This window comes from Burkholderia sp. BCC1644, assembly GCF_902833225.1.
In the GTDB taxonomy this organism is placed as follows: Bacteria; Pseudomonadota; Gammaproteobacteria; order Burkholderiales; family Burkholderiaceae; genus Burkholderia.
In genome coordinates, this window is the sequence record NZ_CADFEI010000007.1 from 1 (window position 1) to 226,173 (window position 226,173).

The 226,173-nt window shown below is 67.3% G+C and carries 215 protein-coding genes, 3 pseudogenes and 3 riboswitches (1 of these 221 only partly in view); of the genes and pseudogenes, 112 read left to right on the plus strand and 106 right to left on the minus strand.

Annotated elements, in window-relative coordinates; all coding sequences use genetic code 11:
- The 4 genes and pseudogenes from HWX87_RS15140 to HWX87_RS15155 form a co-directional block, all read left to right on the plus strand.
- Nucleotides 1–131, plus strand: a pseudogene (locus HWX87_RS15140) (acetyl-CoA C-acetyltransferase); the annotation flags it as partial.
- Between the two features lie 121 nt (nt 132–252).
- Complete coding sequence (locus tag HWX87_RS15145; RefSeq protein WP_166964704.1) at nt 253–993, plus strand: 3-ketoacyl-ACP reductase; 741 nt, start codon at nt 253–255, stop codon at nt 991–993.
- A 118-nt stretch (nt 994–1,111) separates the two neighbouring features.
- Entirely contained in the window at nt 1,112–1,678 is a 567-nt protein-coding gene (gene phaR / locus HWX87_RS15150) for a polyhydroxyalkanoate synthesis repressor PhaR (RefSeq protein ID WP_006485265.1), read from the plus strand.
- Nucleotides 1,679–2,163: 485 nt separating this feature from the next.
- Nucleotides 2,164–2,952, plus strand: a complete 789-nt coding sequence (locus tag HWX87_RS15155) for a lysozyme inhibitor LprI family protein (protein ID WP_244137696.1) — start codon at nt 2,164–2,166, stop codon at nt 2,950–2,952.
- Nucleotides 2,953–3,117: 165 nt separating this feature from the next.
- On the opposite strand, the gene HWX87_RS15160 is transcribed toward HWX87_RS15155, so the two are convergent.
- The 4 genes from HWX87_RS15160 to HWX87_RS15175 all read right to left on the minus strand — a co-directional run bounded on the left by HWX87_RS15160 (nt 3,118) and on the right by HWX87_RS15175 (nt 7,382).
- A complete protein-coding gene (locus HWX87_RS15160; protein ID WP_176047872.1) occupies nt 3,118–3,372 on the minus strand; it encodes a hypothetical protein in 255 nt (84 codons plus the stop codon).
- 723 nt (nt 3,373–4,095) lie between these two features.
- Nucleotides 4,096–5,442, minus strand: coding sequence for a pitrilysin family protein (locus HWX87_RS15165; protein WP_176047873.1), 1,347 nt, complete (start codon nt 5,440–5,442; stop codon nt 4,096–4,098).
- Entirely contained in the window at nt 5,439–6,803 is a 1,365-nt protein-coding gene (locus HWX87_RS15170; RefSeq protein ID WP_176047874.1) for a pitrilysin family protein, read from the minus strand. The genes HWX87_RS15165 and HWX87_RS15170 overlap by 4 nt, the downstream gene beginning before the upstream one ends.
- Before the next feature lie 57 nt (nt 6,804–6,860).
- Nucleotides 6,861–7,382 (minus strand): hypothetical protein, encoded by a 522-nt coding sequence (locus HWX87_RS15175; protein ID WP_176047875.1) that lies wholly within the window; start codon nt 7,380–7,382, stop codon nt 6,861–6,863.
- Between the two features lie 250 nt (nt 7,383–7,632).
- Here HWX87_RS15175 and HWX87_RS15180 point away from each other — a divergent pair, with 250 nt between their 5' ends.
- From HWX87_RS15180 to HWX87_RS15200, 5 genes are all read left to right on the plus strand, one after another.
- Complete coding sequence (locus HWX87_RS15180; protein WP_176047876.1) at nt 7,633–7,797, plus strand: hypothetical protein; 165 nt, start codon at nt 7,633–7,635, stop codon at nt 7,795–7,797.
- Between the two features lie 152 nt (nt 7,798–7,949).
- Nucleotides 7,950–9,311, plus strand: a complete 1,362-nt coding sequence (gene rimO / locus HWX87_RS15185; protein WP_059234056.1) for a 30S ribosomal protein S12 methylthiotransferase RimO — start codon at nt 7,950–7,952, stop codon at nt 9,309–9,311.
- Between the two features lie 3 nt (nt 9,312–9,314).
- Nucleotides 9,315–10,241: a sugar kinase gene (locus HWX87_RS15190; protein ID WP_176047877.1), complete on the plus strand. Its 927-nt coding sequence runs from the start codon at nt 9,315–9,317 to the stop codon at nt 10,239–10,241.
- Between the two features lie 90 nt (nt 10,242–10,331).
- Nucleotides 10,332–10,874, plus strand: coding sequence for a hypothetical protein (locus tag HWX87_RS15195; protein WP_176047878.1), 543 nt, complete (start codon nt 10,332–10,334; stop codon nt 10,872–10,874).
- Nucleotides 10,875–10,987: 113 nt separating this feature from the next.
- Complete coding sequence (locus HWX87_RS15200; RefSeq protein WP_176047879.1) at nt 10,988–12,169, plus strand: cystathionine beta-lyase; 1,182 nt, start codon at nt 10,988–10,990, stop codon at nt 12,167–12,169.
- Nucleotides 12,170–12,257: 88 nt separating this feature from the next.
- Here the strand turns inward: HWX87_RS15200 and serB are convergent, their stop codons facing one another.
- Together serB and HWX87_RS15210 are read right to left on the minus strand one after the other, a co-directional pair.
- A complete protein-coding gene (gene serB / locus HWX87_RS15205; protein WP_176047880.1) occupies nt 12,258–13,103 on the minus strand; it encodes a phosphoserine phosphatase SerB in 846 nt (281 codons plus the stop codon).
- 167 nt (nt 13,104–13,270) lie between these two features.
- Nucleotides 13,271–14,212 carry a LysR family transcriptional regulator gene (locus HWX87_RS15210; protein WP_176047881.1) on the minus strand — a complete coding sequence of 314 codons (942 nt, stop codon included), beginning with the start codon at nt 14,210–14,212 and terminating at the stop codon, nt 13,271–13,273.
- A 124-nt stretch (nt 14,213–14,336) separates the two neighbouring features.
- On the opposite strand from HWX87_RS15210, the gene HWX87_RS15215 reads away from it, so the two are divergent.
- The 3 genes from HWX87_RS15215 (at nt 14,337) to HWX87_RS15225 (ending at nt 16,752) form a co-directional block, all read left to right on the plus strand.
- Nucleotides 14,337–15,353, plus strand: coding sequence for a zinc-binding alcohol dehydrogenase family protein (locus tag HWX87_RS15215; RefSeq protein ID WP_176047882.1), 1,017 nt, complete (start codon nt 14,337–14,339; stop codon nt 15,351–15,353).
- Nucleotides 15,354–15,512: 159 nt separating this feature from the next.
- Complete coding sequence (locus HWX87_RS15220; RefSeq protein WP_176047883.1) at nt 15,513–16,064, plus strand: DUF6013 family protein; 552 nt, start codon at nt 15,513–15,515, stop codon at nt 16,062–16,064.
- A 214-nt stretch (nt 16,065–16,278) separates the two neighbouring features.
- Entirely contained in the window at nt 16,279–16,752 is a 474-nt protein-coding gene (locus HWX87_RS15225) for a PliI family lysozyme inhibitor of I-type lysozyme (protein WP_176047884.1), read from the plus strand.
- Nucleotides 16,753–16,792: 40 nt separating this feature from the next.
- Here HWX87_RS15225 and fetB read toward each other — a convergent pair whose 3' ends face one another.
- Nucleotides 16,793–17,596 (minus strand): iron export ABC transporter permease subunit FetB, encoded by an 804-nt coding sequence (fetB, locus tag HWX87_RS15230; RefSeq protein ID WP_089467547.1) that lies wholly within the window; start codon nt 17,594–17,596, stop codon nt 16,793–16,795.
- Complete coding sequence (locus HWX87_RS15235; protein WP_176047885.1) at nt 17,593–18,294, minus strand: ATP-binding cassette domain-containing protein; 702 nt, start codon at nt 18,292–18,294, stop codon at nt 17,593–17,595. The genes fetB and HWX87_RS15235 overlap by 4 nt, the downstream gene beginning before the upstream one ends.
- Before the next feature lie 152 nt (nt 18,295–18,446).
- Here HWX87_RS15235 and HWX87_RS15240 point away from each other — a divergent pair, with 152 nt between their 5' ends.
- Nucleotides 18,447–20,756 (plus strand): AsmA family protein, encoded by a 2,310-nt coding sequence (locus HWX87_RS15240; RefSeq protein ID WP_176047886.1) that lies wholly within the window; start codon nt 18,447–18,449, stop codon nt 20,754–20,756.
- Between the two features lie 6 nt (nt 20,757–20,762).
- Here the strand turns inward: HWX87_RS15240 and HWX87_RS15245 are convergent, their stop codons facing one another.
- The gene (locus HWX87_RS15245) at nt 20,763–21,215 is read right to left on the minus strand and encodes a lipocalin-like domain-containing protein (protein ID WP_176047887.1); all 453 of its coding nucleotides are present in this window, start codon (nt 21,213–21,215) and stop codon (nt 20,763–20,765) included.
- Between the two features lie 173 nt (nt 21,216–21,388).
- Here HWX87_RS15245 and HWX87_RS15250 point away from each other — a divergent pair, with 173 nt between their 5' ends.
- From HWX87_RS15250 to HWX87_RS15300, 12 genes and pseudogenes are all read left to right on the plus strand, one after another.
- On the plus strand, nt 21,389–22,981 hold the full coding sequence (locus HWX87_RS15250; RefSeq protein ID WP_166964663.1) for an ABC-F family ATPase: 1,593 nt from the start codon (nt 21,389–21,391) through the stop codon (nt 22,979–22,981).
- Between the two features lie 823 nt (nt 22,982–23,804).
- Nucleotides 23,805–26,465 (plus strand): type VI secretion system Vgr family protein, encoded by a 2,661-nt coding sequence (locus tag HWX87_RS15255; RefSeq protein WP_176047888.1) that lies wholly within the window; start codon nt 23,805–23,807, stop codon nt 26,463–26,465.
- A 24-nt stretch (nt 26,466–26,489) separates the two neighbouring features.
- Nucleotides 26,490–28,418: a hypothetical protein gene (locus HWX87_RS15260; protein ID WP_176047889.1), complete on the plus strand. Its 1,929-nt coding sequence runs from the start codon at nt 26,490–26,492 to the stop codon at nt 28,416–28,418.
- A complete protein-coding gene (locus tag HWX87_RS15265; protein WP_176047890.1) occupies nt 28,415–29,695 on the plus strand; it encodes a T6SS immunity protein Tli4 family protein in 1,281 nt (426 codons plus the stop codon). The genes HWX87_RS15260 and HWX87_RS15265 overlap by 4 nt, the downstream gene beginning before the upstream one ends.
- A 16-nt stretch (nt 29,696–29,711) precedes the next feature.
- Nucleotides 29,712–29,975, plus strand: a complete 264-nt coding sequence (locus HWX87_RS15270) for a PAAR domain-containing protein (RefSeq protein ID WP_176047891.1) — start codon at nt 29,712–29,714, stop codon at nt 29,973–29,975.
- Nucleotides 29,976–30,003: 28 nt separating this feature from the next.
- Nucleotides 30,004–30,234 (plus strand): annotated as a pseudogene (locus HWX87_RS38025) (PAAR domain-containing protein); the annotation flags it as partial.
- Between the two features lie 140 nt (nt 30,235–30,374).
- Nucleotides 30,375–31,508, plus strand: a complete 1,134-nt coding sequence (locus HWX87_RS15275; RefSeq protein ID WP_176047892.1) for a hypothetical protein — start codon at nt 30,375–30,377, stop codon at nt 31,506–31,508.
- A gap of 595 nt (nt 31,509–32,103) precedes the next feature.
- Nucleotides 32,104–32,853, plus strand: a complete 750-nt coding sequence (locus tag HWX87_RS15280) for an FkbM family methyltransferase (protein ID WP_176047893.1) — start codon at nt 32,104–32,106, stop codon at nt 32,851–32,853.
- Nucleotides 32,854–33,849, plus strand: coding sequence for a phosphotransferase (locus HWX87_RS15285; RefSeq protein WP_176047894.1), 996 nt, complete (start codon nt 32,854–32,856; stop codon nt 33,847–33,849).
- A gap of 1 nt (nt 33,850) precedes the next feature.
- Complete coding sequence (locus HWX87_RS15290; protein WP_176047895.1) at nt 33,851–34,729, plus strand: radical SAM protein; 879 nt, start codon at nt 33,851–33,853, stop codon at nt 34,727–34,729.
- On the plus strand, nt 34,726–35,793 hold the full coding sequence (locus HWX87_RS15295; protein ID WP_176047896.1) for an asparagine synthase-related protein: 1,068 nt from the start codon (nt 34,726–34,728) through the stop codon (nt 35,791–35,793). Before HWX87_RS15290 ends, HWX87_RS15295 begins: the two co-directional genes overlap by 4 nt.
- Before the next feature lie 7 nt (nt 35,794–35,800).
- Nucleotides 35,801–37,006, plus strand: a complete 1,206-nt coding sequence (locus HWX87_RS15300) for a glycosyltransferase (protein WP_176047897.1) — start codon at nt 35,801–35,803, stop codon at nt 37,004–37,006.
- Here the strand turns inward: HWX87_RS15300 and HWX87_RS15305 are convergent.
- Nucleotides 36,963–37,652 carry a CmcI family methyltransferase gene (locus HWX87_RS15305; protein ID WP_176047898.1) on the minus strand — a complete coding sequence of 230 codons (690 nt, stop codon included), beginning with the start codon at nt 37,650–37,652 and terminating at the stop codon, nt 36,963–36,965. The two genes, HWX87_RS15300 and HWX87_RS15305, sit on opposite strands and share 44 nt — an antisense overlap.
- Before the next feature lie 25 nt (nt 37,653–37,677).
- Here HWX87_RS15305 and HWX87_RS15310 point away from each other — a divergent pair, with 25 nt between their 5' ends.
- Nucleotides 37,678–38,643 (plus strand): phosphotransferase, encoded by a 966-nt coding sequence (locus tag HWX87_RS15310; RefSeq protein WP_244137679.1) that lies wholly within the window; start codon nt 37,678–37,680, stop codon nt 38,641–38,643.
- A 12-nt stretch (nt 38,644–38,655) separates the two neighbouring features.
- On the opposite strand, the gene HWX87_RS15315 is transcribed toward HWX87_RS15310, so the two are convergent.
- Both HWX87_RS15315 and HWX87_RS15320 read right to left on the minus strand, forming a co-directional pair.
- Nucleotides 38,656–39,231: a polysaccharide deacetylase family protein gene (locus HWX87_RS15315; RefSeq protein WP_176047900.1), complete on the minus strand. Its 576-nt coding sequence runs from the start codon at nt 39,229–39,231 to the stop codon at nt 38,656–38,658.
- Nucleotides 39,232–39,289: 58 nt separating this feature from the next.
- On the minus strand, nt 39,290–39,829 hold the full coding sequence (locus HWX87_RS15320) for a hypothetical protein (protein ID WP_176047901.1): 540 nt from the start codon (nt 39,827–39,829) through the stop codon (nt 39,290–39,292).
- A 297-nt stretch (nt 39,830–40,126) separates the two neighbouring features.
- On the opposite strand from HWX87_RS15320, the gene HWX87_RS15325 reads away from it, so the two are divergent.
- Nucleotides 40,127–40,609, plus strand: a complete 483-nt coding sequence (locus HWX87_RS15325; RefSeq protein WP_176047902.1) for a DUF2501 domain-containing protein — start codon at nt 40,127–40,129, stop codon at nt 40,607–40,609.
- 151 nt (nt 40,610–40,760) lie between these two features.
- Here HWX87_RS15325 and HWX87_RS15330 read toward each other — a convergent pair whose 3' ends face one another.
- Entirely contained in the window at nt 40,761–41,126 is a 366-nt protein-coding gene (locus HWX87_RS15330) for a hypothetical protein (RefSeq protein ID WP_176047903.1), read from the minus strand.
- Between the two features lie 297 nt (nt 41,127–41,423).
- Nucleotides 41,424–42,185: a hypothetical protein gene (locus HWX87_RS15335; RefSeq protein WP_176047904.1), complete on the minus strand. Its 762-nt coding sequence runs from the start codon at nt 42,183–42,185 to the stop codon at nt 41,424–41,426.
- 124 nt (nt 42,186–42,309) lie between these two features.
- Here HWX87_RS15335 and HWX87_RS15340 point away from each other — a divergent pair, with 124 nt between their 5' ends.
- From HWX87_RS15340 to HWX87_RS15350, 3 genes are all read left to right on the plus strand, one after another.
- Complete coding sequence (locus HWX87_RS15340) at nt 42,310–43,746, plus strand: aldehyde dehydrogenase family protein (RefSeq protein WP_176047905.1); 1,437 nt, start codon at nt 42,310–42,312, stop codon at nt 43,744–43,746.
- 123 nt (nt 43,747–43,869) lie between these two features.
- Nucleotides 43,870–45,060: a nitronate monooxygenase family protein gene (locus HWX87_RS15345; RefSeq protein WP_176047906.1), complete on the plus strand. Its 1,191-nt coding sequence runs from the start codon at nt 43,870–43,872 to the stop codon at nt 45,058–45,060.
- A gap of 65 nt (nt 45,061–45,125) precedes the next feature.
- Nucleotides 45,126–45,767, plus strand: a complete 642-nt coding sequence (locus tag HWX87_RS15350; protein WP_176047907.1) for an OmpW family outer membrane protein — start codon at nt 45,126–45,128, stop codon at nt 45,765–45,767.
- A 73-nt stretch (nt 45,768–45,840) separates the two neighbouring features.
- Here the strand turns inward: HWX87_RS15350 and HWX87_RS15355 are convergent, their stop codons facing one another.
- Complete coding sequence (locus tag HWX87_RS15355; protein ID WP_006493160.1) at nt 45,841–46,044, minus strand: DUF1289 domain-containing protein; 204 nt, start codon at nt 46,042–46,044, stop codon at nt 45,841–45,843.
- A 394-nt stretch (nt 46,045–46,438) separates the two neighbouring features.
- On the opposite strand from HWX87_RS15355, the gene HWX87_RS15360 reads away from it, so the two are divergent.
- The 4 genes from HWX87_RS15360 (at nt 46,439) to HWX87_RS15375 (ending at nt 50,521) form a co-directional block, all read left to right on the plus strand.
- A complete protein-coding gene (locus HWX87_RS15360) occupies nt 46,439–47,533 on the plus strand; it encodes a polyamine ABC transporter substrate-binding protein (RefSeq protein ID WP_176047908.1) in 1,095 nt (364 codons plus the stop codon).
- 86 nt (nt 47,534–47,619) lie between these two features.
- Nucleotides 47,620–48,780, plus strand: coding sequence for a polyamine ABC transporter ATP-binding protein (gene potA / locus HWX87_RS15365; RefSeq protein WP_176047909.1), 1,161 nt, complete (start codon nt 47,620–47,622; stop codon nt 48,778–48,780).
- A complete protein-coding gene (locus HWX87_RS15370) occupies nt 48,777–49,703 on the plus strand; it encodes an ABC transporter permease subunit (RefSeq protein ID WP_176047910.1) in 927 nt (308 codons plus the stop codon). The genes potA and HWX87_RS15370 overlap by 4 nt, the downstream gene beginning before the upstream one ends.
- A complete protein-coding gene (locus tag HWX87_RS15375; protein WP_176047911.1) occupies nt 49,700–50,521 on the plus strand; it encodes an ABC transporter permease subunit in 822 nt (273 codons plus the stop codon). Before HWX87_RS15370 ends, HWX87_RS15375 begins: the two co-directional genes overlap by 4 nt.
- A gap of 97 nt (nt 50,522–50,618) precedes the next feature.
- Here the strand turns inward: HWX87_RS15375 and HWX87_RS15380 are convergent, their stop codons facing one another.
- From HWX87_RS15380 to HWX87_RS15390, 3 genes are read right to left on the minus strand one after another with little or no spacing between them, the layout of a single operon-like run.
- Entirely contained in the window at nt 50,619–51,425 is an 807-nt protein-coding gene (locus HWX87_RS15380; RefSeq protein ID WP_176047912.1) for a sulfite exporter TauE/SafE family protein, read from the minus strand.
- Between the two features lie 18 nt (nt 51,426–51,443).
- A complete protein-coding gene (locus HWX87_RS15385) occupies nt 51,444–53,111 on the minus strand; it encodes a bifunctional protein tyrosine phosphatase family protein/NAD(P)/FAD-dependent oxidoreductase (protein WP_176047913.1) in 1,668 nt (555 codons plus the stop codon).
- A gap of 34 nt (nt 53,112–53,145) precedes the next feature.
- Nucleotides 53,146–54,030, minus strand: coding sequence for an MBL fold metallo-hydrolase (locus HWX87_RS15390; RefSeq protein ID WP_176047914.1), 885 nt, complete (start codon nt 54,028–54,030; stop codon nt 53,146–53,148).
- A gap of 253 nt (nt 54,031–54,283) precedes the next feature.
- On the opposite strand from HWX87_RS15390, the gene HWX87_RS15395 reads away from it, so the two are divergent.
- The 4 genes from HWX87_RS15395 to HWX87_RS15410 all read left to right on the plus strand — a co-directional run bounded on the left by HWX87_RS15395 (nt 54,284) and on the right by HWX87_RS15410 (nt 57,235).
- Nucleotides 54,284–55,681 (plus strand): sigma 54-interacting transcriptional regulator, encoded by a 1,398-nt coding sequence (locus HWX87_RS15395; RefSeq protein WP_176047915.1) that lies wholly within the window; start codon nt 54,284–54,286, stop codon nt 55,679–55,681.
- A gap of 77 nt (nt 55,682–55,758) precedes the next feature.
- Nucleotides 55,759–56,325: a DUF4124 domain-containing protein gene (locus HWX87_RS15400; protein WP_176047916.1), complete on the plus strand. Its 567-nt coding sequence runs from the start codon at nt 55,759–55,761 to the stop codon at nt 56,323–56,325.
- A gap of 116 nt (nt 56,326–56,441) precedes the next feature.
- Complete coding sequence (locus tag HWX87_RS15405; RefSeq protein ID WP_176047917.1) at nt 56,442–57,002, plus strand: DUF2975 domain-containing protein; 561 nt, start codon at nt 56,442–56,444, stop codon at nt 57,000–57,002.
- A gap of 8 nt (nt 57,003–57,010) precedes the next feature.
- Nucleotides 57,011–57,235 carry a helix-turn-helix transcriptional regulator gene (locus tag HWX87_RS15410; protein ID WP_006488139.1) on the plus strand — a complete coding sequence of 75 codons (225 nt, stop codon included), beginning with the start codon at nt 57,011–57,013 and terminating at the stop codon, nt 57,233–57,235.
- 65 nt (nt 57,236–57,300) lie between these two features.
- On the opposite strand, the gene HWX87_RS15415 is transcribed toward HWX87_RS15410, so the two are convergent.
- From HWX87_RS15415 to HWX87_RS15430, 4 genes are all read right to left on the minus strand, one after another.
- Nucleotides 57,301–58,329: a MerR family transcriptional regulator gene (locus tag HWX87_RS15415; RefSeq protein ID WP_176047918.1), complete on the minus strand. Its 1,029-nt coding sequence runs from the start codon at nt 58,327–58,329 to the stop codon at nt 57,301–57,303.
- 120 nt (nt 58,330–58,449) lie between these two features.
- Nucleotides 58,450–60,024: an efflux transporter outer membrane subunit gene (locus tag HWX87_RS15420; protein ID WP_176047919.1), complete on the minus strand. Its 1,575-nt coding sequence runs from the start codon at nt 60,022–60,024 to the stop codon at nt 58,450–58,452.
- A 2-nt stretch (nt 60,025–60,026) separates the two neighbouring features.
- Nucleotides 60,027–63,176: an efflux RND transporter permease subunit gene (locus HWX87_RS15425; protein ID WP_176047920.1), complete on the minus strand. Its 3,150-nt coding sequence runs from the start codon at nt 63,174–63,176 to the stop codon at nt 60,027–60,029.
- Entirely contained in the window at nt 63,173–64,282 is a 1,110-nt protein-coding gene (locus tag HWX87_RS15430) for an efflux RND transporter periplasmic adaptor subunit (RefSeq protein ID WP_176047921.1), read from the minus strand. The genes HWX87_RS15425 and HWX87_RS15430 overlap by 4 nt, the downstream gene beginning before the upstream one ends.
- Nucleotides 64,283–64,460: 178 nt before the next feature.
- On the opposite strand from HWX87_RS15430, the gene HWX87_RS15435 reads away from it, so the two are divergent.
- A complete protein-coding gene (locus tag HWX87_RS15435; RefSeq protein ID WP_176047922.1) occupies nt 64,461–65,081 on the plus strand; it encodes a TetR/AcrR family transcriptional regulator in 621 nt (206 codons plus the stop codon).
- Nucleotides 65,082–65,108: 27 nt separating this feature from the next.
- Here the strand turns inward: HWX87_RS15435 and HWX87_RS15440 are convergent, their stop codons facing one another.
- The gene (locus tag HWX87_RS15440; protein WP_208456535.1) at nt 65,109–66,842 is read right to left on the minus strand and encodes a ClcB-like voltage-gated chloride channel protein; all 1,734 of its coding nucleotides are present in this window, start codon (nt 66,840–66,842) and stop codon (nt 65,109–65,111) included.
- Nucleotides 66,843–66,945: 103 nt separating this feature from the next.
- Nucleotides 66,946–68,013: a YeiH family protein gene (locus tag HWX87_RS15445; protein WP_176047924.1), complete on the minus strand. Its 1,068-nt coding sequence runs from the start codon at nt 68,011–68,013 to the stop codon at nt 66,946–66,948.
- A 112-nt stretch (nt 68,014–68,125) separates the two neighbouring features.
- Here HWX87_RS15445 and HWX87_RS15450 point away from each other — a divergent pair, with 112 nt between their 5' ends.
- The 8 genes from HWX87_RS15450 (at nt 68,126) to HWX87_RS15485 (ending at nt 75,977) form a co-directional block, all read left to right on the plus strand.
- The gene (locus tag HWX87_RS15450; RefSeq protein WP_176047925.1) at nt 68,126–69,019 is read left to right on the plus strand and encodes a LysR family transcriptional regulator; all 894 of its coding nucleotides are present in this window, start codon (nt 68,126–68,128) and stop codon (nt 69,017–69,019) included.
- Between the two features lie 160 nt (nt 69,020–69,179).
- Entirely contained in the window at nt 69,180–69,944 is a 765-nt protein-coding gene (locus tag HWX87_RS15455; RefSeq protein ID WP_176047926.1) for a sugar phosphate isomerase/epimerase, read from the plus strand.
- Between the two features lie 28 nt (nt 69,945–69,972).
- Nucleotides 69,973–70,965 carry a sugar kinase gene (locus HWX87_RS15460; protein ID WP_176047927.1) on the plus strand — a complete coding sequence of 331 codons (993 nt, stop codon included), beginning with the start codon at nt 69,973–69,975 and terminating at the stop codon, nt 70,963–70,965.
- Between the two features lie 168 nt (nt 70,966–71,133).
- Complete coding sequence (locus HWX87_RS15465; protein WP_176047928.1) at nt 71,134–72,414, plus strand: MFS transporter; 1,281 nt, start codon at nt 71,134–71,136, stop codon at nt 72,412–72,414.
- Between the two features lie 3 nt (nt 72,415–72,417).
- The gene (locus HWX87_RS15470; protein WP_176047929.1) at nt 72,418–73,383 is read left to right on the plus strand and encodes a D-glycerate dehydrogenase; all 966 of its coding nucleotides are present in this window, start codon (nt 72,418–72,420) and stop codon (nt 73,381–73,383) included.
- Nucleotides 73,384–73,715: 332 nt separating this feature from the next.
- Nucleotides 73,716–74,759 (plus strand): LacI family DNA-binding transcriptional regulator, encoded by a 1,044-nt coding sequence (locus tag HWX87_RS15475; protein ID WP_176047930.1) that lies wholly within the window; start codon nt 73,716–73,718, stop codon nt 74,757–74,759.
- A gap of 54 nt (nt 74,760–74,813) precedes the next feature.
- Nucleotides 74,814–75,602, plus strand: a complete 789-nt coding sequence (locus HWX87_RS15480; RefSeq protein ID WP_176047931.1) for a YhfC family intramembrane metalloprotease — start codon at nt 74,814–74,816, stop codon at nt 75,600–75,602.
- Nucleotides 75,603–75,614: 12 nt separating this feature from the next.
- Nucleotides 75,615–75,977 carry a DUF3022 domain-containing protein gene (locus HWX87_RS15485; protein WP_176047932.1) on the plus strand — a complete coding sequence of 121 codons (363 nt, stop codon included), beginning with the start codon at nt 75,615–75,617 and terminating at the stop codon, nt 75,975–75,977.
- Nucleotides 75,978–76,010: 33 nt separating this feature from the next.
- On the opposite strand, the gene HWX87_RS15490 is transcribed toward HWX87_RS15485, so the two are convergent.
- Nucleotides 76,011–76,442, minus strand: coding sequence for a PGDYG domain-containing protein (locus HWX87_RS15490; RefSeq protein ID WP_176047933.1), 432 nt, complete (start codon nt 76,440–76,442; stop codon nt 76,011–76,013).
- 136 nt (nt 76,443–76,578) lie between these two features.
- Nucleotides 76,579–77,130 carry a Spy/CpxP family protein refolding chaperone gene (locus tag HWX87_RS15495; RefSeq protein ID WP_176047934.1) on the minus strand — a complete coding sequence of 184 codons (552 nt, stop codon included), beginning with the start codon at nt 77,128–77,130 and terminating at the stop codon, nt 76,579–76,581.
- A gap of 250 nt (nt 77,131–77,380) precedes the next feature.
- Between HWX87_RS15495 and HWX87_RS15500 the strand changes: the two genes are divergently transcribed.
- Nucleotides 77,381–77,845, plus strand: a complete 465-nt coding sequence (locus HWX87_RS15500) for an Lrp/AsnC family transcriptional regulator (RefSeq protein WP_006481526.1) — start codon at nt 77,381–77,383, stop codon at nt 77,843–77,845.
- A gap of 26 nt (nt 77,846–77,871) precedes the next feature.
- Here HWX87_RS15500 and HWX87_RS15505 read toward each other — a convergent pair whose 3' ends face one another.
- The 4 genes from HWX87_RS15505 to HWX87_RS15520 form a co-directional block, all read right to left on the minus strand.
- The gene (locus HWX87_RS15505) at nt 77,872–79,260 is read right to left on the minus strand and encodes a HAMP domain-containing sensor histidine kinase (RefSeq protein WP_176047935.1); all 1,389 of its coding nucleotides are present in this window, start codon (nt 79,258–79,260) and stop codon (nt 77,872–77,874) included.
- Nucleotides 79,236–79,901: a response regulator transcription factor gene (locus HWX87_RS15510; RefSeq protein ID WP_176047936.1), complete on the minus strand. Its 666-nt coding sequence runs from the start codon at nt 79,899–79,901 to the stop codon at nt 79,236–79,238. Before HWX87_RS15510 ends, HWX87_RS15505 begins: the two co-directional genes overlap by 25 nt.
- 92 nt (nt 79,902–79,993) lie before the next feature.
- The gene (locus HWX87_RS15515; RefSeq protein WP_176047937.1) at nt 79,994–80,434 is read right to left on the minus strand and encodes a hypothetical protein; all 441 of its coding nucleotides are present in this window, start codon (nt 80,432–80,434) and stop codon (nt 79,994–79,996) included.
- 38 nt (nt 80,435–80,472) lie between these two features.
- Nucleotides 80,473–81,255: a hypothetical protein gene (locus HWX87_RS15520; protein ID WP_176047938.1), complete on the minus strand. Its 783-nt coding sequence runs from the start codon at nt 81,253–81,255 to the stop codon at nt 80,473–80,475.
- A gap of 248 nt (nt 81,256–81,503) precedes the next feature.
- On the opposite strand from HWX87_RS15520, the gene HWX87_RS15525 reads away from it, so the two are divergent.
- On the plus strand, nt 81,504–82,604 hold the full coding sequence (locus HWX87_RS15525) for a saccharopine dehydrogenase C-terminal domain-containing protein (RefSeq protein ID WP_085039114.1): 1,101 nt from the start codon (nt 81,504–81,506) through the stop codon (nt 82,602–82,604).
- Nucleotides 82,605–82,713: 109 nt separating this feature from the next.
- On the opposite strand, the gene HWX87_RS15530 is transcribed toward HWX87_RS15525, so the two are convergent.
- Nucleotides 82,714–83,331 (minus strand): ATP-binding protein, encoded by a 618-nt coding sequence (locus tag HWX87_RS15530; protein WP_176047939.1) that lies wholly within the window; start codon nt 83,329–83,331, stop codon nt 82,714–82,716.
- Nucleotides 83,328–83,474, minus strand: a complete 147-nt coding sequence (gene cydX, locus HWX87_RS15535) for a cytochrome bd-I oxidase subunit CydX (protein ID WP_176047940.1) — start codon at nt 83,472–83,474, stop codon at nt 83,328–83,330. Before cydX ends, HWX87_RS15530 begins: the two co-directional genes overlap by 4 nt.
- A gap of 200 nt (nt 83,475–83,674) precedes the next feature.
- Here cydX and corA point away from each other — a divergent pair, with 200 nt between their 5' ends.
- Entirely contained in the window at nt 83,675–84,652 is a 978-nt protein-coding gene (gene corA / locus HWX87_RS15540) for a magnesium/cobalt transporter CorA (protein ID WP_176047941.1), read from the plus strand.
- Nucleotides 84,653–84,666: 14 nt separating this feature from the next.
- Here the strand turns inward: corA and HWX87_RS15545 are convergent, their stop codons facing one another.
- Nucleotides 84,667–84,954 (minus strand): YciI-like protein, encoded by a 288-nt coding sequence (locus HWX87_RS15545; RefSeq protein WP_176047942.1) that lies wholly within the window; start codon nt 84,952–84,954, stop codon nt 84,667–84,669.
- A 457-nt stretch (nt 84,955–85,411) separates the two neighbouring features.
- Here HWX87_RS15545 and HWX87_RS15550 point away from each other — a divergent pair, with 457 nt between their 5' ends.
- A complete protein-coding gene (locus HWX87_RS15550; RefSeq protein ID WP_059234117.1) occupies nt 85,412–85,900 on the plus strand; it encodes a YbaK/EbsC family protein in 489 nt (162 codons plus the stop codon).
- Between the two features lie 604 nt (nt 85,901–86,504).
- Here the strand turns inward: HWX87_RS15550 and HWX87_RS15555 are convergent.
- On the minus strand, nt 86,505–86,747 hold the full coding sequence (locus HWX87_RS15555; protein WP_176047943.1) for a hypothetical protein: 243 nt from the start codon (nt 86,745–86,747) through the stop codon (nt 86,505–86,507).
- Here HWX87_RS15555 and HWX87_RS15560 point away from each other — a divergent pair.
- The 13 genes from HWX87_RS15560 to HWX87_RS15620 all read left to right on the plus strand — a co-directional run bounded on the left by HWX87_RS15560 (nt 86,746) and on the right by HWX87_RS15620 (nt 105,603).
- Complete coding sequence (locus HWX87_RS15560; RefSeq protein WP_124451891.1) at nt 86,746–87,444, plus strand: energy transducer TonB; 699 nt, start codon at nt 86,746–86,748, stop codon at nt 87,442–87,444. The genes HWX87_RS15555 and HWX87_RS15560 overlap by 2 nt on opposite strands.
- An 86-nt stretch (nt 87,445–87,530) precedes the next feature.
- Nucleotides 87,531–88,439, plus strand: coding sequence for a MotA/TolQ/ExbB proton channel family protein (locus tag HWX87_RS15565; RefSeq protein WP_176047944.1), 909 nt, complete (start codon nt 87,531–87,533; stop codon nt 88,437–88,439).
- Nucleotides 88,440–88,459: 20 nt separating this feature from the next.
- Nucleotides 88,460–88,882, plus strand: coding sequence for a biopolymer transporter ExbD (locus HWX87_RS15570; RefSeq protein ID WP_047900735.1), 423 nt, complete (start codon nt 88,460–88,462; stop codon nt 88,880–88,882).
- A 225-nt stretch (nt 88,883–89,107) separates the two neighbouring features.
- The gene (locus HWX87_RS15575; RefSeq protein WP_176047945.1) at nt 89,108–89,539 is read left to right on the plus strand and encodes a biopolymer transporter ExbD; all 432 of its coding nucleotides are present in this window, start codon (nt 89,108–89,110) and stop codon (nt 89,537–89,539) included.
- Nucleotides 89,540–89,555: 16 nt separating this feature from the next.
- Complete coding sequence (locus HWX87_RS15580) at nt 89,556–90,746, plus strand: tetratricopeptide repeat protein (protein ID WP_176047946.1); 1,191 nt, start codon at nt 89,556–89,558, stop codon at nt 90,744–90,746.
- Between the two features lie 299 nt (nt 90,747–91,045).
- The gene (locus HWX87_RS15585; RefSeq protein ID WP_176047947.1) at nt 91,046–91,621 is read left to right on the plus strand and encodes an XRE family transcriptional regulator; all 576 of its coding nucleotides are present in this window, start codon (nt 91,046–91,048) and stop codon (nt 91,619–91,621) included.
- Between the two features lie 318 nt (nt 91,622–91,939).
- Nucleotides 91,940–94,738: a TonB-dependent receptor gene (locus HWX87_RS15590; RefSeq protein ID WP_176047948.1), complete on the plus strand. Its 2,799-nt coding sequence runs from the start codon at nt 91,940–91,942 to the stop codon at nt 94,736–94,738.
- A 241-nt stretch (nt 94,739–94,979) separates the two neighbouring features.
- Nucleotides 94,980–96,902, plus strand: coding sequence for an extracellular solute-binding protein (locus HWX87_RS15595; protein ID WP_176047949.1), 1,923 nt, complete (start codon nt 94,980–94,982; stop codon nt 96,900–96,902).
- A gap of 12 nt (nt 96,903–96,914) precedes the next feature.
- Nucleotides 96,915–97,967, plus strand: a complete 1,053-nt coding sequence (locus HWX87_RS15600) for an ABC transporter permease subunit (protein WP_176047950.1) — start codon at nt 96,915–96,917, stop codon at nt 97,965–97,967.
- Nucleotides 97,921–99,024, plus strand: a complete 1,104-nt coding sequence (locus HWX87_RS15605) for an ABC transporter permease (protein WP_176047951.1) — start codon at nt 97,921–97,923, stop codon at nt 99,022–99,024. Before HWX87_RS15600 ends, HWX87_RS15605 begins: the two co-directional genes overlap by 47 nt.
- Complete coding sequence (locus tag HWX87_RS15610) at nt 99,024–100,658, plus strand: dipeptide ABC transporter ATP-binding protein (RefSeq protein ID WP_176048227.1); 1,635 nt, start codon at nt 99,024–99,026, stop codon at nt 100,656–100,658. The genes HWX87_RS15605 and HWX87_RS15610 overlap by 1 nt, the downstream gene beginning before the upstream one ends.
- A 76-nt stretch (nt 100,659–100,734) precedes the next feature.
- Nucleotides 100,735–103,908 carry a multidrug efflux RND transporter permease subunit gene (locus tag HWX87_RS15615; RefSeq protein ID WP_176048228.1) on the plus strand — a complete coding sequence of 1,058 codons (3,174 nt, stop codon included), beginning with the start codon at nt 100,735–100,737 and terminating at the stop codon, nt 103,906–103,908.
- A 204-nt stretch (nt 103,909–104,112) separates the two neighbouring features.
- Nucleotides 104,113–105,603: an ISNCY family transposase gene (locus tag HWX87_RS15620; protein WP_176047952.1), complete on the plus strand. Its 1,491-nt coding sequence runs from the start codon at nt 104,113–104,115 to the stop codon at nt 105,601–105,603.
- 214 nt (nt 105,604–105,817) lie between these two features.
- Here the strand turns inward: HWX87_RS15620 and HWX87_RS15625 are convergent, their stop codons facing one another.
- From HWX87_RS15625 to HWX87_RS15635, 3 genes are read right to left on the minus strand one after another with little or no spacing between them, the layout of a single operon-like run.
- Nucleotides 105,818–107,302 carry an efflux transporter outer membrane subunit gene (locus HWX87_RS15625; RefSeq protein ID WP_176047953.1) on the minus strand — a complete coding sequence of 495 codons (1,485 nt, stop codon included), beginning with the start codon at nt 107,300–107,302 and terminating at the stop codon, nt 105,818–105,820.
- Nucleotides 107,299–110,463 (minus strand): efflux RND transporter permease subunit, encoded by a 3,165-nt coding sequence (locus tag HWX87_RS15630; RefSeq protein ID WP_176047954.1) that lies wholly within the window; start codon nt 110,461–110,463, stop codon nt 107,299–107,301. The genes HWX87_RS15625 and HWX87_RS15630 overlap by 4 nt, the downstream gene beginning before the upstream one ends.
- A gap of 9 nt (nt 110,464–110,472) precedes the next feature.
- On the minus strand, nt 110,473–111,735 hold the full coding sequence (locus HWX87_RS15635; RefSeq protein WP_176047955.1) for an efflux RND transporter periplasmic adaptor subunit: 1,263 nt from the start codon (nt 111,733–111,735) through the stop codon (nt 110,473–110,475).
- 232 nt (nt 111,736–111,967) lie between these two features.
- Here HWX87_RS15635 and HWX87_RS15640 point away from each other — a divergent pair, with 232 nt between their 5' ends.
- Nucleotides 111,968–112,690 carry a response regulator transcription factor gene (locus HWX87_RS15640; RefSeq protein WP_176047956.1) on the plus strand — a complete coding sequence of 241 codons (723 nt, stop codon included), beginning with the start codon at nt 111,968–111,970 and terminating at the stop codon, nt 112,688–112,690.
- On the plus strand, nt 112,690–113,985 hold the full coding sequence (locus HWX87_RS15645; protein ID WP_176047957.1) for an ATP-binding protein: 1,296 nt from the start codon (nt 112,690–112,692) through the stop codon (nt 113,983–113,985). Before HWX87_RS15640 ends, HWX87_RS15645 begins: the two co-directional genes overlap by 1 nt.
- Before the next feature lie 148 nt (nt 113,986–114,133).
- On the opposite strand, the gene HWX87_RS15650 is transcribed toward HWX87_RS15645, so the two are convergent.
- Both HWX87_RS15650 and HWX87_RS15655 read right to left on the minus strand, forming a co-directional pair.
- Nucleotides 114,134–115,474: an APC family permease gene (locus HWX87_RS15650; protein WP_176047958.1), complete on the minus strand. Its 1,341-nt coding sequence runs from the start codon at nt 115,472–115,474 to the stop codon at nt 114,134–114,136.
- A 124-nt stretch (nt 115,475–115,598) separates the two neighbouring features.
- A complete protein-coding gene (locus HWX87_RS15655) occupies nt 115,599–116,444 on the minus strand; it encodes a carbon-nitrogen hydrolase family protein (RefSeq protein ID WP_176047959.1) in 846 nt (281 codons plus the stop codon).
- A gap of 178 nt (nt 116,445–116,622) precedes the next feature.
- Here HWX87_RS15655 and HWX87_RS15660 point away from each other — a divergent pair, with 178 nt between their 5' ends.
- Nucleotides 116,623–117,441, plus strand: a complete 819-nt coding sequence (locus HWX87_RS15660; protein WP_176047960.1) for a helix-turn-helix transcriptional regulator — start codon at nt 116,623–116,625, stop codon at nt 117,439–117,441.
- A 44-nt stretch (nt 117,442–117,485) separates the two neighbouring features.
- On the opposite strand, the gene HWX87_RS15665 is transcribed toward HWX87_RS15660, so the two are convergent.
- Together HWX87_RS15665 and HWX87_RS15670 are read right to left on the minus strand one after the other, a co-directional pair.
- Nucleotides 117,486–118,079, minus strand: coding sequence for a GNAT family N-acetyltransferase (locus HWX87_RS15665; protein ID WP_208456532.1), 594 nt, complete (start codon nt 118,077–118,079; stop codon nt 117,486–117,488).
- Nucleotides 118,080–118,254: 175 nt separating this feature from the next.
- A complete protein-coding gene (locus tag HWX87_RS15670) occupies nt 118,255–119,181 on the minus strand; it encodes a glutathione S-transferase family protein (protein ID WP_176047962.1) in 927 nt (308 codons plus the stop codon).
- Between HWX87_RS15670 and HWX87_RS15675 the strand changes: the two genes are divergently transcribed.
- The 5 genes from HWX87_RS15675 to HWX87_RS15695 all read left to right on the plus strand — a co-directional run bounded on the left by HWX87_RS15675 (nt 119,162) and on the right by HWX87_RS15695 (nt 123,234).
- Complete coding sequence (locus tag HWX87_RS15675) at nt 119,162–120,166, plus strand: LysR family transcriptional regulator (RefSeq protein WP_176047963.1); 1,005 nt, start codon at nt 119,162–119,164, stop codon at nt 120,164–120,166. The genes HWX87_RS15670 and HWX87_RS15675 overlap by 20 nt on opposite strands.
- Nucleotides 120,167–120,308: 142 nt before the next feature.
- Nucleotides 120,309–121,106 carry an alpha/beta hydrolase gene (locus tag HWX87_RS15680; RefSeq protein ID WP_176047964.1) on the plus strand — a complete coding sequence of 266 codons (798 nt, stop codon included), beginning with the start codon at nt 120,309–120,311 and terminating at the stop codon, nt 121,104–121,106.
- A gap of 50 nt (nt 121,107–121,156) precedes the next feature.
- Complete coding sequence (locus HWX87_RS15685; RefSeq protein WP_176047965.1) at nt 121,157–121,918, plus strand: SDR family NAD(P)-dependent oxidoreductase; 762 nt, start codon at nt 121,157–121,159, stop codon at nt 121,916–121,918.
- A gap of 120 nt (nt 121,919–122,038) precedes the next feature.
- The gene (locus HWX87_RS15690; RefSeq protein ID WP_176047966.1) at nt 122,039–122,443 is read left to right on the plus strand and encodes an ester cyclase; all 405 of its coding nucleotides are present in this window, start codon (nt 122,039–122,041) and stop codon (nt 122,441–122,443) included.
- A 38-nt stretch (nt 122,444–122,481) separates the two neighbouring features.
- Nucleotides 122,482–123,234, plus strand: a complete 753-nt coding sequence (locus tag HWX87_RS15695) for a hypothetical protein (RefSeq protein WP_208456533.1) — start codon at nt 122,482–122,484, stop codon at nt 123,232–123,234.
- Nucleotides 123,235–123,294: 60 nt separating this feature from the next.
- Here HWX87_RS15695 and HWX87_RS15700 read toward each other — a convergent pair whose 3' ends face one another.
- On the minus strand, nt 123,295–123,726 hold the full coding sequence (locus HWX87_RS15700) for a nuclear transport factor 2 family protein (protein WP_244137680.1): 432 nt from the start codon (nt 123,724–123,726) through the stop codon (nt 123,295–123,297).
- Between the two features lie 100 nt (nt 123,727–123,826).
- On the opposite strand from HWX87_RS15700, the gene HWX87_RS15705 reads away from it, so the two are divergent.
- On the plus strand, nt 123,827–124,459 hold the full coding sequence (locus HWX87_RS15705) for a TetR/AcrR family transcriptional regulator (protein ID WP_208456534.1): 633 nt from the start codon (nt 123,827–123,829) through the stop codon (nt 124,457–124,459).
- Between the two features lie 107 nt (nt 124,460–124,566).
- Here HWX87_RS15705 and HWX87_RS15710 read toward each other — a convergent pair whose 3' ends face one another.
- From HWX87_RS15710 to HWX87_RS15730, 5 genes are all read right to left on the minus strand, one after another.
- Nucleotides 124,567–126,123, minus strand: a complete 1,557-nt coding sequence (locus HWX87_RS15710) for a DHA2 family efflux MFS transporter permease subunit (protein ID WP_176047968.1) — start codon at nt 126,121–126,123, stop codon at nt 124,567–124,569.
- 54 nt (nt 126,124–126,177) lie between these two features.
- The gene (locus tag HWX87_RS15715; protein WP_176047969.1) at nt 126,178–127,338 is read right to left on the minus strand and encodes an HlyD family efflux transporter periplasmic adaptor subunit; all 1,161 of its coding nucleotides are present in this window, start codon (nt 127,336–127,338) and stop codon (nt 126,178–126,180) included.
- Between the two features lie 71 nt (nt 127,339–127,409).
- Nucleotides 127,410–128,933 (minus strand): efflux transporter outer membrane subunit, encoded by a 1,524-nt coding sequence (locus tag HWX87_RS15720; RefSeq protein ID WP_176047970.1) that lies wholly within the window; start codon nt 128,931–128,933, stop codon nt 127,410–127,412.
- A 119-nt stretch (nt 128,934–129,052) separates the two neighbouring features.
- Nucleotides 129,053–129,487 carry a MarR family transcriptional regulator gene (locus tag HWX87_RS15725; RefSeq protein ID WP_176047971.1) on the minus strand — a complete coding sequence of 145 codons (435 nt, stop codon included), beginning with the start codon at nt 129,485–129,487 and terminating at the stop codon, nt 129,053–129,055.
- 94 nt (nt 129,488–129,581) lie between these two features.
- Nucleotides 129,582–130,487 (minus strand): LysR family transcriptional regulator, encoded by a 906-nt coding sequence (locus tag HWX87_RS15730; protein WP_176047972.1) that lies wholly within the window; start codon nt 130,485–130,487, stop codon nt 129,582–129,584.
- 270 nt (nt 130,488–130,757) lie between these two features.
- Between HWX87_RS15730 and HWX87_RS15735 the strand changes: the two genes are divergently transcribed.
- From HWX87_RS15735 to HWX87_RS15760, 6 genes are read left to right on the plus strand one after another with little or no spacing between them, the layout of a single operon-like run.
- Complete coding sequence (locus HWX87_RS15735; protein WP_176047973.1) at nt 130,758–131,900, plus strand: acyl-CoA dehydrogenase family protein; 1,143 nt, start codon at nt 130,758–130,760, stop codon at nt 131,898–131,900.
- A 49-nt stretch (nt 131,901–131,949) separates the two neighbouring features.
- Nucleotides 131,950–132,852 carry a CoA ester lyase gene (locus tag HWX87_RS15740; protein ID WP_176047974.1) on the plus strand — a complete coding sequence of 301 codons (903 nt, stop codon included), beginning with the start codon at nt 131,950–131,952 and terminating at the stop codon, nt 132,850–132,852.
- An 8-nt stretch (nt 132,853–132,860) separates the two neighbouring features.
- On the plus strand, nt 132,861–133,514 hold the full coding sequence (locus tag HWX87_RS15745) for a pyridoxal 5'-phosphate synthase (protein ID WP_176047975.1): 654 nt from the start codon (nt 132,861–132,863) through the stop codon (nt 133,512–133,514).
- The gene (gene metC / locus HWX87_RS15750; RefSeq protein ID WP_176047976.1) at nt 133,505–134,743 is read left to right on the plus strand and encodes a cystathionine beta-lyase; all 1,239 of its coding nucleotides are present in this window, start codon (nt 133,505–133,507) and stop codon (nt 134,741–134,743) included. The genes HWX87_RS15745 and metC overlap by 10 nt, the downstream gene beginning before the upstream one ends.
- Nucleotides 134,737–135,381 carry a glutathione S-transferase gene (locus tag HWX87_RS15755; protein WP_176047977.1) on the plus strand — a complete coding sequence of 215 codons (645 nt, stop codon included), beginning with the start codon at nt 134,737–134,739 and terminating at the stop codon, nt 135,379–135,381. Before metC ends, HWX87_RS15755 begins: the two co-directional genes overlap by 7 nt.
- 21 nt (nt 135,382–135,402) lie before the next feature.
- Nucleotides 135,403–136,185, plus strand: a complete 783-nt coding sequence (locus HWX87_RS15760; protein WP_176047978.1) for a glutamine amidotransferase — start codon at nt 135,403–135,405, stop codon at nt 136,183–136,185.
- Here HWX87_RS15760 and HWX87_RS15765 read toward each other — a convergent pair.
- The 5 genes from HWX87_RS15765 to HWX87_RS15785 form a co-directional block, all read right to left on the minus strand.
- The gene (locus tag HWX87_RS15765; RefSeq protein ID WP_176047979.1) at nt 136,108–136,842 is read right to left on the minus strand and encodes an autoinducer binding domain-containing protein; all 735 of its coding nucleotides are present in this window, start codon (nt 136,840–136,842) and stop codon (nt 136,108–136,110) included. The two genes, HWX87_RS15760 and HWX87_RS15765, sit on opposite strands and share 78 nt — an antisense overlap.
- Before the next feature lie 85 nt (nt 136,843–136,927).
- Nucleotides 136,928–137,359 (minus strand): hypothetical protein, encoded by a 432-nt coding sequence (locus HWX87_RS15770; RefSeq protein WP_176047980.1) that lies wholly within the window; start codon nt 137,357–137,359, stop codon nt 136,928–136,930.
- A 59-nt stretch (nt 137,360–137,418) separates the two neighbouring features.
- The gene (locus HWX87_RS15775) at nt 137,419–138,957 is read right to left on the minus strand and encodes a DHA2 family efflux MFS transporter permease subunit (RefSeq protein ID WP_176047981.1); all 1,539 of its coding nucleotides are present in this window, start codon (nt 138,955–138,957) and stop codon (nt 137,419–137,421) included.
- Complete coding sequence (locus tag HWX87_RS15780) at nt 138,954–140,318, minus strand: efflux RND transporter periplasmic adaptor subunit (RefSeq protein WP_176047982.1); 1,365 nt, start codon at nt 140,316–140,318, stop codon at nt 138,954–138,956. The genes HWX87_RS15775 and HWX87_RS15780 overlap by 4 nt, the downstream gene beginning before the upstream one ends.
- 9 nt (nt 140,319–140,327) lie before the next feature.
- Nucleotides 140,328–141,827, minus strand: a complete 1,500-nt coding sequence (locus HWX87_RS15785; RefSeq protein WP_176047983.1) for an efflux transporter outer membrane subunit — start codon at nt 141,825–141,827, stop codon at nt 140,328–140,330.
- A gap of 103 nt (nt 141,828–141,930) precedes the next feature.
- Here HWX87_RS15785 and HWX87_RS15790 point away from each other — a divergent pair, with 103 nt between their 5' ends.
- Entirely contained in the window at nt 141,931–142,767 is an 837-nt protein-coding gene (locus HWX87_RS15790) for a helix-turn-helix transcriptional regulator (RefSeq protein WP_176047984.1), read from the plus strand.
- A 120-nt stretch (nt 142,768–142,887) separates the two neighbouring features.
- Nucleotides 142,888–144,255 carry a glutamate--cysteine ligase gene (locus tag HWX87_RS15795; protein WP_176047985.1) on the plus strand — a complete coding sequence of 456 codons (1,368 nt, stop codon included), beginning with the start codon at nt 142,888–142,890 and terminating at the stop codon, nt 144,253–144,255.
- A gap of 19 nt (nt 144,256–144,274) precedes the next feature.
- On the opposite strand, the gene HWX87_RS15800 is transcribed toward HWX87_RS15795, so the two are convergent.
- On the minus strand, nt 144,275–145,387 hold the full coding sequence (locus HWX87_RS15800; protein ID WP_176047986.1) for a 3-deoxy-7-phosphoheptulonate synthase: 1,113 nt from the start codon (nt 145,385–145,387) through the stop codon (nt 144,275–144,277).
- Between the two features lie 383 nt (nt 145,388–145,770).
- Here HWX87_RS15800 and HWX87_RS15805 point away from each other — a divergent pair, with 383 nt between their 5' ends.
- From HWX87_RS15805 to HWX87_RS15820, 4 genes are all read left to right on the plus strand, one after another.
- Nucleotides 145,771–146,181 (plus strand): acyl-CoA thioesterase, encoded by a 411-nt coding sequence (locus HWX87_RS15805; protein ID WP_176047987.1) that lies wholly within the window; start codon nt 145,771–145,773, stop codon nt 146,179–146,181.
- Between the two features lie 28 nt (nt 146,182–146,209).
- Nucleotides 146,210–146,863 (plus strand): hypothetical protein, encoded by a 654-nt coding sequence (locus HWX87_RS15810; RefSeq protein WP_176047988.1) that lies wholly within the window; start codon nt 146,210–146,212, stop codon nt 146,861–146,863.
- Entirely contained in the window at nt 146,860–147,423 is a 564-nt protein-coding gene (locus HWX87_RS15815) for a shikimate kinase (protein ID WP_176047989.1), read from the plus strand. Before HWX87_RS15810 ends, HWX87_RS15815 begins: the two co-directional genes overlap by 4 nt.
- Nucleotides 147,424–147,899: 476 nt before the next feature.
- Nucleotides 147,900–148,607 carry an SDR family oxidoreductase gene (locus HWX87_RS15820; protein WP_176047990.1) on the plus strand — a complete coding sequence of 236 codons (708 nt, stop codon included), beginning with the start codon at nt 147,900–147,902 and terminating at the stop codon, nt 148,605–148,607.
- Nucleotides 148,608–148,638: 31 nt separating this feature from the next.
- Here the strand turns inward: HWX87_RS15820 and HWX87_RS15825 are convergent, their stop codons facing one another.
- Complete coding sequence (locus tag HWX87_RS15825; RefSeq protein WP_176047991.1) at nt 148,639–149,604, minus strand: LysR family transcriptional regulator; 966 nt, start codon at nt 149,602–149,604, stop codon at nt 148,639–148,641.
- Between the two features lie 214 nt (nt 149,605–149,818).
- On the opposite strand from HWX87_RS15825, the gene HWX87_RS15830 reads away from it, so the two are divergent.
- The 6 genes from HWX87_RS15830 (at nt 149,819) to HWX87_RS15855 (ending at nt 153,049) form a co-directional block, all read left to right on the plus strand.
- Nucleotides 149,819–150,283: a RidA family protein gene (locus tag HWX87_RS15830; protein WP_176047992.1), complete on the plus strand. Its 465-nt coding sequence runs from the start codon at nt 149,819–149,821 to the stop codon at nt 150,281–150,283.
- Between the two features lie 274 nt (nt 150,284–150,557).
- A complete protein-coding gene (locus tag HWX87_RS15835; protein WP_176047993.1) occupies nt 150,558–150,977 on the plus strand; it encodes an organic hydroperoxide resistance protein in 420 nt (139 codons plus the stop codon).
- A 63-nt stretch (nt 150,978–151,040) separates the two neighbouring features.
- On the plus strand, nt 151,041–151,370 hold the full coding sequence (locus HWX87_RS15840; RefSeq protein WP_176047994.1) for a DUF4148 domain-containing protein: 330 nt from the start codon (nt 151,041–151,043) through the stop codon (nt 151,368–151,370).
- A gap of 60 nt (nt 151,371–151,430) precedes the next feature.
- Nucleotides 151,431–151,760, plus strand: coding sequence for a DUF4148 domain-containing protein (locus HWX87_RS15845; protein ID WP_176047995.1), 330 nt, complete (start codon nt 151,431–151,433; stop codon nt 151,758–151,760).
- 77 nt (nt 151,761–151,837) lie between these two features.
- Entirely contained in the window at nt 151,838–152,164 is a 327-nt protein-coding gene (locus HWX87_RS15850; RefSeq protein ID WP_176047996.1) for a DUF4148 domain-containing protein, read from the plus strand.
- 168 nt (nt 152,165–152,332) lie between these two features.
- Nucleotides 152,333–153,049, plus strand: a complete 717-nt coding sequence (locus HWX87_RS15855) for a GNAT family N-acetyltransferase (protein ID WP_176048231.1) — start codon at nt 152,333–152,335, stop codon at nt 153,047–153,049.
- A 48-nt stretch (nt 153,050–153,097) separates the two neighbouring features.
- On the opposite strand, the gene HWX87_RS15860 is transcribed toward HWX87_RS15855, so the two are convergent.
- From HWX87_RS15860 to HWX87_RS15870, 4 genes are all read right to left on the minus strand, one after another.
- The gene (locus HWX87_RS15860; protein ID WP_176047997.1) at nt 153,098–153,553 is read right to left on the minus strand and encodes a MarR family transcriptional regulator; all 456 of its coding nucleotides are present in this window, start codon (nt 153,551–153,553) and stop codon (nt 153,098–153,100) included.
- A 102-nt stretch (nt 153,554–153,655) separates the two neighbouring features.
- Nucleotides 153,656–153,784, minus strand: a complete 129-nt coding sequence (locus tag HWX87_RS38240; RefSeq protein WP_279612962.1) for a hypothetical protein — start codon at nt 153,782–153,784, stop codon at nt 153,656–153,658.
- A complete protein-coding gene (locus tag HWX87_RS15865) occupies nt 153,781–154,152 on the minus strand; it encodes a GFA family protein (RefSeq protein WP_176047998.1) in 372 nt (123 codons plus the stop codon). Before HWX87_RS15865 ends, HWX87_RS38240 begins: the two co-directional genes overlap by 4 nt.
- A 117-nt stretch (nt 154,153–154,269) precedes the next feature.
- Nucleotides 154,270–155,370, minus strand: coding sequence for a nitronate monooxygenase (locus tag HWX87_RS15870; RefSeq protein WP_176047999.1), 1,101 nt, complete (start codon nt 155,368–155,370; stop codon nt 154,270–154,272).
- Between the two features lie 199 nt (nt 155,371–155,569).
- Here HWX87_RS15870 and HWX87_RS15875 point away from each other — a divergent pair, with 199 nt between their 5' ends.
- Entirely contained in the window at nt 155,570–156,208 is a 639-nt protein-coding gene (locus tag HWX87_RS15875) for a 5-formyltetrahydrofolate cyclo-ligase (RefSeq protein WP_176048000.1), read from the plus strand.
- Nucleotides 156,209–156,222: 14 nt separating this feature from the next.
- Nucleotides 156,223–156,906 carry a hypothetical protein gene (locus HWX87_RS15880; RefSeq protein WP_176048001.1) on the plus strand — a complete coding sequence of 228 codons (684 nt, stop codon included), beginning with the start codon at nt 156,223–156,225 and terminating at the stop codon, nt 156,904–156,906.
- A 66-nt stretch (nt 156,907–156,972) separates the two neighbouring features.
- On the opposite strand, the pseudogene HWX87_RS38030 reads toward HWX87_RS15880, so the two are convergent.
- Nucleotides 156,973–157,155, minus strand: a pseudogene (locus HWX87_RS38030) (metal-dependent phosphohydrolase); the annotation flags it as partial.
- 49 nt (nt 157,156–157,204) lie between these two features.
- Here HWX87_RS38030 and HWX87_RS15885 point away from each other — a divergent pair.
- Both HWX87_RS15885 and HWX87_RS15890 read left to right on the plus strand, forming a co-directional pair.
- Complete coding sequence (locus HWX87_RS15885) at nt 157,205–157,393, plus strand: hypothetical protein (protein ID WP_244137697.1); 189 nt, start codon at nt 157,205–157,207, stop codon at nt 157,391–157,393.
- Nucleotides 157,394–157,762: 369 nt separating this feature from the next.
- Entirely contained in the window at nt 157,763–159,226 is a 1,464-nt protein-coding gene (locus HWX87_RS15890) for an MFS transporter (protein WP_176048002.1), read from the plus strand.
- 60 nt (nt 159,227–159,286) lie between these two features.
- On the opposite strand, the gene HWX87_RS15895 is transcribed toward HWX87_RS15890, so the two are convergent.
- The 5 genes from HWX87_RS15895 to HWX87_RS15915 all read right to left on the minus strand — a co-directional run bounded on the left by HWX87_RS15895 (nt 159,287) and on the right by HWX87_RS15915 (nt 163,889).
- Entirely contained in the window at nt 159,287–160,180 is an 894-nt protein-coding gene (locus tag HWX87_RS15895) for a LysR family transcriptional regulator (RefSeq protein ID WP_176048003.1), read from the minus strand.
- 96 nt (nt 160,181–160,276) lie between these two features.
- The gene (locus HWX87_RS15900) at nt 160,277–161,104 is read right to left on the minus strand and encodes an alpha/beta hydrolase (protein ID WP_176048004.1); all 828 of its coding nucleotides are present in this window, start codon (nt 161,102–161,104) and stop codon (nt 160,277–160,279) included.
- 208 nt (nt 161,105–161,312) lie between these two features.
- Complete coding sequence (locus HWX87_RS15905; RefSeq protein WP_176048005.1) at nt 161,313–161,696, minus strand: VOC family protein; 384 nt, start codon at nt 161,694–161,696, stop codon at nt 161,313–161,315.
- Nucleotides 161,697–161,714: 18 nt separating this feature from the next.
- On the minus strand, nt 161,715–162,677 hold the full coding sequence (locus HWX87_RS15910) for a hydroxymethylglutaryl-CoA lyase (RefSeq protein WP_176048006.1): 963 nt from the start codon (nt 162,675–162,677) through the stop codon (nt 161,715–161,717).
- Nucleotides 162,678–162,698: 21 nt separating this feature from the next.
- A complete protein-coding gene (locus HWX87_RS15915; RefSeq protein ID WP_176048007.1) occupies nt 162,699–163,889 on the minus strand; it encodes a CaiB/BaiF CoA-transferase family protein in 1,191 nt (396 codons plus the stop codon).
- 260 nt (nt 163,890–164,149) lie between these two features.
- Between HWX87_RS15915 and HWX87_RS15920 the strand changes: the two genes are divergently transcribed.
- On the plus strand, nt 164,150–165,115 hold the full coding sequence (locus HWX87_RS15920; RefSeq protein ID WP_176048008.1) for a D-2-hydroxyacid dehydrogenase: 966 nt from the start codon (nt 164,150–164,152) through the stop codon (nt 165,113–165,115).
- Between the two features lie 209 nt (nt 165,116–165,324).
- On the opposite strand, the gene HWX87_RS15925 is transcribed toward HWX87_RS15920, so the two are convergent.
- The 14 genes from HWX87_RS15925 to HWX87_RS15990 form a co-directional block, all read right to left on the minus strand.
- Nucleotides 165,325–165,537, minus strand: a complete 213-nt coding sequence (locus HWX87_RS15925; protein WP_047900698.1) for a hypothetical protein — start codon at nt 165,535–165,537, stop codon at nt 165,325–165,327.
- Nucleotides 165,538–165,745: 208 nt separating this feature from the next.
- Nucleotides 165,746–166,183, minus strand: coding sequence for a hypothetical protein (locus HWX87_RS15930; RefSeq protein ID WP_176048009.1), 438 nt, complete (start codon nt 166,181–166,183; stop codon nt 165,746–165,748).
- Between the two features lie 114 nt (nt 166,184–166,297).
- The gene (locus HWX87_RS15935; protein WP_176048010.1) at nt 166,298–167,221 is read right to left on the minus strand and encodes an ABC transporter permease; all 924 of its coding nucleotides are present in this window, start codon (nt 167,219–167,221) and stop codon (nt 166,298–166,300) included.
- A complete protein-coding gene (locus HWX87_RS15940) occupies nt 167,221–168,093 on the minus strand; it encodes a sugar ABC transporter permease (RefSeq protein ID WP_176048011.1) in 873 nt (290 codons plus the stop codon). Before HWX87_RS15940 ends, HWX87_RS15935 begins: the two co-directional genes overlap by 1 nt.
- Before the next feature lie 46 nt (nt 168,094–168,139).
- On the minus strand, nt 168,140–169,219 hold the full coding sequence (locus HWX87_RS15945) for an ABC transporter ATP-binding protein (RefSeq protein WP_176048012.1): 1,080 nt from the start codon (nt 169,217–169,219) through the stop codon (nt 168,140–168,142).
- Nucleotides 169,220–169,268: 49 nt separating this feature from the next.
- Nucleotides 169,269–170,435 (minus strand): extracellular solute-binding protein, encoded by a 1,167-nt coding sequence (locus tag HWX87_RS15950; RefSeq protein WP_176048013.1) that lies wholly within the window; start codon nt 170,433–170,435, stop codon nt 169,269–169,271.
- A gap of 374 nt (nt 170,436–170,809) precedes the next feature.
- Nucleotides 170,810–171,196: a type II toxin-antitoxin system death-on-curing family toxin gene (locus HWX87_RS15955; RefSeq protein ID WP_176048014.1), complete on the minus strand. Its 387-nt coding sequence runs from the start codon at nt 171,194–171,196 to the stop codon at nt 170,810–170,812.
- A gap of 1 nt (nt 171,197) precedes the next feature.
- A complete protein-coding gene (locus tag HWX87_RS15960) occupies nt 171,198–171,371 on the minus strand; it encodes a hypothetical protein (RefSeq protein ID WP_167347848.1) in 174 nt (57 codons plus the stop codon).
- A 129-nt stretch (nt 171,372–171,500) separates the two neighbouring features.
- A complete protein-coding gene (locus tag HWX87_RS15965) occupies nt 171,501–172,085 on the minus strand; it encodes an alpha/beta hydrolase (RefSeq protein WP_176048015.1) in 585 nt (194 codons plus the stop codon).
- Nucleotides 172,086–172,102: 17 nt separating this feature from the next.
- Nucleotides 172,103–173,431, minus strand: coding sequence for an MFS transporter (locus tag HWX87_RS15970; protein WP_176048016.1), 1,329 nt, complete (start codon nt 173,429–173,431; stop codon nt 172,103–172,105).
- Between the two features lie 162 nt (nt 173,432–173,593).
- Nucleotides 173,594–174,649, minus strand: a complete 1,056-nt coding sequence (locus tag HWX87_RS15975) for a 3-keto-5-aminohexanoate cleavage protein (protein ID WP_176048017.1) — start codon at nt 174,647–174,649, stop codon at nt 173,594–173,596.
- A gap of 120 nt (nt 174,650–174,769) precedes the next feature.
- A complete protein-coding gene (locus HWX87_RS15980) occupies nt 174,770–175,618 on the minus strand; it encodes a TauD/TfdA family dioxygenase (protein WP_176048018.1) in 849 nt (282 codons plus the stop codon).
- A gap of 10 nt (nt 175,619–175,628) precedes the next feature.
- The gene (locus tag HWX87_RS15985) at nt 175,629–176,609 is read right to left on the minus strand and encodes a quinone oxidoreductase (RefSeq protein ID WP_021159633.1); all 981 of its coding nucleotides are present in this window, start codon (nt 176,607–176,609) and stop codon (nt 175,629–175,631) included.
- Between the two features lie 18 nt (nt 176,610–176,627).
- Complete coding sequence (locus HWX87_RS15990) at nt 176,628–177,575, minus strand: hemerythrin domain-containing protein (RefSeq protein WP_176048019.1); 948 nt, start codon at nt 177,573–177,575, stop codon at nt 176,628–176,630.
- A 244-nt stretch (nt 177,576–177,819) separates the two neighbouring features.
- Between HWX87_RS15990 and HWX87_RS15995 the strand changes: the two genes are divergently transcribed.
- The 3 genes from HWX87_RS15995 to HWX87_RS16005 all read left to right on the plus strand — a co-directional run bounded on the left by HWX87_RS15995 (nt 177,820) and on the right by HWX87_RS16005 (nt 182,738).
- Nucleotides 177,820–180,513 carry a LuxR C-terminal-related transcriptional regulator gene (locus tag HWX87_RS15995; protein WP_176048020.1) on the plus strand — a complete coding sequence of 898 codons (2,694 nt, stop codon included), beginning with the start codon at nt 177,820–177,822 and terminating at the stop codon, nt 180,511–180,513.
- Between the two features lie 227 nt (nt 180,514–180,740).
- Nucleotides 180,741–181,865 carry a porin gene (locus HWX87_RS16000; protein ID WP_176048021.1) on the plus strand — a complete coding sequence of 375 codons (1,125 nt, stop codon included), beginning with the start codon at nt 180,741–180,743 and terminating at the stop codon, nt 181,863–181,865.
- 168 nt (nt 181,866–182,033) lie between these two features.
- Nucleotides 182,034–182,738, plus strand: a complete 705-nt coding sequence (locus tag HWX87_RS16005) for a glutathione S-transferase N-terminal domain-containing protein (protein WP_176048022.1) — start codon at nt 182,034–182,036, stop codon at nt 182,736–182,738.
- 102 nt (nt 182,739–182,840) lie between these two features.
- On the opposite strand, the gene HWX87_RS16010 is transcribed toward HWX87_RS16005, so the two are convergent.
- Complete coding sequence (locus HWX87_RS16010; RefSeq protein ID WP_176048023.1) at nt 182,841–183,344, minus strand: MarR family transcriptional regulator; 504 nt, start codon at nt 183,342–183,344, stop codon at nt 182,841–182,843.
- A gap of 131 nt (nt 183,345–183,475) precedes the next feature.
- Here HWX87_RS16010 and HWX87_RS16015 point away from each other — a divergent pair, with 131 nt between their 5' ends.
- Nucleotides 183,476–184,654 carry an MFS transporter gene (locus HWX87_RS16015; RefSeq protein WP_176048024.1) on the plus strand — a complete coding sequence of 393 codons (1,179 nt, stop codon included), beginning with the start codon at nt 183,476–183,478 and terminating at the stop codon, nt 184,652–184,654.
- A gap of 15 nt (nt 184,655–184,669) precedes the next feature.
- Here the strand turns inward: HWX87_RS16015 and cobM are convergent, their stop codons facing one another.
- From cobM to HWX87_RS16040, 5 genes are all read right to left on the minus strand, one after another.
- Nucleotides 184,670–185,401 (minus strand): precorrin-4 C(11)-methyltransferase, encoded by a 732-nt coding sequence (gene cobM, locus HWX87_RS16020; RefSeq protein WP_176048025.1) that lies wholly within the window; start codon nt 185,399–185,401, stop codon nt 184,670–184,672.
- A gap of 43 nt (nt 185,402–185,444) precedes the next feature.
- Complete coding sequence (locus HWX87_RS16025) at nt 185,445–186,176, minus strand: cobalt-precorrin-6A reductase (protein WP_176048026.1); 732 nt, start codon at nt 186,174–186,176, stop codon at nt 185,445–185,447.
- Nucleotides 186,173–187,261 (minus strand): cobalt-precorrin-5B (C(1))-methyltransferase, encoded by a 1,089-nt coding sequence (locus tag HWX87_RS16030; protein WP_176048027.1) that lies wholly within the window; start codon nt 187,259–187,261, stop codon nt 186,173–186,175. The genes HWX87_RS16025 and HWX87_RS16030 overlap by 4 nt, the downstream gene beginning before the upstream one ends.
- Entirely contained in the window at nt 187,261–188,541 is a 1,281-nt protein-coding gene (gene cbiE / locus HWX87_RS16035; protein ID WP_176048028.1) for a precorrin-6y C5,15-methyltransferase (decarboxylating) subunit CbiE, read from the minus strand. The genes HWX87_RS16030 and cbiE overlap by 1 nt, the downstream gene beginning before the upstream one ends.
- A 123-nt stretch (nt 188,542–188,664) precedes the next feature.
- Entirely contained in the window at nt 188,665–188,961 is a 297-nt protein-coding gene (locus HWX87_RS16040; RefSeq protein WP_176048029.1) for a hypothetical protein, read from the minus strand.
- 146 nt (nt 188,962–189,107) lie between these two features.
- Nucleotides 189,108–189,299, plus strand: a riboswitch (cobalamin riboswitch).
- A gap of 106 nt (nt 189,300–189,405) precedes the next feature.
- On the opposite strand from HWX87_RS16040, the gene cobG reads away from it, so the two are divergent.
- Genes cobG through cobJ form a run of 4 tightly spaced genes read left to right on the plus strand, consistent with a single transcriptional unit; the run spans nt 189,406 to nt 193,838 of the window.
- Nucleotides 189,406–190,782 (plus strand): precorrin-3B synthase, encoded by a 1,377-nt coding sequence (cobG, locus tag HWX87_RS16045; protein WP_279612965.1) that lies wholly within the window; start codon nt 189,406–189,408, stop codon nt 190,780–190,782.
- On the plus strand, nt 190,775–191,401 hold the full coding sequence (locus HWX87_RS16050) for a precorrin-8X methylmutase (RefSeq protein ID WP_176048031.1): 627 nt from the start codon (nt 190,775–190,777) through the stop codon (nt 191,399–191,401). The genes cobG and HWX87_RS16050 overlap by 8 nt, the downstream gene beginning before the upstream one ends.
- Nucleotides 191,398–192,132 (plus strand): precorrin-2 C(20)-methyltransferase, encoded by a 735-nt coding sequence (locus HWX87_RS16055; RefSeq protein ID WP_176048032.1) that lies wholly within the window; start codon nt 191,398–191,400, stop codon nt 192,130–192,132. The genes HWX87_RS16050 and HWX87_RS16055 overlap by 4 nt, the downstream gene beginning before the upstream one ends.
- Nucleotides 192,129–193,838, plus strand: a complete 1,710-nt coding sequence (cobJ, locus tag HWX87_RS16060; protein WP_176048033.1) for a precorrin-3B C(17)-methyltransferase — start codon at nt 192,129–192,131, stop codon at nt 193,836–193,838. The genes HWX87_RS16055 and cobJ overlap by 4 nt, the downstream gene beginning before the upstream one ends.
- On the opposite strand, the gene HWX87_RS16065 is transcribed toward cobJ, so the two are convergent.
- On the minus strand, nt 193,839–195,050 hold the full coding sequence (locus tag HWX87_RS16065) for an MFS transporter (RefSeq protein ID WP_176048034.1): 1,212 nt from the start codon (nt 195,048–195,050) through the stop codon (nt 193,839–193,841).
- Nucleotides 195,051–195,144: 94 nt separating this feature from the next.
- On the opposite strand from HWX87_RS16065, the gene HWX87_RS16070 reads away from it, so the two are divergent.
- On the plus strand, nt 195,145–196,047 hold the full coding sequence (locus HWX87_RS16070; RefSeq protein ID WP_176048035.1) for a LysR substrate-binding domain-containing protein: 903 nt from the start codon (nt 195,145–195,147) through the stop codon (nt 196,045–196,047).
- Between the two features lie 238 nt (nt 196,048–196,285).
- Nucleotides 196,286–197,641, plus strand: coding sequence for a chitinase (locus tag HWX87_RS16075; RefSeq protein WP_176048036.1), 1,356 nt, complete (start codon nt 196,286–196,288; stop codon nt 197,639–197,641).
- A gap of 129 nt (nt 197,642–197,770) precedes the next feature.
- Here the strand turns inward: HWX87_RS16075 and HWX87_RS16080 are convergent, their stop codons facing one another.
- The 4 genes from HWX87_RS16080 to HWX87_RS16095 all read right to left on the minus strand — a co-directional run bounded on the left by HWX87_RS16080 (nt 197,771) and on the right by HWX87_RS16095 (nt 202,460).
- Nucleotides 197,771–198,514 carry an IclR family transcriptional regulator gene (locus HWX87_RS16080; RefSeq protein WP_176048037.1) on the minus strand — a complete coding sequence of 248 codons (744 nt, stop codon included), beginning with the start codon at nt 198,512–198,514 and terminating at the stop codon, nt 197,771–197,773.
- A 60-nt stretch (nt 198,515–198,574) separates the two neighbouring features.
- Nucleotides 198,575–199,741 carry an acyl-CoA dehydrogenase family protein gene (locus tag HWX87_RS16085; RefSeq protein WP_176048038.1) on the minus strand — a complete coding sequence of 389 codons (1,167 nt, stop codon included), beginning with the start codon at nt 199,739–199,741 and terminating at the stop codon, nt 198,575–198,577.
- A 142-nt stretch (nt 199,742–199,883) separates the two neighbouring features.
- On the minus strand, nt 199,884–201,185 hold the full coding sequence (locus HWX87_RS16090; RefSeq protein ID WP_176048039.1) for a citrate:proton symporter: 1,302 nt from the start codon (nt 201,183–201,185) through the stop codon (nt 199,884–199,886).
- A gap of 111 nt (nt 201,186–201,296) precedes the next feature.
- Nucleotides 201,297–202,460, minus strand: a complete 1,164-nt coding sequence (locus tag HWX87_RS16095; RefSeq protein ID WP_176048040.1) for a CoA transferase — start codon at nt 202,458–202,460, stop codon at nt 201,297–201,299.
- A gap of 278 nt (nt 202,461–202,738) precedes the next feature.
- On the opposite strand from HWX87_RS16095, the gene HWX87_RS16100 reads away from it, so the two are divergent.
- Both HWX87_RS16100 and HWX87_RS16105 read left to right on the plus strand, forming a co-directional pair.
- Nucleotides 202,739–202,996: a hypothetical protein gene (locus HWX87_RS16100; RefSeq protein ID WP_176048041.1), complete on the plus strand. Its 258-nt coding sequence runs from the start codon at nt 202,739–202,741 to the stop codon at nt 202,994–202,996.
- 150 nt (nt 202,997–203,146) lie between these two features.
- Nucleotides 203,147–203,569, plus strand: a complete 423-nt coding sequence (locus HWX87_RS16105) for an NUDIX hydrolase (protein ID WP_176048042.1) — start codon at nt 203,147–203,149, stop codon at nt 203,567–203,569.
- Nucleotides 203,570–203,590: 21 nt separating this feature from the next.
- Here HWX87_RS16105 and HWX87_RS16110 read toward each other — a convergent pair whose 3' ends face one another.
- The 7 genes from HWX87_RS16110 to cobW all read right to left on the minus strand — a co-directional run bounded on the left by HWX87_RS16110 (nt 203,591) and on the right by cobW (nt 211,875).
- Complete coding sequence (locus tag HWX87_RS16110; RefSeq protein ID WP_176048043.1) at nt 203,591–203,917, minus strand: low molecular weight protein tyrosine phosphatase family protein; 327 nt, start codon at nt 203,915–203,917, stop codon at nt 203,591–203,593.
- A 31-nt stretch (nt 203,918–203,948) separates the two neighbouring features.
- On the minus strand, nt 203,949–204,521 hold the full coding sequence (locus tag HWX87_RS16115; protein WP_176048044.1) for a DUF1993 domain-containing protein: 573 nt from the start codon (nt 204,519–204,521) through the stop codon (nt 203,949–203,951).
- A gap of 185 nt (nt 204,522–204,706) precedes the next feature.
- Nucleotides 204,707–205,159: a YaiI/YqxD family protein gene (locus HWX87_RS16120; RefSeq protein WP_122945342.1), complete on the minus strand. Its 453-nt coding sequence runs from the start codon at nt 205,157–205,159 to the stop codon at nt 204,707–204,709.
- 61 nt (nt 205,160–205,220) lie between these two features.
- A complete protein-coding gene (locus tag HWX87_RS16125) occupies nt 205,221–205,757 on the minus strand; it encodes a VWA domain-containing protein (RefSeq protein ID WP_176048232.1) in 537 nt (178 codons plus the stop codon).
- Nucleotides 205,758–205,897: 140 nt separating this feature from the next.
- A complete protein-coding gene (locus tag HWX87_RS16130; RefSeq protein WP_176048045.1) occupies nt 205,898–206,974 on the minus strand; it encodes an ATP-binding protein in 1,077 nt (358 codons plus the stop codon).
- Nucleotides 206,971–210,780, minus strand: coding sequence for a cobaltochelatase subunit CobN (cobN, locus tag HWX87_RS16135; RefSeq protein ID WP_176048046.1), 3,810 nt, complete (start codon nt 210,778–210,780; stop codon nt 206,971–206,973). The genes HWX87_RS16130 and cobN overlap by 4 nt, the downstream gene beginning before the upstream one ends.
- A 6-nt stretch (nt 210,781–210,786) precedes the next feature.
- On the minus strand, nt 210,787–211,875 hold the full coding sequence (gene cobW / locus HWX87_RS16140) for a cobalamin biosynthesis protein CobW (protein ID WP_176048047.1): 1,089 nt from the start codon (nt 211,873–211,875) through the stop codon (nt 210,787–210,789).
- Nucleotides 211,876–212,203: 328 nt separating this feature from the next.
- A riboswitch (cobalamin riboswitch) is annotated at nt 212,204–212,469 on the minus strand.
- A 113-nt stretch (nt 212,470–212,582) separates the two neighbouring features.
- Nucleotides 212,583–212,818, plus strand: a riboswitch (cobalamin riboswitch).
- A gap of 109 nt (nt 212,819–212,927) precedes the next feature.
- Here cobW and cobA point away from each other — a divergent pair.
- Genes cobA through HWX87_RS16160 form a run of 4 tightly spaced genes read left to right on the plus strand, consistent with a single transcriptional unit; the run spans nt 212,928 to nt 216,058 of the window.
- Entirely contained in the window at nt 212,928–213,737 is an 810-nt protein-coding gene (cobA, locus tag HWX87_RS16145) for a uroporphyrinogen-III C-methyltransferase (protein ID WP_176048048.1), read from the plus strand.
- Nucleotides 213,734–214,111 (plus strand): cobalamin biosynthesis protein, encoded by a 378-nt coding sequence (locus tag HWX87_RS16150; RefSeq protein ID WP_176048049.1) that lies wholly within the window; start codon nt 213,734–213,736, stop codon nt 214,109–214,111. The genes cobA and HWX87_RS16150 overlap by 4 nt, the downstream gene beginning before the upstream one ends.
- Nucleotides 214,112–214,148: 37 nt before the next feature.
- A complete protein-coding gene (cobO, locus tag HWX87_RS16155) occupies nt 214,149–214,751 on the plus strand; it encodes a cob(I)yrinic acid a,c-diamide adenosyltransferase (RefSeq protein WP_175844021.1) in 603 nt (200 codons plus the stop codon).
- Nucleotides 214,752–214,753: 2 nt separating this feature from the next.
- Nucleotides 214,754–216,058, plus strand: coding sequence for a cobyrinate a,c-diamide synthase (locus HWX87_RS16160; RefSeq protein WP_176048050.1), 1,305 nt, complete (start codon nt 214,754–214,756; stop codon nt 216,056–216,058).
- A gap of 27 nt (nt 216,059–216,085) precedes the next feature.
- On the opposite strand, the gene bamE is transcribed toward HWX87_RS16160, so the two are convergent.
- The 10 genes from bamE to HWX87_RS16210 form a co-directional block, all read right to left on the minus strand.
- The gene (gene bamE, locus HWX87_RS16165; protein WP_048244354.1) at nt 216,086–216,625 is read right to left on the minus strand and encodes an outer membrane protein assembly factor BamE; all 540 of its coding nucleotides are present in this window, start codon (nt 216,623–216,625) and stop codon (nt 216,086–216,088) included.
- 171 nt (nt 216,626–216,796) lie between these two features.
- Nucleotides 216,797–217,960, minus strand: coding sequence for a M20 aminoacylase family protein (locus tag HWX87_RS16170; protein WP_176048051.1), 1,164 nt, complete (start codon nt 217,958–217,960; stop codon nt 216,797–216,799).
- 377 nt (nt 217,961–218,337) lie between these two features.
- Complete coding sequence (locus HWX87_RS16175; RefSeq protein ID WP_176048052.1) at nt 218,338–218,754, minus strand: PIN domain-containing protein; 417 nt, start codon at nt 218,752–218,754, stop codon at nt 218,338–218,340.
- Nucleotides 218,751–219,014: a type II toxin-antitoxin system VapB family antitoxin gene (gene vapB / locus HWX87_RS16180; protein ID WP_176048053.1), complete on the minus strand. Its 264-nt coding sequence runs from the start codon at nt 219,012–219,014 to the stop codon at nt 218,751–218,753. Before vapB ends, HWX87_RS16175 begins: the two co-directional genes overlap by 4 nt.
- A 250-nt stretch (nt 219,015–219,264) precedes the next feature.
- Complete coding sequence (locus HWX87_RS16185; protein ID WP_176048054.1) at nt 219,265–220,281, minus strand: GNAT family N-acetyltransferase; 1,017 nt, start codon at nt 220,279–220,281, stop codon at nt 219,265–219,267.
- Entirely contained in the window at nt 220,281–221,120 is an 840-nt protein-coding gene (locus HWX87_RS16190) for a formyltransferase family protein (RefSeq protein ID WP_176048055.1), read from the minus strand. The genes HWX87_RS16185 and HWX87_RS16190 overlap by 1 nt, the downstream gene beginning before the upstream one ends.
- 86 nt (nt 221,121–221,206) lie before the next feature.
- The gene (locus tag HWX87_RS16195) at nt 221,207–223,474 is read right to left on the minus strand and encodes a TonB-dependent siderophore receptor (protein ID WP_176048056.1); all 2,268 of its coding nucleotides are present in this window, start codon (nt 223,472–223,474) and stop codon (nt 221,207–221,209) included.
- Between the two features lie 22 nt (nt 223,475–223,496).
- Nucleotides 223,497–224,861 carry a lysine N(6)-hydroxylase/L-ornithine N(5)-oxygenase family protein gene (locus HWX87_RS16200; protein ID WP_176048057.1) on the minus strand — a complete coding sequence of 455 codons (1,365 nt, stop codon included), beginning with the start codon at nt 224,859–224,861 and terminating at the stop codon, nt 223,497–223,499.
- Nucleotides 224,862–224,893: 32 nt separating this feature from the next.
- Nucleotides 224,894–225,937: a GNAT family N-acetyltransferase gene (locus HWX87_RS16205; RefSeq protein WP_176048058.1), complete on the minus strand. Its 1,044-nt coding sequence runs from the start codon at nt 225,935–225,937 to the stop codon at nt 224,894–224,896.
- Nucleotides 225,927–226,173: the final stretch of a non-ribosomal peptide synthetase gene (locus HWX87_RS16210; protein WP_176048059.1), read on the minus strand. The gene runs 4,739 nt beyond the window's last position; the window shows 247 of its 4,986 coding nt (coding positions 4,740–4,986); its start codon lies off the right edge, out of view; the stop codon is at nt 225,927–225,929. The genes HWX87_RS16205 and HWX87_RS16210 overlap by 11 nt, the downstream gene beginning before the upstream one ends.

Sequence of the window (226,173 nt, forward strand, 5' to 3'; positions counted from 1 at the left end):
TCGGCGCGTCGGGCTGCCGGATCCTGGTGACGCTGCTGCACGAGATGGTCAAGCGCGATGCGAAGCGCGGGCTGGCGTCGCTGTGCATCGGCGGCGGGATGGGTGTCGCACTCGCGGTCGAGCGCCCGTAACCGGCCGTTCGTTACCGTCGAACCGAATCCGAGGCACCGGCCGATTGCGGCTTCGGCCGGCGCCACGTGAAGTCAGAGGGGGCCTCGGCAGCTCTCGAAACCAAAAAATGGAGTGAGATTCATGTCTCAGCGAATTGCGTACGTAACGGGCGGGATGGGCGGCATCGGCACCAGCATCTGCCAGCGTCTGTTGAAGGACGGCTTCAAGGTCGTCGCGGGTTGCGGCCCGAACTCGCCGCGCCGCGTGAAATGGATCGAGGACCAGAAGGCACTCGGGTACGATTTCATCGCGTCGGAAGGCAACGTCGGCGACTGGGACTCGACCAAGGAAGCCTTCGACAAGGTCAAGGCCGAAGTCGGCGAAATCGACGTGCTGGTCAACAACGCGGGCATCACGCGCGACGTCGTGTTCCGCAAGATGACGCACGAAGACTGGACGGCCGTGATCGACACCAACCTGACGAGCCTGTTCAACGTGACGAAGCAGGTGATCGACGGGATGGTCGAACGTGGCTGGGGCCGCATCATCAACATTTCGTCGGTGAACGGCCAGAAAGGGCAATTCGGCCAGACCAACTACTCGACCGCGAAGGCCGGCATCCACGGCTTCACGATGTCGCTCGCACAGGAAGTCGCGACGAAGGGCGTGACGGTCAACACCGTGTCGCCGGGCTACATCGGCACCGACATGGTGAAGGCGATCCGCCCCGACGTGCTCGAGAAGATCGTTGCGACGATCCCGGTGCGGCGTCTCGGCGGGCCCGAGGAAATCGGCTCGATCGTCGCGTGGCTCGCGTCGAACGATTCCGGTTTCGCGACGGGTGCCGACTTCTCGCTGAACGGCGGCCTGCACATGGGCTGATGCCCAGGCTGCGCGGGCCGGGTGGCCGCGCAGCCGGGTGTGTTCCGAAGGCCCCCGCCTCCCGGATTCGGGCGGCGGGGATTCGTCACTTGCGCTACGCTGCATTGAAAGGCGTTACATGACTACTACAAAGAAGACGGCCGAACGGCTCATCAAGAAGTACCCGAACCGCCGGCTCTACGATACCGAGACAAGCACGTACATTACGCTCACCGACGTGAAGCAACTCGTGCTGGAGCAGGAGGATTTCAAGGTCGTCGATGCGAAATCCAACGAAGACCTGACGCGCAGCATCCTCTTGCAGATCATCCTCGAAGAGGAAAGCGGCGGCGTGCCGATGTTCTCGTCGTCGATGCTGTCGCAGATCATCCGTTTCTACGGCCACGCGATGCAGGGAATGATGGGTACGTACCTGGAAAAGAACATCCAGGCGTTCATCGACATCCAGAACAAGCTCGCGGATCAGTCGAAGAACCTGTACGAAGGCAACGCGATGAATCCGGAAGTCTGGTCGCAATTCATGAACATGCAGGCACCGATGATGCAGGGGATGATGACCAGCTACATCGAGCAGTCGAAGAACATGTTCGTGCAGATGCAGGAGCAGATGCAGAACCAGGCGAAGTCGATGTTCAGCACGTTCCCGTTCAAGCAGCCGGGCGCGTCGGAGCCGGAAAAGAAGTAGCGATGTCGCGGCAGGCCGGCCGCGGCGGCGCGAGCCGTCGGGCGTCGGTGCCGCGAAGCAAGGTGGCGCGGGGCGGCCGATCGCGTGCCCGGGCACGACGGTACGCGGCTGCTGCCTGCCGAAAGATATCGCCGACGGTCGTTCATGATCGTCGGCACGACATGCTCGCGCCGCATATGGGGCGGGCATGACCGTTGTCCAGTCGATCGAGATCCAGTCAGCAAACGAATTGAATCACCGGGCACGACGCGCCTGACGGTGCGCGCTTGTACCGGTGCAGGTGTTTGCCTGCCGACCCGACTCGGTGCGGACCGTGATGTGTCGACGCTGCCTTTGGCGAATCGCTGTATCGGGCCTCGGGCACGACAGGATGTTCGATGCCGCGTCGATGCGGTGCGCCGATAAAAACAATTCTACTGAGAGAAAGCATGCGACGGATCCGAATGGCATCGGCCGGCAGGCTGGGCGGTCTTGCTGCGGTGTTCATGTTTGGCGTTGGCCTGGCCGTTCCGGGCTTTGCGATGGATTGCGCGAAAGCCGCGCAGCCGATCGAGAAGCGCATCTGTGCGAACGCCGCGCTGCGGGCGGCCGATGCGCGAATGAATTCAGCCTACGCGGGCGCGCTGAAGGCCGCGCCGGACGCGGCTATCCGCGACATGCTGGTGCGCAGCCAGCGCCGCTGGATCGGCGCGCGCAACAACCGTCTCGACGCCGATTACGAAGGCCGTCCGCTGGCCGCCAATGAAGTGCGCAAGGCAATCGACCGACGCAGCGCCGAGCTGGCCGATCAGTCCGGTAAAGGCCTGGTCGCGCGAGCGCTGGCCGAACGCCAGTGGCTCGCGAAATACACGGGCGGCCCGTTGACCGGTTTCGATGGAAACTGCGATTTCATTCCCGACGATGCGAGCGGCGCACACGTTTCATATGCGTGTTTCGGCGCGGTTCATGTGCAGCATCGTGCACGCGTCTGCAGCCAGAGCGAGGACTGGGCGACCGGCGCGGTTTATCAGTACCGCTCGGTGAGCGCGGCCGACGGCGGGAAGGTGCGCCCGGTGGCGTTCTGCGAGACGCAGGCGCATGGGCAATCGTGTGATAGCGGTGGTGCGCAGTCCGGATGGGTGCGGGCGCGCACGTTCGGCGTGGATGGCCGTGCGCCGGCGCCGGCCGCCGGCATGCCGCAACTGGATGCGGAAATGTGGCCGATCGGCGACGGGGATGATGCGGTGTGGTTCGAACGGTGTCTGACTGCGTCGGTGTTTCCGGATGCGCGGTAACGTGCAGCGTTTCGTGTTCTGGCAAGGCCCGCCATGGCGGGCTTTTTTATTGTTCGTCGGCGGGGGCATGCGCAGCCGATGTCGATCGATCATCGGCTGCGATGTCACACACGTGTGCGCCGCATGACCAGCGGTTCAGACCGAGGCCATTCGTTTCGTTGTCGCTCAGTGCGCGGGACTGAAGTCCTGGTCGTCGTCCGACGGTGGCAGGTCGAGCACGAGCTTGACGGCGCTGTAGTTCGCCTTGAGCGAAAACACGCGGCCGATCACGAGGAACGTCTGCCGCGAATTCTCGAGTTCGACGAAGTCGCCCGGTTGCGGTACGTGCGCACCCTGGTCGTAGGAGAAGCTGGTGCTGGTTTGCTCGCCGATGGCTTCGGCTGCGTGTTCGGTGAATTCGATCGTGATGTGGGTAGTCATGCGGGCCCCGATATGGCTGATTGAAGAGACTGGAAGCCTCGATTTTCGCATAGCGGCTGGCAGCATTCGTGCTGGTGTTGCGCGATGCGGCCAGTCGATGGCGAGTCGACCGTTCCCCGTTTAGCAGTGAAAGAGTCATATCCGGCTCAGTGTCGGAGACGGGGCGTTGGTGCGCGACATGCGGAATCGACGCTCCCTGTTGCCCCTCTCTGTCCATTTTGGGCTGCTGGATCTGACTGGTTTGCTTGCACCACCAGTTTGCGTGGCGCACCGCCACGCTCGTATTGGCTGGCCAACACGTAAAGCAGTGACAACCACGCTTCGCGATGGTTGCCGAGTCAGTCGAGGATGGGGGCTGCATGTAGAGCAGTCCCGTGGCCGCGCAGTGCAGGCGATACGCGCGCCTCTCACGACGGCGAATCTGAAGGGGATGGTTCAGTGGGGCATGCCGTGGGTGCCGGGGCAATTCAACAACGAGATCAAAGGTATCGACAGCACCTGGCACCGCAAACTGTTGTAGCGGTCCTGCTACGCGGTTATGTCATGGAGCAAAGCCATTGTTCCGAGATACTGGAGCAAGGCGACATCTGCGTTGTCGGTAACTCGACCTGCCATGACACACGCAGCGGCTTGGTCATCCATTTCAAGAAGGAAGTCACGGAGGTCGATCGGATGGCTTTGCGTATCTGCTACGAGGCTGATAAACGACAAGCAGGCTGCGTGCTATTTCTCCGCAAACGTCCCGGCCTCGATCCACACCATCTTGCCGGGATTCAGATACTTGCGGATGGCGGTGTTGACCTGATCGACGGTCAGGGCGCGGACGCGCTGCGGATAGGTATCGAGGTCGCTCAGCGGACGATCCTGGAGCACGGTCTGGGCGATCATGGCGGCCATCTGCCCGGTGGTTTCCATGGAGACTTGATGGCGGCCGATCATGCCGTCCTTGCGTGCATCCAGTTCCGCCTGGGTAACCCCTTGTTTCCACCAGGCATCCAGAATGCGGCGCGTGCTGGCAACGCCCTTGTCCAGCAGGGGCGGGGCGAAGCTGCTGGTGATGACGAATCCGCCGTCCATCAGGGAGAGCCCGGACAGGCTGGCACGGATGCCGTAGGTCAGGCCTTCCTTGTCGCGGACGCTCGCCATCAGCCGGCCAGTGAAGCCGTTCCCGAGGACGTTGACGGCCGCGCTCAAGGGCAGGTAATCGGCATCGTTCGCGCGCAGGTCGATGGCCTGACCCAGCATCACGCTGACGGATGCCTTGTCCTTCATTGCGATTCGCTGCATGTCGGCCTGGCTCGCCTTGGGTGGCGGACTCTGTCGCACGAGGGCCTTGCCACCGCTCCAGCCCGCGAAGGCCTCGGTCACCGTGGATTGCAGGCGACCCGGGTCCGCTCCACCCACTACCACCAGCGTCATATGTGCCGGTCCGTAGTAGGTTCGATGAAACGCCTTGATATCGTCCAGCGTGGCAGCGGCAATGGCCTCGAGCATCCGCTCGCGCGGCACCGGGGCGTTGAGGTGCGCATCGGGGTAGATGGATCGATGCAGCGCGTCGCTGGCCCGGACCGACGGGTTTTCTCCGGCGTTACGGACCGCGGCCTCCAGCCGGGTCTTGGCCTTGGCCAGTTCCTCCGGCTTGAAGGCCGGCAGGCGCAACTGCTCGGCCATCAGGTCGATCAGCGTCGGCAGATCCTTGGTCAGGCATTGGCCGTGTATGCCGACGTAGCCACCGTCGGACTGGAACGACAACTGCGCACCGAGGCTGTCCAGCAGCGCGGAGATCGCCACCTTGTCGCGACGGGCGCTGCCATCCTGCAGCAACATGCCGGTCAGCAGGGGCACGGCCGGATTGGCTGTCTTGCTGGCCGCGTCGGCGTCGCCCAGGGGCATGACACCGGACAGGGACACCATTTCATGCGGCGGCATCGGATAGGTCAGCAGCGCGATGCTGCCGGCCTGGGCGCGCACGACGCGGTCGGCGATGCCTGCCTGAGCCGCAACAGGCAGCCACAGCACGGCGAACCACACGAACCACGTCCGCAGATGGCTGAAACGCAGATGCTTCATGAAGATTGCTCCGGGACGAACCAGCCGGTTGTGCTCTGATTTTCAATGAGGTACTTGCGGGCGACGCGCTGCACGTCGGCGGGCGTCACCTTCTCCAGTTCTTCAAGCTCGGTGACGAACCGTGTCCAGTCGCCCAGCGAGACCGCGTAGCCCAATCGGGCGGACGTCAAGCTGACGCCGTCACGCTGGTAGATCTGATCGGCCCGGTACGGCCCCAGCACCCGCTGGATATCCTCGCGAGTGACGCCCTCGGTCTTGATGCGCTCCAGTTCGGTCCAGGCGATTTTCTCGGCCTGCTCGTGTTTCGCGTCGGGCGGCAGGCTGACGGTCACCACGAACGGACCGGGGTCGCGCAGCGCATGGAAGCTGGCGCCGGCTTGCGTGGCAATCGAGGTGTCGACCAGTGCGCGATACAGCGGGCTGCTCTTGCCCTGGCTCAATACTAGGCCCAGTACGGTCAGGGCCGCCGCATCGGGGTCAAGCGCACGCGGCGCCTTGAAGGCGATGATCAGATTGCCTGTTGCGCCTGCGCGTTTGAGCACCAGCCTTCGAGGCCCCTGCTGCGGAGGTTCTTCGGTCGTGACAGCAGGGATGGCCTTGGGCGCGTGCGGGATGCCGCTGTAGTACTGCCTGACCCAGCCCAACGCCTGGTCCGGCCGAAAATCGCCGACCAGGATGACGACTGCGTTGTCCGGCCAGTAGAAGGTGTCGTAGAAGCGGCGCAGCTTGTCCACGCTCACATGCTCGATGTCGCTACGCCAGCCGATGGTGGGATGGTGATAGGGGTGCGCCTGGTAAGCAGTGGCCATGACCTGCTGGAACAATGCGGTGAAAGGGCGGTTCTCGCCCCGCTCGTACTCGTTGCGTACCACCGTCATCTCGCTGGCCAGATCTTCCGGGCGCAGCAGGAGGTTGCGCATGCGGTCGGCCTCGATGGCGATGTAGCCTTCCAGCGCATCGCGCCCGAGCGTGCCGAAGTAGTTGGTGCGGTCCATCGAGGTGGTTGCGTTGAAGGTCGCGCCCACTCGCTCCATGTAGCTGTTCAGTGAATTGCCGAGCGCCTTGTTGTAGTGCCGGCTGCCCTTGAACATCAGGTGCTCGAGCAGGTGGGTGTCGCCGGTCGTGCCGGCGGCTTCGTTGCGTGAGCCCACTTGGTACAGCACCTGGAAACTGACCACCGTCGCAGCGGGATCGGGCAAGGCAAGCACGGTGAGACCGTTGGCATCCAGGCGGTATTCGTCGATACCGCCCAGGGAGCGGACGTGGGTAAAACCCGCTACCTCGACGGGTTGGGCCATCGCCGTGCCTGCAATCAACAGGCACAGCGAGAGCCCGGTGCATATCAAACGTCGTACTGACATGGAACGTCCTTTCGTGTAGGCAGGATGAACGCGGAAGATCGGGTGCCGGCCCGGCGGTCAGTTGACCTGCCATGCGTCGAGCGCGGCGAACGTGAAGTCTTTCATATTTTCCGATGCACGTTGATTGATGGCGCGTTGCGGGGACATCAATGCCGTGATGCGCCCGTTGACGGCCATACGCTGTTTGACCGTCGATGCGTAGCGACAGACGGCGCGATCTCCGTTAAATGTGCAGATCACCTGAAAGCGATTGTCGGGCTTGGACTTCTTCGATGACGCATCGTCCTGGGGTTTGGCGGCAAACAACGCAGGCAGGAGATCGATCGACGCTGAAGCACCGGCGGAAAATCGGGACTCGTCGCCGGTGCCCCGGTCGAGCGTGGCGGCGATGGAGGCGCGACTGGGCAGTCTGTCGCACGCGACGCGGTTTGGGGGCCAACGGCCCGCGTTGACCCGGGCGGTATGCTGCCGTGCCGGTTCTGCCGTCGTGGGCGTGGCGGCCTCGGCGTTCATCGAGGCCGGTACGGCGACCAGCAGCGCAAGTCGGCGCGCGAGCACGCGCAAGGTGGCGACCTTCATTCGGCATCCCGTTCCAGGGTAAGGGCGATCGACGCGCGACCGCAATCGATAGGCTCGTGCGGCCCGACTTCGTGACATCGAAGGCAGCGCGGCCTCGTGGCGAGCTGGTGAGCCAAATTCGACCCGACGTGGCAATGCAGGCGGGGCGGGGAGACTCAGGTGCGATGCTACTTCGCGCCCCATCATCGTGAAATGAGACGAGTTCGAATTTTTGGGGCAGAACGGGCGTATTCGTCAGCACGACCCGCCCATGAAAGATCGTGAACGCAGGCTGCGTTTCGCCTTCCTTTCGGTCGAAAGCTCGCGGATGCAGCACACCGGGATTGGAAGGAAGCGTGGTGCTGTGAGCGCATCAAGTTCCTTTGTTTGGGTGTCGCGCGGGCTGATCGGACGGCAATGCATTGTTTCAAAATGAAAGGGACATATCAAGCATGCCTTGCATGACGGCCGTTGGCGGGGCGTGCATCCGATTTGACGGTCGATGCCGCCGCCGGCCGCCTGTTTTGCCTCGCCACCCCTAAATCGCTGTAAACTCACGCTTTTGCTGCCACGCCCCCACACATCCAGATGTCCCAATCCCCCAAAGTAGGGTTCGTATCCCTCGGCTGCCCCAAGGCGCTCGTCGATTCCGAACAAATCATCACGCAGCTGCGCGCCGAAGGTTATGAAATCTCCGGCACCTACGACGGTGCCGACCTCGTCGTCGTGAACACCTGCGGCTTCATCGACGAAGCCGTGCAGGAAAGCCTCGACGCGATCGGCGAAGCGCTGACCGAGAACGGCAAGGTGATCGTCACCGGCTGCCTCGGCGCGAAGTCGAGCGCCAGCGGCTCGAACCTGATCGAGGAAGTCCATCCGAAGGTGCTCGCCGTCACCGGCCCGCACGCGGTGGGCGAAGTGATGCAGGCCGTGCATTCGCACCTGCCGAAGCCGCACGACCCGTTCACCGACCTCGTGCCGGCGGCCGGCATCAAGCTCACGCCGCGCCACTACGCATACCTGAAGATTTCCGAAGGCTGCAACCACCGTTGCACGTTCTGCATCATCCCGTCGATGCGCGGCGACCTCGTGTCGCGCCCGGTCGCCGAAGTGATGCTGGAAGCCGAGAACCTGTTCAAGTCGGGCGTGAAGGAACTGCTCGTGATCTCGCAGGACACGAGCGCATACGGCGTCGACGTGAAGTACCGCACGGGCTTCTGGAACGGCAAGCCGATCAAGACGCGCATGACCGACCTCGTCGCCGCGCTCGGCGAACTCGCCGCACAGTACGGCGCGTGGGTGCGCCTGCACTACGTGTACCCGTACCCGAGCGTCGACGAAGTGATTCCGCTGATGGCCGAAGGTCCGTTCAAGGGGCACGTGCTGCCGTATCTCGACGTGCCGTTCCAGCACGCGCATCCGGAAGTGCTGAAGCGCATGAAGCGTCCGGCGAACGCCGAGAAGGTGCTCGAGCGCGTGCAGAAGTGGCGCGAGATCTGCCCGGACCTGACGATCCGCAGTACCTTCATCGCGGGCTTCCCCGGCGAGACGGAAGAGCAGTTCGAAACGCTGCTCGACTTCATCCGCGAGGCGGAACTCGATCGCGTCGGCTGCTTCGCCTATTCGCCGGTCGAAGGCGCCACCGCGAACGAACTCGACGGCGCGCTGCCGGATGACGTTCGCGAGGAACGCCGCGCGCGCTTCATGGAAGTCGCCGAGGAAGTGTCGGCGAACCGCATCCAGCGCAAGGTCGGCAAGACGCTGAAGGTGCTGATCGACGAAGTCAGCGAGGAAGGCGGTATCGGCCGCACGGCAGCCGATGCGCCGGAAATCGACGGTGTCGTCTATGTCGAACCGGCGACGAAGGCATCGAAGCGCTACAAGGTCGGCGATTTCGTGTCCGTGAAGATCACGGGCGCCGACGGTCACGATCTGTGGGGCGAGGTGTAAGCGATGACCGCCGCATTTCCGGAGATCCTCGCGCTCGGCGAGGCGATGATCGAATTCAACCAGTCGCAGCCGGGTCATCCCGAATTCCTGCAGGGCTTCGGCGGCGACACGTCGAATTTCTGCATCGCGGCGGCGCGCCAGGGCGCGTCGACGGGCTTCGTGTCGGCGATCGGCGATGATCCGTTCGGCCGCTTGCTGGCCGACATGTGGCAGGCGGAACACGTCGACACGACTTACGTGCGGATCGATCGCACGGCGCCGACGGGCGTGTATTTCGTCACGCACGGCGCCGACGGTCACCAGTTCGACTATCTGCGCGCGGGCTCCGCCGCGAGCCGCTATGCGACGGGCGACCTGCCGCTCGACGCGCTCGCGGCCGCGAAGGCCGTGCACTTGTCGGGCATCAGCCTTGCGATCAGCACGGCCGCGTGCGACGCGGCGTTCGCGGCGATCGACCATGCGCGCCGCCACGGCGCGAAGGTCAGCTTCGACACGAACCTGCGTCTGAAGCTGTGGCCGTTGCCGCGCGCCCGCGCGGTGATGCGCGAAGCGCTGCGCCAGACGGACATCTGCCTGCCGAGCTGGGACGACGTCACGGCACTGACGGGCGCGAACGATCGCGATGCGATCGTCGATGCGATGCTCGAACACGGGCCGCAGGTCGTCGCGCTGAAGCTCGGCAAGGAAGGCGCGTATGTCGCGACGCCGAACGAGCGGCGCGTCGTGCCGGGCTTCACGGTCGAGGCTGTCGATGCGACGGGCGCGGGCGACTGCTTCGGTGGCGCGTTCGTCGCGCGGATCGTCGCGGGCGACGATCCGTTCGCGGCCGCGCGTTATGCGAATGCAGCGGCGGCGCTGTCGACGACAGGCTACGGCGCGGTCGCGCCGATTCCGCACCGCGACGCGGTGGAGCGCCTGATGCAAGGCTGACGCACCACGCGTACGCCGGCCACGGCCCCGCACGACGGGCAGGGCATCGCCGCGATTTTCGAGCGAATCTGAAGCAAGGAGCAACACAAGGTGGGTCGATATTCGGAATGGCAACGGGCGCTCGTCGTCGCAGGCGCGCTGGCAACGTGCCTCGCGATGCCGCGCGTGGTCGCGGCGCAGGCCGTCGCGCCGGGCGTGCAGCAGGATGAACCGGCAGCGGCGCGGCCGCTGAAGCCGAATCCCGAGTTCGCCCGCCTGCCGCGCTACGAAGGCACGCTTGGCGATCGACCGATCGTCGTGCATCTCGGCCCGAAGACGGACGAGGAAGGCGTGCACGGCGAGTACCAGTTCGCCGATACGGGCGAGGTCGTGCTGCTCGCGGGCGATCGCGACGGCGACACGCTCGAGATCGAGGAATCGAACGACGGCACGAACATCACGGGCGTGTGGGTGGGCCGCTTCGACACGACGGGCGACCTGAAGGCCGACCGGATGAACTCGGACGAATCGGATCCGCAGCCGGTCGTGCTGCGCCTGGCGCCGGGCAAGCGCGCGGCGCTGCAGGTGCGCGACGGCCGCGTGCAGGAAATCGAGACGGTGGGTGGCGTCGTCAACCTGCGCACCGACGACTGAGCGCGCGCTGGCTCGGCGGGCGCGGCGCGCATTGTACCGGGCCAAGCGCGCCGATTTTGGCTAATCTAGCGACATATTCCGCAACCGAACGGCCTCGTGTCCGGCTTCCTGTCATGACTGCATCCACTCCCAAGCGCGCACTTCAAACCCGTATCGTTCAACCCGACGACGTCATTCCGGAAGGCTTCCGGTCGTTCGTGCCGCCGGTCGCGCGTGCGTCGACGGTCGTGTTTCCCGATCTCGCGACGATGCGCGCGCTCGTCTGGCACAACGACAACCAGTGGCGCTACGGGCTGCACGCGACGCCGACGTCGCTCGCGCTCGCGCAGCGGCTTGCCGAGATCGAGGGCGGCACGCATGCGCTGCTGCAGCCGTCGGGCCTCGCGGCGATCATGAACGTGTACTTCGGGATCGTGAAAGCGGGCGACGACGTGCTGATTCCGCACAACGTGTACGGGCCGAACGCCGATTTCGGCAACTGGCTCGCGAAGGATTTCGGCATCACAGTGCGCTTCTACGATCCGCTGATCGGCGCCGGCATCGCCGACCTGATCCAGCCGGACACGCGGCTGATCTGGATCGAGGCGCCGGGTTCGGTGACGATGGAAGTGCCCGACGTGCAGGCGATCACCGCGGCCGCGAAGGCGCGCGGCATCGTCACCGCGATCGACAACACCTTCTCGGCCGGGCTCGCGTTCAAGCCGTTCGATCACGGCGTCGACATCTCGGTGCAGGCACTGACCAAGTATCAGTCGGGCGGCAGCGACGTGCTGATGGGCGCGACGATCACCGCGAACGCGGAACTGCACGCGAAGCTGAAGCTTGCGCGGATGCGCTGCGGGATCGGCGTGTCGGTCGACGATTGCTCGCTCGTGCTGCGCAGCCTGCCGAGCATGCAGGTGCGCTTCGACGCGCACGGCAAGAGCGCGCTCGCACTTGCGCAATGGCTGAAGGCGCGGCCGGAGATCGCGGCGGTGCTGCATCCGCAGATCGCCGATTGTCCGGGGCACGCGTCGTTCATGCGCGATTTCACAGGGGCGGGCGGGCTGTTCTCGGTGGTGTTCGACGAACGCTACAGCGCGGAGCAGATCGACCGCTTCGTCGAGTCGCTCGAACTGTTCGCGATCGGCTGGAGCTGGGGCGGTGCATGCAGCCTCGCGATGCCTTACGACGTCGCGTCGATGCGTCCGGACTGGACGCATCGCGGCACGCTGGTGCGTTTCTATGTCGGCCTGGAAGACGAAGCCGACCTGCGCGCGGACATCGAACGCGCGATGCAGGGCGTACTCGGCTGATCACGGGCCGCCAACGTTCCCGCGGAAAAACGAAACGCCGGCGCGATGCAATATCGCGCCGGCGTTTTTCATGGGTGGTCCGGCAGGATCAGAACAGCCGCAGCAGCCCGTCGAGGCCGACATGGTCGAACGCGACCGTCGCCGCGTCGCGCACGACCGGCTTCGCGTGGAACGCGACCGACAGCCCGGCTTCGGCCATCATCTTCAGGTCATTCGACCCGTCGCCCATCGCGATCGCCCGGCTCGGCGCGAGGCCGAGCGACGCACACGTGTCGCGCAGCAGGCGCGCCTTCACGTCGGCGTTGACGATTTCGCCGAGCACCTTGCCGGTCAGCTTGCCGTCGACGATCTCGAGCGTGTTCGCGTACGCGTAGTCGAGGCCGAGGCGCGCCTTCAGCCGCTCGGTGAAGAACGTGAAGCCGCCCGACACGAGCAGCGTCTTCATGCCCGCGGCCTTCACGCCGGCCAGCATCGTCTCGGCGCCCGGCGACAGTTGCAGCCGTTCCTCGTACACGCGTTCGAGCGCCTGTGCGTCGAGCCCGGCCAGCAGCGCGACGCGGCGCGTGAGGCTTTCGTTGAAGTCGCGGATCTCGCCGCGCATCGACGCTTCGGTGATCTCGGCGACCTGCGTTTTCAGCCCGCAGAAATCGGCGATCTCGTCGATGCATTCGATCGTGATCAGCGTCGAATCCATGTCCATCACGGTCAGCCCGAAATCGCCGAGCGTGCGGCCGGCCTCGACGAACGCGAAGTCGAGCGCGTGCGTGCCGCAGTACGCGTCGATGTCGAGGCGTTGCGCGGGATTCGCGTTTTCGATGCGCAGCGCGTGATCGTCGGTCTGCACGATGCGGGTGCCGCGCGATAGCGCGAGCAGCGGTTTGTGATGGGCGTCCGACAGCGGTGCAAGACTCTGGATGACGAGGTTGTGGGTCATGACGGGATGGTTGGGAGACGAATGAAATGCGTGCGCGGCCAACGGGCGGCCGCTTGCGGACGCGGGCCCCGTCCGGCGTCGGGCCCTTGCGTGGCGAACGCGCCATTGTAGCCGGTCGGCCGTGCCGGGCGGTCGGGGGCGGATCGAAACGGGGTGCGGCGCAGCGGTTATTGCGCGTCGTGGCCGTCCCAGTACGGCGGATCGCCGAAATGCTCGGCGAGGAACGCAATGAACGCGAGCGTTTTCAGCGGCACGTGCGCGCGGCTCGGATAGACGGCCCAGATCGCGACCTCTTCCGCGAACGGATAGTCGTCGAGCACCGTGACGAGCGCGCCGCTCGCGAGCAGCGGGCCGACATCCCAGGTCGACTTGATCGCGATCCCGAAGCCGTCGACGAGCGCTTCGCGAATCGCCTCGCCGTTGCTCGCGACGAGCCGGCCGCCGACCCGCACGGTCAGCGGGCCTTGCGGCGTCGCGAACGACCAGTCGCGCTGGTCGCCGAGGATCACGCATTCGTGCTGCGTCAGATCGGCCGGATGGCGCGGCGCACCGTGCTCGGCGAGATACGCGGGTGAGCAGCACAGCACGCGCCGGTTGGCGGCGAGCTTGCGCGCGACGAGCGTCGAATCCTTCAGTGCGCCGAGCCGGATCGCGACGTCGTAGCCGTCGTCGACGAGATCGACGATCTCGTCGGACAGCCGCAGGTCGAGCGACACCGACGGGTAGCGGCGCAGGAACGCGGGAATCACCGGCGCGACGTGCTGGCGGCCAAACGACGACGACATCGACACTTTCAGCCGTCCGTACGGCTCGGTGCGGCCATGGCCGACCGAGGCGCGTGCGGCGTCGGCGGCCGACAGCAGCGCGTCGGCGCGCGCCATGAAGATCTCGCCGTCCTGCGTGAGGCTGATGCGGCGCGTGGTGCGGTGCAGCAACCGCGCGCCGAGCTGGCGTTCGAGCTGCGCGATGCGTGCACTCGCGACCGCCGCTGACACGCCGAACTCGCGGCCGGCCGCGGTGACGTTCGCGAGCAGCGCCGCCCGCACGAACAGCGCGACGTCGAGCAGGTCGAGCGGTTTGTCGGGAATCGGAATCGGATCGGGCGCCATTGTTCTGAAATTCCTGAAAATGTTTCAGGAAATATAGCGGTTTTCTAGAATGATCGGGTTGCCTACGATGACGTTCATGGGGCTGCGCCGCGGCCCGCCCGGATTCCCTGAAAGGAGTATCGAGATGAAAGCCGTTGGACTGACCCGCTATCTGCCGATCGACGACCCGCAAGCCTTGCTCGACGTGGAGCTGCCGCAGCCCGTGCCCGGCCCGCGCGACCTGCTCGTGAAGGTCGAGGCGATCTCCGTGAATCCGGTGGACACCAAGGTGCGCGCGCCGAAGCCGCAGGTCGAGGAGACGCCGCGCGTGCTCGGCTGGGATGCGGCCGGCACGGTGGTCGCGGTCGGCGCCGACGTGACGCTGTTCCGCCCCGGCGACGAAGTGTTCTACGCGGGCAGCATCACGCGGCCCGGCGCGAACAGCGAATTCCACACGGTCGACGAACGGATCGCCGCGCTGAAACCGCGCACGCTCGACTTCGCCGCGTCAGCCGCGCTGCCGCTCACGGCACTGACCGCGTGGGAAGCGCTGTTCGACCGGCTGCACGTGTCGCCGCAGGGCGCGGACGCCGGCAAGTCGGTGCTGATCATCGGCGGCGCGGGCGGCGTGGGCTCGATCGCGATCCAGCTCGCGAAGACGCTCGGCAAGCTGCACGTGATCGCGACCGCATCGCGGCCGGCGTCGGCCGACTGGGTGCGCTCGCTCGGCGCGGATGCAGTGGTCGACCACTTCGGCGACCTGCCTGCGCAGCTGCGCGAGGCTGGCCACCCGAACGTCGACTACGTGCTGATCTTCAACGACACGGATCGTCATTTCCCTGCCGCTGCGGAAGTAATCCGGCCGCAAGGCGGCATTTGCACGATCGTCGAGAACGAGAAGCCGGTGCCGGTCGAGCTGCTGAAGGCGAAGAGTGCCGCGTTTCACTGGGAATTCATGTTCACGCGTGCCATGTTCGAGACGCCGGACATGATCGAGCAGCACCGGATCCTCGGCGAAGTCGCGCGGCTGGTCGACGGCGGCACGCTGCGCACGACGCTCGGCGAACAGCTCGGCACGATCAACGCGGCGAACCTGCGGCGCGCGCACCAGTTGCTCGAGGCCGGGCGTTCGATCGGCAAGCTCGTGCTGAGCGGTTTCTGAAACCGTCGCCCGCGTAAGGTTGCGACGCCGCGAATGCAAGCGGGGTAACACCCGATGCGTTTGCGGCGCATTGCACCCCGCTTGGCGGTAGACTGGCAGCGCATCATGCATCGAAAACCGCGCGGCACGCGCGTGCCGCCGCATTACAAGGAGGTCAGCATGAGCCAACGCAGCTTGTCAGTCGCCGCATCGTGGTCGGTCGTGTTCGCGGCGGCGTGCGTCAGCGCGAGCGTATTCGCGGCGCCGCCGGTCAAGGGCAGCCTGAAGGGCGGCGGTACCGGACAGCTCGAATACACCGTCAAGGTCGACTCGAAGACCTTCGGCAACACGCAGGAGACCCGCAAGATCCGCTCGGGCGAGACGGACGATTTCAACTGGAAGTCGGTGCCGCCGAGTGGTGCGGTCGCGATGCCGGACGGCTGCCCGAACGCCGACAACCTGCCGCGCGACGCGAACGGCGCGATGGTGCGCCAGACCCAGGTGCGGCTCGCGCCGTCGGTCGACGCGAAGGGCGTCGCCAACGTGCAGATGAGCTTCCAGGCGGCCGCGCCGAAGGGCACGCGCAGCGTGACGGCCGGCGGCAAGTCGCTGCAGTGCCCGGACGTCGTGTCGCTGAGCCAGGTCAAGTGGGTGTCGATTCCGACCAACGGCGGGTCGAAGTCCGTGGCGATGAGCGACGGTACCAGGGTGACGGTGTCGATCAAGCGCTGAGCGGCGCGCGCGGGCCGGCATTTCGTCCGGTGCGCGCGCAACGGATTCGCGGGCGGCGTGAACGGGGCGGCACGTGAGCGTTGCGTGCTGCCATTCCGATGTTTCCCCGACGCCTTTCGCGGCAGGGTGCCGCTGCCGTGCGGCAGCGGTGCGTGACGTCATGCAGATGTCACGTCATGCTCGCCCGCATCCTGTCCTTCCCGCAAGACTCCCGATGAAACTGCGAATGCGCGTGCTGCTGTCTGCCATTGCACTCGTCGCCGTGCATGCGCACGCGGCCGACGATTGCAGCTTCGTGAAGAAAGTCGAGCTGCCGTCGCGGCAACAGGTGGCCGTCGTGTCGAGCGGCGCGCTCGAACCGTGCTCGACCGGCAGCTACGCGGTGCGTGTGTATTCCACCGCACATGCGGCGCCGGGCTTCGATACCGACGATTACGTGACAGGCATGCTGCATGCGCGTGATGGTACGGTCACCGATGCGTTCACGGCCGACCTTGGCGCACGTGCGCCAAAGGCACTCGTGGTGACGACGCGCTCGGCCGGCAGCGGCGGTTATGTCGGCGCACAGGCCTATGTGGCGACGCAGCGCGCAGTGCGGCTCGTCGCGTCGGTCGACGGGCTCGCGCCCGATGCGGACGTCGCGGCCGCATTGCGGCAGGCGATCGGCAAGCGCCGCGTCGCGCGCTGACCGCACACTGCGCGAACGCAGCGCGCGGTACCTGCGCGTGTCAGTGCGCGCGCTCTTCGAGCCGCGACGCGAGAAAGCGGTGATCGGCCGAGAACAGCCGGCGATAGGTCATCAGCACCGCGCCGACGGTGCCGAGCGCGGACGCCGCGGCGATCAGGAACATGATCACGATCTGGTAGCGCACGGCCTGCAGCGGCGACTGGCCGGCGAGCACCTGGCCCGTCATCATCCCCGGCAGGCTCACGACGCCGACGACGGCCATCTGGTTCAGCGTCGGCAGCATGCCCGCGCGCACGGCCTGGCGCGCGGCGTCCTGCGCGGCTTCCCAGCGCGTCGCGCCGAGCGCGAGCGCCGTTTCGACGCGGTCGCGGCGCGCCGTGAGCTCTTCCATCATTCGCTCGACGCCGAGCGACACGCCCGTCAGCGTATTGCCGAGAATCATCCCGAGGATCGGAATCGCGTATTGCGGCGCGAACCACGGATGGATGCGGATCACGACGAACAGCCCGACCGCCGCGACGAACCAGCTGCTGAACCAGATCGACGCGATGCTGTCGATGCGCTGGCCGCGATACGTGCGCTTGCCGCGGCCCGCGCCGGCGAAACCGGCGATCAGCGTCATCAGCGCGGTGAGCGGCAGCACGACGTACCAGTGCGGATGACCGAACACCCAGCCGAGCACGTAGCCGATCGCGAGCAGCTGTACGACGGTACGCACCGCCGCGAGCGCGAGCTTGCGGCCGAGGCCGAGCGACAGCGCTGCCGAGATCGCACCGTTGACGGCGACGAGCGCGGCGGCGATGCCGACGTCGACGAGGCTCAGGTCCTGCAGTGCCGGGCTCATTGTGCAGCCTCCGTCGGGTTCGCGACATGCATGACGCCGGCCTGCATCACGAGCCGCATCGTGCCGATCCGCGCGGCCTGGGCTGGATCGTGCGAGATCCACATGTACGCGCGGGCGTCGGGCGCCGCGTCGAACCACGCGCCGACGAGCGCCTCGATCGCGCGCGCCGATTCGGGATCGAGCGCGGAGGTCGGCTCGTCGAGCAGCAGCACGTCGGGATCGAGTTGCAGCACACGCAGCAGCGCCGCGATCTGCGCTTCGCCGCCGGACAGGTCGCTCGCGCGCTTGTCGAGAAAGTCGGGGCCGCGGCCGGCCTGCGCGGCGAGTGCTTCGGCACGCGCGCGATCGAATGACGCGTCGCGATAGATCGCGAGCGAATACGGATAGCGCAATTGCGATTCGACGGTGCCGTCCATCTGCGCGGGGCGCTGGCGCACGTACGCGACGCTGCGCCGGTAGCGCGGGATCGCGCTGCGCCGGATCCCGTGGCCGCGCCACAGGATGTGGCCGCCGTCGAGCGGATCGAGCAGTGCGAGCGCACGCAGCAGCACGCTCTTGCCCGATCCTGATGGTCCCGTGATAGCAATTCGCGATCCCGCTGCGAGGCTGAAATCGGTCGGGGCGAGCAGGATCTTGCCGCTGCTGGCGTCGCGCCGTGTAATGCGCTGTGCATCGATGAGGCCGGTGGGGGCTGTCATGTCACAAATGAAAAAAAGCGTTAATAGCGCCGAAACGTCACCATGGCGTGCGTCATAATACCGATTGAAAAGCCGCGGGTGTCGTGTGCCGTTCGTCCACGCAAGCGGCCCGGCATGGTGCGGCAACATTTCAGAACAACAACGGAACCGCCATGACGCTTACCCGAGCCATCGGCAAATCGGCTGCATGGATCGTCGGTATCGTCGCGGTGCTCATCGCGGCGGCCGGCGTCTTTCTCTTCACGTTCGACTGGAACCGCGCGAAGCCGTGGGTCAACGAACAGGTGAGTGCCGCACTCGGCCGCCCGTTCGCAATCAACGGCGATCTCAAGGTCGGCTGGCGCCGCCCCGACGGCGAAACCGGCTGGCGTGCCTGGGTGCCCTGGCCGAGCTTTTCGGCCACGCAGCTCGAGATCGGCAACCCCGACTGGGCGAAGACGCCCAAGTTCGTCACGCTCGATGCCGCGCACTTCGATCTCGCGATCCTGCCGCTGCTCGCGCATGAAATCGTCATCCCGTCGATCGATGTCGTCAATCCGTCCGTCGACCTCGAGCGGCTGGCCGACGGACGCAATACGTGGACCTTCCAGTTCAAGCAATCGTCGCAGCCGTCGCCGTGGAAGGTTCGGCTCGAGAGTTTCGGCTTTGCCAAGGGCACCGTCACGTATCGCGATGCGATCACGAAGGCCGACCTGACCGTTGCGATCGATACGCTCGGCCAGCCGATCCCGCTCGGCGATGTGCTGAAAGAGCAGGAGCAGACGTCGCGCGCGGCGTCGGCGCAGCGTGTCGGCAAGCATGGCGCCGCGCAACTGAGCGCGAAGGCCAACGCGGAGGTCGCGTCGAGTGCGTCGGCCGCACAGGCGGCGAGTGCGGCGTCGGCGACGGGTGCGTCGGCTGCGGCTTCCGTTGCTTCGGCTGCTTCCGGCTCGCCTGGTTCGTCCGCGTCTTCCGCTTCTTCCGCGTCGACGGTTGCTGCCGCATCCGGCGCAAGCGGCGCCGCCGCTACACCCGCAAAGCCGTCCGGCCCGACCTATGCGTTCGGGCTGAAGGTCGACGGCCGCTACAAGAACGTGCCGATCAACGGGACCGGCAAGCTCGGCGGCGTGCTTGCGATCCAGGATGCGTCGCGGCCGTTCCCGCTGCAGGCCGACGTGAAGGCCGGCGACACGCGGCTCGCGATCGTCGGCACGCTGACCGATCCGATGCATCTCGCGGCGATCGACCTGCGGCTGTGGCTGCAGGGCACGTCGATGTCGCACCTTTACCAGCTCAGCGGCATCACGCTGCCCGATACGCCGCCTTACGCGACCGAAGGGCGATTGATCGGCAACTTCAAGCGGAAGGCCAGCACGTTCCGCTACGAGAACTTCAACGGCCGTGTCGGCGGCAGCGATCTCGGCGGCACGCTCGTCTACGAGCAGCGTGAGCCGCGGCCGAAGCTGTCGGGCGAGCTCGTGTCGAACCTGCTGCAGTTCTCCGATCTCGCACCCGTGATCGGCGCGGATACGGCAGCGAGCAAGGCCAAGCGTGGCGACACGACGAAACAGCCGTCGAGCCGCGTGCTGCCGGTCGAGACGTTTCGCACCGACCGCTGGCGCGCACTCGATGCAGACGTCAAGTTCACGGGGCGCAAGCTGGTCAAGAGTTCGGACCTGCCGATCACCAACCTGTACACGCATATCGTGATGCAGGACGGTGTGTTGTCGCTCGAGCCGCTGCAGTTCGGCGTCGCGGGCGGCACGCTCGCGACCACCGCGCATCTCGACGGCAGCGGCGCGCCGTTGAAGGGCCGCTTCACGGTGGCTGCCCGGCACCTGAAGCTGAAGCAATTGTTCCCGGCACAGAAGGTCATGCAGTCGGCGCTCGGCGAGATCAACGGCGATGCGTCGCTGTCGGCGACCGGCAACTCGCCGGCCGCATTGGCCGCGACGTCGAACGGCGAAGTGAAGGCGCTCGTGACGGATGGCCGCATCAGCCGCCTGCTGATGGAAGCGGCCGGGCTGAACGTCGCGAACGTCGTCTACGAGAAGCTGTTTGGCAACAACGACGTGAAGATCAACTGCGCGGCGATCGATTTCGTCGCGACCAACGGGATCCTCGACCCCAAGGTGTTCGCGCTTGATACGGACGATGCGCTGATCAACGTCGATGGCCCGATCAGCCTGCGCGACGAAACGCTGAACCTGAAGATCCACCCGCACACGAAGGGTTTCCGGATCTTCTCGCTGCGCTCGCCGTTGTATGCGAAGGGCACGTTCAAGAACCCGGACGTCGGCGTCGATGCGACCGCGCTTGCGCTGCGCGCCGGCGCGATGATCGGTCTCGGCCTGATCAACCCGTTCGCGGCATTGATTCCGCTGATCGCGCCGAGCAACAACAAGGACGTGCCGTGCTCGGAGCTGTTCGGGCAGATGAACGCGAAGGCGGCGCAAAGGGCGGCCGCGAAGGCCGGCAAGTAACGGGCGTCAGCGGCCCGCGCGCACCCAGAGCAGCAGGACGTCGACCTCCCGGCCGTCGAGCCGGACCGGGGCGGCGGGGCCGAGCTGCAGGCGATCGCCGTCGAGCACGGCGACCCGCTGCTGGACGTTGCCGATCCAGTTCGGGAACAGGCTGACGTCCATTTCGTGCGTCAGCGTACCGTCGTCGGCGACCTGAAAGGGGCCGGAATAGGCGATGTAGCCGCGGGCGGCCGCCGCGCACGCCTCGTCGGTGCCGTGGTGCGGGTCGCCGTTCGCGTAGGGCGGCCGGCCGGCGGCCATCAGCTGGGCGGACATGTAGCCGTCCGGCGTATAGAGAATCCAGCCCCGCGCGTCGCGGCCGAGCGGATAGGTGGCCGTGCCGCCGTCGCGCGGCCGGACTTCGTAGGACACGAGGCGCCATGCGCCGACGAGTTGTTCGCGAAGCAGGCTGGCAGGCATGATGCGGGATTCCGGTGAGGCGGTGGCAGGGCGCGTGCCGCGGTGTTGGCGGGGCCGCCGGGCGGCGGGCCAGGGGGCCGGAATGCGCTGCCGGGGCGGGGCGGTCGGCAGTTTCTCCGACACCTGCTAAAATACACGGTTTTCCGTCGATTTCTCTCTTAACGGGACCTGCTGTGCTTTCTACTGCCAACATCACGATGCAATTCGGGCCAAAGCCCCTGTTCGAGAATATCTCGGTCAAATTCGGCGAGGGCAACCGCTACGGTCTGATCGGCGCGAACGGCTGTGGCAAGTCGACGTTCATGAAGATCCTCGGCAGTGACCTCGAGCCGAGCGCCGGCAACGTCGCGCTCGAGCCGAACGTCCGCCTGGGCAAGCTGCGCCAGGACCAGTTCGCATACGAAGACGTGCGTGTGCTCGATGTCGTGATGATGGGCCACACCGAGATGTGGGCCGCCATGACCGAGCGTGACGCGATCTACGCGAACCCGGAAGCCACCGACGACGACTACATGCACGCGGCCGAGCTCGAAGGCAAGTTCGCCGAATACGGCGGCTACGACGCCGAAGCGCGCGCAGGCGCGCTGCTGCTCGGCATCGGCATCGAGGAGAAATTCCACACCGGCACGATGAGCGACGTCGCGCCGGGCTGGAAGCTGCGCGTGCTGCTCGCGCAGGCGCTGTTCTCGAAGCCGGACGTGCTGCTGCTCGACGAACCGACCAACAACCTCGACATCAACTCGATTCGTTGGCTCGAGCAAACGCTCAACGAGTACAACTCGACGATGATCATCATCTCGCACGATCGTCACTTCCTGAACTCGGTGTGCACGCACATGGCCGACATGGACTTCGGCACGCTGAAGGTCTGGCCGGGCAACTACGACGACTACATGCTCGCATCGGCGCAGGCGCGCGAGCGCCAGGCCGCGGCGAATACGCGTGCGAAGGAGCGCGTCGCCGAGCTGCAGGACTTCGTGCGCCGCTTCTCGGCGAACAAGTCGAAGGCCCGCCAGGCAACCAGCCGTGCGAAGCAGATCGACAAGATCAAGATCGAGGAATTCAAGCCGTCGTCGCGCCAGAACCCGTTCATCCGTTTCGAGTTCGAGAAGAAGCTGCACAACGTCGCGGTGGTGGCCGAAGACATCACGAAGAAGTACGAGCGCACGATCTTCCAGAACTTCAACCTGTCGGTTCAGCCGGGCGAGCGCATCGCGATCATCGGCGAGAACGGTGCGGGCAAGACGACGCTGCTGCGTTCGCTGCTCGGCGCGCTTGCGCTGGAGCACGGCACGGTGAAGTGGTCCGAGAACGCGAATGTCGGCTACATGCCGCAGGACACGTACGAGGAGTTCCCGAACGACATCACGCTGATGGACTGGATCGACCAGTACCGCAAGGACGGTGACGACGAAACGATGGTGCGCGGCACGCTGGGCCGCCTGCTGTTCTCGTCGGACGACATCAAGAAGTCGGTGAAGGTGCTGTCGGGCGGCGAGAAGGGCCGCATGATCTGGGGCAAGCTGATGCTCGGCCGCCACAACGTGCTGCTGATGGACGAGCCGACCAACCACATGGACATGGAGTCGATCGAATCGCTGCAGATCGCGCTCGAACAGTTCGAAGGCACGCTGATTTTCGTGTCGCACGACCGCGAGTTCGTGAGCGGGCTGGCGAACCGGATCATCGAAGTGCGGACGGACAGCACGCTGTTCGACTTCGGCGGCAATTACGAGGAGTTCCTGACGAGTCAGGGGCAGGAGTAAAGCCCCCGGTTTGTCCCAAGACTACTGTTCATGTGTCCCGGATTGTCCCGTGGAATTGTCCCGTTGGGACAGCGGTTGCGCGGCCCTCTAGAGGACACTAAGCGGCGCGCGTAAGGCGTACCGCCAGAAATACGAAAGGCCCACATCGGCAGTTAGTCGGTCTGGGCCTTTTCATTTATACGCGCCGAGCTCACTAGTCTTCAGATGAGACAGCGCCTTTACCCGCTGCTCCAATGCGGATTAAGTCTTCGAGCGCGCGCGTTGACATGCCCGTCATTGTAATCCTTGTACCTTTGGTGCTTGCGGCCGCAGCAATTCGAATTAAGTCGTCGGTAGCGGACTTAACGTCGATACGAAATCCGCCATCGGCAGCAGCTAGCGTATGCGGGGCGGTGGCGATTAGCGCGTGACGCTCCTAACAATCTTCGACAATCTGACAAGTCGCGCTGCTACACGGGCTAGATTGATTTCCGTCGAGGACACCTGTCAACAATGACAGGCCTATGACTTGCGCCTGATTGACAGCCGAGAAAGTAGCTCGTAAGGTGCATTTTCGGTGGTCTGGCGACCATTGATTTGTGAGATTCCCGCTACGTCGTCTGCGCGGTTGTAGAGTAGAAATGCCGGTTCAGTACGATCTCTCGAATAGGCGTGATGTCCCTCGAACCCGACGCCGAATTCTTTGTGTTCGCGTCGGTTTTTTCGCGTCTGCATCGCGGGAAATTTGTTCGTCGGCAGTGCATGTCGGACAGATTTGTTTAACGGGGTAATGAGTAGCGCAACAAGATAGGGCGACCGCCGTAACCTGAGAAGACCAACAACAATGAACCCCACAGAACTTGTTCGCGCCGTCGCGGCGCAGTTCCCGAACTTTGAACGATTGCTGTCTGGCTTCACGCAATCCCGCCGCTTGCTTCAAGTGACGTTCGCGTCTTCTATGGGGCTGCCGGGCGATGCGGTGCTGCCGCATCAACTCACGGCAAGCGAAGGCATATGCGAGCCGCTTCGGTTCACGTTGCAAGCCCTATCGAGCGATATATCGATGCCGCTGAAGGCGTTTATCGGTGCGCCTGTTGCGCTCCAAGTGGGCGATATCGCGGGGGCCGAACGGACCATTTGTGCAATCGTTTGCGAGGCGCGACAACTCGCCGCCGATGGCGGTTTTGTGCTTTACGAATTTGTGTGCACCGATGCCCTCTCGCTGCTTGATCGCCGCGTGACGTGGAGAGTGTTCCGCGATGTGTCCGTGGTGGACATTTCCCACACGATCATTCAAGAACACACGACCGGGAATCAAATCATCGGCGCGTCGTTCCGACTCGATACAAGTGCGCTCGGCACATATCCAAGTCGCGGGTTCACGATGCAGGCGAAGGAAAGTGACCTCGCATTTATGACGCGCATGTGGCGTCGCGAAGGCATCAGTTGGTACTTCACCCATGCAATTGAGAACGGCGTACCGATCCATACATTGCACCTTGTCGATAAGCCGGGTACATGGAGGGCGAACCCGGCCGGGGTTGTGCGCTTCAATCGTGCGGACGCGACGGAACCGGACGATACGGTTTTTGCGTGGGAAGCGTATAGAGAAATTACTTCCGGCGTCGTTTATGCCGCGTCACACGACTATCAAACCGCTGGCGTCAACCAACTAGACGCCGCAACTTCGCAGAATCAAGGTGAACACGGCAAGGCTCTTGCCGCTACGCTGACCGAATACTGGTATGACTCTCCGCACATCGCGGAGAATGCAGACCACTATGAACAGGTCATGCAACGGCGCCAGCTCGCACTTACGCAAGGCGCAAAGCACTTTGCGGGTCAAAGCGTCGTTCGTGCGTTTGTGGGTGGTGCAGGCACGATCTTTTCGTTGACTGGTCATCCTGAGATCGACATGCATTCGGCCGAAGATCGCCGTTTTGTGTTGACGCACGTTGAGACACGCGCGCGGAACAGTCTTCTTCCGAATTCGACCAACAAGGGTCGATTCGAAATCGAAGAAGATAGCCCGATCATCAATCGCTTCGAGTGCGTGCGTGCATCGACGCAGATCGTTCCATTGTGGGACGCATCGTGTGTTCCGTCCGTCGGTCCTATCAGTGCACGCGTAGTCGGTAATGGTGAAGTTGACGTAGACGAGCAAGGTCGGATAAGCGTGCAATTCCTGTTCGCGCGGCGAGACGACCACCCCAATAGCGGGGCGAGTGGAACGCCGCGCGATTCGGCCCGTGTTCGCGTAGCGCAGCCGTGGGCGGATGCGCAATCCGGTACGGCATTCTGGCCGCGCGTCGGGTCCGAAGTCTTAGTGCTGTTCATGCAGAACGATCCGGATAAGCCGATTGTTGTCGCAAATATGTTCGACGCGCGCCATGCGCCAGTGCAGTTTGCTGGTGCAGGCAACCTGCCCGACAATGCGCCGATATATGGCATACGGACGAAGGAAGTCGGCGGCCTTGGTTACGGCGAGCTTCAATTCGATGACACGACGGCGCAAACAAAGACCAAGCTATCGTCGGAACACGGCAAGACACAACTTAATCAAGGATGGATCGGCCATCCTCGCGACAAAGGCGTGTCAGACAAACGCGGCGAAGGCTTCGAACTGCGTACCGATTTAACCGGGGCGATCCGCGCCGCACGTGGAATGTTGCTTTCAACGGACGCCCGCAACAATGCGAGCGGCCGCGTGCTAGATCGGGCGGAATTGACCGGTCAATTGGAACTCGCTCTGTCCATCGCGAAGCGGCTTAGTGAACTGTCATCGACGCATGACGCGTTCGAAACGGATACCGGTCCGCAAGAGAAATTGACGAAGGGAATTAGCGATTGGAAGGACGATGGCGGCGCAGCAGCGATTGGGATTACCGCGCCGGATGGCGTCGCGATGTCTAGTGCAGCAAATGTCCTGACGGTCGCCGGGGGACACGTCGAATCCGTAGCGGCGCAGGATGCAAACATCAGTGCCGGTCGGCGAATTCTGATGCGAGCCGCACAGGGCATTTCCGCATTCGCTAAGGCGGGTATGAAATTGATGGTGGGATCAGGCGACCTGACCATACAGGCGCATCAAGGCAAGGGCGAAATCGGTACGTCCGAACGCCTGCATCTTTACTCGCTTGAAGAACTGATTCTGGAAGCGCCAAAACTCGAACTGCGAACCAACGGCGCGGTCATCAAAGTCGAGAATGGGATAATTGTTCAGTCATCGACCGGTGAGCATCGGATCGAATCGAGCGGTTTTCAGGCTGTTACAGGCGGTGGTGGTACGGCCGACCTGCCGGTTATGCCGTCTTCATCCATGAAGACTGACGAACGGTTCAAGGTAGTCAGTCCAAGCGGCAAGCCATATGCCGGACTCTCGCACAAGGTCACTGATGACGCTGGTGGCATCCGCGATCAAGGCAAGCTTGCGGCCGATGGCACGCACTCGCTGATTGCAAACGATAGTGAAATTCGCCCGGTTACGTTCCGGCCGGTTGACTGACAGTACAGAAGAAGATCGATAGAAATGGCTACCGCAGATACTGCAAGCGAGAATTCCGAATGCGGGGTGAAACAAGCATACCGTCGCGTACCGCTTCGGTTCGACGTAAACGGAAACCCGTATTTTGATAGTGTGATGAGTCCGGAATCGTTCAAAGTGTGTGCGCTTGGCAAGTTGCCGCCGCGACACGTCGTCCCGGTTATCTTCGTGCCGGGCATCATGGGAACGAACCTCTGCGGTAACGATAAAACAACGAAGCCAGGCGAGCCTGCATGGCGTCCACCTAACGGCAAGATGGCCGGACTTGGTGAATGGTTTCGGCGATTGCATCAAAGTCCTGCGGCTCGACAACTGCAGATCGGTCCGGATCGGGTCAAAGTGGACACTAGCGGAAAGGTGAGCATTCCGCGCTATCTATTCACGATGACGAATGATGAGGCGAAGCGTCGCGGATGGGGGGAGGTGCATTTCGACAGTTACGGTGGGATTCTGTCCGAACTAGAACTTGCGCTTAACGAACCGTACATCGAACCCGAACTGCCATCCGACGGACAGAAGCCGCAGGAAGTGTGGCAAGTCGCACAAACACTTGAACGAGTTGTTAAAGATAAAAAAATCGACGTTCGGAAGGAGTGGAACGCGCAGGACGTGACCATCGAACCGCTCGCGTCCGAAGAGTTCTCGCGCCTTACCGACTACTACTATCCGGTGTGGGCGTGCGGGTATAACTGGCTCGCGTCGAACGATGCGTCGGCGGATCAACTCATCCAACGCATCAACGAAGCGGTTGCGTACTACAAGAGGGGTTCGTACTGGATTTCTACCGGCAAGGTCATCATCGTTACGCATTCGATGGGTGGACTCGTTGCGCGTCGTGCGGCACAGAAACTGAGCGGTGCGGCAAGCACATCGACGGGCAGTGATGGCGACGTGGGTGGACCGGAAAAAGCAGATGACTCGACTGAAGCTGGAGCCAAGCCGCAGAATTCCGGGGGTGCGTCGGGAGAATCCTCTAGCAGCGTAGTAGGCGATGCGGGGCCGGATACGGTGTTAGGTGTCGTTCACGGTGTGCAGCCAGTGGGCGGTGCTCCAGTTGTATATCGACGCTTTCGTGCAGGCACGGAAGTAAATGGGACTTTTAACATTGAAGCCGCTTTAGTCGCAGAGATTATGGGATGGAGTGCGGCTGATATCGTATGCGTGATGGGGAACTCGTCCGGCCCGCTCGAACTGTTGCCGACAAAACATTATGCGGCAGGATGGTTGAAATTCGCGAGATACGCGAATGGGAAAAAAAGCGACGCGATGCCCGCGCTTCCGGTATCCAATCCATATTCTGAAATTTACGCCACCACAGTGAAGGATGTTTGGTGGGGTATGGTAAATGAAGACCTTATTAACCCGGCCGGATTGGATAAAGATACGGGGAGGAAGGACATTGCACGCTATACCGCAGCAATCGGAAAGGCGGAAGATTTTCATGATGCTTTGAGGTTGTACTGCCACCCGGTTACTTACGCGTACTATGGCGCGGATAAAAAGCAAGTGTCTTTCGGGAATGTGACTTGGTCCACAAAAAATGAAGTTGGCGCTGAATTTGAGTGGAAGTTGCCGACTATCAAAACCGATGATTTCGATTTGTTCGGAAAATCAGTCTTGAAGATCAATCAGCAAAAGGCAACGTTTAAGTTGGAGAATGCGCCGCCGCCGCCGAAAGATGACCAGCACGGCGATATAGAGTTCTCAGGGGACGGGACGGTGCCCTTCGATTCCGGGAGTATGATTGCAGACAGCGGCTCGAAGCCGATCACGTTCCGAATGACGGGATTCGACCATCAAATGTCATACAACAATGGACCGGTGCGTGAGTGTGTATTATGGTGTATCGGAAAGATCGTGCAACTAGCGCCGCCGGTCCAGCAATCAGGCGCGTCTACAGAAGGGAACGCATGAACATGCGGCGATTACTGACATTAATTTTAATTTTGTTTTCTGTAACTTGCATGGCTGGTGAACCGAACATGAATGATTCGAAGACATATTGTGTCGGCCGATATCTTGTCGATGTGCCGGCGAACGCCGAGCTATATGCGCAATTGGGTGAATATATTTTCGGCCCCGTTCAAACGAACACTCGCTACGCAAATCTCTCCGCCTTCCAAAAGAGAATGCAAGAAAGAGAGATGGGTCTTAAAAAACCTAAAGGAAAAAGTGATCTCGTTCTGGATCGTGCGATTGATTTGCAGGGTAATGGGACGGTTTTTCTTAAATCTACTGTCCTCTATGGTAGAAAGATAGATGGATTTGAGGCGTATAAGTGGATCAATGGGCGTACGTTTTTTATCGATATCGATGGGTTTGATCCGGATAAATACGCAACGATGACCGAAAAGCTGCAGAGCAAGTTTTTACCGAGTCTTCGCGCCCGAACTCCAAATGAAATTCCTGCGCAAGCGGGGTTTTGCTTAAAAGACGGATTCTTTGCAGATGATGGGAAATCGCCACAACACGAAATCGCTTCTATCACGTTTAAACTTCCGAATGCGCCGGGGCTTCTCATACACATAACAACGATGACAGCAAAGCCGGACGAAAAAACATTGCTGCAACGTGTGGACAGCGGCGCTGTGCCGGGACCGCTGCAATCGCTTGCATCAGGTATTCGCACCTTGCGCCGTGGCGAACATGACGCGAATGGGCGCAAGGGGGAAGAAGGGCTATGGTCATTGCCGACCGACGCGGGGTTTCGTACATATCAGTTCCATTGGGAAGCGCAGGGGGAACATCTGCAACCTCTGAATCCGACACTTTCGGTTGAATTGACGACGCGAGACGATCAACGTCCGAACTTGACCGACGAGCAAGCAACGAAGATTTTCGAATCGATTGTGAACTCTGTACGGTTGCGCCCAACATCAGGCGCGGCAAAGTTAGGTGCCGCAGTTGTGCCGCTGCCCCCGCTCAACACCATTGTTAGAACGGGGGAGGCCTGTCCGCGTAGCGGCTGGTGGACGTGTCCCGAAGCGAACGGGCTTCAGATCGACGGCGGAAACCGGCAATACTTTGAACTCGGCTCAACCATGCCAATGGTTGACGTGTTGAGCCAACCGGGCATGCTGGATCGCGTGTTAGGGCGAGAATCGAAACATAGTGTGCCGACTACGTGGACACTCGTTGCGGTTGACGACGTTGCACCTCCGGAAGCGGACGACGAAACGCCGAAGGTATGATGGAGAACGACGACCAATGCGCAACGTTATTCGAGTAGGTGACGCGACCGACCACGGAGGGCAAGTGGTCGGAGGCGCTTTGAAATTTGACGTGGACGGGCGAGCGGTCGCCCGCAAGGGCGATCCGTGTATCTGCCCGATTGAAGGGCATCAAGTCTGCCTGATCGCGGAAGGCGACCCGAACTTTGTGGTTGAGGGGCGCCCGGTTGCGTTCGACGGCCACAAGACGACATGCGGCGCGACGCTGTGTTCAAGTGCGCAGGGATTCGGTATCGGCTAGCTGAAAAAACTGGCCATGCGATCGAAATGCGACACCGTTAGCGCTCGACGGTAAGCACATCGCGCATGAGGATGACGATGTGTTTTGCCCGGTGTGCAAGACGATCGGCAAGATTCAATGTGTCGGCCCGCGAATTCCGGTGACCGGGCCGGACGGTCGTCACGTAGCGCTGAATGACGATCTATGCGTCTGCAAGTGTTCGGCACCGCCGCTACTCATCCCGTCGCAGCAGGTCATGTCGATCAAGGTTTCAGAGTAAAACTAGTTTGCGTGTGCGTTAATCTCAGCTGCACGGCGCCAGAATAACTAAAGATTCCGGTGCGGCCGCCGTAAACGCATGTGATGTGGACGGGGGCGTCTTTCTCGTCAGAATTCGAATAACTAGCACACACTCTAAAAATGCCGAATAATCATCATAGTGGTCTTGTTGTCACCTCACTTATCGCAGCCTTAGTAGTAGCTGGCTGCAGCGGGAATACCCTTGATTGGCGCAATGCGCAGGTCAGCAACGGCAAAATCTACGAAGGTGACGCGAACAAGCCGTTCAGCGGTAAAGTCACCAATGTCCCGTTCGGCACCCTCTATAGCGGGCAGGCCGGATATCAGAAAATCGCGGGAACTGCCGGATCGATACTCGCTGTACTCTTTGGCTCATCGCTGCTATGCGATAGCGAAGTAGACGAAGGGTTGCCCGACGGAGACGTTACCTGCAAGCAGCCGCGATCGGATATCGTGCAGATTAAGGGGCATTTTGAAAAGGGGGTGATGGCCGGAAGCTTCACCATGTATGACAAAAGTGGCAAGAACGCTGTTCTTGAGGTGAGTTACAAGGACGGGCAACCCGATGGGACGCTGAAGCGATACGCGCCGGATACCGGGAAACTTGTAGTTGAGCAGTCCCTGTCCGTGGGGGTCGCCGACGGCAAGTACAAGGAATGGGATGCAAAGACGGGAAATCTGCTTGTAGAGCAAAATTTTTCACATGGTGTGCTCGATGGCGATCTCGTGCGCAAGGACGCTGACGGTAACGTCCTTGCGAAAGGGAGCTATTCGAGCGGAAAGTTCACGGGATTTGAATCGTTCTACCAGAGCTACAATTCCTACAAAGGTCCGGACTTCGTGATCGTGAAGGGAAGCAAGCAATACGAAGATGGAGTGCTCAAGAATGGCCCCGAATTGGATGCGGCCAACACGTTCGCATCCGACGTGCAGCATTGCGTTGACATGAAGAGTGATGAGGAATGGGCGAACGCACATCATCGTCCGACTAAAGACGAAACTCCGCCTCTTATCAATGCCTGTAAGCAGGAGGTCGCCAGTCACAAGGCTGCTGCCGATCAGGTCGCGATGGCGCCTAAGTCAAGCGCCGACGCTGATGATCGAAACGACTGGCCGAAGGAATCTAACGCGTGCACGTCTGCGTGGGAGGCCGCTTACCACAAGGCAAACGGTTCGGACGCACCCATCAATTATTCCCAAGAGTGGGAATTTGTAGATAACTGTCGGTCGGGGAAATCTCCGCAATCGTCATAGTGATGGCAGTCTATCAATGACCATCGCAGTTATGAAAAGTAAGCCGTGGGGTCGTGATGGTAGCGGACACCATTAATACGATTGGGTCAGGCCACGCCGCACGTGGCGTGACGCCGCCTGCTCGGTCGACCCTGAACCAGAACTAGTCCCGGTCGGAAGTGGAGATTTCCGGCTTGTGGCCCTGGACCCGGATTTTGGCCTGCCATTTGTACCCACGTTGAACGATAGTTGCCATTCTGACCTCCAGATAGTTACAGGAAATCAGATTGGGTCTGGCTGTCGCACGACCGCGAGTTCGTGAGCGGGCTGGCGAACCGGATCATCGAAGTGCGGACGGACAGCACGTTGTTCGACTTCGGCGGCAATTACGAGGAGTTCCTGACGAGTCAGGGGCAGGAGTAAGTGTCCTGAGTCGTACCTGAGCTGATGTATCCGAGAGGCCCGCCAAGTTGTACTTGGCGGGCTTTTTCATTTCCGCGTGCGCCGAAGCCCGGCAGCGTCGCGCATCCCCGTTTCCTCTGCTCAATCGACTTCGGGTAAATTACCCTCCGAACGCACGCCGCCATTCCCCATTCCGACCCGGAGCCGCTTCCCGATGCAGGATCATCCTCTCCCGCTCGACCTGTCCGGCCTTGCGCAAAGCCTGTACGCGCAAGGCACCGAGGAGGGCATTCTGTCGCGGCTGATGGAGCGGATCGCGCCGACCCACCGCTTCTGCGTCGATATCGGCGCGAGCGATGGCCTGCGCAACAGCAACACCGCGCGACTGCTGCGCGAACAGGATTGGGCAGGTGTGCTGGTGGAAGGCAGCGCGTACCGGTTCGGCAAGCTTGCCGCGCACTACGCAGGTGCAGAGCGCGTCCGGCTGCATCACGATCGCGTTCAGCCCGACACAGTCGATCAACTGCTCGCCGACGCGAACACGCCTGAGGACTTCGACCTGCTGTCGATCGATATCGACGGCAACGACTATTGGGTCTGGCGCGGCCTGCAAGCGTTCAAGCCGCGCATCGTCGTGATCGAATACAACCCGTATTACACGCCACCCGAGCGCTGGGTCATGTGCTTCAATCCGGACCACGAATGGGACGGCTCGACCTACTACGGCGCGAGCCTCGAATCGCTCGTGCATCTCGGCGGGCAGAAGGGTTACGAACTCGTCTGCTGCGACGACATGGGCAACAACGCGTTCTTCGTGCGGCAGGACCTGTATCCGCTGCTGGGCATCGCCAACAACGATCCGTCGGTGCTGTTCCGGCCCGCGATGTACAAGCTGCGCTACGTCGGGCACAACACGTTCCTGACCGGTCATCCGTATCGGCACGGGCCGGCCGAGCACATCTGAATGGACGCGCTCGCCGCCACCTTCGACGAGATTCGTGACGCCTACGCGCTCGGCCGCAGCGAGGCGCCGCGCCGGGTCAGCGAACGCGTGTGGCATTTACCGACCGGCAGCGGGGGCGGTGTGGCGGTCAAGCTCTACGCGTCCGGACATCATGCACGCGGGACCAAGGAAGCTGCTGTCCTCGCGCACCTCGAAACGCACGGCGATACCCGATTCCATGTGCAGACGCTGAAACGCACGACGTCCGGCGAGCCGCTGTGGACCGGGCAAGGATCGCACGCGATGCTGACGCGCTGGGAAGCCGGGCAGTTCAGAACCTACGATACGTTTTCACCGGCCGAATGGGACGCACTCGGTGCGAGTCTGGCCGCGTTGCATCTGAGTCTCGAACGGCTTCATCTGCCGTCGCTCGACACGATCCATGCGCGGCTGACCGCGATCGACGCGGATGCGGTGCGGCGCAGTTTGCTCGATGCGCTGAATCACGCACGATCGAACGACAACGCCGCGAACCTGCGCCGCTATGTCGATCTCGCGCTGCGCATGCTCGACCGCTACTATCCCGGCAGCATCGACGCGTTTCCCGCCGAGGATCCGCAACACCCGATCCACAACGACTACAACCAGTTCAACTATCTGTTTACGGGCACGCTGCCGCCGCTGATCCTCGATTGGGAAGCGTCGATCGGCGCGCCGCGCGAGTACGAGCTGGTGCGATGCCTGAATCATCTGCCACTTGAAGCGCCGCCGCTCGCGGAAGCGTTCGTGCGCGGATACCAGCGGGTACGGCCGGTGAATCCGGCGCGCATCGCGTGGGCGGTCGATGCCGCATGCCTGCAGCACGCGCTCAAGCTGTGGGTCGTTCAAGGCTGGCTCGACGATCCGTCGCGCTTCGCGTCGCACCTGAGCGGCGCGGTGACGATGGCGTCCGCGATGGTGGACGCGCGTGGCCATCTCGTCGATTTCTTTTCCCGTTGCACGGAAGCAGGAACCTGAAGTGAGTGCGAATCCGAACACGATCGCGAATCCGTCACCGTCCGGCGAGCGGCAGCATGTCTTCCCGCCGCCGCTCGATCGCGACTACCGCGTCGAAAACGGCCGTATCCGGACGCGCTCGCTGGAAGCGCATATCGTCGATCATTGCAACCTGACTTGTGCTGAATGCTGCTCGCTGTCGCCGCTTTTGCCCGAGTGGCATGCGAGCCCCGAATCGATCGAGGCCGATCTGCGCAAGGCTGCGAAGGTGTTGAGCCCGCGCATGTTCAAGCTGGTCGGCGGCGAGCCGCTGCTGCATCCGGCGCTCGTCGAACTGATCGAACGCGTGCGCGCGACGGCCATCGCGCCCGTGATCTCCGTCACGACGAACGGGCTGAAGCTCGGCGAGATGCCGGACGCGTTCTGGCAGGCGGTGGATGCGCTGACGATCTCGCGCTATCCGAAGCCGGCGCTTTCGCCCGACCTGGTCGCGTACGTCGAGCGTCAGGCCGCGCGTTTCGACGTGCGTCTGAACTGGAAGGTGCAGGACGTGTTCACGACGATGAATCGCGCACAGCCCGGCACGGACCGCGACGAAGCGCAGCGCCTCTATCACGATTGCTGGATCCGCGAGCGCTGCCATATGATTCGCGACGGCATGTTCTACACGTGCACGCGTCCCGCGCATTTCCATACGCTCTACAAGGGCGAGAAGGATTTTCAGGCCGACGGCCTGCCGCTGCGCGACGACGCAGGCATGCTCGACGCGATGCTCGCCTATCTGCAACGCGAGGCGCCGCTCGAGGCGTGCCTGCATTGCCAGGGCGGCAGCGCGCCGGTCGCGCCGCATCGCATCCTGAAACGCATTGAAGTGGACACCTTGAAGGCCCGTTATCCATGATCGTCGGCACACGCGACCCGTTCGGTTTCGATCGTCTTCACTACCATCCGCGCAGCGGCGGGTCGGCGTCCGGCATTCGCGCCGCGCTGCGTGCGGCGGGGCAACCGGCTGGTGCGCCGGACACGGCCGCCATCGCGGGCTACCTGAGCGGCGAGCGTCTCGTCGGCCGCACCGTGCTGCGCGACGTGCTTGCGGTGCCGCCTGGTCACGCGCTGATCCGTTCGCAGCAAGGGTTGACGGTGCAGCCGTGGCCGGAACGGCCTCATCACGCCGATCTGGATACCGTGCTGCGCGCGTCGCTGCAACGCGCGCTCGACAGCGGCAAGCGCGTCGCACTGGCGCTGAGCGGCGGGCTCGATTCGGCGCTGTTGCTCGCGCAACTGCGCGAACTCGGCGCATTGCCGCACGTGACGGCCTACATCCTCGCGACCGACATGCCCGGCTACTGCGAGCTCGACGCAGCGCTCGAACTTGCCACGCAGATGCAGGCGAACGTGAAGATCGTCCGCGCGAACGAAGCCGATTTCATCGCGGCGCTGCCGAGAACGACCCATGCGGTCGAGGAACCGATGTTCAACCTGCATCCGGTCGCGAAGCTGTTGCTGGCCGAGGCGATGGCCGCGGACGGCATCGAGATCGCGATTACCGGCGATGGCGCGGATCAGGTGCTGCGCCGTGACCAGTCGGCCAACTATTTGCCGCTGTGCCACGCGTTGTTCGATGCGGCGTCGGTCGACCTGCATCCGCCGTTCGTCGATGCGGCCGTCGTCGCGCATCTGACGAGCATCGCGCCTGACCCGAACAAGCAATGCCTGCGCGATCTCGGGGCGCGCCTGAACCTGCCGGACCGTCTCGTGCATGGCCCCAAGCGCGGGCGGCTCGCGCCGGCGATGGAACTCGGCACGCTGCTCGATCGCGACCGCACGCATGTGCTGGCCGACACGCTCGGCCTGGCCGCGCCCACGCTGCAGGCCGATACCGAACGCGTGCTGTGGGCGACGCTGACACTGATCCTCGATCATCTCGAGCACCTTCACCTCGATGCCGCGCATCGCCCAACCTGAGTCGCTCATGAAACGCATCCTGTTCTGCGTGGTGCCCGAGAAAGGCCACGTCAACCCGTGCATCGGTCCGGCCCAGCACCTGCGCGCCGCCGGTTGCGACGTCGCGTTCTACGCGCCGGCCGACATCAGCGAACAACTCGATGGCGCCGGCGACTTCGTGTTCGTCGGGCCGCGCGAGACACCCGAGCGCCACGACCTGTCGCGCGGCGCGAGCTTCGCCGCGAACATTCGCGATGCCGGCTGGCTGCGGCACTGGATCCGCACGCTGCTGATCGATCTTGCGCCGTCGCAGGTGGACGGCATCCGCGCGGTGCTGCGCGACTGGCGGCCCGACGTGGTCGTGATCGATCCGCTGCTTTATGCGGCAGCGATTGCCGCCGAGCTGGAAGGCTTGCCGTGGGTGTCGATGTCGAATTCGCTGAATCCGGTGCTGCCGGACGATCTCGATTCGGAACTGCTGCGCACGGTGCGATGGCTCGCGCCGGAACGCGCGAACCTGTTCGCACGCTACGGGCTTGACGCGCGCTTTCGCGGTTGCGATGTCCTGTCGCCGCACCTCACGCTCGCGTTCACGACCGACGCGCTGGTCGGTGCGCCGCCTCCGGGTGTCGAACTGGTCGGCCCTGCGATGCCGTCGGGCCCGCGCGGCGACGAGACGGCATTTCCGTGGGAGCGCATCGACGCCGGTCGCCCGCTCGTCTACATGTCGCTGGGCAGCCAGCTTTACTACCATCCGGACCTGTTCGCGAAGGTCATCGACGCGACGCGGGCGACGTCGGCGCAACTGGTGCTGTCGGTGGGCGAACTGGTCGATTCAGATCGGCTGCCGGCCGCTGACGAGCGCGTGATCGCGGTACGTTATGTGCCGCAACTGGCGCTGCTGCGACGCACGCACGCATTCGTCAGCCACGGCGGCGCGAATTCGGTAATGGAATCGCTCGCGTGCGGCGTGCCGATGCTGCTGTCGCCGTTCTGTAACGACCAGTTCCATTCGGCGCACTTCGTCGAGCGGGCCGGCGCGGGGTGCGTGCTCGATCTGCAGCAGGCCGGCGTTGCGGCTATCGCCGATGCGCTCGAGCGCCTGTTGCGTCCCGGTTCGTTGCGCGAGCACGCGGCGCGCATCCGCGCCAGCTACGAGCGTGACGGCTCGGCGGAGGCTGCCCGCCTGATCAGCGCACTCGCTTCAGGAAACCGCCTGGCGACAGCGTCATGAGCACGCGGTCCTCGATGTCGGAATCGACTTCGAACCGGTCGTCGCGCGCGAGAAATTCACGCGCGGCCGTGGCCGGGTTGTTGCCTCGGCCGTACGGTTTGCCGTCGAACATCGACTCGGGCAGATACTCCATGATGGTATCCATCACGATCGCGTAGCTGCCGGGCGTCACGAGCGGCGCATAGCATTCGAGTTCGCGCAGCACGTGTGCATGCGTATGCGTGAGGTCGAGGATCGCCATCACGCGCGCGCCGGCGCCGATCTGCGCGCGTACCGACGCGAGCGTGTCGGCTGAGCACGATTCGCCTTCGATCAGCGTCATGCGATGGGCGAGTCGGTGCGATTGGAGCCGCTGCCTGACTTCGTCGCGCAGGCGCGGCTCGATCGCGATCACGCGGCCGGGCTCGCCGGCCAGTTCCAGCATCGACGCGGAGAACACGACGCCGCCGCCCGCCGCGATGCCGGTCTGCACGATGCGATCGGGGCGCTCGCGCCAGATCAGTTCCTGGAGCGCGAGCATGTCGCCGGGCAGATGGAAGAAGCGCTCGCCGAGCCAGCGCGTCTGGAACAGATGGTCGAATTCGGCGGCGCGCGTCAGCCATTCGATATTGATGTCCCGCATGCGGGCCGAAGGACGCTCTGACATGGTCAATGCAACGAGTAGGAGTGACGTGAAAACGCTGGAACCGTGGCTTCGCCGGTACTGGAACATCGTGCCGGCACGCGTGCAGGCGCTGGCATCGGGCCATACTAACAAAACGTATCTCGTCGAGTGCGATGCGGGGCGCGCGGTGCTGCGCGTGTCATGGTCAGGCAAGCCGGTCGAGCAGGTGCATCGCGAGGCGTCGATTCTCGGTCATCTCGGCGATACGCGTACAGCGCCGACATTGCCCGCGCTGCCGCGGCTGCGGCCGACCGTCGATGCGCAATCCGGTGTGCGGATCGACGATGGAAGCTGGCTGCACCTGTTCGAGCATATCGACGGCAACCCCGGCCTGCCGAATGACGCGCACGCCGGCGCGATCGATGCGATGCGCGCGCTCGCGCATCTGCATGCGGCACTGGCCGCGATACCCGTGAGCGAATCGACGTCGCTGGCGTGGCTGTCGGCACGTCATGAGCGCGTGGCGGCGCGCGCGATGCCGTTGCTGCCGGGCGACTTGAGCGGCGATTACGACACGGTGATCCGGCGGATCGGCGCGCATCTCGCCGCCGCCGCGCACTGGCTGACGGGGCCGGTGCATTGGCTGCACGGCGACTATCACGCGGGCAACCTGCTGTACGTCGGGCCGGCGGTGAACGGCGTGCTGGATTTCGACGATGCCGGGCAGGGCGTGCAGTGGCTCGAGGCGGCCTTTGCGCTGTTCGCGCTGTCGCGCGATGCGGGCCGGGACGATCGCTTCGTGTTCGACGCGCAGCGATGGGAGGCTGGCTTGCTCACCTATGCACGGACGCGGCGCGATGGTGTGCCGGACTGGATGCATGCCAATCGCGATGCATTGACGATGCTGTTCTGTGCGGACCAGACGCTGATTCATCTGGAGGCGGCGCAGCGCGGCTTGTGGGTGCCGGGGCCCGGCATCGGATTCCTCGGCGGCTGGCGACAGTTGCTGGACAATGCAGCGCCGGGAGGCTGACCGGCCGCTGCTTCAGTCCCGCCGATTCAGGAACAGGCGTACGGCTTCGACCGTGTTGGGCCGCGCTTCGCCATGTCGCGACCCGTCGTGCATGCAGAACAGTACATCGCGATGCTGCGCCGCGCTGGCGTCGACATGCGCGCACATCGCGTCGAACAGCGCTTGCGGCGACGGCGCCGGCCGCTTCCAGTCGTCCAGTATCGCGGTCCAGTCCGTGTGTTCGCGCCGCAGGCGCGCAAGCACGCCGGCGCGATCGTCCTGCGGCATCAGCCCGTACGGAAGACGCAGCGGGATCGCGTCCGGCGCGGTAACACCGGCCATCCTATAGGCATCGCGGATGAGCGCGTCGGTTGCTTCGATCTCGTCGATCAGTGCGTCGCCCGCCAGTGCGCCCGGCCTTGCGTGCGAATGGGTGTGGTTGCCGAGCAGGTGGCCTTCGCGCGCCATTCTCGCGGCGACATCGAGTGCGCCTGCCAGATTTTTGCCGAGCAGGAAAAAAGTTGCCTTGCACGATGCGTCGCGCAGGACGTCGAGCAACGGAGGTGTCGACGGGCCTGGGCCGTCGTCGAAGCTGAGGTGAATGGACATCGCGGGCAGGCGTACCGTCAAAGGTGGACCGGAGGAACGATAGCGCAAGTCGCGCCGGTTACTGAATGGGCTCGATGGCCAGCGGGCAGGTGCCGACCGGATGCAAACGCGTGCCGGTCCATTCGTAGAAGAACCGGGCCGCCTTCGCGTGGTTGTCGTCACAATCGTCGTTGAAGCAGCCGGCGATGATCAGCAGCGTGCTACCGGCGCGGAAATCGACGCGCTCGTCGTCGTTGCCCATCACGCCCGAGATGGCTGTCACGCCCGGCATCGTGTACGTCGCGCCCGTGATCTTGTCGACGATCGCGAAATTCCGGCAATCCGTTCCGCACCCCCAGATCGCCACGCGATAGTGACCGGCAAAATTGGCCGGTTCCGTGAATTCGTCGCGTATCACGGTGCGGTACAGGCGCGCTTCCTTGCTGGTCAACCGGGGCGATGCGGCCGGCTTGCGTGGCGCGCCGGCGGCCGGTGCCGGATAACGGTCGAACGAAGGTGACGGGCATGCGGATGCGGGGGGCGCACCGGCAGCGCCGGAACCGGCGAGCAGCGCAGCCGATGCGCTGGCGATCAGCAGAATTCGATGGGCGAGCGCCACGCGGGCACCTTCATGGTCGAGGTTGAGATCGGGCCGGCGGGGCCGAACGGCCGGCGACGACGATTCTATGACGCTTCATGCGCACAGGCGACCCGGAATGGCGATCGACCGCGCACGCATTCGATCGCGTGTCGCGCCTGCGATGCCGGCCGGCGCGCCGTCAAGCATTGTCAAATCGCCGCGATATCACGATGCCTGACGTTTCAGACCGTACATGGAGGCTGTCATGTACGGGTTGATTGAGTATCCTTGGATTCGATTCACGGTACTCACGCAGTCACAACCGGGAGGCTTCACATGAATGCACGTCTATACCGCGCGACCGTTGCCGGCGCGTTGATCGGATTGCTCGCACCGTTTTCGGTGGCCCATGCGCAGCTTGGCGATGTCCTGAAACAGGTCGGCGGCGGCGGCGATTCGGGCGGCAGTGCGGGCGGTGCGCTCGGCAACCTCGGCGGCCTCGGCGGCGCGCTGACGGGCGGCGGCGGTGCGTCGCTGACGCCGGGCAGCACCGGCAACGTCGCGGGCCTGCTGCAGTTCTGCATCCAGAACAACTATCTCGGCGGTGCGTCCGGCGGCGGCGCGGCGTCGGTGAAGGATGCGCTGATGGGCAAGCTCGGCGGCAATGCGTCGTCGGATAGCGGCTATACGAGCGGCGCGAGCGGAATCCTCGACGCAGGGGGCGGCAGCAAGCTCGATCTGAGCGGCGGCGGCCTCAAGCAGCAGGTGACCAAGCAGATCTGCGACAAGGTGCTGACGCAGGCGAAGTCGCTGCTGTAAGCGCAACGGCACGCCTCGCACGTGCCGGCATCGAAGGGGCGGTGCGCGCGCACCGTACCCCTGCAGCTATTCACACTGTTACGTCTGGAGCGGCGGAAAGGCCATCGCGCAACGCGAGGCCGGGGCCGCGCGCACGCGGCGCCGTGACGGTTCAATCGGCCAGCCGCTTGTCCGCGAGCGCCTTGCAGCAGTCTTCATACACCCATTGCACGAGTTTCGCGCGGTAGTCGAGATCGTCGGTATCGACGATTTCCTCGACTGCGTCGCGCGCCCACGACGCGTCGACGAATCCCGCATGCCGTTTCGCGATGTCCTGCGCGAGCGCCGCGAGCTTGGCAACCGAGAGCCAGTCGGCCTGGCGGTGATGGCGGTCGAGCCAGCGGTGCGCGGCCTGGACCTGGAACGTGGCGTCCGGCCACGATTCGTTGAGGTAAAACGCGCCGAGGTTGCCGCAGGTGAGCCAGCAAAGCAGCTCGAGGCGGTCTTGCGAGCCGAGGGTGTGGGGTGCGTCGGTCATGGCAGCGCTCACGAAATGCGTCGATTCCGGGCGGCGCCGGTTGCAATGGGCCGGTGCCGATAATAAAAACATAGCACGATGCGGGCCCGCCCGCGCACCCGGGCGGATGCTGACGTGGCGGCGGCGAGACGGACGCGGCGCCTGCGTTCACGGCGGGCGGTGCAGGGAGTGTGTGGCGGGAACGGAAAGCGCGCCAAAGCGCGGGAGCGGGCGGCCGGGAGCGGCCGCGTTCGCCGCGAAGCAGGCCCGTCGCCGGGCCTGCCGCAGCCCGCCGGACGGGTTGCCGATGCGCGAGGTTCAGGTCGGCGTGTGCGTGGCGCGCGCGATCGAGCGGATGCTGCGCTCGACGCGGATCAGGATGATCAGCACCGCGAGCGACACGAACGAGTACAGCGCGACGAGCGCGGCGGCGCCGGCGTAGCGCGCGGTCTGGCCGTTCTCGACGGCCGTGTCTTCCGCGGCCTTCTTCTCGTTTTCGATCGCGGTGCGGCGTGCGTCGTAGCGCTGGGCGAAGTCGCGTGTGATGGCCGTTATGACGTCGATATACGCTTGGTCGCGCGCGTACGCATCGCCGTGCGCGGCGACCTTTTTCTTGATGTCGGCCGCGACGTCCTGGCGCGACAGCACCTTGTCGAGATAGGCGATCTGCTGTTCGTAGTACGCGACGGGCGGATGGCCGTCTTCGCCGAGCACGCGCTGGAACGACGGTTCGTACACGTTGCGGTCGAGCGTGAAGTCCGGTGTCAGTGCCACGCGACCGTGTTTCTGCACGATGGCGGACAGTTGCGCCGACAGGCGCTGTGCGGGCGTCGCGGCGTCGTCCTTCGCAGTCGAGCTGCCGGTGGCCGGCGCGGACTTGGCGGGCGCGTCGCTTTCCCACGAGAACGTCGCCGGATCGACCTGGATGGCCGGGTCGATCTTCGACGGCTTCGACAGGTGCGCGTCGAGTGCGATCGCGCCGAAAATGACCCCGCCGATCAGCACTGCGGTCGCGAACAACAGCACGATCACGCGCAGTACCTGAAGATAGCCGCCCTCGATTTTGGTCAGGATGCTCAAGGCATTCTCCTTTCTTATGATGAATGAGGCGCCGAGGCTAAAGTCCTTTCGAATGGCTGTCAATCGTCACCCCGGCCGACCGAAACGATCGCTAGAATGTCGGCTTCCCTGGAGGCGGAAAACGATGAAAATCTACGACCAGTTCTACATCGACGGCGCATGGCGCAAACCGGCCGGAACCGGCACGATCGACGTGATCGACTCGGGCACCGAGGCCGTGATCGGCCGGATTCCCGAAGGCGTCGCATCCGACGCGCAGGACGCGATCCGCGCCGCGCGCGCGGCCTTCGACGCCTGGGCGGCCACGCCGGCCGCGACGCGCGCGGGCTACCTGCGCAAGATCGTCGATCATCTGCAGGCGCGCAGCGAGGAGCTTGCGCAGTCGATCACCGGCGAAGTCGGGATGCCGATCAAGCTGTCGCGCGCGATCCAGGTCGGCGGCCCGATCTACAACTGGAAGGCGTACGCAAAGCTCGCCGAGTCGTTCGAATTCGAGGCACAGGTCGGCAACTCGCTCGTCGTGCGCGAGCCGGTCGGCGTCGTCGCGGCGATCACGCCGTGGAACTACCCGCTGAACCAGGTCACGCTGAAGGTCGCGCCGGCGCTCGCGGCTGGCTGCACGGTCGTCCTGAAGCCGTCCGAAGTCGCACCGCTCAACGCGTTCATGCTCGCCGAAGCGATTCACGAAGCCGGGCTGCCGGCCGGCGTGTTCAACCTCGTGTGCGGCTACGGGCCGGTCGTCGGCGAAGTGCTGGCCACCGATCCGGACGTCGACATGGTGTCGTTCACGGGCTCGACGCGTGCCGGCAAGCGCGTGGCGGAGCTGGCGGCCGCGGGCGTCAAGCGCGTCGCGCTGGAGCTGGGCGGCAAGTCGGCGTCGGTGATCCTCGACGACGCCGATTTCGCGACGGCCGTGAAGGGCACGGTCAACGCGTGCTACCTGAATGCGGGGCAGACCTGCTCCGCGCATACGCGCATGCTGGTGCCGGAAGCACGCTACGACGAAGCGCGCGAGATCGCGAAAGCCGCGGCCGAAACGTACGTCGCGGGCGACCCGCGGCAGGACGCGACGCGCCTCGGCGCACTCGCGTCGGCCGTGCAGCAGCAGCGCGTGCAGGCATACATCCAGCGCGGCATCGACGAAGGCGCGGAACTCGTGACGGGCGGCACGGGCCTGCCGGAAGGGCTCGCGAAGGGCTTCTTCGTGAAGCCGACGGTGTTCGGTCGCGTCGATCCGAAATCGACGATCGCACAGGAAGAGATCTTCGGGCCGGTGCTGTCGATCATCACGTACCGCGATGAAGACGAAGCCGTGCGCATCGCGAACGATTCGCCGTACGGGCTCGGCGGCGCGGTGTGGGCCGGCAGCGACGAACGCGCGATGGGCGTCGCGCGTCGCATTCGCACCGGGCAGGTCGACATCAACGGCGGCACGTGGAACGGCGCCGCGCCGTTCGGCGGCTACAAGCAGTCGGGGCACGGCCGCGAGAACGGCGTGTACGGGCTCGAAGAGTATCTCGAGTACAAGTCGATGCAGCTGAAGCCGGCGAAGCCGGCCTGAGCGCTGCTCGCGGCATGAAACGGAAACGGCACGCTCGCGTGCCGTTTTTTTATTGACGGCCGTCAAGGTGCGCGTCGGTGGATCGTCGATCATCGCGGTTCCGATGTTCCGACGAGGTTTCAGATGACCGTACGCACTTCCTTTCCGCCGCTGACGATTCGCGGCCGCACCTTGTTGCCCGTCGTGCAGGGCGGCATGGGCGTCGGCATCTCCGCACACCGGCTGGCGGGCAGCGTCGCGCGCGAAGGCGCGGTCGGCACGATCGCGAGCATCGACCTGCGCCACCATCATGCGGACCTGCTCGCACGCTGCCGCGCGCAACCCGATCGCGAGACGCTCGAAGCCGCGAACCTCGAAGCGCTCGCACGCGAGATCCGACTCGCGAAGACTTACAGCGAAGGGCGCGGGATGATCGCGGTCAACGTGATGAAGGCGGTGAGCGCGCATGCGGACTACGTACGCGTCGCGTGCGACGAGGGCGCGGACGCGATCGTGATGGGGGCGGGCCTCCCGCTCGATCTGCCCGACCTCACGCAAGGACACGACATCGCGCTGATCCCGATCCTGTCGGACAGTCGCGGGATCGCGCTCGTGCTGAAGAAGTGGATGAAGAAGGGGCGCCTGCCCGATGCGATCGTGATCGAGCATCCGGCGCACGCGGGCGGCCACCTCGGCGTCACGCAGATCGACGACATGCACGATCGCCGTTTCGACTTCGCGCGCGTGCTCGACGAGACCGCGCAAGTGATGGCGTCGCTCGGTCTCGAGCGCGAAACGATCCCGCTGATCGTTGCGGGCGGCGTCAACAGTCACGACGCGGTGCGCGCGGCGTTGGCGGCCGGCGCGAACGGCGTGCAGGTCGGAACACCGTTCGCGGTGACGGAAGAGGGCGATGCGCATCCGCACTTCAAGCGCGTGCTCGCCGATGCGACGCCCGACGACATCGTCGAATTCGTCAGCGTGACGGGGCTGCCCGCACGCGCGGTGAAAACGCCGTGGCTCGATCGTTACCTGCGCAACGAGACGCGCATCCGCACCAAGCTCGGCGCGCTGAAACAGCGCTGCCCGACCGCGCTCGAATGCCTGAGCGTATGCGGCTTGCGCGACGGCATCGAGAAGTTCGGCCACTTCTGCATCGACACGCGGCTTGCGGCCGCGCTGCGCGGCGACGTCGCGAACGGCCTGTTCTTCCGCGGCCGCGAAGCGTTGCCGTTCGGCCGTGCGATCCGCAGCGTGCGCGACCTGCTCGACCTGCTGCTGACCGGCAGTACGACCGAGCCTGCGGCAAACCGTCCCACGTTTACGCTGGCTTGACGAATATCAAGATGGCGAAAAGACCCTACAGGGAGAATGGAAACCATTCTTTGGGGGTCCGTACCATGCATAAAACGATTCGAACTTGTGTCACCGCTGCCGCTGTCGCGGCGAGTCTTCTCGCGATGCCTTCGCTGTCGCACGCGGCATCGCCGGGAGACGGCATCAACCAGGGTGACGTACTGGTTCGGCTTCGCGCGATCAGCATCCAGCCGAACGAGCGCGCGAGCGACACGCTCGGCGCAATCAACACGGGCGTGAACAATGCGATCGTGCCGGAGCTCGACTTCACGTACATGATCCGCGACTACCTCGGGGTCGAGCTGATTCTCGGCACGTCGCGGCACCAGATGACGTCGAGCCTCGGCAATCTCGGCGGCGTGGGCGTGCTGCCGCCGACGCTGCTGCTGCAGTATCACTTCAACCATGCGGGCAAGGTGCGCCCGTACGTCGGCGCCGGGTTGAACTACACGTACTTCTACAACAACGGGCTCAACGTCGGCGGGCAGGGCGTGTCGATCAACAAGAGCAGCTTCGGCCCCGCGCTGCAGTTCGGCGTGGACGTGCAGGTGACGAAGAAGGTGTTCATGAACGTCGACGTGAAGAAGATCTGGATGAGTACCGATGCGACGCTGGGCGACAAGGGCATCGGCACGCTGCACATCGATCCGCTGATCGTCGGCGTGGGCGTCGGGATGAAGTTCTGACGCGGCAGGAAAAGCACAGAGTTGGGGTTGGCGGCATGTCGGTCGGCATGCCGCTTTTTTTTGCGCGGCCGGCTTACAGCTTGTCGTACTGGAAGCGCATCGCGGTGCCTTCGCGCGTGATGCGTTCCCACACCGCGCGCTTTTCGTCGTCGCTCAGGAACACCCAGTTCGACACTTCGGCGGCCGTGCGGCCGCAGCCCTTGCAGACTTCGTCGAAGAGGGTCGAGCACACGCCGATGCAGGGGCTGTCGGGCAGGTCGTGGAGATTGGAGGCCATCGGAAGGGTTCGCGCAGTTGAATCGTCAACCGCCATTTTAATGCATCGCGGTGGCCGGGTCGGGCGGCGCGGGCCGCCATGCTGTACCGGTGCGTAGGCACGACTGTCCGGCCGTGCGCCCGGCACGCGAACGCCGTTTCGCCGCCGTCCGTTTTTCCCGGTGGACAGCCGCCGATTACCCGATAGAATTCTTCCGGAACGCCCCGCCGCACGGGCGGCCCAATGGGCCCGCGGCGGGAATCTGTTCCGTTTGCGCGACACCGGCATGATTTTTTTGTGACGGGGCGCGAATGATGGTAGTTTTCGGGGTTTTCGAGGGGCGGCGCGCCAGAATGCGCCGTCATGACGAGGCAGACGGCAGCCGGGCAACGCGTCCGGCCGGAGGGAGAACGGGATGAAAGCAAAGGTAGTGGGCCGGTTCGCAGCGCTCGCGCTGTGCGTGGGTGCGTCGGCGGCAGCGGCGAAGGATACGCAGCTCAATGTCTATAACTGGTCGGACTACATTGCGAAGGACACGATCCCGAACTTCGAGAAACAGTCGGGCGTCAAGGTTCGCTACGACAACTACGACAGCGACGACACGCTGCAGGCGAAGCTGCTGACCGGCAGCTCGGGCTACGACATCGTCGTGCCGACCAGCAACTACGCGGGCAAGCAGATCGCCGCCGGCATTTTCGCGCCGCTCGACAAGTCGAAGCTGCCGAACCTCAAGTACCTCGATCCGCAACTGATGGCGCTCGTCGCCGGCGCGGATCCGGGCAACAAGTTCTCGGTGCCCTGGGCGTACGGCACGACCGGTCTCGCATACAACGTGACGAAGGCGCAGCAGGCGCTCGGCAAGGTGCCGCTCGACAACTGGGACATCCTGTTCAAGCCGGAAAACCTCTCGAAGCTGAAGACCTGCGGCGTGTCCGTGCTCGACGCGCCCGACCAGATGTTCGCGGCCGCGCTGCACTACATCGGCAAGGATCCGATGAGCACGAACCCGGCCGACTACAAGGCCGCGATGGACGTGCTGAAGAAGATCCGCCCGTACATCACGCAGTTCAACTCGTCGGGCTACATCAACGATCTGGTCGGCGGCGACATCTGCTTCGCGTTCGGCTGGTCGGGCGACGTCGTGATCGCGAAGCATCGCGCGATCGAGGCGAAGAAGTCGTACAAGGTCGAGTACTACATTCCGAAGGGCGGTGCGCCGGTCTGGTTCGACGTGATGGCGATCCCGAAGGATGCGAAGAACAAGGAAGCCGCGCTGCAGTGGATCAACTACATCGAGGATCCGAAGGTGCACGCGGCGATCACGAACGCGGTGTACTACCCGAGCGCCAACGCCGAGGCCCGCAAGTACGTGCGGCCCGACGTCGCGAACGACCCGGCCGTCTATCCGCCGGCCGACGTCGTGAAGACGCTGTTCCTGCTCAAGCCGCTGCCGCCTGAAATCCAGCGTCTGCAGACGCGTCTGTGGACCGAGCTGAAGTCGGGCCGCTGACGCGAGCCGAAGTGAACCAGCAGTCATGAAGCCCCTGGTGCCCCCGGGGGCTTTGTTCGTCTAACGCAGGAGAGAAGCAGCACATCATGAATAGCCAGTCGGGTGCGCCGGTTGCGGGCGCGCCGTTCTCCGTTTCCTCCTCCGGCGCCGATGCGCGCGCCGAGAACTTTGTCCAGATCGTCGACGTCGTCAAGAAATTCGGCGACACCGAAGCCGTGCGCAGCGTCAACCTGACCGTGCGCCAGGGCGAGCTGTTCGCGCTGCTCGGCAGCTCGGGCTGCGGCAAGTCGACGTTGCTGCGGATGCTCGCGGGCCTCGAGACGGTCACGTCGGGCAAGATCCTGATCGATGGCGAGGATCTCGCGCAGATGCCGCCGTACAAGCGGCCCGTGAACATGATGTTCCAGTCGTATGCGCTGTTCCCGCACATGTCGGTCGAGTCGAACGTCGCGTTCGGGCTGAAGCAGGAAGGCACGCCGAAGGCCGAGCTGAAGGAACGCGTCGCGTCGGCGCTCGAACTCGTGCAGATGAGCAAGTACGCGAAGCGCAAGCCGCACCAGCTGTCGGGCGGCCAGCAGCAGCGCGTCGCGCTCGCGCGCTCGCTGGTCAAGCGCCCGAAGCTGCTGCTGCTCGACGAGCCGATGTCCGCGCTCGACAAGCAGATCCGCCAGCGTACGCAGATCGAGCTCGTCAACATCCTGAACAAGGTCGGCGTCACCTGCATGATGGTCACGCATGACCAGGAAGAAGCGATGACGATGGCCAATCGGCTCGCGGTGATGAGCGAAGGCCAGATCGTGCAGATCGGCTCGCCGAACGAAGTCTACGAATACCCGAACAGCCGCTTCTCGGCCGAGTTCATCGGCTCGACGAACCTGTTCGACGGCGTGACCGTCGAGGACGAACCCGACCACGTATACATCGAATCGCCGGAGCTGCCGAGCCGGCTGTACGTGAGTCACGGGATCTCGGGCCCGCTCGGGATGCCGGTCACGGTGTCGGTGCGCCCCGAGCGGATCGCGCTCACGCGCAAGCCGCCCGAAGGCGCGTTCAACTGGGCGCGCGGCAGGATCAGCAACGTCGCGTACATGGGCGGCTATTCGCTGTATCACGTGAAGCTCGACGCGGGCAAGACGGTGATCGCGAACGTGTCGAGCCTCGCGATTTCCGAGCTCGACACGCCTGCGCTCGGCGACGAGATCTACGTGCGCTGGAGCGCGACGGCCGGCGTGGTGCTGACGTCATGAACGCGTTCAAGTCCCTGCTCGATTGGCCGGTGCGGCGCTTCAACCTGACGGGCGCGTCAGCGGTGGTCGCCGGGCCGTTCACGTGGCTCGTGCTGTTCTTCCTCGTGCCGTTCGTGCTGGTCGTCAAGATCAGCTTCGCGGAACTGCAGCTCGGCATTCCGCCGTACACGGAACTCGGGTCGTACACCGACGGCGTCGTGCATGTCGCACTGAATCTGTCGCACTACGCGTTCCTGTTCACGGACAGCCTGTATTTCGCGACCTACGTGAACTCGGTGTGGGTGGCCGCGATCACGACGCTGCTGTGTCTGCTGGTCGGCTATCCGATGGCGTACTACATCGCGCGCTCGAATCCGGCGACCCGCAACCTGCTGATGATGGGCGTGATGCTGCCGTTCTGGACGTCGTTCCTGATCCGCGTGTACGCATGGATCGGCATCCTGAAGAACAACGGGCTGCTGAACAACTTCCTGATGTGGATCGGCCTCACGCATACGCCGATCGAGCTGTACCGCACCAACTACGCGGTGTACATCGGAATGGTGTATTCGTACCTGCCGTTCCTCGTGATGCCGCTGTACGCGCACCTCGTGAAGATGGACCTGCGCCTGCTCGAGGCCGCGTACGACCTCGGCGCGAAGCCGTGGAAGGCGTTCGTGCAGATCACGCTGCCGCTGTCGAAGAACGGGATCATCGCGGGCTGCCTGCTGGTGTTCATCCCGGCGGTCGGCGAGTACGTGATCCCCGAGCTGCTTGGCGGCGCGAACACGCTGATGATCGGCCGCGTGATGTGGAACGAGTTCTTCAACAATGCAGACTGGCCGATGGCGTCGGCGGTGACCTGCGCGATGGTGCTGCTGCTGCTCGTGCCGATGGCGATGTTCCAGCACTTCCAGGCGAAGGAACAGGGAGGCCGTCGATGAAGCCGAATCGTTACCTGCAGTTCGCGGCACTGTTTGCCGGCTTCGCGTTCCTGTACATCCCGATCCTCAGCCTGATCGTCTATTCGTTCAACGAGTCGAAGCTCGTCACCGTGTGGTCGGGTTTCTCGTTCCGCTGGTACGCGGCGCTCGTCGAGGACGACGAGCTGCTGACGGCCGCATGGCTGTCGCTGAAGATCGGCGTGCTGACGGCGTTTGCATCGGTGTTCATCGGCACGTGGGCCGGTTTCGTGCTCGCGCGGATGGGGCGCTTTCGCGGTTTCGCGCTGTTCAGCGGGATGATCAACGCGCCGCTCGTGATTCCCGAGGTGATCCAGGGGATCTCGCTGCTGCTGCTGTTCATCGAGCTCGCGAAGTGGATCGGCTGGCCGGCCGAGCGCGGCGTGTTCACGATCTGGCTCGGCCACGTGATGCTGTGCATCTCGTACGTCGCGATCATCGTGCAGTCGCGTGTGCGCGAACTGAATCCGTCGCTGGAAGAGGCCGCGCTCGATCTCGGTGCGACGCCGCTGAAGGTGTTCTTCACGATCACGCTGCCGCTGATCTCGCAAGCGCTGATCGCAGGCTGGCTGCTGTCGTTCACGCTGTCGATCGACGACCTCGTGCTGTCGGCGTTCCTGTCGGGCCCTGGCTCGACGACGCTGCCGCTCGTCGTGTTCTCGCGCGTGCGCCTCGGTCTGAACCCGGAGATGAACGCGCTCGCGACGCTGTTCATCGTCGCGGTGACGGCTGGCGTCGTGATCGCGAACTTCGTGATGCTGCGCCAGGAACGCAAGCGGATGGCGGGGTACGCGACCTGACGGCTGCGTTGCCCGCAGCAATGAACAACGCCCGGTGCCGACGACGAGTCGGGCCGGGCGTTTTGTTTGGGGACGCGGATCCGTCGCCGCGTCCGGCTCACGCGCCGAACGCGGCCTTCGCCAGCAGCCCGAGCGCGACGCACACGAGCACGGCCGCGAAGCCGGCCTGCACGTGCCGCGCGGCGAGGTGGCGCGACGCGCCGCGGCCGGCGGCCATGCCGAGCGCGGTCGCGACGGTGAACCACAGCGTCACGTCGAGCGGCGCGCGCGTGCCCGACACGAGCGTCGCGAGCACGCCGCCGGTGCCGACCAGCGCGATCACCATCAGCGACGTCGCGACCACGCCATGCATCGACACGTTCGTGAACTTGCGCAGCATCGGCACGATCACGAAGCCGCCGCCGACGCCGAGCAAGCCCGTCATCAGGCCCGTCATCGCGCCGGTCGACGCCAGCGCGACACCGACCGGCCAGGACCATACGAGCCGGCCCGTGTCGGGATTCACGCGGCCGACGCACAGCGGCGACGCTTCCGCGTCGACGGGTGCGTGCCGCAACGCCTGCCGCAGCAGGCGGCCGGCGACGACCAGCATCGTCAACGAGAACAGCGCGAGCAGCAGGCGCTGCGGCAGGAGGTGCGCGAGCCGCACGCCGAGCGTGGTCAGCGGCACGCCGGCCACGGCCATCAGCAACGCGGCGCGATAGCGCACGAGCCCGCGGCGGAAACCTTCGAGCGCGCCGAGCGCGGCGCTGCCCGCTACCGCGACGAGTGCGACGGGCGTGGCCTGCTGCATCGGCCAGCTCATCCCGACGACGAGCGCGGGCACCGCGAGAATACCGCCGCCGGCGCCGGTCAGGCCGAGCACGGCGCCGACAAAGCCGCCCAGTACGAGAGAAATCAACATGACGTCATCGCGCTCCGGTCAACGTGCGACGGCGGGCTTCGCGAGCCATTCGCGGCCCTTGAGCATTGCCTTCCAGTAGAGCGGCGGCAGCACGCGTTCCTTGAGCAGCCACGCGAGCCGCGACGGGCGCTTGCCGTCGATCAGCCACGCCGGGAAGGTCGGCGCGACCTTGCCGCCGTACAGGAACTCGGCGAGCACGATCTTGCCGCGCTCGACGGTGAGCGGGCACGAGCCGTAGCCGTCGTACGCGGCATCGCCGTGCGCACGGCCGAGCGACGCGAGCAGGTTGTGCGCGACGACGGGCGCCTGCTTGCGGGCGGCCGCGGCCGTTTTTGCGTTGGTCGTGCTGGTTGCATCGCCGAGCGCGTAAATGTCCGGAAAGTGCTTGTGGCGCAGCGTCGCCGGATCGACGTCGATCCAGCCGGCCGCGTCCGCGAGCGGGCTCGACCGCACGAAGTCGGGCGCCTTCTGCGGCGGCACGACGTGGATCATGTCGAACGCGCGCACGACGGTTTCCTTGCCGCCGTCCGGCAGCGCGCGCGTGAACGTCGCCTGGCGCGCGGGGCCGTCGATCGCGACGAGGTTGTGGCCGAACGACAGTGCGATGTCGTAGCTTTTCACGTACTCCATCAGCGCGGGCACGTAGTCGGCGACGCCGAACAGCGCAGCGCCCGCATTCAGGAACTCGACGTTCGCGGCTTCGAGGCGGCCGGCGCGCCGCCAGTGGTCGCACGACAGGTACATCGCCTTCTGCGGCGCGCCCGCGCACTTGATCGGCATCGGCGGCTGCGTGAAGAGCGCATTGCCGCCACGGAACGCGCGCACGAGCTCCCACGTGTACGGCGCGAGATCGTAGCGGTAGTTCGACGTGACGCCGTTGCGGCCGAGCGTGTCGGCGAGGCCGTCGATCGCGTGCCAGTCGAGCTTGAGCCCCGGGCACACGACGAGCTTGCGATAGCCGATGCGGCGGCAGCCGTCGAGCACGACCGTGTGCGCGTCGGGTTCGAAGCCCGCGACGGCGGCCTGGATCCGGTGCACGCCGCGCGGCAGCACGTCGGTCATCCGGCGTGCGGTGGTTTCCGGCTGGAACACGCCCGCGCCGACCATCGTCCAGCCCGGCTGGTAGTAATGGACGTCGGCCGGATCGATGACCGCGATGTCGAGCGACGCGTCGCGCGCGAGCAGGCTCGACGCGACCGCGATGCCGGCCGCGCCCGCACCGACGATCACGATGTCGTGCCGCGCGTCGACGGCCGGCGCCGCGTGGCGGCCGCCTTGCGCGACACGCGACGCGAGCGCGCTCAGGTCGTAGCCGGCTGCGCCGGCGCTGGCGACGATGTCGTTCGGCGGCCGCAGCCCTGCTTGCGACAGCGCCCACAGCGTGGCCGAGCGCGTGCCGCTGCGGCAGTACGCGAGCACCGGGCCGTCGAGCGACGCGAGCAGCGCGCCGAACTGCGCGGCCTGGTCGTCGGTCACCTTGCCGGTATCGACCGGCAGGTAATGCACGTCGATGCCGAGCGGCGCGGCGGCCGCGCGGATCTCGGTGACGGTCGGCTGGTCGGCGCCTTCGCCGTCGGGCCGGTTGCAGATGATCGCGCGGATACCGGCCGCGCGAAGCGCGGGCAGGTCGGCCGCCGCGATCTGCGGCGAGACCGACAGCGCGTCGGTCAGCTTGCGGATGGTCATGTCGGGGTTCTCCGGATGGGGCGGGGCGTGCGGCTCAGATCGCGTCGAGCGGGATCTTCAGGTAGCGCACGCCATTGTTCTCGGGTTCGGGCAGGTGGCCGGCGCGCATGTTGACCTGCACGGACGGCAGCATCAGGACGGGCATGGCGAGCGTCGCGTCGCGCGCGGTGCGCATCGCGACGAAATCGTCCTCGGTCACACCGTCCTTCACGTGCACGTTCGCGTGGCGCTGCTCGGCGACGGTCGTCACGAACTGCACGTCGCGGCCGCCCGGCTGGTAGTCGTGGCACAGGTACAGGTGCGTGTCGGGCGGCAGCGCGAGCACGCGCGCGATCGAGCGGTACAGCGTGCGCGCATCGCCGCCGGGGAAGTCGCAGCGGGCCGTGCCGTAGTCGGGCATGAACAGCGTGTCGCCGACGAACGCCGCGCGCTGCTTCGCGTCGTCGACGCAGTAGGTCATGCACGCGGGCGTGTGGCCCGGCGTATGCAGCGCGCGGATCGTCAGCGCGCCGAGCGCGAGCGTGTCGCCGTCGTCGACGAGCCGGTCGAACTGGCGGCCGTCCTCCGCGAAACCGGGGCCCGCGTTGAACAGCGTGCCGAACACGTGCTGCACGCGGCGCACGTGCGAGCCGATCGCGATCTGGCCGCCGACGTGTTCCTTCAGGTACGGCGCGGCCGACAGGTGGTCGGCGTGCACGTGGGTTTCCAGCAGCCAGTGCACGTCCGCGCCGAGTTCGGCGACGCGGGCGATCAGCCGGTCGGCGCTGGCCGTGTGCGTGCGGCCGGATTTCGGGTCGTAGTCGAGCACGCTGTCGATCAGCGCGCACGCGCGGCTCTCGGTATCGAGCAGGAGATAGCTGACGGTGTGGGTCGCCGGGTCGAAAAAGCCTTCGACCGACAGGGCGGGTGCGTTGCTCACGGGGTGTCCTCGATCGGGTTCTGCATCTGCAATCGGGATCTTTGTCTCAAGAAGCGTGCCAGCCGGCGATGCGGTACCGGCCGATGTGCCAGCGGCTTGATTCGGCTCGGGTTTTCGGCGTGCCGGCAGCGATGTGGCGGTGCGATCGGGGGCCGGTCGAGGATGCGGACTGCCATAACTGGCAGTGTCGTGGCAGAATTGGCAGTCAGCCTGGCAGTCCACCCAGGCGTCTTTTCACCGAGCGAGCCTCCGCATGAATCCGCACGACACCATCCCGATCGTCCCCGTGCCGCGTCGCGACGCGATGCCCGACGTGCGCGCGCTCGTCGCGTATCTCGAGCAGGACCCGCAGCCGATGATCGTCGTCGATCCCGACTACCGCATCCTCGCGGCGAACGATGCGTACCGGCGCCAGTTCGGCGTGGCGGGCGTCGAGCACGTGGGCCGGCACTGCTTCCAGGTCTCGCATCACTACGACGTGCCGTGCGACCAGGCCGGCGAGCATTGCCCGATGAAGCAGGCGCTCGAGTCGCGCGGGCTGAACCGCGTGCTGCACATCCATCACACGCCGCGCGGCCCCGAGCACGTCGACGTCGAGCTGCGGCCGATCTTCGATGCGGACGGCAACGTGATTGCCTATGTCGAGCGGCTGACGACGGTGCGCAGCGCGTCCGCGCAGCCAAGCGCGGAGGGGCTCGTCGGCGGCGCCGACGCGTTCAATGCGGCGCTCGGCGCGTTGCAGCGCGTCGCGCCGTCGACGCTGCCGGTGCTGCTGCTCGGCGAATCGGGCACCGGCAAGGAACTGTTCGCCCGCGCGCTGCACGAGGCGAGCGCGCGCGCGATGGGGCCGTTCGTCGTCGTCGATTGTTCGGGGATTGCCGAGACGTTGTTCGAAAGCGAATTGTTCGGTTACGAGAAGGGCGCGTTTACGGGCGCGAACCAGCGCAAGCCGGGCCTCGTCGAAACCGCCCAGGGCGGCACGCTGTTTCTCGACGAGATCGGCGACGTGCCGCTGCCGATGCAGGTGAAGCTGTTGCGGCTGATCGAATCCGGCACGTTCCGGCGCGTCGGCGGCGTCGAGGCGCTGCGCGCGGATTTCCGGCTCGTCGCGGCCACGCACAAGCCGCTGCGCGAGATGATCGACGACGGCCGGTTCCGGCAGGATCTGTACTACCGGATCAACGCGTTTCCGATTCCGCTGCCGGCGCTGCGCGAACGGCGCGGCGACGTCGCGCTGCTGGCCGAATCGATCCTGCGACGGATCGCGAATGCGCGCGCCAAGGCGGGCGATGCGAGCGCGCGGCCGTTCGCGGCCCGGCCGTACGTGCTGACCGAGCGCGCGCGTGCGTGTCTCGATGCGTATGCATGGCCCGGCAACATCCGCGAGCTGCGCAACGTGCTCGAACGCGCATGCCTGTTTGCCGACGACGGGACGATCCGCGTCGAGCATCTGCCGGCCGAACTCGTCGCGGCAGCCGCCGCACCGCAAGATCGTGCGGAGGAGGCGCGCGGCGTGTCGGACGCGGAACTCGTGCGGATCGCGCGCACGTTCGACGGCACGCGCAAGGCGCTCGCGGAGCAGGTCGGGATGAGCGAGCGGACGCTGTACCGGCGGATGAAGGCGCTCGGGCTCGGCTCGCGCGACCGCTGATCGGGCCTGTTGCGCGCGGCTGGCAGCGGTGCGCGGGTTTGCCGATAATGGCGCGTTCCGTTCCTGCCTCTTCGCCGATGAAACGACGTGACCTTTTGCCTTGCGCGTCTCTCGCAGCCGCGGTGCTGTGCAACCCGGCGCAGGCCGCCGAATACGCGTGGACCGATGCGGCCGGCGCGCACGCGGTGACGCTGGCCAGAAGCGAATCGGGCGACGACGTCGAGCTGAAGGTGACGGCGACGCTCGACGGCCGGCCCGACTGGACCGTGCGCGACTACGTGAAGGCATGCCCGGTCGACGTGATCCTCGACGTCGTGCCGAAGTCGATCGAAATGCGCGACCTGCTCGGCAACGGCCGCAAGCAGTTCCTGTCCGCGTACAAGATCGGCTGCCGCGGCGATGTCAGTGCCGATCAGGTGAAATACTTCCTGATCGACGCAGGCACGAAGTACGTGCTGCGCGGCGAGGAAACCGTCACGGTCAAGGGCAAGTTCATGGACGGCGGGGCGGCGCCCGTGCCGAATGCGGACCTGAAGGCGCAACCCGCGTTTCTGCGCTACATGACGAGGCACTGGCGCGGGATCAGCGCGCGCGATTACGACCAGGCCGGTATCGGGGCGTGGCGCGCGCAACGCGCCGATTGAAACGGGGTGAGCATGTCGGGCAATAAAAAATTTCAGCAAGACGATAATTAATTATCGTTTTACGATAATTTTCGACGTACAATCGGCGCTCGTTCATTCGTCGTCGAGGAGACGTCATGCATTCCGATCGCATCGCTCGTATCAGCCAGCAGATGGCCACCGTCACGCTGGGGCTCATCGTCGGCATGATGGTGCTCAACGCCGCTTGCTGGCTGTTTCCGTCGTTGAACGCAGCCTCGGGGCCCGGCTTCGTATTCGGTATCTCCAATTCGGTGTTGACCGACCTGCGCGTCGATGTCGCCGCATTCCCGTGGTGGCAGAAGGCGGTCGGCATCCTGCTGTCGAGCGTGCCGCTCGTCGCGCTGGCAAACGGCCTTCGTCATCTGCGCGCGCTGTTCCGCACGTACGCGCGCCGCGACTATTTCTCGGTGCGGGCTGCCGGCTATCTCGGCAAGACGGGGCGCGCGATCGGCCTGTGGGTGCTGCTGAGCGTCGCGTGCGAGCCGTTGCTCACCGTATGGGCGACGATGCGCGAGCCGGTCGGCCAGCGCATGATCAGCATCGGTTTCGGCCTGCCGTACGTCGTCGCGCTGTTCACCGCGGCCTGCATCGCAGTCATTGCGCACATTCTCCGGCAGGCGAGCGCGCTCGACGCCGAACATCGGCAATTCGTCTGAGGCGTGCGATGACGATCGTAGTCAAGCTCGATGTGATGCTCGCGACCCGCAAGGTCCGCTCGAAGGATCTCGCGGCGGCCGTCGGCATCACCGAACAGAACCTGTCGCTGTTGAAGCAGGGGAAGGTGAAGGGCATTCGCTTCGCGACGCTCGAGGCGATCTGCCGCTATCTCGACTGCCAGCCCGGCGATCTGCTCGCGTTCAGCGACGATGGCGGCGGCGAGCCGGACTGACCGGCTCGTCGATGCGGTGCGGGCGGCGTGCGCGGAATCCGTCAGCCGCCCGCACCGGCACGTGTTCAGCGTGCCGGCACAAGGTGCGCCATTGCCTCGCGCACGAAACCGATCAGCGTCTCGTCGGTCCACGAATCCTTCGTCAGCGCGGGCTCGTTCATCAGCGCCGCGCGGAATTTCGCATGCGTGGCCGGATCGTGGCCCGCATAGCTGCAGAACAGCTCGAGCCAGCGCTGCGCGAGCGCGCGGCCTTGCGGCGAATCGGCTTTCACACCGGTGTCGAGCGCGTCGCGCACGTCGCCCATCAGCTGCGGCCATTCCATCGCGCGTTCGCCGTAGTGCGCGCGCATGAAACGGATCTCGTCCGGGGCAAGATACTTCTCGAAGATCCGCATCTTCGTTTCCGACGACGCGCGCAGCACATAGTCGCGAAGCGCGGTCGAAATGCCGATCTTCGACTGCATCGCCGGTTCGTGCTGATGCATCAGGTTCAGCTTCGCCAGCAGCCGCGGATCGTTGTTCGTGTCGCGCACGAGCAGCGCCATCCAGCGCGCGGCGAGCGTGCGGGTGCGCTCGTCTTCGGCGGGCACGCCCGCGTCGTGCAGCGCACGGACCTCGCCGACGAGCGCGATCCATTCCGCGTCGCCCGCCTGGCTCTTCCGGTACATCGGCATGCGCGCGAGTTCTTCCTCGGAGAAATATTTGTCGTACACGGTCATCAACTCCAGTGTGGTGAGCCAATCGGCCAGTTCCGGCTCCGTGCCCGCCGCGAGCTGCGCATGCAGGGTCACGAGCCGCTCGCGCAGCTGCGCGGTCTGCGCAAGCTGACGGTCGAGCAGCGCGATCTGCTTCGCGACGAGCTCGACGAGCGGGGTGCCAGGCTGGTTCAGGTGGTCGCCGATTTCGGTGAGCGACAGGCCGAAGCGACGCAACGCCTGGATCTGGTGGAGCCGGGCGATGTCGTGGCGGTCGTACAGCCGGTAGCCGTTGTCGGCGCGCGCCGAAGGCGTCAGCAAACCGATCGCGTGATAGTGATGAAGCGTGCGGACGGTCAGCCCGCTGCGTTTCGCCAGTTCTCCCACTTTCAGTCGCATTCGTTCCTCCGTTCGGTACGCACACTGGAGTCTCGAACGTTACGCTACGTGAGGGTCAAGCGGAAGTTCGTCGATCGGGCGCGCGCAGGGGTGCCGCACGCGCCCGGTCGACGGGCCGGCTCATTGCGGCGAAGGCGCGGTGTCGGGCGTGGCGGCGCGTGCTTCGTGGGCGGCTGCACTGTCGCCGGCCGAGTGGCTGGCTTGGCCGGTTTTATCGGCTTTGCCGTCGTTGCCGGTCGGCGGCGTGCCCATTGCCTGGTAAAGTCGTGCGGTATCGGCGAACCGTGCGCCGGTCGCGCGGATCTCGTCGAGCCGCGCATTGCGGTACTGCAGCTCGCTCGCGCGCGCGGCCGACGGCGGCAACGCGCCGAGCCGCACGCGGGCGGCCGCGTCGTCGTATGCGCCGCGCGCGGAAAGCGCGGCACGCGACGACGCATCGAGTGCTTCCGCATCGTGTTCGAGCGCCGCGAGCGAATCGGCGACGTTCTGGAACGCGCCGAGCACGGCCTGCTTGTATTGGTCGACCGCGGCCTCGTAGGTCGCCTTCGCCGCGCGGCGCTGCGCGAGCAGCGCGCCGCCGTGGAAGATCGGCTGGCTCAGCGACGCGCCGACGTTCCAGATCGCGCCGGCGCCCGACAGCATCGTCGGCCAGCTGAAGCCGCCTTGTCCCATCGCCGCCGACAGCGACAGCTGCGGGAACATCTGCGCGGTCGCGAGGCCCACTTCGGCCGCCGCTGCCTTCAGCCCCGCATCGGCCGCCTGGATGTCCGGGCGGCTTTTCAGCAGGTCCGACGGCACGACGACGGGCACCTGTTCGGGCAGGTGCAGGTCGGCGAGCGTGAGATCGGCCGGCGGCCGGTCGGGCGTGCGGCCGACCAGCACCGCGAGCGCGTGGCGCGCCGAGTCGCGCTGCTGGCGCAGCGCGGGCAGGCTCGCCGCGAACGTATCGGCGCTTTGCCGCGCGTTCAGCGCGTCGCTGCGCGATGCCGAACCGAGCGCGTAGCGGCGTTCGGCGTCGTGCGCCTGGTCGTTCGCGAGCGCGACGAGCCGCTCGGTCGTGTTGATCTGGGCATTGAGCACCGACACCGTGATCGACGCGGTGACGATATTGGCGGCCAGCGCGCGCCGCGCGGATTCGAGCTGGAACGCGCTGACGTCGACGCGTTTCGCGAGCGCGCGGTTCGCGAAGCGCGACACGCCGAACAGGTCGACCGTATAGCTCGCCTGCAGTTGCCCGACGAAGGTGTCGTACAGCAGCGTCGGCGCGCCGAGCGCGGGAATCGGTACGCCGAGCGCGCGCTGGCGCGTGGCCTGGCCGCCCGCGTCGATCGACGGCAGCATCGAGCTGCCGATCTGTCCGCGCAACTGTTCGCGCGCCGCATCCAGCGAATGCGACGCCGCGCTGAGCGTCGGGCTGTTGCGCAGCCCTTCGTCGACGAGCCCGTTCAGCGCATCGGAGCGGTACTGTTTCCACCAGTCGGGCACCGGCTGCGCGCCGACTTCGAATTGCTGCGCGACGCCTTGCGCGGCTACGGTCTGCTGCACTTGCGGCACGGTGCCGTAGTGCGCGGGTGACGGCATCGCGGGCGGCTCGCCGCTCGGCGCGAACCACGAACAGCCCGCGAGCGGGCCGGCGAGGCTCGCCACCGCGAGCGCCCGCACGGCTTTCGTTTTCAGGGTCATCGATCGATCCATGGTCAGGCTCCCGACGGCGCGGCCGGCGTGCTGCCGCCTGGCGGCGGGCCATCCTGCGGGTCGCGTTCGTCGCGCTTCACGCGGAACCACGTCGCATACAGCGCGGGCAGGTAGAACAGCGTCAGCACGGTCGCGCTCGTGATGCCGCCCATCAGCGCGGTCGCCATCGGCCCGAAGAAGTTCGAGCGCAGCAGCGGGATCAGCGCGAGCACGGCGGCCGCGGCCGTCAGCGTGATCGGGCGGAAGCGCCGCACGGTCGCGCCGATGATCGCGTCGATGCGGCCGTGGCCGGCCGCGATGTCCTGCTCGATCTGGTCGACCAGGATCACCGAGTTGCGCATGATGATCCCGAACATCGCGATCACGCCGAGCATCGCGACGAAGCCGAACGGCTGGCCGAACAGCAGCAGCGTCGCGACCACGCCGATCAGCCCGAGCGGCGCGGTCAGCACGACCATCAGCACGCGCGAGAAGCTCTGCAGCTGGATCATCAGCAGCGTGAACACGGCGATCGCCATCAGCGGCATCTGCGCGTTGATCGACTTCTGCGCCTTCGCGCTTTCCTCGACCGAGCCGCCGATGTTGATCTGATAGCCGACCGGCAGCTGCGCGCGCAGCGCATTCAGCTTCGCGTCGACCGCATGCGTGACGTCGATGCCCTGTGCGCCGGCGCGCACGTCCGACTGCACGGTGATGGTCGGCTGGCGGTCGCGCTCCCACACGACGCCGTATTCGAGCGTCGGCTTGAAGCGGCCGAGCGAGCCGAGCGGCACGGGGCCGTTCGGCGTCGGCAGTGCGAGGCCGGCGAGCTTCGCGGGGTCGACGCGATCGGCCTTCGGCGCGCGCAGGTCGACCGCGATCAGCTTGTCGCGCTCGCGATACTGCGTGACGGTCGTGCCGGACAGCGTCATCGCGAGGAAGCTCGACACGTCCTGCGACGTGACGTTCAGCTCGCGCGCCTTCTTCTGGTCGATCTCGAAGCGCACCGAGCGCTCGGCCGGCTCGTCCCAGTCGAACTGCACGTTGACCGTGCGCGCGTCGCCGCGCATCGTCGCCGCGACTTTCTCGGCAATCGAGCGGACCGTCGCGATGCTGTCGCCGCTCACGCGGAACTGCACGGGATAACCGACCGGCGGGCCGTTCTCGAGCCGCGACAGGCGCCAGCGCACGGCCGGGAACTGGTCGCGCAGCGTGGTTTCGAGCCAGGTCGCGAGCTTCTCGCGATCCTCGACCGATTTCGCGGTGATCACGAACTGCGCGAAGTTCGGCAGTTGCAGCTGCTGGTCGAGCGGCAGGTAGAAGCGCGGCGCGCCGCTGCCGACGAAGTTCACCGAATGGTCGATCTCGGGGCGCTTGTCGATCACTTTCTCGAGGCGCTCGGTCTCGCGCAGCGTCGCCGCGAACGACGCGCCTTCGGGCAACCGCAGGTCGACCAGCAGCTCGGGCCGGTCGGAACTCGGGAAGAACTGCTGCGGCACCAGCGAGAAGCCCATCAGCGACACGACGAAGAGGGCGCCCGTGATCAGCAGCACGACGAAGCGCTGCTCGATGCACCAGTCGATCCAGCCGCGCAGCCGCCGGTAGAAGCGCGTGTCGTAGATGTCGTGCTCGTGGTCGTCCGGCAGGTGCGCCTCGTGCGCGTGCCGCTTGCGCTCGGGCAGCATGTGATAGCCGAGCAACGGGATCAGCACCACGGCCGCGAACCACGACGCAATCAGCGCGATCGCCGACACCTCGAAGATCGAGCGCGTGTATTCGCCGGTGCTCGATTTCGCGAGCGCGATCGGCAGGAAGCCCGACACGGTGACGAGCGTGCCGGTCAGCATCGGGAACGCGGTGCTCGTATAGGCGAACGCGGCGGCGCGCGCGCGGGTGTAACCCTGTTCGAGCTTCACGGCCATCATCTCGACCGCGATGATCGCGTCGTCGACGAGCAGCCCGAGCGCGAGCACGAGAGTGCCGAGCGACACCTTGTGCAGCCCGATGTCGAACATGTACATGAAGAGGGCCGTTACCGCGAGCACGACCGGAATCGAGATCACGACGACCATCCCGGTGCGCAGGCCGAGCGACACGAGGCTCACGACCAGCACGATCGCGACGGCTTCGGCGACGGCTTCGAGGAAGTCGTCGACCGAATGCGCGACCGCGTGCGGCATGCTCGACACCTCGACCAGCTTGAGGCCGGCCGGCAGTTGTGCCTGCAGGTCCTTCGATTCGGCGTCGAGCGCCTTGCCGAGCCGGATCACGTCGCCGCCCGGCTGCATCGTGACGCCGATGCCGAGCACGGCACGGCCGCTTGCGCGCATCTGCGTGACGGCCGGGTCGTCGTAGCCGCGCTTGACGGTCGCGAGATCGCCGAGGCGGAACGTGCGGCCGTTGATGCGGATCACCGTATCGGCGATCGCGTCGACGTTGTCGAACTGGCCGCTCGGCCGCACGAACACGCGATCGTCGGCGGTCGTCAGCACGCCGGCCGAGGAGATGTCGTTCTGCGCGTTGATCGCCTGCCCGAGCTGCTGCGGCGAAATGCCGAGGCGTGTGAGCTGCGCGTTGTTCACCTCGATGAAGATCCGCTGGTCGGGGTCGCCGAAGTAGTCGACCTTGCCGACGCCCGGCACGCGCAGCAGCACGGTGCGCAATTGATCGGCGTAGTCGTGCAGTTGCGCGGGCGTGAAGCCGTCGCCTTCGAGCGTCCAGATGTTGGTGTAGACGTCGCCGAATTCGTCGTTGAAGAACGGGCCCTGCACGCCGGGCGGCAACGTATAGCCGATGTCGCCGACTTTCTTGCGGATCTGATACCAGGTCTCGGGCACGTCCTTCACCGGCGCCGAATCCTTCATCGTGAAGAAGATCAGCGATTCGCCGGGGCGCGAATAGCTGCGCAGAAAATCGATGGCCGGCGTTTCCTGCAGCTTGCGGCCGATCCGGTCGGTCACCTGTTCCTGCACCTGCCGCGCGCTCGCGCCGGGCCAGAAGGTGCGGATCACCATCACGCGGAACGTGAACGGCGGGTCTTCGGACTGCGCGAGGCGCGTGTAGGCAAGGATGCCCGCGAGCGTCGCGAGCGCGATCAGGTAGACGACGAGCGCCTGGTGGCGCAACGCCCACGCCGACAGGTTGAACCGGCCTTCTTCGTGCGGAGTACTCACGATGCGAAGTCCTCCGGATGCAGCGGCGCGATCGGGCGCACCTTCTCGCCCGCGCTGACCGTATGCACGCCCTGCAGCACGACGCGCTCGCCCGGCTGCAGCCCGTGCGACACGGTCACCGTGCGCTCGTTGAAGCGCGCGACCTCGACGCGGCGCAATTCGAGCGTGTCGTCCTTCGTGCGCACGACCCACACGGCCGGTTGCGCGCCGTCGTGGAACAGCGCGGTCGCGGGCAGCGTGACCGGCTGTGCGTCGCCGGAGGCCGGCGCGCCGTCGAGCGCGACGTTCGCGGTCATCCCGAGCCGGATGGCCGGGTCGGGTGTCGCGAGCGTCAGCTTCACGCGATAGGTGCGGCTTTGCGGATCGGCGGCCGGCGCGATTTCGCGCACCTTCGCCGCGAACTGGCGGCCCGGCAGCGACGGCAGCGTGACGGTCGCCGCATGGCCGGGCGCGAGCGACGCGAGCGCAGCCTCGGGCACGTCGCTGACGACGTCGACATCGCCCGACCACGCGAGCTGGAAGACGGGCTGGCCGGCCGTCACGTTCTGGCCGGTATCGGCCTGTTCGGCGGTGATGTAGCCCGCATGGTCGGCGACGAGCGTCGCGTAGCGGAGCTGGTTCTTCGCGAGCGCGAGCTGCTGCTGCGCCTGGTCGCGTTGCGCGAGCGCCGACGTATAGCTGTTCTGGGTCTGTTCGAGCTGCGCGGTCGCGATCAGGTTTTCTTGCGCCTGCGCGCGATCGCGGTCGAGCTGCTGCTTCGCGAACGCGAGGCTGTGCGTTGCGGCATCGAGCTGCGCCTGTGCGCTCGCGGCGTTTTTCTCGACGTCGGACGGATCGAGCAGCGCGACGACCTGGCCGACCTTGACGGTGTCGCCGAGGCGCACCTTGCGCTCGATGATCTTGCCGGCGATGCGGAACGACAGCGGGGTGGCGTAGCGCGGCTGGATGTCGCCGGGCAGCGTGCGCGCGGCCGCGGCGGAGTCGGCCTGCGCGGGCAGCGCGACGACGGGGCGCGGGGCGGGCGGCGCGGATTCTTTCGGGTGGCAGGCGGCAAGGACGAGCGCGGCGCCGATCAGCAGCGCGGCGCGGGAACCGGAGCGATTCACGAAACCCCCAGGTGAGGTGGAGCGGAACGAAGCCGGCAAGCGCGGCGGGCGCTTGCCCCTAGCAGCGCCGGCATGGGCGCGCGAACAACATATTCGGAAACTGTGGCGCATTCTAATACACACCTGTATCTGAATGCAAAGATGAATCCGAAAGGGAAAGGGTGCTAGACTGCGCGCCATGAAACCACAGCGCTTAACTCGCGAGCAGAGCAGGGACCAGACGCGCGAACGTCTGCTGAAAGCCGCGCATCGCATTTTTCTGAAGAAAGGCTATGTGGCCGCGAGCGTCGAGGACATCGCGGCGGCGGCCGGCTATACGCGCGGCGCGTTCTATTCGAACTTCCGCAGCAAGTCCGACCTGCTGCTGGAATTGCTGGAGCGCGATCACGCGGAGGTGCGGGCCGACTTCGAGGCGATTTTCGAAGGCGGCGGATCGCGCGAGCAGATGGAGTCGATGTCGCTCGCGTATTACCGCACGCTGTTTCGCGACGACGAATACTCGCTGCTGTGGGGCGAGGCGAAGCTGCAGGCGGCGCGCGACGCGAAGTTCCGCGTGCGCTTCAACCAGTTCCTGCACGGCAAACGCGTGCAGATGGCCGAGTTCATCCAGCGCTTCGCCGAGCGCGCCGGTACGCCGCTGCTGCTGCCGGCCGACACGCTCGCGTTCGGGCTGATGTGCCTGTGCGACGGCGTGCAGTCGTACTACACGGCCGATCCGCAGCACGTATCGGCCGACGTGGCCGAATCGGTGCTGGCGGGATTCTTCGCGCGGGTCGTGCTGGGGCGCACGCCGGACTGACCGGCGCGGGCGATGCGGCGGCGCGGGTCAGCGCTCGCCGGTCATCCTGCGGTACGCGTCGAGCAGCGAGGTCTTGTAGACGACCCCCGCGAGCGTCGGCTCGGCTTCGCTTTCGATCACCGGCAGCCGTTCGCCCTGGAACGCCATGAAGCGTTCGAGCGCGGTGGCGAGCGGCATGTCGGGCGTGAGGAGCGGAAACGGCGTGTGCGCGTAGTGCGCGGCCGTCTTGTCGGTCGTGTCGCGCTTGTCGAGCAGGTCCGACGTGATGTCCTTCAGCGCGACCGCGCCGCGAAACCGCCCGGCATCGTCCGTCACGTACAGGTACTTCACCGGATATTCGAGGAACACGCGCGTCATGTCGGCGACGCTCGCCGTGAGCGGCACGACCGTCTGCGCGGGCTGGATCAGCTCGCGCATCTGCGTGGTGCGCAGCCGCAGCCGCTCCTGCGCATCCTGCTGGTGGTGCTGCGTGATCTCGTACATCGACGTCGTGCCCGTCGCACGCGCGACGAAATACGCGAACACGCACGACACCAGCAGCGGCAGCACGACCTGATAGCTCAGCGTCATCTCGAAGATCATCAGGATCGCCATCAGCGGCGCCTGCGTGGCGCCCGCCATGAACGCGCCCATCCCGACGATCGCGTAAGCGAAATAGGCCGACGTATGGCCGGGCCACACGGCTTCCATTGCAAGACCGAACAGCGAGCCGAACACCGCGCCGACGAACAGCGTCGGCGTGAACACGCCGCCGATCGCGCCCGAGCCGACCGTGGCGGAGGTTGCGATCACCTTGAACACGAGCACCGCGACGAGCGCCTGCCAGGTCCACGGCGAATGCAGGATGTGGTTCACGACGCTGTAGCCGTTGCCCCATACGTCCGGAATCCAGATCGAGATCACGCCGACGGCGAGGCCGCCGAGCGCGAGCCGCACCGGCAGCGGCACCGGCAGCCGCTTGAACTGGTTCTTCGACGCGTCGAGCAGGTGCAGGAACTGCGGCGCGAGTACGCCGCACAGCGCGCCGAGCACGACGAACAGCAGGACCTCGGGGCCCGTGACGGCCGGAAACACCGGCATCTCGTACGGCGGCTTGTAGCCGGCGAACTCGCGCATCACGATGTTCGCGACGACCGACGCGACGACCATCGGCCCGAAGCTTTCCATCGCGATCGTGCCGAGCACGATTTCCGACACGAAGAACGCGCCGGCGATCGGCGCGTTGTACGCGGACGTGATGCCGGCGGCCGCCCCGCAGGCGACCAGCAGGCGCAGGCGCGGCGGGTCGAAGTGCACGAAGCGGCCGACGAGCGACGCGGCGAGCGCCGCGAGCTGCACCATCGGGCCCTCGCGGCCGATCGAGCCGCCGCTGCCGATCGTCAGCAGCGACGACACGCTGCGCCACAGGCTCTGCCGCACGGGGACGACGCCGTTGCCGAGCGCGACCGATTCCATGTAGTCGGTCTTGCCGGCCTGCTTGTCGCCGCGCGTCGCGAGCAGCAGCACGCAGCCGGCGAGGAAGCCGCCCGCGGCCGGCATCCAGAACCGCACGTACCACGGCAGGCGCTTCGCCATCTGCACGAAGCTGCCGCTTTGCCCGGAGATCAGGTGCTGCATCAGGTCGATGCCTTCGCGGAACGCCATCGTGGCAAAGGCGCCGCCGACGCCGACGATGGCCGACCAGATCAGCATCGTATGGGCGTCCGACAGGCGGAACAGCTTTTGGGCGCGAGTGCGCAGCTTCAGCAGGAACGAGAGCACGGCTGAAAGAGGGCGATGGAAAACGACGCGAAGCATAGCACTGCGCCGCGTCCGCGGGACCATCCCGTCGGGCGCGGCGCGCGAAGTGTCACGGGCGGGCAACTCAGCCAAGCCAATGCTGGACGCCCCAGGTGATCCCGTAGCCGCCGACGATCAGCCACACGTACAGGATCAGGCCGGTCATCAGCGCCCGCGGGCCGGCGGCGCGGATCTGCGCGACGCGGGTTTCGATGCCGAGCGCGGTCATCGCCATCGTCAGCGCGAAGGTATCGAGCACGTTCAGCGTATGCGTGACGTCCGTCGGCAGCACGTTCAGCGAATTGACGATCACGAAGCCGAGGAAGCCGAGCGCGAACCAGGGCACCGCCACCTTGCGCTTGCCTTGCGCGCCGCCGGCCGTTGCGCGGGCCGAGCGGGCGAGCCACCAGCCGAGCACCAGCAGCACGGGGACCAGCAGCATCACGCGCGTCATCTTCACGATCGTCGCGACGTGTGCGACCTGCGGGCTGATGTCGCTCGCCGCGCCGACCACCTGCGCGACTTCATGGATCGTGCCGCCGAAGAAGAGCCCGAGGCCGGCCGGATCGAGGTTCAGCAGCCCGGCGTGATACGCGATCGGGTACAGGAACATCGACAGCGTGCCGAACAGCACGACGCTGCCCACGGCCATCGCGCTCTGGTGCGGCTTCGACTGCAGCGTCGACTCGAACGCGAGCACGGCGGCCGCGCCGCAGATCGCGCTGCCGGCAGCGGTCAGCAGCGCGGAATCGCGGTCGAGCTTCATGATTTTCATGCCGGCCCAGGTGCCGATCACGAGCGTGCTGACGACGACCAGCACCGACACCGTGAGGCCCGGCAGGCCGACCTGCGCGATTTCCTGCAGGCTCACGCGCAACCCGAAGAATGCGACCGCGATGCGCAGCAGCTTGCGCGCGGAGAAGTTGACGCCGGCCGCCCAGCTGGCCGGCATGCCGTCGCGCAACGCGTTGCCGTACAGCGCGCCGGCGACGATGCCGACGATCAGCGGCGACAGGCCGAGCCCCGCGATCGCGGGAAGCTGGGACAGGCTCGTGACGGCGGCGGCGAACAGCGCGACGAACAGCACGCCGTTCAACTGGCCGCGCATCGACGGCGCGGCTTGGCTGAGATGGGGAGTCGGAGCAGTGGACATGGAAGCACCGTGATGGAACGTGTTGCGATGCTGTAATCCTAATTTCGTTATATCGATATGAAAAATTGTGATTTGTGACGTAAACTATCCGGAAATCCGATAATTTATCCCCATGACCCCGGATCAACTGATAACGTTCGCCGCCGTCGCCGAACACCTGAACATCAGCCACGCCGCCGTGGCGCTGCATCTGTCGCAGCCGGCCGTATCGGGCCAGTTGCGGCTGCTGCAGGACGAGTTCGGCGAGCCGCTGTACCAGCGCGACGGCCGCGGCATCCGCCTGACGCCGGTCGGCGAGCAGCTCGCGCAGTACGCGAAGGCGCAGCGCGACACGTTCGCGCAGGCGCGTGCGTTTCGCGACGCGGTGCGCGGCCTCGAGGCCGGCACGCTGCGCATCGGCGCGAGCACGACGCCCGCGAGCTACCTGCTGCCTTACCTGATCGCGGCGTTCCAGCCGCTCGCGCCGCGCGTGACGATCCAGACGATGAGCGGCAATACGGCCGACGTGGTGGCCGCGCTGGCGTCGCTCGACATCGCGCTGATCGAGGGGCCGCCCGGCGAGGCGTTGCCGCCCGGCACGGCCGTCCATGCGTGGCACGAGGACGAGATCGTCGCGATCGTGCCGGCCGGCCATCCGCTGGCCGCGCCCGGCTACGACGCGGGGGTGACGCTCGACGCGCTCGCCGCGCACCCGCTCGTGTTGCGCGAGGAGGGCTCCGCCGTGCGGCAGCTCGTCGAGCGCGCGTTCGCGCAGGGCGGCGCGCCGATGCGCGTCGCGTTCGAGATCGCCGGTGTCGAGGCCGTGAAGGAGGCCGTGCGCGCCGGGATGGGCGTCGGGTTCGTGTCCGCGATGTCGCTGCGTCACCAGGATGCGGCGCTCGTGCTGCGCTCGCTCGCGCCGGCGCCGCTCACACGACATTTCTCCATTCTGGTGCCGCACGGCGGCGCGCCGTCGCGCGTGGCCGCCCAATTCCTCGACATGAGTCTCGCGCAGGACCTCGCCTGAGCGGCTGACGCCGCCCCGGGAACACGCGTTGCGCGCCGTCGGGCGAATACCTGCGTCGCGCACTATCTTAGGGATTTCCTCTATGGCGTGGGCCTGACACGAGGCGCACCATCCGTCTCAAGCAAATGGAACCGGTTCCATTCCGGTTAAAAAGGGCAAAATGGCAGACATCGTGATCGTGGCGAGCGCATTCGGGATGGACCGCGTGCGTCAGGAGGGCCACAGCGCATTCGTCGCGACCGTGGCGGCATCCGGTGCGACCGGTTTCGAGGTGCGGCGTGAACTGTTCGCGTCGGACGACGACGCGGCCCCCGGCGCGCTGGCCGCGCTCGGCGCGCAGATCGCCGGCCACGGGTTGTGGTCGGTCTACTCGACGCCGGCCATGCTGTACACGGAAACGGGCGCGCTCGACGCAGATGCGTTGCGCGACGCGCTCGCGGAAGCCGACGCACTCGGCGCGCGCTTCGTGAAATTCCAGCTCGGCGGCTTTGCCGGCGATGCGCACGCGGCCGACATCGTCGCGCTGTCGTGCGTCGCGAAGGCCCGCGTGGTGGTCGAGAACGGCCAGCTTCCGGTCGGCGGCGCGCTCGCGCAGTTTCGCGGGCTGTTCGACGCGCTGGCCGCGGCCGGCCTGCGCGATGCGCTCGGGATGACGTTCGACATCGGCAACTGGCAGTGGCCGGGCGAAGCGCCGCTCGATTGCGCGCAGGTGCTCGCGCCGCATGTGGAATACATTCATTGCAAGGCCGTCGAAGGCGAGGGCGCGCGCCGTTTCGCGGCCGCGCCGGCGCCGGACGACGCGCTCGTGACCGGCGTGCTCGCGGCGCTGCCGCCGTACGCGCCGCGCGGCATCGAGTTTCCGTTCGACGCGGCCGACCTGGCGGGCGACGCATGCCGCCGTGTCGCGTGGCTTGCGACCGCGTGACGGCAGAAGGATCCCGAGGAGTTCATTCATGAAAGCAGCACTCGATGTCGTGACCTACGGCGAAGCGATGGCGATGTTCGTCGCGACCGAGCCCGGCCATCTCGCGCACGCGGGGCAATTCACGAAGCGGATCGCGGGCGCCGACCTGAACGTCGCGATCGGCCTGTCGCGGCTCGGTTTCCGGGTCGGCTGGATGAGCCGCGTCGGCCGCGATTCGTTCGGCGGCTACGTGCTCGACACGCTGGCGCGCGAAGGCATCGACGCATCGTGCGTGACCGTCGATCCGCGTTACCCGACCGGTTTCCAGCTGAAGTCGCGCAACGACGACGGCAGCGATCCGACCGTCGAATACTTCCGCAAGGGCTCGGCCGCGAGCCACCTGTCGTGCGACGACTACGTGGCCGACTACGTGCTCGGCGCGCGCCACCTGCACCTGACGGGCGTCGCGCCGGCGATTTCCGCGACGTCGTGCGAGCTGGCGTTCCTGCTCGCGCGCGAGATGCGCGCGGCCGGCAAGACGATCTCGTTCGACCCCAACCTGCGCCCGACGCTGTGGCCGTCCGCCGACGTGATGGCGAAGACGCTGAACGCGCTCGCGACGCTCGCCGACTGGGTGCTGCCGGGCCTCGCCGAAGGGCGGCAGCTCACCGGGCACGACACGCCGGCCGACATCGCGGGCTTCTATCTCGCACAGGGCGCGCGCGGCGTCGTGATCAAGCTCGGCGCGGAAGGCGCGTATTTCCGCACGGCCGACGGCTGCGAGGGCACGGTCGTGGGCGAGCGTGTCGAGCGGGTGGTCGACACGGTCGGCGCCGGCGACGGTTTCGCGGTCGGCGTGGTCAGCGCATTGCTGGAAGGCCGGAGCGTCGAGCAGGCCGTCGCGCGCGGCAACCGGATCGGCGCGCTCGCGATCCAGGTGATCGGCGATTCGGAAGGGCTGCCGACGCGTGAAGCGCTCGACCGGCTCGAAAATGTCAGCAATCGCGCCGATCGCTTAGAGGAAACCGTCACCGCGCAATGAGAGGCCGGACACGGCACAATCCGCGGATTCATTTCGTGCGCGACGCACACGTAGTTTTGTTCGAGGCCGGACCCAGCGCCGACGCGCGAGGCCCGGCCGACTCCCTAAAGGATGGGGCCGTGCCGGGCGCTGAAGCGCCACGTCCGGCCGGCATACGGAGACACTCTCATGGCAGCCAATCTTGCAGCCCGACGCTGGTGGACGATCATGCCGATCGTCTTCATCACGTACAGCCTCGCTTACCTCGATCGCGCGAACTACGGGTTCGCGGCGGCGGCCGGCATCAACCAGGACCTCGGGATCAGCAAGGGCCTGTCGTCGCTGATCGGTGCGCTGTTCTTCCTCGGTTACTTCTTCTTCCAGATCCCCGGTGCGATCTATGCGGAACGCCGCAGCGTGAAGAAGCTCGTGTTCGTCAGCCTGATCCTGTGGGGCGGCTGCGCGGCGCTCACGGGCGTGGTCAGCAACATCCCGTCGCTGATGGCGATCCGCTTCGTGCTCGGCGTGGTCGAGGCGGCCGTGATGCCGGCGATGCTGATCTACATCAGCAACTGGTTCACGAAGAACGAGCGCTCGCGCGCGAACACGTTCCTGATCCTCGGCAACCCGGTCACGGTTCTGTGGATGTCGATCGTGTCGGGTTATCTCGTGCATGAATTCGGCTGGCGCCACATGTTCATCGCCGAAGGCGTGCCGGCCGTCATCTGGGCCGTGTGCTGGTGGTTCCTCGTGCAGGACAAGCCGGCCGATTCGCCGTGGCTCACCGCGCAGGAAAAACGCGACCTCGACGCCGCGCTCGTCGCCGAGCAGGCAGCAATCAAGCCCGTGCGCAACTATGGCGAGGCATTCCGCTCGCCGGCCGTGATCAAGCTGTGCGCGCAGTATTTCTGCTGGAGCATCGGCGTGTACGGCTTCGTGCTGTGGCTGCCGTCGATCGTCAAGAACGGTTCCGACCTCGGGATGGTCGCGACCGGCTGGCTGTCCGCGCTGCCGTATCTCGCGGCGACGATCGCGATGATCGCGGCATCGTGGGCGTCCGACAAGGTCGGCTCGCGCCGCGGCTTCGTGTGGCCGTTCCTGCTGATCGGCGCGGCCGCGTTCGCCGCGTCGTACGCGCTCGGCTCGTCGCATTTCTGGATCTCGTATGCGCTGCTGGTCGTCGCGGGCGCCGCGATGTATGCGCCGTACGGCCCGTTCTTCGCGATCGTGCCGGAACTGCTGCCGAAGAACGTCGCCGGCGGCGCAATGGCGCTGATCAACAGCATGGGCGCGCTCGGCTCGTTCGTCGGCTCGTACTTCGTCGGTTACCTGAACGGTGCGACCGGGTCGCCCGTCGCGTCGTATGCATTCATGAGCGCCGCGCTCGTTGCCGCGGTGATCCTCACGCTGTCCGTCAAACCCCAGGCGCGCGATGCGCATCCGCTCGCCGCGCCGCTGCAAGGAAAATGAAACATGAAGCCCCGTATCGTCGTGTACAAGCCGCTGCCCGATGACGTTCTCGCGTACCTGCGCGAGCATGCGGACGTCGTGCAGGCCGACGGCGCCGACGCGCTGGCCGCTGCACTCGGCGACGCGGACGGCGCGATCGGCGCGAGCCTGAAGGTCACGCCGCAGATGCTCGACCGCGCGCCGCGGCTGAAGGCGTGGTCGACGATCTCGGTTGGCTACGACAACTTCGACGTCGCCGATCTGACGCGCCGCGGCATCGTGCTTGCGCATACGCCGGACGTACTGACCGAGTCGACCGCCGATACGGTGTTTTCGCTGATCCTGGCGTCCGCGCGGCGCGTGGTCGAACTGGCGGAGTGGGTGAAGGCCGGGAACTGGCATCGCAGCATCGGCCCCGACCTGTACGGTACCGACGTGCAGGGCAAGACGCTCGGCATCGTCGGCCTCGGGCGGATCGGCGGCGCGGTCGCGCGCCGCGCGGCGCTCGGCTTCCGGATGCAGGTGCTGTACGCGAACCGCTCCGCGAACGCGGAAGCCGAGACGCAGTACGGCGCGCGGCGCGTGACGTTCGACGAACTGCTCGCGCAGTCGGATTTCGTATGCCTGCAGGTGCCGCTGTCGCCGGAAACGCGTCACCTGATCGGCGCGCCCGAATTCGCGAAGATGAAGCGCGGCGCGATCCTGATCAATGCGTCGCGCGGGCCCGTCGTCGACGAAGCCGCGCTGGCCGACGCGCTGCGCGCGGGCACGATCCGCGGCGCGGGGCTCGACGTGTTCGAGCAGGAGCCGCTGCCGGCGGATTCGCCGCTGCTGCAGATGAAGAACGTCGTCGCGCTGCCGCATATCGGCTCGGCGACGCACGAGACGCGCCACGCGATGGCGCGCTGCGCCGCGGAAAACCTGGTCGGCGCGCTGGCCGGCACGCTGCGCACGAATCTCGTCAATCCGGACGCGCTCGCACACGCCTGAGCCGCCTCGGGCAACCGGCCGGTGCGGCGCCGGCGCGGTTAGAGTCGATGATCGTGGTGCGGGAGGGCTGGCTGCGTTATGATCGCCCGCTCTCGTCGCATCGACGGCCCGGCTACACTGCCGGTGGCGTCGCGCGGCGGGGATCCGCGCCAGGTCCGGGCGGCCGACTGCCGATGCATGCGACTGACTTGCGCGGATCGACCGCCAGACACGGGACCAGCGCAGGCGCAGAAGCGCTCAGACAGAGGAGTCCGCCGGGTGGCTTACGTTTCCAACAACAAAGGTCCGTCTGCTCACGAAGCGGCGCGGATCGTACGTCGCGAGGCACGACAGTGACCGATTCGCAACCTTCCACGACGCGTCCGGCGACGATCAGCGACGTCGCGCGCGAGGCCGGCACGGGCAAGACCAGCGTTTCGCGCTATCTGAACGGCGAGACGCATGTGCTGTCCGTCGATCTGCGCCAGCGGATCGAGTCGGCGATCGCGCGGCTCAACTACCGGCCGAACCAGATGGCGCGCGGGCTCAAGCGCGGCCGCAACCGGCTGCTCGGCATGCTCGCGGCCGACCTGACCAATCCTTACACCGTCGAAGTGCTGCAGGGCGTGGAGGCTGCGTGCCATGCGCTCGGCTACATGCCGCTCATCTGTCACGCGGCGAACGAGGTCGAGATGGAGCGGCGCTTCCTGCAGCTGCTCACGACCTACCGTGTCGAAGGGCTGATCGTCAACGCGCTCGGCGCCGACGAAGACGTGCTGCGCCCGCTGCGCGGCGCGGGCATCCCGGCCGTGCTCGTCGACCGGACGGTCGAGGGCTTCGAGGCCGACCTGATCGGTCTCGACAACGCCGACGCGATCGAGATGGCGCTCGCGCACCTGGTCGAACACGGCTTCGACGCGATCCATTTCGTCGTGCAGCCGTTCGAGCGCGTCAGCTCGCGGCGCGTGCGCGAGGCCGCCTTCCGTGCGGCGCTGGACGCGCGCGGGCTGCCGGTGCCGCCGACGGTCGTGCTCGACCTGAACGCGCCCGATGCCACCGCGGCGGCGCTTGCCGACATCGACACCCGCATCGACGACGCGGCACGGCGTGGCGTGCGCGCGGCGCTGTTCGCCGCGAACGCGCCGGTCGCGCTCGCGATCGCGCGCCACCTGCGCGCGCGTTTCGGCGCCGCGTGGCAGCAGAAGGCGGCGCTGCTGTCGATCGACGATCCGGAATGGGCCGAGCTGATCGGCATCACGACGATCCGTCAGCCGACCTACGAAATCGGCTACAAGGCCGTCGAGTTCGTGCACGAGCGGATCGACGGCGCGGCGGGCGACGTGCGGGTCGCGATGCTGGCCGGCGAGCTGTGTGCGCGCGCGTCGACCGCAAGCTGAGTATCATTCGGGGCACGCAGCGCGTCAGGTGCGCTGCCCCGAACAAGGAAATACATGACTGTCGCTCCCGTCACGCTGGCGCTGCTGATCGCCGCCACGCTGATCATCGCGCTGCTGCCGCTCGTCCTCTACCGCATCCTGCGCAAGCCGCTTGCGCTCAACCGCCGCGACACGATCGTCGGTGTCGCCGTCTTCACGCTGTTTGCGATGATCGTCGAGCGCGCGTTCCACGGGCTCGTGCTGAGCCACACGCCGGAAGACGGTTGGCTGACGCAGCCGCTCGCGTTCGTCGCGTATGGCGCGCTCGCGACCGCCGTATTCGAGGAAGTCGGCCGCTATCTCGGGATGCTTTTCCTGAACCGCCGCTATGGCGAATCGGCCGGCGACGGTCGCGGGATCGGCTACGGGATCGGTCACGCCGGTGCCGAAGCCTGGTTCGTCGGCGTGCTCGTGTGGGGCCAGTGGTCGTATCTCGCGTGGCTCGCGAGCCGCGGCCAGCTCGAGACGCAACTGTCCGACCTGCCGGTCGACACCGTGGTGCGCCTGCACATGATGCTCGCGACGTTGTCGGCACAGTCGATCCTGCTGTTGCTGCTCGAACGCTGCGCGGCGTTCGCGGTGCAGCTCGCGCTGTCGGTGCTGGTCTGGCGCGGCGTGCGCGCCGGCCGCGCGGCCGTGTTGCCGCTGGCGATCGTGCTGCACGCGCTTGCGGTCGCGCCGACGCTGTTGTATCAGGCGCGCGTGCTGCCGGCCGCGTGGGTCGAGGCCGCGTATTTCGTGCTGACCGCGGTCCTGGTCGTCGTGCTGGTGAAGACGTGCCGGCCGTCGCGTGCGGCGGCCTGACGGGAGAGCGGAATGGACGACTATCTGATCGAATGCCAGAGCGCGGAATTCGACGCGCTCGCACGCGTGATCTGCGATCTCTTCCCGGAGCAGACGCGCTTTGCCGAAAACAGCGATGCACGCGGGCGTTTCCTGTCCGTGCACTGGCTTGCGATGCGTTTCGGCTCGACGCCGAAGCGGATGACCCTCGCCATCCGCATCGTGCCGGCCGCGCTTGCGCGCTACCTGGCGCTCAAGCCGATGCAGCGCGCACGCAGCCACGCGGTGCTGCATGCGTACACGGAAGCGATGCTCGGGTCGCTCGAGGAGCGGCACGCGGCCGGTGAGGCCGTCGAGCGCGACGCGGAACTCGAACTCGACGAAGACTTTGCGTGAGCGCCGGCGCCGGCCTCGTGCCGGCGCGGCGGATCATGCGTCGCGGTAGACCTGCGCGAAGCGCTGCGCCTGGACGACGCCATAGTCGCCGGGCGCGTATTGCATGACCCAGTCGCCGGCGACGCCGCGCAGCGTGTCGCCGTTTTCCGAGCGGGCGATCGCAAACGGCTCGTCCATCCGGCGGGCGAGCACGACGGCCGGCCGGTTCCGGTAGGCGCCCGGCGCGCCGTGCACGAGTGCCGGATCGGCGGGCAGGTATTTGGCGTCGAAGCGCGCGCGCGACACGACCCAGCGATCGCCGGTCGAGCCGGTAATCAGCGCGTCGCCCGCCACATAGCGGTTCGGGCCTTCGAGGCTCATCAGTTCGCCGTCGGCATCCGCGAACGCCACGGCGACGGTTTCGTCCTTGACGACGCGACGGGCCTGCGGATCGGTACGCAGGTCGAGGTGCTTGAGTTCGAGCATGGCGGGGAGGTGCGGGAAAGCTGGAAAAGCCGGGAGCTTATCCCGAATCCGGCGCGCCGTGTGGCGCGCCGATCGCCGGCAGAGGCGCGGCGCCGTCCGGCCCGGGCGGGCAGGTACGGCGCCGGCGGGGCAGGCGTCAGGGCTGCGCGGGTGCGCTGGCGGCCGGCGCGGCTGCCGCCTTGCCTTCCTTGCCCTTCGCCTTGCCCTTGCCGCGGTGCTCGCCGCCGTGGTGCAGCCAGCTGCGGAACGTCGTGTCGGCCAGCGCCTTCTGCTCGGCCGGGAAGCTCTCGTAGAGCGGCGCGAAGGCGTCGGCGAGCTTCTTCGCGCCGTCGGCGTTCGCCTGCGACAGTTCTGCGTACTGCTTCATGTCGTCGATCGCGGAGACGTCGTGCTTGGCCATCCGCTCGCTGTAGAGGCGGCCCATCGTCGCGCCGTTGTCGCGCATCGTATCGGCGAACGTCTTCCATTGCGGTTCCTGCGCCGACGTGATCTTCAGCTGGTCGTGCAGGTACTTGATGCGCTGCTCGATGCGCGCTTCGTGGTGTGCCGCGCGCTGCTCGGCGCTCGGGGCCGACGCGGCGGCCGTCGTGGCCGCGGCCTGGGCGGGCGCTTGCGGCTGGGCCGGGGTTTGCGCAAACGCGCTGGCTGCAACGACGAGCGTAGCGAGGGTGAGCGAGATTTTCTTCATGGTTGGCTCTCCGGGGTGGTGTCGTGCGAGCGGGCGCGGCGGCAACTGCCGCAAGCGCGCATCTCGCGTCGCATGCTATTAGTAGCACGTTGCGTGCGGCGCAGCGGTGAATGCGACACTTGCTTACATCCGATACGAATCGAAATTGAAAGGTTCGAACCCGGGCGATGCCGGTTGGGCGCACCGGCGTTCGGCGCTATCATCGCGTCACCTTCCACTCAGCCGGCGCGTCGCGCACCGGCCCAGCCTCATGCGTCCACCCCGCCTCGACCAACTCGACGATCTCGACCGGCAACTCGTCGCGCTGCTGCAAGCCGACGCGCGCGCCAGTGTCGCGGATCTGGCGCGCCAGCTCGACGTTGCGCGCACGACGGTCGTCGCACGCATCGCGCGGCTCGAACGCACCAACGTGATCGCCGGGTACAGCGTCCGGCTCGGGCAGGACGTGCTCGACGCGAGCATTTACGCGTACGTCGGCATCATCCTCACGCCGAAGTTCGGCAAGGACGTATTGCGCAAGCTCGACCGGATGCCCGAAGTGCAGCTGCTGTGCGCGGTGAGCGGCGAGTACGACTACGTCGCGTGGCTGCGCGCCGATTCGCCCGAACGGCTCAACGACCTGCTCGACCAGATCGGCACGCTCGAAGGCGTCGAGCGCACGACGACATCGATCATCCTGTCGCGCAAGATCGATCGCGGGACGATCGGCGGCTGACGTTCCGGTCGCGCGCAGCGGGCCAATCAGCCGTCGGTCCGGTCGCGGGGCTGCGCTGCGCCTGACGGTCGCGCGAGCGGAATTCGCACCGACACGCGCAACCCGCGCGAAGCCGGTTCGTCCGCATACGCGAGCGTCACGTCGGCACCCATCCGGTCCGCGAGGATCTTCACGATCGACAGGCCGAGCCCCGAGCCGATCTGCGCGTTGCCGGGCACGCGGTAGAACGGATCGAACACGCGCTCGCGTTCCTGCGGCGCGATGCCCGGCCCGCTGTCGACGATCGTCACGCACGCGTGTGTGTCCGTGCATGACGTCGACAGGTCCACGCGACCGCCGGCCGGCGTGTAGCGGATCGCGTTGTCGACCAGGTTCATGACCAGCGACACGAGTTCGAGTTCGTCGACGGGCACGCGGGCGTCCGGGCCGTCGTCGATGCCGATGTCGAGCGTCTTCGCCTCGGCGAGCGGCATCAGGTCTTCCAGCACGCGGCGATAGATCGCATGCACGGAGACGGCGCCGGGCGGGGCGGCCGGCGCGCTTTGCGCACGGGCGAGCGCGAGGAGCTGCCCGATCAGGTGGCGGCTGCGCTCGAGCCCGCCGCGCAGCGCGGCGAGCCGTGCGCGCGCATCGTCCGGCAGGTCGGTGTCGGCCAGGCGCTCGGCCTGCAGCGACATCGCGGTGAGCGGCGAGCGCAGCTCGTGGGCCGCATCGGCGACGAAGCGGCGCTGCGTATCGACCGATTGCGCGACGCGCGCGAGCATCCGGTTGATCGCGACGACGAATGGCCGCACCTCGACCGGCACGTGCTCGGCCGATACCGGGCGCAGGTCGTGTTCGTCGCGTGCGTCGATCCCGGCGGACAGCGCGGCGACCGGGCGGAACAGCTTGCGCACGAGATCGGCGACGAGCAGCAGCAGGATCGGCACGAGGATCAGCAGCGGCAGCGCGGTGCGCCACGCACTTTCGCGCGCGACGTCGTCACGCATGCCGGCCTCCTGCGCGACCGCGATGCGCTCGCCGTTCTCGAACGTACGGACCATCACGCGATAGGCATTGCCGCCGGCATCGACCGTATGCAGCCCGTCGGCGAGCGTCGGCGGCAGCGCGAGCCGGGGCGAGCCGTCGGAATGTCGTTGCGGATCGCCGCCGAGCGGCTGCACGATCACGCGCGACAGTTCGTCGCTTTCGCGTGCGGGCCCGGCGCCCGCTGCAGGCGGCGCAGGCGCGCGCTGGCGGTCGAGCAGCGTCGCGACCTCGCGCAGCACGTCGTCCTGCAATTCATGCGCCTCGTCGAATGCCGATGAAAACGCGAACGCGGCCGCGACTGTCGCGACGACGAGGATCGCGGCCGACAGCGCGACCGACAGGCGGAACCCGATCGATTCGTTCAGGCGTTTCTTGAAACCATCCATCCCGCCCCCCTGACGTTCTTGATCACGGTACTGCCGAGCTTGCGGCGCAGCGAATGGATCAGGAATTCGACCGCGTTGCTCTCGACTTCTTCTCCCCAGCCATACAGGCGATCCTCGAGCTCACGCCGCGACAGGATCGCGCCGGGGCGCACCAGCAGCGCTCGCAGCAGCGAGAATTCGCGGTTCGACAGCGCGACCGGCACTTGTCCGTCGACGGTTGCCTCGCGCGTCGCCGGGTCGAGCGACACGATCCCGTTGCCCAGCAGCGGTGCGGCCGAACCGGCCCGGCGCCGGATCGCGACGCGAATCCGTGCGAGCAGCTCGGCCATGTCGAACGGCTTCACGATGTAGTCGTCGGCGCCGCCGTCGAGGCCGCGCAGGCGATCGTCGAGTCCGTCGCGCGCGGTGACGATCAGCAGCGGCGTGCCGGTGTCCTTCGCGCGGATGCCGACCAGCACGTCGAGCCCGTCGCGGCCGGGCAGGCCGAGGTCGAGCAGGACCAGGTCGTAGGGCTGCGCGGCGAACGCGGTCAGCGCGCGCCCGCCGTCGGTGACCCAGTCGGTGGCGTACGACGCGTCCTTCAGCGCGGCATGGACGGCCTCGCCGATCATCGGGTCGTCTTCGACGAGCAGTATTCGCATGCGTGTTCTCCGTGCCGCGCGATCGCCGCCAGCGTATGCGATTCCCGCGCGCGCGTCACGTGCGGCGCGCCCGGCCCATCGCCGATCTGCGCTTAATGGCTGCCGAACCGGTCGAGGGCGGCAAGCAGGTTCTTCATCGCGGCGGCCGAATCGGCCTGGGTCGGATGGTCGGCGCGCAGCGCGGCGAGCGCACGGTCGATTTCCTGGTCGACCATGTGCCAATCGGCGGCCGCACGCGGCTTGAGGCCGGCCTCGGCCGAATCCCACGCGATCTCCAGATCCTTGATGCGTGTTTTCGCGCCGGGCAGGTCGCCCTTGCCGACGAGCGTGTTCACGTCGGCGGCGATCGTGCGGAACTGCGACAGATCGCCGAGCTTCGACGCGCGGGGCGCGGCGGACGAAGCGGCGGCCGTTGCGGGCACCGAAGTCGATGCGTTCGCATCCTGCTGCTTCGAGCAGCCGGCGGCGGCGCCGAGCAGGGCAATCGCGGCGGCGGCCGTGACGAGACGGGAAACGGAATTCGGGATGGGCATGGGGTGTCCTCGATGCAATGAACGGAAGGAAAAGGGCGTCATTCGGCGGCGCCGGCACGCGTGTGCGCGCCGCTGCCGAATTGCGCGACGGCGACGAGCAGCACGATCACGGTCAGGAACAGCAGGCTCGTCCACGCGGCGCCGAAACCGAGGCCGCCATACGTGCGGGCCTGCGTGAGCAGATCGCCGAGCGACGCGCCGAACGGGCGCGTCAGGATGTACGCGATCCAGAACGCCAGCACCGCGTTCGCACCGAGCCGCCACATCGCGAACACGGCCGCGATCAATGCGCCGAAGCACAGCGCGCCGAGCGTGAAGCCGAGCCCGAGCGCCTCGGTTGCGAGATCGCCGGCGGCGGTGCCGAGCGCGAACGTGCAGAGGATCGCGGCCCAGTAGAACAACTCGCGCCGCGGCGTGACGATCGTTTCGATCGACAGCGTGCCTTCGACGCGATGCCAGACGAAGAAGATCGCGGCGAGCGCGACGGCAAACGCGGCGGTGCTCGTATAGAGGCTGACGTTCAGGCCGTCGGTGAGCAGGTCGGTGATCTGCGTGCCGACGATGCTGACGAGCACCACCGTGAGCCAGTAGATCCACGGCACGTAGCGGCGTGTGCGCAACTGCAGCCACAGCGCGATCGCGAGCAGCGACGCCATCGCGATGCGCGTGACGGTCTGGCCGAGGCCTGCGTTGACCGCGAGAAAGTCGGCGCCGGTTTCGCCGACGGTGGTCGACATGATCTTGATGATCCAGAACGACAGCGCAACGTCGGGCACCTTGTTCAGCCAGTGCGACGTGCGGTTGACGGGCAGGGATTGCATGCGATGCCTCCTTGGAAATCGGGTGATCGGCATGCAGTCTGAATCGCGAGACTTAGGCCAGCCATAGCGGGCCGGCATCGGGTGAACAATCCCTGTTTCGACGTTTCGACGAAATGTGTCGTCACAACGTCGAAATTATCAGTCGTTTCGCATCATTCTTCGTCTTGGAACTGATTTTGCGCGTCCCTAAACTGTGTTCATGGCTCAACGCCGTTCACAACACCAACCCATCATCAGGAGATAAGCGCATGAAAATCGCCATCGTCGGCGCAGGTCTGATCGGCCACACCATTGCTCACATGCTGCGTGAAACGGGCGACTACGAAGTCGTCGCGTTCGACCGCGATGCGGATGCGCTCGCGAAGCTGTCGCGCGAAGGCATCGCGACGCAACGGGTCGATTCGGCCGACGCGAACGCGATTCGCGAAGCAGTGAAGGGCTTCGATGCGCTCGTCAACGCGCTGCCGTACTACCTCGCGGTCAACGTCGCCGCTGCCGCGAAGGCTGCCGGCGTCCATTACTTCGACCTGACCGAAGACGTTCGCGCGACCCACGCGATCCGCGAACTGGCCGACGGCTCCGACCGTGCGTTCATGCCGCAGTGCGGCCTCGCGCCGGGCTTCATCGGTCTCGCCGCGCATGAACTGGTGAACGGCTTCAGCGAAGTGCGCGACGTGAAGATGCGCGTCGGCGCGTTGCCCGAGTATCCGACCAACGCGCTGAAGTACAACCTGACGTGGAGCGTCGACGGCCTGATCAACGAATACTGCCAGCCGTGCGAAGCGATCCGCGACGGCCGCAAGCAGTGGGTGCAGCCGCTCGAAGGCCTCGAGCACTTCTCGCTCGACGGTACCGAATACGAAGCGTTCAACACGTCGGGCGGCCTCGGCACGCTGTGCGAGACGCTGTCGGGCAAGGTCGAGACGCTCGACTACAAGTCGGTGCGCTACCCGGGCCACCGCGATCTCGTGCAGTTCCTGCTCGAAGACCTGCGCCTGTCGACCGACCGCGACACGCTGAAGTCGATCATGCGCCGCGCGGTGCCGTCGACGAAGCAGGACGTCGTGCTCGTGTTCATCACGGTGACGGGCGTGAAGGACGGCCAGCTCGTGCAGGACGTGTTCACGCGCAAGATCTTCGCGAAGGACGTGTGCGGGATGCACATGAGCGCAATCCAGATCACGACGGCCGGCGCGATGTGCGCGGTGCTGGATCTGTTCCGCGAGAAGAAGCTGCCGCAGAGCGGTTTCATCCCGCAGGAAAAGGTGTCGCTGAAGGCGTTCCTGTCGAACCGCTTCGGCAAGCTGTACGAAGGCGGCACGATGGAGCGCGTGCACGCGGTCGCCTGACCGGCCGCCAGCCTCTGGCACGAGGGCCGTACGACGCCGGGAGCGCAGCAGCGCTTCCGGCGTTGTTTTTTGGGGAAGCGGAAAGCGGGAAGAAGGCCGGGCGGCGCGCTCAGGCCGGTAGCGGCGGGACGATCGTCGAGGGTTGCGGGGGCGGCACGATGCGGTACAGCAGTGCGTCGACGTCCGCGTCGGACGGCGCGGTGTTGTCGAACATCACGATGCCTTCGCATTCGCGGCCGCTCGGCACGAAGCGGCGCTGCCGGTATTCGTCCCAGTGAGTGAGCTTGTACGCATCGTTCGGGTTGCCGCGCGCGACGATCCGCGCGTGTGCGACGTCTTCCGACGTGTGGACCCAGACGACCGTCAGCGCGACGTCGGGTGCGATGCCGAGCCACGCGCGGTCGAGGATGCGCCGGTCGCGTACTTCGCGCGACAGCGGACCGACGACGATCGCGCCGATGCCGAGCGCGAGATTTTCACGGGCCGTGTCGAGCAGGCCGTGGTATTCGGGATCGCGCAGGTGCTTCAGGTAGAGCGGGCTGTCGCGGTCGTTCGGATCTTCCGTGAGCGCGCCCATCGCGGCCGAACTGTAGCGGCCGTACAGCGTGTCCTTGTCGAGCAGGCAGAACGCTTCGCCGGTCGCGCGCATCAGCGGCCCGATGAGCCGCTTCGCGAGCGTGGTCTTGCCGGTGCCGGCGTGACCGCAGAAGAACACCAGATGCGTCACGAAGCCTTGCCTCCCGGCCGCGGGCTCGACGCGTCGTTGGGCTTGTCGCCGCGCGAGAACACTTCCGCTTCCAGCCACATCGCGTTGATGATGCCGAAGCCGAGCGCCACGCCGATGCCGAGTATCCACGAGAAATACCACATAGGTCTGCCTCCTTGACGGTAGGGCCGCGCGGGCGTTGTGCGTCGCGCAACGCAGGTGCCGCGGGCCTGTCGAAGTACCCCGGTGTGCGTGCTGCAGCGCACGCAGCCCGATCATGACCAATATCGGCGTGCCGTGCAAGCCGGGCCCTCCGCGCAGCAAACCGGTAAACTGATGCGCAAACCGCAACGTCACGGACAACATGCTGATCAACTGCGCTGCATACCAGGATGGCCGCAAGCTGGCCGACATCGATATCGACGCCATCAGCGACTACGTGTCGAAGCCCGAGTGCTTCGTGTGGGTCGCGTTGAAGGATCCGGCACCCGAGGAAATCGACCTGATGGGCGAGGAGTTCGGGCTGCACGAGCTCGCGCTCGAGGATGCCCGCAAAGGGCATCAGCGGCCGAAGATCGAGGAATATGGCGATTCGCTGTTCGCCGTGCTGCATACGGTCGAGCTCGACGAGGACGGCGAATTCAAGGTCGGCGAACTGAATGTATTCGTCGGCCCGAACTATGTGCTGTCGATCCGCAACCATAGCGAGCAGGATTTCCGCGAGGTGCGCAAGCGCTGCGAGCGCGAGCCGCATCTGCTGCAGGAAGGGTCGGCATTCGTGTTCTATGCGCTGATGGACCAGGTCGTCGACCGCTATTTCCCGATCCTCGAAACGCTTGGCACCGAGCTCGAGGAACTCGAGGACCGCATCTTCGCGAAGGCGACACCGGCGTCGTCGCGCGCGATCATCGAGGATCTCTATTCGTTGAAGCGCCGGCTCGTGCTGCTGTACCAGCACACGGCGCCGCTGATGGAGCCGCTCGCGAAGCTGACAGGCGGGCGCGTTCCGCAAGTGTGCAGCGGGATGGCCGCGTATTTTCGCGACGTGTATGACCATCTGCAGCGGATCGTGAAGACGATCGAAGGGCGCCGCGAGATGGTCGTCACGGCGATCCAGGTCAACCTCGGGATGATTTCGCTCGCCGAGAGCGAAGTGACGAAGCGGCTCGGCTCGTTCGCCGCGCTGTTCGCGATACCGACGATGATCGCCGGCATCTACGGGATGAACTTCGCGAACATGCCCGAGCTGCACCTGAAATACGGCTTCTACGGCTGCATCGCGGTGATGGTCGTCGCCGACTTCGCGCTGTGGTGGCGTTTCAAGCGGGCAGGGTGGCTGTAGGCGCGCCGCGCGGCCTAGCGCGGCGCGTGCTTGCCGATCACGACGCGCCACGGCCGCACGCGCCACGATTTCACGAGCCCGTTCTGCACGTACGGATCGGCGCGCGCGAACGATTCGGCCGCCTCCGGCGAATCGCCTTCAAATACGAGCACGGCCTGGTCGGCCGGTTCCGCCAGCGCGCCGGCGAGCACGAGTTCGCCGCGCTCGGTCGCGGCCTGCGCAAGCGCGAGATGCTGCGCACGGAACGGTTCGCGCCGCGACAGGTAATCGTCGACGAGTTCGTAGATCAACTGGTAATGCATGATCGCTCCCGGAGTGGGTGGGTGCCGCGGGATCGCGGGCGGCCGGCTCAGTATAGGGCACCGTGCGGCCTTTGGCGGCGCGGGTTGCCCGGCGCTGCTGCGGACTTTCGCATGTTGGACGGATTGAAAACAGACGCGCCACCTGCCGTTGGCGTCCTCATTAAAATGCAACTAACGGTCTGGCTTTGCAGCGCCCGCAAATCGATGGGCGCCTACGCGGCACCGCACTGACTGCCCGAATTCGTCTGCAGGAAAAGAGGGTCTGCCAAGCATGTTCCGGGCGCGGATTTCACATGCCGGCGGTGGCGCGCGGCCCGCGCGAAAAGGGATCGGAACCGCGTGCCGGGCCATCCGGGCGGGTGCTGAGCGACGGCGTTTCCATTGGCCGGAATGCGACCTATGCTGAACAAATCCGGAGCGAACTCCGTTCGCCCGATTCGCCCAGACGAGGTGTGCCATGCCTGTATCAGCCACCCTGCAGGATTGCCTGCGCCAGAAGTCATCTCGGTACGAAGTCGTGTACCACCCCTATAGCCATACGAGCATGGAGACGGCCGCCGCCGCGCATATCCCCGGCGATCGCCTCGCGAAAACCGTGCTCCTCGAGGACGACGAAGGCTACGTCGCCGCCGTGTTGCCGACGACGCACGCGGTGCGCCTGTCGGATCTCTGGGTGAAGACGGGACGCCATCTCGTGCTCGCCCGGGAGGTCGAATTGCGCGAGCTGTTCAAGGATTGCGACATGGGCGCGTTGCCGCCGGTCTGCATGGCGTACGGGATGAAGACGTTCCTCGAGGAACGTCTCGCGCAGCAGCCGGAAGTCTATTTCGAGGCCGGCGACCACGAAGCCCTGATCCACATGATGCAGGACGAATTCCTGATGCTGATGGAGACGGCCGAGCGCGCGCATTTTTCGCACAAGATGCAGGGGATGATGCTGTCCTGAGGGGCGGCGAATGCGGTGACGTGCGAGGGCGGCGCGCATGCGTGCGCGCCGATGAAGGGGCGTGTGCCCGCTCGAAGGGTGTTGTTCAAACCAGTTAATTTGACATGCGAAGCGGTCTTGTGATGACTTGACCGATCTTCATTTCATCTTCGTTGTATCGGATTCCTATTTATCTTTCCGAAGATGGGTCATGCCATCGACGTGTCGCTGCATGCGAAGTTGGCGCGATTCCAAACAGGCGACGAGGGCGCCGAACGACCGCTGCCGGCATTGGCGAGGCGACGGAATACGTTCGGCCCATTGCTTCCAGCACCGATCATTTTGGTGCAGCGCGGGAAATATGCGGATATTTATGTCGGACGGACTTAATATCCGGATTTGAATATATCCATACAATTCAATTACCGTTTCAATAATAAAAACTTGATTTGTGCTTACCGGAATATTATTTGAATAAACCCTCCAAACTTTGTATTTGGGCATCAAATAAAGTTTGACGACAAAATTTTTTCCTTGCTATCTTCTGCACCCAAGTGAACGGCGTCATTGACATCACCGCGTAACGAACGGCGAATCGTCATACGAAATACGAGGTGGCGCCAGCTCAGCTGACAATTGCCTGACCGTGCAGGCGCGTGGTTATCCGGTGTAAAGCCCGGGCCGCGCCGGCCGGAACGATTCCTTGAAAAAGAATGAATTGGAATTCGAATGTAATTCTTTCAATTCGGATTGCTAATTGAATTTGAAATGAAATTTTCGGGGTGATGCGGTGGCGATGCCGACCTGGCTGCGCCGCCGGCCGCAACTCGAAACTGGGCGAATCGCTTGGGGGATGGATGGTGGGCATGAAAGTCGAAGAACATCTGGCTACTTCGAACAGCGGACTGGCCACGCTGGGGCGTCCGAGGGAGTTCGGCAAGAAGCAGCAGAACCCGGTGCGCCGGTTCGGCGGCATCGGGATCGTCCTGGTGCTGCATGCAGTGCTGATCTACGCGCTGCTCAACGGCCTCGCGACGAAAGTCGTGCAGGTGATCCAGCATCCGATCGAAACCCGCATCATCGAGCCGGTCAAGCCGCCGCCGCCACCGCCGATGCCCGTGGTCAAACTCCCGCCGCCGAAATTCGCGCCGCCGCCGCCGCCGTTCGTGCCGCCGCCGGAAGTGCAGGTGCAGGCGCCGCCGCAGGCAACGATCACGCACCAGTCGGCTCCGGTGCCGTCCGCCCCGGCCGTGCAGGCGCCGGTGGTGGCGCCTCCGGCACCGGCCAAGCCGGTGAGCCATGACGTCGGGGTCGTCTGCCCGAATTCGGACACGCTGCGCGCGTCGATCCAGTATCCGAAGGAAGCACAGGAAAACAACATCACGGGTGACGTGACGATCGAGTTCGTCGTGGATGCGGAAGGGAACATCACGAACGAGCGCGTCGCGCAGTCCGCGGATCCGATCCTCGATCGCGCCGCGTTCAACACCGTGAAACGGTTCAAATGCGTCGCACAGGGCCAGTCGGTGCGGGTCCAGGTGCCGTTCTCGTTCAATCTGAATTGATGCAGTGGGCGACCCGGCGCGAGCCGGGTCGGGGAAAACCGTCTCGAACTTAGGTATTAAGTTCAACGAATGAACTGGAGTGGGGTATGACGAAGCGTTCACTGGCCGCGCTGGCGGCAAGCATGTTGATGTCCGTCGCCGTGGTCGACGGGTTCGTTGCGCCGCAGCTCGCCCATGCGCAGGCCAGCGGGGCGGCCGATACGTCGGCGCAGGCCGCGGCGCCGTCGGCCGCGCCGGCTCCGGTACCGGCCGCCGCCGAGCCGGCGCCGCCGCCCGCGCCGGCCACGACGGAAGCGGTCGAGAATCCGTACGGGCTCGGCGCGCTATGGAAGAACGGCGACTTCGTCGCACGTTTCGTGCTGATCCTGCTGGTGATCATGTCGATGGGGAGCTGGTACATCATGATCACGAAGTTCCTGGAGCAGTTGCGTGCGAATCGTCGCGCGAAACTGGCCGATGCGCAGCTCTGGACCGCGCCGTCTCTCGCCGAGGGTGCCAGGCTGCTCGACGAGGCTTCGCCGTTCCGCTTTATCGCCGAAACCGCGATCGAAGCCGGCGAGCATCACGAAGACGCACTGCTCGAAGCGGTGGACCGCAACACGTGGATCGACGTGTCGGTCGAGCGCTCGATCACGAACGTGTCGAACCGGATGCAGGACGGGCTCGCGTTTCTGGCCACGGTGGGGTCGACCGCCCCGTTCGTCGGGCTGTTCGGCACGGTCTGGGGGATCTATCACGCGCTGACCGCGATCGGCATCGCGGGCCAGGCGTCGATCGACAAGGTCGCGGGCCCGGTGGGCGAGGCGCTCATCATGACCGCGATCGGGCTTGCCGTCGCGGTGCCGGCGGTGCTCGGCTACAACTTCCTGGTCCGGCGCAACAAGTCGGTGATGGAACGGGTTCGCAACTTCGGCGCACAGCTGCACACGGTGCTGCTGGCCGGCAACCGGCGCCCGGTGCGCGCGGCGTCGCCGGCGGCTTCGCTCGCGAACTGACCGGCTGACGGAGACGCGCGATGGCCATGAACGTCGGGCAGGACGATAGCGACGAGGTGATCGCCAACATCAACACGACGCCGCTCGTCGACGTGATGCTGGTGTTGCTGATCATCTTCCTGATCACGATTCCGGTCGTGACGCACACGATCCAGCTTCAGCTGCCGAAGGAGACGGTGCAGCCGCTGCAGACGACGCCGAAAAGCATCGAGATCGCGGTGAATCGCGACGGCGATTTCTTCTGGGGCGAGCAGCTGGTGGACGCGCCGACGCTGCTCGCGAAGCTGAAGGGTGTGTCGCAGCAGCAGCCTCAGCCGAGCGTGCACGTGCGGGGCGACCAGGACACGCGCTACGAGTTCATCGGCAGGGTGGTCACGATGTGCGAGCGCGCGGGAATCGCGAAGCTGTCGTTCATTACGGAGCCGCCGGCACGCGGCGGTTAGGTGACAACGCGGATCGGCTGCAAGGCATGGGGCCCGCGTAAGCGCTGAAGCGCCAGCGTGGGTCGACCGCAAAGCATGGGACCCACGTAAGCGCTAAAGCGCCAGCGTGGGTCGACCGCAAAGCATGGGACCCACGTAAGCGCTAAAGCGCTAACGTGGGTCGACCGCAAAGCATGGGACCCACGTAAGCGCTAAAGCGCTAACGTGGGTCGACAGGAGTCGACGATGGGGATGAACGTGCCTTCGGGCGGGAGCAATGCGGAACCGGAAGTGATGGTCGACATCAACACCACGCCGCTGATCGACGTGATGCTGGTGCTGCTGATCATGCTGATCATCACGATTCCGATCCAGATGCATTCGGTGAAGATGGACCTGCCGGTCGGCAACCCGCCGCCGCCGGCCACGCCGCCGGAAGTCGTGCAGATCGACATCGACTTCGACGGCACGACGACTTGGAACGGCGCACCGGTGCCGGACCGTTCGGCGCTCGAGGCGAAACTGACCCAGGTCGCGGCGGAACCCGTGCAGGCGGAGATCCACCTGCGACCGAACAAGCTGGTGCCGTACAAGGACGTGGCGGCCGTGCTGGCGTCGGCGCAACGCGTGGGCGCGACCAAGATCGGCCTGATCGGTAACGAACGGTTCATGCAATGACGAAACGGACGAGCCGATGAACCAGCGACGATGGAAACGGATCATGGCGGTGACGGCGCTCGGTGCGGCCTGCACGCTCGGCCGGCCGGCATTGCCGGCGGACGCGCTGCGGCCGGACGTGGCGAAACCGCTCGCGGCGGCGCAGGAACTGTACCGCGCGCACAAGTATCGCGACGCGCTCGGCAAGATCGCGCAGGCGGCTGCCGTGCCCAACCGGACGCCGTACGAAACGTACATGGTGGAGGAGATGCGCGGCGCGGCGGCCATGGCGGCCGGCGAGACGGGCACGGCCGCGCAGGCGTACGAGACGGTACTGAACTCGGGGCGGCTGTCGGGCGAGGACGAGCAGCGGACGACGGCCGCACTGGCCGGCATCTATTTCCAGCAGAAGAATTACCCGCTGGCGATCCGGATCGCCCAGCGCTACCTGAAGGCAGGAGGCACGGATCCCGAAATGCGCACGCTGCTCACGCAGTCGTATTACCTGTCGAACGACTGCGCACCGGTCGTGAGCCAGTTGAAGGCGAGCACCGATGCGCAGGCGAACGGCGGGCACGCACCGGACGAGGGGCAGTTGCAGATGCTCGCGACGTGCGCGCAGAAAGTGAAGGACGGCAATGCGTATCGCGGTGCGCTCGGGCTGTTGGTGGCCTACCATCCGAGCCCCGCGTACTGGAACGAAATGGTCACGGCCATTCGCGGCACGCCCGGGTATCTGTCGTCGCTCGACCTCGATATCTACCGGTTGCGCCGCGCAACGGGATCGCTCGCGACGGCCGACGCGTACATGGAGATGACGCAGCTCGCGCTGGTTGCGGGTTCGCCCGCGGAAGGCAAGCAGGTGATCGACCAGGGGTTCGCGTCGGGCGTACTCGGCAAGGACGCACAGGCGGACCGCGAGAAACGGCTGCAGGCGCTTGCCGCGAAGCGCGCGCAACCGGGCGGAGACGCCGCGACGCCGGCGACGCCGCTCGACACGGGCATGAACCTCGTCTTTGCGGGCCAGGCGCAGCAGGGGCTGCCGATGATGGAGCAGGCAATCGCGAAGGGCGGCCTCGAACATTCCGACGCGGCGCGACTGCGGCTCGGCGAGGCGTACTACGTGGCCGGCCAGAAGGCGCACGCGGTCCAGGTGCTGCGCACGGTCAAGGGGACCGACGGTTCCGGTGACCTGGCCAGGCTGTGGACGGCGGTGGCATCCCGGTAACGCAGCGACAGGGCGCCGGCGCACGCCGCGGCGCGGTCGGCAAGCGGTGTGCTGCCGTGAGCGTTTCGGTGCATGACGGTCAAGTCCGACGTGGAAAAGGGGCAACCTTGTTAGTTAGTAAACCGAATGAAATATGCGAGACGAGTGCGGACCGGCCGCGACGGTGCCGTGCTGCGCCGCGCGCCGTCCGCACTCGGCTGCCGTGCGCGGGCGCGTATCGCGCCGGGCCGTGCGCATCGTCGCATCGGTCAAGGATCGCCGACATCAAACCGATTTCGACTGCGAGGCTCAGTTCATCCATGGTTGTGCCCCCTGATGAGTCGGTGCTCGTCGCCGTGTCGCTCGGCAACAAGATCCGGGCGCTGCGCCAGCGCCTGAAACTTACGCTCGACGAAACCGCCGGCATTGCCGGCATTTCGAAGCCGTTCCTGTCGCAGGTCGAACGCGGGCGGGCCACGCCGTCGATCACGTCGCTGGTCCGGATCGCGAAGGCACTGGGCGTGACGATGCAGTACTTCATCGACACGCCGACGGAAGCGCGTTCGGTATGTCGCGGCAACGCGCTGCAGTATTTCCAGTTCGCGAACTCGACGAGCCTGTTCGCCCGGCTGACGAACCTGGTCGATGGCCGCAAGCTCGACGCGATCCTCGTCAGGATGCCGGCGGGGCAGTTGCCGTCCGAAATGACCACGCATGCGGGCGAGGAGTTCGTCTACGTGATGCGCGGGCAGGTTGCGCTGACGCTCGAGGACTGCACGTTCACGCTGAACGAGGGCGACACCGCGCATTACGAGTCGACGATGCCGCATGCGTGGCACAACACGGCCGACGAAGAGGCGGTGATCGTCTGGGTCGGCACGCCGAGGCTGTTCTAGCGGCGGCGGCGGCACGTCGGGCCGCGACGAAGGAGAAGTATCCGATCGAGGGAGGGCCAGGCACCACGACGCGCCATCCATCGAATCGGGAGGAAGCAGGCAGTGCGCTCAATGTAGGTAATTAGTATGACGAATCAAAATCAGAAAAATCGGTCGTGCTGAATGGCACTGGTGCCCCGAGGCCGATCCGTTCGCTTCATGGCGGTCGAAAGAGTGGCAATCGAGGGTTCCGGTACACGGGCACCCAGGACGCGCAAGGAATTCACAAGGTTCCGGCGCACAGCAGGTGGGGTCTTACTACGAGCGAGAGGGAACAAGATGAAGCAGAGAGTGTTGGCGTTGGCCATCAAGAGGATAGTCTGGGCGGAACTCGCGTTGACGGCCGCACTGGCGCCGTCGGCGTTCGCCCAGAGCCAGCCGGCGCCGGGCGCGGTCGCGGTCGCGGATGCGGTCGCGAACGGCGCGCCCGTGGTCGTCGCACAGGCGGGCGGGACGGCGGGCACTGCCGCTGCAACGGGGGCTGCGGTGCCCGATGCGGCATCCGGTGCAGCGGCCGAAGCAACGCCCGCCGCACCCGGTGCGAACGGGCAGGGCAAGGTCGCGCAGATCAAGCGCTTCGAAGTGACGGGCTCGCTGATCCGGCAGGCCGACAAGACGGGCTTCCAGCAGGTGCAGACGATCACGCCGAAGGAAATCCAGGCCAGCGGCGCGGTGACCGTCACCGACTTCCTGCGCGACGCGGCGGCCAACTCGGCGAACAGCTGGGGTGAAGGGCAATCGGGCAACTTTGCGGCCGGCGCAGCCGGCATCGCGCTGCGCGGCCTGTCCGAGAAGTACACGCTCGTGATGGTCGACGGCCAGCGCGTCGCGCCGTACGCGTTCTTTTCGAATAGCGTCGATTCGTTCTTCGACCTCAACACGATCCCGCTCAACGATATCGAGCGGATCGAAATCGTGAAGACGGGCGCCGTGTCGCAGTACGGTTCGGACGCGATCGGCGGTGTGGTCAACATCATCACGAAACACAATTTCCGCGGCCTGCAGCTCGACGGCAGCCTCGGCAGCGCGATCAACGCCGGTAACGGCGACGGCACGATGAAGTTCGGCGTGCTCGGCGGCTTCGGCGACCTGAACGCCGACCGCTTCAACGTGACGGCCGCGCTCAGCTACTACAAGTCGAACGGCTTCACGCTGGCCGACCGCGATTCGACGCGCAACCAGGACTTCACCGGCAAGCCGGGCGGCTTCTCGCTGCTCGCGCCGTCGTACTGGAACATGCCCGGCGGCGTTGCACAGGCGCTGAGCGGGGGGTGCCCGTTCGGCGGCTCGGTCCATCCGGCCGCGTCGAATTCGCTGTCGGCCGGCTCGCCGGGCACGGTCTGCGGGTACAACACCGCTGAAAGCACGTCGATCCTGCCGATGACCGAGCGCCTGAACGCGAAGCTCCATGCGGACTTCAAGATCGACGACAAGACGACCGCGTTCGCGGATTTCCTCGAGAGCTACAACACGACCACGACCAACGACGGCCTGTGGAACAACGTGATCGGCAACTCGCAGAACCCCGCGCTCGTCTGGAATCCGCAGACGAAGCTGCTGTCGCCGTTCAACTACACGGTGCCGGTCAGCAACCCGTACAACACGACGGGCGCGGCCACGCCGCTCACCTACGCGTTTCCGAACACGGTTGCGCAGAAGACCTGGGCGAACTACTGGCGCGCGGCCGCCGGCATCAAGGGGTCGTTCACGCTGCCGTACGGCGACTGGGACTGGGCAACGTCGGTCAGTCATTCGCAGAGCACGGTGTCGAACGTGTTCACGAACCAGCTGAACGTCAATGCGCTGAACAACATCTACCAGAACGGCACGCTGAATTTCGCGAACCCGGCGGCCACGCCGAACGCGTTCAACGGGCTGTTCCAGGAAGCGAACAACCTCGGCATCTCGAAGCTCGACACGATCGACGCGACGCTGTCGACGCCGAACCTGTTCCATCTGCCGGCCGGCGACGTCGGTATCGGCTTCGGCGCGCAGTTCACGCACCAGAGCGAAGTGCTGACGCCGGGCTCCGAATACCTGAGCGGGGCGGTCATCACGCCGGACCTCGAGACGGTGAACGGCCAGCGCAACGTCGCGGCCGTCTATTACCAGATCAACGTGCCGATCCTCGAGAACCTGACGTTCAGCCAGGCCGGCCGCTACGACCACTACACGGACGTGGGCGGCGCCTTCTCGCCGCGTTTCGCGTTGCGCTACCAGCCGATCAAGGCGCTCACGCTGTATACGTCGTACAACCGCGGCTTCCGCGCGCCGACCTTCGTCGAGGACAGCAAGTCGCAGACGCTCGGCATCCAGGTCGATCCGGCCACGGGCCAGAACTACACGTCGATCACCGTCGGCAACCCGAACCTCGCGCCGGAACGCACGCGCAACTTCAACATCGGCTTCCAGGTGTCGCCGAGCCGCTACACGGATCTCGGCTTCGACTGGTACAAGATCCGCATCGACAACGTGATCGGCCAGGGCACGCCGTCGCAGGTCGTGACCGATCCGACGACGGGCCAGCTGCTGTACAAGGTGATCCCGTACCAGAACCTCGGCTACCTCGACACGAACGGCTTCGAGGGCACGTTCCGCCAGGGCCTGCCGCTCAAGGGCTGGGGCACGGTCACGCTGTCGGGCGACTGGGCGTACATCAACAGCTACAAGATCGGCTTCCCGGGCGGTACGCCGGTCAACGGCGCGGGCAACAACTTCACGATCACGCAGCCGTTCGGCGGCAGCTTCCCGCGCTGGCGCGGCAACACGACGCTGGACTGGAACTACCGGAAGTTCGATGCGGCGCTGACGTGGGAATTCACGGGCCCGTATGCGCAGAACCTGCTGCCGGCGCCCGCGCCGTCGAAGGTCGGTTCGTACAGCCAGTTCAACCTGATGATGACGTACACGGGCTTCAAGAACTGGACGATCTACGGCGGCATCAACAACATCTTCAACCGCACGCCGCCGTACGATCCGATCTTCGCGAACGGCACGCTGGACCAGAGCGGGTACGACACGTCGGTGTATTCGTACATCGGCCGGTTCGCGCAGGTCGGCGCGACGTACAAGTTCTGACGGAGGCCGCGATGGATTGACAGGCTTGGACGGGCCGCTCCACGTCCACAACCCCCCCTTTATCAGGAGCGGCCCTTTTTCGCCTGGCGCCACGCGAGCCCGCAACCGGGGCGCGCGACGGCGCCGTGTTTCGATCGTTTGCACCATGAACTACCGGCAGGACGCGGCCAGCACGTGGCGTCCGGCACAGGCATCGACCGCGCGCAGGCTTCGCGCCCGCACGCTTCCGGACAGACAGACCATGACATTGTTGAAATGGCGATGGGCACGCGTGTCGCACCACGCGCGCCCGATGCGCGCGCACGCGCGAAGGCGCGACGGCGTACGGGCCGCGCTGTTCGCCTGCGTGGTGCTGCTCGCGTCGGGCGGTGCGATGCCGCGGGCCGCGCTCGCGGTGCCGGCGATCTCGCAATACGACCAGCCGAAATATCCGCCGGACTTCACGCATTTCGACTATGCGGACGTGAATGCGCCCGACAACGGCACGCTCGATTTCGAAAACTACGACGAAGCGCAAAGCTACGATTCGCTGAACCCGTTCCTCGTGCGCGGCTCGCCCGCGCCCGACATCAAGAACCTGATGTTCGACACGCTGATGCAGCGCAGCTGGGACGAACTCGCGTCCGAATACGCGCTGATCGCCGACGACGTCGAGGTCGCGCCGGACCGGCTGTCCGCGACGTTCCACCTCAACCCGGCCGCGCGCTTCTCGAACGGCGACGCGATCACCGCGGCAGACGTCAAGTATTCGTTCGACACGCTGACGAGCCCGCAGGCGTCGCCGCTCTACAACGCGCAGTTCTCGATCATCAAGCGCGCGGTGGTGGTCGACGGCCGCACGATCCGCTTCGAGTTCAAGCACGCGGAGCGCGACGCGGCGCTGATCGCGGGCGACCTGCCGGTGTTCTCGCCGAAATGGGGGCAACGCGCGGACGGTACGCGGCCGCCGTTCGACCAGATCGCAACCGTGCCGCCGATCGCGAGCGGTGCGTACCTGATCGAGCAGCGCAGGAACGACAAGCAGATCCGTTACGTGCGCAACCCGCACTACTGGGCCGCGAACCTGCCGTCGCGGCGCGGCATGTTCCGCTTCGCCCACGTGTCGTTCAAGCTGTACCTGGACCAGTACACGTCGCTCGAAGCGTTCAAGGCCGGCGACGTCGACGCGCGGATGGAATACAGCTCGACGCAGTGGGCGCGCAAGTACGTCGGCAAGAATTTCCGCAACGGCATGCTGAAGAAGGGCGAATTCCCGGACGGACCGGCGCAGATGCAGGGCTTCCTGATGAACCTGCGCAAGCCGATGTTCCAGGACGTGCGCGTGCGGCATGCGCTCGCGCTGGCGTTCGACTTCGACTGGATGAGCCGGATGATGTTCTACGGGCAGTACCGCCGCACCAGCAGCTTCTGGGAGGCGAGCCCGTTCGCGGCGTCCGGCGTGCCGAGCGCGAAGGAACTTGCGCTGCTCGAACCGTACCGGTCGATCTTGCCGCCGACCGTGTTCGGCCCGATGATCGGCCAGCCGTCGACGCTGCCGCCCGGCTCGCTGCGCGCGAACCTGAAGGAAGCGCGCGACCTGCTCGAGCAGGCCGGCTGGCACTACCGGGACGGCGCGCTGCGCGATGCGAACGGCACGCCGATGACGATCGAGATCATCGACGACCAGCCCGGCATGGACCGCCTGATCCTGCCGTACACGCAGGCGCTCGCGACCCTCGGCATCCACGCGTACCTGCACGAGATCGACAGCGCCGTCTACCTGAAGCGGCTCGACAATTTCGAGTACGACATGACGACGTACATCTACCTGCCCGTGACGATCCCCGGCGCGGAGCTGACGCGCCGGTTCGGCAGCGCGGCCGCGTCGCAGCCGGGCTCCGAGAACTATCCGGGCGTGAAATCGAAGGCCGTCGATGCACTGATCCGTGCGGCGCTCGCGGCGGACACGCTCGACGATCTCGAGACGGCCACGCACGCGCTCGACCGCGTGCTGATCAACCTGTACGTGCTGATTCCGCAGTACTACCTGCCGAACGCACGGATCGGGTACAAGGCGACGCTCGATCATCCGGCGATCGTGCCGGACTCCTATCAGTACGAGGACTGGATCATCGACTACTGGTACGTGAAGAAGCCGGCCGCACAGCCTGCACCGGCGGCCTGACGGGGAGCAACGATGCTGGCATACATATTCAGGCGGCTGCTGCTGATGATCCCGACGCTGGTCGGGGTCGTGACGATCACGTTCGCGGTCACGCAGTTCGTGCCGGGTGGCCCGGTCGAGCAGGTCCTCGCGCAGTTGCGGCACGGCAGCGCACGCGGGGGCGAGGCGGGCGGAGGCGGGGGCGGCTATCACGGCAGCCAGGGCGTCGATCCGCAGCAGATCGCGCAGATCCGCAAGCAGTTCGGCTTCGACAAGCCGCCGCTCGAGCGCTACCTGCTGATGCTGAAAAGCTATGCGACGTTCGACCTCGGCCAGTCCTACTTCGCGCATCGCAGCGTGTGGGCGGTGATCCGCTCGAAGCTGCCGGTCTCGATCACGCTCGGGTTATGGACGGTGATCCTCACGTATCTCGTGTCGGTGCCGCTCGGCATCGCGAAGGCGGTGCGCAACGGCTCGCGGTTCGACACCGTGACGAGCGTGCTGGTACTGACCGGCTACGCGGTACCGGGCTTCGTGCTCGGCGTGCTGCTGCTGATGCTGTTCGGCGGCGGCACGTTCTGGCAGGTGTTCCCGATGCGCGGGCTCACGTCGGACAACTTCGACGACCTGACGATGGTCGGCAAGACGCTCGACTATCTGTGGCACGTCGTGATGCCCGTCACGGCGGCGGTGATCGGCAACTTCGCGATCGTCACGATCCTGACGAAGAACACGTTCCTCGAGGAAATCGGCCGGCAGTACGTGCTGACCGCGCGGGCGAAGGGGGCGCCGGAGCGCGACGTGCTGTGGAAGCACGTACTGCGCAATGCGGCGATCCCGCTGCTCACCGGGCTGCCGGCGGCATTCGTCGGCGCGTTCCTGAACGGCAACCTGCTGATCGAGACGCTGTTCTCGCTCGACGGAATGGGGCAGCTGTCGTACGACGCGGTGATCCGTCGCGACTATCCGGTCGTGCTCGGCTCGCTGTTCCTGTTCACCCTGATCGGTCTGCTGACCAAGCTCATCGCGGATATCTGCTATGTCCTCGTCGACCCCCGTATCCAGTTCAGCCGCCTGGACCACTGAGCGCGCGTGCGCGCCGTCGCCTTCGCCATGGCGGCGCACGTGGCAGCGCTTTCGCGCGCAGCCGCTCGGCTATGCGAGCCTCGTGATCTTCGTCGTGCTGTTCGCGCTCAGTCTGTGCGCCGATGGCCTGTCGAACGACCGGCCGCTGCTCGTGCGCTACGACGGGCACTATTACTTTCCGATCGTGAAGGACTATCCGGAGACCGAGTTCGGCGGCGATTTTCCCGCGAAGACGAACTACCTCGACCCGTACATTCGCGCGAAGCTCGAATCGCACGGCAATTTCGCGGTTTATCCGCCGAACCGGTACCGCTACGACACGATCGACTACTTTGCGTCGCGGCCGTATCCGGCGCCGCCGTCGTCGAGCAACTGGCTCGGCACCGACCAGTTCGGCCGCGACGTGCTCGCGCGGCTGCTGTACGGGTTCCGGCTGTCGGTGCTGATGGCGTTCGCGCTGACCGTGTCGGGCGTGCTGGTCGGCGTACTGACGGGCGCGCTGCAGGGCTTCTACGGCGGGCGCACCGACCTGATCGGCCAACGCCTGATCGAGATCTGGAGCGCGCTGCCGGACCTGTACCTGCTGATCATCTTCGCGTCGATCTTCACGCCGTCGCTGTGGCTGCTGTTCATCCTGCTGTCGATGTTCGGCTGGCTCGTGCTGTCCGATTACGTGCGCGCCGAATTCCTGCGCAACCGCACGCTCGATTACGTGAAAGCCGCGCGCACGATGGGGCTGACGAATGCGCAGATCATGTGGCGCCATGTGCTGCCGAACAGCCTCACGCCGGTGATCACGTTCTTGCCGTTCCGGATGAGCGCCGCGATCCTGTCGCTGACGAGCCTCGATTTCCTCGGTCTCGGCGTGCAGCCGCCGACGCCGAGCCTCGGCGAGCTGCTCCAGGAGGGCAAGAACAACCTCGATGCATGGTGGATCTCGATCTCCGCATTCGCGGCGCTGGTGGTGACGCTGCTGCTGCTCACGTTCATGGGCGACGCGTTGCGCAACGCGCTCGACACGCGTTCGCGCGGCTCGGCGTTCGGCGGGGGGCGATGATGGCGAACGCGTTGCTGCAGATCGACGGGTTTTCGGCGCGCTTCGGCGCGAAGCCCGCCGTGCAGGATCTGAGCCTGTCGATTGGCCGCGGCGAGCGGGTCGCGCTCGTCGGCGAATCGGGCTCGGGCAAGAGCGTGACGGCGCTGTCGATCCTGCGGCTCGCGCAGCAGGCGACGCTGTCGGGGCGGATGCTGTTCGACGGCGAGGACCTGCTCGCGAAGACCGAACAGCAGATGCGCGGGATTCGCGGCGCCGACATCGCGATGGTGTTCCAGGAGCCGATGACCGCGCTGAATCCGCTGTATTCGATCGGCAAGCAGATCGCGGAGAGCCTGCGGTTGCACGAGGGGCTGCGGCCGGGCGACGCGCGCGAACGCGGGATCGCGCTGCTGCGGCGCACCGGGATTCCGGAGCCGGAGCGGCGGATCGACAGTTTTCCGCATCAGCTGTCGGGCGGGCAGCGCCAGCGCGCGATGATCGCGATGGCGCTCGCGTGCCGGCCGCGGCTGTTGCTGGCGGACGAACCGACGACGGCGCTCGACGTGACGGTGCGCCAGCAGATCGTCGATCTGCTGATCGAACTGCAGGAGCAGGAAGCGGCCGCGCGCGGCATGGCCGTGCTGCTGATCACGCACGACCTGAACCTGGTGCGGCGCTTCGCGCAGCGCGTGGCCGTGATGGAGCAGGGTGTGCTGGTGGAGACGAACACGACCGATGCGCTGTTCGCCGCGCCGCAGCATGCGTACACGCGCCGGCTGCTCGACAGCGCGCCGCAGCGGGCCGTCGAGCCCGTCGCGGCCGGGGCGCAGACGATCCTCGACGTGCGCGATCTCGCGGTCGATTACCGCATCGCGGCGAAAGGCTGGCGCGCGGTGCTCGGCAAGACGACGTTCCGCGCCGTGCACGACGTGCAGCTGTCGCTGAAGCGCGGCGAAACGCTCGGGATCGTCGGCGAGTCGGGCTCGGGGAAATCGACGCTGGCGGCCACGGTGCTCGGCCTGCAGCGGCCGGCGGCCGGCGCGATCGAGATCGATGGCATGCCGCTCGACACGCTTCGGACGACGGGCGGCAGGCGCACGCTGTACGGCAGGATGCAGGTCGTGTTCCAGGACCCGTTCGGCTCGCTGTCGCCGCGGATGACGGTCGAGCAGATCGTCGGCGAAGGGCTCGCCGTGCACCGGCCGCAGGTGGCCGGCGACGCGCGGCGTGCGCGGATCGCCGCGCTGCTGCAGGAGGTCGGCCTGCCGGCCGAGTCGATGCTGCGTTATCCGCACGAATTCTCCGGCGGCCAGCGGCAGCGGATCGCGATCGCGCGCGCACTGGCGGTCGAGCCGGAGCTGCTGGTGCTGGACGAGCCGACGAGCGCGCTCGACGTGTCGATCCAGAAACAGGTGCTGAATCTGCTGACGAATCTGCAAAAGAAGTACAAACTGAGCTACCTGTTCATTACCCACGATCTCGCGGTCATGCGTGCGATGGCTCACCGGGTCGTCGTGATGAAGGCGGGGCGCGTGGTCGAGGAGGGCGATACGCTCGACGTGCTGCATGCGCCGTCCCATCCGTATACGCGTGCACTGCTTGCGTCGTCGATGCTGGCGCCGGTGCGCGGTTCCCGAGAGAGCACCGATGATTGACGTGTACCGGGCGCAGCGCGCCCACGCCGCGCGCGTGCCGTGCGGCGAAACGCCGGCGGTGCGCTGACGCATGCCGATGCCGTCGTTCTTCATCGATCGTCCCGTCTTTGCGTGGATCGTCGCGCTTGCGATCGTCGTCGCGGGCGTACTCGCGATTCCGCAGCTTCCGATCGCCCAATATCCGCGCCTGGCGCCGCCGCGCGTCGTGATCACCGCCGCGTACCCGGGCGCGTCGACCGAGACGGTCGACGGCGACGTCGGCAGCATCATCGAGGAAAGCCTGGATGGCGCCGACGGGCTGCTGTACTACGAGACGAGCAGCGACGGTCACGGCAACCTCGAGATCGACGTGACGTTTTCGCCGGGCACCGATCCCGACATCGCGCTCGTCGACGTGAACAACCGGCTGAAGCAGGTCGAGTCTCGGTTGCCGCAGCAGGTCGTCCAGCAGGGGATCGGCGTGTTCAAGGCGGCAAACACGTTCCTGATGCTCGTCACGCTGACGTCGACCGACGGCCTGCGCGATTCCGCGCAGCTCGGCGATTACCTGAACCGCTACGTGCTGCGCGAGCTGAAGCGCGCGCCGGGCGTCGGCGCGGCCGAACTATGGGACGCCGACGAGGCGCTGCGGGTCTGGCTCGATCCGCACAAGCTGCGCGAATACGGTCTCGGCGCCGACGACGTGATCGCGGCGATCGGCACGCAGAACGCGACGGTGACGGCCGGCGCGATCGGCGACGCGCCGTTTCCGGGCGGCCAGCAGCTTACCGCGCAGATCGTCGTCAAGGGGCAGCTCGCATCGCCGGACGAGTTCGGCCGGATCGTGCTGAAGTCGAAGACGGACGGCTCGGCGGTGCGCGTCGCCGACGTCGCGCGCGTCGAGATCGGTCGCGACGACTACTCGTTCTATTCGCGGCTGAACGGCCGCCCGGCCGCGACGGTCGGCATCCAGCTCGGCCCGCGCGGCAACGCGCTCGAAACGTCGAACGCGATCCGTGCGCGGCTCGCCGAGCTGTCGAGGACGTTGCCGCCGGGCGTGGCGATCGAGATTCCGTTCGACGGCGCGCATTTCGTGACGATCGCGATCCGCGAGGTCGTGCTGACGCTGATCGAGGCGGTCGTGCTGGTGTTCGGCGTGATGTGGCTGTTCCTGCGCGACCTGCGCTACACGCTGGTGCCGACGGTCGTGATTCCGGTCACGCTGATGGGCGCGTTCGTGGCGATGTGGGCGTTCGGGCTGTCGATCAACGTGTTCACGATGTTCGGTCTCGTGCTGGCGATCGGCATCCTCGTCGACGACGCGATCGTCGTCGTCGAGAGCGTGCACCGCGTGATGGAGGAGGGCGTGTCGCCGCGCGACGCCACGCGCCGGGCCATGAAGCGGATCGGCGGGGCGATCGTCGGCGTGACCGCGGTGCTGACCGCCGTATTCGTGCCGATGGCTTTTTTTCCCGGTACCGTCGGCGGCATTTACCGGCAGTTCGCGGTGGCGATGATCGCGTCGATGCTGGTGTCGTCGTTCATGGCGCTGTCGCTCACGCCCGCGCTGTGCGCGAACCTGCTGAAGCCGGTCGCGCGGCACGACGGCAGGGCCGCCCATGCGCGGCGCCGCGGCATCGGCGCGCGGCTGGCCGACCGGTTCGGCGCGGGCTTTACGCGCGTCGAGGCCGGTTATCGCCGCGTCGCCGTGTTCGCGGTGCGGCGCACCGGCATCGTCGTCGCGGTCTACGCGGCGCTCCTGATCGGCTGTGGGTTGCTGTACTGGATGATGCCGGGCGGCTTCCTGCCGACCGAGGACCAGGGGCAGCTGCAGGTGATGATCCAGTTGCCGGCCGGCGCGACGCAGGCACGCACGCTCGTGGCCGTCGAGCGTGTCGAGGCGATCCTGCGCGCGGAGCCGGCGATCGCGAACGTGACGAGCGTGATCGGCTGGAGTTTCGCGGGCAGCGGGCAGAACGTCGGGATGGCGTTCGTGGAGCTGAAGGACTGGACGCAGCGCGACGTCGACGCGATGACGCTGCGCGACCGGCTCAACCGCCGTTTCGGCGAGATTCTCGACGGCGACGTCGAGGCGTCGCTGCCGCCTTCGGTGCGCGGCATCGGGCATTCCGACGGTTTCACGTTCCGGCTCGAGGATCGCGGCGGGGTCGGGCTCGATGCATTGAAGACGGCTCGCGAGCAGTTGTCCGAACGCGCGAAGGCGGATCCGCTGCTGGCCGCCGTGCATTTCGAAGACCTGCCGGACGCGCCGCGTATCGAGCTCGACGTCGATCGCGCGAAGGCGTATGCGCTCGGCGTACCGTTCGAGCGGATCGCGGGGCTCCTGGGCGGCACGTTCGGTTCGAACTACATCAACGATTTTCCGGCGTCGGGCCGCATGCGGCGCGTGATCATCGAGGCCGAGCCGGGCGCCCGCACGACCGACACGCAACTGATGGCGCTGACCGTGCCGAACCGCACCGGCGACATGGTGCCGCTTTCGGCGATCGCCGCGCCGCACTGGACGATCGGCCCGGTGATGCTGAACCGTTACAACGGCTATCCGTCGCTCGACATCAGCGGCCGGGCGGCGACCGGCACGAGTTCGGGCGCGGCGATGGCGGAGATGGAGCGGCTCGCCGGCGGGCTGCCGGCCGGAATCGGCTTCGACTGGGTCGATGCGGCGCGCGAGGAGCAGGTCGCCGCGCGGCAGACGCCGCTGCTCGTCGGGCTGTCGGTGCTCGCGGTCTTCATGGCGCTCGCCGCGCTGTACGAAAGCTGGACGATTCCGCTGTCCGTGCTGACGATCGTGCCGCTCGGCATGATCGGCGCGATTGCGGCAGCGCTCGCGCGCGGGATGCCGAACGACGTGTACTTCAAGGTCGGGATGATCACCGTGGTCGGGCTGGCGGCGAAGAACGCGATCCTGATCGTGCAGTACGCACGCGACCTGGCCGCGCGCGGCGTGCCGCTGCGGCAGGCGGTGATCGACGCGGCCGCCGCGCGATTCAGGCCGATCGTGATGACGTCGATGGCGTTTCTGCTCGGCGTCGTGCCGCTCGTGCTGGCGACGGGCGCGGGCGCGGAAAGCCGGCGGTCGATCGGAACGGGTGCGTTTGGAGGCGTGTTGGCGGCGACGATGTTCGGGCTGGTTTTTGCGCCGGTGGCGTTTCGTTTGGTGGTGTCCGCCGGCCGGCGTGGCCGGCAGGCTGCGGGGATGCGGCGGGACGCGCGGCGAGCGGAAACGGTCGGGGATCTGGAGGTGGATTGAGGTGGGAGCGGGTTGTTTTTCGGTTGGATCAGGGGTTGGTGGATGCCAATCTCCACTGAAATATCGTATTTGACATAATCATAATTATCACCAGATTGGATTGTAGAGGCTAGATAGAAATGTCCGCTTTTGGCTACATAGAAATGTCCGCTTTCGCGCCGCGTAAGCTGTCCGGCCGCCGGGTGTCCGGCGCCGGAGGCTGCGATGGCTGCAACGGAGCGGATCACGATGACGATGCGCGAGCTGGACCGATTCAAGGTCATTCAGGACGTGGCGGACGGCAAGCTGAAGCCGTGGCGTGCGGCGGAACGGCTGGAGTTGACGACCCGGCAGATTCGCCGGCTGGTCGCCCGGCTGCGTGAGCATGGCCCGGCTGGATTGATGTCGGGACACCGAGCGACGCCCGGCAACCGCCGTCTGGACCCAGGAGCCGCCGACCGGGCACTATCGATCATTCGCGATCGCTACGCCGATTTCGGACCGACACTGGCCTGCGAGAAGCTCTGGGAATGTCACGGCATCCGGCTGGCCAAGGAAACGGTCAGGAAGCTGATGACGGAGGCTGGTTTATGGGTGCCGCGCCGGCAGCGGCCGCCGAAGGTTTATCAGCCGCGCGCGCGCCGGGCGTGCCTGGGCGAACTGATCCAGATCGATGGCAGCGACCATCGATGGTTCGAGGAACGGGCGCCGGCCTGCACGCTGCTGGTGTACGTCGACGACGCGACGAGCCGGTTGATGATGCTGCACTTCACGCAGACCGAATCGACCTTCAGCTACTTCGAAGCGACGCGCGCGTACATCGAACGGCACGGCAAACCTGGGGCGTTCTACAGCGACAAGGCCAGCGTGTTCCGCAACGTGAAGCCAGGCAAGACCGGTAACCGTGTGACACCGTTCGGCCGCGCGATGTACGAGCTGAACATCGACACGTTCTGCGCGAACAGCAGCTCGGCCAAGGGGCGCGTCGAGCGAGCGCACCTGACGTTGCAGGATCGACTGGTCAAGGAGTTGAGATTGCGCGGGATCAACACGGTGGCCGACGCCAATGTTTACGCGCCCTCCTTCATGGCCGCTTACAACGCCCGCTTCGCGAAGCCACCGAAGAGCGACTTCAATGCGCACCGGTCGCTGCGGGCCGATGAGAGTCTGGACCTGGCGCTGACGTGGCGTGAACCGCGGCAAGTGACGAAGTCGCTGACGGTGCAGTACGACCGAGTGATGTACTTGTTGGAGGACACGCCGGAGAACCGGAAGCTGATCGACCGGCAGATTGAGGTGTGGGAGTACCCGGATGGGCGGATCGAGATTCGTGCTGATGGTCGAGCGTTGCCCTACAAGGAATACGACCGCCTGGCTGAAATCGATCAGGGCGCCATCGTCGAGCACAAGCGTTTGAGCCATGTGCTGCAGGTCGCGCAAGCGCTTCAGGCGCAACGCGATAACAGCCGAATCGGTAAAGCGCCGTCACGCACACATCGCGGCGACTCGACCCGGACCAATCGAAACGAGGCCGAACCGGGCAGGAAGAAGCAACGGGAGATCACGCAGGCCGACGTCGAACATGTGATCGTGGACCTGGCTCGACGGAAGCAAGCCGCAAAGCTGCCAAACAAACCTGGCCGTCGGTCTGCAAAAACGGAGGAAACGAACGCAAGCGCCCTGCCCGTTCAGGCGCCGACCTTCGACACTGCGTAACGGTTAAAGCGAGGAAAGAGACGCAGCAAAACCGACCTTAAAACCGGACATCTCTAAATGGCTGGAAGGTGGACATCTGAATCCGGATATGACATGGATGTAAGAGCAAAGTTGTAATGTCGCATCTAGGCAAAGTTGAAATGTCGTGTTTTGGCCTGCAGGTTGATCGCCGACACCCCACAGAGCGTGCCGCCGCTCAACGCGCACCCGCCGTCTATCGCGGCTCGCTCGCCGCGACGATCGCGCCGCCTTCACCCGTCGCCGGCCCGCCACCGCCGAGCACCTTGTACAACGTGACGAGATTCGACAGCTTCGCGAACCGGTCGGTCACGAGCTGCTGCTGCGCGGTGTAAAGCGTACGCTGCGCGGTAAGCAGCGTCAGGAAGCTGTCCGTGCCGCTCCGGTAGCGCGCCTGCGCGAGATCGTAATAGTCCTGCGCCGCCGTGACGTACTCGCGATCCGCATCGACCTGCATCACGTAAGTTTCACGGCCGGCCAGCGCATTCGCCACTTCCTTGAACGCGGTCTGAATCGCCTTTTCGTAATCCGCCACGTCGATGTCCTTCTCGATCTTCGCGACATCGAGCGATGCCTTGTTGCTGCCGTAGTCGAAGATCGGCAGCGAAATCGACGGCGCGAACGCCCACGCGCCCGTCCCGGCCTTGAAGAGCTGCGACAGGCTCGTGCTTGCCGTGCCGGCCGTGGCGGTCAGTTCGATCTTCGGGAAAAATGCGGCGCGTGCGGCGCCGATGTTCGCGTTCGCCGCCTTCAGCGTATGTTCGGCCGCCACGATGTCGGGCCGGCGCGTCAGCAGGTCCGACGGCAGGCCGACGCCGATGTCGGCGAACATCGCATCGTTGTCGAGCAGCGTCGGGCCGTCGCCGAGATCGGCCGGCAACGCACAACCGATCGCCGCGGCCAGATCGTTGCGATCCTGCGCAACGGCCCGCGTGTATGACGCGACGCTCGCTTTCGCCGTTGCGAGCGACGTCTGCGCTTCGCGCACGTCCTGCAGCGACGCGCTGCCGATCTTCTGCATCGTGACCGTGAGGTCGTAGGTGCGCTGATCGGCCGTCACGGTATCCGTCGCGATCTTCAGCATCGCCTGGTCGGACTGCCATTGCAGATAATCTGTCGCGACCGTTGCGACGAGCGAGAGTTGCGTACTGACGCGCGACGCATCCGTGGACAGGTAGTTTTCGAGCGCCTGCCGCTTCAGGCTGCGCAGGCGCCCGAAGAAATCGACTTCCCACGACGTCGTGCCGACCGACACGCTGCTCGACCGGCTGATCGTGCCGTCGCTACGGGCATTCGACAGCGAACCGGTCGCGTCGATCGACGGCGCGAGCGCCGCCCGTGTTATCCGGTATTGCGCCTCGTACTCGGCAACCTGGAGCGCCGCGACGCGAAGATCGCGATTGTTGTCGAGCGCGAGCGCGATCAGCCTCTGCAGACGCGCGTCCCTGTAGTAGTCGCGCCAGCCGGTGTCGGCCGCCAGCGGCGCCGCGCTGTCGTTCGCCGCGGATGCCGCCGACGGCGCCGCCGCGCCCGCGCCCGCGCCCGCGCCCGCGCCCGCGCCATAAGCGGAACCGGTGGGCCATGCGTTGTCGACCGGCGCGGCCGGACGCTGATAAACCGGATCGAGCGAACACGCGCCAAGCGCGGTGACGCACACCAGTGCCAGCAATTTCAGTTTCATGCCTCTTCCCCTGCCCGCCGCGCGTCGTCGCGGCCATGCTCGTTGAACAGCTTGCGCACGACGATGAAGAACACCGGTACGAAGAAGATCGCCAGCACCGTCGCGGCGATCATCCCGCCGGCGACGCCCGTGCCGATCGCGTGCCGGGCGGCCGAACCGGCGCCGGTGCTGATCACGAGCGGCAGCACGCCGAACACGAATGCGAGCGACGTCATCAGGATCGGCCGCAGCCGCAGATGCGCGGCTTCGAGCGTCGCCTCGATCAATCCCCTCCCCTGTGCCTGCAGGTCTTTCGCGAATTCCACGATCAGGATCGCGTTTTTCGTCGACAGGCCGATCGTCGTCAGCAGGCCGACCTTGAAGTACACGTCGTTCGACAGGCCGCGCAGGTGAGCGGCCGCGAGCGCGCCGAGCACACCGATCGGCACGACGAGGATCACCGCCAGCGGTACCGACCAGCTTTCATACAGCCCGGCGAGACACAGGAACACGACGATCAGCGAAATCGCGTAGAGATAGGTCGCCTGCGAGCCGGCCAGCACTTCCTGATACGACTGGCCGGTCCACTCGATGCCGAAGCCGGACGGCAGCTGCTTCGCGATTTTCTCGACCGCTTGCATCGCCTGACCGGTACTGACGCCGGACGGCGTCTGCGCGCTCATCTCCATCGCGAGCGTGCGGTTGTAGCGTTCGATCTGCGGCGGGCCGAAGGTCCAGCGCGTGGTCGAGAAAGCGGAGAACGGCACCATCTCGCCGTCGTAGCTCGTCGTCGAGGTCGACGACGCATTCGACGAGGAATCGGCGCGCACATACCATTGCCCGACGTCGGCCGGCATCATCCGGAACGGTGCGTCGGCCTGGACGTACACCTTCTGGATCCGTCCGGTATCGATGTAGTTGTTCACGTACGACGAGCCGAACGCGGTCGACAGCGTCGAGTCGATGTCGGCAATCGACAGCCCGAGCGCGCCGGCCTTCTCGCGATCGATGTCGACGTACAGCTGCGGCGAGTCCTCCAGGCCGGACGGCCGCGTCATCGCGAGCGACGCATCCTTCGCGGCGAGCGCGACGAACCGGTTGCGCGCGGCCAGCAGCTTGTCGTGCCCCTGCCCCGAGCGATCCTCGATCTCGAAATCGAGACCGCTCTGCGTGCCGAGCCCCTGGATCGCCGGCTGGTTCATCACGAAGACCTGCGCATCGCGGCGCTTCGCGAACGCGGCATTCGCGCGGCCGATCACCGCTTGCGCGCTGTCTTGCGATCCGCGCTGGCCCCAGTCCTTCAACTGGACGAACGCGAACGCGTTGTTCTGCCCTTGCCCGTTGAAGCTGAAGCCGTTGACGGCCATCACGTGCGCGACGGCCGGCTGCTTCAGGAAATACTGCTCGACGGCCTCGACGGTTTTCAGCGTGCTCGACGCGGGCGTGCCCACCGGCGCCGACACCGACACCATGATCGAGCCCTGGTCTTCTTCCGGCAGGTACGACGACGGCAGCGTCATGAACAGCAGGCCGACGACGCCCGAGATCAGCGCGTACGCGATCATCCAGCGCACCGGCTTCGCGACGACGCGCGCGAGCGACGCGCTGTATCCGGCGTTGCCTTTGTCGAACAGGCGGTTGAAGGCGCCGACCACCCCGCGCCGCTCGTGATGCGGAATCGACGAAGGCGTCAGCAGCGTCGCGCACAGCGCGGGCGTGAGCGTCAGCGCCAGCAGCACCGACAGCACCATCGCCGACACGATCGTCACCGAGAACTGCCGGTAGATCGCGCCCGTCGAGCCCGAGAAGAACGCCATCGGAATGAAGACGGCCGTCAGCACCGTCGTCACGCCGACGAGCGCGCCGGTGATCTGCCCCATCGCCTTGCGCGTCGCTTCCTTCGGCCCGAGCCCTTCATCGGCCATGATCCGCTCGACGTTCTCGACGACGACGATCGCGTCGTCGACCAGCAGCCCGATCGCCAGCACCATCGCGAACATCGACAGCACGTTGATCGAGAAGCCGATCGCCGCCATCACGCCGAGCGTCCCCAGCAGCGCGACCGGCACGACGATCGTCGGAATCAGCGTCGCGCGCAGGTTCTGCAGGAACAGGTACATCACGAGAAACACCAGCACGACGGCCTCGATCAGCGTCTTCACGACTTCCTCGATCGAGATCTTCACGAACGGCGTCGAGTCGTACGGATAACTGATCGCGATGTCCTTCGGCAGCTGCGGCTGCAACTCGGCGAGCTTCGCGCGCACCTTGTTCGCCGTCGACATCGCGTTCGCGCCGGTCGACAGCTTGACCGCAAGCGCTGCGGCCGGCTTGCCGTCGAGCCGCGACGACGTGTCGTACGAATCGCCGCCCACCTCGATGCGCGCGACGTCCTTCAGCAGCACCTTCGATCCGTCGGTGTTCACGCGCAGCAGGATGTCGCCGAACTGTTCAGGCGTCGTCAGCAGGCTCGACGACGAGATGGTTGCGTTGATCGCCTGCGAGTCGGTCGCCGGGGCGCCGCCGAGCTCGCCGACCGACAGTTGCACGTTCTGGTTCGTGACGGCTGTCGTCACGTCGGACGCGGTCAGCCCGACGCTTTTCAGCTTGACCGGGTTGAGCCAGATGCGCATCGCATGTTGAGCACCGAACAACGTGACGTCGCCGACGCCACTCACCTGCGTCAATGAATCCTCGATCTGCGCCGCAATCACGTTGCCGAGATCGATCGAGTTCAGCGAGCCGCCCGGCGACGACAGCGCGACGATCATCAGGAAGTTGCTGGATGCCTTCGCGACCTGCACGCCCTGCTCCTGCACCGTCTGCGGCAGCGATGCAGTAGCCTGCGTCACCTTGTTCTGCACCTGCACCTGCGCGATGTCGGCATCGGTGCCGGGCGCGAACGTCAGCGTGATCGATGCCTGCCCGGCGCTGCTGCTGGTCGACGACATGTACAGCAGGTTGTCGATGCCGGACAGCTTCTGCTCGATCACCTGCGTGACGGTCTTCGCGACCGTGTCCGCCGACGCGCCGGGATAGGTCGCGGTCACCATCACCGAAGGCGGGGCGATCGTCGGATACTGTTCGACCGGCAGCTTCGTCGTCGCCGCACCGCCGATCAGCATGATCACGATCGCGATCACCCATGCGAGGATCGGGCGCTGAATGAAAAAACCTGCCATGCGCCCTCCTTACGACTTCGCTGCCGGCGTGCCGGACGCCGGTGCGGCGCTCGTCGCGCCGGACGCATCGGCTACCACGCGCACCGCCGTGCCGGCCTGCACCTTCTGCAGTCCGTCGACGATCACGCGATCGCCGGCCTTCAGTCCGCTCGAAACGATCCATCGGTCGCGGTACGCGTTGTCGGCACGAACGGCCGCCTGCCTGGCGTGGCCGGTCGCGTCGACGATCCAGACGCTCGCGCTGCCGTCCGCCGTGCGCGTGACGGCAAGCTGCGGCACCAGCAGCGCATTCGCGTCGACGCCCTCGTCGAGTTGCGCGCGCACGAACATCCCCGGCAGCAACTCGCCGTCGGGGTTCGGGAAAATGATCCGCAGCGTGACGGAGCCGGTCGTCTGATCGACGGTGATGCCGGAGAATTGCAGTACGCCGTCGTGCGGATACGGCGTGCCGTCTTCCATCGTGAGCCGGACGAGCGCGCCGTCGCCGGCATGCTGCAGCCGGCCCGATGCGTAGGCCTTGCGCAGCCGCAGCCATTCGGCACTCGAGCGCGTCACGTCGAGATACATCCGGTCGTACCCGTGAATGGTCGCGAGCGCGGTGGTCTGGTCGGCCGTCACCAGCGCGCCCTCGGTCACCGACGATGCGCCGATTCGCCCTGAAATCGGCGCGGTGATCCGCGTGTAGCCGAGATTGACGCGCGCCGATTCCAGCGATGCGCGATCGGCGAGCACGTCGGCCTCGTCCTCGCGCACGGCGGCGATGGCGTCGTCGTTGTCCTGCGCGCTGATCGCATTGATCCTGACGAGTTGCGCATACCGTGCGGCCTTCGTCCGCGCCGACGCGAGCGTCGCTTCCGCCTTGGCGAGCGTGCCGCGTGCCTGGTCGTAGGCCGCCTGGTAGCTGGCCGGATCGATCTGGTACAGCACCTGGCCGGCCTTCACGTCCGCCCCTTCGGTGAACAGCCGCTTGCGGACGATCCCGCCGATCTGCGGACGCACGTCGGATACCAGCAGGGCCGACAGCCGCCCCGACAGTTCGGTCTGCTCGACGATCCGCTGCGGTGCGACCGTCAAGACGGCGACTTCGAGAGCGGCGGCACCCATGCCGTCCGGCGCGGCCGCGCCGTCGCGCTTGCCGCAACCGGCGATGCCGAGCGATGCGCATACGACCAGTGCGGTGGACCAACCCGCGATCCGCCGGTGCCATCCCGGCTCGCGCAGCGGAGCCGGTGAAGACGACCGCGCACTGCAAGACGCTGACTGCTTGTTCATGTGTACGACCAAACCATTCGTTCGAATGTCGTGCACGATAAGTCAATCTACGGCTAAGTTGTTGATTCGTATGTGGATTCACATATTGTGTCCGGATTGACACAGACCAATTCGCCGCGCCGGAGTACATTTGTCGGTACCGGCGCGTGGCCCTCTGCGGGCCGGTGCGCCCGATATGCGTCCGTCTCCTCGCGCGTGACGCAAAACAAGATTGCACCAACGGTGACCCGAATTGACCGGTATTCCCATCCTGATCGTCGAGGACGACCCTGACATCCGCGCGCCGCTCGCCGCCTTCCTGTCCGGCAAGGGCTACGTCACGCACGTAGCCGACAGCGTCGAAGCCGCGGACGCACTCCTCGCGACGGTCGACGTCGATCTGGTGCTGCTCGACGTGATGCTGCCGGGCAAGGACGGGCTCGACCTGTGCCGCCGCCTGCATGCCGACAAAGGCGGCCCGCGCATCATCATGCTCACCGCGCTCGACGATCCGACCGACAAGGTCGTCGGCCTCGAGCTGGGCGCCGACGACTACGTGCCTAAACCGTTCGATCCGCGCGAGCTGCTCGCACGCATCCGCGCGGTGCTGCGACGCCCGGGCGCGCCCGACGGCGACGAACGCCGGCCTGCCGCCGAACTGGTCATGCAGTTCTCGGGGTTCACGTTCTATCCGTATCGGCGTTTCGTGCGCTCGCCGGCAGGCCTGCGCATCCCGCTCACCGGCGCGGAAACGGATCTCCTGCTCGTGCTTTGCCAGCATGTGCGCAAGGTGCTCTCGCGCGAGGAACTGATCGGCCTGACGCGCGGCACGAACTTCCCGATCTCGGAACGCTCGGTCGACCTGCTCGTGAGCCGGCTGCGCCGCAAGCTCGCCGGCGACGATCCGCTGGACGAAACGATCCGGACCGTCCGCGCGGACGGTTACGTGTTTCAGCCCGACGTGACGGTCGTCTGATGCGCCGCATTCTTTCCACCACGCTCGGGCAGATCCTGATCATCCTGACGTGCTCGTCGATCGCCACGGCGCTGCTGTTCATCGCGCTGCTGTCGCACCACTCGCCGCCGCCGCCATGGCCGTGGCAAAGCGCCTATCGGATCGCGAGCCTCGTCGAGAGCCTCGAGGCCGCGCCGGAAAGCACGCGCGACGCGATCGTCGCCGCCGTGCGGCAACCGGCGCTCACGTTCCGGCTCACGCCGGCACCGTCCGCCTGCACCGGCGTGACGCCGGACTCCCGGAGCCTCGAAGCGATACTCAACGCCGAATTGAGCGCCGTCGCCGACGTCACCGTGCGCGCGTGCGCCGGCGGTCAGCCCGGTGCGTCGATCCTGGTGCGCGTGCCGCTCGGCAACCGGACGCTCGAGGTTTTCACCGACCGGAACAAGGCCGATCCGCCCCGGTATTCGTTTCCCTTTTACGCCGCGCTGATCTTTCTCTGCATGGGTGTCGCGGCGTTGTCCACGTGGGCCATTTCGCGCGTGATCCGGCCGCTGCGGCGACTGTCCGAGCAGGCCGATGCATTCGGCCGCGCGATGTCGGTCACGCCGATCGCAGAGGAAGGCCCGCTCGAGATCCGTCGCGCAGCGCATGCGTTCAACCAGATGCAGGAGCGCATCACCGCGTCGATCCAGAGTCGCACGCGCATGCTGGCCGCGATCAGTCACGACCTGCGCACGCCGCTGACCCGCATGCGGCTGCAGCTCGAAATGGAGCATACGGACAGCGTGCGCGAGAAGCTGATCCGGAACATCGATCTGATGCAGACGATGGTGGCGTCCGCGCTCGCGTTTCTCGGCAGCGGCGCCGATCGCGAACAGACGGAATGGCTCGATCTCGGCGCCCTGATCGCGACGCTGTGCGACGAATACGAGGAAGGCGGCACGAACATCCGCTACCACGGCCCCGAACAGATCCGCTTCTTCTGCCGGCCGGACGCGATACATCGCATGCTGACGAACCTGATCGACAACGCGATCCACTTCGGCAGCCACGTCGCGGTGACTGCCACGGTCGACGGTTCGAACGTGCGGATCGACGTCGTCGACGACGGCCCCGGCATTCCCGAAAGCCGGCTGCAGGACGTGATCGAGCCGTTCGTGCGGCTCGACCAGACACGCAACGAGCGGCCCGGCAGCGTCGGGCTCGGGCTGTCGATCGTGCGGGAAATCGTGCAGATGCACGGCGGCACGTTCGTACTCGTCAACCGGAAACCGACCGGGCTGATCGCACGCGTCGAACTTCCGGGCGGTTGATCGATACAGGGGGCGGCGCTGCCCGGCCTGTCAGGCGAAACAGCGACGGGATGCCGTCGCATCGGGCTTGCGCTGCCATGCCGCTGCCAAACCCGTCGACCGACGACGGCCTGTGGAAACTGCCGCGCCGGCCCCCGCCCCGCCCCGCTCAGATCGCCACTTCCGGCGGCGCCTGCCGAAACAGCCGCGTAATCCAGCACAGATACACGAGCCCGAGCGCGAACCACACGACGCCGAGCACGAGCGCCGTCTTCTCGAGGCTGACGAGCAGCCAGATATCGGCCACCGCGCCGATCGCCGGAAAGACGATGCCGCCGAACACGCCGATCCTGCGTTCGCCGTGATTGCCCGACAGGTACAGGCGAATCACGCACAGATTGACGGCCGTAAAGGCAAGGAACGCACCGAAGTTGATGAACGACGTCGACGTAGCGACATCCAGCTTCAACGCGATCAATCCGACGATGCCGGCCAGTGCGATGTTGATCGCGGGCGTCTTGAAGCGCGGGTGAATGAAGCCGAAGATGCGCTTCGGCAGGATTTCATCGCGGCCCATCGCATACAGCAGCCGGCCGACGCTTGCCTGCGCGGAGATGCCCGACGCGAACTGCGCAAGGATCAGGCCAGCCAGGAACACCGTCACGAACAGGTCGCCGCCGATCATCTTCGCGACTTCGAATGCAGCCGAATCCGTGTCCTTGAACTCGACGCCCGGGTGCGCGAGCTGCATCGTGTACGCGGCGATCACGAAGATCGCGCCACCGATCAGCGCAATCAGCAGGATCGCGCGCGGCATGTTCTTTTTCGGATCGATCGTTTCCTCGGTCAGCGTCGATACCGCGTCGAAGCCGAGGTAAGAGTACGCGGCGATCGCGGCGCCGGCCATCGTCGCGCCGAACGGCACGTGCGGCTTGAAGAACGGCTCCGCCATCGCGATACCGCCCGCGCCCGCCGCCGCCGATGCGTAGTGCCAGCACAGCACGACGAACATCGCGACGATCGCCAGTTGCACGATCATCAGCACGATGTTGAAGCGCGCGGCCAGTTCGATGCCGAAGATGTTCAGGCCGCTCGTCAGCACGATGAACGCGACGATCCAGATCCACGTCGGCACATGCGGAAATGCCGCGTTCAGATAGGCCGCGCCGATCAGCCAGATCACCATCGGCAGGAAAAAATAGTCGAGCAGCGTCGCCCAGCCGATCATGAAACCCAGGTGCGGGTTGAACGTCTTGCGCGTGTACGTGTAAGCAGAACCTGCGGCGGGATAGAGCCGCGCGAGCTTGCCGTAGCTGAGCGCGGTGAACGCGATGGCCACCAGCGCGAGCAGGTACGCGAGCGCGGCCGTGTCGTCGCTGGCCTTGGCGAGCACGCCGTAGGTACCGTAGACGATCAGCGGCGCCATATAGGCGAGGCCGAACAGCAGCACGGACGGCAGGCCGAGCGTGCGCTTCAGGCGCGCGGGTTCGTGGGATGACGACGCTTGCATGTTATCTCCTGGGCCTTCGGGGCCGATACGAATGCCTGTAACCGGCATTTCAATGGAATGGGCAAGCACGCGCCGGGCGTGACGCCCGCGCGATGCCGCAGAGGGACAAGCGGGTGAAGCCGGATTACCCGGCGCGGTGACGTCGCGCGTCGATCATCAGCGCGCGATGTCCGTTCGGCTGTTCGACGGGCGCGAGACCGAGCATCACGCGTGCGTCGTGCAGATAGCTGTAGTGTTCGCGGCTCGCTTCGAGACGCGTCAGGTCGAGGCTCGCCTGCACGACTGCCTCGTCCCGGCCGAGTTCGAGCGTGCTCTCGCCGAACGGATCGACCAGCGCGGACTGGCCGGCGAACGTCAGGTCGTCGTCGCCGGAGCCGCAGCGGTTCACCATCAGCGCGAACATCTGGTTCTCCATCGCACGCGCCGCGATCGCGCGGCGATGCACGGGGCCGAACGGGTCCATGTTGCCGTTGGTGACGATCAGCAGATCGGCGTCGAGCGCACCGACCGCGCGCGCCGTCTCGGGGAATTCGATGTCGTAGCAGATCAGCAGGCCCACCGTCAGGCCATTCCACGTGCAGGTCGCGAAACGGTCGCCCGGCGTGAATACGCCGACATCCGACGCCCACAGATGGGTCTTGCGATAGCGCAGCACGATGTCGCCCTGCTCGTCGACGAGCACCGTGGTGTTGTAGAACTGTCCGCCGTCGCGTTCCGCGAGGCCGACCGCGACGGCGACGCCTTTTTTGCGTGCCGCATCGCGGACCGCGGACAACGCGGGACCGTCGAGCGTCTGCGCGAGATCGGCGACGTTGTCCCGCGTCGGGAAGCCCGACAGCGTCGTTTCGGGAAACACGACCAGCTTCGTGCCGCCTGCCACGTCGACGCGCCCGATCGTGTCGATCACCTTGCGCGTGTTGTGTGCGACATCGCCGTCGACCAGCGCGAGTTGCGCGAGTTCTACCTGCATGAAACCCACTCCTTCCAATAGCCTTTCATCTGCGTGTCGTATCCATTGCAGCGCGCATACGACGCTTCGTCGAGCGAAACAGCAGCCTCGGCCACTGCCTTTCGAAGTGAGGCCGATTATCGGGTTATTATTTTTGACCTGAAATTCCCCGCCAGGGTTACCCTCACCGGAGGACACGATGGACCTCGAATGGCGAGATCTCGCTTTTCATCGGGAGATCGGTTCGGCCATCGATGCCCTCGATGGCCCGCATTTCTGGGCGCGCCTCACGCGCGTGCTCGAACGGCACCTCGATTTCGACAACTGGGTCGCGCTGCGTTTCGCACGCGATGCCGCGCCGCTCGTGCTCGCCGAACAGGCGATGCCGGATGGCAAGATCGACCTGATGTTCCAGGACTATCTGGCCGCGCTCTACCAGCTCGATCCGTTCTATCTCGCTGCGTTCGAAACACAGGCGTCGGGCTTCTACACGCTCGCCGACGTCGCGCCGGACAACTTCCGGATGACCGAGTACTACCAGCGCTACTTCAAGAAGAACATCGTCGGCGACGAAGTGCATTTCAACGTCGTGATCGATCGCGATCACACGCTGGGTTTTTCGCTCGGCAAGACGAGCAAGTACGACGATCGCGAGATGGCGTTGCTCACGCTGTACACGCCGTGGGTGCTGTCGTTGATGCAGCAGCGCCTGCGCTTCGAGACGTTCGCCGTGAAGGAGGCGCCGCGCGCAACGGAGAGCGAGGCCCCCGATCCGCACGCGCGCTTCGGCATGCTGACCGGCAAGAACGGACGCGGCGCGTTGACGACGCGCGAAATCGAAGTGGCGATGCTGTCGTTGAGCGGGTTCTCGACGCGCGCGATCGGCGAGAAGCTCTCGATCTCGTTCGAGACCGTGCGTGCGCATAAAAAGCATATCTACGCAAAGCTCGGTGTCGGGTCGCAGTCCGAACTCTTCGCGTTGTTCTACGATCCGGCGAGAGCCGGGGAATCCGCGTAATTCGCCGCGTGTGGCGGCGGCCGGATGCCTGCAAGCGCCCGCCTTCACGCGCCCCGACGGGTATCCAGGTCGAGCCGCAGATCCGTCACGAATGCGCTCCCCGGCTGGTGGGACAGCGTGAATCCGATCGAGCGCGCGAGGCCCTTCATCGCATCGTTCTCGGTCAACATCGTGCCGACCATCTGCCGCATGCCCGAGCGTCGCGCCAGTTCGATCAGGCTCGACAGCAGCACACGGCCGAGCCCTTGCTGCTGCCACACGTCGTCGATCACGATCGCGCATTCGACGACATCGGTTTCTCCTTCGTCCATCGCATAGCGCGCAACGCCGATCAGCCGCTCGCGGCCGCCGGTCCAGATCGTCGCGATCACCGCGCCTTCCCGCCGGCGGTCGATGCGGGTCCATCGGATCATCTCGTCTTCGGTCGGCTTGCGTGCCGACATCAACCGCATGTAGCGGCTGTGGCTCGACAGCCGCTCGACCAGTTCGCGTTCGATGTCGAGATCGCCGTGCTCGATCGCACGCAGGAGGATCGGCGTGCCGTCCTTCGCGTCCCAGATGCGCCGGATGCCGAGCGCCGGCGCGTCCGGTTCGGGGTTGCCGCGCCCGGCCTGTTCGAGCGTCATCGTATCCATCATTGCCTCCGCCTGTTCCCGCGGGTCCGGCATGTCGCGACCGGATCGCCGCGTGCCCTGCCCTGACCTGACCGTATGGCTTCGATTATCGGAACGGTCGCCTGCCCGATAAAGGCATGGCGGACGACTTCACAGTTGGCCGCGCGGAAACAATGGCGCGGCAACGCGAACGCGGCCGCTATGCCCCGCTGTTCGCACCGGACAACCCCGAGGCCTGCAGATCGCCGAGGTCGGGCACCGTCGAGGCAAACGCCGCCAACTGCATCGCATGCTGCGCGACGCGCGCCAGTTGCGGGAATGCGTCGTCGTTGACCGCCTGCGGCACGACCGCCGCGGCACTCTGAAACGCAATGACGGACATGACGTCGGCTTGAGAAATGCGTTCCCCGAGCAACCACGGTTCGCCGCAAGCCTCGTTCAGCATGCCGAATCCGGCCTGCATCTGCGCCACATAACCGGCCTGCAGATGCGGCAGTCGATGGGACTCGGGGCGCAGCATCAGTTCGTCGCAATAGCGTGCCAGCTTGTCGTAGCACGCCGTGGCATAGCTCGTGAGCTGCATCGCGCGCACGCGCTCGGGGCCGCCGGCAGGCATCAGGCGCCGCTCGGCCGGGACGAGGCTGTCGAGATAGTCGACGATCGCGCCGCTGTCGATCAGGACCTGCCCGTCGTCCAGTTGCAGCGCCGGCACCCGCTTCATCGGGCTGAACGCCGCGACGCGCTCCGGCTCGCGGTAGGCGTGAAAAGGCAGATGCTCGAACGGAATGTTCAGGAGATTCAACGTCACGCCGACGCGGCGCGTGTACCCCGACAACCACGGGCCCACCAGTTTCATCGGAACGCTCCCCGGACAGTGGTTCAACGGCACGAGCAGCCAGTTTAAGACATTCGTTCGCGCTCGACCGGGCCCGCGCGCGTCGACTGCGGAGTCGGGCCAGCCGCGAAGCGGCCACCGCGTGTGGCGGCCTGCCGCGTCGCGGTTTAGACTGCGCGCTGGGCTTGAGGGCCGGGGTGCGGCCGCCTGCGGGTGTCGGGCGCTTCCGGGTTTCAAGCGGTTCAACGCGTCGTTCTGAAAGGTCCGGACAATGGATATCGTGCTGGCCATGCGCGTGTTCGCGCGCGTCGTGGAAACGAAAAGCTTTACGCGTGCAGCCGATACGATGGACCTGACGCGCGGGCGCGTGACCGTGATCGTCCAGGGCCTCGAAGCCCACCTGAAAGCGCGGCTGCTGCAGCGCACCACGCGCAGCCTGAACCTGACCGCGGACGGCGCCGCCTATTACGAGCGATGCGTGCGCGTGCTCGCGGATCTCGACGACATCGAAAACTCGTTCCTCGGCAAGGAGCGAGCGCCGCGCGGCCGGTTGCGCGTGGACATGCCCGGCGCGCTCGGGCGCGTGATCGTGATGCCCGCGCTGAACGACTTTCATGCACGCTACCCGGACATCGACCTGATGCTCGGCCTCGGGGACAAGCCGCTCGACCTCGTGCAGGAAGGTATCGACTGCGTGGTACGCATCGGCACGCTGCAGGATTCGTCGCTCGTGGCGAGACGCGTCGGCATCTACCAGGGCGTGACGGTCGCGAGCCGCGGTTATCTCGAGCAGTTCGGCACACCGCGCACGCTCGAGGAACTCGCCGATCACCGGACCGTGAATTACTACTGGGGGCGCACGGGGCGGATCATGCCGCTCACGTTCGACGTCGACGGCCGCGCGGTCGAAGTGAAGATGCGCGGCTCGATCGCCGTGAACGATGCGGAGGCGTATCTGAGCGGCGCGCTGAAGGGCCTCGGCATCGTCCAGGGCGCTCGCTTCCTCGCGCTGCCGCACCTCGAAACGGGGGCGCTGGTCGAGATCCTGTCGCAATGGAAGCCGCTGCCGCTGCCCATCTCGGCGGTCTATCCGCACAATCGCCACCTGTCCGCCACCGTGCGCGCATTCGTCGACTGGATCGCCGAGCTGTTCCGCAACGATCCGCGGCTGTCCAGCACGCCGGAAACGGATGCCCGCTGCGGCCCGGCCAGCATCGATGCGCCGGACGGCGACGCGATCGACCCGGACGGCGACGAGGACGTGCCGCTAGCGTAGGCCGGCCCCGCCGGCAACGGCCGCCGCATTGTTCTCAGGAAGAGAACACTGTTGCGGCAAGCGCGAGATTTATCGGCTCCGCGGTAACAACCAGAATGCGTTCATTGTTCAAGCAAACGAGAACGCAGCCGCGTTGACTGGTATGTCTACCGTTTCCCTTTCCGGTTTGCAGGTCGAAGACGCCCGTATCGACGGCCATCGCCAGCCGATCGACGTGCGCAGTTTCCGGCCGCCGGCGCAGAAACACCCGCTGTCGATCGTCCTCTATTTCCATGGCGGCCTGTTCACCGGCGGCTCGCTCGACGACACCGATGCCGTCTGCGAAGCGCTCGCGTTGCAGGTGCGCGCATGGGTGCTGTCGGTCGGCTACTCGCTCGCGCCGGCCTTTCCCTTCCCGAACGCGGTCGAAGACGCGCACCGGGCACTGCGGTGGGTGCAAGCGGAAGCCCGTGCGATGCGTGCGGACAAGCGGCAAATGGCCGTGGCCGGCCACGACGCCGGCGGGAATATCGCCGCGGGCGTTGCCGCGATTGCGCGCGACCGCGGCGACACCGGCATCCGTGCGCAGGTGCTGATCGCGCCGCTGCTCGACCCGAGCATGACGCGCGTCGGCCGGTACACGACTGACGCGGCGCCGGCCATCGACACGCTGGCGGCCAGCTATCGCGCGTATCTGCCGTTGCTGTCGCAGCGCGTGCATCCGTATGCCGCGCCGCTCGAATCGTGCCGCCTCGCCCGTCTGCCGGCCACGTTCATCGCCACGGTCGAGCACGACCCGCTGCATCTCGAAGCCGAACATTACGCCGCGTCGCTGATTGCCGCGGGCGTCCCGACCGAATGTGCGCGTTACGCCGGCACGACGCGCGCCGGCATCGCGACGCATGCGCCGACGCTGCGCGCGGTCGGCGGCTTTCTCCAGCGCCACCTCGCGGGCAGTTGACGGCCGCGAATGTCTTGTCGACACATTTCACCCACCCAGGAGCACGCATCATGAAACTCAGCGGAAACACCATCTTCATCACCGGCGGCACATCGGGTATCGGCCGTACGCTGGCGGAAGCCTTGCATCGGCGCGGCAACCAGGTGATCGTCGCCGGCCGCCGCAAGGCCCTGCTCGATGAAGTCGCGAAGCAGAACCCCGGCATCGACACCGTCGAGCTCGATATCGGCGACGCCGCGCAGATCCGCACGGTTGCCGCGCAGCTGATCGAACGCTATCCGGCGCTGAACGTCGTGATCAACAACGCGGGCATCATGCCGTTCGACGACGCGGCCGGACCGCTCGACGACGAGCAGGCCGTCCAGCTCGTCACCACGAACCTGCTTGGCCCGGTGCGCGTGAGCGCGGCGTTCGTCGAGCACCTGAAGCGGCAGCCCGACGCGACGATCATCAACAACAGCTCGGTGCTCGCGTACGTGCCGCTCGCCGCGACGGCGCTCTACTCGGCGACGAAGGCCGCGATCCACTCGTACACGCTGTCGCAGCGTTTTGCGCTGCGCCACACCAGCGTGCGCGTGCTAGAGATCGCGCCGCCGTGGGTCGACACCGATCTCGTGCACAAGAGCGGCGACCCGCGCGCGATGCCGGTCGACGCGTTCATCGCGGAGACGCTGACACTGCTCGAAACCGCGACGACCGAAGTGGTGGTCGAGGCCGGCAAGCCGTTGCGCGACAACGCGGGCCCGAACGAGCACGCGTTCGTCGAGCAGTTCAACCAGTTCATTGCCGATAACCCGATTCCCGTCGCATGACGGCAGACCGCGCCACGCAGTCGCGGCGCAAGCGGATGCACTGAAGACGATTGTCCATTCACCCTGTGGTGTCGTGCCGGATCAGACGCAACGACACCTTAACTCATCGGAGTCCGAATCATGTCGAAGGAACTTGAGGAAAAGAACATCGCGCTCGTGCTCGACGCGCTCGACACGTTGTTCAACCGGAAGGATTACGAGAAGGCCGCGAAGTTCTGGTCCGATGCGTATATCCAGCACAGCCAGCACGTGCCGGCCGGCCGCGACGGCCTGTTCGGCCTCGTCGATTCGATGCCCGACCTGCGTTTCGAGTACGACATGGTCGCGGCCAACGGCGACTTCGTCTGGATCCACAGCCGCTACAGCCATTCGGCGTCGCCGGTCGCGCTGATCGCGCTGGATATCCTGCGCATCGAGAACGGGAAGCTGGTCGAACACTGGGACGTGCTGCAGAACGAGGCGGCGCGCAGCGAATCCGCCGGCGGCCATCCGATGTTCGGCGACCGCTTCGGCGACGAGCGCTGATTCGCGCGCGTCAGTCCGACCGACACACGGAGGATGCAATGAGTACGTTGCTCGAACAGGCGATCGACGCCCACGGCGGGATCGACAACTGGAACAGGTTCCGCACGGTGACGGCGGCGCTCGATATCGGTGGCGCCGTCTGGCACCTGAAGGACCAGCCGGGACTGTTCCACGGGATCGAACTGGCCGCCGACCTGCGGCGCCAACGGGTCGAGATCGCGTCGCGGGCTGGCGGCTGGCGAGGCACGTTCGAGCCGGACGTCGTCGCGATCGATGCCGCGAACGGCGCGGCGCCCGAAGAAAGGCGCACGCCGCGCAGCGCCTATCAAGGCCATACGCAGCAGACGCGCTGGGATCGCCTGCATGCGCTGTACTTCACCGGTTACGCGCTCTGGACCTATCTGGCCATTCCGTTTCTCTACGCGCGTCCGGGTTTCCGCACGGAAGAACTGCCCGACTGGCACGAGAACGGCGAAACCTGGCGGCGCCTGAAAGTCACGTTCCCGGACACGATAACCAGCCACAGTCGCGAGCAGGTGTCCTATTTCGGCGAAGACGGGCTGCTGCGCCGCCACGATTACACGGTCGACGTGATGGGCGGCGCACGCGGCGCGAACTATGCATCGGACTACCGCAACGTGCATGGCGTGATGGTGCCGATGTCGCGCCGCGTCTTTGCGTACGACGATGCGACGCAGAAGATCGACGAGCCGCTCCTGGTGTCCATCGACATCCGCAGCATCGATTTCCACACCGAACCTGCGCCGGGCGATCGCCCTGCTCTTCCCTGACGTTCCACGTGCCCGACGCGACGGCATGATCGCGCGTCGGGCACGTCGCGATGCCGTCCCCTAATCCTGCGCCGACGTGAGCATGCTGTTGCCGTTCGCGCTTTGCGCCGCGGGCACCTCCTGCTGCATGACGTCCCAGTGTTCGGCGACCTTGCCGTTTTCCACGCGAAAGATGTCGACAGCGACCATCGGTTCCGGGCCCCAGCCGAAGTAGCGGCCGTGGATGCTGACATAGTCGCCCTCCGCCACGACGAGCCCCGGCTCGTACCTGAAATCGGCCGGCAGATTGCCCAGCAGCGCCTTGATTGCCGCCGTCCCGTTCGGAATCTGCGGGTTGTGCTGCCGGTAATCGTCGCTGAACAGCCGATCCAGCACCGCGGGATCGCGGTGCATGAAAACGCCCGTGATCGCTTCGAGAACCAGCGCCTTGTTTGCTGCCGTTTTCCCTGATGTCGTCATTGCGCTGCTCCGGTGAGTGATGGCCGAGGTCATGCATGCGGCACGCATCGATCTGTAAAGGAACCGATCTGTACCTTTACGAAGAATGGGCGCTTGGTGTACTTTTGTCAATCACGATTGCGCGGAGGCGCCGGTGAGCAAGACGACAACGACCACGACCACCAAACGGGGCGCGCCGAGGCGCGGCGAACCTTCTGCGCGCGAGCGACTGGTCGAGACCGCGATCGAGCTGTTCTATCAACACGGCATCCGCGCGATCGGCATCGATGCCGTGCTCGAACGCTCGGGGGTATCGAAGTCGTCGCTCTACCGGACGTTCGCGTCGAAGGACGAACTGATCGCGGCCTTTGCGGACGAGCAGAACCGCCGTTTCTGGGCGTGGTGGGACGCGATCGTTGCCGCGCACGCCGGTGCGCCGCGCAGGCAGCTCGACGCATTGTTCGACGGCATCGCGGACCTGCTCTCGACGCCCCGGTTCCGCGGCTGTCCGTTCGTCAATCTCGCGACGGAGTTCCCCGATCGCGACCATCCCGGCACGGTCATCGCATGCGCCAACAAGGCGGAAGTCCGCGCGCGCCTGCATGCCCTGTGCCGCGCGCTGGCGGTCGACGACCCGGTTCGGCTGGGCAACCAGCTGTCGCTGCTGATGGAGGGGGCGTACGCGTCGGCGCTGACCTTCGGCGCCGCCGGCCTGAAGGCCGAACTGGTCGATGCGGCACGACGATTGATCGACAGCGAGATCGAGCCGCCGCCCGTCATCCGCTGAACCGGCGCGGCATGCGATACCGCGTCCGATACCGGCTCCGATGAGGCCGGATGCAAAAAGGCCGCGCTCCGATACGGGCGCGGCCTTCCCTGCGTTCCGGTGTGCGATCAATGCGCGGCGGCTGCCGCGTCGCTCGCGCCCCCTGCCTTGCCCGGCTTGGTGATCCAGATGAGCGGGATGATGATGATCATCACGATCGCCGCGCCGTAGAACACGTCGTTCAGCCCGAGCATCGCCGATTGCGACTGCACGACGCGATCGAACAACGCATACGACGAGCCCTGGCCGAGGCCGAGCAGCGAATGGTAGCGGTCCATCTGCGCATTGAAGAGCGGGTTGGTCGGGCTCGCCTGCTGCGTCAGGATCTCGTGGTGCATGATCGTCCGGTTGTTCCACACGACGCCCGCGAGCGACGTGCCGATGCCGCCGAAGAACATCCGTGCGAAGGTCGACAGGCCTGCCGCGGCCGGCACTTTCTCGGGCGGCTGGCCCGACAGGATGATCACGGTCAGCGGCGCGAAGAACAGTGCCATCGGGATGCCCTGCAGCAGCGTCGGCAGGATGATGTAGCCCTCGCTGATGTCCGTGAAGAAGAACGTGCGCATGTAGTAGACGAGCGCGAAGCCGACGAACGCGAGCGTGCCGATGATGCGTGCATCCGAGCGCGGCAGGATCTTGCCCATGATCGGCGCGCCGATCACCGCGAAGATGCCGAGCGGCGCCGTCGCGAGCCCCGAGTCGACGGCACGGTAGCCGAGATATTCCTGCATCCATTGCGGCAGCAGCACGAGCGTCCCGAAGAAGATCCCGTACGCAATCGCGATCGAGATCGTGCCGCCGAGGAAGTTGCGCTGCTTGAACAGCGTCAGGTCGACCACCGGATTCTTGTCGGTCAGCTCCCAGATGACGAACAGCACGAGGCCCACGACCGCGACGATGGTCAGGATGACGATCGTGTTCGACGAGAACCAGTCGAGATCCTTGCCCTTGTCGAGCATGATCTGGAGCGACGCGACCCAGACGATCAGCAAGGTCAGTCCGACGAAATCGATCGGCAGCTTCCGGGTGGGCGTATCGCGTTTGCGGTACAGGAACCAGACCATCGTGGCCGCGAACAGTCCGACCGGGATGTTGATGTAGAAGATCCACGACCACGCGTAGCTGTCGGTGACCCAGCCGCCGAGCGACGGCCCGACGATCGGCCCCGTCACGACGATCATCGAGAACAACGACAGCGCGAGCGACGATTTCGCCTTCGGCCACGAACTGAGCAGCAGCGCCTGCGACATCGGGATCAGCGGCCCGGCCACGAGGCCCTGCAGCACGCGCGCGCCCAGCAGGAACGGCAGCGACGGCGCGATGCCGCACAGCCACGACGCGAGCACGAACAGCAGGATCGAGCCGACGAACAGCCGGACCTGCCCGAGCCGCTGCGTCAGCCAGCCGGTCAGTGGGATCGCGACGGAATTCGCCGCGGCAAACACGGTGATGACCCAGGTGCCCTCGTCGACCGATACGCCGAGGTTGCCCGAGATGGTGGGGATCGCGACGTTCGCGATCGAGGAATCGAGGACGGTCATGAAACCCGCGAGGCCCACGCTCAGCGAGCCCAGTGCGAGTGTCAGCCCCGTCAGCGGGGGAGGATTCGATTGGTTGGCGGTCATGTTGATCATCCGGTTAGGCGCGGCCCGGCGACGTGTGCGCCGGGTGACGGGACATCACTTGTTGGCGGCGATGATGTCGGCGATCGCGGCATCGGCCTTGTCGCCGTATTTCGCGAACACGTCGGTCTTGTAGGTCGACGGCGGATCGGCTTCCGGGCTGGCGCTGCCGTGATCCTTCACGTTCACGTCGACCGTCATCGACAGCCCCACGCGCAACGGATGCTTTTCCAGTTCCTCGGGCGGAATCTCGATCCGCACCGGCAGCCGCTGCACGACCTTGATCCAGTTGCCCGTCGCGTTTTGCGCCGGCAGCAGCGAGAGCGCCGATCCGGTACCCGGCGTGAAGCCGGCCACCTTGCCGTGGTAGACGGCCGCCGACCCGTAGACGTCGGCCGTCAGCTCGACCGGCTGGCCGATGCGGATGTGACGCAGCTGCCATTCCTTGAAGTTCGCATCGACCCACACCTGGTTCAGCGGCACGACCGACATCAGTGCGGCCCCCGGCGACACGCGCTGGCCGACCTGCACCGAGCGCTGCGCGATGTAGCCGGTCACGGGCGCCGGCAGCGTCGTTCGCGAATACGCCAGATACGCGTCGCGCACGTGCGCGGCGCTCGCCATCACGTCCGGGTGCTGGTCGACGGTCGTGTTCGCCGTCAATGCGCGATTCGAGCCGAGCTGCTGCTTCGCGGCATCGAGCGTCGCCTGCGCCGACCGGACCGCGTCCTTCGCATGCGAGATGTCCTCTTCCGACACGGCGCCCGTCATGCCGGTCGACTGGCGGCGCCGCAGGTCGTCCTGCGCCTTCGCGAGATCGGACTGCCGCTCCGCGATGGTCGCGCGGTACTTGTCGTCGTCGACGTAGAGCCCATGTACCCTGCGCACGGTCTGGCCGAGATCGGCTTCGGCCTGCTGCAGCGCGATCTTCGCGTCCGCAGGGTCGATCTGCACGAGCGGCTCGCCGGCCTTCACGACCTGCGTGTTGTCCGCGTTCACCGCGATGACCGTGCCCGACACCTGCGGCGTGATCTGCACGACGTTGCCGTTGACGTACGCGTCGTCGGTTTCGACGTGATAGCGCGCTTCGAGGAAGTAGTACGCACCGTACGCGGCGCCGGCAATGCCGAGGGACGCGGCGACCAGCGCGAGCAGCGCCTTGCGCTTGCCCGGGGTCTTCGGTGCTTCATCGGTCGGCTGCGAATCGGGGGTGTTCATGAGTGGCTCCAGTCAGAGGTGAAATCAGGGGGTATTCGTTCGGTACGCGGTACCTGCGCGCGGGCAATCGGTCAGTTCGTCGCGGCGGGCCGGGACGGCGCGGGAATCGGCGTGTCGGCGGTCGCGGCGAGGCCGGCCTGCGACGCGTCGAAACCGCCGCCGAGCGCCTTGATCAGCGCGATCTGCTGGCCGCGGCGGCCCATCTCGAGATTGACGACGGCCGTCTCGGCCGCCAGCCGGTTGTCATCCGCGTTGAGCACCTGCAGCTGCGGGTTGAGCCCCGAGCGGTAGCGGACGACGGCCAGCTGATAGGCGGTGGTTTGCGCCTCCAGCGCCTTGCGCGCATCGACCAGTTGAAGATCGGTCGAGCGGATCTGCGTGACTTGCGTGGCGACGTCGGACAGCGCGCCGATCAGCGTCTGGTTGTAGGTCGCGACGTCGTAGTCGAAGTCCGCATAGCGGTCCTTCAGTTGCGAACGCAGCGCACCGGCGTCGAAGATCGGCAGGTGAATCGCCGGCGCGGCCTGGAGCTGCCGGCTGCCGGCCGTCAGGAAGCGTCCCCAGCCGAACGCGTCGAGCCCGGCCGCCAGCGACAGGTTGACGTCGGGATAGAACTCGGCCTTCGCTTCCTTCACGTCGTGAACGGCCGCATCGACCTTCCAGTAGGCCGCGACGATGTCGGGCCGGCGCGACAGCAGGTCGGCCGGCAGGTTGTCGGGCAGCGCGACGACGTCGCCGCCGTGCAGCGACGGATCGGCGATCGCGAGGCCGCGATCGGGGCCTGCGCCGAGCAGCGCGCCCAGCTGGTAACGCACGGTCTTGATCTGGCCGTCGAGATCGCTCACGCTGGAGCGGCTCGTCGCGGTTTCGCCGTAGGCGGTCTGCCGCTCGACGTTGCTGTCGAGCCCGGCATTGACGCGCCCTTCCGTGAGGTGCGCGATCGTCTCGCGGTTGGCGACTTCGCGAACCTGGATGTCGCGCAGTGCATAAAGCAGCGCGAGGTGGTTGTAGGTGCTCGCGACCGACGCGGCGAGCGTGATGCGCACCTCCTCGGCTTCGGCGTCGGCCACCTTCTCCGACGAAACGGCCTGGCGCAGCCGCTCGCGGTTCTTGCCCCACAGGTCGAGATCCCACGACACGCTGGCCAGCAGGCTGTTCTCGCCCTGCCACGAGCCGCCGTACGGCGGCGGCACGATGCCGTTCGCCGTGTAGCGCTGGCGGGTCCACGTATAGCTGCCGTTGGCATTCGGATAAAGCGCGGACCTGGCCGTGCCGATGTACGCCGACGCCTTCTCGATCCGCGCGCGCGCCTGGTCGATCGTCGGGTTGCCGCGCAACGCTTCGTCGATCAGCGCCGGCAGCTGCGGATCGCCGAACTGGCCGGCCCAGCTCATCGCGGGCCACTTGCCGCCTTCGGCCGGCAGGCTCTGTTGCGATTCGAACTTCGTCGGGGCCGCCATCTGCTTGTCGCTGTGGATGCCGGCGTAGTTCACGCAGCCGGCCAGGCTGAACGCGAGCAGCGCCGCGGCGGTGATCCATCCCTTACGAATGCCCGACTGCGGCCGGGAGGGCGAGTGAGAGGTCGTCGTGTTCATTTCCATGGTTCCCTTGAGTCATCCAGTCGTCGAACGGTTAAATAGTGCATATGCACACGTTAGCCAGCCAGGTTTCGCGCATCAATGTCAGGAATGGCATGAATGAGTTACCGGGGCTGCTAACTGTCGGACGTGTCGAGCGTCATGCGAAACAGTTCGCGACGCAGGTGAGCGGCCTGCTGCGCACCGAAATCGCGTTCGAAGCTGGCCTGCGCGGCTGCCCAGTGGACGGTCGCTTCATCGAGCTTCTTCGCGCCCTGCGCGGTCAATACGACCTGAAGCCGGCGACGGCGTTGCCCTTGCGCGGGCGCCGCCACCAGGCCGCGTCGCAGCAACGGCTTGAGTGCGCGGACCAGCGTCGTTCGGTCCATCACCATCGCTTTCGCGAGTTCGACCATGGTCAGGCCCGCGCTGACGGCGAGCATGCCGAGGATGCTGAACTGCGTGGGCGTGATGTCGACGGCGGACAGATGGTGCTCGTAGAGCTTCGAGATATGCCGTGAAGCCTGGCGGAGCGCGAAACAGTCGTCGTCAAGGAGGTCGATCGAGTGCATGCGCACAGCTTAGAGGCCGGCCTGCCGGAGAACGATGGCGAGCGGGTTATCAGATTGTTGTCGCTGTGCGCAGGAATGGCGCGCGGATCGCGGCTCAGCGGGCTCTCGATGCTTCGAAGAAATCGACCGCGTAGTCGATGAAGGCGCGCACCTTGGCGGGCAGCAGGGTCCGGTTGCTGTAAGCGAGTTGCAGCTCGATGCTCTCGTCGACCAGCGGGAAATCGGCGAGCAGCCGCAGCAGCTTGCCGGAAGCGAGGTCTTTTTCGACCAGCGCGAGCGGCGTGATGCCGATGCCGAGCCCCTGCAGCACCAACTCGCGGTTGAACGCGGGACTGTTGGACGACACGCCGAAGCTCAGCGCGATCGCGAGTTCCTGCCCGTCGACGCGGAAACGGAGGTCGGGACGGCGGATCGACGGCGACAACGGGACGAAGTGATGCGCGGCCAGCGCCGACGGATGGGTGGGTGTCGACGCGGTCTTCAGGTAGTCGGGCGTCGCCACGAGCACCACCGGAATCCGGTCGAGCACGCGCACGACGGTCGTCTCGCTCATCAGCATGAAGGGCACGACGATGCCCAGGTCGTACCCTTCCCCGACCAGGTCAACCGGCCGCTCCGTCAACGTGATGTCGAGCGTGACCTTCGGATGGGCGCGCTTGAAGCCGGCAATCAGCGGGACGAGCCGCTGGATCGTCGCGGTCGCGTGCGCGACGAGGCGCAACACGCCCTGTGCCTCGCGCGACTGGTTGCCGACCTCGGCCTCGACGGTATCCACCTCTTCGAGAATACGCACGCAGCTTTCGTAGAACCGCTCCGCCGCCTCGGTGAGCGAGATCCGGCGGGTCGTCCGGTTCAGCAGCCGGCACCCCATCCGCTGTTCGAGCGCCGCGATCGTTCGCGATACCGCCGGCGGCGCCATGCCGTGATGATCGGCCGCGCGGGCGAAGCTCTTCAGTTCGACCACCGTCCGGAAAATCCGCATGCTTTCGATGTAATCCATGGCCACATCTCGAGAACGGGTAGCAGTCAGATGCAACGCCGGGGCGTGACGGTGTTGCTGCGTGCCGGAACAACCAGGCGGCTTGTTCGCAGCAATATAGCAAACCCGGCCGGCCGCACAGTTGCACGCGCGCGCTGCGTTGCCTGCACGCGAGCGCCGCGCGGCAACTACCACTACTGCCAGTACCTCCGCTGTCCGTGCCCCCTTAACCTTGCCGGTATCGCTGGCGCGCCGTCGCAGGCCGCGCCGCTTCGACCGGAGACACGACAGATGCCATTTGACTGGACGCAGGAACAGCACGCGACGCTTGCGCGGTTTCGCGACATCGGCGCGGCGATCGCCGCCGCCGCGGAACACGACGGCCGCGCGCGCGCCGGCTTCGACGAAGCCGGCTGGACGCGGCTCGGGCACGAAGGACTGTGGGACATGATCGTGCCGGAGACGTATGGCGGCGACGGTCACGGCTGGTGGCATTTTTCCGCGGCGCTCGAAGGGCTCGCATCGTCGATCCGCCGCCCTGCACTGCTGCTGTCGGTGATCGCGCAGGCCGGCATGGTGCGCGCACTCGAGCGATACGGCACGGCGACGCAGCAGGACCGCTATTTCGGCGCAATCCTGCGCGGCGAACTGAGCGCGACCGCGATTGCCGAACCGGGCACCGGCACCGACGTGCGCAGCATCGCGACGACGCTCGCCGAGCATGGCGACGGCTACCGGCTGACCGGCAGCAAATTCAATATCGCGCACGCGCCGCTCGCGCGCTTCATCCTCGTCGTCACGCGCATCGAAACGCCGGGCCGGCGCAATACCGCGCTCGTGATCGTCGATCGCGACCAGCCGGGCATGACGGTGGCCGCGCCCGACCGCAAGCTCGGCCTCGACGACCTGCCCACCGGCGCGCTGCATTTCGACGACTGCCCGATCACGCGCGGCCAGCTGCTCGGCGAACCGGGTGCGGGGCTCGGCAACCTGATCGACATCATCTCGCTCGGCCGTCTCTACTACGGCCTCGCCGCCGCCCAGGTGACGGCGCCGTACCTGCGCGATGCGATCGGCTACTGCCGCGAACGGCGCAGCTTCGACAGCACGATCGATGCGCACCAGTACGTGCAGCGCCGCCTCGTCGACCTGCAGATCGGCATCGAGCGCGGCACGTGGCTCGCGCGCGGCGCGCTCGCGCAGTTGCTGACGGATCACCCGCAGGCGCTGATGACCTGCTCGATCGCGAAGCTGGTCGGCGCGCAGGATCTCGTCGACAGCGCGCTCGGCCTCGTGCGGCTGTACGGCAGCCTCGGCTACCAGGCCGGGCCGGTGGCCGCGTTCGCGTCGGACGCGCTGGGCTTCATGAGCGTCGGCGGCACCGAGGAAATGCATCGCAAGAACATCTTCAACCAGATGATGCGCGCCGGCTGATTGCCCGCGCCATCGCCCCGCGTACCACGCGCCCTACAGGAAACCACGCATGACACCGACGAACCGACGCCCTTCCCGCCTGCGCCGCTCCTGGCTGTTTCTCGCCGGCGCCGATCACGATGCGCTCGTCGACGGCACCCATAGCGGTGCGGACGTCCTGATCCAGGAACTCGAAACCTTTACGCCGCCCGACCGGCGCCCGGCCGCGCGCGAACTGAGCGAGCGCGTGCTCGCGGGCTGGCGCGATGCCGGCGTGCTGGCATCCGTGCGCGTGAATCCGCTCGACGCGGGCGGCATCGACGACCTGCGCGCCGCGATGCGCGGCCGTCCGGACATCGTGATGATGTCGTACGTCGCGACGCCCGAGCAGGTCGTCGCGCTCGACGAAGCCGTCACGCGCTTCGAGCGCGAATACGACATCGCGCCCGGCTCGACCGAACTGGTGCCGAACATCGAGACGACGCTCGGCCTCGTGAACACGATGGCGATTGCGCGTTCGAGCGCGCGCGTGTCGGCCGTGCTCGTCGCGACCGAGGACATGGTGGCCGACATGGGCGCCGAGCGCACGCGTGCGGGCCGCGAACTCGACTACGTGCGCTCGCGTTTTCGCGTCGAATGCGCGGCCGTCGGCGTCACCGCGATCGACTGTCCGTACAGCTATGCCGACAACGAAGGCGCCGAACGCGACATGCGCGTGTCGCGTGGCCTCGGGTATCAGGCGAAAGCGATCGTCAACGGGCAGTTCGTGCCGGTCGTCAATCGCGTGCTGACGCCGACGGCCGACGAAGTCGCCCTCGCCCGCCGCGTGATCGACGCGTTCGACACCGCGCGGCGCGCGTCCGGCGGTCGCCGAGTGGCGGCCGCCGTCGTCGACGGCTTCCTCGCGGAAGTCCCCGACTATCTCGCCGCGCATCGGCTGATCGCCCGCGCGACGCAATTCGGCATCGCATGAGTGTCGCCATGGATACGATCGCAACGCGCCTGAAGGCGCTGAAAACCCTCGCGCATGCCGCGCCGCATGTGCCGGCCGAAAACTGGGCCGACACGCCGCACGCGCAGTTCGAACGCTGGCTCGACGAAGCCGTGACCGCCGGCGCACTCGAACCGCAGGTGATGACGCTGTCGACGGTCCACCCGGACGGCCGGCCCGATGCACGCTCCGTCGTGCTGCTGAACGTCGACGCGCGCGGCTGGCATTTCGCGGCGAATGCGCGCAGCCCGAAGGGGCGCCAGCTCGCGAACCGGCCGTACGCGGCGATGACGTTCTACTGGCCCGCGATCGCGAGCCAGATCCGGCTGAGCGGCCCGGTCGAGCGGCTGCCGGCCGCCGAGGGCCGCGCCGATTTCGCGGGCCGCCCCGAGCGGTCGCGCGCGAGCATCCTGGCCGGACGGCAAAGCGAACGGCTCGACGATCCGGCCGACCTGACGCGCGCGATCGACGCGCAGCTCGAGCGGCTGGCCGCCGATCCGGCACTCGTGTCGGATGACTGGCACCTGTACACGCTCGCGCCCGACGAAGCCGAATTCTGGCGGGCCGACAGTTCGCGCCGCTTCGCGCGGCAGGCTTACCGTCGCGCCGGCCAGCGCTGGGAACGGTGCGCGCTATGGCCGTGAAGCCTGTCGAATCGCCGTCGCTATCGCGCGACGGCACGCATGACCGCCTGCACGACGACACGCGGCTCGCGCACGCGGGCCGCGACAGCGCCGCATGGCACGGCTTCGTCAACCCGCCCGTCTACCATGCGTCGACCGTGCTCAGCCCCACGGTGTCGGATCTGCTGAATCGCACGCAGCCGTATATCTACGGCCGGCGTGGCACGCCGACGACGGACGCGCTCGAACGCGCGGTGACGACGCTCGAGGGCGGCGCCGGCACGGTGCTGTGCCCGTCGGGCCTGTCCGCGTGCACGCTCGCGCTGCTGTCGTGCCTGAAGCCCGGCGACCACCTGCTGATGACCGCATCGGTCTACGGCCCGGTGCGTCATGCGTGCGAAGGCGTGCTCGCGCGGCTCGGCATCGAGACGACGTGGTACGACGGCGGCACGCCGATCGCAGCCGCGTTTCGTTCGAACACGCGCGCGCTGTACATCGAAGTACCCGGATCCTACACGTTCGACATGCATGACATTCCCGCGCTCGTCCGGCTCGCGCATGCGCACGGCGCGCGGGTCGTCGCGGACAACAGCTGGGCCACGCCGCTGTTCCTGCAGCCGCATGCGTTCGGTATCGACCTGTCGATCCAGGCCGGCACCAAGTATCTGGTCGGGCACTCGGATGCGATGCTCGGCACGGTGTCGGCCAACGAACGCGCGTGGCCTGCGCTGAAGCAGCTGCATGGCGATCTCGGCCTGTGCGTCGGCCCCGACGACGTGTATCTCGCGCTGCGCGGATTGCGCACGCTTGGCGTGCGGCTGCGGCAGCATCAGCGCAACGCGCTCGCTGTCGCGACCTGGCTCGCGACGCGTGACGAAGTGCAGCGCGTGCTGTATCCGGCGCTGCCCGGCGACGATGGGCACGCGTTGTGGCGACGCGATTTCCGTGGCGCGTCCGGGTTGTTCTCGGTCGTGCTGCAGCCAGCGCCGTCACATGCGATCGACGCGTTTCTCGACCATCTGGCGCTGTTCGGGCTCGGCTATTCGTGGGGGGGCTACGAGAGCCTCGCGTTGCCGTTCGAGCTGGACGCGCACGGCCTCGCGCAACGCTGGCCGCCCGGCAGCCGCGGCGTGCGGCTGCACATCGGGCTCGAGGATCCGGACGACCTGATCGCCGATCTCGCCGCCGGTCTCGACCGCTACGCGACATGCGCGCAGGCTGCCTCCTGTGAGGACGCCGCGCGATGCTGACCGTCTGGGGCCGCCGCACGTCGTTCAACGTGCAGAAGGTGTTGTGGCTCGTCGGCGAGCTTGGCTTGCCGTATCGGCATATCGCGGCGGGCGGCGAACACGGTTCGCTGCAGACGCCCGCGTTTGCGGCGCTGAATCCGACCTGCCGGATCCCGGTGATCGACTGGGACGGCGACGTCGTGTGGGAGTCGCACACGATCCTGCGCTATCTCGCCGCACGCGTGCCGAACAATCCGTTCTGGTGCCGCGACACGTTCGCGCGTTCGCGTGCGGAACGCTGGATGGACTGGTCGCAGACGGCACTCGAACCCGACGTGATGACCGGACTGTTCTGGGCGCTCGTGCGCACGCCGCCGGAACGGCGGGACGACGCGATCGTGCTCGACAAGGCCGCGCGCAGCGCGACGCATTACCGGCTGCTCGACCGGCTGCTGTCGACGCAGCCGTTTCTCGGCGGGGCGACGCCGGGCCTGGCCGACATTCCGGCCGGCGCGACGCTGTTCCGCTATTTCTCGCTCGACGTCGAGCGGCCGCCGCTGCCGCACGTCGAGGCCTGGTACGCCCGCCTGTGCCGGCGGCCCGCCTACCGCGAACAGGTGATGGTGTCGTTCGACGCGCTGCGCGGCCAGCCGGGCTGACCTTCAACCTGACCACACGACATGACGCATTCCGCACTTCGTCCGATCCTGATCGTGCTGCATCGCGAACAGTCGAGCCCCGGCCGGATCGGGCGACTGCTGGTCGCGCGCGGCCATCCGCTCGACATCCGCCGCCCGCCGCTCGGCGATCCGCTGCCGGCGACGCTTGCCGGCCATGCGGGCGCCGTGGTGTTCGGCGGCCCGATGAGCGCCAACGACGGCGATCGCTGGATCCGCGACGAGATCGACTGGATCGGCGTGCCGCTGCGTGAAGCGGCGCCGTTTCTCGGCGTGTGCCTCGGCGCGCAGATGATGATCCGCCATCTGGGCGGCCGTGTGACCGCGCACCGCGACGGGCGCGCGGAAATCGGCTACTGGCCGATCGCCGCGACGCCCGCCGGCCGGCGGCTCGGTTCATGGCCGTCGCACGTGTATCAATGGCATCGCGAGGGCTTCGAGCGCGTTGCGGGGCTCGAGATCCTCGCGACCGGCGAGCATTTCGAGAACCAGGCCGTCCGCTACGGGCCGCGCGCGTACGGCGTCCAGTTCCATCCGGAAGTGAGCTATCCGATGATGCGGCGCTGGAGCACGGCCGCCGCGCACAAGCTGGCGGCGCCCGGCGCGCAGGATCTCGCGACGCAGGCCAGCGAAGGCCGGCGGCACGACCGCACGACGGCCGCGTGGCTCAGCGCGTTCCTCGACCGCTGGCTCGACGATGCGCCGGCATCAGGTCGGCACCGTGACGTCGGAGATGCTGATCAGCCCCCACTCGACCGCGCGCAGCACGGCTTCATGCCGACGTGACACGTTGAACTTGCGGCGGATGTTCATGAAGTGGAAATTGATGCACGATTCGGTCACGTTCAGGATGTGGCCGATTTCCCACGACGTCTTGCCGGCCGCATGCCAGCGCAGGCATTCGACTTCCCGCCGGCTCAGGCGCGGCACGCTGTCCGGTGGTGCGTGGCAGCGCGTGCCGGCGATTGCTTCGCACGCGATGTCGCGCAGCAGCGTCAGCGCCGCCAGATGGCGGTCGCAGCGCTCGCGCGTGGCGGCCAGGTCGTCCGCGCTCGCGCACGACAGCATGCCGACCTCCCCTTTCGCGCCGCGCACGGGCAGCACGACGCCGCTGCGCATGCCGTACGCGGCCCCCGCTTCGTAGCACGGCCGCTGCCCGGGCTGCGCGAACAGCGCGTCGTCCCACACGAGCGGCAGCGCCGACCGGAAGCAATGCCGCAGCATCGGGTCGACACGGTCGAACTGGCGCTGCCGGTACAGCGCCGTCCAGCCCGGTACGCCGCTGCTCCACTTGCGCGCGAGATCGAACGACGCGCCGGTAAACGGCAACACGATCAGCACGACCTTGTCGAATCCCATTCCGGCGGCCGCGTCGGTCATCCGCTGCCATGACGCGTCCGTGTCGCCGGGTACCAACCATTTCAGACAATCCAGTCCTTTCATACAAGCCACCCCGTTTATTAGTTGGAATCTGCAGTCAGGCGGACTTGCGCAACCGGTTCGAGGCGTTGCGCGCGAACGGGCCGCGCTAGACCGCCTCGGTCAGACGTCGCCGACCCGCCTGCTTCGCGTCGTCGAGCGAAGCCGTCACGTCGAACGGAATCCCGAACGCCTTTTCGATGCCGGACGCGTTCGCGATGGCCGCTTCACGCTCGGTCGGGTCCGGTTCGATCGACACGAGCGCGCGGCAGACCGCGGCAAGCGCGGCACGGTTCTGCTTGAGCCACATGCCGCGTTCCTTGCGGTCGTCGTGCGGCTCGTCCGGGCGGGCCGGCGGAAAGATCATGACAAACGGCTCGCCGTGCCGCATCAGCGCGTGCATGTCGTCGAGCCAGCGCTGTGCGTAGCCGCTGGACGCGATTGCGTCGTTGCGCACGACGACGAGCGGAAATTCCGTGACGTCGAACACGGCGAGCGTCGCCAGCCCGGGCGGCGTGTTTCCGGCGTGGGGGGAATGCATCGGGTCAACCTCCATCGAATTGAACAGCATGGGTCGGAACGGGCCGCGCAGCGCCCGCTTCATCGTTTCGCGGCCGCGCCGGGGCCGAACGGCGGACGGGCGAGCCAGACCACCGCGATCACGGCGAGATACACGCAGCCGAGCGCGAACGACACGTCGTTGAACGAAATCTGGTACGCCTGCGCGTCGACCAGGTTGCCGAGCAGCGTGGCCGCGCGTTGCGGATCGCCGCCGCCGAGCCGCGCGACTTCGGCGCGCACGGCCGGATCGAACGGGCTCATGTGTTCGCTGAGCTGCGCGTGATGCAGGATCGCGCGCCGGTCCCACAGGAACGACGTGATCGATACCGCGAAGCTCGCGCCGAGCGTGCGCAGGAACGTCGACAGGCCGGAGCCGGCGGCGATTTCGTCCGGCTTCAGGTCGGACAGCAGGATGCTGTTGATCGGCATGATGAACAGCGCGAGGCCGAGGCCCTGCAGCAACTGGATCAGCGCGATGTGCGTGAAGTCGATGTCGGGCACGAAGCCCGCGCGCAGGAACGACGACGTGCCGAGGATCGCGAACGCGCAGCACACGAGCACGCGCATGTTGAAGCGTGGCGCGTACTTGCCCATGAACGGCGTCATCAGCACGGGGATCACGCCCATCGGCGCGACGGCCAGCCCGGCCCAGAACGCCGTGTAGCCGAGCGTGCGCTGCAGCCACTGCGGCACGATCACGTTGACGGCGAAGAACGCCGAGTACGCGAGCACGAGCGTCAGCGTGCCGGCCGCGAAGTTGCGATGCGCGAACAGCCGCAGGTTCACGATCGGATTCGGTTCGTTGAGCTCCCAGATCAGGAACAGCGCGATGCCGAACGCGGCCACCACCGACATCACGACGATGAACGTCGAGTTGAACCAGTCGGCTTCGTTGCCCTTGTCGAGCACGATCTGCAACGCGCCGACCCCGACGATGAGCGCCGCGAGGCCGACATAGTCGACGCGCGCGGCGACCGTCGTCTCGACGCGCGCCCGCATCTGCGCGAACACGCACATCGCGGCGAACACGCCGATCGGCAGGTTGATCAGGAACGCCCAGCGCCACGAGTAATGCTCGGTCACCCAGCCGCCGAACACGGGGCCCGCGATCGGTGCGACGACGGTGACCATCGCGATCATCGACAGCGCGAAGCCGCGCCGCTGCGGCGGGTAGATCGACAGCATCAGCGCTTGCGTGGTCGGGATCATCGGCCCGGCCACGAGGCCCTGCAGCGCGCGGAACGCGACGAGCTGCGGAAGGTTTTGCGCGAGGCCGCACAGCAGCGACGCGAGCGTGAACGCGAGCGTTGCCCACACGAACAGCCTCACCTGGCCGACGCGCTTGACGAGAAACCCGGTCAGCGGCAACGCGATCGCATTGCTCACGGAGAACGTCGTGACGACCCATGCGCTCTGCGTCGTGCTCACGCCGAAGTTGCCGGCGATCGTCGGCAGCGACACGTTCGCGACGGTGCCGTCGAGCACCTGCATGAAGACCGCGAGCGCGAGGCCGAACGTCGTCAACCCGACGCTCGACGGACGAAAGCCGGCATCGGCGGCCGGCATCGGGCCGCTCATTGCACACGCTCCGTGCGTACCGCCGCCGGCAGGTTCGCATGCACGACGTCGGCGATCAGGCTGTCGGCGCGCGCGAGCTCGTCGCGGTACACGTCGGTGCGAAACAGCGGCGACGTTTGCGCGCGGCGCGACAGCATCGCGCCGCTGCGGTCGTGCTGGTCGACGCGTGCGTGCATCGACAGGCCGATGCGCAACGGATGCGCATCGAGCTGCGCCGGATCGGTCAGTTCGATGCGCACCGGCAGCCGCTGCACGATCTTGATCCAGTTGCCGGTCGCGTTCTGCGCGGGCAGCAGCGAGAACGCGCTGCCGGTGCCGACGCCGAGGCTCTGCACGCGCCCGGTATAGCGCACCGCGTCGCCGTACAGGTCGGCTGTCAGCTCGACCGGCTGACCGATCCGCATGTGTTCGAGCTGCTTCTCGGTGAAGTTCGCGTCGACCCACAGCTCGCGCAGCGGCACGACCGCGAGCAGCGGCACGCCGGGCGACACGCGTTGCCCGACCTGCACCGTGCGCTTCGCGACGTAGCCGGTGACCGGCGCGACGATGTCGGTGCGCGCGCGGGCGAGATACGCGGCACGCAGCCGCGAGGCCGCGGCCTGCACATCGGGATGCGACGCGACCGCGGTATCGTCGACGAGCGCCTTGCTCGTCTGGTGCTGTTCGCTCAACGTCGCGAGCGCGCTTTGCGCGGCGGCATACGCGCTTTGGGCGGACGTCAGCGTGTCGAGCGCATGCGCGAGCTCCTCGCGCGAGATCGCGCCGGAGCGGCCGAGATCCTCGCGGCGCCGGTAGTCGGCCTTCGCCTTGTCGAGCGCGGTGCGCCGCGCGTCGAGGTCGGCGCGCGCGCCGTCGATGCTGTTCGCGAGCCCGCGCTCGTTGCTGTACAGGCCGCGCACCTTGCGCACCGTGGCCGCGAGATCGGCCTGTGCGGCCACGAGCGCGATCTGCGCGTCGCTCGCGTCGAGACGGACGAGCGGCGTGCCGGCGCGCACGAGGTTGCCGTCGTCCGCGTCGATCGACACGACGGTGCCCGTCACCTGCGGCGTCAGCTCGACGACGTTGCCTTGCGCGTACGCGTTGTCGGTGGCTTCATACCAGCGGCCGACGATCGCGTACCAGATGCCCCAGCCGACGATGCCGAGCGCGAACACGCCGACGAGCGCGCGCACGAGGTGCTTGCGGCGCGCGGGCGGCGGCGTGGCCGGTGCGGCGCCGCCCGGCGCGGGTTGCGTGCGGGCGTCCGGCCCGCCTGGCGCGCGCGGCGCACCGGTGTGGTCGGCCGCGGGTTGCTGGCGGGCATTGGCGGGATCGGCGGCTGCCGGCCGCGCGGGAGTCTGCAGGGAGTTGTCGCTGCTCATGGTTCGATGTCAAGGACGGTGGGAAGGAGTGGCGGCGAGCGCGACGTCGTCCGGCCCGGCGCGGAAACCGCCGCCGAGCGCCGCGACGAGCTGCAGCGACTGGTCGGCGCGCTGGGCGCGCAGCGCGGCGACCTCACGGCTCGCGATCAGCAGTTGCTGGCGCACGACGAGCGCGTCGAGGTAGCTGCCGACGCCGGCCCGGTAGCGCGCGTCCGCGAGCCGCCATGCATCGGTGGCGGAGTCGAACGCGCGCTGCTGCGCATCGGCCTGCACGGCGAGCGATTGCAGCCGGTGCAGATCGTCGGCCACTTCGCCGATCGCGCCGATCAGCGTCTTGTTGTAGCCGGCGACCGCGAGGTCGTATTGCGCGTCGCGCTTGCGCAGCACGCCGCGCCGTTCGCCGCCGTCGAAGATCGGCAGGCTCACGGCCGGGCCGACGTTGTAGGTGCGTGACGCGGCCTGGAACAGCGATGCGCCGCCGCGCGTCGCGAGCCCGATCAGCGCGGTGAGACTGACGTCGGGCAGGAAATCCGCGCGGGCGGCCGCGACGTTGCGGCTCGCGGCCTCCACGCGCCAGCGCGCGGCGACCAGGTCGGCGCGCCGGCCGAGCAATGCGGCCGGCAAGTCGGCCGGCACCGCGAGCGCGGCAGTCGGCAGCGGCGCGGGCCGCACGAGCGCGAGGCCGCGATCGGGGCCGGCGCCGAGCAGGATCGCGAGCGCGATGCGCGCGCTGTCGATCGCCTGCGCCGTGCGTGCCTGCTCGCGCGTCGCGGCCGCGACTTCGCTTTCCGCCTGGCGCTGCTGTGCGACGTTGTCGATGCCTTTCGTGACGCGCTGGCGCGTGAGCGTGAGCGCTTCGTCGGCGCGGTCGTATTCGGCCTGCGCGACATCCTGCTGATCGAACGCATAGGCAAGATTCACGTAGGCGCGCGCGACGTTGACGGACAGCAGCACGCGCGCGGCCTGCGCATCGATCCGCGCGGCACGCGCTTCGCCGAGCGCGGCTTCCCACGCGGCCCGGCGGCCGCCCCACAGATCGAGATCCCAGCTCAGGCCGAGATTGATCTCGCGTGTGTGGCTGAAGAAACCGCCGCCCTCGCCCGTCGAGAACTGCGTGCCGGACGTGCGTTCGCCCTTCGCGCTCGCGCGACCGACGAGGTGCGGCAGTCGCGCGGCCTGCGCTTCGATCACCAGCGCCTGCGCTTCGCGCGCACGCGCATCGGCGGTCGCGAGATCGGGATTGCCGGACAGCGCTTCGTCGATCAGCGTATTCAGCTGCGCATCGTGCAGCGCGAGCCACCAGTCGGCGGCCGGCCAGTCGGCGTTCGGCGCATGCGCGAGGCTGCGCTGCGCGGCGAGCGTATCGGCGCCGCGCAGCGTGCCGGCGGGTGTGAGCCCGTCGCGGCTCGCGCAGGCGCCGAGCATGGCGAGCGCCACGGCAACGACCGTTCGCGACAGGACGCGCAGCGCGACGGCATCGCGTGGCGAGGGAGCAAGTGCTGCATGCATCGCATTCCTCTGCTTCGATTGGGTTTGAACACGACACGCATTGTTGGACGCTCCCGGGCAAAGCTGATAATGTTGTTTAGACAAAAAATAATGAATTCCGGCCATGCCCATCCGAGAAGCTTCTCCCGCCCGTGCCGTGCAACGCGCCGTCGCCGATCCGAGCGAACGCGAGGACGGCCCGTCGCTGATCGCCGTCTGGGGCGAGGACGACGGCAGCAATGCCTATCAGCTCGGCACGCGCGAGGTCGACTGGCACAGCCATCTGCGCGGTCAGGTGTTCTGCGTGGAAAGCGGTTTCGCGCACGTGCGCACGCCGCACGGTTCGTGGCTGCTGCCGCCGCATCGCGCGGGCTGGATTCCGCCGGGCGAGCAGCACAAGGTCAGCATCAGCGGTGCGTTGAGCGGCTGGAGCGTCGTGATCGCACCGGCCGCGAGCCGCCGGATGCCGGATCAACCGTGCGTGATCGCGATCACCGACCTGATGCGTGCGCTCGTGCGGCGCGCGGTGTCGTGGGCCGACCAGGACCGGCTCGACATCGAGCAGGCGCGCATCAGCGTCGTGCTGCTCGACGAGATGCGCCGTGCGCCGCACGAACCGCTGCACTTGCCGATGCCGCACGACCGGCGGTTGCTGCGGATCGCCAACGCGATCCTCGGGCAGCCGCACGACAGCCGCACGCTCGAAGCGTGGGCCGAATGGGCCGGGCTGTCCGCCCGCACGCTGAGCCGGCTGTTCGTCGCGGAAACCGGCACGAGCTTCGCGCAGTGGCGGCAGCAGGCACGGCTCACGCATGCGCTCGAACGTCTCGCGAACGGCGACAGCGTCGCCAACATCGCGGACGCGCTCGGCTACGCGACGCCGAGCAATTTCATCGCGATGTTCCGCCGCGCGTTCGGCGATTCGCCCGCGCATTACTTCGCGAAGCGCAAACAGCCGTAACGCCACGGGGCCGCTCACGGCCCCCTATCACCCCTGCCAGTACTGCGCGCGCGGCGACGTCGCTATAGTCGCCGTGCGACCGGCCGGTCGGTCGCTCAATGTGACCTGTGGAGGGTGTCGATGTCGAATGCCGTCGGATCGGACAACACGCCGATCGTCTCCGAGCAGCAGCTCGCCGATCATCTGGCCGCCGGCTGCAAGCCGGCCGCGCAGTTCCGGATCGGTACCGAGCACGAGAAGTTCGTCGTGACCCGCGCGACGCACGCGGCCGTGCCGTATGAAGGCCCGTCCGGCATCGCCGCGGTGCTGGAGCGGCTGCGCGGCGACGGGACGCCGATCGTCGATGCCGGGCAGATCGTCGGCGTGATCCAGCGCGACGGCGCGGCGATCTCGCTCGAGCCGGCCGGCCAGCTCGAACTGTCGGGGGCGCCGCTCGATACGCTGCACGACACGCACGCCGAACTGCATGCGCACCTCGCCGCGGCTCGCGCGGCATGCGAGCCGCTCGGCCTGCGCTGCACGCCGCTCGGTTTTCACCCTCATCTGTCGCGCGAAGCGCTGCCGTGGATGCCGAAGCAGCGCTACGCGATCATGCGGCGCTACATGCCGCGTGTCGGCACGCGCGGGCTCGACATGATGCAGCGCACCTGCACCGTGCAGGTCAACCTCGATTTCGCGTCGGAAAGCGACATGGCGCGCAAGATGCGCGTGTCGCTTGCGCTGCAGCCGGTCGCGACCGCGCTGTTCGCGAATTCGCCGTTCCGCGACGGCCGCCCGTCGGGCCTGCTGTCGACACGTGCGCACACGTGGCTCGATACCGACGAGGATCGTTGCGGCGTGCCGGCCCTGTTCCTGTCGCGCAGCTTCGGCTTCGAGCGCTACGTGAGCTGGCTGCTCGACAACGTACCGATGTATTTCGTGCGGCGCGGCGATCGTTACGCGGAGGCGACCGGGCACACGTTCCGCGATTTCATGCGGCGGCGCATTCCGCATCTCGAAGGCGAGACGCCGACGCTCGGCGATTTCGCGGATCACCTGACGACCGTGTTCACCGAGGTCCGGCTGAAGCGTTATCTCGAGATGCGCGGCGCCGATGCCGGCTCGCCCGACATGATGGTCGCGCTGTCCGCGTTCTGGACCGGCCTCTTGTACGATCCGGCCGCGCTGTCGGAGGCCGGGACGCTGGCTGCCGCGATCGACCGCGGCACGCTGCTCACGCTGCGTCGCGACGTGCCGCGTACCGGGCTCGATACGCTCGTCGACGGCCGTTCATTGCGCGCGGTTGCGGCCGATGCACTCGCGATCGCGCATCGCGGCCTGCGCGCACGCGCGCGCAGGGATACGACCGGCCGCGACGAAACGATGTATCTCGCGCCGCTCGACGCGATCGTCGCCGGCGCGCCGACCCAGGCCGAGCATTGGCTGGCCCGCTATCGCGGCGCATGGGCCGGCGACGCGACGCGGATCCATGACGAAGCCGCCGTCTGAGCGCGTCGCGCCGGGCCGCTCACGCGCAGCACGCGAGCAGCGGCTCGTGTGCGAACTCGACGCCGGGCGGCAGCGCATGGCCACGTCGCCGCATACGCACGGCGTGAGCGAGCGTCTCGAAGAGCCGCGCGGTATCGGCGAACGACAGGCACGCGTCGGTGATGCTCTGCCCGTAGCGCAGCGGTACGCCGGGCACGAGATCCTGCCGGCCTTCGATCAGGTTCGACTCGATCAGCACGCCGACGATGCGCGTGTCGCCGGCCGCTACCTGCGCGGCGACTTCCGCGCCGACACCGAGCTGGTTCCGGTACTGGCGGCGGCTGTTGCCGTGACTGACGTCGATCATCACGCGCGGCGCGAAGTGCGCGGCGGTCATGCGCTCGCATGCGGCATTCACGGCGGCCGCGTCGAAATTCGGCTCGCGCCCGCCGCGCAGCACGACGTGCGTGTGCGGATTGCCGGGCGACGCGGCCGCGCATAGCCGGCCATCCGCATCGATCGACAGGAACCGGTGCGGGTGCGCCGCTGCGCGCATCGCATCGACGGCCACCTGGATGTTGCCGTCGGTGCCGTTCTTGAAGCCGATCGGGATCGGCAGCGACGACGCCAGCTCGCGATGCACCTGTGACTCCACGGTGCGCGCGCCGATCGCGCCCCACGCAACCAGATCGGCCAGGTAGCGCGGCGACAGCGGATCGAGAAACTCGGTCGCGGCCGGCATCTCCGCACCGTTGATGTCGCACAGCAGCGCGCGGGCCGCTTGCAGCCCGGCGTCGATCCGGTCGCTGCCGTCCAGCAGCGGATCGTTGATCAACCCTTTCCAGCCGACCGTCGTGCGCGGCTTCTCGAAGTACACGCGCATCACGATTTCCAGCTCGTCCGCGAAGCGCGCGCGTTGCAGCGCGAGCCGTGCCGCGTAGTCGCGGGCGGCGGCCGGGTCGTGCACCGAGCACGGGCCGGCGATGACCACGAGCCGGTCGTCGGCGCCGTCGAGCACGTCGACGATCGCCCGGCGGGCCGTATGAACGGTGCGCGACGCGCGCAAGGCCGGCGGCAACGCGCCGGCCAGATCCGCAGGGGACGGCAAGCGCAGCACGGCGTCGCGGTTTGTCGTCCAGGCGTTTGCATGCATGGGGACTGCCCTCCTGTCGATAATTAACGAGACTTTTTACTACAGCGCGACTGTATTGAATGGTGCTTTTGGCGCGCAACTAACATATTTATCAGTTTCTAATTCATAACCTTATGAATGAGGGAAATAAGCGTCGAATTCGTTATATTCGGAATCGGCAATGCTTGTTTACGAGATACGGAATCGAGCGTTCATTCGATTCTTATTCGGAAATCAGGGGGGCGATCTGGTCGAACCGGATGCTTGATTGACCGGGCTTCTGCCACTGGGCGCTATTCGTTCTGATAGTAGCGGCCCGATAGGCGTTCGATTAATTTTCGGATGCCCGACAGGCCAATCGGGCTCGAAAATATAAATCAACCCAGTCATTGCGGAGAATCACCATGTCGAAGCGACATTACGAAACGCCCATTCACGTCAAGTATCGCGATACGGATTCGATGGGGCATGTGAGCAGTCCCGTCTATTACGACTATCTGCAGCATTCGTACCTCTGCTACATGTTCGATCTGCTCGGCCTGCCGCGCAGCGAGAAGCTGCCGCACATCATGGTGAAGACGCAGTGCGAGTACCTTGCACCGGCGCAATTCGGCGACAACCTGACGATCCGCTCGAGCATCGTGCGCTTCGGCAGCAAGAGCTTCGATCTCGAACACCTGATGGAGCGCGACGACCAGACCATCGTCGCGCGCGGCGTGTCGACGCACGTGATGTTCGATTACGTGAACAACACGACGCTGGCCGTGCCCGACGAATTCAAGTCGCGCGTGCTCGAATTCCAGGGTTCGCTGTGATGCGCGCGCGCCCTGCCGGGAGCGGCGCGTGAGCTGCGCGGTCGCGCGCGCCCGGCGCCGGATCGGCGCGATCGTCGAGCGGCGAGACGATCGCGCGATCGTGATCGTTCGTCACGCAGCGCAGGCGCTGCTCGAGCCGGCCGTGCTCGAGCGGCACCGTGCGCTCGCGTGCCGCCACGAGGACGAGCTGGAGGTGCTGCTGCAGCCGTGCGGTGGCGCGCACGACGGCGTGCGGCCGCTGCTCGGCCGGTTGCGGGACGCCGGTGTGGCCGTCGCGCTCGATACGGCCACGCTCGCGCACGATGCGTCGCTGCTCGAATTCGCGAGCTGGGTCACACGGTGTACGACGCCGGACGATTCCGCGGCAGCGCACGACGACGCGGCCGTGCCGGGCGGTGCGCTGCTCTACGGGCTGGTCGTGCGATGGCGCGACCAGCTCGACAGGTGGCGGCGGCCCGAGCGCGACGGGGCGCCGGAACGTACGCCGCGAACCGTTGCGGCGGATGCGGCCGAACACATCGCAGCGGGCGATCCGGACGAGCCGGTGCTCGGCGCGCTGCTCGACGCCGACGCCGACGCAGCGTCGACCGGCGCGGCGCTCGACACGTTGTCGGACGCGGTGCGCGCGCGGCGGATCTGTCTGGCGACGCGGGCCGGCTGGCCGCTCGCCCGGCGGCTATGAGCGCCGCCGTCGCGACGGCCGGCGCGCGCGCCCTGCCCGCGCGCGCGTTCCTGGTCGGCATGATGGGCGCCGGCAAATCGACGCTCGGCCGCGCGCTTGCGGCATCGCTCGGCTGGACCTTCGCCGACAGCGACGACGAGATCGAACGGCGCACGGGCCGTTCGGTCGCCGCGCTGTTCGACATCGTCGGCGAAGGCGGCTTCCGGCTGCTCGAAACGCACATCGTCGATGAATTGACGCAGCGCGCGAACGTGATCGTGGCGACCGGCGGGGGCGCGATCCTGAATCCGCGCACCCGCGCGCGCCTGGGCGAACGCGGCTGCGTGATCTATCTGCATGCGGATCCCGATGCGCTGTGGCGCCGCACGCGCGACGACACGCGGCGGCCGCTGCTGCAGGTGGCCGAACCGCGGCAAACGCTCGCCGCGCTGTACCGGATGCGCGACCCGCTGTATCGCGAATGCGCGCATGCGCTGGTGGATACGACCGCACACGGTGTCGCGCGCGCGACGGCGGACGTGCTGACGGTGCTGCTTGCGCGGATGAACGCGCCGGATTGACGGCACGCGTTCGCTTCCCTGCCCTTCGAATCGACCACGTGTTCGATGACAGGCGCGTTTTTGAAACGGCGGGTTTGGATTTTTAATCGTGCTGTTGTGATAAGAAAAGTTATCCGGATAGACGCATCGTTTTATCCAACTACGCGTTTCGTGGCAGACAAATCGGCGCGCCGAGCTACTGGAAAACCGGCCCGTTCGCCGCGGTCGCGCCACGCTCCGACGTGCTCTCGCAGCGTATCGAGGCGCTTGAGCGCGGCGTCGGGTGCCCATGCCGATTTACCGCGCCGCAGGCGCAGCGGCGGCCGCACCGATGCCGGCGCGGCAATCGGCCTCCCCCGCATTTGTTCCCGCGACGCAAGACTGTTGCTCCACGGTGGGTGTTCGAGATCGTGACCGGCGCGCCTACAGTTTGCCCATCGGATTCATCGATCCGGTCGGCGCTGAAGCCGAACACCATTCACCTGTCGAGGCACATCATGAGTACATCCAGAGTCATCATCGTCACCGGTGCATCGCAAGGCATCGGCGCGGAAACCGTCAAGGCGTTCCGCGCACGCGGCCATCGCGTCGTCGCGACGTCCCGTTCGATCGGCCCGTCGAACGACCCCGACCTCGTCACCGTCGCGGGCGACATCGGCGATCCGGCCGTCGCGCGCCGCGTGGTCGACGCAGCACTCGAGCACTTCGGCCGCGTCGACACGCTCGTCAACAACGCGGGTGTGTTCGTCGCGAAGCCGTTCACGCAATACACCGCGGACGACTACGCGCAGATCACGAGCGTCAACCTGAGCGGCTTCTTCCACGTCACGCAGCGCGCGATCGACGCGATGCAGAAGCATGGCGGCGGGCACGTGGTCAGCATTACGACGAGCCTCGTCGATCACGCGAACAGCAACGTGCCGTCGGTGCTCGCGTCGCTGACGAAAGGCGGGCTGAATGCGGCGACGAAATCGCTCGCGATCGAGTATGCGAAGGCCGGCATCCGCGTGAATGCGGTGTCGCCGGGCGTCATCAAGTCACCGATGCACGCACCCGAAACGCACGCGGCGCTTGCGTCGCTGCACCCGGTCGGCCGGATGGGCGAGATGAGCGACATCGTCGACGCGATCCTGTATCTGGATTCGGCGCCGTTCGTGACGGGCGAGATCCTGCACGTCGACGGCGGCCAGAGCGCCGGGCATTGAACCTCGGCATCGAGGCGGCGAGCCGGCCGGCCTAGCGCGGTGCGGCGGCTCGCCTGGTGCGTGCGCGGCCCGCCTGTTTAGCGGGCGCACGCGCCAGTTGCTCGACGAGAAAGTCGACGAACACGCGCACGCGCGACGACAGGTAGCGCGCATGCGGATACAGCAGCATGAACGGCCGCGACCGGCCGCCGAGGGCCGGCAGCACTTCCACCAGCGTGCCCGTGCGCAGATCCTGTTCGACGATGAAGCGGTAGGTCTGGAACAGCCCCGCCCCGCTGCGGGCGAGCGTCACGCCGGCCAGGACGTCGCCCGATGTGCCGTAGCTGCCGGTCGTCGCGACGTCGAGTTCGTCCGCTCCGTCGTCGAACAGCCATGGAACCGGCCGCCCGCTACTCGGCAGTTCGAACTGGATGCATTCGTGCGCATGCAGATCGTCGATCGCGGTCGGCGTGCCCGCGCGCTTCAGGTAGCCGGGTGTCGCGACGATCACGAGTTCGGCATCTTCCAGCTTGCGCGCGACCAGGTTCGAATCGGCCGGTGCGCGGCCGCGGATCGCGAGATCGAAGCCTTCTTCGGCGAAGTCGATGTTGCGGTTGCTCAGGTGGGTTTCGACACGCACGTCCGGATACTGCTCGCGGAACGCGGGCAACAGCGGCAGCACGCGATAGTGACCGTACGGCGTCGGCATGCTGATCCGCAGCACGCCGGCAGGCGTCGCCTGCTGGCCGGTCGCTTCGCGCTCCGCGTCGACGAGTTGCGACAGCGCATCACGGCATTGCTCGAAATAGCGCCGGCCGGAATCGGTCAGGCGAATCTGCCGCGTCGTGCGGACGAACAGCCGCACGCCGAGGCGCTCCTCGAGCCGAGCGACCGACCGGCTGACCGCGGCCGGCGTGACACTCGCCGCGGTGGCCGCCAGCGTGAAGCTGCCAAGTTCGGCCGCGAGGCAGAACAGCTCGATGCTGCCCAGCAGCAGATCGTCGAATTTACGTTGCATGGGGCGGTTCCTGCCGTCTTCGGCGCATGGCGCGCGATGGAGCGACGAGTGTGCATGAATATTGCGCGGGAAACCAGCCAACGCCGCGCGCGTGATTCGTTACATGGCGTCCCGAATCAATTGCGCGGCTGACATTTACCGGCTTCGGTCGCATGACTACAGTGACTGACAGGCAATACCGATCGCCCGAACCACCTTCCACCAGGAGCATGACATGACCATCGAACAGAAACTGGCCGAACTCGGCCTCGCGTTACCCGAACCGCCGACTCCGCTCGGCAGCTATACGGCCGTCAGCGAAGCCGGCAACCTGCTGTTCGTGTCGGGCCAGCTGCCGCTCGTCGACGGCAAGATCGCCTACACCGGCCGCGTCGGCGAGCAGTTGAATGTCGACGAAGGCAAGCTCGCGGCCCGGCTGGCGGCACTGAATGTGCTTGCGCAGATCGGCAAACATCTGGGCGGGTTCGACCGGTTGCGCAAGATCGTCCGCGTCGAGGGGCACGTCAGCTCGGCCGACGGCTTTTTCGGGCAGCCGGCCGTGATCGACGGTGCGTCCGACCTGTTCGCCGCCGTGCTTGGCGAGCAGGCCGGACACGCGCGTTCGGCGTTTTCCCAGCGCCAGTTGCCGGCAGATGCGGCTGTGGCCCTCGTCGTCATCGCCGAAATCGATGCAGCGTGATGGAGCAACCGCCCTGCGGGTCGGTCATCCCGTCTCGCGGGTGTTTTCGTGTGCCCTGCCAGCAATCCGGCAGGGTCATCGATCTGTTTGATATCAGGGCGTGATCGCTCGAAAGCCTTGTCCCGCAAGGCGCAACACGTTCCAGATACATTGAAATACAAAATATCGCATGCGATTTAATCGAATGCGCTTGACTCGACAAGTCGCCTCGACCAAACTGCATCGCATGCGATCGAATCGCATCTGAAACAAACCTCAACCGACGGAGCAAATGATGAGCAAGATCGAAAAAGTGCTGTACACGGGCAAGACGCATACGACTTCCGGCGGCCGCGACGGCGCGGCGCGCAGTTCCGACGGCCGCCTCGACATCCAGCTGTCGTCGCCGGGCAGCGCCGGCACCGGCACCAACCCGGAGCAACTGTTCGCAGCCGGCTGGTCGGCCTGCTTCATCGGTGCGATGCAGCTTGCGGCGCGTGCCGCGAAGGTGACGCTGCCGGCCGATCTCGCGGTCGACGCCGAAGTGGATCTCGGCACCGGCGGCAACGCGTACTTCCTGCAGGCCCGGCTGAACGTGAGCGTGCCGGGGCTCGATCGCGGCGTCGCGCAACAGATCGTCGACGCCGCGCACCAGACCTGCCCGTACTCGAAAGCGACGCGCGGCAACATCGACGTCGATATCCGTATCGTCTGAACGCTGCATCGGGCGGCCGAACGCCGCCCACCCGAATTCCCGGTTCCTTTTCTATCGAGGTGAATGATGAAAGCCCAATTGATCGCTGCCCTGCTCGTCGCTGTTTCGGCCACGGTTGCCGCACCGGCGTTCGCCAACGAAACCACCGTGACGCGTGCACAGGTACGCGCCGAACTCGCCCAGCTTCAACAGGCCGGCTATCGGCTGAACCGTGCGTCCGACGCGACCTATCCGAACGAGCTGCAGGCCGCGCTGACGCAGATCCATGCCGACGATGCCGTCACGGCCAACGTGCAGGTGGCCGGCTACGGCAGCAACGCCGACGCCGCCACGCAATCCGGCCGCCGGCATGCGGTCAGCGTGGCCGAGCGCTCGGTGTACTTCGGTCATTGAACGTCGCGCCGGTACGTAACCGCTGATTCCTTTCCCGTTTCCAGTTTGTCGAGGTGAATGATGAAAACCCGATTGATCGCTGCCCTTCTCGTCGCTGTTTCCGCTTCCGCTGCCGCACCGGCATTCGCCGACCAGGCCGTCGTGTCCCGCGCGCAGGTGCGTGCCGAGCTCGTCCAGCTCGAACAAGCCGGCTATCGCCCGGGCCGTGCAAACGATCCGCATTACCCGGACGACCTGCAGGCCGCATTGACGCGCCTTCACACGAACGATGCGGTGGCGGCCGATTCGTCCGCATCGTCCGGTTATGGCCGCGACGCTGCGGCCACGACGCAGTCAGGCAGCCGGCCTGCGACGCGCATCGCCGAGCGCTCGATCTACTTCGGCCATTGAATGAAACCGCGAACGGCGCCGATGGCCGGCGTGCGGCGCGCAACCCCTGAAACCCTGTTTCCTTGTCGAGGTAAAAGATGAAGACCCAATTGATTGCAGCCCTCCTCGTTGCGGTGTCGGCCTCCGTCGCCACACCGGTGTTCGCCGGCGAAAGCACCGTCACGCGTGCGCAGGTGCGAGCGGAACTGGCCGCGTTGCAGCAGGCCGGCTACCTGCCGAACCGTCCCAACGATCCGAACTATCCGGACAATATCCAGGCAGCGCTGAGCCGGATTCACGACGGCGGCGCCGTCGCGGCCGACACGCAGGCAGCCGGCTACGGCAGCGACGCCAGCAGCGCGACGCAATCCGGCAGCCGCAACGTGGTTCGCATGGCCGAGCGCTCGATTTATTTCGGCCATTGAGCGTCACGCGACGAAAACAGTCGCCAATCTCCAGCATATAAAGCGCATGCGATGTAATCGCATGCGCTTTTGTTATTGACGGTAACGGAATCTGGATCAGCGGTGCGACCTGTGCGACCGAACCGGTCTATGCTGTGCGGCACCCCACTATCAATCGAGGAGCACCCGATGCGGGATGCTACGACCGGAAACGCGACAGGCGATACGCACGCGCTCGACCGGGTTGTCTGGAACGCCCTCACGGGCAAGCAGCACCGCTTTGCAGTCGGCAATGACCGCGCGTGGCGGTTTCCGTCGGCGATTGCGCCATTCGCCGCGATCGCCGACACGAGCGCGGCTTCGTTCGACGCGCTACGCGACCTGGTCGCCGCGCACGGGCCAACGGCCCTCGTCACGCCGGACGAGATCGAGCCGCCCGCGGGATTGCCGGTCATCCGGCGCGCGACGTTGCTGCAAATGGTCTGGCAAGGAACGCCTGATCCGGCGTATGAAACGGAGCATGTCACGCTCGGCGAAGCCGATGTGCCGGACATGCTCGCGTTGACCACCTCGGCGCAGCCGGGCCCGTTCGGCCCGCGTACGTTCGAGCTCGGCCGCTACATCGGCGTGCGCAGCGAAGGCCGGCTGGCCGCGATGGCCGGCGAGCGGATGCAGCTCGACGGGTATACGGAGATCAGCGCCGTGTGCGTGGATGCCGCGTTTCGGCGGCAAGGCCTTGCGGCGCGACTGATCCGGTCGTTGATTGCGTCGATCGGCGCACGCTCGGAAACGCCTTTCCTGCACGTCCTCACGACGAACCAGGTGGCGATCGAGCGCTACGTCGCGCTCGGTTTCATCGTGCGCCGCGAGATGCGCCTGCTGGTGCTGGGCGACGCGCACGCATGACGAAGCGGCCGACGCGAGGCACGCGTCGGCCGCCAGTGGTTCATCCGGTCATGCTTCGGTCGAACGGATCAGGTTGCCGCGCAGCGTGACGATCGCCTTCTGCACCTTCGCGAATTCGTCCGGCTTCAACCCGGTGGCTTCGACCAGATTCATGTCGAGCCCCTTCTCGCGCACGCGGCGGCCGCTTTTCGTCAGGCTGACGAGCACCTGGCGTTCGTCGGACGGATCGCGGTGCCGCTCCAGATAGCCCATCGCTTCGAGCTTCTTCAGGATCGGCGTCAGCGTATTGGATTCGAGGAACAGCTTCTCGCCGAGCTGGCCGACGGTCTGGTTGTCCTGTTCCCACAGCGCGATGATCGTGATGTACTGCGTGTACGTCAGGCCGAGCTCGTCGAGGATCGGCTTGTACGCCTTGCCGAACGCGAGGTTCGCCGAGTAGATCGCAAAACACAGGAACTCGGACAGCTTCGGTGCGGCGGTCGATGGGGCTTCGGTCGGTTTCATGGGCTTCCTCCAGCGACGTGAACAGTCGCAGACAAGCGCATTATATATCGCATGCGATCTTATCGGAAGCATGATAATCGGCCCCGATGAGCCGGTGCGGCCTCAGTCCTGCCGGCGGCGCTTGCCGGTCTGCAGACGGCTGACCGACAGCAGCGAGCATTGCACCGGATGGGCGATTTCGGTCGCGAGCCCGCCTGCGGCAAACAGCAGGATCATCAGCCAGCGTTTCATGCGTCCTCCACGACCGACAGGCTCGCGCCGTCGGCGACCGTCGCGTCGAGCGCATACGGATCGACGCCCTCGAGGCAGCCGAGATTGACGCGCCAGCATGCCGGGTCCTTGCGCGTCTGATGGAACGGATAGACGCCGCACCGGCTGCAGAAATAGTGACGGGCCGTGCGTGTGTTGAAGCGGTAGCACGTCAGCGCTTCTTCGCCTTCGACGATGTTCAGGTTGGCGGCCGCGAACATCGGGCTCATCAGCGCGCCACGGCGGCGGCACAGGCTGCAGTTGCAGCGAACGGCCGGCGTGATGGCCGCCCGGACTTCGAACTTGACGGCCCCGCAATGGCAGGATCCCTTGAACCACGTTGCAGACATGATGGACTCCGGAAGAGGTCATGCCTGCTTTATAGCGAACCCGCGCGCGGTGCTTGTATCGCGCTGTATCCGCGGTTCTGTCAGATACAGAACGTTGCAAATCTGCGGTTCGCGCGATCAGTCCAGTGCGTGCTGCAGCCGCTCGATCGCCGCGCGCGTCTCATGTTCGAGTGCGGCGAACAGCTCGGCGGCCGGCAGCGCGCGTGCCAGCGGCGCCGCCTGTCCGGCCCACTGCGCGCCGTAGCCGAATTCGCCCTTCGCCTTCGCGGCCGCATGCAGCGCCTTGCCCGCGTCGTAGGCGATCGGATAGGCGGGCGTGGCCGGCGCGTCCGGGGTGTCGCCGAGCGCGGTCAGCCGGTTCGCGATGCCGCGCGCGATCCGGCCCGAGATCGCTGATGTAAACGTCGTGCGTCGAGCGGCGTCGCCAAGCATCGCGCGGCGATAGCCGTCGTCGATCGACGTCTCCGGGCACGCGACGAACGCCGTGCCGAGCTGCGCGGCCTGCGCGCCGAGCGCGAGTGCGGCGGCAATGCCCTCGCCGTCCATGATGCCGCCGGCGGCGATCACGGGCAGCGCGCCTTCGCGCACGATCAGGCGCGTCAGCGCGAACGTGCCGAGTCGATCGTCGTGCGCGGTCGAATCGAACACACCGCGATGCCCGCCGGCTTCGATGCCCTGCGCGACGATCGCGTCGATGCCGGCGGCGGCGATCTGGCGTGCCTCATCGAGATTCGTCGCGGTCGCGAACAGCGTGATGCCCGCGCGCTTCAGCGCAGCGATCACGTCAGCGCCGGGCAGCCCGAAATGGAAGCTGACGACAGCCGGCTTTTCGTCGACGAGCATCGCCTGCATCGCGTCGTCCGCGACGAAGCTCGTATAGATCTCCGACAGCGACGCGGGCGGCGTCGCGCCGTATTCGCGGAACACCGGCGCGAGCCAGTCGAGCCACGCGCGTTCGACGGCCGCATCGGCGTGGGCCGGACTGTGGCAGAACACGTTGATGTTGAACGGCCGGTCGGTGAGCGCGCGCGTGTCGCGGATCATCTTGCGCGCGCCGTCGGCGTTCGTCGCGCCGACGCCGAGCGAGCCGAGCCCGCCCGCGTTCGACACGGCGGCGGCCAGCGCCGGCGTGCTGACGCCGGCCATCGGCGCCTGGACGATCGGTGCGCGGATACCGAGGGTGCGCAACAGCGTCCGGTTGTGGGTCGGTTGATTCATGTTGCTCACCTCCTGTTGACGGCCGACGCGCGAGCTTGGCGCGTCGCATGGGCCGCATGTATCGGCTTTCCGGTTTCACCCCTAGAATAGCGGACGGAGAAACCGCATCCAAGGCCGTCAGCGCGCAGCGTTCACTGAACGCTTCGCCCGACATTCATGCGGCTCCGCTGTCAAAACCAACAACACCATCACAGCACACATGAAAAGAAGAACGTTCCTCGCGCTGCCCGCCGTGGCGGCGTCCGGCATGCTTGCCGGCTGCACCAACGCCGATATCGGCCCGATCACCAATCGCATGATGAAGGACCCGGAATACCGGGAAACGCTGTCGGCGTTCCTGATCAGCGCCGACGGGAAGACGCTCGTCGTGATCGGCAAGCAGTATCACTACATCTTCGATGTGCCGCCTGCCCTCGCGGTCAACCTCACGGCGCCCTATCGGGCCAAGCTGGACACCGATTTCGACGATTTCGAGACGCATGGCGACAAGATCTCCGGGCGTTACGTGTTGCAGCTTTCGCGCGAGGACGCACCGCCCGGCTCCGAACTGCGGGCGCGCGCGCTCGCCGACGGTTTCAAGGACGAGCGCTACAAGCTGACCGAGCGCGGCACGATCAGCGGCAAGCGTTACCAGCCGAACGACGTCACGCCGTCGTCGATTCCGCAGGCATTCAATCATCCTTACAACGTCAAGGTCATCGAGCGGCCGTCGCTGCTCGGCCAGGGCGCGAAGCTCGCGCTGTCGCCGCTCACGATGGCGGCCGATGGCGCCGTGGGCTTGCTTGGCGTGGCGCTGCTTCCGATCGCGCTCACGGCATTCATCATCGTCGCGCATTGAGGCCGGAAGCCATGATGAAATCCCCTGCCCGAAACCTGTTCCGGATCGGCTGCGTGGCCGCTTGCCTGGCGTTCGCGCAACACGCCGCAGCCGAAAGCGACTGGGACGCCGCGCGCCAGGTGCGTACCGACTGGGTGTTCGCGTCGATGAAGGAAAGCGACGTACGGCCGACGCTCGATCGCACCCTGAAGGACCAGGTGCGTTGGGCCGACCTGCCCGGTAACGCACCCGATGCGGGCGCGTTCCAATGCACGAAGCTCGCGCTGCCGCCGCCGTCGGCCGCTGCGCAGGCTGCGTTCGATGCGGCGCCGTCGTCACGTGGCCGAGAAGCCGACAAGGCCTATGCAAAGGCTGCGTCGCTCGGCTCGTGGCGCGCGGCCGCGCGCCTGGTCAACAGTTCGCTCGAAGACGAGGATTGGGAAGGTGCGCAGCCGGCGATCGCGTGGCTGCTCGTGCATCACGTGCCGGCCGGCTACAACAAGCTCGCGGACGTGCTGCAGGCGATGTCGGGCTACGACGGCGAAACGCCCGGCGAGCGCATGCGCGGGATGATCGCGTCGTTGCGCTGGCGTGCGGCGCGTGAAGGCGATCCCGTCGCGCAGATGGAGATGGCCGATCTGTTCGAGAAGCTCGGCAAGAACGACCTCGTCACCGCGCTGCGCGCGTGCGCGACGCAGCAGAATCCGGAACTGAAATGAGGCGCGTCGCCGGTACGCCGCGGTGACATGCGGCGTACCGGTGCGCGCAACGACATCGCCGCCTCGGACTTCGTACCGTAAAGCGTGCGCTTCGGTCGGCAGCGGCAGATCCAGGCGCAGCAGCATCGTCTCGAGAGCGCGAATCGTCAGCGACGTGTCGCGCCGCGCGTTGCGGCGCAGCAGTTCCGCGCGTGGCGGTTCGAGGTAGACGAGCGTCACGTCGGCGCCGTACGCATACGTGAACAAGACGAACTCGGTCATCCGGTCGACACATGTGTCGACCGGCCTGTCGATACGTGTGGAAAGCGGGCGTAGCCGGCACACGAACAAGCGTCTGGCGCTGCGGTTGCTGCAAGCGCGATTGCAGCAGGAGGCCGATCGTCACGCGTTCGATGCGCGCCGTCAGCGGTGGATGCAGCACTTTGCGCTGGCGCGCGGGAACCCCGTGCGCGTGTTTCACGGGCCGGCGTTCGTGCCGGCCGATTGAACATGATCGTATGGCTGCCGCCGGCGGTGTCACGACGGGTCTCATGGTTTTCCCGGCCAGTCAGGTTGCGCGGTGGCGCACCGCTTTCGGTACGCCACCGCGTGCGACGCAGGCTGCAACGGCCTGCCGCGCGAATCCGGGCTGCCGCGCGTTCCTACCCTTTCTGCGTGGGAAAGGACGCTTGAAACATCCGCAATTATCACGCGCCGCCGATTTGCCCACCATGTGTCGGACGATCGGCGCAGCGCGCACATCCAGCCCTTTCCCGGGCCCTGCGATGGCTGCCGCCGTGTCGTATGGCCGGACGCATCACGCCGGCCGCGAACGGCCGGGCCGCGCGCCACGGCATATCGAAAATCAGGAGACACGATGAACAGCCAATCCCTCGATCTCGGCGGCAACGCGGGCGGACCCGCGTCCGCCCGACTGCCGGCCGCTTCTTCCGGCGTCGGCGCCGACGCGGCGGCCCACCCCGTCCGTCGCATCACGCTCGGCGATTTCATGGACGACCTGCCGGTCGGTGCGTTGCACCGGTTCGTCGTCTGGGTGATCGGCATCGGGCTGTTCTTCGACATGTACGAGATCTTCCTCGTCAGCACGATCGGCTCCGCGTTGCAGAACGAATACGGGCTGAGCCGGCAAAGCGCCGATTTCAAGCTGCTGCTGGCGTCCGCGTTCATCGGCATGTTCGTCGGCGCGATGTGCCTCGGCAGCCTCGCCGACCGCATCGGCCGGCGCAAGGCGTTCCTGCTGACGCTCGTGTGGTACAGCGCGTTCTCGCTGGTGGGCGCGTTTTCGGTGAACGCCGACATGCTCGTGGCATGCCGGTTCCTGACGGGCATCGGCGTCGGCGCGATCTATCCCGTCGCCGACAGTTTCCTGTCTGAAATCCTGCCGAAGGAGAAGCGCGGGCGGCTTGCCGCATGGGCCTATACGACTTCGTATGTCGCGGTGCCGCTCGTCGGCTTCCTCGCGCTGTGGCTGAACCCGCTGCATGTGGCCGGCGTGGCCGGCTGGCGCATCATCCTCGCGATCGGCAGCCTCGGCGCCGTGTACGTGCTGCTCGTCCAGCACCGGCTGCCGGAGAGCCCGCGCTGGCTGCTCGCGCAGGGCCGCACGGCCGACGCGCACGCGGCGCTGCGGCGTTTCGCGGAAAGCGCCGGCGTGCGCGTGCCCGAGCAGTTCGCGGAGCCAGCCGAGCCGCAGCGGCCGCTCGGTCTCGGCGAGCGCATCGCGCTGCTGCGTCGCGAACCGTACGGCGCACGCTATGTGATGCTCGCGATCTTCCACCTGTTCCAGGGCTTCGGCTACTACGGGTTCGGCACGCTGGCCGGCACGGTCGTGAAGAGCCGCGGCTTCGACGTGACGGACAGCACGCTGTTCATCGCGCTGTCGTTCATCGGTTATCCAGTCGGGTCGCTGCTGTCGATTCCGCTGCTCAACTGGATCGAGCGCCGCACGCTCGTGATCGTGTCGATCCTGTCGATCGCCGCATTCGGGCTGTGCTTCGCGTATTCGGGCAATACCGTGCTGATCGTCGGCTTCGGGTTCCTGACGACCTGCGCGTCGAACGTGTTCAGCAATGCGTATCACGTGTACCAGGCCGAGATCTTCCCGGCACGCGTGCGCTCGACGGCGATCGGCACTACCTATGCGCTGTCGCGGATCGTCAGCGGCGCGCTGCCGTTCGTGCTGCTGCCGGTGCTCGGTGGCTACGGCGCGGGCGCGATGTTCGGCGTGATCTCGGCCGCGCTCGGCATCGTCGCGGTGACGCTGCGCGTGCTCGGGCCGCTGACCACGCGGCGCAGCCAGGATGAGATCAATCCGGTGTAATGCGGCGATCGGCGCGGGGTGGCGCGCAAGCGTGCCCCGTGCATCGCCGTTTCATCGCATTCAGCGCGCCGACATGAAATCGAACAGCTTCGCGATGTCGGTGGTCAGCACGCCACCCGCCTTCACGCCGACCCACAGCGAGCGCGTCGCCCACGCATCGTCGAGCTTCACGATACCGAGCCGCGCCGCGCGCTCGCCCGTCACCGCATCGCGCGGCAGCACGCCGATGCCGAGCCCCGCCTCGATCATCCGGCTCACGCCGTCGAAATTCGATACCTGGATCCGCAGCTTCAGCGAGCGCTCGGCCGCGAACGCGGCGTCGGTCATGCGCGCGAGCAGCGAACTGCCGTCGCTCAGGCCGACGTAGTCCTCGTCGAGCGTATCCGCGAAGCGGATGCTGTCGCGCGAGGCGAACCGGTGCGTGCGCGGCACGAGCAGCACGAGTTCGTCGCGCCGGTACAGCCGCCGCTCGATGCCGGGGGCCGGCACGTTGTCGGCGAATACGCCGAGATCGGCCTTGCCCGACGCGAGCGCGTCGACGATCTCGTGGCTCAGCCGCTCCGCCAGACTCACCTTGATGCCGGGGTTGTCGGTGAGGAACGCGGCGAGATCGGCGGGCAGGAACTGGACGATCGCGGACGTGTTGGTCCACACGTGGATGTGGCCGCGCACGCCAGCGACGTAGTCGCTCATCTCGTGCGCCATCCGGTTGACCTGCTCGATCACTTTCGTCGCGTGATCGAGCAGCGCACGGCCCGCGGGCGTCAGCTCGACGCCGCGCGCATGCCGGACGAACAGCGCGCTGCCGGTCACGCTTTCGAGTTCGGCGATCCGCTTGCTGACCGCGGAAAGCGTGAGCTGGCCGTGTTCGGCCGCCTTCGTCAGGCTGCCGTGCTCGGCGACGAGCGCGAACACGCGCAGCGACTGCAGATCGAAATGAAGCGGGTTCACCATGTCGTGGGTCCTGGGAAGGCCGTGCGGCGCACGCCATATTGCACCGGCCTGACGCCGATCATACGCGCGGCCGGACCCGTGCGATACGGCGTGCGGCTAGCGCGATGCGATGGCCTGCAACGCGGCGAGCATTGCACCGTCGGGCCGCGCGAGATCGTCGAGCACGGCGAAGTGCTTCATGCCGGGCAGCCTCGTACGTGCAATCCGTTCGCCGGCCGCGTCGCACGCCGCCGCGTATTCGTCTGCCTGCCGGATGAGTTCGGGCAGTTCGGCGTTGCCGACCGCCACGACGGTCGGCGCACCGGGCCCGACATGACGCAACGGGCTGCATGCGTCGATCTCGCGCGCGGTGAGCTGCAGCTTGTCGTTCAGGCAGCACAGCGAGATCGGTTCGAGATCGACGAGCGGGCTGATCGCGAGCGCCGACACGACGGCCGGATGCGCGCGATGCATGGCCGTCAGGTGGCCGCCCGCCGAGTGGCCGCTCAGGTGGATCGGCCGTTGCGCGGTGCCGAGCCCGTCGGGGTCGCTGGCCAGATGATCGAGCAGCATGCCGATCTCGGCGACGATCTCGGTCATCGTCGCGATCGGCGCGAGCGTGTATTCGGCCAGGATGACGTCGAAGCCGCGCGCGAGCGGCCCGCTCGCCGCATACGCGAAATCCTCTTTCGTGCAGTGCTGCCAGTAGCCGCCATGGATGAACACGAACAGCGGCGCACCGGGCTGCCCGCACGACAGCCAGTCGAAGCGTTGCGCGGATTGCGCGCCGTAGCGCAGGTTGCGGCGGCCGGGCGTCGCGTCGTACAGCGCGGCGCTGCGGGCCTGGCACGACGCGAGCAGCGCCGGGAAATCGGCAACGGCCCTCGTGTTCAGGTAGGCGGCGTCGAGCGCCGCGCGGTCCATGCCGCGATAGAGGATCGTCATTCGGGAGCGCCTGGGTCGGGTTGCGGACAGGCACGGCAGCGTCGCCGTGCGCGTGACGAAGTCGGCGGCCGGGCCGACGCCGTTGCAGCATTATCCGCAGCGCCGCCACGACCTGCTATCCGGAATCGGCGGGCGCGGCGCCCGCCTGTCCGCTTTCGGCGACGAACTGCGGACGCCGTACACGCGTGGACCCGCAGGCCGCCGCCGCTCAGATCGGTTCGGAGATCTCGATCAGGTTCAGGTCGGGATCGCGCACGTAGACCGAGCGAATCTTCTGCGTCGCGCCCGTGCGCTCGACGGGCCCTTCGACGATCGGCCATTCGACGCGCTGCAGGTGCGCAATCACGTCGTCGAGCGGCACCGATGCGATGAAGCACAGGTCGAGCGCGCCGGGCACCGGCACATGCGCCTTCGGCTCGAACTCGGCGCCGCGCACATGCAGGTTGATCTTCTGGTTGCCGAAGCGGAACGCGAGCCGGCCGGCGCCGAACGTTTCGAGCTGCATCTGCAGCACCTCGGTGTAGAAATGCTTCGTCTTGTCCGGATCGACGCAGGTCAGTACGAGATGGTCGAGGTGGTCAATCAACGCCATGGATGTCGCTCCTGTTGTTCATGAAAACGCGCGTTGCGCGGGCATGTCGCCGGCGTCGGTGGGCGGTGCCGGATGCAGGTCCGAGCGGCGCCCGGCCTTCAGGATCTGGCTCGGCACATCGTGCCCGATCAGCGCGGGCAGCCGTGCCGACGCGGCGAGCACGGCCGCGAGGTCGATGCCCGTATCGTAGCCGTCGAGTTCGAGCATGTGCACGAGTTCCTCGGTGCACGCGTTGCCGGTCGCCCCCGGCGCATACGGGCAGCCGCCGAGCCCGCCGAGCGATGCGTCGAAGCGGTCGATGCCGGCGTCGAGCGCTGCAAGCGTGTTGGCCAGCGCCATCCCGCGCGTGTTGTGGAAATGCAGCGTGAGTTGCAGCGCGCGGAAGCGCTCGCGCGCGCGTTCGCACACATCACGCACCTGCGACGGAAATGCCATGCCCGTCGTGTCGCACAGCGTGAAGCCGTGCACGCCGAGATCCGCGAAGCGCTGCATCCAGGCGAGCACCGTTTCAGCCGGCACGTCGCCTTCCATCGGGCATCCCATCGCGGTCGACAGCGATACGTTGATCGCGACCCGCGAGCCGCGCACGGCGTCGAGCACGCCGCGCAACTGCTCGAACGACTGCTCGCGCGTCATCCGCAGGTTCGCGCGGTTGTGGCTTTCGCTCATCGACATCACGAGGTTCACTTCGTCGACGCCGCACGACAGCGCGCGCTCGGCGCCGCGCACGTTCGGCACGAGCACCGTATAGACGACGCCCGGTGCGCGCACGATGCCGTGCATCACGGCCTCGGCGTCGCGCAGCGCGGGGATCGCCTTCGGCGACGTGAACGACGTGACCTCGATCTTCGCGTAGCCGCACGCGCTCAGTGCATCGACGAGCGCGATCTTGTCGTCGGTGTCGACGAAGGCCGCCTCGTTCTGGAAACCGTCGCGCGTCGCGACTTCGTGGATATGGAGCCGTTTGCGTTGCTCGTTCATGTCGTCGTCTCGTGGTCAGGTTCAGATCACGCCGCGCGTGCGCCAGTCGTCGCGCGTCGCGGCATCGATGCCGAGCGAGGCGAGTACCGCGTCCGTATCCGCGCCGAGCGCGGGCGCAGGACGGTCGATGCGCCCGGGTGTGGCGTCGAGTTTCGGCACGATGCCCGGCACGAGTACGGGCGTGCCGTCGGGCAGCGCGGCGTCGACGATCATGTCGCGTGCGCGGTAATGCGGGTCGGCCGCGATGTCGGCCACGTCGTAGATGCGACCGGACGGAATGCGCGCGTCGTTCAGCGCGGCGAGCACGGCGTCGAGATCGTGGCGCGCGCTCCACTCGCCGATCGCCGCGTCGATCCGCTCGACCTGCGCGACGCGCCCGTCGTTGCGTGCGAGCGCGGGATCGTTGCCGAGATCGGGCCGGCCGATCAGTTCCATCAGGCGCCGGAAGATGCTGTCGCCGTTGCCGGCGATCAGCGCGTACTTGCCGTCGCGGCAGCGATACGCGTTGGTCGGTGCGATGCCGGGCAGGCTGCTGCCGGCCGGCTCGCGCACCGCGCCGAACGCCGCGTATTCGGGCAGCAGGCTTTCCATCAGGTTGAACACCGATTCGTACAGCGCGACGTCGACGACCTGCCCCTTGCCGCCCTGCTGTTCGCGATGCCGCAGCGCGAGCAGCACGCCGATCACGCCGTGCAGCGCCGACAGCGAATCGCCGAGCGAGATGCCGACGCGCACCGGCGTGCGGCCGGGCTCGCCGGTCAGGTGCCGCAGGCCGCCCATCGCCTCGGCGATCACGCCGAAGCCGGGGCGGTCGCGATACGGGCCCGTCTGCCCGAAGCCCGACACGCGCAGCATCACGAGCCCCGGGTTGATCGCGGACAGCGTGTCCCAGCCGAGCCCCCAGCCTTCGAGCGTGCCGGGCCGGAAATTCTCGATCAGCACGTCGGTTTCGGCGACGAGGCGGCGCACGACGTCCTGCCCTTCGGGCGTGCGCAGGTCGAGCGTGAGCGAGGTCTTGTTGCGCGACTGCGCGGCCCACCAGACCGAGGTGCCGTCGTGCAGCAGCCGCCATTTGCGCAGCGGATCGCCGACGCCGGGCGGCTCGACCTTGATCACGTCCGCGCCGAATTCGGCGAGCATCCGGCCCGCGAACGGCCCGGCGATCAGTTGGCCGAGTTCCAGCACGCGAATGCCGTCGAGAGGTCGTGTCATGGCTGTCTCCGATGAAATCGTGGGATCGATGACGGCGATCATGACGGCGTTCGCGCACGGCGAAAATCGATCGATGCTCAACCAGCCTTTCCGAAACGGAAAGGCGCGCGGCGGCACGCGCGTCGCGACGGCGGTCGTGCGGCGCGCCAGCCTTTCCATCCGGGAAAGCGCGCTCGCGCAACGGTCAAACGACGGCGCGCGCGCCACCGGCAGAATCGAAGCCGTTCCGCGCCACCGGGCGCCTGTCAGCGAGACCCGCCATGTTTTCTGTTTCCTCTCCCGCGAAGATCGTGTTTCTCGACCGCGCAACGCTGTCGCCGCAGACCGTGCTGAAGCCGTTCCCGTTTCCGCACGTGATGCAGACGTTCGACCGGACGGCCGCGCACGAGATCGCCGCGCGCATCGGCGACGCGGACATCGTCGTGACCAACAAGGTGCGGCTCGACGCGGCGGCGCTGGCCAATGCCACGCAACTGCGGATGATCGCGATCGCCGCGACGGGCACGGACATCGTCGATCTCGATGCGTGTGCGGCGCGCGCCATCGTCGTGAGCAATATTCGCGGCTATGCGGTCCGCACCGTGCCGGAGCACACGTTCGCGCTGATCTTCGCGCTGCGCCGCAGCCTCGTGGCCTATCGCGACGCGGTGCGCGCGGGACGCTGGCTCGACAGCGGCCAGTTCTGCTTCTTCGATCACCCGATCCGCGACCTGGCCGGCTCAACGCTCGGGATCGTCGGCGACGGCGTGCTCGGCCGCGCGGTGGCCGGCATCGCTCGTGCGCTCGACATGCGGGTACTGTTCGCGGCGCACGGCGAGCCCTCGGGTGACGACCGTGTGCCGCTCGACGCGCTGCTGCGCGACAGCGACGTGATCACGCTGCACTGCCCGCTCACGCCCGCGACGCGGCACCTGATCGATGCGGACGCGTTCACGCGCATGGCGCGCCGGCCGCTGCTGATCAATACCGCGCGAGGCGGGCTCGTGGACGAAAGCGCGCTCGTCGACGCAGTGCAGTCGGGGCAGATCGCGGGCGCGGGGTTCGACGTGGTCACGCAGGAGCCGTTGCCGGCCGCGCATCCGTTCCACGCGATCCTGTCGCATCCGGCGTTCATCCTGACGCCGCATGTCGCGTGGGCGAGCGACGAGGCGATGCAGGCGCTCGCCGATCAGCTCGTCGACAACGTTGCCGCGTTCGTCGGTGGCGAACCGCGGCATGTCGTGTAGCGGCGAGCAAAGGCGCGCAAAAAACAGAAGGGCCCCGCTCGATTGCTCGAAGCGGGGCCGGCTGAATTCGGGGGCTGCTTGTGCCAGCGACCCGGCACGTAACGGGTTCGTGCCTCCGCCCTGTCTTGCGGCCGGTTTCCGAATGCCTGATGAGCGCTACTTCAGGGAATTCAGACCGACGATGACGTAGGGCAAGGCCGAAAAGCCGCTCAGTAGGCGGACATCTCGACGCAAGGATCGACCTTGGACGGCGAGCAGATGACCGAGTACTTGGCGCTCTCGCGCATCAGCGCTTCGCCTTCGTGCAGCGCGATCTTGATCTCGGGGTGGCGCTCGTACGCAAGGAAGGCCGAGCACATCACGGCGGACATCACGACGAGGGAAAACACAAATTTTTCAAGGGTTTGGAAGCGTTCAGGCATGGTTCGACCTTTCTCTTAGGCCGTGATTATATCTCGAAATAAGGGTTTTCCCTATAAGCCAGCCCGCATACCGAGGATGCATTCAATCGAGATCGGGTCAGATGCTCGCGCCCTTTTTTAGCGCAAGCCGCGAGACGGCGCGGCCCGCCAGGACGAGGCCGCGCACCGGGAGAAGGGAAAGAAGGCTGGCCGCCGGCGCGTCAGTGCGTCATTGCGGCGCCGATGCGCCGCTTGCCGCATTGCCCGGCCACGCCTTGCCGATGTGGTCGATCAGCGATTTCGCGGTGCCCGTCACGAGCGCCGCATCGACGCCCGACGTCTGCCACGAGCCGTCGGCGGCCTTCACGAAGGTGAGGTTCGCGCGCGACGGCGAGTAATCGGCATTGCGCCACGTGACGACGACGTCGCACGAGTACGTGCGATCGCCGAGCTTCTTGCAGTCGCCGTCGGGCTTGGCCGACACGACATCGGCCGAGACCGGCAGCGGCTGGCCGAACAGCGCGTTCAGGCCGCCGTGGTTTTCCGCCTCGAGCGCGCGGCGCACGGCCGCGTCGACGTCGCCCGATCCGGGGCCGTCGTGGAGCAGGTTGCAGGCGGCCAGCAGCGTCGAGGCGCCGGCGAGTGTCAGCAGCGTTTGAAACTTCATGGATATCCGTCGATCGGGGGAACGCCGCGTAGTCTGCAACGTCCGCGTGCCGGGCGCGGTATCCATTTGTAACCAATTGCACGGAGGCCCGGCACGACCGTGCGACGCCCTCGCCTACTGGCGCTCCTGCTTCACGCGGCTGACCAGCTGCGTCGGGCTCACGAACTGCAGCGCGATCACGACCCAGACGAGCGTGATGGCCATGTAGATCATCGCCATCGCGTCGATCGACTGCGGCGCGCGCACGCCGGTCGAGAACACCGCGTAATACAGCGCGACGACGAGCGTCTGCGTGCTCGGCCCCGCGGTGAAGAACGTCAGCTCGAACATCCCGATCGTGCGCACCAGCACGAGCAGCCCGGCCGCGAGCATGCCGGGCACCAGCAGCGGCAGCAGCACGTAGCGGAAATAGCGCCACGTGTTCGCGCCGAAGATGCGCGCGGCGGCTTCGAGGTTCGGGTCGATCTGCTCGATGAACGGCGTCATCACGAGGATCACGAACGGCAGCGCCGGCACGAGGTTCGCGAGGATCACGCCCGGCAGCGTGCCGGCGAGCCCGACCTTGTACATCACGGTCGCCATCGGAATCCCGTACGTGACGGGCGGCACCATCAGCGGCAGCAGGAACACCAGCAGCGCGAAGCGCTTGCCGCGGAACTGCACGCGCGCGAGCGCATACGCGGCCGGCACGCCGAGCGCGATCGACAGCAGCACGACCGCGCCGACGACCTCGACGGTCACCCACAGCACGCTCGCGAGCTGGAAGTCCTCCCACGCCTTCGCGTACCAGTGCAGCGTGAAGCCCTGCGGCAGCGGCGTGCCGAACCAGCGCGTCGCGACCGAGTTCACCGCGACGGTCGCGATCAGCAGCATCACGTTCAGCAGGAAGAACGCCATCAGCCCCCAGACGAGCGCCTGCCAGGCACGACCGGCGAGGTTGCTTTTCATCCGGTGCGGTTTCCTTGCGTCGACGGGCCGTGCGCCGGGCGCGTCGTGTTTCGGCGGCCACGCGCGAGCGGCGTGATGGTCGGTCGTCATCAGCCCTTGCCTCCCGTCACCGCGCCCGTATAGAAGAAGCGGCGCGCGCCGAGCATCGACGCGACCACCAGCAGCTGGACGAAGCCCATCACGATCGCGATCGCCGACGCGAGCGAATAGTCATAGCTCTCGAACGCGGCTTCGGCCGCGGCGATCGAGATCACGCGTGTCGGGCCGGCCGGCGCGCCGAGCAGCACGGCCGACGGGAATACCGAGAACGCCTGCACGAACGACAGGCACGCGGCCATCGTCAGTCCCGGCACGAGCAGCGGCAGGTAGATCTGCCGGAACTGCTGCCACGGGTTCGCGCCGAGCGTGGCCGCTGCGCGCGCGAGCGTCGGGTCGATGCCGCTGATGTACGACAGCATCAGCAGGAACGCGAACGGAAAGCCCGACACGATCAGCGACAGCAGCACGCCCCAGTAGTTGTGCGTGAGGCGCACTTCGTCGGTGTACAGGTGCAGCCCCTGCAGCGCCTGCGGGAACCAGCCGTTCGGCCCGAAATACGTGAGCATCCCGTCGGCGACGAGCACCGTGCCGAGCGTGACGGGAATCACGAGCAGCGTCGTGACGAGCTTCTGGTACGGCGAATGGCGGCGCAGTGCAAACGCGACGGGCACCGCGATGCCGACGTTGAGCAAGGTCGCCGGTACCGCCAGCTTCAGCGTGACGAGCACGGTCGGCCACATCGCGGTATCGGTGAAGAACTGCAGGTAGTTCGCGAGCGCGCCGCCGCCGTTCATCGGCTGGAACGACAGCACGAGACCGTACGCGAACGGATAGACGAACAGCGCGACGATGAACGCGAGCGCGGGCGTGACGAGCCACGCCTTCGCGTCGCGCGGCGTGCCGGCGGTCGGAAGCGTGCTCATGCGGCCGCCCGGTGGCGCGTTGCAGCGCACGCGATGCGGCGGCCGTTCATTGCGCATCTCCCGCATAGACGAGCGTGCAAGACGGCGCAACACGTAGCCGCAAATGTTCGCCTTCCGCGAAGTCGCCGGCGACGCGCGCCCAGATCGCGCCGAACGGCGTGAGCGCACGGATCAGCGAGTCGCGGCCGCCGTATTCGACTGTTTCGACGGTCGCGTCGAACGCGTTGTCGCCGCGCTCGTCCGCGCGCTCGATGTCGTCGGGGCGCAGCGCGACCACGACATCCTTTGCGTCGAAGCCGGCCATCGGCACGCCCGTGAGCGGCACGCCGCCGGCTGCGACCCGGACGTGATCGCCGGTCATCCCTTCGAGCGTGAACGGCAACACGTTGCGGTAGCCCATGAAGCGCGCGACGTGCAGGTTGTGCGGGCGCGTGTAGACGTCTTTCGGCGACGCGACCTGCTGCACGACGCCCTCCTTCATCACGACGATGCGGTCGGCCATCGACAACGCTTCGTCCTGGTCGTGCGTCACGTAGATCGTCGCGCGTTCGAGTTGCGTGTGGATGCGGCGGATCTCGGCGCGCATCTCGATGCGCAGCTTCGTGTCGAGGTTCGACAGCGGCTCGTCCATCAGCACGAGCGGCGGCTCGATCACGATCGCGCGCGCAATCGCGACGCGCTGCTGCTGCCCGCCCGACAGTTGCCCCGGCAGCTTGCCCTCATGGCCGACGAGCTGCACGAGTTCGAGCGCCTGCTGCGCGCGCCGTCGCGCTTCCTGCTTCGGCATGCCGCGCATCTTGAGGCCGAAGCCGACGTTGTCGAGCACCGACATGTGCGGAAACAGCGCGTAGTTCTGGAACACCATCCCGAAGCCGCGCCGCTCGGGCGGCAGCACGTCGATGCGCGTGTCGTCGAGCCAGATGCCACCGCTCGTCAGCGGCTGGAGCCCCGCGATGCAGTTCAGCGCGGTGGACTTGCCACAGCCCGACGGGCCGAGCAGCGCAATGAATTCGCCACGCCGGATTTCGAGGTCGAGCCCGTTCAGCGCGGCGACCTGCGCGCCTTCCGCATTGGTGAAGCTGCGGCACACGCCGTCGAGCCGCAGCCGTTCGAAACTGTGCTTCATTGCGCGAACTCCATCGACGCGGGCGCCGTGGCGCCCGCCGGTTCAGGCGTCACTTCGATTTCTGCGAACCGATCTCGCGATCCCATTTCTGGAACGCGGCGACCATCGCCTGCGCGCTGAGCGGCTGCACGTGCGGGCGCTCGGCGAGCAGCTTCGCGTACTCGGGGCGGCCGAACTTGCGCACGACTTCCTGGCTGTGCGCAGGGGCCATCTCGAGCGTCACGCCCTTGACCGCCGGGCCCGGATAGAAATAGCCGTCGTCGTAGGTCATGGCCTGCTGCGCCGGTTCGAGCAGGAAGTTCATCAGCTTGAACAGCACGTCGAGTTTTTCCTTCGGCACGCCCTTCGGGATCACCATGTAGTGCGCGTCGTTGACCCACGTCATGTTGTCGAACGCCTGGATCCTGAACTCGGCCGGCACGATGCCGAGCGCGCGCGGGTTGAGGTCCCAGCCCGTGACGGTCACGGTCATGTCGCGCGTACCTTCGCCGAGCTCCTTCATCACCGCCGACGTGCCGCCCGGGTAGTACGGCACGCAGTCGTTCAATGCCTTCAGGAACGCCCAGGTCTTGTCCCAGCCGTTGACCGGATCCTGCGGATTCTTGTCGCCGAGCACGTACGGCAGCCCCATCAGGAACGTGCGGCCGGGGCCCGAGTTCGCTGGGCGCGCATAGATCAGCTTGTTCGGGTGCGCCTTGCACCAGGCGAGCAATTGATCGGGCGTCTTCGGCGGGTCGCTGACCTTCGCCGGGTTGTATTCGAGCAGCGGGCCGGCCGGCATGTAGGTGACTTCGAGGCCGAAGCCCTGCGCGAGGTCCTGCATCTTGCGCGGGCCGGGCGCGTATCTGTCGAGCACGCCGGGGAAAGCGGCCGCGTCGTCGGGCAGGAGCTTGCGCCACAGGTTCTGTTCGATGCCGGCGGCCAGCGCGTCGGTGCCCGTCAGCACGAGGTCGATGTCGGAGCGCCCCGCCGCCTGCATCGCCTTGATCTTGCCCGGCAGCTGCGGCGCCGGCGCATTCGTGAACGTGACGTTCGACACGAGGGTCGGGTTCTTGTCGCGGAACGCCTCGATGGCCTTCTGCGTGAGCTGCAGGTTGCCCGCGACGTCGACGATATTCAGCGACACGGGAGCCGCAACGGCCGCCGCGGCAGACAGCGTGAAACCCAGTGCGAGTGCGACCCGGCGGACACGGCGAGCGATCGTGGTGGTGTTCATGTCTCCTCACTTCGGTCGGTGGATGGGACCTTTCTTTTCAGGAAATCATGACGGCGTTATACGATGTCGGTCAACAAAAAACCATGGCGCGCGGGGCGGGACTTTCCCTGACAAAAACCCTTCTGCAATAGCGCAATTCGAAAGGATGAACGGATATAGGGTGCGTTGCGGTGGGTTGGGTGGAGTGTGTTAAGACATCGTATGTCGGCGCGATTGCCGAATCAGGCTGGTGTGTCGAGAGCGTCCGGCCGGCGTGCTTCGCGAAAAGGATGCAATTTCGACCGGATACCCGGAAGACGTATCGAGCCCGTACGGGTTATCGGCGTGCGATCATCAGAACGATGCCGCAGAGAATGGTTTCGTGAGACAGGGTTTCAACGGGACCGGGACAACTCCCAAACCGCACTGAAATACTCAGCCAGTTCCTCGCTCGTGACGCTGCCATCGGCGACATCGACCATGAGGTCTTCAAGATCGGCAAGGCGTGGAATCGAGATGCCTTGCCGCTCCATATACGTCAGGGCGCAAGTAAGGCCGGTACGCTTGTTGGCATCATTGAACACATGCCCGCGTGCGATTGCGACGGCATAGGTCGACGCAATACCGAACACGTCATCAAGTCCCGCGTAATGAACATGATTTTCGACGCGATGTAGGGCCGCCTCGACACCGCCTCGGCCGGCATGAGCGAACCCGCTCAGGCCGCCGAGGTCCCGAATGATCTCGTCGTGAATGGTGATGACGTAATCGAGATCCAGCAAATCAGCGATCCTTCAGCGCGATCAGCACGTCCCGGTGTTCGGTAATGACCTTTCGTGCTGCGCGCAGAACGTCGCCTTTTTCGGTTTCGGTCGAAACCTTGACCTCCGTCGTAGGACGAATGATCGTGCGAGGTTTCAGTTCGACCCCGTACAGCGTTTTCCTTTTGGGAGCCATGACAGATTTCCGATGAAAATATAATAGTAATCAGCCACTTATCCGCGGCCACACTACCGATAATCATAGCATCCATCGATGCCGCCAAAGGATGTCTGCACGGGCAAACGATGCCGACGTGTCAATCCGTCATTTCAGAGCGATTGCGCCGAGCGCCGCCACTTCGCCGATCAGCCGCTCGGCGTCATGCCATTGGCCGTATCCGGACGCCGGATTCAGGTGTCCGACCTCGCCGAGATCGACGAGCTTGCTGCCCCACCCGGCCGCGAACGCCTCCGCGCGCTCGAAGCGCGCGAGCGGATCGTTCCGGCTCGCGGCGACGATGCTCGGGAACGGCAGCCGCTGTGTCGGCACGGGCGTCCAGCCATGCGCGTCGATCGCGTCGGGCGACGGATAGCCGGCGGGCATCGGCATGTCGAGATCGGCCGGCGCCGCGAGCAGCGCGCCGTGGATCGCGCGCGTGGCCTGCCGCGCCCAGTGCACGGTAATCATCACGCCCGCGCTGTGCGCGACCAGGATCACCGGGCCGTCGATCTCGGCGAGTGCCGCATCGAGGGCCGCGACGCGTGCGGCGCGGCTCAGCTTGTCGGCTTCGAGCGGCGCGACGGAGCGTGCGTTCGGCAAGCGCCGTTCGAGATGCGTCTGCCAGTGGTCGTCGACGTGATCGCGCAAGCCGGGCACGATCAGGATGGTGGGCGCGGTCGCCAGGGTCATGCTGCCTCCAGGAGAGTTCACGAAAATTGGGATGCGCGCCGTTCGCGTTCGACGCGCGCGAGATCGGCCGCGTAGCTTGCGCGTCCGATCGCGAACAGCACGGCGGCCGCGAACGGCACGACGGGAATCCATTGCAGTGCGCCGACGAGGCCTGCGTGATCGGCGGCCCACCCCGTCAGCAGCGGGCCCGGCGCCATGCCGAGCAGGTTGTTCGCGAGCGTGAGCGTCGCGAAGGCCGACGCGTGGATCGCGGCCGGCGTCAGGTTCGCGACCATCGCACCCGATGCGCCGGACGCGCCCGCGCCGACCAGCATGCCCGCGCAGATCAGCGCGAGTTGCAGCGGCCCCGGCGGCAGCCGGAACGCGATCGCGAGGCAGATGCCCGTCAACACGCAATAGGCGATCGCGGTCAGCCATTTGCGCGAGCCGTCGGCGCGCCCGACGCGGTCGGTGACGACGCCGCAGCCGACCATCCCGACGCCCGCGATCAACACGAAGCCGGCCGCGAGCACGGCCGCGCGGTCGGGCGCCATCGCGTAGTAGCGGTTCAGGTAGCTCGGCAGCCACGCGAACAGCGCGCCCGGCACGAACAGGTGCAGCCCGCTGCCGAGATACGCGCAGATCACCGAGCGCGAGGCGAACAGCCCCGACATCAGCGCACGCACGCTGCCGCGCAGGTCGCGCGGCGCGTCGGCGTCGCGCCGGCACGGTTCGATGCGGCATGCGGCGAGGCGCCGCTCGGTCACCACGCAGCGATACGCGACGAGCAGCACGATGCCGAGCGCGGCCATCACGCCGAACGACCAGCGCCAGCCGAGATGCGCACCGACCAGCCCGCCGAGCGCCATCCCGAACACCGAGCCGAACGCGCCGCCGGCCATGAATGCGCCGGTCAGCGTCGCGCGCAGCCGGGCCGGAAAGATGCTGAGGATCAGGGCGACGCCGACGCTGCCGTACGCGGCTTCGCCGAGCCCGACGAGGCCGCGCGCGACCAGCATTTCCGCGTAGTTGGTCGACAGCGCGCATCCGAGTGTCGCGACGCTCCACAACGCGGCCATCAGGACGATGCTGCGCACGCGCCCGAAGCGGTCGGCGAGGACCGACAGCGGAAACGTCAGCAGGCCGACCAGCAGCGCGACGACGCCGGAGAGCGAACCGAGCTGCGTGTCCGACAGCGCCCACGCGTGCTTGAGCAGCGGAAACACCGCGTTGAGCACCTGCCGCGACATGTAATCCGACAGCAGCAGCCCGACGGTCAGTCCGAACACGAGCCACGCATACGCAGGCGCGCGCCGCTCGGTGGCCGTCAGGTCCTGCAGCGACGGCTCGACGTGATGAATCAACATGCGTGTCTCCTCCGGCACCGGGGCGGCAATGCGCCGGCGCGGCTTGCGCGGCCCCGCTCCGTCGACCGGAGTCCGCCCTGCGTCATGCGCAGGGGTGGGTGCCGCGCCACAACGATCGGCAGGCGGCTGCCGCGCTCGCGGGCCGCCCGGATGCGCGGCGCGTCAGGCCGCGCGCAGCGGCACGCTCAGCTGGCCCGGCCGGCGGTTCGGCGCCATCCCGAGCTGCGCGAGCGTCTCGTCGATGCCGTCGTACTGCACGCCGATCCGGTAGATCGCCCTGGCTTCCTTGCCGGTCGCGATGTCGCGGCCGAGTTCGCGCGCGATCCGCGCGCATTGCTCGACCTGCTGCACCGACGTCATCCGGTTGCCCTTCTGGTCGATGATCGTGTCCTCGATCCCGCAGCGCGGATGCAGGCCCAGCGCCATCGCGACCGTGTTGATCGGCAGCACGTTCTTCATCAGCGATTCGAGCGTGATGCACGCACCGTCCGGACAGCGCCGCACGAATTCCATGAAGTTGTACGGATTCGGGCCGTCGAAGCCGCCGCCGATGCCGACCCACGTGACGTTGAGCGGGCCGCGATAGACGCCGCGCCGGATGATCCGCTCGAGCGTTTCGAGCGCATGCATGCCGGTCAGCTGGAAATGCGGCTGGATGCCGGCCGCCTGCAGCCGGCGCAGGTGTTCGTCGACCCAGCCGGGGCCGGCCGGCACCGTCATCTCGCGGTACGCGTCCCACAGCGCGGCTTCGTTCAGCGACGTGCCGGCGATGTCCTTGCGATTCATCAACTCGGTGATGTTCATCTGCACGGTGTTGATCGCGACCGTCACCTGGTCGGGCTTCGGCGTCAGCTCGGCGAGCATGTGGCGCGTGTCGTCGGAGAGCCATTTCGCATCGGCGCCCTCGCCTTCCGGCGCGAACGAGATCGAGCCGCCGACCTGCAGGATCATGTCGGGCACCGCTTCGCGCAGCCGGCCGAGCAGCTCGTTGAATTTCGACAGCCGCTTGCTGCCCTTGCCGTCGAGTTCGCGCACATGCAGGTGCAGCACCGTCGCGCCCGCGTTGTAGCAGTCGACGGCCTTCTGCACGTGCTCGTCCATCGTCACCGGAATGTCTTCCGGAAAATCGGCGGGCATCCATTCCGGGCCATACGGCGCGACCGTGATGACCACCTTGTCCTGGTTTTCCGGGTGCAGCGAATCGTCGAGAAATTGCATGTCGTCCTCCAGTGGAAATCGTTTTAGTGCAGGCGTACGGGCGTGCGTATCCCGCCGTGCCGGGCGGCGAGCCCGGCGCGTCGTGTGCAGGGTTGCGAGTCGGTTAAGGGGCGGGCGCGCTCAGAACGGCACGTCGCCGACGATGCCTGCGCGCTCCATCCGGCGCACGCACGGCGGGTAGTCCATCACCGCGTAATGCTGCGTGCTGCGGTTGTCCCAGATCGCGACGCTGTTCTTCTTCCAGCGCCAGCGCACCTGGTATTCGGGGATCGCGGCCTGGCTGATCAGGTACTGCAGCAACTGGCCGGCGCCGGGGTTTGCATCCTGGCCGAAGCGCACGCGGCCGGGTGTGTGGAAGTTCGTGAAATGCGTCGCGAACGCGTTCACGTACAGCACCTTCTCGCCGGTTTCCGGATGCGTGCGCACGACCGGATGCTCGGCGTCCGGGTACTGCGCCTTCAACGCGAGGCGGCGGTCGATCGGCATCGCTGCGCCGAAGCTCGCCTCGATGCTGTGGCGCGCGCGCAAGTCCGCGATCTGCTGCTTCACGTGGTCCGGCAGGTTCTCGTACGCGAGCACCATGTTCGCCCACATCGTGTCGCCGCCAACCGGCGGACCCTCGATGCAGCGCAGCACGCAGCCGAACGGCGGCGCCACGCGCCAGCTCGCATCGCTGTGCCACGCATTCTCGTAGCGGTCGTTCGGCTGGTCGGGCGACTTGTAGATCCGCACGAGCCCCGGGTGCTCGGGATCGCTGCCGGCGACCGGATGATCCTCGAGCTCGCCGAAGCGCCGCGCGAACGCAACGTGCTCGGCGCGCGTGATGTCCTGGTCGCGCAGGAACAGCACGCGATGCCGGAGCAACTGCGCGCGGAGCTCGGCGAACAGGCCGTCGTCGTGCACGGCGTCGGCGAGGCTCACATCCAGCAGTTCCGCGCCGATCGCGCAGGTCAGGGGTTCGACTCGCATGCGCGTCTCCTCAGACGATGAACACCGACGAACCGGTCGTCTTGCGCGATTCGAGATCGCGGTGTGCCTGCGCGGCATCCTGCAGCGCATAGCGCTGGTTGATCTCGATCCTGATGCGGCCGGCCGCGACGTGCGCGAACAGTTCGCCGGCCAGGTCGTTCTTCTCGGCCGGATCGGCGATGTAGTCGGCCAGCGCCGGGCGCGTCAGGTACAGCGAGCCCTTCATCGCGAGGCGCTGCGGATCGAACGGCGGGATCGGACCCGACGCGGTGCCGACGCATACCATCAGCCCGCGCCGCTTCAGCGAATCGAGCGAGCCTTCGAAAGTGTCCTTGCCGACGCTGTCGAACACGACGTCGACACCCGCGCCGTCCGTCAGTTCGCGCACGCGCTTCGCGACGTCCTCGCGGCTGTAGTCGATCGTATGGTCGCAGCCGTGGGCACGGGCGATCGCGGCCTTGTGCTCGCTCGACACGGTGCCGATCACCGTGAGCCCGAGCAGCTTCGCCCATTGCGACACGATCAGCCCGACGCCGCCGGCGGCCGCATGCAGCAGGATCGTGTCGCCCGGCGCGAACGCATGGATGCGGCGCAGCAGGTAGGCCGACGTGAGTCCGCGCATCGTCATCGCGGCGGCCGTTTCGCACGAGATGCCGGCCGGCAGCCGGACGAGCGGCGCGGCCGGGATCAGCCGCTCGGTGCTGTACGCGCCGAGCGTGTTCAAAAAGCCCGTGTAGGTCACGCGATCGCCGACGGCCACGTTCGTCACGCCGGGGCCGACCGCGTCGACCACGCCGGCCGCCTCGACGCCGATGCCGGCCGGCAGCGGCACCGGATACAGGCCGCTGCGGAAATACGTGTCGGCGAAATTCAGCCCGACGGCCTCGTGCCGCAGGCGCACCTGGCCGGCGCCCGGATCGCCGACGTCGACTGCTTCCCAGCGCAGCACGTCGGGGCCGCCGGTTTCGTGGAATCGCACTGCATGTGCCATCGTGTTCTCCGTATGGTGTCAGTCCGATGCGCGTCGCGCATCGTCGGGTTCGTTCATGACCGGCGGCGTCGCGGTTGCGCGGCCCGCCGGCGGTTCGTCCAGTTCGCTCCAGTCGGCGTCGCCCAGGTAGCGCCGCGCGGCGGGAAAAATCACGCCTTCCATCCGCCCCATCTGCTCGAACGCGCCGTGCGCATAACGAGCGAGCGCCGCATCGAATGCGGCGGACGGCAGCCCGTCCGCGGCGATCCGGCCGAGCGCGTCGAGCGCCTGTGCATCGCGTTGCCGCTGGCGATCGAGTTCGTCCAGTTCGGCCGCGACGCACTCCGCGCGGATACGTAACACCGCGAAGAGCCGCGCTTCGGCGTCCGTGCCGAAACGCGCGTTCTGCAGTGCGGCGAGCGAGGCCAGCGCACGCTGCACGTCGACCGCGTGCCGCTGCGGCCCGTTCGCGGCTGCGCCGGACGCCATCAGCATCTGCAGCAGCACGCCGACCCTGCGATGCGCGTCGAGACAACGCGCGATCACGCGCGCCTCGGCCGGCGTCCGGTGTGACGTGCAGACGAGCACCGGCACGCCGCTCGTCGCGAGCAGCTGCTGTCGCTGCGCGCGGGCCGCCGCATCGGCATCGGGCGGCAGCGCCGCGACGCCGATCAGGTCGCAGCCGAGCGTGCCGGCAAGCGCGCCGGGCGATGCGTCGCCGCTCGCCGGGTGGCCGGCCCCCGGATCGCCGGCCGCCGGATGGCCGGCCGCCGCAATCGCATGGGACAGGCCCTGCGCCCGGGCGGCGGCTTCCACTTTCGCACCGTGTTCCGGCAGCCGCGCTCCGGATAAACGCGAGTCCGGCGCGGCGCCGGGCAGCACGAACGTGACACGTGCGCCGACCGCGCGCGCCAGTTCGAGCGCATGGCCGATCGCGTCGATGCCGCCGGGCACGCCGTCGACCGTCACGAGCAGATGGCGGTACATCGTGCCGCTCCGCTTATCCGGCGGTCGGCGCGTTGCGCCGCGTGCCGGTCGATACGATCTTCATGGGTGGGCTCCTCGTGGTGTTCGTCATGTATCGGAACCCATGCTAGCGACGCGGCGCGGGTGCGGCCCCACTCGTCGCGGGGGGGATTGACGGGCGAACGCGGTTCGGCCGATCCTTCCCCCCACGCCCACCCCGGACGCTGGCCTGCACGGCCGGCGCCGGACTCCGACAGCTGCCCCGATGGCCCACCCACCCGATCGCGCCGACACGCCCCCCACCGAACTGGTCCTGAAGACGACCGCGCCGCGTGTGCCGGCGCAACTGCTCGCCCGCGCGCGGCTGAGCCTCGCCGCGCCGGCGTTCGACGGCCGGCCGGTCACGCTCGTGCAGGCGCCGGCCGGGTACGGCAAGACGTCGCTGCTCGCGCAGTGGCGCCGCGAGGCCCTTGCGCTCGGCCGCGCGGTCGTGTGGCTGTCGGCCGACGAGCGCGACGACGCTCAGCGGCTGCTGCAGGGGCTCGTACAGGCAGTGCGCACCGGTTGCGCGCGGCCGGGCTTCGGGCGGCTGGTCCCGGGCGGTGCGGCGCGCGCGCTGGACGGCCTGACCGCGTGGCTCGCCGAAGTCGCCCAACTGTCGATCGACGCGCTGCTGATCGTCGACGACGCCGAGCGGCTGCCGGTTGCCGGCCTCGAGGCGCTGACCTACGTGCTGCACAACGCGCCGCAGAACCTGCATGTCGTCGTCGCCGCGCGGCGCGGGCTCGATCACGCGGCCGGCGACCTGCTCGCCGGCGGCCAATGCACGCTCGCGGGCCCCGACTGGCTGCGCTTCACGCTCGACGAGACGATCGCGCTGGTCGGCGCGCGCTTTGCGCAACGGGTGGACGCCGACGCGTGCGCGCGGCTCTTCGAGCGCGTCGACGGCTGGCCGCTCGGGCTGCAGCTCGCGATGGCCGCGATGGCGCGCTCGGCCGATCCGCGCCAGGCGGTCGATGCGCTCGCCGCACGCATGGACGGCACGCGCGACCGGCTCGTCGAACTGCTGCTCGCGAACCAGTCGGCGGACGACACCGCGTTCCTGACGCGCACGAGCGTCGCCGATCGCCTGCATCCGTCGCTGTGCGCGGCGCTGCTCGACGATGCGCACGCGCCCGACCGGCTCGCGCGGCTCGCGCGTGACACGCCGCTGTTCATTGCCTCGGACGATTCGGACTGGTGCCGGCTGCATCCGCTCGTGCGCGACACGCTGCGCGACCGCCTCGCCACGCGCGCCGACGCCGAGCGCAGCACGCTGCATGCACGCGCGGCGGCATGGCTCGATGCCCACGGGATGACCGAGGAAGCCGCACGCCACGCGTACGCGGCCGGCCAGTTCGAGACCGCGTACGCGCTCGCGCAGCGCTGCCTCGAGGATGCGATCAAGCAGGGCCGCATCAACGACGTGCTCGACTGGCTGGCGCTGCTGCCCGACGCGGAGCTCGACAAGCGCCCGACGCTGCGGATTGCGGTTGCGTGGGCGCTGGCGCTCGGCGAGCGTCATGTCGAGGCGCGGCGCCAGATCGCGGGCATCCTCGCGGATAACGGCACGCCGGCCGCGATGCGCTACGAATGCGCGCTGATCCTGAGCGCGGCCGCGTATTACGCCGACGAAATCGACCGCTTCGTCGAGCTGTTCGAGCCGTGGGCCGACTTCACGCCGCCGCCGGCGACGTGGCTCGCGCAGATGCACGCGAACCGGCTGTCGGCGCGCGCGATCATCGTCGGCGAACCGGCGCAGGCGCGCCGGTTCCAGCAGGCCGCGCCACGCGGTGAAACGGCGGCCGGGTTCGGCTACGTCGCGCGCTGGGGCGAGCTGATCACGGGCCTGAGCTACTTGCGCGAAGGCCAGATCCGGCTCGCGGACGACGTGCTGGCGCCGGCGCTGGCGCGCGCGGAAGCCGATCTCGGGCGTCGTCATCCGCTGACCTGCATGCTCGCGGCGATGTGCGCGGCGATCGCGTACGAGGCCGACCGCGTCGACCAGGCCGCCGCGTTGCTCGCGAACCGGCTCGACGTGCTCGAACACGCCGGCACGCCCGACACCGTGCTGCTCGGCTATCGCACGGCCGCGCGCATCGCGCTGCTGCGCGGCGTCGAACACCGCGCGATCGACCTGCTCGAAGCGCTCGACGCGATGGGTGTCGCGCGCCGGCTGCCGCGCCTGTCGGTCGCGAGCCTCGCCGAACAGGTGCGCATCCACGCGGCGCGCTATCGCGAGGCGACCTGCCATGCGCTTGTCGAGCGGATCGACGCGATCGCCGCGGCCGAGTTTCCGTCGCACGGGCCGCTGTGGCGCCGCCCCGTCGTGCTGCTGCAGGCGACCGCGCACGCGGGCGCGGCGCTCGCCGCGCGCCGCTGGGACGATGCAAGCGCCGCGCTCGACGAGGCGGCCGTGCTGGCGCGCGAAATGAGCATGGGGCGCGAGCGCATCGAGATCATGGCGCTCAGCGCGTTCGCGCTCGAACAGTCGGGGCGCGGCGGCCGCGCGTTGCTCGACGAGGCGATGAATCTCGCCGACATGTTCGGGCTCACGCGCACGCTCGCCGACGCGCATCCGGCCGTCGCCGACTGGGCGCGTCGCGTCGGCGACGAGGCGGCCGCCGGCGACGGCCTCGCGCGGCACGCGCTGCCGCAGCCGCGCATCGTGCCGCCCGCGCCGCGCGGCGTGACGAGCCCGCGCGCGGTGCCGAGCGTCGTGCTGACGCCGAAGGAACGCGCGATCCTCGAGCTGCTCGCGCGCAACCTGTCGAACAAGGAGATCGCGGTCGCGCTCGCCGTCGGCGAGGAAACCGTGAAATGGCACCTGAAGAACCTGTTCGGCAAGCTCGACGCCAGCTCGCGCAAGCATGCCGTGCGCCGTGCGCTGGTGCTCGGGCTGCTCGAAAGCGCGCCTTGATGCGCGTTTGAGCCGGCCTCCCGCGGCCGCGTAGCCACCCGTCCCCCTTCGATTCTCCGCAACCCTGCCCCCCGCGCATGGGGGGGAGCGGCCGCGCGCCGTTGCGTAGTCTTTCCGCACGGCTCGCACCGGCGCCACCTGTCGCGCCCTCCCGCGTGCCTTGATGTTTCCCCGCTTTACCCGGACGGGCTCGATCCCGTTCCGGCCACGACAACCCCGGAGACTCCATGAAGACGAAACTGGCCGCGCTCGCGGCGCTCGCCGGCTGTTCGGCCCTCGCGCACGCGCAATCCTCCGTCACGCTCTACGGCGTGATCGACTCGGGCCTGCTGTACCAGAGCACGTCGGCCGCGTCGTTCAGCCCGAGCGCGCCGAATACCGGCAAGGTGTTCCGCATGAAGGACGGCGGCATCTATTCGAGCTTCTGGGGCATTCGCGGCAGCGAGGACATCGGCGGCGGCTACAAGGTCAACTTCAAGCTGCAGGGTTCGTTCGACAGCGGCACCGGCAAATTGCAACTGAGCGACACGCCGGGCGCCGTCGCGATCTTCAACCAGGTCGCGTCGCTTGGCGTGTCGGGCCCGTTCGGTTCGTTCACGGCCGGCCGCCAGATCGTGCCGATGATCTACGCGATGGCCGACACCGACGTGCGCAACGCGCAGTTCTTCGGCAGCGTGCTGACCGCCTGGCTCGGCCTGAACACCGCGGCCGGCTGGCCGGGCACGAGCACCAACGGCGCGATCGGCGCGCTGTACGACAGCAACGCGCTCGTCTACCAGTCGCCGACGTTCGCGGGCGCGTCGATCGCGCTCGAATACGCGCCGGGCGGCGTCGCCGGGCAGTTCCAGGGCGGCACGCGCGAATCCGTGGTGCTCAGGTATGCGAACTACGGGTTGAACGCATCGGCCGTCTACTACAACGGGCACGACACGAGTCCGGCGCCGGGCGTCGCGCCCACCGGCGTCGACAACAACCGCTTCTTTTACGTCGGCGCGAAGTACACGATCCGCGACTTTTCGGTGTCGGCGTCGTACGGCAACGGCAGGAATCCGTCGCACGCGGACAAGGTGAACCTCGACATGCTGTCGGCCGGCGTCGGCTATCGCTTCACGCCCGCGTTGCAGGTCACGTCCGCCGTGTACTACCTGAAGGACCGCAACCGCTCGGAAAACCGCTCGACGGCGGTCGTGCTCGCGGCCGACTACAGCCTGTCGAAGCGGACGATGGTCTACGCGCAGGTCGGCCGCGTGAACAACCGCGGCACGATGGACCAGATGCTCGTGTACGGGCAGCCGGTCGCGCCGGGCGTCGGCACGACGGCCGCGATGATCGGGCTGCGGCACAACTTCTGACGGCTTCGGGCCGTACGGCGCCGGGCGAGCGGGCCCGACGCCTGCATCGATTCCGGGGATCGGCTACAGTGGGCGTTTTCGGCGCGCTCCGGCCCGCCGCCGCGCCGTGGTCCATCCGCGTGGCAGCGCGGCGGAGCGCGGATCCTTCACTTCGACGAGCGAACCTTCATGCCCGACCTGTCCGCCTTCCCGATCACGCACAAGTGGCCGGCCCAGCATCCCGACCGTCTCCAGCTCTACTCGCTGCCGACGCCGAACGGCGTCAAGGTGTCGATCATGCTCGAGGAAACCGGCCTGCCGTACGAGCCGCACCTCGTGCGCTTCGACACGAACGACCAGTTGTCGCCCGAATTCCTGTCGCTGAACCCGAACAACAAGATCCCGGCGATCATCGATCCGAACGGCCCCGACGGCAAGCCGCTGCCGCTGTTCGAATCGGGCGCGATCCTGCTCTACCTCGCGGACAAGACCGGCCAGCTGATCCCGAAGGATCTCGCGGGCCGCTACGAGACGATCCAGTGGGTGATGTTCCAGATGGGCGGCATCGGGCCGATGTTCGGCCAGGTCGGGTTCTTCCACAAGTTCGCGGGCCGCGACTACGAGGACAAGCGCCCGCGCGACCGCTACGTCGACGAGTCGAAGCGCCTGCTCGCCGTGCTCGACGCCCATCTCGCGAACCGCCAGTGGGTGATGGGCGATACCTATACGATCGCCGACATCGCGATCTTCCCGTGGGTGCGGAATCTCGTTGGTTTCTATGAAGCGGGCGACCTGGTCGGCTTCGGCGAATTCCGGAACGTCAAGCGGGTGCTCGACGCGTTCGTCGCACGTCCGGCCGTCGCGCGCGGGCTCAACATCCCGGCACGCGGCTGAGCGGCCGCGCCGCAGCGCGGGCTCGCGCGGTGCGGCACGCGATCTGCTCAAGCCCGCCGCATTGCGCGGCGGGCATTTTTTTGCCTGCGCGGGGCGCACGCCTCATGCGTCCGGCGCCCCGCCTCCCAGCCCGGCCAGCAGCTTGCCCAGCAATTGCGACAACTGCGCCTGTTCCGTCTCCGACAGCGCGGCCAGCAGCGCACGCTGGTTGTCGATGTGCGCGACGACCGCATCATCGATCAGCGCGCGACCGGTGTCCGTCAGCGCAACGAGCGTGCCGCGCCCGTCGGCCGGGTTCGGCCGGCGCTCGACCCAGCCGGCCTTCTGCAGCCGGTCGATGCGCGCGGTCATCCCGCCCGACGACATCATCAACGCGTCGTACAGCGCGGTCGGCGTCAGCGCGAACGGCGCCCCGCCGCGCCGCAGCGTCGCGAGCACGTCGAATTCGCCCGGCTGCATGCCGTAGCGCGCAAACAGCGGATTGAGGCGGTCGCGCGCGATCACGAGCGCGGCTTCCTGCAGCCGCCCCATCACGACCATCGACGACGCGTCCAGATCCGGACGCTCGGCGCGCCATTGCGCGAGCGCATACGCGGCTCGATCCATTAACCCTCCTCGGTTCACCAGTTATCTTGACGTCGAGATAAATCAGCATTTATCTTGATGTCGAGATACTTTACCTGAAAAAACGCGCGGCGCCTCGTGGGCAGCCGCGCACCGATATCGAGGGCCTTGCGATGAATCGCTTTACTTCCCCCGGATGGCGGCTTGCCGCCATCGTGCTCGTCGGGCTGAACCTGAGGCCTGCGCTGGCCGCGGTCGGCCCGCTGCTCGACATGATCCAGCGCACGACCGGCATCGACGACGGCGCGGCCAGCCTGCTGACGACGATCCCGATCCTGCTGATGGGGCTCGGCGCCCTGAGCGCGCGGCGCCTGCAGCGCGTGACCGGCATCGCGGGCGGCGTGTGGCTCGGCGTCGCGCTGATCGGGCTGGCCTGCGTGTCGCGCATCGGCGCGCAGCACGCTTGGCTGCTACTCGCGAGCGCCTGCTGTGCGGGCGTCGGGATCGCGATGGTGCAGGCCCTGCTGCCCGGTTTCGTGAAGGCGCATTTCGCGACACGCATCGGCGGCGCGATGGGCGTTTATTCGACGTCGATCATGGGCGGTGCGGTGCTGGCGAGTGTCGTCGCGCCGCTCGCCGCGGCCCGCTGGGGTTGGCTTGCCGCACTCGCGGGCTGGGCGTTGCCGGCCGCGGTGGCCGCGGTGGCCTGGCCGCTGGCGAGCCGCGGCGGCAATGCGCTCGCCGCCGGGCCGGCGTCGGCAACGCATGCGCAGCCGTCGCGCTCGCCGCGCGCGTGGCGGCTCGCGCTGTTCTTCGGGGTCGCGACGGGCGCGTACACGCTCGTGCTCGCGTGGCTGCCGCCTTACTACATGCGGCTCGGCTGGTCGCCGACGGCGGCCGGCAGCCTGCTCGGCGGCGTGACGCTCGCTGAAGTCGTCGCGGGGCTGACGATCTCGGCGGCGATCGACCGCCTGCCCGATCGCCGGCCCGCGCTGCATGCGGCGATCGCGTCGCTGTTCGTCGGCTTGCTGGTGATGCTGGCCGCGCCCGAAGCGCTCGCACTGCCGGCCGCGCTGCTGATGGGCGCGGGAATCGGCGCGCTGTTTCCGCTGTCGCTGATCGTCACGGTCGACCATGCGGCGACGCCGGCCGATGCCGCGTCGCTGACGGGGTTCGTGCAGGGTGTCGGTTATTTGATCGCCGGCTTGTTTCCGTTCGCGGCCGGCATGGTGCGCCAGCATCTCGCGGATTTGACGCCTGCGTGGATCGCGATGGCCTGCCTGTGTGTCGTGTTGTTCGCACTGGCGGCCGGCTTTGCGCCGCGGCTGGCGCAGCAGGTGGCGCGCGCCTAGGCAATCGGCCTCGCGTCAGCTGCCCGCGCTCGCGTACAGCGTCGAATCCGCGAACCCTTTGGCGTCGAGCACACGCCCGATCAGGATCAGCGCGGTGCGCTCGATCTGCGTGCCCTGCACCTTGTCGACGATGTCGGCGAGCGTGCCGGTTACGCGTTCTTCATCCGGCCAGCTCGCGCGATAGATCACCGCGACCGGGCAATCGGCGCCGTAATGCGGCAGCACTTCGTCGACGATACGCGCGAGATGGCGCACGCCGAGATGGATCGCGAGCGTCGCGCGGTGCGCGGCGAGCGCGCCGAGCGCTTCGCCTTCCGGCATCGTCGTCTTGCCCGCGAAGCGCGTGAGGATCACCGTCTGCGCGACACCGGGCAGCGTCAGCTCGACGCCGAGCGTCGCCGCGCAGGCGGCCGTGGCCGTCACGCCCGGCACGATTTCGTACGGAATCCCGAGCGCCTTGAGACGGCGGATCTGCTCGCCGATCGCACCGTACAGCGACGGGTCGCCCGAATGCACGCGTGCGACGTCCTGCCCCTTCGCATGCGCGGCCGCGAGCAACGCGACGATCGCGTCGAGGTCGAGCTCGGCCGTATTGACGACTTGCTCCGCGCGATGACCGTCGAGCACGGCCGCCGGCACGAGCGAGCCCGCATACAGGATCACCGGGCAGGTGCGCACGAGGCGCTGGCCCTTCACCGTGATCAGCTCCGGGTCGCCGGGGCCCGCGCCGATGAAATACACCGTCATCGAAAATTCTCCGTCAATTCATTGGATGATCCGCCGTGCCGCGTCATGTGCGCGCGGCCGGATCGAGTGCGTCGAGCAGTGCCGCGACCGAGTCGAACGCGCGATCGGCATCGGGCAGCGGCGGCCGGCGCAGCATCACGACCGGCAGCCTGCGCTCGCGCGCGACATCGAGCTTGGCCTCGGTGGCCGCACCGCCGCTGTTCTTGCTGACGACGACGTCGATGCCCGTCAGCGCGAACAGCGCACGTTCGCCGTCGAGCGTGAACGGCCCGCGCGTGGCGATGATCTGCGCGTGCGCGTTGCCGGGATGCGCGTCGAGGCAGCGCACGAGCCAGAACTGGTGCGGCGGGATCGTGTCGAGGTGCGCGAGGGGTTCGCGGCCGAGCGTGAACAGCGGCCGCCTGAACGGCGCGAGCGCGGCTTCGATGCCGGCCCAGTCGTCGACCATCCGCCAGTCGTCGCCCGGTTGCGGCGTCCAGGGCGCGCGGCGCAGCGCCCATAGCGGCACACCCGTGTCGCGCGTCGCGGCAGCGGCGTTCGCGCTGATTTGTGCGGCATACGGATGCGTTGCGTCGATCACGAGGCCGATGCCGGCGTCGCGAAGATACGCGGCCAGCCCGGCGGCCCCGCCGAAGCCGCCGACGCGCACGTCGCAGCGCAGGTCGTCAGGCACCTTGCCGAGGCCGGCCAGGCTATAGACGTGATGCGGGCCGAGCGCGCGTGCGATCTTCAGCGCGTCGCCGGTGCCGCCGAGCAGCAGGATGCGCACGCTCATCGCGCCTCCCCGACGAAGCGGCCCTGCCGGTCGATCGCGAACATCTCGACGGCGACCGACGGCGGCACGATATCGCGTGCGACGCGCAGCGCATGCGCGCAGACGAGATCGCCGAGCGGCACGCCGTCGGCCCGTGCAAGCTTCAACGCTTCCTGGCTCGTGTTCGCGGCGCGCATCGCGGCCTGCAGCGCATCGCTCGCGCCGGCTTCGGCCGCCCATTGCGCGAGCAGCGGAAGGTCGATGCTCGAATGGCGACTGTGCAGGTCGAGGTGACCGGCCGCGAGCTTGCTGAGCTTGCCGAAGCCGCCGCACATCGACAGGCGCGCGACCGGTGCGCGACGCAGGTGCTTGAGCACCGCGCCCGCGAAATCGCCCATCTCGATCAGCGCCATGTCGGGCAGGTGATAGTGCGCGCGCATCGCGTCCTCGCTCGCGTTGCCCGTGCACGCGGCGATATGCGCGATGCCGTTTGCGCGCGCGACATCGATCCCCTGGTGGATCGACGCGATATAGGCCGAACACGAGAACGGCCGCACGATGCCGGTCGTGCCGAGGATCGACAGCCCGCCGACGATGCCCAGGCGCGGGTTCATCGTCTTCAGCGCGAGTGCCTCGCCGCCTTCGACGCCGATCGTCACGTCGAAGCCGCCCGCGTAGCCCTGCTCGGCTGCGAGCGCTTCCAGGTGCGTCGTCATCATCTGGCGCGGCACCGGGTTGATCGCCGGTTCGCCGACCGGCAGCGTCAGCCCCGCGCGCGTGACCGTGCCGACGCCGGGCCCCGCGTGAAAACGCACGCCGGGCGCCGCCGCGAGCGCGACGCGCGCGAACACCAGCGCGCCGTGCGTGACGTCCGGATCGTCGCCGGCATCCTTGATCGTGCCGGCTTCGGCGCCTTCGGCCGTGATCCGGCAGAACTCGAGCCGCATCATCACGCGTTGCCCTTTCGGCAGCACGATCTCGACCGCGTCGGCCGCCTGGCCCGCGAGCAGCAGCCGCGCGGCGGCGAGCGACGTCGCGGTCGCGCAGCTGCCGGTCGTATAGCCGAAACGCAGCGGCGCGGGCTGTTCGGGGGTTTCGTCGCGCATCACGCGTCCGTTGCGGCCGTTGCGTTCGCCGGGTTCGACGAGCCGGCCGTGCCGATCGCCTCGGCCCCATCGGCCGTGCCGGGCTTGCGCACGTCGTACAGCGTGACCGGCAACGGCTGGCGCCACGTATCGAAGCGGCCGAGCGGTTCCGCATGCGCGAGCGACACGCGCGTGAGCGTGCCGCCGTGCGCGTCGCGCCACGCGGCGAGCGCCATCTCGCCCTGCAGCGTGACCGCGTTCGCGACCAGCCGGCCGCCGGGTTTCAGCGCTGCCCAGCACGCGTCGAGCACGCCGGGCGCCGTCGCACCGCCGCCGATGAAGATCGCGTCGGGCGTAGCGAGCCGTGCAAGCGCGTCGGGCGCGCGGCCCGCGACGAGCTGCAGGCCCGGCACGCCAAGCGCGTCGCGGTTGTGTTCGATGAAGCGCTGCCGTTCCGCGTGCGCTTCGATCGCGATCGCCTGGCAGGACGGATGGGCGCGCATCCATTCGATGCCGATCGAGCCGCTGCCCGCGCCGACGTCCCACAGCAGCTCGCCGGGCGCGGGCGCGAGGCGGCCGAGCGTCATCGCGCGCAGGTCGCGCTTGGTGAGCTGGCCGTCGTGGCGGTATGCATCGTCGGGCAGGCCCGGCGTCAGCGCGCGGCGCGGCGCATCGGGGCCGGCCTGGCAGTCGAGCGCGACGAGATTGAGCGCGGCCGTTTCGGCGACGCGCCAGTCCTGCGCGAGGCCGTCGAGACGCCGTTCGAGCGGACCGCCCAGATGTTCGAACACGCTGATGCGCGTCGGCCCGAAACCGCGCGCGGCGAGTTCGGCCGCGACGGCGGCCGGCGTGCGGCCGTCGGCACTCAGCACGAAGAGGCGGCGGCCGGGCAGCAGGTGACGCGCGAGCGTCGCGAGCGGACGGCCGACCAGCGAGACCGCGCCGACGTCCTGCAATGCCCAGCCGAGGCGCGCGGCCGCGAGCGACAGCGACGACGGTGCGGGCAGCACACGCCAGTCATCGGAGGAAAGCTGGCGCGCGAGCGTCGCACCGACGCCGAACAGCATCGGGTCGCCGCTCGCGAGCACGCACACGGGCGAGCCGCGCCGCGCGAGCACGCCCGCGAGATCGAACGGCGACGGCCATGCTTCGCGTTCGGCACGCAGCCGTGCGGGCAGCATGTCGAGATGCCGCTTCGCGCCGACCACGAGCGTCGCGTCGAGCAGCGCGCGCCGCGCGCTGCGTCCAAGCCCCGCGTAACCGTCGTCGCCGATGCCCACTACCGTCAGCCACGCCGTCATGCACCCTTCCCCATCGTTCGATTCCCTGCAATTTGTTGCGATGCGCGGCCGTCGTGCTGCCGCGCGTTGATCCGTTGACGCCCGTCGCCACCGCCTGCCCGGACGCGCGATGCGGCAGCGATGTCAGCCGTGCGGCGCGCCGCCGAGGTAGTTCAGCAAGGTCAGATACATGCCGGCGATCGCTGCGACCAGCAACCAGCCGAGCAGCAGCCACACGAGCGGCCGCACGCCGCTTCGCCTGAACAGCCAGGTTCCGCCCGCCACGATCGGCACGACGAGGCCGACGAGCCCGACATTCTTCGGCCACTGCGCGGACGGCGCAAACGGAATCAGCACGAATGCGAGCAGCATCCACGCGGGGATGGCCAGCAAGGCCAGCGCAATCCCCATGCCGAACAGCTCCGTCCTGCCGAGTTTCATCATTGCGGATCCCGGCGAATCGCCGGCCGGATGTCGAGCCGCCAATCGTACCATCCACGCGGCCGCGCGCAGTCCGCCACAGCCGTGCTGCGAGACGGCTGCGGGGCAAACCGCCGATGCCGGATCGTCGCGAAAATCGGGTATCCTACGGCCGTTCGTTCGCCGGTGCCCTTCGGGGCCGAAGAGGGAACACAGGGCGCGCCACGCGCCGCTGTGGCTGCCCCCGCAACTGTAGACAGCGAGCCGATCTCCCCCTCATGCCACTGGTTTCACCGGGAAGGCCGGGAGCCGGCGCCGACCTGTCAGCCAGGAGACCTGCCGGCCAGAAAGTGCGTGCGTGCCAGTCGGCGTCGGGCGGGGTGTACCGATGCGTTGGCCGCGGCGCGACACTGTCCCGGTATCCCGTTGAGTTCCGCCCCCGATTCGATTCCTGCGTCGCCCGTCGTGCGCCCGTCGGCTTGCCCGGGGCTCGTGCGCGTGGTCGCGGCCGCCGATGGCGGGCTGTGCCGGATCAAGCTGCCGGGCGGCCGGCTCGATGCGCGCCAGGCGCGCGCGATTGCCGCCGCCGCACGTGCGTACGGCTCCGGCGCGATCGACGCGACCAATCGCGCGAATCTCCAGCTGCGCGGCATTCGCGACGGTGCCGCCGATGCGCTGACGCGCGCGTTGCTCGATGCCGGGCTCGGCCCGCGCGCAGAGTCAGCGGCCGAGTCAGCGGCAGGCTCGGCCAACGATACGGCCGCGCTCGCCGCGAGCGACGACGTCCGCAACATCATGCTCAGCCCGCTCGCCGGGCACAATCCCGCCGCGCTCGTCGACAGCCACGCACTCGCCATTCCGCTGCTCGACATGCTGGCCGGCGAGCCGCGCCGCGGCGAGCTGTCGCCGAAATTCTCGATCCAGCTCGACGGCGGCGAATCGGTGGCGGCACTCGATCATCCGCACGACATCTGGCTGGCCGCATGGCGCCGCGCCGACGGCGCGGTACGCATCGCGGCCGGGCTGGCCGGCTGCCCGCCGGTCACGGATGACGACCGGCCTGCGTTGGCCGATGTGTCGCCCGATCAGGCTGTCGCGCTGGTCCGCGCACTGCTGCGCGCGTTCCTCGATCTCGCGCCAGCCGATGTCACGCGGATGCGCGCGTTGCTGGCAACGTGCGGCGAACGCGCGTTACTCGAACGCGCGCGGCACTACCTGCCCTTCCCGCTCACGGCCGATCCCGCGCTCGCCGGCTGGCGGCGCACGAGCACCGATCGGGCGCTGCGTTTCGGCATGCGCCCGTCGCTCGATGCGGCGCGCGGCAGCGTCGGTGCGCAATGCGTGCTCGGGCGGCTCGACGCGACGCAGCTGGAGCGGCTCGCCGCACTGGCCGAAGCCGACGGCGACGGCACGCTGTCGATGACGCCGTGGCAAGGCGTGTTTCTGCACGGCGTGCCGAACGAACGCGCACCGGCCACGCTCGACGCACTCGCGTCGCTCGGCCTCGTGTGCCGGCCGTCGGACCCGCTTGCGACGCTCGTCGCCTGCACCGGCAGCGCAGGCTGTGCGAAAGCGCGCGCCGACACGAAACACGACGCGCTCGCACTCGCCGCGCGCATCGGCCATCCGGTCGACGTGCACCTGACCGGTTGCGAACGCCATTGCGCGCTGCCGCATCCCGCGACGCATACGCTCGTCGCGGTGGCGCCCGCGCATTACGATCTTTACCGGCGCGACGCGGCCGAGGGCCTCGGCGCCCCGCTCGCGCGCCATCTGACGATTGACCAGGCCGCGGCCCGTTTGACGGGCGCGCGGCACAGCCAGGACACCACCGATGCTTGACTACATTCGCGACGGGCAGGAAATCTACCGCCAGTCGTTCGCGACGATCCGCGCCGAGGCCGACCTGTCGCAGGTTCCGCCCGACCTCGAGAAACTCGCGGTGCGCGTGATCCATGCGTGCGGGATGGTCGACGTCGTCTACGACCTGCGCTTCTCGGCCGGCGCCGGCTCGGCGGGCCGCACGGCGCTCGCGGCCGGCGCGCCGATCCTGTGCGATGCGAGGATGGTCGCCGAAGGCATCACGCGCGCGCGGCTGCCGGCCGGCAACCGCGTGATCTGCACGCTCGGCGAGCCGGAGGTGCCCGATCTCGCGCGCCATCTCGGCAACACGCGCTCGGCCGCCGCACTCGAATTGTGGCGTCCGCATCTCGCGGGCAGCGTCGTCGTGATCGGCAATGCGCCGACCGCGCTGTTCCACCTGCTCGACATGCTCGACGCCGGCGCGCCGCGCCCCGCGCTGATCCTCGGTTTTCCGGTCGGCTTCATCGGCGCGGCCGAATCGAAGGCGATGCTCGATGCCGACAGCCGCGGCGTGCCGTACGTCGCGCTGCTCGGCCGGCGCGGCGGCAGCGCGATGGCCGCCGCCGCGGTCAACGCGCTCGCGACGGAGGTCGAATGACGGCCGCGCGCGGACGCCTGTTCGGGGTCGGCGTCGGCCCCGGCGATCCTGAACTGATGACGATCAAGGCGCTGCGCGTGCTGCAGGCGGCGCCCGTGGTCGCGTATTTCGTCGCGAAGGGCAAGAAAGGCAATGCGTACGGCATCGTCGAAGCGCACCTGCTCGACGGTCAAACGCAACTGCCGCTCGTCTATCCGGTGACGACCGAAGCGCTGCCGCCGCCGCTCTGCTACGAGACGGTGATCGCCGACTTCTACGACACGGCGGCCGAGATCGTCGCCGCACACCTCGACGCGGGACGCGACGTCGCGGTGATCTGCGAAGGCGACCCGTTCTTCTACGGTTCGTACATGTACCTGCACGACCGCCTCGCGCCGCGCTACGACACCGAGGTGATCCCGGGCGTGTGCGCGATGCTCGGCGGCACGGCCGTGCTCGGCCAGCCGCTCGTCTATCGCAACCAGAGCCTGTCGGTACTGTCCGGCGTGCTGCCCGAGCACGAGCTGCGCGAGCGGCTCGCGCGGGCCGACGCGGCCGTCGTGATGAAGCTCGGCCGCAATTTCGACAAGGTGCGGCGCGTGCTCGACGAACTCGGGCTCGCGAAACGCGCGCTGTACGTCGAGCGCGCGACGATGGCGAACCAGCGCATCGTGCCGCTCGACGCGGTCGACCCGATGGCGTCGCCGTATTTCTCGCTGCTCGTCGTGCCGGGGGAAAAATGGCAAGGATGACGACCCCGCCCGCGATCGTGATTCTCGGTGCGGGCGCGCTCGACACCGCGCGACGCATCCAGGCGCGCTACCCGGGCGCCCTCGTGCATGGCCTCGCATCGCGCGTAGCCGCCGACGTGCCGTTCGACGAACTCGGCGCACACCTGCGCGAACTCTATGCGCGTGGCCTGCCGATCGTCGCGCTGTGCGCGGCCGGCATCGTGATCCGCTGCCTCGCGCCCGCGCTTGCCGACAAGGGCGTCGAGCCGCCCGTGCTCGCGGTCGCGGAAGACGGCTCGGCCGTCGTGCCGCTGCTCGGCGGGCTGACGGGCGTCAACGTGATCGCGCGCGAAATCGCCGAATGCATCGGCGTCGCGCCGGCGATCACGACCAGCGGCGAATTGCGCTTCGGCGCATGCGTGCTCAATCCGCCCGACGGCTATGCGCTGGCCGATCTCGCGCAGGGCAAGCGCTTCGTGTCCGACCTGCTCGCGGGTGCCTCGACGCGCGTCGACGGCGCGGCGTCGTGGCTCGACGATGTCGCGCTGCCGCGCGACGATGCGGCCGCGCATGCGATCCGCGTGACGCCCGACGCCTGGCGCGGCACACGCGATGAGCTCGTGATCCATCCACGCAGCGTGGTGGTCGGTGTTGCCGAAGATGCCGTGCACGCCGAAGACACACTTGTCGCGCGCATCGAAGCCATGCTCGACGCACAAGGTCTCGCGCCGCTGGCACTCGCCGCCATCGTCGCGCCGGCATCGGCGATCGGCGACGCCGCGCTGGAGGAAGCCGCGCAAGCGCTCGGCGTGCCGCTGCGTTTCGTCGATGCCGACAGCGACGCGCCAGCCGATGCAGCCACGCTGCTCGGCCGCACTTTGCGGGTCGCGCACACGCTGCGCCCCGCATCGAACGGCCTCGCGTGCGCGGTGGCGTCGCATCCGGTCGATCCCGCCACGCTCGGCCGTGCGCGCGGCCGCCTGACCGTGCTCGGTCTCGGCCCGGGCGCCGCCGCGTGGCGCACGCCGGCCGCACGCGCCGCGCTCGCGGAAGCGACCGACATCCTCGGCTACACGACCTACGTGAACATGGCCGGCCCGTTCCGCGGCGACCAGCGCGTGCACGGCACCGACAATCGCGAGGAAATGCAGCGCGCACGCCATGCGTTCGAACTGGCGGCCGAAGGCCGGCGCGTCGCGGTCGTGTCATCCGGCGACCCCGGCGTGTTCGCGATGGCCGCGGCCGTGCTCGAGGCGCTCGACGAAGCACGCAACCCGCAGTGGGCCGCGGTCGACCTGCGCGTCGAGCCCGGCATCTCGGCGTCGCTCGCGACGGCCGCGCAAGCCGGTGCGCCGCTCGGCCACGACTTCTGCGCGATTTCGCTGTCGGACAACCTGAAGCCGTGGGACGTGATCGAGACGCGCCTGAGGCATGCGGCGCAAGCCGACCTGGTGATGGCGTTCTACAACCCGATCTCGCGTGCGCGGCCGTGGCAGCTCGACCGTGCGCTCGACATCGTGCGCGCGCACCGTGCGGCCGATACGGTAGTCGTGCTCGGCCGCGACATCGGCCGGCCGGGCGCGACGCTCGCGACGACGACGCTCGGCGCACTGCGCAGCGATCAGGTCGACATGCGCACGATGGTGATCGTCGGCTCGTCGACGACGCGGCGCTTCGCGATCGGCAATGCGCGCGAATGGGTCTATACGCCGCGCTGGTATCGCTGATTACGACTGGCGCGCAGGCGTACCGTCGCGCGCGCCGGCATGCAGGATGCCGGCCGTGCTGACGGTGCGCCAGAACCGGTACACGAGCACGCCGACGATGGCCTGCGCGACGACCACGAAGGCCACGCAACCGGCCCATCCCCACCGGTGCCAGCCGGGCACCGGCAGGATCGAGCCGAGACTGCCGCCGAAGTAATAGCAGCACAGGTAGATGCCGATCGCCGTCGAGCGCGCACTCGACGCCGCCTGCGAGATGAACGTGTTGGCCGACGCCTGTTCGACGAACACGGCGGTCGAGCTGAGCGCGAGGCCGGCCAGGATCACCGGCACGCTGTCCGACAGCGTCAGCAACGCCCCGCCGATCGCGAGCGCGGCTGCAGCGAGCCCCGGTGCGCGCGGGCCGCGATGCCGCGCGAGGCGCCCGGCCAGCGGCGTCACGATCACCGCGACCAGGAACACCGCATAGATCGCGCCGATCTCGACCGTGCCGAAACCGAACGGTGCCCGCGCGAGCCGCAGGCCGACGAACGTGAACGTCGCGACCTGCGACGCGAGCACGCATGCGCCGATCGCGAACGACGCGAGCAGCGGGCCGCGCGTGACGATGCGCCACGACGGCCCCGCATCCGTATCGCGGCCGGACACCCGCGGCGCGACCGCACCGGACGCCGGCAGGCTCGCGTAAATCGCGACGCCCGTGACGAGACACAGCGCCGCGACGACATCGAGCGCATGCCGCCAGCCCCACATCGACGTCAGCAGGTTCGTCACGAAGCGGCCGGCGAAACCGCCGAGCGTCGTGCCGGCGACGAACAGCGCGCTGATCTCGGCCGACGTGCCGTGATCGAAGCGTTCGCCGATATAGGCGATCGACAGCGCAAAGATGAACGGCATGACCAGCCCGGCCGCAAAGCGCGCGCCGAGGAACGACGCGAAGCCCGCCGCATGCGCGGACCAGACGACCGGCAACGCGACGGCCATCGCCGCCAGCGAGATCGCGACGCGCCGTTCGATGCGCGCGGCCAGCACGCCGACGAACGGCGCGATAATGGCGACGGCCATCGTGGTCGCGCTCACGCCCTGCCCCGCGCGCTCCGCGCTGACGCCGAAGGCCGCAGCGAGTTCGTGCAGGATGCCCTGCGTCGAATAGAGATTGAGAAACGCGGCGAAGCCGCAGAGAAAGAACGCGATGCGCGTGGTCCTGTCGTTCATCGGAAATGCCTGGTCGTCGATGCCGACAGTCTGACGAGCGCGCCGCGCGTACGCCAATACCGATTTCACCGCTATTGATACCGGAACGACAACAATGCTCGACCTGCGCCGCCTTCGTTATTTCGTGGTCGTCGCCGACGAACTGCACTTCGGCCGCGCGGCATTGCGCCTGCGCGTCGCGCAGCCGCCGCTGACACGCCATATCGCCGCGCTGGAAAGCGAACTCGGCGTGCGGCTGTTCGAGCGCTCGACGCGCGCGGTGCGGCTCACGCCGGAAGGCGAGTTGTTCCTTGAACATGCGCGCCACGTCGTCAGCGCGGCCGCCGAAGCCGAGGCGAGCGCGCGCAAGATCGCGCAGGGCATCGCCGGGCGTCTCGTAATCGGCTACGCGAGTTCGATTCCGATGTCCGACACGTTCCCCGACGTGATCCGCGCCGCGAGCCGCACGATGCCCGACGTCGAACTCGCGTTCCGCGAAGCGGCGACCGCCAGCCAGCGCCAGCAGATCGCCGACGGCGCGATGGACGTCGGCTTCGGCTGGGCGTGGAGCGGCGCGCCCGGCGTGCCGGTCGCGTCGCTCGTCGTGTCGCGCGAACCGCTCGTCGCGGCCGTGCCGGCCGGCAATCCGCTCGCGAACCGTGCGAGCCTCGACGTCGCGGAACTGGCCAGCGAAACCTTCGTCACCTTTCCGCCCGGTTACGGTTCGGCGTTGACCGCCGCGCTCGACGACCTGTGCGCGCAGGCCGGATTCGCGCCGAGGATCGGCGCAACCGCCGCGCAGATCACGACGCTCGTGTCGCTGGTTGCCGCCGAACGCGGCATCGCGATCGTGCCGGGCTTCACGGCGACGCTGCAGCGCCCGGGCGTCGTCTACGTGCCGCTCGCCGGCACGCGCGCAGTCGAGCAGATCGTGTCGTGGAACGAGCCGTTTTCGTCGGCATGCGTCGAGCGTTTCGTTGCGCTGGCGCGCTCGCTGGCGCAGCCTGCTTCGACGTAAGCGGCACGTATCGCGCCGCGGCGCCGATCGGGAAAATCACCCGCGCGGTGCGTTGCGCAACGGTGTCGAATCGGCAAGATCGTTACGTATCGGGAATCAAATAACAAAAAGAACACCTAACCATTCACTATTCGGCGCGAATCCTCCAAGATGGGCACGCCGCCGGCCGGGCATGCCCGGTCGCCCGACCGGCGGCGATACGCAGGCCAGCGTATCCCTCTTCCACTTGGAGAACACAATGAACAACAATGTGTTGCCGCGTTTCATCCCGCGTGCAGTTGCCGCGGGTTGTCTGCTTGCCGTGGCGAGCGTGTCCCAGGGCGCCGGCGTCTATGCGCCCTTCGTCGACGTGACGCTCTATCCGACGCCGCTCGTCGACCAGATCGGCGTCCGGCAAGGTATCCAGCAATTCACGCTCGCGTTCGTGGTCGCGGGCAACGGCTGCGTGCCGTCGTGGGGCGGCGTGCAGCCGATCGGCAACGGTGCGAGCGGCGGCCTCCTGACCGCGCTGTCGACGTCGATCGCGAGCTATCGCGCGAAAGGCGGCGAAGTCGCCGTGTCGTTCGGCGGAGCGAACGGCACGCCGCTGATGCAGGCGTGCTCGACGGTCCCTGCGTTGAAGAGCGCGTACCAGACCGTGATCGACACGTACGGCCTTACGCATATCGATTTCGACATCGAAGGCGCATCGCAGCAGGACACGGCCGCGGTCGCGCGCAACTTCCAGGCGGTCGCGCAACTGCAGTCCGACTATGCGGCGAAGGGCAAGCCGCTGCACGTGACGCTGACGCTGCCGACGATGCCGACCGGGCTCACGCAGGACGGCCTGAACGTCGTCAACGCGGCAATCTCGAACCACGCCGCGTTCGATGCGGTAAACGTGATGGCGATGGATTACGGCCCCGCGAACATCGACATGGGCGCCGCCGCGATCGGCGCCGCGCAGGCGCTGTACGCGCAACTCGACACGGCGTTCAAGTCGGCCGGCCAGCCGAAGACCAATGCGCAGCTCTGGCAGATGGTCGGCGTCACGCCGATGATCGGCGTGAACGACGTGCAGGGCGAAACCTTCACGCTCGCGAACGCGCAAAGCGTGCTGAATGCGGCGATCGCCAACGGCTACGGTTTCTTCGGCAACTGGTCGGTCGGCCGCGATCAGGCGTGCCCGTCCGGCGGCACGTATGCGTCGCCGACCTGCTCGGGCGTCGCGCAGCAGCCGTACGCGTTCGCGACGATCTTCAAGCAGCTCGACGGCAAATGGGGCGCGGGCGTGACGCAGGATCCGAACTACGGCGGCGGCTCGGACGGCGGCACGCCGCAGCCGGGCGCACCGTGGGCCGCCGGCCAGGTCTACACGGCCGGCGCGACGGTCACCTACCAGGGTACGACGTACCAGGCGCAATGGTGGACGCAGGGCGACGTGCCCGGCCAGGCGGCCGTATGGAAGCCGGTCGGCGGCGGCACGGCCACGTGGTCGGCGACGACCGCGTATTCAGGCGGCACCTGCGTGATGTACCAGGGCGCGAAGTATTGCGCGAAATGGTGGACACAGGGCGACAACCCGAGTGCGGGCGGTGTGTGGGTGAAGTCGTGATGTTGCGTATCGGCCGTCGTTAGGCTCGCGGATCCGGGGCCGTTCGCGGCGATCGCTGCCCGATCGCCGGCGGACGGCCTGCTGGCTGGCCCGTTTGCAGGGCCGTTTGCCGGCGCGCCCTGCCCGCCGTCAGCCGCGCGCGTGCTCGGCCAGCAGCTTGGCCTTCGCGTCGACGAGCAGCGCCGCGTGCGTGTCGCGATGCTGCCGGATCCGCTCGGTCGGCCCGACGACCGACAGCCCGTACCAGTCGCCGTCGAGCGTCAGCGCGACCGCGATCGCCGAAAGCTCGGGGGCGCTCTCGCCGAAATTCTCGGCCCAGCCGAGCTCACGAAACCGCGCGGTTTGCGCGACGAGCGCCGGCAGGTCGGCTACCGTCGCATCGGTGAAGCGTTCGAACGGCAGCTGCGCGCCGAGCGTTTGCTGCGCGTCGCCCGCGAGCTCCGCGAAGATCGCCTTGCCGATCGAGTTCGCGTGCAGCGGACGCAGCTCGCCCGGCTGGCGCGTATAGCGGATCGCCTGCTCCGACTCGACGACGTCGAGGTACGTGACCGACACGCCCTGGATCTTGCCGAGCACGGCCGTCTCGCGGCTCGCGTCGCGCAGCGCGACGAGGTGCGGATGCGCGATGTCGACGACGGGATCGGTCGCGTCGATCGCGGCGGCGATCGTCTGCAAGCGCCGCGTCGGGTAGTAGCCGCCGCGTTTGCGCACTTCGTACAGATAGCCGCGGCTCACGAGCGTGCGCGCCATGGCGAGGCAGCTCGACGGCGGCACATCGAGCAGGCGCGCGAGTTCGGTGAGTGGCAGCGGCCGCCGTTCGGCGGCGAACAGCTCGAACAGGTCGAGCGTGCGGGCAACGAGTTTGACGTCCATGGCGAGCGCTTGAATCGAAACGGGAAACCGCGCGCCGGGCCGGCCGCCGGGTCGATACGGTCAGTACGACTTCGGCAGCCCGAGCACCTTCTCCGCGATGTAGCACAGGATCAGTTGCGGACTCACGGGCGCGAGCCTCGGAATCATACACTCGCGCAGGTAGCGCTCGACATGGTATTCCTTCGCGTAACCCATCCCGCCGAGCGTCGCGACGGCCGTCTGGCACGCCTGGAATGCGGCTTCCGCGCCGAGGTATTTCGCCGCGTTCGCCTCCGCGCCGCACGACTGCCCCGCGTCATAGCGCGTCGCGGACTTCATCACCATCAGCCACGCAGCCTCGAGTTGCATCCACGCCTGGGCGAGCGGATGCTGGATCGACTGGTTCTGCCCGATCGGCCGGCCGAACACGACGCGCTCGCACGCATACTGCGTCGCCCGGCGCAGCGCGGCCTGCCCGAGCCCGATCGCCTCCGCCGCGATCAGGATCCGCTCGGGGTTCAGGCCATGCAGCAGATAGCGGAAGCCGTCGCCTTCGTTGCCGATCAGGTCGTCGCGCGGCACGCGCAGGTTGTCGATGAACAGCATGTTCGAATCGACGGCCTTGCGGCCCATCTTCTCGATTTCGCGCACCTCGACGTGCGAGCGGTCGAGGTCGGTGTAGAACAGGCTCAGCCCGTCGGTCGGCTTCGCGACCTGGTCGAGCGGCGTCGTGCGCGCGATGATCAGCATCTTGTTCGCGACCTGCGCGGTCGAGATCCAGATCTTGCGCCCGCTCAGCACATAGTGATCGCCGTCGCGACGCGCCTGCGTGGTCAGGTGCGTGGTGTCGAGGCCCGCGTCGGGTTCCGTCACCGCGAAGCACGCCTTGTCGCGCCCGGCGATCAGCGGCGGCAGGAAGCGCGCCTTTTGCGCTTCATTGCCGAACACCTGCACGGGATTCAGCCCGAAGATGTTCATGTGCACGGCCGACGCACCGGACAGGCCGGCGCCCGATGCGCTGATCGTGCGCATCATCAGCGCGGCCTCGGTCATCCCGAGACCGGCGCCGCCATGGGCCGGGTCCATCGCGATGCCGAGCCAGCCGGCTTCGGCGAGCGCCGCGTGGAAGTCGGCCGGAAAGCCGCCCGCGCGATCGCGTTCGAGCCAGTAGTCGTCGCCGAAGCGTTCGCAGATTTTCTCGATCGCGCTTTCGATCGCGCGCTGGTCGTCGGTCAGGTCGAACTGCATGGATTGCACTCCCGGAAAAAGCCGAGCGGCCGCGCCGCTCTCAAGAAAGCGCCAGGCGGCGCCAGGGTTGCCGCGCCGCGTAACGTCCCCTCGCAGGCTTGCCCCCTCGGGGCGCGGCCACGAAGCGGCACGTCTGGCGCGCTCACAACGGAAACACGCCAACGATCACCGCGGCGAACACCATCAGCACGGTGGCGGCGAACAGGAACGGAATCGTGAATTTCTGGTGCTCGGCAAGCTCGACGCCGGTCAGGCCGACGATCAGGAACGTCGCGGGCGTCAGCGGGCTCACCGGAAAGCCCGTCGTCATCTGGCCGAGCAGCGCGGCCTGCGCCATCTGGATCGGCGGCACGCCGAGCAGCTTGCCGCTCTCCGCGAGCACCGGCAGCACGCCGAAGTAGAACGAATCGGGATCGAACAGCAGGCTGAGCGGCATCGACAGCAGCCCGAGCACGAACGGCATGTGGCGCGCATGCTCGACCGGCACGTGCGCGACGACGACTTCCGCCATCGCCTTCAGCATCCCGGTGCCGGACATGATGCCGGTGAACGCACCGGCCGCGAGCAGCACGCTCGCCATCATCAGCGCGGCCTTCGCATGCGCGTCGATCCGCTCGCGCTGCGCCTGCACGTCCGGGTAGTTGATCACGAGCGCGGCGACCGTGCCGAGCATGAACATCACCATCGGGTCGACGATGCCCGACACCAGCGTGACGAGCACGACGAGGGTCAGCGCGACGTTGATCCCGAAGCGGCCCGGCCGGCGCAACGCGCGTTCGGCGTCGGTCAGCTCGCGCGGCGCGATCGCCAGCGACGCCGCGCCGGCACGGTCGAGCCCGAGCCGCTTCGCCTCGCGCACGCCGAGCACGTACGCCGTGCCGAACACGAACACGAGCCCGACGATCTGTACCGGAATCATTGGCGTGAAGATCGCCGAGCCGGGAATGTGCAGCGCCGCCGATGCGCGCAGCATCGGCCCGACCCACGGCAGGAAGTTGACGCCGGCCGCCATCGACGCGACGCACGCGAGAATCCGCCGATCCATCCCGAGCCGCGTGTAGAGCGGCATCATCGCCGGCAGCGTGACGAGAAACGTGACCGCGCCCGAGCCGTCGAGGTGGATCAGCAGCGCGAGCAGCGCCGAGCCCATCACGATGCGCGGCGGATGGCAGCCGATTACGCGCAGTACGCCTGCGATGATCGGGTCGAGCATTCCCGCATCAGTGAGGATTCCGAAAAATAGAATCGCAAAAACAAACATGCCTGCGATCGGGCCGATGTTCTGTACGCCGTGCACGATGAACTTGCCGGTCTGCAGCCCGAAACCGGCCGCGAGCGCCGCGGCCACCGGCACGACGATCAGCGCGACGAGCGGCGACAGCCGCTTCGTGATGATCAGGCCGAACAGCGCGACGATGGCGATCGCGCCGATCCATGCGAGCATGATGTGTCTCCTCTTCAGCCGGCGTGCGTCTTCCGTGTGCAAGCCGGCGTGATGTCCGAATGATGGTGTGCCGGCCCGCGCAGCGCGGCGCGGCCGGCGGCCGCGAGCCGGTCAGGCCCGGCGATCGTCGTTGTGGTAATCGTCGTCCGCAAACACCTGCGCCGCGTGTTCGTTCAGCGCCGGCGGCGGCCGACGGTACGTCGCCGGCGTGCGGCCGAGCTTGATCGGCGACGCGATGCCGCGATGCCGGCCCAGCTCAACCTTCATCTCCCGATGCGCGACGTGCGGATGATCGAGAGCCGCATCGAGCCCGAGCACCGGCGCACACGGCACGCCACGGCGCATCAGCTGCTCGGCGAGCGCCGCACCGTCGTGTGCGGCCAGTGCGGATTCGAGCAGCGCACGCAGTGCGGCACGGTTCGCGCTGCGTGCGCGGTTGTCGGCGAAACGCGGATCGTCGAGCCAGCCGCGCGTGCCGAGCACGTCGCAGAGCGCCGCGAACTGCCCGTTGTTGCCGACCGCCAGGAAGATGTCGACGCCCGCCGTCGGAAAGCTGTCGTACGGCGTGATGTTCGGATGCGCGTTGCCGGTGCGCACGGGCGCGTTGCCCGAATGGAAGTAGTTCGGCGTATGCGGATGCAGGATCGACAGCGCGCAGTCGAACAGCGTCGACTCGACGAACTGGCCGAGGCCGCTCGCATCGCGCTCGCGCAGCGCCATCAGTACGCCGAGCGCCGCGTTCAGCCCCGTGACGAGATCGACGATCGGCACGCCGACGCGCAGCGGTGCGCCGCCCGCTTCGCCGTTGACGCTCATCAGCCCCGCGAGCGCCTGCACGGCCGCGTCGTAGCCGGGCAGGCCGCCGAGCGGGCCGTCCGCGCCGAACCCCGACACGCGGCAATAGACGAGGCGCGGAAACCGCGCATGCAGCGCGTCGAAGCCGAGCCCCCAGCGCTCCATCGTGCCGATCTTGAAGTTCTCGACGACGGCGTCCGCGTGCTCGAGCAGGCCGAGCAGCCGCTCGCGGTCGGCCGGTTGCGTCAGGTCGAGCGCGACGCCGAGCTTGTTGCGGTTCACGCCGAGGAAATACGACGCGGTGTCGCCGTCGAACGGCGGCCCCCAGGTACGCGTTTCGTCGCCGGACGGCGGTTCGACCTTGATCACCTCCGCGCCGTGGTCGGCGAGGATCTGCGTCGCGTACGGGCCGCCCAGCACCCGCGACAGATCGATGATGCGCAATCCCGCCAGTGCGCCCTGCTGCTCGTGTTCGGCCATGCGTCCCGCTCCTGGTTCCGGTTGATCGGACTGCCGGCTCCGGCGGCCCGGCGCCTGCGGCGTGCCCCTCCGGATTCGACGAATAATTCGTGTATGTGAATTTATATTCACACTCAGGAATTATGTTGTCAAGCCCGGATGCACCCGTGCTGCCGGGCGGATAACGTCGCCGAGCGCAAGTGGGGACGACACCGAACGCGGGCCGGTTGCGGTAGCGCCCCGCCCTTCGCTAAGCTGGCGGGCTAGGTTCATCCAGACAAAAGCAAGGCGGAATATTCATGAAACGGTTGTGGCTGGCGGCCTTCGTGCTCGCGTCGACGCTGGGCGTCGCACACGCGCAAACCCAGACTTTCCATTTCGGCGAAGGACAGACGCAAATGCCCGCCGCGGCGCCGCACGCCGGTGCATCCGCTGCCCGGCCCGCGCCTGCGCGCCGGCACGCGACGGCGCCCTCGCCGCATCATCGGCGCGCCGTTCACAAGCGCCGTTCGCGCCGCGCGAAGCCCGTGCGCAGCGGGATCTACACGCACGCGTGACGTCGCGTCCGGCGCGCTGCGCCGTGCACGGAACTGTCACGAACGGCCGGTAAGATCGGTGCGGCTGCCTGCACGCCGTCGCGGCCCGCTGCCGGACAGCTCGCCGCCAACGCGCACTTTCTCCACGATTCAGCACCTGTTTTGCCGAACATGAGCACCGGGCCGGATACCCTCGCCGTCACCAAGGAACGCGCCACGATCGTGTGCCGCCAGCGCAGCAGCGTGCTGCTGGTCGCCCGTACGGCATCGCGCTGGTCGCTGCCGGGCGGCACGATCCGGCGCGGCGAGACGCCGCTCGAAGCCGCGCAGCGGGAGCTGGCCGAGGAAACGCGGCTGGTGGGGCTCGCGCTCGACTATGCGGTGCAGTTCGGCGGGCTGACCAAGCTCCATCACGTGTTCGTGGCCGAGGTGCCGGCGCACCTGACGCCGCGCGCGAGCAACGAGATCGCCCGCTGCAAGTGGTTCACCGTCGACCGGCTCGACACGCTCCGTGCGAGCGTGCCGACGCGCAAGATCATCGAGCTGCTGCGTCTCGACTGTTTTTCGGCGATTGTCAACGGCCCGCTTCGTTGACGGCGGCGCTGCCCGCGCCGGTCACGCGCGCAGGAACGGGCCGGCCTTGCGTTCGAGCAGCGCGACGAGTTCCGGCTGCATGAACGCGTAGCGGTCGGGAATGTCGAGGCAGACGATCTTCTTGCCCGCCAGATGCGCGCCGAACAGCGTCGACAGCCTTGCCTTGTGCGCGCGCTCCATCACGAACACGATGTCGGCCCAGTCGAGCTGCTCGGTGGACAGCCGCGCATCCGCGTCGGGCGCGAGGCCCGCGGAGTCGGTCTCGATGCCGGGCCACGCGGCAAATACCGCTTCGGCCGTCGGGCTGCGCAGCCGGTTGCGGCTGCAGATGAACAGTGCCCGTGTCATGTCGTTTCGCGGCCGGCCGACGACGGCCCGCTCACCCTCGCGGAATCGTGCCGGGTCGCACGTACGCGAGCATGTGCGGCACGTAGTCGGCCTTGCCGAGTTCGACGCCATGGTGGCGCAGGATCGCGTAAGCGGTGATCGCGTGGAAATTGAACTGCGGCAGCGCCCAGTCGCGCGTGTATTGTTCGCCCGTCATGTCGAACGCGATCCCGTTCGGCAGTTCGAGGGCGATCGGCAGCGCCGTGCCGCCGTCGAGCGCATCCGGCGCGAGTTCGCCGAGAAAGGCCAGCGTGCCCGCGATGATCGCCTGCGCGTCGGCGAGCGTGCCGGGCTGCGCGTCCGCATTCCATCCCGCCTCACGCAAGGCCAGCAGCGCAGCCGGCAACGGTTCGCCGCGCAGCCGGTAGACGGGCTCCATCGCCTGGAAGCACGAGAAGCGCACCTGTGCCGCGAGCGGATACATGTCGGGCGCGAGCTTCAGCGTCATCGCCGCGTCGGGCGCGTCGCCCGCGGCCTGCCGGTGCGCGACAGCCTTGTCGAGCCACGCGGTCTGTGCGCGCAGCATGTGGGTGAAGGTCGGGATGAGAAGTTGAGTCGGTGTCACGCGTGCACTCCTGGGTTGGATTGTCGTTTGCGCCACGATAGCAGCGTCGACGCAAACACGCACCCCGGCCCGGGCGACGAGCGCGATTCGATGCGGATCCGGCGATCCGGCGCTCCGGCGTTGTAGCGCGTGCGGGTCTCCCCACACGCGGGACGATCACGACGCGCGGCCGTCGCGCCACGGCCTCAAGGCTTGCCGTGCCGCGCCAGAAACCGGTCGAGCTGCGAAGCGAACGTCTTGCCGTCACGTGCGCTGAACGGCGCCGGGCCGCCGGTGTCGATGCCCGCGCTGCGCAACTGGTCCATCATCGCGCGCGTCGACAGGCGTTCCTCGATGTTCTCGCGGCTGAACCAGTTGCCGCGCGGGTCGAGCGCATGCGCGCCCTTGTCGAGGACGGCGGCAGCCAGCGGGATGTCGGCCGTGATCACGAGATCGCCGGCCTCGACCAGCTCGACGATGCGCGCATCGGCCACGTCGAAGCCGGCCGGCACCTGCACGGCCTTGATGAACGGCGACGGCGGCGTGCGCAGGAACTGGTTCGCGACCAGCGTCACGCAGATTTCGGCACGACGCGCGGCGCGAAACAGCATGTCCTTGATGACGGCGGGACACGCGTCGGCATCGACCAGTACTTGCATGGCGGGTTTTTCCAGTGGGCAGAAGCAGAAGCGGCGATCATATCGCACCGCCGGCCGGCCATCAGCCCGCGAGATCCGTGCGAAGCGCGTCGGCCGTCATCCATTGCGCGCCCCATGCGGCGGCGAGCCGCGCGCCCTGCCCGATCCGCACGGCCGCATCGTCGAAGTCGACGAACACGACGTGATCGGCCGCCGCGGGCTTGGCCGGCATCTCGCGCGTACGCCCGTCGGACAGCACCCAAAGCCAGCGCTCTTTGCCGGGCTCGCGCCGCGCATCGCGCGCGAGCAACTGCGCGGCGGCCGCGATGCCGTCCGCGAGCGGCGTGCCGCCGCCGCCGTCGACCGGTTCGAGCCAGCGCGCATTCCACCAGCGCGGCACGGCCGGGCCGAACCGCCGTGCGGCGCCTTGACCGCCGAAGCAGATCAGCGCGGTTTCGACACGCGCGCGTGCAGCCTGATCGAAATACGCGACGATCAGCCCCTTCGCGAGCGCGAGCCGGTCGTGCGACAGCATCGACGCCGAACAGTCAAGCACGAAGCAATGCAGCGCATGCGGCGTGCCCGCGCGTTGCCGGAAGCGCACATGCTCTTGACGCAGCGGGCCACCGCGCTTCGCGGCGAGCGTCGCCGGCCACGCAACGGCCGTGCCCGCGCGTGCCGTGCCCGGGACGCGCGCGGCCGCGCCTGACTGCCATCGAGGACCGCGAACGGCGTTCGCGGCGGCGCCGGCTCGATGGCTCAGCGTTTTTTTAGCGGCAGCGGCACGACGCTTTTCACGTCGCGCAGCCCGGCCGGCTCGGGCCGCAGGTAGCCCCAGTCGCCCTGCGCGACGGCGGTGTCGTTCCCGGTTGTGCCCGGTTGATCTTCCGGCCGCTGGCGCGCATCCGGCGGCGAACGATCGTCGCGTTCACCGTTTTGTTGCGACGATCCGTGCGACGGCGGCGTACCCGCATGGCGCCGGTGCCGCAGCACGGCCTGCGCCACGCGCTCCACATGCGACACCGTCACCGCGTCGGCCTGTTCCAGCGCGGCGAGCGCACGCGCGGCGCGCAGCATCACGAGATCGGCACGCAGCCCGTCGACGGCCGCATCGATGCACAGCGCGCTGACGCGCGCATGGACCGCATCGTCGAAATCAAGCGTCGCCAGCCGTGCGCGCGCCGCGTGGATCCGGTCGCCGAGCGCGTGCTGCGCGGATGCGTGACGTGCACGGAACGCATCCGGATCGAGATCGAATGCCAGCCGCGCCTTCACGATCCGCTCGCGCTGCGCAGCGTCGAAACAGTTCTCCAGTTCGACCATCAACCCGAAACGGTCGAGCAGTTGCGGGCGCAGCTCGCCCTCCTCGGGATTCATCGTGCCGACCAGCACGAAGCGCGCGTCGTGCGCGTGCGACACGCCATCGCGCTCGACGATGTTCACGCCGCTCGCGGCGACGTCCAGCAGCGTATCGACGAGCCCGTCGGCGAGCAGGTTCACTTCGTCGACGTACAACACGCCGAGATGCGCCCTCGCGAGCAGGCCCGGCCGGAAGCGCACGCCGTTCTCGGCCAGTGCATGCGCGAGATCGAGCGTGCCCGTCACCTGTTCGTCGCTCGCCGACAGCGGCAGCGTGACGAACTGCCCTTCGGGCAACAGCTCCGCGAGGCCGCGCGCGGCGGTCGATTTCGCGGTGCCGCGCGGGCCGCTCACGAGCACGCCGCCGAGCGACGGGTCGATTGCGGCGAGCAGCAGCGCCTGCTGCAACGCATCCTGCGCGACCAGCGCCGCAAACGGAAAGACCGCGCGGGCGCGGTGCGTCGTCGGATCGGTCATCGCCGTCCTCCTTCCTGAAGTTGTTCGCTCGCGAGCCAGACCGCCTCGATCCGCTCGCGATAGTCGCCCGGCTGCTGCCACAGGCCGCGCTGCATCGCCTCGACGAAGCGTTCGCAAATGCCGTGCAGCGCTTTCGGGTTGTGCCGTTCGAGGAATGCGCGGGTGGCGTCGTCGAACAGGTACGCGTCGGCGACGAGCGCGTACTGGTGGTCGGACAGCACGCGCGCGGTCGCGTCATAACCGTACAGGTAGTCGACGGTCGCGGCCATCTCGGCCGCGCCCTTGTAACCGTGACGCTTCACGCCATCGAGCCATTTGGGGTTGACGACGCGCGAGCGGATCACGCGCGCGATTTCCTCGCGCAGCGTGCGCATCTTCGGCGCGACCGGGTTCGCATGGTCGCCGTGGTAGATGCTCGGCTGCTGCCCGGACAGGTGCCGCACGGCCGCCGTCATCCCGCCCTGGAACTGGTAGTAGTCGTTCGAATCGAGGATGTCGTGCTCGCGGCTGTCCTGGTTCTGCACGACGACATCGATCGTCGCGAGCCGTTCGCCGAACACGTCGGCCGCCGCGTCGCCCGCGCTGTTCTGCGCGTACGCATGGCCGCCCCACTGGCAGTACGCATCGGCGAGATCGGCGTCGGTCTGCCAGCGGCGCTGGTCGATCAGGTCCTGCAGGCCCGCGCCGTAGCTGCCCGGCCGCGCACCGAACACGCGCCAGCCGGCGCGACGCCGCGCTTCGTCCGGCGCCATGCCCTGCGCGAGCCATTTCGCGCGTTCGCGCTCGATGCGTGCGCGGATCGGGTTCAGCGCCTCGGGCTCGTCGAGCGCGGCCACCGCCTGCACGGCCGCGTCGAACAGGTGCATCAGGTTCGGGAACGCATCGCGGAAGAAGCCCGACACACGCAGCGTCACGTCGATGCGCGGCCGGTCGAAGATCTCGATCGGCAGGATCTCGAAGTCGGTCACGCGATGACTGCCGTGCGCCCATTTCGGTCGCACGCCGAGCAGCGCGAATGCCTGCGCGATGTCGTCGCCGCCCGTACGCATCGTCGCCGTGCCCCATACCGACAGGCCGATCGCGCGCGGATAGTCGCCGTGATCCTGCAGATGGCGCTCGATCAGCTGCTGCGCGGATTTCAGGCCGAGCGACCAGGCGGCTTGCGTCGGCACCGCACGCGTGTCGACCGAGTAGAAGTTGCGGCCGGTCGGCAGCACGTCGGGGCGGCCGCGCGACGGCGAGCCGCTCGGCCCCGGCGGCACGAAACGGCCGTCGAGCCCGCGCAAAAGCTGGCGCATTTCCTCGCTGCCGCACGCGTCGAGCGCGGGCAGCAGCGTCGCGCGGACGCGCTCGATCACCGCGAGCGTGTGCGGCCATTCGCCGGACGGTATCGCGTCGGCGCCAGGGTTGCCGCCATCGGCCGCACACAGTCCGTCCAGCCATCGCTGTGCAAGCCGTTCGAGCCGCTCGCGCGTATCGCCCGCATGGCGCCACGGCGATGCGTCGAGCGCCTGCAGGACCGCCGGGCGCGGGCCGGCCCACGGCGCGGCCCAGTCGGCCGCGAGCGGATCGAAGTCGCCGCCGAGCGCGAGATCGCGCGCCAGCGCGCCGATCAGCCCCGCGCGAGCGCCCTTGCCGTCGCCGACCGGAAAACGCGCGAGCGCGAGCAGCGTGTCGCGACGCTGGCGATCGGCCGGCGACAGGCCGAATACGTGCAGCCCGTCGCGAATCTGCGCTTCCTTCAATTCGCACAGCCATGCGTCGACGCGCGTCAGCAGCGCATCCTCGTCGCCCGCATCGCGCGGCGGCGACACGCTCAGTTCGTCATGCAGACGATGCTCGGCGATGGTCGCAAGGATCGTCTTGCGCAGCAGCTTCGCGCGCCGCGCATCGACCATCAGCGCTTCGTAGTATTCGTCGACCTGCCGCTCGAGATCCTGCAGCGGGCCGTAATTTTCCGCGCGCGTGAGCGGCGGCATCAGGTGATCGATGATCACGGCCTGCGCACGGCGCTTCGCCTGGCTGCCCTCGCCCGGATCGTTGACGATGAACGGATACAGGTGCGGCAGCGGCCCGAGCGTCAGGTCAGGCCAGCACGCGTCGGACAGCGCGACGCTCTTGCCCGGCAGCCATTCGAGATTGCCGTGCTTGCCGAGATGGATGACGGCGTCGATGCGATACGCATCGCGCAGCCAGAAATAGAACGCGAGATACGCGTGCGGCGGCACGAGATCCGCGTCGTGGTAGCTCGCATAGTCGTTCTCGCCGCGCGAGCGCGACGGCTGGATGCCGACGAACACGTTGCCCGCGCGCCAGCCGGCGATCGTGAAGCGCCCTTGCCGCAGTGTCGGGTCGGCTTCGGGCGGCCCCCAGCGTTCGTTCAGCGCGTCGCGCACGGACGCCGGCAGCCGCGTGAAACGCGCAACGTAGTCGGCCAGCGGGAAGCTCTGGAACGCGGGCCGCAATGCATGCACGGCCGCGTCGTTGGTCACGCCTTCGGTGAGCCGGGCGATCAGCGCGTCGCCGTCGGGCGGCAGGTCAGCCAGCGCGTAGCCCGCGTCGCGCAGCGCCGCGAGCACGCGCAGCGCGGACGCCGGCGTGTCGAGCCCGACGCCGTTGCCGATCCGCCCTTCGCTTTGCGGATAGTTCGCGAGAATCAGCGCGACGCGCTTGTCGCCATTGTCGAGCGTGCGCAGCCGGCACCAGCCGCGCGCAAGCGCAGCGACGAACGCGATCCGCTCGGCGTCCGGCTGGTAGCGCACGACATCGACCTCGGTGTGCGGGCACCGATACGCGAGCCCCTTGAAGCTCACCGCGCGCGTGACGATCCGGCCGTCGACTTCGGGCAACGCGATGTGCATCGCGATGTCACGCGCATGCAGGCCCTGGTTGTCGGCCACCCAGGCGTCGCGATTGCCGCCGGACAGGATCACCTGCAGCACCGGCGCGTCGCCGGCGAGCACGTCGTGTTCGGGGCTGTCGATCGCGCCGGCCGCGAACGCGGTCGTGTTCAGCACGAGCGCGACGTCGTGCGTGTCGCAGAGCTGCGTGATGACTTCGCGGCTCACCGCATCCTTCAGCGACGTCACCGCGATCGGCAGCGGATTCAACCCTTCGTCGACGAGCGCATCGGCCAGCGCATCGAACACGGCCGTGTTCGCGGCCTGCCAGTGCGCGCGATAGAACAGGATCGCGACGACGGGCGCACCGGGCGTCCAGCGCGGCCGCCAGTCGTCGACGCTCGCGCGGTCGCGCGCCGGGTGATACAGCGCGGCGGCCGGCAGCGGGCGCGGCAACTCGGGTTCGTCGCCGAACCCGAGCGTATGGAAGGCGATGCTGCGCAGCAGCGCGTCGGCGTTGTGCACGCCGCCCTCGCGCAGATAGCGCCACCACAGCCGGCACAGATCCGGCGCGACGGTGCTCTTCGCGACGAGGTTCGGATCTTCCTGCAGGTCGCCCGAGAACATCGCGAGCTGCTGCCCGCGCTTCGATGCGAGCGACACGGCCTGCTCGATCCCGTACGGCCAGTACGCTTCGCCGCCGAGATGATCGATCACGACCGTCTTCGCGTGGCGCAGCACGTCGTCAACGTAGAAATCGACCGACGCCGGCTGGCGCAGGAACGTGACGTTCGCGAGCCGCACGCTCGGGAACCCGGCCGGCAACTGCGGCACGACGCTCGCGAGCAGCGACAGCGTCGTGTCGGCCGAACTCAGGATCACGATGTCGGCCGGCTGCTGGTCGATCCGGACGACGCCCTGCGTATCGTCGACGAAGCCGCCCGGCGTGGTGCGCAGCAGATGCATCGTGCGTTACGCCTGTTGCGGCTCGGCCGCGCACGCGGCGTCGAACGCGCGTTGCAGCGCGGCCGCGTCGAGATCCTCGCCGATCAGCACGAAGCGGCTCGCGCGCGTTTCGCCGTCCTGCCAGCGACGGTCGAAATAGCTGTCGAAGCGGCGGCCGACGCCCTGGATCACGAGCCGCATCGGCGCGCCGGGCAGCGCGGCGAAGCCCTTCGCGCGGTAGATCGTGTGCGCTTCGACGACCCGCTGCAGCGCGGCGATCGTCGCCTCGCGCGTGCCGGCGTCGCCCGACACGACCACCGAGTCGAAATCGTCGTGATGGTGATCGTGATCGCCGTCTTCGGCCGAGCCATGATGGTCGTGACGCAGATGGATCGTTTCTTCCGATGCCGATTCGAGACCGAGCAGCATCGCGAGGTCGAGCTCGCCGCGCGTCGCGCGCACGATCTTCACCTGCGGCGGGATCTCGTCGCGGATCGCGGTTTCGATCTGCGCGAATTCCGCATCGCCGACGAGATCGGCCTTGTTCACGATCACGAGATCGGCGGACGACAGCTGATCGGCGAACAGTTCGTGCAGCGGCGATTCGTGGTCGAGGTTCGGATCGGCGCGGCGCTGCGCGTCGACAGCCTGCGGGTTTTCCGCGAACTGGCCGCTCGCGGCGGCCGGGCCGTCGACGACGGTCACGACCGCGTCGACCGTGAAGCTGTTGCGAATCGTCGGCCAGTTGAACGCCTGCACGAGCGGCTTCGGCAGTGCGAGGCCCGACGTCTCGATCAGCACGTGGTCGATGTCCGCGCGGCGCTCGACGAGCGCTTCCATCACCGGATAGAACTCTTCCTGCACGGTGCAGCACAGGCAGCCGTTCGCGAGTTCGTAGAGCTGGCCCGACGCTTCGCCCTGCGCGCCCTCGGCATCCTCGCAGCCGATGCCGCAGCCCTTGAGGATCTCGCCGTCGATGCCGAGTTCGCCGAATTCGTTGACGATCACCGCGATGCGGCGGCCTTCGGCGTGCTGCAGGATGTGGCGCATCAGCGTCGTCTTGCCGCTGCCGAGAAAGCCCGTGACGATCGTGACGGGAAGCTTGCGTAGGGTCATGGTAGGTCCGGTGTCGAAGAGGGAATCAGGACGGGATCGTCGCGTCGGTGGCGGCGAGGCAATTCAGCGGGCGAAGCGCAGGACGATCGCCGCGTGATTCGCGCGGACGGCCGCACGACGGGCGGAACAACGATTCGGACATGGTGCTTCCTTGCGAACGGTCGACATCGTGAATGCCAACACGGCTACCGCCGGCCCGGCCCGTGCCGCCTGCCGTTCGCCGCGTGGGCCCGGGCGCATTCGCGCGGGGGCCGATCGGCGGAGACAGCGGGAAACACCGGGCGTCGGGCCTGCTGCGGCCGTGGACGATGCGCCGCCTCCCCGCGGCGCTGAACCCCAACGTTTAGGCCGGTATCCGGGCTGGCGAACACGCCGCTTCGCCTTCCCGGATGCATGCGGCATCCAGTGGCGGTCGTCCGCCTGCACGAGACAGGCGGCGAAGCGGCGCTGCATCGCGTTGCGCGCGACACGTTCGCTTACCGTTGCGGGGGCAGCACAGGTTGGCTCGACTGCGATGCAGGCAGGCTCCCTGTTTCCCGTTTAACTGCGCGCGCCGGAGCGGCACGCGCGAGCACCAAAACGCGTGCGAGTGTAGGCGGCGGTGCGGGGAGCGTCAAGGCGGCATGGGCGGCCGGGCTGCGTTGCGCACCACCCGTGCGCCGCGCCGGAGGCCGTCCGTGGCCGGTTCGCGCGGGCGAGCCGTGTGCTATCGTAGCGCCGCGTTCGGTGCTCGCATGCGCATTCCGCGCATGCAGTTAAACGGGAAACAGGAGGCGGACGTCCGCCCGGCCTGTGCTGTCCCCGCAACGGTACGCCGCCCGCGCGACGCGCTCCCCGCGCACGCGCCCAGGCCGCCCGCGATGCCACTGCCCTTCACCGGGCGGGAAGGCTGCGGCCTGGCAAGCGGCCAGCCCGGATACCGGCCGACGCAAGGGGCGAGCCCGATGCTCGCCGAACGCCCGATCCGCGGGGGACGGATGGGGTGCGCATTCCGCCCGCGTTCGCGCGGGCTTCGCCCGATCCGTCATGCATTGCCTGTCCGCCGGCCGCCGATGTGCCGCCCGCCTTTTCCTTTCCACTGCTTCGACACGGTGCGTGCCGTGCCGCGTGCAATGAGCCGCGCCTGGCTCATCGGCGCCGGCCCCGGCGACGCCGACCTGCTGACGCTCAGGGCCGTGGGCGCGATCGGCATGGCCGACGTGCTGCTCGTCGACGATCTCGTGAACCCCGACGTGCTGCGCCATGCGCGCGCCGACGCGCGGATCGAGCACGTCGGCAAGCGCGGCGGCCATGCGTCGACGCCGCAGGAAGCGATCGTCGCCGCGATGCTTGCGCACCTGCGCGCGGGCCGGAGCGTCGCGCGGCTCAAGGGCGGCGATCCGTTCGTGTTCGGCCGCGGCGGCGAGGAACTGGCCGCGCTCGGCGCGGCGGGCTTTCCGGTCGAGGTCGTGAACGGCATCACGGCGGGTATCGCCGCGCCGGCCGCGCTCGGCATTCCGGTCACGCAGCGCGGTGACGCGCAGGGCGTGATCTTCGTCACCGGCCACGGCGCAGGCGCCGACGAGCCCGACTGGCGCGCGCTCGCGGCCACGCGCATGACGATCGTGATCTACATGGGCATTCGCCGGCTCGACGCGATTACCGCAGCGCTGCGCGACGGTGGCCTGCCGGGCGATACGCCGTGCGCGGCGATCGAGAATGCGACCCGCCCGGAACAGCGGCACGTACTCGCGACGCTCGACAGCCTCGTCGAACGCATCGGCGCAACCGGACTCGGTTCGCCGGCGATCGTCGTGATCGGCCGCGTCGCGGCGCTCGCCGACGATCCGGCGGTGCGCGCGGCGCTCGGTGGCCGCGCATGATGCGCGTCGCGCTCGGCATCGGCTTTCGCGCGGACGTCACGGCCGCGCAACTCGATGCCGCGATCCGCGCGGCGCTGGCGTGTTACCCGGCCGTCGAACCGGCGCTCGTCGCGACGCTCGCCGACAAGGCGCGCGCCCGTGCGCTACGCACGCTGTGCGCGCGGCGCGGCTGGCCGCTCGTCGCATTCGACGCGGTGCAGCTGGCGAGCCGCCCCGAACTGGCCGCGAGCGGTCCGTCGGGCGCCGCGCTTGCACGCTTCGGTGTTGCAGGCGTGGCCGAACCATGCGCGCAGCTCGCGGCGCCGAACGGCCGGTTGCTGGGCCCCAAATCCATCCGGGACGGCGTGACGGTCGCGTTCGCCGGCCCGCTCTGAACCCTTTGTTTCGCTTTCTTTCGACAGGATCAATCCGATGAAAACCGACGCCGAATCCCATCAACGGATGACTGAACGCCGCCGCGCCGGCCACGAGAAGAAGCAGGCTGCCGCCACCCATGAAAAGGGCCTGCTGATCGTCAATACCGGCAACGGCAAGGGCAAGAGCACGGCTGCGTTCGGCATGGCCGTGCGCGTGCTCGGCCACGGCATGCGGCTCGGCGTCGTGCAGTTCATCAAGGGCGCGCTGCACACGTCCGAGCGCGACTTCCTCGGCGCGGTCGCGGAATGCGATTTCGTGACGATGGGCGACGGCTATACGTGGAACACGCAGAACCGCGACGCCGACATCGCGACCGCGCGCAAGGGCTGGGACGAGGCGCGCCGGATGATCGAAAGCGGCGACTACCGGATGGTGATCCTCGACGAGCTGAACACCGTGCTGAAGTACGAATACCTGCCGCTCGACGAAGTGCTCGCGACGCTCGTCGCCCGTCCGGATTCGGTGCACGTCGTCGTGACCGGGCGACACGCGCCCGATGCGCTGATCGATGCGGCCGACCTCGTCACCGAAATGCGGCTCGTCAAGCATCCGTACAAGGAGCAAGGCGTGAAGGCGCAACGCGGCGTGGAGTTCTGAGCGTGCCGGCCTGCCCCGCGCTGTTCGTCAGTGCGCCCGCGTCGGGCCAGGGCAAGACGTCGGTGACGGCCGGCCTCGCGCGGCTGCACCGCCGGCTCGGCCGCCGTGTGCGCGTGTTCAAGACCGGGCCCGATTTTCTCGATCCGATGCTGCTCGAACGCGCGAGCGGCGCGCCCGTGCATGCGCTCGACCTCGGGATGGTCGGTGAAGCCGGCTGCCGCGCGTTGCTCGCCGATGCCGCGCGCGACGCGGACCTGATCCTGATCGAAGGCGTGATGGGGCTGTTCGACGGCGCGCCGAGCAGCGCCGATCTCGCGGCCGCGTTCGGCGTACCGGTCGTTGCGGTGATCTCGGCGAAGGCGATGGCGCAGACGTTCGCGGCGATCGCATTCGGGCTCGCGCGGTTCCGGCCGGGGCTGCCGTTTCACGGCGTGCTGGCGAATCGTGTCGGCTCGGCGCGGCATGCGGAATTATTGCAACAGGCGCTGCCCGGCGACCTCCGCTGGCTCGGGCACGTACCGGCCGATGCGGGCATCGCGCTGCCGGAGCGGCATCTCGGCCTGCACCAGCCGGCGGACATCGACGATCTCGACGCACGGCTCGATCGCGCGGCCGACGTGCTCGCGCAGACGGCGCTCGCCGAATTGCCGCCGGCCGTCGCGTTCGCGGAACCGGATGCCGCGGCGCCGTTGCCGCGTGCGCTTGCCGGCAAGCGGATCGCGGTGGCGCGCGATGCGGCGTTCTCGTTCATTTATCCGGCGAATCTGGCGCTGCTCGACGCACTCGGTGCGCAGTTGAGGTTCTTCTCGCCACTCGCCGACGAATCCGTGCCGGACGATTGCGACGCGTTATTTTTGCCGGGCGGCTATCCCGAACTGCATGCGGCGACGCTTGCAGCGAATGCCGAATCCGCGAAGACGATACGCGCGCACGCGACGGCCGGCCGGCCGATCGTCGCGGAATGCGGGGGGATGGTGTATCTGTGTGAATCGCTGACCGATGTGGACGGCGTAACGACGCCGATGCTCGGCCTGCTACCGGGTCACGCGACGATGCAACGCCGGTTCGCGGCGCTCGGCATGCAGCAGCTCGATACGCGTACCGGGCCGATGCGCGGCCATACGTTTCATTATTCGACGCTCGCGACACCGCTGGAACCGGTCGCGAACGCCGTGCGCCCCGACGGCACGTCGGGCAGCGGCGAAGCCGTCTATCGCCACGGCGCGATCGTCGCGACATACATGCATATGTACTGGCCGTCGAATCCGGAGGGGGTTGTGGCGCTGTTCGGCGGCACGGCGTTCTGACCGGAAAACCGGCGAGGCGCCCCGATGTCAGGGCTTTTCGCGCCCCGGCGCTTCCGAGCGCGAAGTGCGGATCACGGTGCCGTCGGGCGAGAAATGCGCGTTGAACATCGCGTCGCCCGATACGCCGCCTTCGGCCCAATGCCAGCTCCATACCTCTTCATGGCTCAGCGCGTATTGCGCGATCTCGGTCGGCTTGCCGAGCAGTTGCCGCACGTCGTCCTTCGACATCCCGGGCACGACCTTCGCGATGTTCGCGGCAGTCAGCGCCTGCGTGATCGACACGAGCCGGCCGTCGGGCCCGAAATCGAGCATGTAGGTGCTCGTGCCGTACGGGCCGCGCGGATACTCGAACCGCTGCGAGCCGTCATCGCCTTGCCTGACCATCTCGGGCTTGCCCGCCTGACGAAGCACGTCTTCGGTCGTCGAGACGCCTGGCTGCAAATTGCCAAACGCCATCGGATCGGGCTTGATCGCATTCACCGCGTCGGCCACCTTCTGGTCGTCGCACCCGGCCGCCAGAACGCCGACCGCACACGCCGTCAGCACGGTCAAAAGCTGTTTTCGCATTTCATCCACACCTGTATTCATCGAGCCGATCCGGCGTCGCGCGCAGCGTAGCATGCGACCTGTTGCACCGATGTCAAGGAGCGTCAAATTCACGCGCGTCCTGTCGCGTCCGGTTTCACGGACGCACACGCAGATGTCGAACGGCGGCGGCCACGCCGCCGCGCCTTCGCTTCAGACCAGGAACGCCTCGGCCAGCTTGACCCAGTACGACGCGCCGGTGGGCAGCGCTGCATCGTTGAAGTCGTAGCCCGGGTTGTGCACCATGCAGCCGCCCTCGCCGTCACCGTTGCCGATGATCAGGTAGCAGCCCGGTCGCTTCTCGAGCAGGAACGCGAAATCCTCGCTGCCGGTGAGCGGCACCATCCCGTCGATCAGGTTCGCTTCGCCCACCCACTCGCGCGCGATGCCGCGCGCGAACGCGGTCATTTCCGCATCGTTGACGAGTACCGGGTAGCGGCGCTGGTAGTCGATCGTCGCGGTCGCGCCGAACACGGCGGCCTGCGCATGCACGACTTCCTTGATGCGCGTCTCCAGCAGGTCGCGCACGTCGGGTTTCAGCGCGCGCACCGACAGGCGCATCTGCGCGCGATCGGGAATCACGTTCGGCGCCTCGCCCGCGTGGATCGCGCCGACCGTGACGATCGCCATGTCGAGCGGCGACACGTTGCGCGACACGATTGTCTGCAGCGCAATGACGATCTGCGCGCACACGACCACCGAATCGACCGCCTTGTGCGGCACCGCGCCGTGGCCGCCGCGGCCCTGCACGTCGATGACGACCGTATCCGACGACGCCATGAACGACCCCGGCAGGAAGCCGAATTTGCCGGTCGGGAAACCCGGCATGTTGTGCATCGCGAAGATCGCATCGCACGGGAACAGGTCGAACAGCCCTTCGTCGAGCATCTTCTTCGCGCCGCCGAGCCCTTCTTCCGCCGGCTGGAAAATCAGGTTGAGCGTGCCCGAGAAGCGGCGCTCGCGTGCGAGATGCTTCGCGGCCGCGAGCAGCATCGCCGTGTGGCCGTCGTGACCGCACGCGTGCATCTTGCCGGCGATCTTGCTCTCGTACGGCAGGCCCGTGGCCTCGTGGATCGGCAGCGCGTCCATGTCGGCGCGCAGGCCGAGGCGCTGCGTGCCGGTGCCGACTTTCAACTGCGCGACGACGCCCGTGCCGCCGAGCCCGCGATGCACCGTGTAGCCCCACGACTGCAACTGCTCGGCGACGAGGTCGCTCGTCGCGAATTCCTCGAAGCCGAGTTCGGGATGTGCATGGATGCGGTGCCGGATCTCGATCATTTCGTCGGCGAGGCCTGCGGGAATCACGCTGTGCGTCACGGTGTCGTCTCCTGTTTCTGCGGGGAATGTGCAGGCAAGGATAGTCGGTTAGCAGGCAACCGGGCAGACGGAAAGTCGTCACGGTAGCAACTGATGGTTGCCGCATCTCGCGCCGCGTACGATATGAACAAACCGGCCATCCGGATGGCTGCCGCTTGCAGTCCGGGAACGCGAAACTGTGGGCTCCACATCGATTTGACGAACACCGGGATTCGACGATCAACGTTCACGCACCATGACCGATACCTCGCCCGCCCGCTCGAAGCCGACGCGCGCCGGCCGCTCGACCCGGCGGCGGTTGCACTGCTCGCACGAGACGCGAAACGGATTGCTTCGGCGCAAACGCGCAGCGTCGTCCCGCTTTCGCGCTGCCGCGCTCAGGCCGCCCAGTCTTCGAGCGACAGCCCGGCCACCCGGCCGAATTCCCGGCCGTTGTTCGTGACGAGCACCGCACCGGCCGCGATCGCATGCCCGGCGATCGACGCATCGTTCGCGCCGATCGGCGTGCCGCGCACGGCGAGATCGGCGCGAATCGCGGCCGTGGCATCGACCGCCGCCGTATCCCACGACAGCACGCCATCGAGCCGCGAAACAAAGGCCGCCACGAGTTCCGCATGCTTCGGCGACGCCTTCCTGCCGACGGCGCCGAACCGCATTTCGGCATAGGTAATGGCCGACACGACGATCCGGTGCTGCGCATTGACGCACGACTGCAGCCGCGCCAGCACCGCCGGCGGCCGCTCGCGCATGATGAACGAACAGATGTTCGTATCGAGCATGTAGAGCGTGGTCACTGGCCGGACTCCGTCGGCGCGGCATCCCCGCCGGAAAGGTCGAAGCGGCCGGACTCGATGACGGCCGGGCGTTCGGCGAGGAAGTCGGCGTCGGCCAGCGGTTCGCTCGCGAGCGAGAGCCACGTGGGCCGCACCGGCCGCAGCAGCAACGTGTCGCCCTCGCGGCGGATCTCGAGTTCCGTCACCCCCTCGAACTCCATGTCCTTCGGGATGCGGATTGCCTGGTTACGGGCGTTTTTGAAAATGGAAACGGTGCGCATGAGCCACTCCATGGGAGTACGATGCGCCCATTCTAGACATATGCCGGCATATGTCAATTTGACGGGGTGCGAATCGGGTGTCGCGCCCCACGCTGTCGCGGATGTTCGGGTCATGTTGCCAGCCTGTCGTCGATGAAGAGAGCGATCGATTCTTCACGACGCAGGCCGCGCAGTCCATATCCCGGACGGCCAATGCAGGTGCATCGCAAGGCCGCGCGCAACGTCGCACCGACGCTGCGCACCGGCCCCGTCACGGCAACCGGAAAGTGTCAAAGAACGTATCGCGCTCGATCACGGTGAGCGCCGCGCGCTTGTGCGGGAAATCGAACTCCTTGAGCGTATGGAACCCGAGCCGGTGCATGTACGCGATGTGCCGCACGTGATCGACGCGCGGCTCGCCGACGAGCCGCTGCGTGCGCGGTTCGTCGACGAACATGTAGTGCAGCACCCCGCTCCACCACGCATGCAGCTTGCCCGCGCTCTGGAAACGCGAGTCGCCGATCAGCAGGTGCAGCCCGCGATCGTAGTCGTGCGCGTCGTAGAACGGCGCGAGGCGGTCCTCTTTTGCCCAGTAGAACTCGAAATAGCCGAACGGCGTGTCGTCGAAATAGCCGATCATCGGGTGCATGTGCGGATCGGCGAGCCGCTCGGCAAGGTACGCCGCATGCTCGTCGCGCGTGCCGCGCTGGTCCCAGAAATGCGCGACGCGATCGAGGTTCATCCAGCCGCTGAACAGGTCCGCGTGCGCGTCGAGGTCGACGGTGCGCAGGCTGAACGTCATGCCCACCTGCGGCATGTAGCGCGCATAGATCTCGCCGGCCGGCGACGGCGGCCGCACCGGATGCCGGTGGCCGTTCGTGATCGCGTAGCGCAGCGGCATCCCGCCCGACGCGGGCGCCTTCAGCCACGGTCGCGGGTTCTGCCAGAAGGTGGCGCGCGACACGGTGAGCCGCAGCGTGTCGCCCGCGACCTGCGCGCCGTCGATCACGCCCTCGCGCACCGCGCGCGCGATGTACGACTCGACGGCTGCCGCGTCCGCGCCGGCGAGCGGCACCGAGATCGTCGCGATGTCATGCCGCGTGTCGGTGTTGAACAACGCGACGAACGCCGCGAGCAGCATGTCCGGTGCATCGTCGTGCCGCCATGCGTCGAGCGTGTGCTCGACGACCGCCACGGCCTGCCCCTGCGCGGCGCCGTCGAGCGCCGCAGCCACCTCTCCTTCGACGGCGTCGGCGGCGCCGGCCGGTTTCGTCAGCGTGTCTTCCATCACAGTGCTCCCGCGTCGTGGCGGTCGGCGAGGACATGCAGCCCCTGCTCGAGCGCCGGAAACAGGCTGCGCTGGAAATTGTTCCAGCGCAGTTCGAGAATCGTGTCGTCCGGCGCGATCGGCGTGTCGAGCACGTCGCTGATCACCTCGCCGGAATCGATGCCGTTGTCGACGTAGTGAAACGATGCGCCCGTCATCGTCACGGGCGCGACGGACGACGTCGTGCCGCTCGCCCAGTCGACCCGTTCGCCGCGCGCGCCGTGCAGCGCGTCGAGCGTCGCCCACGCGCCGCGCCGCTGGTACGGCGAATCGTCGGCCGTGATGCCCGGGTGGATGTTCGCGATGCGCCGGTGAAAGCGCGCGCCGGGCCGCACGAGCTCGTCGAGGATCACGAGGAGCCCGTCGAGCACGACGATGTCGGCGTCGAGTTCGAGCAGGCGCTCGAGCAGACGGCGCTCGAACGCCTGCTTGGCCGCAACGCGCTCGCGCGCGTCGCGCGGCAGCCGCCGGTACGTCGACGGAATCGAGCAGAACAGTTCGTCGACCGGCCGGCCCTGCACCGTCAGGCCTTCCGGCAGGATCCACGGCCGGCCCGGCGTGCGCGCGAAGCCGTAGTCGGCGACCTTCGCGCGGTCGGCCGGCGAACCGTCGTCGTCGTCGACGATCACGCCTTGCAGCGTGTAGCGCTCGCCGAGCGGCGAGTCGTTCAGGCGCTCGACGAGGAATTCGAGCGGCGCCTTCATGTAGCGCGTGCCGCCCTGGTAAGCAACCGGCTGGCCGGCGCGATCGGCCGCGCCGTTGCGCAGCGACTGGATGTAGACGAGATTTTTCTTCGGCATGGATGCGTCGTGGAATAAGGGACGAAGGCGCCGCGGCCGGCCCGCACCGGCCACGAAGGCCGGCCGGCAGGCCGCGGCGCGCGACGTCACCAGTTGTATTTCGCGGTCGCGATCACGGTGCGGTCGGTACCGAAAACGCAGACGTTGTACGACTGGCAACCGCTGATGTAGTGGCGGTTGAACAGGTTCGTCCCGTTCACGGCGAAGCGCCAGTTACGCGTGTCGTAATGCAGGCCCGCGTCGAACAGCGTGACGCTCGAGACCGTCAGCGAGTTGTCGGCCGCCCCGGCCGACGCGCTCTGGTAGCGAATGCCGCCGCCGAGGCCGAAGCCCGCGAGCGGCCCCGTGTGCCACGTCCAGTCGGTCCACAGCGACGCCATCTGGCGCGGACGCGGAATGTCGACCGGCCAGTTGTTGAGCGACACGTCGTTGGCCTTCACGTTCTTCACGTCCTGGTAGACGTACGACGCGATCACCGACAGATTCGACGTGACCTTGCCGGTCGCGCTCAGTTCGATCCCGCGCGAACGCACTTCGCCGGTCTGGACCGACTTCGTGCCGGTATCGTCCTGGCTCGGCAGCGCCGACGTGAGCACGTTGGTCTGGTTGATCTGGTAGATCGCCGCATTCAGCATCAGGTTCTTGCCGGGCGGCTGCCAGCGCAGGCCGGCCTCGATCTGCTTGCCGCGCGTCGGCTGCGGCAGCCCGCCGCCGACCAGATTCACGCCGATCAGCGGGTTGAACGACGTCGCGTAGCTGATGTACGGCGACAGCCCGTAATCGCCCTGGTACGTGAGGCCGACGCGGCCGGTGAACGCCGTGACGTCGGCCTTCGTCGACGTGCCGGCCGCACGGTCGTCCATCCGCATGTTGACCCAGTCCTCGCGGCCGCCGAGCGTCAGCGTCCAGCGGTTCCACTTGATCTGGTCCTGCGCGTACAGGCCGAACGTGTTCATCGTCGTGTAGGTGTTCGTCCGGTACGTGGTGTCCGGATTCGAGAACACCGACAGCGTGACCGGCGTGTAGACCGGGTTGTAGATGTTCAGCGGCGGCGCGGCGGCGAGCCATTCGCTGTCGGTCGCGGTCTGGCGGTTGTACTGGAAGCCGAGCAGCAGCGTGTGCTGGAGCGGGCCCGTTGCAAAACGGCCTTCCAGGTTGTTGTCGATGTCGAAGCGGCTGTAGTTCATCTGGAACACGCCGGCCCAGCGCGACACGTCGGTCGTGCTGCCGTCGACGAAGCCGTTGCCGAACACCGAACCGTTGTCGAGCGACAGATGCATCAGGCGGGTGTTCTGGCGGAACGTCCATGCCGGCGTCAGGTTCCGCTCGAACTGGTAGCCGACCGACCACTGCTTCTTGCGGTAGTAGTTGAAGCTTCCGTCGCCTTCGTAGACGTCCTTGTTGATCTGCCCGTTCGGGTTCGGCAGCACGGTGCCGACCGCCGGCAGGAAGTTCGACGAGATGTCGCCCCAGTCCTGCAGGTACGTCGCGGCCAGCGTCAGCGAGGTATCCGCGTCCGGGCGCCAGCGGAACGACGGCGCGAGCGCGACGCGCTGGTCGTTGTTCGGGCCCGTCAGTGCGTTGCCGTCGCGCGCGACACCCACGAACCGGTACGCGTACTTGCCGTCCGGGTCGAGCTTGTCGCCCACGTCGATCATGAACTGCTTGCGCGCGTAGTTGCCGATCTGCACCCCGGCTTCGCGCACGCGCTCGCCGTCGGCGAGCTTGGTCTGCACGTCGATGATCGCGCCCGGGTCGCCCGCGCCGTACAGCACCGAGGTCGGCCCGCGCAGCACGCTGATGCTGTCGATCATGTACGGATCGACGCGCCAGCTCGCGAGGTTGATCGTGTTCGGCACCTGCAGCCCGTTCACGTAGGCGGTCGGCGTGAAGCCGCGCAGCGCCGCGTACCAGTCCGAGCGGTTGTCCGAACCGTACGACGAGAAACCCGGCACGTAGCGCAGCGCCGCGTTCACGTCGGTGGCGCCGGTCATCTCGATCTGCTGCGCGGTGACGACGTTGATCGTCTGCGGGATCTCGTTGAGCGGCGTGTCGGTCTTGGTGCCGCTCCTGCTGCGCTTCGCGACGAGCCCGACCGTGCCGTCGCCGGCCGAGGCCGCGTTGACGGTGATCGCCGGCAGCGTGCCGTTCTGCGCGCCGGTCGACGTACTGGCCGCCGCGCCGTTCTGTGCACTGCTGGCCGACGCCGCGGCGCCTGCGTTCACGGCCGGCGCCGTCTGGGCGAATGCGTGCCCTGCCGCCGCCGTACCGAACGCCACGCTTGCCGCGGCTGCGATCGCACGCAAACGCGTGCCTGTTGCCCACTCCATCTTTCTCTGCTCCACTTTTTTCATGCGGTCTCCGACCGCGCCTTTGTCAAAGAGCGAAAGCCATCCGGCCCGCGCTCACCCCGTTTTCTTGTCTTGCCTTGGCCGCGCCTTCGTCATGGGCGGGCGCGATCCCGTCTTCGAGCGACGCGCAGATCTCGTCCGCGCGGCGCGCCAGTACCGACAGCAGCGTGTCGGACAATCCGTGGCTGTCTTCGCAGCAGCCTTGCAGGTAGATGCGCGGCGCGAAGGTTTCGGGCGTCGCGAGCAGGTAGTCGCGCGTGACGTCGCCGCGCGTGAGCGCATCGCCCAGGTGCGGCGCGAGCCCTTCGAGCAGGGCCGAATGCGTGTCGCGGCGGTAGCCCGTCGCGAGCACGAGCGCGTCGAAGCGCTCGACGCGCGTGGCGCCGCTCATCCGGTCGCGCAGCGTCAGCTCGATGCGGCCGTCGGCGGTACGCACCGCGGCCTCGATCGCGCTGTTCGCGAGCAGTGCGTGGCGCGGCGTGCCGTCGATGCGCTGCAGGTACAGCATTTCGTAGATCTGCTCGATCAGCGGCCGGTCGACCACCGCATAGTTCGTGTCGCGATAGCGGTCGAGCAGCGCGCGGCGCGCGTCGTGCGGCTGGGCATAGACGACGTCGGTGAACTCGGGGCTGAAGATCTCGTTGACGAACGGGCTGTCGTCGGCCGGCTTCAGCGCGCCGGCACGCATCACGAGGCTCGCGTCGACGTGCGGGAAGCGGCGCGCGAGGTCGATGAACACCTCGGCCGCGCTCTGCCCCGCGCCGATCACCGCAACGCGGCGGCGCTCGCCGTCGGGCGATGCGACGAGCCGGTCGATATCGGTCAGATACGACGACGAATGGATCACGCGGTCGCGGCCGAGCGCGGCGAACGCGTCCGGAATCGCAGGCGTGCCGCCGACGCCGACCGACAGTGCGCGCGTGACGCGCTGGCGCTCGTGGCCGGCCGCGTCGCGCGACAGCACGCGCAGCGCGTCGATCTTCGCGCCGTCGCCGCGTACCGGCTCGATCGCCAGCACGGTCTCGCTGTAGTGAACGCGGTCGTCGAACGCGTCGGCGACCCAGCTCAGGTAGTCGTGGAACTCGACGCGGGTCGGATAGAAGTTCTTCAGGTTGACGAATTCGTTCAGGCGGCCACGTTCGAACAGGTAGTTGATGAACGTGTAGCGGCTCTTCGGATCGCGCATCGTGACGAGATCCTTCAGAAACGAGATCTGCATCCGGCAGTCGTCGAGCAGCATCCCGCGATGCCAGCCGAATTCCGGCTGGCGTTCGACGAAGCAATGGGCGAACGTGCGCGCGCCGGCGCGCTCCGCGAGGCGCACGGCCAGCGCCAGATTCGACGGCCCGAAGCCGACGCCGATCAGGTCGAATACGGTTTCTCTCTGCATGTCTCAGCTTCCTTGTCGGTGAATCCGGCCCGTCAGACGTGACGGCCGGAGAAGAACGTCTCGCGCAGCGTGCGCATCCACAGCGGCTGCGCGTCGGCCAGCGCCAGACGGCGCTGCCGCGCGAAGCCATGCCGCGCGAGATGGTCGGCAACCCGCGCGTGGCCGGCCGGAACGGCACAGCCGACCGCTTCGGTACGCGGGTCGTCGAGAAACAGGTAATGCACGACGGACGGCAGCCATCCGGCCACGCGATGCGAGCCGCGCCAGCGCGACTCGCCGACCAGCATCCGCAGCCCGCGGTCGTAGTCGCGCGCCGCAACGTGCGGCGCGAGCGCGTCCTCCTTCAGCCAGTACGCTTCGAAATACGCGAACGGTTCGCCGTCGAAACAGCCGACGAGCGGCGTCACGTGCGGATCGGCGTCGGGGGCGATACCTGGCGCGCCTGCCGTGCCGCGTTGCGCGGGCTGCGCGCCCGGCCAGCCGTCGCGCACGCGCGGCTCGTCGAACCAGCGCGCGAGTCGCGCGGTGTCCTCCGCCGGCTGCCATCCGCGCAACGTGAAGCGCACGCCGAGCGCCGGCAGGTCGCGTGCGTAGACCTCGCCGCGCGGTGCGGGCGGCCGGCGCGGGTGACGCCGGCCGTCGGTGAGCATCGGCAGCGTCGCGCACGGCAGATGCGTGCCGACGAGCCACAGGTCGGCCTGTTGCGCCCAGCCGTCACGCAGGCAGCGGCCGCCGTCGGCGAGCACGCCGCTCGCGCGCAGCGCATCGAGCGCGACCGCCGGCCACGCGGCCGGATCGAGCCGGATCGCCGCGTGGCGTGCGCTGTCCGAAAACGCCGCGGCCAGCGCAGCCAGCAGCGCACGGCGCTGGTCGGCCGGCGCCGCGCGATGGTTGTAAGCGACGAGGCGCAGCGCGCCGTCGTCGCCGAGTTGCGCGCGCAGCAGCTGCGCGCCGATGCCGTCGCCCTGCGCGACACGGATCTCCGTGCCGTCGCGCACCGCGAACAGGCCGTCCGCGAACGCGAGGCGGTACGTATCGAGCATCGTGAATCCGTCCGGACGCACTTCAGCCAGCATGGCGCGCCTCCTGTCCTGTTTCCGCTCGTGCATCGAGTCGTGCGCCGAGGGCCGCGAGCGTCGGCGACGCGAATACGTCGGCGACCGTCAGCGCGTGACCGGCACGACCGGCTGCGTCGACGAAGCGCACGACGTCGAACGACGTCGCGCCGGCTTCGAACAGGTCCGCATCGGGCTCGGGCGCGGCCGTCGCGAACGTGTCGGACCACAAGCCGGCGAGCACGACCGCCGCGTGC

Bases quoted from the DNA above. Each gene is read 5' to 3' on its own strand.
- HWX87_RS15145 (WP_166964704.1), top strand. From the start codon at position 253: ATGTCTCAGCGAATTGCGTACGTAACGGGCGGGATGGGCGGCATCGGC.
- phaR (WP_006485265.1), top strand. From the start codon at position 1,112: ATGACTACTACAAAGAAGACGGCCGAACGGCTCATCAAGAAGTACCCG.
- HWX87_RS15155 (WP_244137696.1), top strand. From the start codon at position 2,164: ATGTTTGGCGTTGGCCTGGCCGTTCCGGGCTTTGCGATGGATTGCGCG.
- HWX87_RS15160 (WP_176047872.1), bottom strand. From the start codon at position 3,372: ATGACTACCCACATCACGATCGAATTCACCGAACACGCAGCCGAAGCC.
- HWX87_RS15165 (WP_176047873.1), bottom strand. From the start codon at position 5,442: ATGAAGCATCTGCGTTTCAGCCATCTGCGGACGTGGTTCGTGTGGTTC.
- HWX87_RS15170 (WP_176047874.1), bottom strand. From the start codon at position 6,803: ATGTCAGTACGACGTTTGATATGCACCGGGCTCTCGCTGTGCCTGTTG.
- HWX87_RS15175 (WP_176047875.1), bottom strand. From the start codon at position 7,382: ATGAAGGTCGCCACCTTGCGCGTGCTCGCGCGCCGACTTGCGCTGCTG.
- HWX87_RS15180 (WP_176047876.1), top strand. From the start codon at position 7,633: ATGAAAGATCGTGAACGCAGGCTGCGTTTCGCCTTCCTTTCGGTCGAA.
- rimO (WP_059234056.1), top strand. From the start codon at position 7,950: ATGTCCCAATCCCCCAAAGTAGGGTTCGTATCCCTCGGCTGCCCCAAG.
- HWX87_RS15190 (WP_176047877.1), top strand. From the start codon at position 9,315: ATGACCGCCGCATTTCCGGAGATCCTCGCGCTCGGCGAGGCGATGATC.
- HWX87_RS15200 (WP_176047879.1), top strand. From the start codon at position 10,988: ATGACTGCATCCACTCCCAAGCGCGCACTTCAAACCCGTATCGTTCAA.
- serB (WP_176047880.1), bottom strand. From the start codon at position 13,103: ATGACCCACAACCTCGTCATCCAGAGTCTTGCACCGCTGTCGGACGCC.
- HWX87_RS15210 (WP_176047881.1), bottom strand. From the start codon at position 14,212: ATGGCGCCCGATCCGATTCCGATTCCCGACAAACCGCTCGACCTGCTC.
- HWX87_RS15215 (WP_176047882.1), top strand. From the start codon at position 14,337: ATGAAAGCCGTTGGACTGACCCGCTATCTGCCGATCGACGACCCGCAA.
- HWX87_RS15220 (WP_176047883.1), top strand. From the start codon at position 15,513: ATGAGCCAACGCAGCTTGTCAGTCGCCGCATCGTGGTCGGTCGTGTTC.
- HWX87_RS15225 (WP_176047884.1), top strand. From the start codon at position 16,279: ATGAAACTGCGAATGCGCGTGCTGCTGTCTGCCATTGCACTCGTCGCC.
- fetB (WP_089467547.1), bottom strand. From the start codon at position 17,596: ATGAGCCCGGCACTGCAGGACCTGAGCCTCGTCGACGTCGGCATCGCC.
- HWX87_RS15235 (WP_176047885.1), bottom strand. From the start codon at position 18,294: ATGACAGCCCCCACCGGCCTCATCGATGCACAGCGCATTACACGGCGC.
- HWX87_RS15240 (WP_176047886.1), top strand. From the start codon at position 18,447: ATGACGCTTACCCGAGCCATCGGCAAATCGGCTGCATGGATCGTCGGT.
- HWX87_RS15245 (WP_176047887.1), bottom strand. From the start codon at position 21,215: ATGCCTGCCAGCCTGCTTCGCGAACAACTCGTCGGCGCATGGCGCCTC.
- HWX87_RS15255 (WP_176047888.1), top strand. From the start codon at position 23,805: ATGAACCCCACAGAACTTGTTCGCGCCGTCGCGGCGCAGTTCCCGAAC.
- HWX87_RS15260 (WP_176047889.1), top strand. From the start codon at position 26,490: ATGGCTACCGCAGATACTGCAAGCGAGAATTCCGAATGCGGGGTGAAA.
- HWX87_RS15265 (WP_176047890.1), top strand. From the start codon at position 28,415: ATGAACATGCGGCGATTACTGACATTAATTTTAATTTTGTTTTCTGTA.
- HWX87_RS15270 (WP_176047891.1), top strand. From the start codon at position 29,712: ATGCGCAACGTTATTCGAGTAGGTGACGCGACCGACCACGGAGGGCAA.
- HWX87_RS15275 (WP_176047892.1), top strand. From the start codon at position 30,375: ATGCCGAATAATCATCATAGTGGTCTTGTTGTCACCTCACTTATCGCA.
- HWX87_RS15280 (WP_176047893.1), top strand. From the start codon at position 32,104: ATGCAGGATCATCCTCTCCCGCTCGACCTGTCCGGCCTTGCGCAAAGC.
- HWX87_RS15285 (WP_176047894.1), top strand. From the start codon at position 32,854: ATGGACGCGCTCGCCGCCACCTTCGACGAGATTCGTGACGCCTACGCG.
- HWX87_RS15295 (WP_176047896.1), top strand. From the start codon at position 34,726: ATGATCGTCGGCACACGCGACCCGTTCGGTTTCGATCGTCTTCACTAC.
- HWX87_RS15300 (WP_176047897.1), top strand. From the start codon at position 35,801: ATGAAACGCATCCTGTTCTGCGTGGTGCCCGAGAAAGGCCACGTCAAC.
- HWX87_RS15305 (WP_176047898.1), bottom strand. From the start codon at position 37,652: ATGTCAGAGCGTCCTTCGGCCCGCATGCGGGACATCAATATCGAATGG.
- HWX87_RS15315 (WP_176047900.1), bottom strand. From the start codon at position 39,231: ATGTCCATTCACCTCAGCTTCGACGACGGCCCAGGCCCGTCGACACCT.
- HWX87_RS15325 (WP_176047902.1), top strand. From the start codon at position 40,127: ATGAATGCACGTCTATACCGCGCGACCGTTGCCGGCGCGTTGATCGGA.
- HWX87_RS15330 (WP_176047903.1), bottom strand. From the start codon at position 41,126: ATGACCGACGCACCCCACACCCTCGGCTCGCAAGACCGCCTCGAGCTG.
- HWX87_RS15340 (WP_176047905.1), top strand. From the start codon at position 42,310: ATGAAAATCTACGACCAGTTCTACATCGACGGCGCATGGCGCAAACCG.
- HWX87_RS15345 (WP_176047906.1), top strand. From the start codon at position 43,870: ATGACCGTACGCACTTCCTTTCCGCCGCTGACGATTCGCGGCCGCACC.
- HWX87_RS15350 (WP_176047907.1), top strand. From the start codon at position 45,126: ATGCATAAAACGATTCGAACTTGTGTCACCGCTGCCGCTGTCGCGGCG.
- HWX87_RS15355 (WP_006493160.1), bottom strand. From the start codon at position 46,044: ATGGCCTCCAATCTCCACGACCTGCCCGACAGCCCCTGCATCGGCGTG.
- HWX87_RS15360 (WP_176047908.1), top strand. From the start codon at position 46,439: ATGAAAGCAAAGGTAGTGGGCCGGTTCGCAGCGCTCGCGCTGTGCGTG.
- potA (WP_176047909.1), top strand. From the start codon at position 47,620: ATGAATAGCCAGTCGGGTGCGCCGGTTGCGGGCGCGCCGTTCTCCGTT.
- HWX87_RS15370 (WP_176047910.1), top strand. From the start codon at position 48,777: ATGAACGCGTTCAAGTCCCTGCTCGATTGGCCGGTGCGGCGCTTCAAC.
- HWX87_RS15375 (WP_176047911.1), top strand. From the start codon at position 49,700: ATGAAGCCGAATCGTTACCTGCAGTTCGCGGCACTGTTTGCCGGCTTC.
- HWX87_RS15380 (WP_176047912.1), bottom strand. From the start codon at position 51,425: ATGTTGATTTCTCTCGTACTGGGCGGCTTTGTCGGCGCCGTGCTCGGC.
- HWX87_RS15385 (WP_176047913.1), bottom strand. From the start codon at position 53,111: ATGACCATCCGCAAGCTGACCGACGCGCTGTCGGTCTCGCCGCAGATC.
- HWX87_RS15395 (WP_176047915.1), top strand. From the start codon at position 54,284: ATGAATCCGCACGACACCATCCCGATCGTCCCCGTGCCGCGTCGCGAC.
- HWX87_RS15400 (WP_176047916.1), top strand. From the start codon at position 55,759: ATGAAACGACGTGACCTTTTGCCTTGCGCGTCTCTCGCAGCCGCGGTG.
- HWX87_RS15405 (WP_176047917.1), top strand. From the start codon at position 56,442: ATGCATTCCGATCGCATCGCTCGTATCAGCCAGCAGATGGCCACCGTC.
- HWX87_RS15410 (WP_006488139.1), top strand. From the start codon at position 57,011: ATGACGATCGTAGTCAAGCTCGATGTGATGCTCGCGACCCGCAAGGTC.
- HWX87_RS15415 (WP_176047918.1), bottom strand. From the start codon at position 58,329: ATGCGACTGAAAGTGGGAGAACTGGCGAAACGCAGCGGGCTGACCGTC.
- HWX87_RS15420 (WP_176047919.1), bottom strand. From the start codon at position 60,024: ATGGATCGATCGATGACCCTGAAAACGAAAGCCGTGCGGGCGCTCGCG.
- HWX87_RS15435 (WP_176047922.1), top strand. From the start codon at position 64,461: ATGAAACCACAGCGCTTAACTCGCGAGCAGAGCAGGGACCAGACGCGC.
- HWX87_RS15445 (WP_176047924.1), bottom strand. From the start codon at position 68,013: ATGTCCACTGCTCCGACTCCCCATCTCAGCCAAGCCGCGCCGTCGATG.
- HWX87_RS15450 (WP_176047925.1), top strand. From the start codon at position 68,126: ATGACCCCGGATCAACTGATAACGTTCGCCGCCGTCGCCGAACACCTG.
- HWX87_RS15455 (WP_176047926.1), top strand. From the start codon at position 69,180: ATGGCAGACATCGTGATCGTGGCGAGCGCATTCGGGATGGACCGCGTG.
- HWX87_RS15460 (WP_176047927.1), top strand. From the start codon at position 69,973: ATGAAAGCAGCACTCGATGTCGTGACCTACGGCGAAGCGATGGCGATG.
- HWX87_RS15465 (WP_176047928.1), top strand. From the start codon at position 71,134: ATGGCAGCCAATCTTGCAGCCCGACGCTGGTGGACGATCATGCCGATC.
- HWX87_RS15470 (WP_176047929.1), top strand. From the start codon at position 72,418: ATGAAGCCCCGTATCGTCGTGTACAAGCCGCTGCCCGATGACGTTCTC.
- HWX87_RS15480 (WP_176047931.1), top strand. From the start codon at position 74,814: ATGACTGTCGCTCCCGTCACGCTGGCGCTGCTGATCGCCGCCACGCTG.
- HWX87_RS15485 (WP_176047932.1), top strand. From the start codon at position 75,615: ATGGACGACTATCTGATCGAATGCCAGAGCGCGGAATTCGACGCGCTC.
- HWX87_RS15490 (WP_176047933.1), bottom strand. From the start codon at position 76,442: ATGCTCGAACTCAAGCACCTCGACCTGCGTACCGATCCGCAGGCCCGT.
- HWX87_RS15495 (WP_176047934.1), bottom strand. From the start codon at position 77,130: ATGAAGAAAATCTCGCTCACCCTCGCTACGCTCGTCGTTGCAGCCAGC.
- HWX87_RS15500 (WP_006481526.1), top strand. From the start codon at position 77,381: ATGCGTCCACCCCGCCTCGACCAACTCGACGATCTCGACCGGCAACTC.
- HWX87_RS15505 (WP_176047935.1), bottom strand. From the start codon at position 79,260: ATGGATGGTTTCAAGAAACGCCTGAACGAATCGATCGGGTTCCGCCTG.
- HWX87_RS15510 (WP_176047936.1), bottom strand. From the start codon at position 79,901: ATGCGAATACTGCTCGTCGAAGACGACCCGATGATCGGCGAGGCCGTC.
- HWX87_RS15515 (WP_176047937.1), bottom strand. From the start codon at position 80,434: ATGCCCATCCCGAATTCCGTTTCCCGTCTCGTCACGGCCGCCGCCGCG.
- HWX87_RS15520 (WP_176047938.1), bottom strand. From the start codon at position 81,255: ATGCAATCCCTGCCCGTCAACCGCACGTCGCACTGGCTGAACAAGGTG.
- HWX87_RS15525 (WP_085039114.1), top strand. From the start codon at position 81,504: ATGAAAATCGCCATCGTCGGCGCAGGTCTGATCGGCCACACCATTGCT.
- cydX (WP_176047940.1), bottom strand. From the start codon at position 83,474: ATGTGGTATTTCTCGTGGATACTCGGCATCGGCGTGGCGCTCGGCTTC.
- corA (WP_176047941.1), top strand. From the start codon at position 83,675: ATGCTGATCAACTGCGCTGCATACCAGGATGGCCGCAAGCTGGCCGAC.
- HWX87_RS15545 (WP_176047942.1), bottom strand. From the start codon at position 84,954: ATGCATTACCAGTTGATCTACGAACTCGTCGACGATTACCTGTCGCGG.
- HWX87_RS15550 (WP_059234117.1), top strand. From the start codon at position 85,412: ATGCCTGTATCAGCCACCCTGCAGGATTGCCTGCGCCAGAAGTCATCT.
- HWX87_RS15560 (WP_124451891.1), top strand. From the start codon at position 86,746: ATGAAAGTCGAAGAACATCTGGCTACTTCGAACAGCGGACTGGCCACG.
- HWX87_RS15555 (WP_176047943.1), bottom strand. From the start codon at position 86,747: ATGCCCACCATCCATCCCCCAAGCGATTCGCCCAGTTTCGAGTTGCGG.
- HWX87_RS15565 (WP_176047944.1), top strand. From the start codon at position 87,531: ATGACGAAGCGTTCACTGGCCGCGCTGGCGGCAAGCATGTTGATGTCC.
- HWX87_RS15570 (WP_047900735.1), top strand. From the start codon at position 88,460: ATGGCCATGAACGTCGGGCAGGACGATAGCGACGAGGTGATCGCCAAC.
- HWX87_RS15575 (WP_176047945.1), top strand. From the start codon at position 89,108: ATGGGGATGAACGTGCCTTCGGGCGGGAGCAATGCGGAACCGGAAGTG.
- HWX87_RS15580 (WP_176047946.1), top strand. From the start codon at position 89,556: ATGAACCAGCGACGATGGAAACGGATCATGGCGGTGACGGCGCTCGGT.
- HWX87_RS15585 (WP_176047947.1), top strand. From the start codon at position 91,046: ATGGTTGTGCCCCCTGATGAGTCGGTGCTCGTCGCCGTGTCGCTCGGC.
- HWX87_RS15590 (WP_176047948.1), top strand. From the start codon at position 91,940: ATGAAGCAGAGAGTGTTGGCGTTGGCCATCAAGAGGATAGTCTGGGCG.
- HWX87_RS15595 (WP_176047949.1), top strand. From the start codon at position 94,980: ATGACATTGTTGAAATGGCGATGGGCACGCGTGTCGCACCACGCGCGC.
- HWX87_RS15600 (WP_176047950.1), top strand. From the start codon at position 96,915: ATGCTGGCATACATATTCAGGCGGCTGCTGCTGATGATCCCGACGCTG.
- HWX87_RS15605 (WP_176047951.1), top strand. From the start codon at position 97,921: ATGTCCTCGTCGACCCCCGTATCCAGTTCAGCCGCCTGGACCACTGAG.
- HWX87_RS15610 (WP_176048227.1), top strand. From the start codon at position 99,024: ATGGCGAACGCGTTGCTGCAGATCGACGGGTTTTCGGCGCGCTTCGGC.
- HWX87_RS15615 (WP_176048228.1), top strand. From the start codon at position 100,735: ATGCCGTCGTTCTTCATCGATCGTCCCGTCTTTGCGTGGATCGTCGCG.
- HWX87_RS15620 (WP_176047952.1), top strand. From the start codon at position 104,113: ATGGCTGCAACGGAGCGGATCACGATGACGATGCGCGAGCTGGACCGA.
- HWX87_RS15625 (WP_176047953.1), bottom strand. From the start codon at position 107,302: ATGAAACTGAAATTGCTGGCACTGGTGTGCGTCACCGCGCTTGGCGCG.
- HWX87_RS15630 (WP_176047954.1), bottom strand. From the start codon at position 110,463: ATGGCAGGTTTTTTCATTCAGCGCCCGATCCTCGCATGGGTGATCGCG.
- HWX87_RS15635 (WP_176047955.1), bottom strand. From the start codon at position 111,735: ATGAACAAGCAGTCAGCGTCTTGCAGTGCGCGGTCGTCTTCACCGGCT.
- HWX87_RS15645 (WP_176047957.1), top strand. From the start codon at position 112,690: ATGCGCCGCATTCTTTCCACCACGCTCGGGCAGATCCTGATCATCCTG.
- HWX87_RS15650 (WP_176047958.1), bottom strand. From the start codon at position 115,474: ATGCAAGCGTCGTCATCCCACGAACCCGCGCGCCTGAAGCGCACGCTC.
- HWX87_RS15655 (WP_176047959.1), bottom strand. From the start codon at position 116,444: ATGCAGGTAGAACTCGCGCAACTCGCGCTGGTCGACGGCGATGTCGCA.
- HWX87_RS15660 (WP_176047960.1), top strand. From the start codon at position 116,623: ATGGACCTCGAATGGCGAGATCTCGCTTTTCATCGGGAGATCGGTTCG.
- HWX87_RS15665 (WP_208456532.1), bottom strand. From the start codon at position 118,079: ATGATGGATACGATGACGCTCGAACAGGCCGGGCGCGGCAACCCCGAA.
- HWX87_RS15675 (WP_176047963.1), top strand. From the start codon at position 119,162: ATGGATATCGTGCTGGCCATGCGCGTGTTCGCGCGCGTCGTGGAAACG.
- HWX87_RS15670 (WP_176047962.1), bottom strand. From the start codon at position 119,181: ATGGCCAGCACGATATCCATTGTCCGGACCTTTCAGAACGACGCGTTG.
- HWX87_RS15680 (WP_176047964.1), top strand. From the start codon at position 120,309: ATGTCTACCGTTTCCCTTTCCGGTTTGCAGGTCGAAGACGCCCGTATC.
- HWX87_RS15685 (WP_176047965.1), top strand. From the start codon at position 121,157: ATGAAACTCAGCGGAAACACCATCTTCATCACCGGCGGCACATCGGGT.
- HWX87_RS15690 (WP_176047966.1), top strand. From the start codon at position 122,039: ATGTCGAAGGAACTTGAGGAAAAGAACATCGCGCTCGTGCTCGACGCG.
- HWX87_RS15695 (WP_208456533.1), top strand. From the start codon at position 122,482: ATGAGTACGTTGCTCGAACAGGCGATCGACGCCCACGGCGGGATCGAC.
- HWX87_RS15700 (WP_244137680.1), bottom strand. From the start codon at position 123,726: ATGACCTCGGCCATCACTCACCGGAGCAGCGCAATGACGACATCAGGG.
- HWX87_RS15710 (WP_176047968.1), bottom strand. From the start codon at position 126,123: ATGACCGCCAACCAATCGAATCCTCCCCCGCTGACGGGGCTGACACTC.
- HWX87_RS15715 (WP_176047969.1), bottom strand. From the start codon at position 127,338: ATGAACACCCCCGATTCGCAGCCGACCGATGAAGCACCGAAGACCCCG.
- HWX87_RS15720 (WP_176047970.1), bottom strand. From the start codon at position 128,933: ATGAACACGACGACCTCTCACTCGCCCTCCCGGCCGCAGTCGGGCATT.
- HWX87_RS15725 (WP_176047971.1), bottom strand. From the start codon at position 129,487: ATGCACTCGATCGACCTCCTTGACGACGACTGTTTCGCGCTCCGCCAG.
- HWX87_RS15730 (WP_176047972.1), bottom strand. From the start codon at position 130,487: ATGGATTACATCGAAAGCATGCGGATTTTCCGGACGGTGGTCGAACTG.
- HWX87_RS15735 (WP_176047973.1), top strand. From the start codon at position 130,758: ATGCCATTTGACTGGACGCAGGAACAGCACGCGACGCTTGCGCGGTTT.
- HWX87_RS15740 (WP_176047974.1), top strand. From the start codon at position 131,950: ATGACACCGACGAACCGACGCCCTTCCCGCCTGCGCCGCTCCTGGCTG.
- HWX87_RS15745 (WP_176047975.1), top strand. From the start codon at position 132,861: ATGGATACGATCGCAACGCGCCTGAAGGCGCTGAAAACCCTCGCGCAT.
- metC (WP_176047976.1), top strand. From the start codon at position 133,505: ATGGCCGTGAAGCCTGTCGAATCGCCGTCGCTATCGCGCGACGGCACG.
- HWX87_RS15755 (WP_176047977.1), top strand. From the start codon at position 134,737: ATGCTGACCGTCTGGGGCCGCCGCACGTCGTTCAACGTGCAGAAGGTG.
- HWX87_RS15760 (WP_176047978.1), top strand. From the start codon at position 135,403: ATGACGCATTCCGCACTTCGTCCGATCCTGATCGTGCTGCATCGCGAA.
- HWX87_RS15765 (WP_176047979.1), bottom strand. From the start codon at position 136,842: ATGAAAGGACTGGATTGTCTGAAATGGTTGGTACCCGGCGACACGGAC.
- HWX87_RS15770 (WP_176047980.1), bottom strand. From the start codon at position 137,359: ATGCATTCCCCCCACGCCGGAAACACGCCGCCCGGGCTGGCGACGCTC.
- HWX87_RS15775 (WP_176047981.1), bottom strand. From the start codon at position 138,957: ATGAGCGGCCCGATGCCGGCCGCCGATGCCGGCTTTCGTCCGTCGAGC.
- HWX87_RS15780 (WP_176047982.1), bottom strand. From the start codon at position 140,318: ATGAGCAGCGACAACTCCCTGCAGACTCCCGCGCGGCCGGCAGCCGCC.
- HWX87_RS15785 (WP_176047983.1), bottom strand. From the start codon at position 141,827: ATGCATGCAGCACTTGCTCCCTCGCCACGCGATGCCGTCGCGCTGCGC.
- HWX87_RS15790 (WP_176047984.1), top strand. From the start codon at position 141,931: ATGCCCATCCGAGAAGCTTCTCCCGCCCGTGCCGTGCAACGCGCCGTC.
- HWX87_RS15795 (WP_176047985.1), top strand. From the start codon at position 142,888: ATGTCGAATGCCGTCGGATCGGACAACACGCCGATCGTCTCCGAGCAG.
- HWX87_RS15800 (WP_176047986.1), bottom strand. From the start codon at position 145,387: ATGCATGCAAACGCCTGGACGACAAACCGCGACGCCGTGCTGCGCTTG.
- HWX87_RS15805 (WP_176047987.1), top strand. From the start codon at position 145,771: ATGTCGAAGCGACATTACGAAACGCCCATTCACGTCAAGTATCGCGAT.
- HWX87_RS15815 (WP_176047989.1), top strand. From the start codon at position 146,860: ATGAGCGCCGCCGTCGCGACGGCCGGCGCGCGCGCCCTGCCCGCGCGC.
- HWX87_RS15820 (WP_176047990.1), top strand. From the start codon at position 147,900: ATGAGTACATCCAGAGTCATCATCGTCACCGGTGCATCGCAAGGCATC.
- HWX87_RS15825 (WP_176047991.1), bottom strand. From the start codon at position 149,604: ATGCAACGTAAATTCGACGATCTGCTGCTGGGCAGCATCGAGCTGTTC.
- HWX87_RS15830 (WP_176047992.1), top strand. From the start codon at position 149,819: ATGACCATCGAACAGAAACTGGCCGAACTCGGCCTCGCGTTACCCGAA.
- HWX87_RS15835 (WP_176047993.1), top strand. From the start codon at position 150,558: ATGAGCAAGATCGAAAAAGTGCTGTACACGGGCAAGACGCATACGACT.
- HWX87_RS15840 (WP_176047994.1), top strand. From the start codon at position 151,041: ATGATGAAAGCCCAATTGATCGCTGCCCTGCTCGTCGCTGTTTCGGCC.
- HWX87_RS15845 (WP_176047995.1), top strand. From the start codon at position 151,431: ATGAAAACCCGATTGATCGCTGCCCTTCTCGTCGCTGTTTCCGCTTCC.
- HWX87_RS15850 (WP_176047996.1), top strand. From the start codon at position 151,838: ATGAAGACCCAATTGATTGCAGCCCTCCTCGTTGCGGTGTCGGCCTCC.
- HWX87_RS15855 (WP_176048231.1), top strand. From the start codon at position 152,333: ATGCGGGATGCTACGACCGGAAACGCGACAGGCGATACGCACGCGCTC.
- HWX87_RS15860 (WP_176047997.1), bottom strand. From the start codon at position 153,553: ATGAAACCGACCGAAGCCCCATCGACCGCCGCACCGAAGCTGTCCGAG.
- HWX87_RS38240 (WP_279612962.1), bottom strand. From the start codon at position 153,784: ATGAAACGCTGGCTGATGATCCTGCTGTTTGCCGCAGGCGGGCTCGCG.
- HWX87_RS15865 (WP_176047998.1), bottom strand. From the start codon at position 154,152: ATGTCTGCAACGTGGTTCAAGGGATCCTGCCATTGCGGGGCCGTCAAG.
- HWX87_RS15870 (WP_176047999.1), bottom strand. From the start codon at position 155,370: ATGAATCAACCGACCCACAACCGGACGCTGTTGCGCACCCTCGGTATC.
- HWX87_RS15875 (WP_176048000.1), top strand. From the start codon at position 155,570: ATGAAAAGAAGAACGTTCCTCGCGCTGCCCGCCGTGGCGGCGTCCGGC.
- HWX87_RS15880 (WP_176048001.1), top strand. From the start codon at position 156,223: ATGAAATCCCCTGCCCGAAACCTGTTCCGGATCGGCTGCGTGGCCGCT.
- HWX87_RS15890 (WP_176048002.1), top strand. From the start codon at position 157,763: ATGAACAGCCAATCCCTCGATCTCGGCGGCAACGCGGGCGGACCCGCG.
- HWX87_RS15895 (WP_176048003.1), bottom strand. From the start codon at position 160,180: ATGGTGAACCCGCTTCATTTCGATCTGCAGTCGCTGCGCGTGTTCGCG.
- HWX87_RS15900 (WP_176048004.1), bottom strand. From the start codon at position 161,104: ATGACGATCCTCTATCGCGGCATGGACCGCGCGGCGCTCGACGCCGCC.
- HWX87_RS15905 (WP_176048005.1), bottom strand. From the start codon at position 161,696: ATGGCGTTGATTGACCACCTCGACCATCTCGTACTGACCTGCGTCGAT.
- HWX87_RS15910 (WP_176048006.1), bottom strand. From the start codon at position 162,677: ATGAACGAGCAACGCAAACGGCTCCATATCCACGAAGTCGCGACGCGC.
- HWX87_RS15915 (WP_176048007.1), bottom strand. From the start codon at position 163,889: ATGACACGACCTCTCGACGGCATTCGCGTGCTGGAACTCGGCCAACTG.
- HWX87_RS15920 (WP_176048008.1), top strand. From the start codon at position 164,150: ATGTTTTCTGTTTCCTCTCCCGCGAAGATCGTGTTTCTCGACCGCGCA.
- HWX87_RS15925 (WP_047900698.1), bottom strand. From the start codon at position 165,537: ATGCCTGAACGCTTCCAAACCCTTGAAAAATTTGTGTTTTCCCTCGTC.
- HWX87_RS15930 (WP_176048009.1), bottom strand. From the start codon at position 166,183: ATGAAGTTTCAAACGCTGCTGACACTCGCCGGCGCCTCGACGCTGCTG.
- HWX87_RS15935 (WP_176048010.1), bottom strand. From the start codon at position 167,221: ATGACGACCGACCATCACGCCGCTCGCGCGTGGCCGCCGAAACACGAC.
- HWX87_RS15940 (WP_176048011.1), bottom strand. From the start codon at position 168,093: ATGAGCACGCTTCCGACCGCCGGCACGCCGCGCGACGCGAAGGCGTGG.
- HWX87_RS15945 (WP_176048012.1), bottom strand. From the start codon at position 169,219: ATGAAGCACAGTTTCGAACGGCTGCGGCTCGACGGCGTGTGCCGCAGC.
- HWX87_RS15950 (WP_176048013.1), bottom strand. From the start codon at position 170,435: ATGAACACCACCACGATCGCTCGCCGTGTCCGCCGGGTCGCACTCGCA.
- HWX87_RS15960 (WP_167347848.1), bottom strand. From the start codon at position 171,371: ATGGCTCCCAAAAGGAAAACGCTGTACGGGGTCGAACTGAAACCTCGC.
- HWX87_RS15965 (WP_176048015.1), bottom strand. From the start codon at position 172,085: ATGACCCTGGCGACCGCGCCCACCATCCTGATCGTGCCCGGCTTGCGC.
- HWX87_RS15970 (WP_176048016.1), bottom strand. From the start codon at position 173,431: ATGTTGATTCATCACGTCGAGCCGTCGCTGCAGGACCTGACGGCCACC.
- HWX87_RS15975 (WP_176048017.1), bottom strand. From the start codon at position 174,649: ATGCAATTTCTCGACGATTCGCTGCACCCGGAAAACCAGGACAAGGTG.
- HWX87_RS15980 (WP_176048018.1), bottom strand. From the start codon at position 175,618: ATGCGAGTCGAACCCCTGACCTGCGCGATCGGCGCGGAACTGCTGGAT.
- HWX87_RS15985 (WP_021159633.1), bottom strand. From the start codon at position 176,609: ATGGCACATGCAGTGCGATTCCACGAAACCGGCGGCCCCGACGTGCTG.
- HWX87_RS15990 (WP_176048019.1), bottom strand. From the start codon at position 177,575: ATGTACCGCCATCTGCTCGTGACGGTCGACGGCGTGCCCGGCGGCATC.
- HWX87_RS15995 (WP_176048020.1), top strand. From the start codon at position 177,820: ATGGCCCACCCACCCGATCGCGCCGACACGCCCCCCACCGAACTGGTC.
- HWX87_RS16000 (WP_176048021.1), top strand. From the start codon at position 180,741: ATGAAGACGAAACTGGCCGCGCTCGCGGCGCTCGCCGGCTGTTCGGCC.
- HWX87_RS16005 (WP_176048022.1), top strand. From the start codon at position 182,034: ATGCCCGACCTGTCCGCCTTCCCGATCACGCACAAGTGGCCGGCCCAG.
- HWX87_RS16010 (WP_176048023.1), bottom strand. From the start codon at position 183,344: ATGGATCGAGCCGCGTATGCGCTCGCGCAATGGCGCGCCGAGCGTCCG.
- HWX87_RS16015 (WP_176048024.1), top strand. From the start codon at position 183,476: ATGAATCGCTTTACTTCCCCCGGATGGCGGCTTGCCGCCATCGTGCTC.
- cobM (WP_176048025.1), bottom strand. From the start codon at position 185,401: ATGACGGTGTATTTCATCGGCGCGGGCCCCGGCGACCCGGAGCTGATC.
- HWX87_RS16025 (WP_176048026.1), bottom strand. From the start codon at position 186,176: ATGAGCGTGCGCATCCTGCTGCTCGGCGGCACCGGCGACGCGCTGAAG.
- HWX87_RS16030 (WP_176048027.1), bottom strand. From the start codon at position 187,261: ATGCGCGACGAAACCCCCGAACAGCCCGCGCCGCTGCGTTTCGGCTAT.
- cbiE (WP_176048028.1), bottom strand. From the start codon at position 188,541: ATGACGGCGTGGCTGACGGTAGTGGGCATCGGCGACGACGGTTACGCG.
- HWX87_RS16040 (WP_176048029.1), bottom strand. From the start codon at position 188,961: ATGAAACTCGGCAGGACGGAGCTGTTCGGCATGGGGATTGCGCTGGCC.
- HWX87_RS16050 (WP_176048031.1), top strand. From the start codon at position 190,775: ATGCTTGACTACATTCGCGACGGGCAGGAAATCTACCGCCAGTCGTTC.
- HWX87_RS16055 (WP_176048032.1), top strand. From the start codon at position 191,398: ATGACGGCCGCGCGCGGACGCCTGTTCGGGGTCGGCGTCGGCCCCGGC.
- cobJ (WP_176048033.1), top strand. From the start codon at position 192,129: ATGACGACCCCGCCCGCGATCGTGATTCTCGGTGCGGGCGCGCTCGAC.
- HWX87_RS16065 (WP_176048034.1), bottom strand. From the start codon at position 195,050: ATGAACGACAGGACCACGCGCATCGCGTTCTTTCTCTGCGGCTTCGCC.
- HWX87_RS16070 (WP_176048035.1), top strand. From the start codon at position 195,145: ATGCTCGACCTGCGCCGCCTTCGTTATTTCGTGGTCGTCGCCGACGAA.
- HWX87_RS16075 (WP_176048036.1), top strand. From the start codon at position 196,286: ATGAACAACAATGTGTTGCCGCGTTTCATCCCGCGTGCAGTTGCCGCG.
- HWX87_RS16080 (WP_176048037.1), bottom strand. From the start codon at position 198,514: ATGGACGTCAAACTCGTTGCCCGCACGCTCGACCTGTTCGAGCTGTTC.
- HWX87_RS16085 (WP_176048038.1), bottom strand. From the start codon at position 199,741: ATGCAGTTCGACCTGACCGACGACCAGCGCGCGATCGAAAGCGCGATC.
- HWX87_RS16090 (WP_176048039.1), bottom strand. From the start codon at position 201,185: ATGCTCGCATGGATCGGCGCGATCGCCATCGTCGCGCTGTTCGGCCTG.
- HWX87_RS16095 (WP_176048040.1), bottom strand. From the start codon at position 202,460: ATGGCCGAACACGAGCAGCAGGGCGCACTGGCGGGATTGCGCATCATC.
- HWX87_RS16100 (WP_176048041.1), top strand. From the start codon at position 202,739: ATGAAACGGTTGTGGCTGGCGGCCTTCGTGCTCGCGTCGACGCTGGGC.
- HWX87_RS16105 (WP_176048042.1), top strand. From the start codon at position 203,147: ATGAGCACCGGGCCGGATACCCTCGCCGTCACCAAGGAACGCGCCACG.
- HWX87_RS16110 (WP_176048043.1), bottom strand. From the start codon at position 203,917: ATGACACGGGCACTGTTCATCTGCAGCCGCAACCGGCTGCGCAGCCCG.
- HWX87_RS16120 (WP_122945342.1), bottom strand. From the start codon at position 205,159: ATGCAAGTACTGGTCGATGCCGACGCGTGTCCCGCCGTCATCAAGGAC.
- HWX87_RS16130 (WP_176048045.1), bottom strand. From the start codon at position 206,974: ATGACCGATCCGACGACGCACCGCGCCCGCGCGGTCTTTCCGTTTGCG.
- cobN (WP_176048046.1), bottom strand. From the start codon at position 210,780: ATGCATCTGCTGCGCACCACGCCGGGCGGCTTCGTCGACGATACGCAG.
- cobW (WP_176048047.1), bottom strand. From the start codon at position 211,875: ATGACCCTACGCAAGCTTCCCGTCACGATCGTCACGGGCTTTCTCGGC.
- cobA (WP_176048048.1), top strand. From the start codon at position 212,928: ATGTGCCGCCCGCCTTTTCCTTTCCACTGCTTCGACACGGTGCGTGCC.
- HWX87_RS16150 (WP_176048049.1), top strand. From the start codon at position 213,734: ATGATGCGCGTCGCGCTCGGCATCGGCTTTCGCGCGGACGTCACGGCC.
- cobO (WP_175844021.1), top strand. From the start codon at position 214,149: ATGAAAACCGACGCCGAATCCCATCAACGGATGACTGAACGCCGCCGC.
- bamE (WP_048244354.1), bottom strand. From the start codon at position 216,625: ATGCGAAAACAGCTTTTGACCGTGCTGACGGCGTGTGCGGTCGGCGTT.
- vapB (WP_176048053.1), bottom strand. From the start codon at position 219,014: ATGCGCACCGTTTCCATTTTCAAAAACGCCCGTAACCAGGCAATCCGC.
- HWX87_RS16185 (WP_176048054.1), bottom strand. From the start codon at position 220,281: ATGGAAGACACGCTGACGAAACCGGCCGGCGCCGCCGACGCCGTCGAA.
- HWX87_RS16190 (WP_176048055.1), bottom strand. From the start codon at position 221,120: ATGCCGAAGAAAAATCTCGTCTACATCCAGTCGCTGCGCAACGGCGCG.
- HWX87_RS16195 (WP_176048056.1), bottom strand. From the start codon at position 223,474: ATGAAAAAAGTGGAGCAGAGAAAGATGGAGTGGGCAACAGGCACGCGT.
- HWX87_RS16200 (WP_176048057.1), bottom strand. From the start codon at position 224,861: ATGCAGAGAGAAACCGTATTCGACCTGATCGGCGTCGGCTTCGGGCCG.
- HWX87_RS16205 (WP_176048058.1), bottom strand. From the start codon at position 225,937: ATGCTGGCTGAAGTGCGTCCGGACGGATTCACGATGCTCGATACGTAC.